The 230,686-nt window shown below is 59.8% G+C and carries 195 protein-coding genes, 7 tRNA genes, 3 pseudogenes and 2 riboswitches (2 of these 207 cut by a window edge); of the genes and pseudogenes, 121 read left to right on the forward strand and 84 right to left on the reverse strand.

The genetic code is table 11. From position 1 onward, the window contains the following. A protein-coding gene (gene torR, locus I6G90_RS20120) for a two-component system response regulator TorR (RefSeq protein ID WP_197928944.1) crosses the window boundary here: on the forward strand, positions 1–530 show its 3' portion. Its footprint begins 184 nt before the window's first position; 530 of the gene's 714 nt are visible here — the last part of the coding sequence; its start codon lies off the left edge, out of view; the stop codon is at positions 528–530. 36 nt (positions 531–566) lie between these two features. Here torR and I6G90_RS20125 read toward each other — a convergent pair whose 3' ends face one another. Both I6G90_RS20125 and torT read right to left on the reverse strand, forming a co-directional pair. After that, entirely contained in the window at positions 567–971 is a 405-nt protein-coding gene (locus I6G90_RS20125; protein ID WP_139691970.1) for a GFA family protein, read from the reverse strand. Positions 972–1,024: 53 nt separating this feature from the next. Continuing rightward, positions 1,025–2,071, reverse strand: coding sequence for a TMAO reductase system periplasmic protein TorT (gene torT / locus I6G90_RS20130; RefSeq protein ID WP_197928945.1), 1,047 nt, complete (start codon positions 2,069–2,071; stop codon positions 1,025–1,027). A gap of 70 nt (positions 2,072–2,141) precedes the next feature. Between torT and torS the strand changes: the two genes are divergently transcribed. Further along, positions 2,142–4,964 carry a TMAO reductase system sensor histidine kinase/response regulator TorS gene (gene torS / locus I6G90_RS20135; RefSeq protein ID WP_197928947.1) on the forward strand — a complete coding sequence of 941 codons (2,823 nt, stop codon included), beginning with the start codon at positions 2,142–2,144 and terminating at the stop codon, positions 4,962–4,964. 51 nt (positions 4,965–5,015) lie between these two features. Here the strand turns inward: torS and I6G90_RS20140 are convergent, their stop codons facing one another. Together I6G90_RS20140 and I6G90_RS20145 are read right to left on the reverse strand one after the other, a co-directional pair. Further along, complete coding sequence (locus I6G90_RS20140; protein ID WP_075114374.1) at positions 5,016–5,300, reverse strand: hypothetical protein; 285 nt, start codon at positions 5,298–5,300, stop codon at positions 5,016–5,018. Between the two features lie 15 nt (positions 5,301–5,315). Next, on the reverse strand, positions 5,316–5,567 hold the full coding sequence (locus I6G90_RS20145; protein WP_197928950.1) for a hypothetical protein: 252 nt from the start codon (positions 5,565–5,567) through the stop codon (positions 5,316–5,318). 58 nt (positions 5,568–5,625) lie between these two features. Between I6G90_RS20145 and glyA the strand changes: the two genes are divergently transcribed. The 13 genes from glyA (at position 5,626) to I6G90_RS20210 (ending at position 19,408) form a co-directional block, all read left to right on the forward strand. Further along, a complete protein-coding gene (gene glyA / locus I6G90_RS20150) occupies positions 5,626–6,879 on the forward strand; it encodes a serine hydroxymethyltransferase (RefSeq protein ID WP_197928952.1) in 1,254 nt (417 codons plus the stop codon). Between the two features lie 151 nt (positions 6,880–7,030). After that, positions 7,031–7,480, forward strand: coding sequence for a transcriptional regulator NrdR (nrdR, locus tag I6G90_RS20155; RefSeq protein ID WP_005338880.1), 450 nt, complete (start codon positions 7,031–7,033; stop codon positions 7,478–7,480). Positions 7,481–7,781: 301 nt separating this feature from the next. Beyond that, positions 7,782–8,891, forward strand: a complete 1,110-nt coding sequence (gene ribD, locus I6G90_RS20160; protein ID WP_197928954.1) for a bifunctional diaminohydroxyphosphoribosylaminopyrimidine deaminase/5-amino-6-(5-phosphoribosylamino)uracil reductase RibD — start codon at positions 7,782–7,784, stop codon at positions 8,889–8,891. A gap of 55 nt (positions 8,892–8,946) precedes the next feature. Continuing rightward, on the forward strand, positions 8,947–9,600 hold the full coding sequence (locus I6G90_RS20165) for a riboflavin synthase (RefSeq protein WP_197928956.1): 654 nt from the start codon (positions 8,947–8,949) through the stop codon (positions 9,598–9,600). A 149-nt stretch (positions 9,601–9,749) separates the two neighbouring features. After that, on the forward strand, positions 9,750–10,859 hold the full coding sequence (gene ribBA / locus I6G90_RS20170) for a bifunctional 3,4-dihydroxy-2-butanone-4-phosphate synthase/GTP cyclohydrolase II (protein ID WP_058052396.1): 1,110 nt from the start codon (positions 9,750–9,752) through the stop codon (positions 10,857–10,859). A 285-nt stretch (positions 10,860–11,144) separates the two neighbouring features. Next, the gene (ribH, locus tag I6G90_RS20175) at positions 11,145–11,615 is read left to right on the forward strand and encodes a 6,7-dimethyl-8-ribityllumazine synthase (protein ID WP_005338866.1); all 471 of its coding nucleotides are present in this window, start codon (positions 11,145–11,147) and stop codon (positions 11,613–11,615) included. 14 nt (positions 11,616–11,629) lie between these two features. Next, a complete protein-coding gene (gene nusB, locus I6G90_RS20180; protein ID WP_042656704.1) occupies positions 11,630–12,043 on the forward strand; it encodes a transcription antitermination factor NusB in 414 nt (137 codons plus the stop codon). A 57-nt stretch (positions 12,044–12,100) separates the two neighbouring features. Beyond that, a complete protein-coding gene (gene thiL, locus I6G90_RS20185; RefSeq protein ID WP_111809186.1) occupies positions 12,101–13,060 on the forward strand; it encodes a thiamine-phosphate kinase in 960 nt (319 codons plus the stop codon). Then, the gene (locus tag I6G90_RS20190) at positions 13,057–13,551 is read left to right on the forward strand and encodes a phosphatidylglycerophosphatase A family protein (RefSeq protein WP_197928958.1); all 495 of its coding nucleotides are present in this window, start codon (positions 13,057–13,059) and stop codon (positions 13,549–13,551) included. Before thiL ends, I6G90_RS20190 begins: the two co-directional genes overlap by 4 nt. A 487-nt stretch (positions 13,552–14,038) precedes the next feature. After that, a complete protein-coding gene (locus tag I6G90_RS20195) occupies positions 14,039–15,763 on the forward strand; it encodes a dipeptide ABC transporter ATP-binding protein (protein WP_182969657.1) in 1,725 nt (574 codons plus the stop codon). Between the two features lie 69 nt (positions 15,764–15,832). Beyond that, positions 15,833–17,389, forward strand: coding sequence for an ABC transporter substrate-binding protein (locus I6G90_RS20200; RefSeq protein WP_197928960.1), 1,557 nt, complete (start codon positions 15,833–15,835; stop codon positions 17,387–17,389). A gap of 99 nt (positions 17,390–17,488) precedes the next feature. Beyond that, on the forward strand, positions 17,489–18,463 hold the full coding sequence (locus I6G90_RS20205; protein WP_005343520.1) for an ABC transporter permease: 975 nt from the start codon (positions 17,489–17,491) through the stop codon (positions 18,461–18,463). A gap of 3 nt (positions 18,464–18,466) precedes the next feature. Continuing rightward, on the forward strand, positions 18,467–19,408 hold the full coding sequence (locus tag I6G90_RS20210) for an ABC transporter permease (protein WP_042656709.1): 942 nt from the start codon (positions 18,467–18,469) through the stop codon (positions 19,406–19,408). A gap of 249 nt (positions 19,409–19,657) precedes the next feature. Here I6G90_RS20210 and I6G90_RS20215 read toward each other — a convergent pair whose 3' ends face one another. Both I6G90_RS20215 and I6G90_RS20220 read right to left on the reverse strand, forming a co-directional pair. Continuing rightward, positions 19,658–19,873 carry a SlyX family protein gene (locus I6G90_RS20215; protein ID WP_005335285.1) on the reverse strand — a complete coding sequence of 72 codons (216 nt, stop codon included), beginning with the start codon at positions 19,871–19,873 and terminating at the stop codon, positions 19,658–19,660. Between the two features lie 14 nt (positions 19,874–19,887). Beyond that, complete coding sequence (locus tag I6G90_RS20220; RefSeq protein ID WP_197928962.1) at positions 19,888–20,856, reverse strand: WD40 repeat domain-containing protein; 969 nt, start codon at positions 20,854–20,856, stop codon at positions 19,888–19,890. Between the two features lie 118 nt (positions 20,857–20,974). On the opposite strand from I6G90_RS20220, the gene fkpA reads away from it, so the two are divergent. Then, positions 20,975–21,778 carry an FKBP-type peptidyl-prolyl cis-trans isomerase gene (gene fkpA / locus I6G90_RS20225; RefSeq protein ID WP_005335283.1) on the forward strand — a complete coding sequence of 268 codons (804 nt, stop codon included), beginning with the start codon at positions 20,975–20,977 and terminating at the stop codon, positions 21,776–21,778. A 151-nt stretch (positions 21,779–21,929) separates the two neighbouring features. Beyond that, positions 21,930–23,336 (forward strand): sigma-54-dependent transcriptional regulator, encoded by a 1,407-nt coding sequence (locus I6G90_RS20230; RefSeq protein WP_005348258.1) that lies wholly within the window; start codon positions 21,930–21,932, stop codon positions 23,334–23,336. Positions 23,337–23,390: 54 nt separating this feature from the next. On the opposite strand, the gene I6G90_RS20235 is transcribed toward I6G90_RS20230, so the two are convergent. From I6G90_RS20235 to I6G90_RS20250, 4 genes are all read right to left on the reverse strand, one after another. Further along, positions 23,391–24,260 carry a tetratricopeptide repeat protein gene (locus tag I6G90_RS20235; RefSeq protein WP_197928964.1) on the reverse strand — a complete coding sequence of 290 codons (870 nt, stop codon included), beginning with the start codon at positions 24,258–24,260 and terminating at the stop codon, positions 23,391–23,393. 113 nt (positions 24,261–24,373) lie between these two features. Continuing rightward, on the reverse strand, positions 24,374–24,709 hold the full coding sequence (locus tag I6G90_RS20240; RefSeq protein WP_042060908.1) for a hypothetical protein: 336 nt from the start codon (positions 24,707–24,709) through the stop codon (positions 24,374–24,376). A gap of 144 nt (positions 24,710–24,853) precedes the next feature. Beyond that, positions 24,854–25,198, reverse strand: a complete 345-nt coding sequence (locus I6G90_RS20245; RefSeq protein ID WP_197931226.1) for a DUF2956 domain-containing protein — start codon at positions 25,196–25,198, stop codon at positions 24,854–24,856. Between the two features lie 391 nt (positions 25,199–25,589). Further along, positions 25,590–26,840 carry a methyl-accepting chemotaxis protein gene (locus tag I6G90_RS20250; RefSeq protein ID WP_075113149.1) on the reverse strand — a complete coding sequence of 417 codons (1,251 nt, stop codon included), beginning with the start codon at positions 26,838–26,840 and terminating at the stop codon, positions 25,590–25,592. A 100-nt stretch (positions 26,841–26,940) separates the two neighbouring features. Here I6G90_RS20250 and I6G90_RS20255 point away from each other — a divergent pair, with 100 nt between their 5' ends. The 11 genes from I6G90_RS20255 to I6G90_RS20305 all read left to right on the forward strand — a co-directional run bounded on the left by I6G90_RS20255 (position 26,941) and on the right by I6G90_RS20305 (position 41,012). Continuing rightward, positions 26,941–27,693, forward strand: a complete 753-nt coding sequence (locus tag I6G90_RS20255) for a potassium channel family protein (protein ID WP_197928966.1) — start codon at positions 26,941–26,943, stop codon at positions 27,691–27,693. A 146-nt stretch (positions 27,694–27,839) separates the two neighbouring features. Beyond that, the gene (locus tag I6G90_RS20260; protein WP_042657265.1) at positions 27,840–28,445 is read left to right on the forward strand and encodes a TIGR04211 family SH3 domain-containing protein; all 606 of its coding nucleotides are present in this window, start codon (positions 27,840–27,842) and stop codon (positions 28,443–28,445) included. Between the two features lie 324 nt (positions 28,446–28,769). Next, positions 28,770–31,934 carry a bifunctional proline dehydrogenase/L-glutamate gamma-semialdehyde dehydrogenase PutA gene (putA, locus tag I6G90_RS20265; protein ID WP_197928968.1) on the forward strand — a complete coding sequence of 1,055 codons (3,165 nt, stop codon included), beginning with the start codon at positions 28,770–28,772 and terminating at the stop codon, positions 31,932–31,934. Positions 31,935–32,155: 221 nt separating this feature from the next. Next, positions 32,156–32,935, forward strand: a complete 780-nt coding sequence (gene nudC, locus I6G90_RS20270) for an NAD(+) diphosphatase (protein WP_197928969.1) — start codon at positions 32,156–32,158, stop codon at positions 32,933–32,935. A 182-nt stretch (positions 32,936–33,117) separates the two neighbouring features. Beyond that, positions 33,118–34,185: a uroporphyrinogen decarboxylase gene (gene hemE / locus I6G90_RS20275; RefSeq protein ID WP_042062073.1), complete on the forward strand. Its 1,068-nt coding sequence runs from the start codon at positions 33,118–33,120 to the stop codon at positions 34,183–34,185. Between the two features lie 111 nt (positions 34,186–34,296). After that, complete coding sequence (locus tag I6G90_RS20280) at positions 34,297–35,226, forward strand: ROK family protein (RefSeq protein WP_197928970.1); 930 nt, start codon at positions 34,297–34,299, stop codon at positions 35,224–35,226. A 60-nt stretch (positions 35,227–35,286) separates the two neighbouring features. After that, positions 35,287–36,297, forward strand: a complete 1,011-nt coding sequence (gene epd, locus I6G90_RS20285; protein WP_042080032.1) for an erythrose-4-phosphate dehydrogenase — start codon at positions 35,287–35,289, stop codon at positions 36,295–36,297. Positions 36,298–36,358: 61 nt separating this feature from the next. Continuing rightward, positions 36,359–37,522: a phosphoglycerate kinase gene (locus I6G90_RS20290; protein WP_058053229.1), complete on the forward strand. Its 1,164-nt coding sequence runs from the start codon at positions 36,359–36,361 to the stop codon at positions 37,520–37,522. A gap of 115 nt (positions 37,523–37,637) precedes the next feature. Further along, positions 37,638–38,717, forward strand: a complete 1,080-nt coding sequence (gene fbaA, locus I6G90_RS20295; protein WP_042062080.1) for a class II fructose-bisphosphate aldolase — start codon at positions 37,638–37,640, stop codon at positions 38,715–38,717. 159 nt (positions 38,718–38,876) lie between these two features. Next, positions 38,877–40,181: an NAD(P)/FAD-dependent oxidoreductase gene (locus tag I6G90_RS20300; protein WP_197928971.1), complete on the forward strand. Its 1,305-nt coding sequence runs from the start codon at positions 38,877–38,879 to the stop codon at positions 40,179–40,181. 240 nt (positions 40,182–40,421) lie between these two features. Further along, the gene (locus I6G90_RS20305; protein ID WP_197928972.1) at positions 40,422–41,012 is read left to right on the forward strand and encodes a hypothetical protein; all 591 of its coding nucleotides are present in this window, start codon (positions 40,422–40,424) and stop codon (positions 41,010–41,012) included. 54 nt (positions 41,013–41,066) lie between these two features. Here the strand turns inward: I6G90_RS20305 and I6G90_RS20310 are convergent, their stop codons facing one another. The 3 genes from I6G90_RS20310 to cutA form a co-directional block, all read right to left on the reverse strand. After that, positions 41,067–41,480 carry a hypothetical protein gene (locus tag I6G90_RS20310; RefSeq protein WP_040068021.1) on the reverse strand — a complete coding sequence of 138 codons (414 nt, stop codon included), beginning with the start codon at positions 41,478–41,480 and terminating at the stop codon, positions 41,067–41,069. Positions 41,481–41,611: 131 nt separating this feature from the next. Continuing rightward, on the reverse strand, positions 41,612–43,402 hold the full coding sequence (locus I6G90_RS20315) for a protein-disulfide reductase DsbD (protein ID WP_197928973.1): 1,791 nt from the start codon (positions 43,400–43,402) through the stop codon (positions 41,612–41,614). Then, positions 43,399–43,716: a divalent-cation tolerance protein CutA gene (gene cutA / locus I6G90_RS20320; RefSeq protein ID WP_197931227.1), complete on the reverse strand. Its 318-nt coding sequence runs from the start codon at positions 43,714–43,716 to the stop codon at positions 43,399–43,401. Before cutA ends, I6G90_RS20315 begins: the two co-directional genes overlap by 4 nt. A gap of 243 nt (positions 43,717–43,959) precedes the next feature. Between cutA and I6G90_RS20325 the strand changes: the two genes are divergently transcribed. Continuing rightward, positions 43,960–44,316, forward strand: a complete 357-nt coding sequence (locus I6G90_RS20325; RefSeq protein ID WP_005362699.1) for a hypothetical protein — start codon at positions 43,960–43,962, stop codon at positions 44,314–44,316. A gap of 162 nt (positions 44,317–44,478) precedes the next feature. On the opposite strand, the gene I6G90_RS20330 is transcribed toward I6G90_RS20325, so the two are convergent. Further along, positions 44,479–44,925: a PACE efflux transporter gene (locus I6G90_RS20330; protein WP_197928974.1), complete on the reverse strand. Its 447-nt coding sequence runs from the start codon at positions 44,923–44,925 to the stop codon at positions 44,479–44,481. A 127-nt stretch (positions 44,926–45,052) separates the two neighbouring features. Here I6G90_RS20330 and I6G90_RS20335 point away from each other — a divergent pair, with 127 nt between their 5' ends. Then, complete coding sequence (locus I6G90_RS20335; protein ID WP_197928975.1) at positions 45,053–45,934, forward strand: LysR family transcriptional regulator; 882 nt, start codon at positions 45,053–45,055, stop codon at positions 45,932–45,934. Positions 45,935–45,940: 6 nt separating this feature from the next. Here I6G90_RS20335 and ygfZ read toward each other — a convergent pair whose 3' ends face one another. Further along, entirely contained in the window at positions 45,941–46,849 is a 909-nt protein-coding gene (gene ygfZ, locus I6G90_RS20340) for a tRNA-modifying protein YgfZ (RefSeq protein WP_197928976.1), read from the reverse strand. 111 nt (positions 46,850–46,960) lie between these two features. Between ygfZ and I6G90_RS20345 the strand changes: the two genes are divergently transcribed. Both I6G90_RS20345 and I6G90_RS20350 read left to right on the forward strand, forming a co-directional pair. After that, positions 46,961–47,230, forward strand: coding sequence for an FAD assembly factor SdhE (locus tag I6G90_RS20345; protein ID WP_033136300.1), 270 nt, complete (start codon positions 46,961–46,963; stop codon positions 47,228–47,230). 19 nt (positions 47,231–47,249) lie between these two features. Next, positions 47,250–47,642: a protein YgfX gene (locus I6G90_RS20350; RefSeq protein ID WP_197931228.1), complete on the forward strand. Its 393-nt coding sequence runs from the start codon at positions 47,250–47,252 to the stop codon at positions 47,640–47,642. 155 nt (positions 47,643–47,797) lie between these two features. Here the strand turns inward: I6G90_RS20350 and nadB are convergent, their stop codons facing one another. Continuing rightward, positions 47,798–49,405, reverse strand: coding sequence for an L-aspartate oxidase (gene nadB, locus I6G90_RS20355; RefSeq protein WP_042062095.1), 1,608 nt, complete (start codon positions 49,403–49,405; stop codon positions 47,798–47,800). A gap of 182 nt (positions 49,406–49,587) precedes the next feature. On the opposite strand from nadB, the gene rpoE reads away from it, so the two are divergent. The 11 genes from rpoE (at position 49,588) to cysQ (ending at position 59,322) form a co-directional block, all read left to right on the forward strand. Then, on the forward strand, positions 49,588–50,169 hold the full coding sequence (rpoE, locus tag I6G90_RS20360) for an RNA polymerase sigma factor RpoE (RefSeq protein ID WP_042062096.1): 582 nt from the start codon (positions 49,588–49,590) through the stop codon (positions 50,167–50,169). Positions 50,170–50,191: 22 nt separating this feature from the next. Continuing rightward, positions 50,192–50,794: an RseA family anti-sigma factor gene (locus I6G90_RS20365; protein WP_182970489.1), complete on the forward strand. Its 603-nt coding sequence runs from the start codon at positions 50,192–50,194 to the stop codon at positions 50,792–50,794. 21 nt (positions 50,795–50,815) lie between these two features. Further along, positions 50,816–51,796: a MucB/RseB C-terminal domain-containing protein gene (locus tag I6G90_RS20370; protein ID WP_197928977.1), complete on the forward strand. Its 981-nt coding sequence runs from the start codon at positions 50,816–50,818 to the stop codon at positions 51,794–51,796. A gap of 100 nt (positions 51,797–51,896) precedes the next feature. Then, positions 51,897–52,358: a SoxR reducing system RseC family protein gene (locus I6G90_RS20375; RefSeq protein WP_042062100.1), complete on the forward strand. Its 462-nt coding sequence runs from the start codon at positions 51,897–51,899 to the stop codon at positions 52,356–52,358. 116 nt (positions 52,359–52,474) lie between these two features. Then, entirely contained in the window at positions 52,475–54,268 is a 1,794-nt protein-coding gene (lepA, locus tag I6G90_RS20380; protein ID WP_042062101.1) for a translation elongation factor 4, read from the forward strand. A 6-nt stretch (positions 54,269–54,274) separates the two neighbouring features. Then, positions 54,275–55,198, forward strand: a complete 924-nt coding sequence (gene lepB / locus I6G90_RS20385; RefSeq protein ID WP_058053242.1) for a signal peptidase I — start codon at positions 54,275–54,277, stop codon at positions 55,196–55,198. Next, positions 55,199–55,870 carry a ribonuclease III gene (rnc, locus tag I6G90_RS20390; RefSeq protein WP_042062103.1) on the forward strand — a complete coding sequence of 224 codons (672 nt, stop codon included), beginning with the start codon at positions 55,199–55,201 and terminating at the stop codon, positions 55,868–55,870. Then, positions 55,867–56,766 (forward strand): GTPase Era, encoded by a 900-nt coding sequence (gene era / locus I6G90_RS20395; protein ID WP_042062104.1) that lies wholly within the window; start codon positions 55,867–55,869, stop codon positions 56,764–56,766. The genes rnc and era overlap by 4 nt, the downstream gene beginning before the upstream one ends. Next, positions 56,767–57,474, forward strand: coding sequence for a DNA repair protein RecO (recO, locus tag I6G90_RS20400; RefSeq protein WP_033136291.1), 708 nt, complete (start codon positions 56,767–56,769; stop codon positions 57,472–57,474). A gap of 140 nt (positions 57,475–57,614) precedes the next feature. Continuing rightward, entirely contained in the window at positions 57,615–58,352 is a 738-nt protein-coding gene (pdxJ, locus tag I6G90_RS20405; protein WP_197928979.1) for a pyridoxine 5'-phosphate synthase, read from the forward strand. Between the two features lie 202 nt (positions 58,353–58,554). Further along, positions 58,555–59,322 carry a 3'(2'),5'-bisphosphate nucleotidase CysQ gene (gene cysQ, locus I6G90_RS20410; RefSeq protein ID WP_408628294.1) on the forward strand — a complete coding sequence of 256 codons (768 nt, stop codon included), beginning with the start codon at positions 58,555–58,557 and terminating at the stop codon, positions 59,320–59,322. Positions 59,323–59,409: 87 nt separating this feature from the next. On the opposite strand, the gene I6G90_RS20415 is transcribed toward cysQ, so the two are convergent. The 3 genes from I6G90_RS20415 to I6G90_RS20425 all read right to left on the reverse strand — a co-directional run bounded on the left by I6G90_RS20415 (position 59,410) and on the right by I6G90_RS20425 (position 61,903). After that, on the reverse strand, positions 59,410–59,706 hold the full coding sequence (locus tag I6G90_RS20415; RefSeq protein WP_197928981.1) for a YciI family protein: 297 nt from the start codon (positions 59,704–59,706) through the stop codon (positions 59,410–59,412). 24 nt (positions 59,707–59,730) lie between these two features. Next, positions 59,731–60,282, reverse strand: a complete 552-nt coding sequence (locus I6G90_RS20420; protein ID WP_042657244.1) for a septation protein A — start codon at positions 60,280–60,282, stop codon at positions 59,731–59,733. Positions 60,283–60,397: 115 nt separating this feature from the next. Further along, positions 60,398–61,903: an aminotransferase class V-fold PLP-dependent enzyme gene (locus tag I6G90_RS20425; protein ID WP_197928983.1), complete on the reverse strand. Its 1,506-nt coding sequence runs from the start codon at positions 61,901–61,903 to the stop codon at positions 60,398–60,400. A 175-nt stretch (positions 61,904–62,078) separates the two neighbouring features. Here I6G90_RS20425 and trhA point away from each other — a divergent pair, with 175 nt between their 5' ends. From trhA to I6G90_RS20440, 3 genes are all read left to right on the forward strand, one after another. Beyond that, a complete protein-coding gene (gene trhA / locus I6G90_RS20430) occupies positions 62,079–62,714 on the forward strand; it encodes a PAQR family membrane homeostasis protein TrhA (RefSeq protein ID WP_058053256.1) in 636 nt (211 codons plus the stop codon). A 127-nt stretch (positions 62,715–62,841) separates the two neighbouring features. Then, entirely contained in the window at positions 62,842–64,503 is a 1,662-nt protein-coding gene (locus I6G90_RS20435; RefSeq protein ID WP_042062119.1) for a putative transporter, read from the forward strand. 231 nt (positions 64,504–64,734) lie between these two features. Further along, positions 64,735–84,033, forward strand: coding sequence for a type I secretion C-terminal target domain-containing protein (locus I6G90_RS20440; RefSeq protein WP_197928985.1), 19,299 nt, complete (start codon positions 64,735–64,737; stop codon positions 84,031–84,033). Between the two features lie 70 nt (positions 84,034–84,103). On the opposite strand, the gene I6G90_RS20445 is transcribed toward I6G90_RS20440, so the two are convergent. Further along, on the reverse strand, positions 84,104–84,598 hold the full coding sequence (locus I6G90_RS20445; RefSeq protein WP_042060865.1) for a hypothetical protein: 495 nt from the start codon (positions 84,596–84,598) through the stop codon (positions 84,104–84,106). A gap of 185 nt (positions 84,599–84,783) precedes the next feature. Between I6G90_RS20445 and I6G90_RS20450 the strand changes: the two genes are divergently transcribed. After that, positions 84,784–86,739, forward strand: a complete 1,956-nt coding sequence (locus tag I6G90_RS20450; protein ID WP_197931230.1) for a sensor domain-containing protein — start codon at positions 84,784–84,786, stop codon at positions 86,737–86,739. A 63-nt stretch (positions 86,740–86,802) separates the two neighbouring features. Here the strand turns inward: I6G90_RS20450 and rraB are convergent, their stop codons facing one another. Further along, positions 86,803–87,138 (reverse strand): ribonuclease E inhibitor RraB, encoded by a 336-nt coding sequence (gene rraB / locus I6G90_RS20455; protein ID WP_033136151.1) that lies wholly within the window; start codon positions 87,136–87,138, stop codon positions 86,803–86,805. 264 nt (positions 87,139–87,402) lie between these two features. Between rraB and I6G90_RS20460 the strand changes: the two genes are divergently transcribed. The 4 genes from I6G90_RS20460 to I6G90_RS20475 all read left to right on the forward strand — a co-directional run bounded on the left by I6G90_RS20460 (position 87,403) and on the right by I6G90_RS20475 (position 90,321). After that, positions 87,403–87,478 (forward strand) — tRNA-Phe (locus I6G90_RS20460). Between the two features lie 4 nt (positions 87,479–87,482). Further along, a tRNA-Asn gene (locus tag I6G90_RS20465) sits at positions 87,483–87,558 on the forward strand. A 426-nt stretch (positions 87,559–87,984) separates the two neighbouring features. After that, positions 87,985–89,259 carry an alpha/beta fold hydrolase gene (locus I6G90_RS20470; RefSeq protein ID WP_197928987.1) on the forward strand — a complete coding sequence of 425 codons (1,275 nt, stop codon included), beginning with the start codon at positions 87,985–87,987 and terminating at the stop codon, positions 89,257–89,259. 336 nt (positions 89,260–89,595) lie between these two features. Next, positions 89,596–90,321: a carbonic anhydrase gene (locus tag I6G90_RS20475; RefSeq protein ID WP_197928989.1), complete on the forward strand. Its 726-nt coding sequence runs from the start codon at positions 89,596–89,598 to the stop codon at positions 90,319–90,321. A gap of 178 nt (positions 90,322–90,499) precedes the next feature. On the opposite strand, the gene I6G90_RS20480 is transcribed toward I6G90_RS20475, so the two are convergent. Genes I6G90_RS20480 through I6G90_RS20560 form a run of 17 tightly spaced genes read right to left on the reverse strand, consistent with a single transcriptional unit; the run spans position 90,500 to position 105,479 of the window. After that, positions 90,500–91,750: a beta-ketoacyl-ACP synthase gene (locus I6G90_RS20480; RefSeq protein ID WP_197928991.1), complete on the reverse strand. Its 1,251-nt coding sequence runs from the start codon at positions 91,748–91,750 to the stop codon at positions 90,500–90,502. Then, complete coding sequence (locus I6G90_RS20485; protein WP_197928993.1) at positions 91,747–92,472, reverse strand: 3-ketoacyl-ACP reductase FabG2; 726 nt, start codon at positions 92,470–92,472, stop codon at positions 91,747–91,749. The genes I6G90_RS20480 and I6G90_RS20485 overlap by 4 nt, the downstream gene beginning before the upstream one ends. Then, positions 92,469–92,927: an ApeP family dehydratase gene (locus I6G90_RS20490; RefSeq protein WP_197928995.1), complete on the reverse strand. Its 459-nt coding sequence runs from the start codon at positions 92,925–92,927 to the stop codon at positions 92,469–92,471. The genes I6G90_RS20485 and I6G90_RS20490 overlap by 4 nt, the downstream gene beginning before the upstream one ends. Beyond that, positions 92,924–94,090 (reverse strand): beta-ketoacyl-[acyl-carrier-protein] synthase family protein, encoded by a 1,167-nt coding sequence (locus I6G90_RS20495; protein WP_197928997.1) that lies wholly within the window; start codon positions 94,088–94,090, stop codon positions 92,924–92,926. The genes I6G90_RS20490 and I6G90_RS20495 overlap by 4 nt, the downstream gene beginning before the upstream one ends. Beyond that, positions 94,087–94,641: a DUF3261 domain-containing protein gene (locus I6G90_RS20500; RefSeq protein WP_232254384.1), complete on the reverse strand. Its 555-nt coding sequence runs from the start codon at positions 94,639–94,641 to the stop codon at positions 94,087–94,089. The genes I6G90_RS20495 and I6G90_RS20500 overlap by 4 nt, the downstream gene beginning before the upstream one ends. Beyond that, a complete protein-coding gene (locus tag I6G90_RS20505; protein WP_408628295.1) occupies positions 94,641–96,956 on the reverse strand; it encodes an MMPL family transporter in 2,316 nt (771 codons plus the stop codon). The genes I6G90_RS20500 and I6G90_RS20505 overlap by 1 nt, the downstream gene beginning before the upstream one ends. Then, positions 96,943–97,539, reverse strand: a complete 597-nt coding sequence (locus I6G90_RS20510; protein ID WP_197929001.1) for an outer membrane lipoprotein carrier protein LolA — start codon at positions 97,537–97,539, stop codon at positions 96,943–96,945. Before I6G90_RS20510 ends, I6G90_RS20505 begins: the two co-directional genes overlap by 14 nt. Next, complete coding sequence (locus tag I6G90_RS20515; protein WP_408628296.1) at positions 97,539–97,961, reverse strand: acyl-CoA thioesterase; 423 nt, start codon at positions 97,959–97,961, stop codon at positions 97,539–97,541. Before I6G90_RS20515 ends, I6G90_RS20510 begins: the two co-directional genes overlap by 1 nt. After that, positions 97,954–99,504: an HAL/PAL/TAL family ammonia-lyase gene (locus I6G90_RS20520; protein ID WP_408628297.1), complete on the reverse strand. Its 1,551-nt coding sequence runs from the start codon at positions 99,502–99,504 to the stop codon at positions 97,954–97,956. The genes I6G90_RS20515 and I6G90_RS20520 overlap by 8 nt, the downstream gene beginning before the upstream one ends. A 7-nt stretch (positions 99,505–99,511) precedes the next feature. Continuing rightward, entirely contained in the window at positions 99,512–101,188 is a 1,677-nt protein-coding gene (locus tag I6G90_RS20525; protein WP_197929005.1) for a glycosyltransferase family 2 protein, read from the reverse strand. Then, positions 101,185–101,550 (reverse strand): ApeI family dehydratase, encoded by a 366-nt coding sequence (locus tag I6G90_RS20530; RefSeq protein WP_197929006.1) that lies wholly within the window; start codon positions 101,548–101,550, stop codon positions 101,185–101,187. Before I6G90_RS20530 ends, I6G90_RS20525 begins: the two co-directional genes overlap by 4 nt. After that, positions 101,550–102,935 carry an AMP-binding protein gene (locus tag I6G90_RS20535; RefSeq protein ID WP_058052979.1) on the reverse strand — a complete coding sequence of 462 codons (1,386 nt, stop codon included), beginning with the start codon at positions 102,933–102,935 and terminating at the stop codon, positions 101,550–101,552. Before I6G90_RS20535 ends, I6G90_RS20530 begins: the two co-directional genes overlap by 1 nt. Continuing rightward, a complete protein-coding gene (locus I6G90_RS20540; RefSeq protein WP_197929007.1) occupies positions 102,932–103,495 on the reverse strand; it encodes a COG4648 family protein in 564 nt (187 codons plus the stop codon). Before I6G90_RS20540 ends, I6G90_RS20535 begins: the two co-directional genes overlap by 4 nt. Then, complete coding sequence (locus I6G90_RS20545; RefSeq protein WP_033114589.1) at positions 103,495–103,740, reverse strand: acyl carrier protein; 246 nt, start codon at positions 103,738–103,740, stop codon at positions 103,495–103,497. Before I6G90_RS20545 ends, I6G90_RS20540 begins: the two co-directional genes overlap by 1 nt. A 5-nt stretch (positions 103,741–103,745) precedes the next feature. After that, complete coding sequence (locus tag I6G90_RS20550; RefSeq protein WP_033114590.1) at positions 103,746–104,006, reverse strand: phosphopantetheine-binding protein; 261 nt, start codon at positions 104,004–104,006, stop codon at positions 103,746–103,748. Beyond that, a complete protein-coding gene (locus tag I6G90_RS20555) occupies positions 103,987–104,781 on the reverse strand; it encodes a lysophospholipid acyltransferase family protein (RefSeq protein WP_197929008.1) in 795 nt (264 codons plus the stop codon). Before I6G90_RS20555 ends, I6G90_RS20550 begins: the two co-directional genes overlap by 20 nt. Next, the gene (locus I6G90_RS20560; protein WP_197929009.1) at positions 104,766–105,479 is read right to left on the reverse strand and encodes a beta-ketoacyl synthase chain length factor; all 714 of its coding nucleotides are present in this window, start codon (positions 105,477–105,479) and stop codon (positions 104,766–104,768) included. The genes I6G90_RS20555 and I6G90_RS20560 overlap by 16 nt, the downstream gene beginning before the upstream one ends. 252 nt (positions 105,480–105,731) lie before the next feature. On the opposite strand from I6G90_RS20560, the gene I6G90_RS20565 reads away from it, so the two are divergent. Genes I6G90_RS20565 through I6G90_RS20575 form a run of 3 tightly spaced genes read left to right on the forward strand, consistent with a single transcriptional unit; the run spans position 105,732 to position 107,433 of the window. Further along, the gene (locus tag I6G90_RS20565; protein ID WP_197929010.1) at positions 105,732–106,127 is read left to right on the forward strand and encodes a hypothetical protein; all 396 of its coding nucleotides are present in this window, start codon (positions 105,732–105,734) and stop codon (positions 106,125–106,127) included. Between the two features lie 12 nt (positions 106,128–106,139). Continuing rightward, the gene (locus tag I6G90_RS20570; RefSeq protein WP_197929011.1) at positions 106,140–107,201 is read left to right on the forward strand and encodes a methyltransferase; all 1,062 of its coding nucleotides are present in this window, start codon (positions 106,140–106,142) and stop codon (positions 107,199–107,201) included. A 19-nt stretch (positions 107,202–107,220) separates the two neighbouring features. Next, complete coding sequence (locus I6G90_RS20575; protein ID WP_050490148.1) at positions 107,221–107,433, forward strand: hypothetical protein; 213 nt, start codon at positions 107,221–107,223, stop codon at positions 107,431–107,433. 41 nt (positions 107,434–107,474) lie between these two features. Here the strand turns inward: I6G90_RS20575 and I6G90_RS20580 are convergent, their stop codons facing one another. Together I6G90_RS20580 and I6G90_RS20585 are read right to left on the reverse strand one after the other, a co-directional pair. Next, positions 107,475–108,383 (reverse strand): pseudouridine-5'-phosphate glycosidase, encoded by a 909-nt coding sequence (locus I6G90_RS20580; RefSeq protein WP_197929012.1) that lies wholly within the window; start codon positions 108,381–108,383, stop codon positions 107,475–107,477. After that, positions 108,377–109,468 (reverse strand): PfkB family carbohydrate kinase, encoded by a 1,092-nt coding sequence (locus tag I6G90_RS20585; protein ID WP_197929013.1) that lies wholly within the window; start codon positions 109,466–109,468, stop codon positions 108,377–108,379. Before I6G90_RS20585 ends, I6G90_RS20580 begins: the two co-directional genes overlap by 7 nt. 203 nt (positions 109,469–109,671) lie before the next feature. Between I6G90_RS20585 and I6G90_RS20590 the strand changes: the two genes are divergently transcribed. After that, complete coding sequence (locus I6G90_RS20590) at positions 109,672–110,124, forward strand: RNA methyltransferase (RefSeq protein WP_197929015.1); 453 nt, start codon at positions 109,672–109,674, stop codon at positions 110,122–110,124. Between the two features lie 14 nt (positions 110,125–110,138). Here I6G90_RS20590 and I6G90_RS20595 read toward each other — a convergent pair whose 3' ends face one another. Beyond that, positions 110,139–110,891 (reverse strand): substrate-binding periplasmic protein, encoded by a 753-nt coding sequence (locus I6G90_RS20595; RefSeq protein ID WP_197931232.1) that lies wholly within the window; start codon positions 110,889–110,891, stop codon positions 110,139–110,141. Positions 110,892–111,081: 190 nt separating this feature from the next. Between I6G90_RS20595 and I6G90_RS20600 the strand changes: the two genes are divergently transcribed. Continuing rightward, entirely contained in the window at positions 111,082–111,513 is a 432-nt protein-coding gene (locus I6G90_RS20600) for a universal stress protein (RefSeq protein ID WP_042060878.1), read from the forward strand. A 77-nt stretch (positions 111,514–111,590) separates the two neighbouring features. Here the strand turns inward: I6G90_RS20600 and I6G90_RS20605 are convergent, their stop codons facing one another. The 4 genes from I6G90_RS20605 to crp form a co-directional block, all read right to left on the reverse strand. Next, a complete protein-coding gene (locus tag I6G90_RS20605) occupies positions 111,591–112,226 on the reverse strand; it encodes a murein L,D-transpeptidase catalytic domain family protein (RefSeq protein WP_197929017.1) in 636 nt (211 codons plus the stop codon). 174 nt (positions 112,227–112,400) lie between these two features. Then, positions 112,401–113,510, reverse strand: a complete 1,110-nt coding sequence (locus tag I6G90_RS20610; RefSeq protein WP_197929019.1) for a porin — start codon at positions 113,508–113,510, stop codon at positions 112,401–112,403. Positions 113,511–113,774: 264 nt separating this feature from the next. Beyond that, positions 113,775–114,575 (reverse strand): putative RNA methyltransferase, encoded by an 801-nt coding sequence (locus tag I6G90_RS20615; protein ID WP_197929021.1) that lies wholly within the window; start codon positions 114,573–114,575, stop codon positions 113,775–113,777. A 124-nt stretch (positions 114,576–114,699) separates the two neighbouring features. Continuing rightward, positions 114,700–115,338: a cAMP-activated global transcriptional regulator CRP gene (crp, locus tag I6G90_RS20620; RefSeq protein WP_033135974.1), complete on the reverse strand. Its 639-nt coding sequence runs from the start codon at positions 115,336–115,338 to the stop codon at positions 114,700–114,702. Between the two features lie 329 nt (positions 115,339–115,667). Here crp and I6G90_RS20625 point away from each other — a divergent pair, with 329 nt between their 5' ends. Both I6G90_RS20625 and I6G90_RS20630 read left to right on the forward strand, forming a co-directional pair. Further along, complete coding sequence (locus I6G90_RS20625; RefSeq protein WP_058053021.1) at positions 115,668–116,072, forward strand: OsmC family protein; 405 nt, start codon at positions 115,668–115,670, stop codon at positions 116,070–116,072. A 97-nt stretch (positions 116,073–116,169) separates the two neighbouring features. Then, entirely contained in the window at positions 116,170–116,466 is a 297-nt protein-coding gene (locus I6G90_RS20630) for an MliC family protein (RefSeq protein WP_042060888.1), read from the forward strand. A gap of 142 nt (positions 116,467–116,608) precedes the next feature. Here I6G90_RS20630 and I6G90_RS20635 read toward each other — a convergent pair whose 3' ends face one another. Genes I6G90_RS20635 through I6G90_RS20645 form a run of 3 tightly spaced genes read right to left on the reverse strand, consistent with a single transcriptional unit; the run spans position 116,609 to position 118,305 of the window. Beyond that, positions 116,609–117,142: a DUF4136 domain-containing protein gene (locus I6G90_RS20635; protein WP_163129173.1), complete on the reverse strand. Its 534-nt coding sequence runs from the start codon at positions 117,140–117,142 to the stop codon at positions 116,609–116,611. 16 nt (positions 117,143–117,158) lie between these two features. Next, positions 117,159–118,028, reverse strand: a complete 870-nt coding sequence (locus I6G90_RS20640) for a phosphoribulokinase (RefSeq protein WP_042658487.1) — start codon at positions 118,026–118,028, stop codon at positions 117,159–117,161. Positions 118,029–118,080: 52 nt separating this feature from the next. Beyond that, positions 118,081–118,305: a YheU family protein gene (locus tag I6G90_RS20645; RefSeq protein WP_058052994.1), complete on the reverse strand. Its 225-nt coding sequence runs from the start codon at positions 118,303–118,305 to the stop codon at positions 118,081–118,083. A gap of 89 nt (positions 118,306–118,394) precedes the next feature. On the opposite strand from I6G90_RS20645, the gene I6G90_RS20650 reads away from it, so the two are divergent. Beyond that, the gene (locus I6G90_RS20650; protein WP_197929023.1) at positions 118,395–119,570 is read left to right on the forward strand and encodes a sensor domain-containing diguanylate cyclase; all 1,176 of its coding nucleotides are present in this window, start codon (positions 118,395–118,397) and stop codon (positions 119,568–119,570) included. Here I6G90_RS20650 and I6G90_RS20655 read toward each other — a convergent pair. From I6G90_RS20655 to I6G90_RS20675, 5 genes and pseudogenes are all read right to left on the reverse strand, one after another. Continuing rightward, a pseudogene (locus tag I6G90_RS20655) lies at positions 119,506–120,378 on the reverse strand (hydrolase); the annotation flags it as partial. The gene I6G90_RS20650 and the pseudogene I6G90_RS20655 sit on opposite strands and share 65 nt — an antisense overlap. A gap of 10 nt (positions 120,379–120,388) precedes the next feature. Beyond that, complete coding sequence (locus tag I6G90_RS20660) at positions 120,389–121,807, reverse strand: IS66-like element ISAs21 family transposase (RefSeq protein WP_004576012.1); 1,419 nt, start codon at positions 121,805–121,807, stop codon at positions 120,389–120,391. 103 nt (positions 121,808–121,910) lie between these two features. Further along, positions 121,911–122,048, reverse strand: a pseudogene (locus tag I6G90_RS20665) (hydrolase); the annotation flags it as partial. Between the two features lie 66 nt (positions 122,049–122,114). Then, entirely contained in the window at positions 122,115–123,014 is a 900-nt protein-coding gene (locus I6G90_RS20670) for a chemotaxis protein (RefSeq protein ID WP_042658491.1), read from the reverse strand. A gap of 153 nt (positions 123,015–123,167) precedes the next feature. Further along, positions 123,168–123,827: a hypothetical protein gene (locus I6G90_RS20675; RefSeq protein WP_197929025.1), complete on the reverse strand. Its 660-nt coding sequence runs from the start codon at positions 123,825–123,827 to the stop codon at positions 123,168–123,170. 39 nt (positions 123,828–123,866) lie between these two features. Here I6G90_RS20675 and I6G90_RS20680 point away from each other — a divergent pair, with 39 nt between their 5' ends. Together I6G90_RS20680 and slyD are read left to right on the forward strand one after the other, a co-directional pair. Continuing rightward, the gene (locus I6G90_RS20680) at positions 123,867–124,070 is read left to right on the forward strand and encodes a YheV family putative zinc ribbon protein (protein WP_005335287.1); all 204 of its coding nucleotides are present in this window, start codon (positions 123,867–123,869) and stop codon (positions 124,068–124,070) included. Between the two features lie 143 nt (positions 124,071–124,213). Beyond that, on the forward strand, positions 124,214–124,897 hold the full coding sequence (gene slyD, locus I6G90_RS20685; protein ID WP_197929027.1) for a peptidylprolyl isomerase: 684 nt from the start codon (positions 124,214–124,216) through the stop codon (positions 124,895–124,897). A 362-nt stretch (positions 124,898–125,259) separates the two neighbouring features. Here slyD and I6G90_RS20690 read toward each other — a convergent pair whose 3' ends face one another. After that, entirely contained in the window at positions 125,260–126,120 is an 861-nt protein-coding gene (locus I6G90_RS20690; RefSeq protein ID WP_197929029.1) for a Tim44 domain-containing protein, read from the reverse strand. 363 nt (positions 126,121–126,483) lie between these two features. Between I6G90_RS20690 and dnaB the strand changes: the two genes are divergently transcribed. The 4 genes from dnaB to I6G90_RS20705 all read left to right on the forward strand — a co-directional run bounded on the left by dnaB (position 126,484) and on the right by I6G90_RS20705 (position 129,742). Then, entirely contained in the window at positions 126,484–127,878 is a 1,395-nt protein-coding gene (dnaB, locus tag I6G90_RS20695; protein ID WP_033136212.1) for a replicative DNA helicase, read from the forward strand. A gap of 52 nt (positions 127,879–127,930) precedes the next feature. Beyond that, a complete protein-coding gene (locus I6G90_RS21445) occupies positions 127,931–128,053 on the forward strand; it encodes a hypothetical protein (RefSeq protein WP_269668390.1) in 123 nt (40 codons plus the stop codon). Between the two features lie 196 nt (positions 128,054–128,249). Then, positions 128,250–129,323: an alanine racemase gene (gene alr / locus I6G90_RS20700; protein ID WP_136501453.1), complete on the forward strand. Its 1,074-nt coding sequence runs from the start codon at positions 128,250–128,252 to the stop codon at positions 129,321–129,323. Continuing rightward, positions 129,323–129,742, forward strand: coding sequence for a secondary thiamine-phosphate synthase enzyme YjbQ (locus I6G90_RS20705; protein ID WP_150389544.1), 420 nt, complete (start codon positions 129,323–129,325; stop codon positions 129,740–129,742). The genes alr and I6G90_RS20705 overlap by 1 nt, the downstream gene beginning before the upstream one ends. Before the next feature lie 103 nt (positions 129,743–129,845). Here I6G90_RS20705 and pepE read toward each other — a convergent pair whose 3' ends face one another. The 8 genes from pepE to I6G90_RS20745 form a co-directional block, all read right to left on the reverse strand. Next, positions 129,846–130,571, reverse strand: coding sequence for a dipeptidase PepE (gene pepE / locus I6G90_RS20710; protein ID WP_042060919.1), 726 nt, complete (start codon positions 130,569–130,571; stop codon positions 129,846–129,848). A 248-nt stretch (positions 130,572–130,819) separates the two neighbouring features. Next, positions 130,820–132,628: a carbon starvation CstA family protein gene (locus I6G90_RS20715; RefSeq protein WP_033114626.1), complete on the reverse strand. Its 1,809-nt coding sequence runs from the start codon at positions 132,626–132,628 to the stop codon at positions 130,820–130,822. 217 nt (positions 132,629–132,845) lie between these two features. Further along, entirely contained in the window at positions 132,846–133,583 is a 738-nt protein-coding gene (gene btsR / locus I6G90_RS20720; protein ID WP_139409559.1) for a two-component system response regulator BtsR, read from the reverse strand. Next, the gene (locus I6G90_RS20725) at positions 133,577–135,271 is read right to left on the reverse strand and encodes a sensor histidine kinase (protein ID WP_197929031.1); all 1,695 of its coding nucleotides are present in this window, start codon (positions 135,269–135,271) and stop codon (positions 133,577–133,579) included. The genes btsR and I6G90_RS20725 overlap by 7 nt, the downstream gene beginning before the upstream one ends. 246 nt (positions 135,272–135,517) lie before the next feature. Continuing rightward, positions 135,518–136,777 carry an endonuclease/exonuclease/phosphatase family protein gene (locus tag I6G90_RS20730; protein WP_197929033.1) on the reverse strand — a complete coding sequence of 420 codons (1,260 nt, stop codon included), beginning with the start codon at positions 136,775–136,777 and terminating at the stop codon, positions 135,518–135,520. A gap of 79 nt (positions 136,778–136,856) precedes the next feature. After that, on the reverse strand, positions 136,857–137,681 hold the full coding sequence (locus I6G90_RS20735; protein ID WP_197929035.1) for a heme ABC transporter ATP-binding protein: 825 nt from the start codon (positions 137,679–137,681) through the stop codon (positions 136,857–136,859). Between the two features lie 11 nt (positions 137,682–137,692). Continuing rightward, complete coding sequence (locus I6G90_RS20740) at positions 137,693–138,724, reverse strand: FecCD family ABC transporter permease (RefSeq protein ID WP_197929037.1); 1,032 nt, start codon at positions 138,722–138,724, stop codon at positions 137,693–137,695. Then, positions 138,721–139,572, reverse strand: coding sequence for a heme/hemin ABC transporter substrate-binding protein (locus tag I6G90_RS20745; protein WP_197929039.1), 852 nt, complete (start codon positions 139,570–139,572; stop codon positions 138,721–138,723). Before I6G90_RS20745 ends, I6G90_RS20740 begins: the two co-directional genes overlap by 4 nt. Positions 139,573–139,742: 170 nt before the next feature. On the opposite strand from I6G90_RS20745, the gene hutX reads away from it, so the two are divergent. Continuing rightward, positions 139,743–140,255 carry a heme utilization cystosolic carrier protein HutX gene (gene hutX / locus I6G90_RS20750; RefSeq protein WP_005362516.1) on the forward strand — a complete coding sequence of 171 codons (513 nt, stop codon included), beginning with the start codon at positions 139,743–139,745 and terminating at the stop codon, positions 140,253–140,255. Continuing rightward, on the forward strand, positions 140,252–140,809 hold the full coding sequence (gene hutZ / locus I6G90_RS20755; protein WP_005335257.1) for a heme utilization protein HutZ: 558 nt from the start codon (positions 140,252–140,254) through the stop codon (positions 140,807–140,809). Before hutX ends, hutZ begins: the two co-directional genes overlap by 4 nt. An 88-nt stretch (positions 140,810–140,897) precedes the next feature. Here the strand turns inward: hutZ and I6G90_RS20760 are convergent, their stop codons facing one another. The 3 genes from I6G90_RS20760 to I6G90_RS20770 are packed head-to-tail and all read right to left on the reverse strand — an operon-like array spanning position 140,898 to position 142,871. Continuing rightward, complete coding sequence (locus I6G90_RS20760; protein ID WP_005335256.1) at positions 140,898–141,281, reverse strand: hypothetical protein; 384 nt, start codon at positions 141,279–141,281, stop codon at positions 140,898–140,900. A gap of 37 nt (positions 141,282–141,318) precedes the next feature. Beyond that, the gene (locus I6G90_RS20765; protein ID WP_042658523.1) at positions 141,319–141,873 is read right to left on the reverse strand and encodes a cysteine hydrolase family protein; all 555 of its coding nucleotides are present in this window, start codon (positions 141,871–141,873) and stop codon (positions 141,319–141,321) included. Positions 141,874–141,899: 26 nt separating this feature from the next. Further along, positions 141,900–142,871, reverse strand: a complete 972-nt coding sequence (locus I6G90_RS20770) for a ChaN family lipoprotein (protein WP_197929041.1) — start codon at positions 142,869–142,871, stop codon at positions 141,900–141,902. Between the two features lie 194 nt (positions 142,872–143,065). Between I6G90_RS20770 and I6G90_RS20775 the strand changes: the two genes are divergently transcribed. Beyond that, positions 143,066–145,171, forward strand: a complete 2,106-nt coding sequence (locus I6G90_RS20775; RefSeq protein WP_197929043.1) for a TonB-dependent hemoglobin/transferrin/lactoferrin family receptor — start codon at positions 143,066–143,068, stop codon at positions 145,169–145,171. A gap of 290 nt (positions 145,172–145,461) precedes the next feature. Continuing rightward, a complete protein-coding gene (locus I6G90_RS20780; protein ID WP_111805191.1) occupies positions 145,462–146,616 on the forward strand; it encodes a 3-phenylpropionate MFS transporter in 1,155 nt (384 codons plus the stop codon). Between the two features lie 77 nt (positions 146,617–146,693). On the opposite strand, the gene I6G90_RS20785 is transcribed toward I6G90_RS20780, so the two are convergent. From I6G90_RS20785 to I6G90_RS20795, 3 genes are read right to left on the reverse strand one after another with little or no spacing between them, the layout of a single operon-like run. After that, the gene (locus I6G90_RS20785; RefSeq protein WP_197929045.1) at positions 146,694–147,911 is read right to left on the reverse strand and encodes a hypothetical protein; all 1,218 of its coding nucleotides are present in this window, start codon (positions 147,909–147,911) and stop codon (positions 146,694–146,696) included. A 7-nt stretch (positions 147,912–147,918) separates the two neighbouring features. After that, on the reverse strand, positions 147,919–148,128 hold the full coding sequence (locus I6G90_RS20790; RefSeq protein ID WP_042656491.1) for a helix-turn-helix domain-containing protein: 210 nt from the start codon (positions 148,126–148,128) through the stop codon (positions 147,919–147,921). Positions 148,129–148,135: 7 nt separating this feature from the next. Continuing rightward, positions 148,136–148,759, reverse strand: coding sequence for a DUF2975 domain-containing protein (locus I6G90_RS20795; RefSeq protein WP_197929047.1), 624 nt, complete (start codon positions 148,757–148,759; stop codon positions 148,136–148,138). A gap of 224 nt (positions 148,760–148,983) precedes the next feature. Between I6G90_RS20795 and I6G90_RS20800 the strand changes: the two genes are divergently transcribed. After that, entirely contained in the window at positions 148,984–152,439 is a 3,456-nt protein-coding gene (locus I6G90_RS20800; RefSeq protein WP_197929049.1) for a hybrid sensor histidine kinase/response regulator, read from the forward strand. A gap of 124 nt (positions 152,440–152,563) precedes the next feature. Here I6G90_RS20800 and I6G90_RS20805 read toward each other — a convergent pair whose 3' ends face one another. Continuing rightward, positions 152,564–153,799, reverse strand: coding sequence for a GGDEF domain-containing protein (locus tag I6G90_RS20805; protein WP_197929051.1), 1,236 nt, complete (start codon positions 153,797–153,799; stop codon positions 152,564–152,566). Positions 153,800–154,113: 314 nt separating this feature from the next. Beyond that, a riboswitch (cyclic di-GMP riboswitch) is annotated at positions 154,114–154,201 on the forward strand. A 98-nt stretch (positions 154,202–154,299) separates the two neighbouring features. Between I6G90_RS20805 and I6G90_RS20810 the strand changes: the two genes are divergently transcribed. The 9 genes from I6G90_RS20810 (at position 154,300) to I6G90_RS20850 (ending at position 164,826) form a co-directional block, all read left to right on the forward strand. Next, on the forward strand, positions 154,300–156,912 hold the full coding sequence (locus I6G90_RS20810; RefSeq protein WP_111805203.1) for a glycosyl hydrolase family 18 protein: 2,613 nt from the start codon (positions 154,300–154,302) through the stop codon (positions 156,910–156,912). Between the two features lie 81 nt (positions 156,913–156,993). Then, a complete protein-coding gene (locus I6G90_RS20815) occupies positions 156,994–158,919 on the forward strand; it encodes a glycoside hydrolase family 19 protein (RefSeq protein WP_042060960.1) in 1,926 nt (641 codons plus the stop codon). Between the two features lie 744 nt (positions 158,920–159,663). After that, a tRNA-Ala gene (locus I6G90_RS20820) sits at positions 159,664–159,739 on the forward strand. Between the two features lie 28 nt (positions 159,740–159,767). Beyond that, a tRNA-Ala gene (locus I6G90_RS20825) sits at positions 159,768–159,843 on the forward strand. Positions 159,844–159,906: 63 nt separating this feature from the next. After that, positions 159,907–159,982 (forward strand) — tRNA-Ala (locus tag I6G90_RS20830). A gap of 48 nt (positions 159,983–160,030) precedes the next feature. Further along, positions 160,031–160,106: transfer RNA gene (locus I6G90_RS20835), tRNA-Ala, on the forward strand. 33 nt (positions 160,107–160,139) lie between these two features. Further along, positions 160,140–160,215 (forward strand) — tRNA-Ala (locus I6G90_RS20840). A 299-nt stretch (positions 160,216–160,514) separates the two neighbouring features. Further along, a riboswitch (cyclic di-GMP riboswitch) is annotated at positions 160,515–160,597 on the forward strand. Between the two features lie 115 nt (positions 160,598–160,712). Next, complete coding sequence (locus I6G90_RS20845) at positions 160,713–163,742, forward strand: glycosyl hydrolase family 18 protein (RefSeq protein WP_408628298.1); 3,030 nt, start codon at positions 160,713–160,715, stop codon at positions 163,740–163,742. A gap of 139 nt (positions 163,743–163,881) precedes the next feature. Continuing rightward, positions 163,882–164,826, forward strand: a complete 945-nt coding sequence (locus I6G90_RS20850; RefSeq protein WP_197929053.1) for a chemotaxis protein CheV — start codon at positions 163,882–163,884, stop codon at positions 164,824–164,826. Positions 164,827–165,009: 183 nt separating this feature from the next. On the opposite strand, the gene I6G90_RS20855 is transcribed toward I6G90_RS20850, so the two are convergent. After that, the gene (locus I6G90_RS20855) at positions 165,010–165,621 is read right to left on the reverse strand and encodes an arylesterase (protein ID WP_197929055.1); all 612 of its coding nucleotides are present in this window, start codon (positions 165,619–165,621) and stop codon (positions 165,010–165,012) included. Between the two features lie 56 nt (positions 165,622–165,677). On the opposite strand from I6G90_RS20855, the gene I6G90_RS20860 reads away from it, so the two are divergent. Together I6G90_RS20860 and I6G90_RS20865 are read left to right on the forward strand one after the other, a co-directional pair. Beyond that, complete coding sequence (locus tag I6G90_RS20860; RefSeq protein ID WP_197929057.1) at positions 165,678–166,373, forward strand: ABC transporter ATP-binding protein; 696 nt, start codon at positions 165,678–165,680, stop codon at positions 166,371–166,373. 36 nt (positions 166,374–166,409) lie between these two features. Beyond that, on the forward strand, positions 166,410–168,857 hold the full coding sequence (locus I6G90_RS20865) for an ABC transporter permease (protein WP_197931234.1): 2,448 nt from the start codon (positions 166,410–166,412) through the stop codon (positions 168,855–168,857). Between the two features lie 116 nt (positions 168,858–168,973). Here the strand turns inward: I6G90_RS20865 and I6G90_RS20870 are convergent, their stop codons facing one another. Beyond that, entirely contained in the window at positions 168,974–169,879 is a 906-nt protein-coding gene (locus I6G90_RS20870) for a TIGR01777 family oxidoreductase (protein ID WP_197929059.1), read from the reverse strand. A gap of 253 nt (positions 169,880–170,132) precedes the next feature. Here I6G90_RS20870 and I6G90_RS20875 point away from each other — a divergent pair, with 253 nt between their 5' ends. Continuing rightward, the gene (locus tag I6G90_RS20875; RefSeq protein WP_197929061.1) at positions 170,133–171,662 is read left to right on the forward strand and encodes an EAL domain-containing protein; all 1,530 of its coding nucleotides are present in this window, start codon (positions 170,133–170,135) and stop codon (positions 171,660–171,662) included. Between the two features lie 73 nt (positions 171,663–171,735). Here the strand turns inward: I6G90_RS20875 and I6G90_RS20880 are convergent, their stop codons facing one another. After that, complete coding sequence (locus I6G90_RS20880; RefSeq protein WP_197929063.1) at positions 171,736–172,917, reverse strand: aminotransferase-like domain-containing protein; 1,182 nt, start codon at positions 172,915–172,917, stop codon at positions 171,736–171,738. Between the two features lie 325 nt (positions 172,918–173,242). On the opposite strand from I6G90_RS20880, the gene trmB reads away from it, so the two are divergent. From trmB to I6G90_RS20910, 6 genes are all read left to right on the forward strand, one after another. After that, positions 173,243–173,956, forward strand: a complete 714-nt coding sequence (gene trmB / locus I6G90_RS20885; RefSeq protein WP_058052727.1) for a tRNA (guanosine(46)-N7)-methyltransferase TrmB — start codon at positions 173,243–173,245, stop codon at positions 173,954–173,956. Positions 173,957–173,999: 43 nt separating this feature from the next. Further along, the gene (locus I6G90_RS20890) at positions 174,000–174,332 is read left to right on the forward strand and encodes a YggL family protein (protein WP_033135330.1); all 333 of its coding nucleotides are present in this window, start codon (positions 174,000–174,002) and stop codon (positions 174,330–174,332) included. A 123-nt stretch (positions 174,333–174,455) separates the two neighbouring features. Beyond that, positions 174,456–175,376, forward strand: coding sequence for a glutaminase B (gene glsB / locus I6G90_RS20895; RefSeq protein ID WP_042658397.1), 921 nt, complete (start codon positions 174,456–174,458; stop codon positions 175,374–175,376). Positions 175,377–175,405: 29 nt separating this feature from the next. Beyond that, positions 175,406–176,701 (forward strand): sulfurtransferase, encoded by a 1,296-nt coding sequence (locus I6G90_RS20900; RefSeq protein ID WP_042658398.1) that lies wholly within the window; start codon positions 175,406–175,408, stop codon positions 176,699–176,701. A gap of 218 nt (positions 176,702–176,919) precedes the next feature. Then, complete coding sequence (locus tag I6G90_RS20905) at positions 176,920–177,129, forward strand: YgdI/YgdR family lipoprotein (RefSeq protein WP_005335219.1); 210 nt, start codon at positions 176,920–176,922, stop codon at positions 177,127–177,129. A 175-nt stretch (positions 177,130–177,304) separates the two neighbouring features. Next, positions 177,305–177,706, forward strand: a complete 402-nt coding sequence (locus I6G90_RS20910) for a DUF2541 family protein (protein ID WP_042012781.1) — start codon at positions 177,305–177,307, stop codon at positions 177,704–177,706. 73 nt (positions 177,707–177,779) lie between these two features. Here the strand turns inward: I6G90_RS20910 and mog are convergent, their stop codons facing one another. After that, positions 177,780–178,310 (reverse strand): molybdopterin adenylyltransferase, encoded by a 531-nt coding sequence (gene mog / locus I6G90_RS20915; RefSeq protein ID WP_005354170.1) that lies wholly within the window; start codon positions 178,308–178,310, stop codon positions 177,780–177,782. Positions 178,311–178,702: 392 nt separating this feature from the next. On the opposite strand from mog, the gene I6G90_RS20920 reads away from it, so the two are divergent. From I6G90_RS20920 to proX, 7 genes are all read left to right on the forward strand, one after another. Next, entirely contained in the window at positions 178,703–179,038 is a 336-nt protein-coding gene (locus I6G90_RS20920; RefSeq protein ID WP_197929065.1) for a DUF3135 domain-containing protein, read from the forward strand. A 236-nt stretch (positions 179,039–179,274) separates the two neighbouring features. Beyond that, the gene (locus I6G90_RS20925; protein ID WP_042022773.1) at positions 179,275–180,072 is read left to right on the forward strand and encodes a threonine/serine exporter family protein; all 798 of its coding nucleotides are present in this window, start codon (positions 179,275–179,277) and stop codon (positions 180,070–180,072) included. Further along, complete coding sequence (locus tag I6G90_RS20930; protein WP_042060992.1) at positions 180,069–180,536, forward strand: threonine/serine exporter family protein; 468 nt, start codon at positions 180,069–180,071, stop codon at positions 180,534–180,536. The genes I6G90_RS20925 and I6G90_RS20930 overlap by 4 nt, the downstream gene beginning before the upstream one ends. Positions 180,537–180,554: 18 nt before the next feature. Continuing rightward, the gene (gene folA, locus I6G90_RS20935; protein ID WP_197929067.1) at positions 180,555–181,046 is read left to right on the forward strand and encodes a type 3 dihydrofolate reductase; all 492 of its coding nucleotides are present in this window, start codon (positions 180,555–180,557) and stop codon (positions 181,044–181,046) included. Positions 181,047–181,598: 552 nt separating this feature from the next. Further along, entirely contained in the window at positions 181,599–182,795 is a 1,197-nt protein-coding gene (gene proV, locus I6G90_RS20940) for a glycine betaine/L-proline ABC transporter ATP-binding protein ProV (protein ID WP_197929069.1), read from the forward strand. Beyond that, complete coding sequence (gene proW / locus I6G90_RS20945; protein WP_197929071.1) at positions 182,792–183,943, forward strand: glycine betaine/L-proline ABC transporter permease ProW; 1,152 nt, start codon at positions 182,792–182,794, stop codon at positions 183,941–183,943. The genes proV and proW overlap by 4 nt, the downstream gene beginning before the upstream one ends. Continuing rightward, a complete protein-coding gene (gene proX, locus I6G90_RS20950) occupies positions 183,940–184,980 on the forward strand; it encodes a glycine betaine/L-proline ABC transporter substrate-binding protein ProX (RefSeq protein WP_197929073.1) in 1,041 nt (346 codons plus the stop codon). Before proW ends, proX begins: the two co-directional genes overlap by 4 nt. 82 nt (positions 184,981–185,062) lie before the next feature. Here the strand turns inward: proX and I6G90_RS20955 are convergent. From I6G90_RS20955 to map, 6 genes and pseudogenes are all read right to left on the reverse strand, one after another. Next, positions 185,063–186,170 (reverse strand): annotated as a pseudogene (locus I6G90_RS20955) (transposase). Positions 186,171–186,287: 117 nt separating this feature from the next. Then, positions 186,288–186,671: a DUF3461 family protein gene (locus I6G90_RS20960; RefSeq protein ID WP_042657949.1), complete on the reverse strand. Its 384-nt coding sequence runs from the start codon at positions 186,669–186,671 to the stop codon at positions 186,288–186,290. Positions 186,672–186,787: 116 nt separating this feature from the next. After that, positions 186,788–188,116, reverse strand: a complete 1,329-nt coding sequence (locus I6G90_RS20965) for an IS4 family transposase (RefSeq protein ID WP_197929074.1) — start codon at positions 188,114–188,116, stop codon at positions 186,788–186,790. 118 nt (positions 188,117–188,234) lie between these two features. Continuing rightward, positions 188,235–189,062 (reverse strand): 2,3,4,5-tetrahydropyridine-2,6-dicarboxylate N-succinyltransferase, encoded by an 828-nt coding sequence (dapD, locus tag I6G90_RS20970; protein WP_005338581.1) that lies wholly within the window; start codon positions 189,060–189,062, stop codon positions 188,235–188,237. A 173-nt stretch (positions 189,063–189,235) separates the two neighbouring features. Then, complete coding sequence (glnD, locus tag I6G90_RS20975; RefSeq protein ID WP_197929075.1) at positions 189,236–191,872, reverse strand: bifunctional uridylyltransferase/uridylyl-removing protein GlnD; 2,637 nt, start codon at positions 191,870–191,872, stop codon at positions 189,236–189,238. 86 nt (positions 191,873–191,958) lie between these two features. Beyond that, a complete protein-coding gene (gene map / locus I6G90_RS20980) occupies positions 191,959–192,747 on the reverse strand; it encodes a type I methionyl aminopeptidase (RefSeq protein WP_182933682.1) in 789 nt (262 codons plus the stop codon). 370 nt (positions 192,748–193,117) lie between these two features. On the opposite strand from map, the gene rpsB reads away from it, so the two are divergent. The 17 genes from rpsB (at position 193,118) to accA (ending at position 212,436) form a co-directional block, all read left to right on the forward strand. Beyond that, a complete protein-coding gene (rpsB, locus tag I6G90_RS20985; protein WP_042058433.1) occupies positions 193,118–193,846 on the forward strand; it encodes a 30S ribosomal protein S2 in 729 nt (242 codons plus the stop codon). 104 nt (positions 193,847–193,950) lie between these two features. After that, entirely contained in the window at positions 193,951–194,832 is an 882-nt protein-coding gene (gene tsf / locus I6G90_RS20990) for a translation elongation factor Ts (protein ID WP_042058435.1), read from the forward strand. Positions 194,833–194,903: 71 nt separating this feature from the next. After that, positions 194,904–195,638, forward strand: a complete 735-nt coding sequence (gene pyrH, locus I6G90_RS20995) for a UMP kinase (RefSeq protein WP_033137947.1) — start codon at positions 194,904–194,906, stop codon at positions 195,636–195,638. A gap of 101 nt (positions 195,639–195,739) precedes the next feature. Next, entirely contained in the window at positions 195,740–196,297 is a 558-nt protein-coding gene (gene frr / locus I6G90_RS21000) for a ribosome recycling factor (RefSeq protein ID WP_033137948.1), read from the forward strand. A gap of 72 nt (positions 196,298–196,369) precedes the next feature. After that, complete coding sequence (uppS, locus tag I6G90_RS21005) at positions 196,370–197,146, forward strand: polyprenyl diphosphate synthase (protein WP_058052228.1); 777 nt, start codon at positions 196,370–196,372, stop codon at positions 197,144–197,146. Between the two features lie 57 nt (positions 197,147–197,203). Beyond that, positions 197,204–198,031, forward strand: a complete 828-nt coding sequence (locus I6G90_RS21010; RefSeq protein WP_269668391.1) for a phosphatidate cytidylyltransferase — start codon at positions 197,204–197,206, stop codon at positions 198,029–198,031. Next, entirely contained in the window at positions 198,031–199,227 is a 1,197-nt protein-coding gene (gene ispC / locus I6G90_RS21015) for a 1-deoxy-D-xylulose-5-phosphate reductoisomerase (protein WP_197929076.1), read from the forward strand. The genes I6G90_RS21010 and ispC overlap by 1 nt, the downstream gene beginning before the upstream one ends. Then, a complete protein-coding gene (gene rseP, locus I6G90_RS21020; RefSeq protein ID WP_042058440.1) occupies positions 199,227–200,579 on the forward strand; it encodes a sigma E protease regulator RseP in 1,353 nt (450 codons plus the stop codon). The genes ispC and rseP overlap by 1 nt, the downstream gene beginning before the upstream one ends. A gap of 34 nt (positions 200,580–200,613) precedes the next feature. Next, a complete protein-coding gene (gene bamA, locus I6G90_RS21025) occupies positions 200,614–203,142 on the forward strand; it encodes an outer membrane protein assembly factor BamA (RefSeq protein WP_197929077.1) in 2,529 nt (842 codons plus the stop codon). A gap of 149 nt (positions 203,143–203,291) precedes the next feature. Further along, positions 203,292–203,804, forward strand: a complete 513-nt coding sequence (locus I6G90_RS21030) for an OmpH family outer membrane protein (protein ID WP_005338563.1) — start codon at positions 203,292–203,294, stop codon at positions 203,802–203,804. 3 nt (positions 203,805–203,807) lie between these two features. After that, the gene (gene lpxD, locus I6G90_RS21035) at positions 203,808–204,827 is read left to right on the forward strand and encodes a UDP-3-O-(3-hydroxymyristoyl)glucosamine N-acyltransferase (RefSeq protein ID WP_197929078.1); all 1,020 of its coding nucleotides are present in this window, start codon (positions 203,808–203,810) and stop codon (positions 204,825–204,827) included. 24 nt (positions 204,828–204,851) lie between these two features. Beyond that, positions 204,852–205,313 carry a 3-hydroxyacyl-ACP dehydratase FabZ gene (gene fabZ / locus I6G90_RS21040; RefSeq protein ID WP_005338559.1) on the forward strand — a complete coding sequence of 154 codons (462 nt, stop codon included), beginning with the start codon at positions 204,852–204,854 and terminating at the stop codon, positions 205,311–205,313. Positions 205,314–205,318: 5 nt separating this feature from the next. Then, positions 205,319–206,110: an acyl-ACP--UDP-N-acetylglucosamine O-acyltransferase gene (gene lpxA / locus I6G90_RS21045; RefSeq protein ID WP_197929079.1), complete on the forward strand. Its 792-nt coding sequence runs from the start codon at positions 205,319–205,321 to the stop codon at positions 206,108–206,110. After that, positions 206,103–207,242 carry a lipid-A-disaccharide synthase gene (lpxB, locus tag I6G90_RS21050; RefSeq protein WP_197929080.1) on the forward strand — a complete coding sequence of 380 codons (1,140 nt, stop codon included), beginning with the start codon at positions 206,103–206,105 and terminating at the stop codon, positions 207,240–207,242. Before lpxA ends, lpxB begins: the two co-directional genes overlap by 8 nt. A gap of 119 nt (positions 207,243–207,361) precedes the next feature. Then, positions 207,362–207,952 carry a ribonuclease HII gene (gene rnhB / locus I6G90_RS21055; RefSeq protein ID WP_197929081.1) on the forward strand — a complete coding sequence of 197 codons (591 nt, stop codon included), beginning with the start codon at positions 207,362–207,364 and terminating at the stop codon, positions 207,950–207,952. A gap of 38 nt (positions 207,953–207,990) precedes the next feature. Further along, the gene (gene dnaE / locus I6G90_RS21060; protein ID WP_197929082.1) at positions 207,991–211,470 is read left to right on the forward strand and encodes a DNA polymerase III subunit alpha; all 3,480 of its coding nucleotides are present in this window, start codon (positions 207,991–207,993) and stop codon (positions 211,468–211,470) included. Between the two features lie 15 nt (positions 211,471–211,485). Continuing rightward, positions 211,486–212,436, forward strand: a complete 951-nt coding sequence (accA, locus tag I6G90_RS21065) for an acetyl-CoA carboxylase carboxyl transferase subunit alpha (RefSeq protein WP_042657956.1) — start codon at positions 211,486–211,488, stop codon at positions 212,434–212,436. A gap of 333 nt (positions 212,437–212,769) precedes the next feature. On the opposite strand, the gene I6G90_RS21070 is transcribed toward accA, so the two are convergent. Both I6G90_RS21070 and tal read right to left on the reverse strand, forming a co-directional pair. Beyond that, positions 212,770–212,952, reverse strand: coding sequence for a DUF3545 family protein (locus tag I6G90_RS21070; protein ID WP_005338547.1), 183 nt, complete (start codon positions 212,950–212,952; stop codon positions 212,770–212,772). Between the two features lie 159 nt (positions 212,953–213,111). Beyond that, entirely contained in the window at positions 213,112–214,062 is a 951-nt protein-coding gene (tal, locus tag I6G90_RS21075; RefSeq protein WP_042058455.1) for a transaldolase, read from the reverse strand. A 701-nt stretch (positions 214,063–214,763) separates the two neighbouring features. Here tal and I6G90_RS21080 point away from each other — a divergent pair. After that, complete coding sequence (locus I6G90_RS21080; protein WP_058052235.1) at positions 214,764–216,194, forward strand: alanine/glycine:cation symporter family protein; 1,431 nt, start codon at positions 214,764–214,766, stop codon at positions 216,192–216,194. Positions 216,195–216,269: 75 nt separating this feature from the next. Here I6G90_RS21080 and I6G90_RS21085 read toward each other — a convergent pair whose 3' ends face one another. From I6G90_RS21085 to I6G90_RS21095, 3 genes are read right to left on the reverse strand one after another with little or no spacing between them, the layout of a single operon-like run. Then, positions 216,270–218,285: a transglutaminase family protein gene (locus I6G90_RS21085; protein WP_197929084.1), complete on the reverse strand. Its 2,016-nt coding sequence runs from the start codon at positions 218,283–218,285 to the stop codon at positions 216,270–216,272. After that, positions 218,272–219,267, reverse strand: a complete 996-nt coding sequence (locus I6G90_RS21090) for a DUF58 domain-containing protein (RefSeq protein WP_042657959.1) — start codon at positions 219,265–219,267, stop codon at positions 218,272–218,274. The genes I6G90_RS21085 and I6G90_RS21090 overlap by 14 nt, the downstream gene beginning before the upstream one ends. Beyond that, a complete protein-coding gene (locus I6G90_RS21095) occupies positions 219,267–220,187 on the reverse strand; it encodes an AAA family ATPase (protein WP_197929087.1) in 921 nt (306 codons plus the stop codon). The genes I6G90_RS21090 and I6G90_RS21095 overlap by 1 nt, the downstream gene beginning before the upstream one ends. 199 nt (positions 220,188–220,386) lie before the next feature. Here I6G90_RS21095 and blaFOX point away from each other — a divergent pair, with 199 nt between their 5' ends. The 8 genes from blaFOX to dtpB form a co-directional block, all read left to right on the forward strand. Next, positions 220,387–221,523 carry an FOX family cephalosporin-hydrolyzing class C beta-lactamase gene (gene blaFOX, locus I6G90_RS21100; RefSeq protein ID WP_197929089.1) on the forward strand — a complete coding sequence of 379 codons (1,137 nt, stop codon included), beginning with the start codon at positions 220,387–220,389 and terminating at the stop codon, positions 221,521–221,523. 324 nt (positions 221,524–221,847) lie between these two features. Continuing rightward, positions 221,848–223,020 (forward strand): MFS transporter, encoded by a 1,173-nt coding sequence (locus tag I6G90_RS21105; protein ID WP_197929091.1) that lies wholly within the window; start codon positions 221,848–221,850, stop codon positions 223,018–223,020. A gap of 18 nt (positions 223,021–223,038) precedes the next feature. Further along, the gene (yidZ, locus tag I6G90_RS21110; RefSeq protein WP_197931235.1) at positions 223,039–224,001 is read left to right on the forward strand and encodes an HTH-type transcriptional regulator YidZ; all 963 of its coding nucleotides are present in this window, start codon (positions 223,039–223,041) and stop codon (positions 223,999–224,001) included. 507 nt (positions 224,002–224,508) lie between these two features. Then, positions 224,509–225,645, forward strand: a complete 1,137-nt coding sequence (locus I6G90_RS21115) for an ISAs1-like element ISAs12 family transposase (protein ID WP_021141311.1) — start codon at positions 224,509–224,511, stop codon at positions 225,643–225,645. A 269-nt stretch (positions 225,646–225,914) separates the two neighbouring features. Continuing rightward, on the forward strand, positions 225,915–226,244 hold the full coding sequence (locus I6G90_RS21120; protein ID WP_197929093.1) for a Bor family protein: 330 nt from the start codon (positions 225,915–225,917) through the stop codon (positions 226,242–226,244). A gap of 14 nt (positions 226,245–226,258) precedes the next feature. Next, positions 226,259–227,305 (forward strand): hypothetical protein, encoded by a 1,047-nt coding sequence (locus I6G90_RS21125; protein ID WP_197929095.1) that lies wholly within the window; start codon positions 226,259–226,261, stop codon positions 227,303–227,305. 350 nt (positions 227,306–227,655) lie between these two features. Further along, the gene (yidZ, locus tag I6G90_RS21130; protein WP_197929096.1) at positions 227,656–228,630 is read left to right on the forward strand and encodes an HTH-type transcriptional regulator YidZ; all 975 of its coding nucleotides are present in this window, start codon (positions 227,656–227,658) and stop codon (positions 228,628–228,630) included. 684 nt (positions 228,631–229,314) lie between these two features. Continuing rightward, on the forward strand, positions 229,315–230,686 hold the 5' portion of the coding sequence (dtpB, locus tag I6G90_RS21135) for a dipeptide/tripeptide permease DtpB (protein WP_042058474.1). It continues 134 nt past the right edge of the window; only the first 1,372 of its 1,506 coding nucleotides appear in the window; its start codon is at positions 229,315–229,317; its stop codon lies off the right edge, out of view.

Consider the following 230,686-nt stretch of genomic DNA (forward strand, 5'->3'; position numbering starts at 1 on the left):
TGCTGCTGACCCGTGAACTGCGGGCGCGCAGCACGGTGGGGATCATTCTGGTCACCGGCCGCAGCGATGCGGTGGACAAGATTGTCGGCCTCGAGATGGGAGCCGACGACTATGTCACCAAGCCGTTCGAGCTGCGGGAGTTGCTGGTGCGGGTCAAGAATCTACTATGGCGGATCTCGTTGGCCACCGCCGCGCCGAGCGAGCCTGCGGTGGCTGACGATGCGGTGCGCTTCGGCCCCTGGCGTTTTGACATCCCCCGTCGCCAGCTCAGCAAGGACGGAGTGCCGGTGCGCCTGACCAAGGCCGAATATGAAGTGTTGGTGGCCTTTGTCGCCCATGCCGGGCGGGTGCTCAGTCGGGAGCGGATCCTGACCCTCATCAGCCATCGCGGCGATGGCCCGAGCGATCGCACCATAGACGTGTTGATCCGGCGGCTGCGCGGCAAGATGGAACCGGATCCGCGGGATCCCCAGCTGTTTGTCACCGTCCATGGTGAAGGCTATCTGTTTGCCGGCGAGATAGCCTCCTGACCCCGTTGCGGTGGCATTGACCTGTTTGACCGGGTATCAGACCGGCGGGCGGGTATCAAATTGCGGGCAGTCGTCACCAATCTGATGCCAGGGCGCCTTGGAGCCGACAAAGATGTGAAATGCGGGCCGCTGGCTTGGCACATCGTCCAGTACCCCGAGGCGCAGGTTGATCTTGCCGCTACTGCTCTTCTGGCTGAACAGGCTGGAGCCGCAGTGACGACAGAAGGCCAGGGTGGTCTCTGCCGATTTCCGGTAGCGGCTGATGGCCTCTTCTCCCTTCATAATGGTGACCTTGTTGCCATCCAGTCCGCCGACCGAGGCGTAATCTCCCCCTGAAAACTTGCGGCATTCGCTGCAGTGGCAGTTGCCCATATAGTCGAATTGATCCGGCAGGGTCAGGGCGACGGCGCCGCACAGGCAGCTGGCATGTAACTCTTTCATCTCTTCTCCTTGAGTGTGCTAATCGGATTTTGGACGGCTATTCGAGCCGCCAGTTATTCGACCCGATAGACGGGACGAAAAGCGCCATCCGAGAGGGAGTCGGCCGGGTTGGCCAGTGGCGCAGACAGGGTCAGAATGGGTGGCCCCATTACCCGCGGGCACTGCTCGGCACTGGCATCCGGGTGTTGCAGCAGGCAGACCGCCTGAGCGACTGCAAGGCGCCCCTGAAGCCGCATCTGATCGCTGTTGGCGGCCAGGATCTTGCCCCGGCGCAAGCCGCGCTGCACCCCGTGGCTGAAGTAGGTGCTCAGCACCTGGGGCCGATCGAGATGGCGCTGCGCCAGCTCGTTGACCGCCACTTCGGCGGCGATGGCGCCCCCCACCAGATAGTCGAGGTCGGGATAGCGGGCCAGAGTCTGCTGCACCAGCGTACGCTGGATTTCCCGGCTGTTGTCGCCGCGCTCGGTTGTGACCAGCTTGATGGCGCTCCCCTTGATGGCGTCGGCAAAGCCCGGCTCCACGAAGTTGTTACCGCCGCTCGCCTGCGGGCCGGGGAAGAGGGCGACCGAGACCGACTTGCTGCCGGCGGGGTGGCGCTGCGCCAGCCAGTGGCCAATCTGCCAGCCCATCTGGTACCAGGAGACTCCCACCTTGGCCTGCACCAGACCAGTGGGCAGATCGTTGACCAGCCCAAAGACCGGCAGCGGCGTGGCCTTGATCGCCTCGCGCAAACCCTGATAGCTCACCGCGCCGAGCAAGATGGCGTCGCTGCCTTCCTGCACGCAGCGCTGCAACTGCTGGCGCTGCTCGGCGAGGGCGCCGTAGCCCCCCGCTTCGTGGATCTGCAACTTGACTCCCAGCCGTTTCGCCTCGTCCATCATGCCCTGATTGACCGAGAGCCAGTAGGCGTCGCGCAGATGGGGGTAGAGGGCGCAGAGGGTCAGCGGTTTGGTTGCGGCGGCGGGTTCCGGCCACTGCTGGCGCACCGGCTGGCCGCTGAATTCGCCGCCGGGCCAGAGATCGACCGCAAAGGCGAGGGCGGCGCGGGGAAGCATTAGCAACCAGATCAGCAACAACGGGGAGAGATAGACGCTTCGCATGGTCAGGGGTTTTGTTAAAGTGTTGGGCCATATTATCCGGTCAAAGCCGACCACAACCAAGGGACTTCCCGTGAGAATCTTTTCCGGCCTGGGTGGCAAGTTGCTGCTGGCCTTCTCCCTGATGGCGTTGCTTACCCTGAGTGCCTCCCTGCTGGGCTGGGTGGGGCTTAGCCATCTGCGCCAGCTGGAGCAAGGAGTGCAGCAGACTCTGGCCGATCAGGAGCTGGCGCGCACGCTCTCTCGCCTCAGCGGCGAGATCCAGAGCGCGTCGAGGCTGCTGGCCACCTCGACCAGCGAGCAGGAGCGGGAGCATCAGGGGCGTTTGCTCACCCTGCAGGGGCAACAGCTGCAGCAGGTGCTGGCGCAACTTGGCCGTGGGCAGGGTTCAACAAGCCTCGATCAGCTCAGTCAGAGCATCATCGGCAATCTGGGTCAGCAGGGCTGGCTGGTGGGGGAGCGCCTGACCCTGATGACGCAGGGGGAGGCGCAGCGGGCCCGTCTGGTGGCGGCGGCCGGACAGATCGCCGAGCTGGCGCGCAGCCAGATGGAGAACGCCGAAACTGTGATGGTGGCGGGATTGGGTTCCCTCTACCAACAGCAAGGGGGGCAGGCGGCCCTGACGCTGGATCGCTTGCTGGAGCAGGATCTCGACTGGCTGGAGCAGATGACCGAGCTGCGTCATCGCACCCTGATGCAGCAGCAGCGTATTGAGGAGATGTGGCGCAGCGAACGGCAGGAACAATTGCAAACGCTATTGCAAGAGGGGCAGCGGGAGCTGGCCATCTTGCAACTGCGAGCCGGGGCGGTGACCGATCCGGCTCGTCGGCAGGCGGTGGAGCAGGCGCTGACCGTGCTGGCGCAGAGTGACAAGCTGATGCAACTGCGCAGCGACTGGCTCGGCAAGGGAGAGGCGCTGCGGGTGCTGGCCAATGCCAATGAGGCCCTGATGAGCAGCCTCAACCAGCAGGTCGGTGAGCTGGTCAGCCGTGCCCGCGATTCGCTGGGGCAGAGCCAGCAGGCGCTAAGCCAGCGTCTCAGGCTGCTGGAGCAGGCGCTGATGGCCATTGGCCTGCTTACGCTGGTACTGCTGATGCTGTTGATGTGGCGCATGGTCTACGGCCGGATCGTCTGGCCGCTGCAACGGGCGGTGGCGGGGATGAGCCGGTTGGCCCGCGGGGTACTGGCTCCCCTTGAGCCTATCGCCGGGGCGGGCCGTGATGAGCTGGCGGAGCTGGGTCGAGCTTTGCAGGTGTTTCGTGACAATGCGGTAGAGTTGGGCCGCTATCAGCGCGAACTGGAGTCGCGGGTCGAGGAGCGCACCGGCCAGCTCAGCCACGCCAACGAGCGGCTCAACGAAGAGGTGGAGAAGCAGCGGCAGGCTCGCGCTGAGGCAGAGCAGGCCAACCGGGCCAAGTCGGTGTTTCTCGCCACCATGAGCCACGAGATCCGCACCCCCATGAACGGCATTCTGGGCGGTCTGACGCTGCTGGAAGATACCCACCTGAGCGAAACCCAGCAGCGCTATCTGGCCGCCATTGAGCACAGTGGTGAATCCCTGCTGGAGATCCTCAACGACATTCTCGACTACTCCAAGATCGAGGCGGGCCATGTGGAGGCACGCCGCGAACCCTTCCCCCTGTTCCAGCTGGTGGATGAGCTGAGCGCGTTGTTTCGGCCAAAGGCGGCGGCCAAGGGGGTCACCTTGGCGCTGGAATATGCGCCTGGGCTGGCGCCTGTGGTCGAGGGGGATCTGGGTAAATTGCGGCAGGTGCTCGGCAATTTGCTCGGCAATGCGGTCAAGTTTACCGCCCGTGGCCAGATTACCCTGACGGTGGCGCCCCTTGTTTGTCACGGCCCTTGCGCCGAGCCCTGCATCCGCTTCGTAGTGCGCGATACTGGCCCCGGCATTCCGGCCGATGAGCAGGAGGCGGTGTTCGAGGCGTTTCGCCAGCGCCAACGAGACGTGGGCCATCAGGGCGGCACCGGGCTGGGACTGGCGATCAGCCGCAAGCTGGTGGCTGCCATGGGGGGCGAGCTGCGCCTTGCCAGTGAACCGGGCAAGGGGTGTGAATTCAGCTTCAGCCTGCCGTTGCAGCGTTCGAGCGCCCAACTGCCCACCGAGGCGCAGCCGTTGCACCTCGGCCAGTCCCGCGACATCCTGCTGGTGGAGGATAACGAGATCAACCGGTTGGTGGCGCACGGCATGCTGACTCGCCTCGGCCATCGCGTCACCCTGGCCGAGGATGGTCGCAGCGCGCTGGCACTGGTGACCGAACGTCCCTTCGAGCTGGCGCTGCTCGATATCAACCTGCCCGACATGGATGGCATCACCCTGCGCGAGGATCTGGCCGCCATCAGCGAGGAGATGCATGAGCGGCCGTTGCCCGCCATCGCCATCTCGGCCCAGATGTATCCGGAGGATATCCGCCACTGCCTTGCCGTCGGGTTTGTCGATTTTGTCGGCAAGCCGGTGCGGCTGGCGGTGCTGGCGAACGCCATCGAGCGGCTGTTTCGGCAAGAGGGGGCCTCCATCGAGCTGCCTGTGCTGTTATCTGCCGCGCCCTCTGCCAACCGGCCCGAGTGGGCCAATCCGGTGCTGGACGCCGATCTGCCCCTGCTCGGCATGGCGCGGATCCGCCAGCTTGTCGCGCTGTTTGAGTCGCAAGGGCGGGTGTTGGTGGATACATTGATTCAAGGGGATGGCAGTCAGCAGCGGCAACTGGCACACAAGCTCAAGGGGAGTGCGCTGGCGCTGGGTTTGACCGGTTTTGCCAGCCACTGCGCGGCCCTTGAGGCGGGAGGCGGGGAGCCAGCGGCAATCGGGGCGCAATTTGACGCGGCGGTGAGCGGGTTACAGCAGTGGCTGGCGGCCAACAGGGATGCGCAGCCCTGATCCCTGCTTGCTATGTACAACGTTCAGAGATGGTGGCCAGCCCCTGCGCCGTTATTCTATTTCGCGAAACAGTACCTGCTTGCACTTGGCGCAGACCCATTCCCGGCGAAAATCGGTCAGGTGCACCATGCCCACCTCCAGCAACTCGTGGTGGCCGCAGTGGTGACAGAAAATGATGTCGCCATCGACAGCTTCCGGGTGGGCCGCCAGATATTCGGCTTTGGTGGGGAGCTGATCCCACGAGGTGGTGGAAACATGTTTGCGCTGGCTGGTGTAGTAGACCCAGTAGAACAGAAAAAAGACAGCCAGGATCACGAATGTCAGCAGATGGTCCATCTTGAACTCCTCCGGTCAGATGTCGCCCTTCGGGCGGGTGGCGGCAATCAGCTCCATCATCATTAAATTTGTTTTGAATGAATATGTTACAGGATGGATCACTACGGCGTTGTGATCCCCTTCGGGTTTTGCCCGCCCAACCGCGGGATGAAAAATGTCTCTTTTGGCGAAGGGGCCAGGGTATTGAACGGGGAGGGAATCTTGCTTTTTACAACATAAATTCAACATTTTTTTAGGTGGTTGGACTGTCTCTTTGATCCAGCTCACGTTACAATGCCCACGCCCACTTCACCTAATGCGCAAACGATTTTCAGGAGAGAAACGGATGTTGAAACGTGACATGACCATCGCCAATTATGATCCGCAATTGTGGCAGGCCATCACAGACGAAACCCGTCGTCAGGAAGAGCATATCGAGCTGATTGCGTCTGAGAACTACACCAGCCCCCGTGTCATGGAAGCCCAGGGCTCCCAGTTGACCAACAAGTACGCCGAGGGTTACCCCTCCAAGCGTTACTACGGTGGTTGCGAGTATGTGGATGTGGTCGAAACCCTGGCCATCGAGCGCGCCAAAGAGCTGTTCGGTGCCACTTACGCCAACGTGCAGCCGCACTCCGGCTCCCAGGCCAACAGCGCCGTCTACATGGCGCTGCTGCAACCGGGTGACACCGTACTGGGCATGAACCTGGCCCACGGCGGTCACCTGACTCACGGCTCTCCGGTCAACTTCTCCGGCAAGCTCTACAACATCATTCCTTACGGCATCGATGAGTCCGGCAAGATTGACTACGACGAGATGGAGCGTCTGGCCATTGAGCACAAGCCGAAGATGATGATCGGTGGCTTCTCCGCTTACTCCGGTATCGTTGACTGGGCTCGCATGCGCGAAATCGCCGACAAGATCGGTGCCTACCTGTTCGTCGACATGGCCCACGTGGCTGGCCTGATTGCCGCTGGCGTCTATCCGAACCCGGTGCCCCACGCTCACGTGGTCACCTCCACCACCCACAAGACCCTGGCCGGTCCGCGCGGTGGTCTGATCCTCTCCGCCGCCGACGACGAGGAGCTCTACAAGAAGCTCAACTCCGCCGTCTTCCCGGGTGGTCAGGGTGGCCCGCTGATGCACGTCATCGCCGGTAAAGCCGTTGCCTTCAAAGAGGCACTGGAGCCCGAGTTCAAGACCTATCAGTCTCAGGTCGTGAAAAACGCCAAGGCGATGGCTGCGACCTTTATCGAGCGCGGCTACAAGATCGTCTCAGGCGGTACCGACAACCATCTGATGCTGGTTGACCTGATCGGCCGCGAGCTGACCGGTAAGGACGCTGACGCCGCGCTGGGCAAAGCCAACATCACCGTCAACAAGAACTCCGTGCCCAACGACCCGCGCTCCCCGTTCGTCACCTCTGGTGTGCGGATCGGTACCCCGGCCATCACCCGCCGCGGTTTCAAGGAAGCCGAGTCTATCCAGCTGACCCACTGGATCTGCGACGTGCTGGACAACCACGACAACGACGCCGTGCTGGCCACCGTACGCGAGAAGGTGCTGGATATCTGCCGCCGCTTCCCGGTTTATGGCTGATAAGCCGGATCGTTCGGTTTGAGACCAATGCCACCTTCGGGTGGCATTGTTTTTTCTGGCTTTTACCGGTTTTGGATGGCCGTGCTACACTGGCCGACCTAAGATCCTGGCCCGCCGGGCCGGTCCCTGTTCCATTAACGCCGGAGGTCCGATGCATTGCCCATTCTGTAGTGCGGTTGATACCAAGGTGATCGATTCCCGCTTGGTGGCAGAAGGCCATCAGGTGCGCCGCCGTCGTGAGTGTCTGCTCTGTCACGAGCGTTTTACTACCTTCGAGATGGCCGAACTGGTGATGCCCCGCGTCATTAAGTCCAACGGTTCCCGTGAGCCGTTCAACGAAGACAAGCTGCGCGCCGGCATTCTGCGGGCGCTGGAGAAGCGGCCGGTGAGCATGGAGGCCATCGAAAAGGCGGTCAACCATATCAAATCGCGCCTGCGTGCCACCGGCGAGCGCGAAGTTGCCTCCGAGCTGGTGGGCAATCTGGTGATGGATGAGCTCAAGAGTCTGGACAAGGTGGCCTATATCCGCTTTGCCTCCGTCTATCGCAGCTTCGAAGATATTCGCGAGTTCGGCGAAGAGATCGCCAAATTGGAGAAATGATGGTATCGGATGGGCAAGCGGATATCTGCTTTGCCCCTCTCTACCTCAGGACACGCAGATATCCGCGAATTTGGCGAAGAGATCGCCAAATTGGAGAAATGATGGTATCGGATGGGCAAGCGGATATCTGCTTTGCCCCTCTCTACCTCAGGACACGCAGATATTCGCGAGTTTGGCGAAGAGATTGCCAAGCTGGAGAAGTAAACCGCCATTCTCACCCATGTTGCCGCGTCCGATTACGCTGCGCTAATCGAACCTACGATACTGCGTAAAGTCGAGATGTGTTGTCAAAGGAGCCCGAATGTTTAGTCAAGATGATTACCAATGGATGAGTCGGGCCCTCGAACTGGCCCGCCGCGGCCGTTACACCACGGCTCCCAACCCCTGTGTTGGCGCCGTGCTGGTCAAAGATGGCGTGGTGGTTGGCGAAGGGTGGCATCAGAAGGCGGGCGAGCCCCATGCCGAGGTCTACGCCCTGCGCGCCGCCGGTGACAACGCCCGTGGCGCCACCGCCTATGTGACCCTCGAACCCTGCTCCCACCACGGTCGTACTCCCCCCTGTGCCGAGGCGCTGATCAAGGCCGGGGTGGCCCGGGTGGTGGCGGCCATGGTCGATCCCAACCCCGAGGTGGGCGGGCGCGGCCTGCGGATGCTCTCCGAGGCGGGCATCAAGACCGATTTCGGTCTGCTGGCGAGTGAAGCCGAAGCGCTCAACCCGGGCTTTTTCAAGCGGATGCGTACCGCCTTCCCGCGGGTGACCGTCAAGCTGGGGGCCAGCCTCGATGGCCGCACCGCCATGGCGAGCGGCGAGAGTCAGTGGATCACCTCCCCCGATGCGCGCCGCGACGTGCAGCGGCTGCGGGCCCGCCACGATGTGGTGCTCTCCAGCGCCGAGACGGTGCTGGCTGACGGCGCTTCCCTGACCGTGCGCTGGGACGAGCTGCCCCCTTCGGTCAAGGCCGCCTATCCCAAGGAGACCCTGCGCCAGCCGCTGCGGGTCATCGTCGATTCGCAAAATCGGCTCACCCCCGACTTGCCGCTGTTCCAGAGCGAGAGCCCGGTGCTGCTGGCCCGCCACAAAGCAGCTGGCGAGTGGCCTGCGTGGGTGCAGCAGCTGGAGTTGCCACTGCTGGATGGCAAGCTGGATCTGGTCAGCCTGTTCATGCTGCTGGCTAAGCAGAACGTCAACTCGGTGCTGATAGAGGCGGGGCCACGGCTGTGCGGCGCTCTACTGGATAAGGGTTTGGTGGATGAGCTGGTGCTCTATCAGGCGCCCAAACTGATGGGGGATGAGGGGCGCGGCCTGTTCCATCTGCCCGGTCTGACCCGCTTGTTCCAGGCGCCCAAGCTCAATATCAAGGATGTGCGCATGGTCGGCCAGGATATTCGCATTACCGCCAAAATAGCCTGATTTATCAATGTTCAAGGGGGCATAATCTGCCCCCCTCATCAGCAAGGTGATCTGCATGTTTACCGGAATTATCGAAGCGGTGGGAACCCTGGCCGAACAGCGCCGTCAGGGCGATGACATGGCCCTCACCGTCCATGCGCCGAGCCTGGATTTTAGCGACGTCAAACTGGGCGACTCCATCGCCACCAACGGCGTCTGCCTTACTGTTGTGGCGCTGGGCGACAAGAGTTATACCGCCGATGTATCGCTGGAAACCCTGTCGCGCACCGGCTTTACCGCCGCCAGAGTGGGCGATCGGGTCAACCTCGAGAAGGCGCTGATGCCCACCTCCCGCCTCGGCGGCCATCTGGTCTCCGGCCACGTGGACGGGGTCGGGGAAGTGAAAAGCGTCTCCAGCAGCGGCCGCGCCATCGAGTACTGGATCAAGGCACCGGGCGAGCTCTCCCGCTACATCGCCGAGAAGGGCTCCATTGCGGTGGATGGCATCAGCCTCACCGTCAACTCAGTGCAGGGCGACCTTTTCCGCCTGACGATCGTGCCCCACACCGCCCAGGAGACCACTATCGCCAGCTGGAAGCCGGGTCACAAGGTCAACCTCGAGGTGGATCAGATCGCCCGCTATCTGGAGCGGCTGATGATGGGCAAGCCCCAGGAGAGCAGCGCCTCCACCCTGACCATGGAGACGCTGGCCAAGGCCGGTTTTCTCTGACGGTGTACGCTAAATCCGGCCACCAAAACGATTTTCTGTGATCCCGCTCTGATTGAAATGGGGCCGCTCGCCCCAATCTAGAGCAACATACACTCGCATTTGCGTTGAGCCAGCAGGCTCAACCCCCAAGCACACTGATGGAGTAGCCCATGGCGCTGAGCACAACCCAGGAAATCATTGCCGATATCAAGGCGGGCAAGATGGTGATCCTGATGGATGACGAAGACAGGGAGAACGAAGGCGACCTTATCATGGCCGCCTCCTGCGTCCGTCCTGAGGATATCAACTTCATGGCCCGCTACGGCCGTGGCCTCATCTGCCTGACGCTGACCCGGGATCGCTGCAAGCAATTGGCGCTGCCGCTGATGGTGGATCGCAACAATGCCCAGTTCTCCACCGCCTTTACCGTGACCATCGAAGCGGCCGAAGGGGTGACTACCGGTATCTCCGCCGCCGATCGCGCGGTGACCGTGCAAGCGGCAGTGGCGCCCAATGCCAAGGCGGCCGATCTGGTGCAACCGGGTCACATCTTCCCGCTGATGGCGCAGGATGGCGGCGTGCTGACCCGTGCCGGTCACACCGAAGCTGGCTGCGATCTGGCCCGTCTGGCCGGTTACGAGGCGGCCTCCGTCATCGTCGAGATCCTCAATGAAGATGGCACCATGGCGCGCCGTCCGGATTTGGAGATCTTCGCCGAGCAGCACGGCATCAAGCTCGGCACCATCGCTGACCTTATCGAGTACCGCAACCAGCACGAGACCACGGTCGAGAAAGTGGCCGAGTGCAAGCTGCCCACCGAGTTTGGCGAGTTTGACCTCATCACCTTCCGCGACACCATCGACAATCAGGTTCACTTCGCCCTGAAAAAGGGTGAGGTACAGGCCGATCAGCCGACGCTGGTGCGGGTCCATCTGCACGATGTGTTGAGCGATCTGCTGCTGACCGACCGTCACGCCGCCCGCAGCTGGCCGCTGCCCAAATCTATGGCGCGTATCGCCAGCGAGGGCGGGGTGCTGGTGATTTTGGGGGCGGAGTCCCATGGCGAGGAGCTGCTGGCCCGGGTCAAGGGCTTTGAGGCGGCCGACAAGGGGCTGGCACCGGAAGGGGCCAAGTGGCAGGGCACTTCACGCCGGGTTGGCGTCGGCTCCCAGATCCTCAAGGCGCTGGGTGTGAGCAAGATGCGTCTGCTGAGCTCGCCGAAGAAGTACCACGCCCTTGGTGGTTTCGGGCTGGAAGTAGTGGAATACGTCGGCGAGTAAAGGACTCAAGGTTCTACCAGAGAAGTACCATCCCCTTCCGGGTGGTTTCGGTCTGGAAGTGGTTGAGTACGTCGGCGAGTAAAGTTCCACCAGAGAAGTACCATCCCCTTCCGGGCGGTTTCGGTCTGGAAGTAGTGGAAAACATCGGCGAGTCAGCTCGCCGGACTGGTTAAATCGCGATCATGGCTGTCTATTGCGGCCATGGTTTTTGTCGTGGGTCTGTTGTGCTAGAATGTGCGCACTTTTGACTCCGGCCCTTTTGATTGCACAGATACAGGATTTCCAATGAAGGTTATCGAAGGAAATATCGCCGCTCCTGAGGCGCGCGTTGCTATTGTTGTTGCCCGTTTCAACAGCTTCATCAACGACAGTCTGGTGAACGGCGCGGTGGACGTACTGAAGCGTCAAGGTCAAGTGCAGGACAGCAACCTGACACTGGTAAAAGTGCCGGGCGCGGTTGAAATGCCATTGGTCATCAAGAAGCTGGCCAAGAGTGGTCAATATGACGCCATCGTGGCGGTCGGTACTGTCATCCGTGGCGGCACCTACCACTTCGACCTGGTGGCAAACGAGAACAGCAAGGGCATGGCTCAGGTAATGATGGAATATGAAATTCCCGTTGCCTTCGGGGTGCTGACCACTGAAAACATTGAACAAGCCATCGAGCGTGCAGGTACCAAGGCGGGTAACAAGGGTGCAGAGGCTGCACTGGCAGCGCTCGAAATGATCAACGTCCTGAAAGAACTGGACGTGTAACGAGGAGAAGTACATTGAAACCGTCTGAGCGCCGTAAAGCCCGCCATTGCGCCACCCAGGCCATCTACCAGTGGCAGATGACCAAGGCTAACGTGGGTGACATCGAAGAGCAGTTCAAGATCGATCAGGACACCAAGGGTGTAGACCTGAGCTATTTCCGCGATCTGCTGTTCGGGGTAGCCCTCCACTGCAACGAGCTGGACAAGGTGTTTGCACCTTACCTCTCCCGTCCGCTGGAAGAAGTGGACATGGTGGACAAGGCGATCCTGCGTCTGGCGACCTATGAGCTGACCCGTCGTGATGATGTACCGCCGCGCGTGGTCATCAACGAAGCGATCGAGCTGGCCAAAGCCTTCGCCGCCGATGACAGCCACAAGTTTGTCAACGGTGTACTGGACAAGGTGATCAAGTCGCTGAACAAGCGTTGATCCTGCTGTCCGTCAGCATCTAAGAGAGGAGCCAGCTTATTGCTGGCTTTTTACTGTATGGGTGAATTTGAGCTGATTGATAAGTACTTCAAGGTCCCCCACGCCCGCAAGGACGTGGTGATGGGCCCTGGAGATGACTGTGCCCTGCTGACCCTGCCCCCCGATACCCAACTGGCGGTGAGCACCGACACTCTGGTGAGCGGCGTACACTTCTTTCCCGACATGGATCCGGTGGATCTCGGCTACAAGGCGCTGGCGGTCAATCTCTCCGATCTCGCCGCCATGGGGGCCGAACCGCGCTGGGTGTCGCTGGCGCTGACCCTGCCTGCCATCAACGAAGGCTGGGTCGCCGGTTTTGCCGAAGGATTTCTGGAGCTGGCCGAGTATTACAACGTCGCGCTGGTGGGCGGGGATATGACCCGCGGGCCGCTTTCCATCACCATCTCGGTGAAGGGCTCGGTGCCGGCTGGGCGCGCCCTGATGCGCAGCGGTGCCAAAGCCGGTGACGGCATCTATGTCACCGGCACTCTGGGCGATGCCGCGCTGGCGCTTTCCCACCTGCTGGGCAAACGCACCCTCAACGAGAACCAGCTGGCCGCGGTGCTGCCACGGCTCGACCACCCCCATCCCCGCATTCTGGCCGGACAGGCGCTGCGCGGGCTGGCGGGCAGTGCGCTGGATCTCTCCGACGGGTTGGCATCGGATCTCGGCCATATCCTCAAGGCGTCCGGCGTGCGGGCCCAGATCGATCTCGATCTGCTGCCGCTCTCGCCAGTGCTGCAGGATGCGGTGAGCGAGCAGGAGGCGTGGCAACTGGCGCTGGCCGGTGGCGATGACTACGAGCTCTGCTTTACCGTGCCGGAAGAGCATCGCGGCGCGCTCGATACGGCGCTGGCCCACAGCGGGGTCAAGTTCAGCCGCATCGGTCGCATCGTGGCGGGCGAGCCGGGTATCGACTACCTGCGTGGCGAACAAGCGGTGGCGTTGCAACTGAAAGGGTGGGATCACTTCGCATGAGCCTGTGCACGATAAAACCCGAGCTGAAACGACTGGATCTGAAAAATCCGCTTCATTTTTTGGCGGTGGGGTTTGGTTCCGGTCTCAGCCCCAAGGCGCCGGGCACCATGGGTACGTTGGCGGCCATTCCGCTCTACCTGCTGGTGAGCGGGCTGCCGACCCACTGGTTCATCGCCTTGCTGGCGGTGGGCTTTGTGGTGGGGATCCGTATCTGCCAGAGCGCTACCGATGCCATCGGCATGGCAGATCACGGCGCCATCGTCTGGGACGAGGTGATCGGTTTTGGCGTCACCATGATCGCCGCGCCAGCCGGTTGGGAGTGGGTGCTGGCGGGCTTCGCGCTGTTCCGGCTGTTTGATGTGCTCAAGCCCTGGCCCATCTCCTGGTTTGATCGCCGCATTCACGGCGGATTCGGCATCATGCTGGACGATCTGATCGCCGGCCTGTTCGCCCTGTTTTGTATGCAATTACTGGCGTTCTGGCTCGCCTGAATGCCACCTTCCGGGGGATGACCGTTCTGGCATCCCCCGATTTATATCTGCTTAATTTTCATTCATCGGCATATGCTGCCGTTTATCATCCATTTCACATAAATATTCACTACTCATTCGGGGCTCGTGATCGTTTTTGAAATAGTGATAAATGCTGCTTGTTGCGTTGTTGTTGAAATTAAAGTAATGATACCAATAGATGTACGGACGCACCGGCCATTTGTGTGATGAAAATCATCATTTAACGCTGCTTAATTGGTGGTTATCTGCACAAAACATTGCGGAATTGTATAACTCAATCATTTACACCCGTGGTCAAACCGTCTAAGTTACTCGCGGGTTATTCCAAAAAAATGCAAAAAACCCGCCCGGATCGCTGGTTTCGCTGCCTCATGGATTGAGCAAATATTGCCCAAGGTAACAACCGGCATCTGCGGCTGATTTACGGACGAATTATTTGGGACGGATGTCCCCCGCAGAGGTAAACATGTCCTTGCTCGAAGTAAAGAACTTGCGGATCGAGTACCCCTCCCGCTACGGGGTGCTGGCCGCGGTGAAGGATCTCTCTTTCTCTATCGAAAAGGGTGAGATTGTCGGGGTGGTCGGTGAATCCGGCGCCGGCAAGTCCACCATCGGCAACGCCGTCATCGATCTGCTGAGCCCGCCGGGGCACATTGCCCGTGGCGATATCTATCTCAATGGCGAGCTCATCTCCGGCAAGAGCCAGAACGAGATGCGGGCCATTCGTGGCTCCCGTATCGGGTTCATCTTCCAGGATCCCATGACCTCCCTCAACCCGCTGTTCACCGTTGAGCATCAGCTGGTCGAGACCATTCTGGCCAATACCAAGCTCTCCCGCGAGGCGGCCTTTGCCAAGGCGCTGGAGCTGATGGGGGCGGTGGGTATTCCGCAGCCCGAGCTGCGCATCAAGCAGTATCCGCACCAGTTCTCCGGCGGCATGCGTCAGCGGGTGGTCATCGCCATCGCCTTGTCGTGCGATCCTGAGCTGATCATTGCCGACGAGCCGACCACGGCCCTCGACGTCTCCATTCAGGATCAGATCCTCCAGCTTATCCGCGCCCTCTGCAAAGAGCGTCAGGTGGGCTGCATGCTGGTGACTCACGACATGGGGGTGGTCTCCAACGTTACCGACAAGGTGGCGGTGATGTATCGCGGCGATCTGGTGGAGTTCGGCCTGACTGAACAGGTGCTGGGCAGCCCCAATCACCCCTATACCCGCAGCCTCATCTCGGCGGTTCCCCGCTCCGATGTGAAGCTGGTGCGTTTCCCGCTGGTCTCCTATATCGAGGATGCCAGTGCGCCGGATACCAATATCGACCTCAAGACCCACTGGCTCGGCCAGAGTCAGGACGAGCGTGCCTATGAAGGGGCGCTGCTGCGGGTGGAGAACGTCGATCTGAGGTTCGTCACCAAGGACTCTATCTTCCCGAGCCGCCGCCAGTATGTGCGCGCCTGCAACAACATCAGCTTCGAGATCTTCGAAGGGGAGACCTTCGGTCTGGTGGGGGAGTCGGGCTCCGGCAAATCGACCATTGCCCGCGCCATCACCGGCCTCTATCCGCCTGATACCGGCAAGATCTTCTTCGAGGGGATCGATCTCACCGCCCTCAAGAGCGAGCGCGAGCGCCGTCCACTGCGCCGCCAGATGCAGATGGTGTTCCAGAACCCCTATTCGTCAATGAACCCGCGGATGAAGGTGCGCGACATCATTGCCGAGCCGATCCGCTTCCACCAACTGGCGAGCAGCGAGAGCCAGATCGAGGGGATCGTCAACGATCTGCTGGATCACGTCGGTCTTGGCCGCGGTGCCGGGGTCAAGTATCCCCATGAGTTCTCCGGCGGTCAGCGCCAGCGCATCTCCATTGCCCGCGCCCTGGCCACGCGCCCGCGCTTCCTCATCTGTGACGAGCCGACCTCGGCGCTGGATGTGTCGGTGCAGGCCCAGATCCTCAACCTGCTCAAGGATCTGCAGCAGGAGCTCAAGCTCACCATGCTGTTTATCAGCCACGATCTGCCGGTGATCCGCCAGATGTGCGACCGCATCGGGGTGATGCAGCACGGCCATCTGGTGGAAGTGGCCGAGACCGAGAAACTCTTTACCAATGCCGAGCATGAGTACAGCCGCAAGCTGATCTCCCTCATGCCGGAGTTCAAGGGAATGTCCCGCGAGGGGCTGGAAATCGCAAGCTAGGATTGGGCCGGTTAGCCGGTCTGCTTGTCAAAAAAGTGTCATAAGAAAGCCAAAAGCATGGAGAACAAGATGAAGAAAGGATTGTCCAAGATTGCCCTGGCGCTGTTTGCCGCCGGTTTCGCCTTCAGTGTCTCAGCCGCTGATATCAAGGTAGGCGTTGCTTCTGACGCCACGTCGCTGGATCCGCAGGAGCAGCTCTCCGGTCAGACCCTGGAGATGTCGCACCTGGTATTCGATCCCCTGATGCGTTACACCCAGGATCTGAAATTCGAGCCCCGTCTGGCTGAGAAGTTCGAGCGTGTCGATGACAAGACCGTCCGCTTCCACCTGCGCAAAGGGGTCAAGTTCCACTCCGGCAACGACTTCACCGCTGACGACGTGGTGTGGACCGTCAACCGCCTGAAAGCCTCCGTCGACTTCAAGGCGATCTTCGATCCCATCACTGAAGTGAAGAAGGTGGATGACTACACCGTCGATCTGATCACCGCCAAGCCGTTCCCGCTGGTGCTGCAGACCGTCACCTACATCTTCCCGATGGACTCCAAGTTCTATACCGGCAAGACCGAAGCAGGCAAAGACAAGGCCGAGATCGTCAAAAACGGCGACTCCTATGCCTCTACTCATGTCTCCGGTACTGGCCCGTTCACCGTCAAGTTCCGCGAGCAGGGTGTGAAGCTGGACTATGCCCGCAACGCCAACTACTGGGATAAAGCCTCCAAGGGTAACGTCGAGAACCTGACCGTGGTGCCGATCAAGGAAGATGCGACCCGTGTTGCAGCCCTGCTGGGTGGCGACGTGGACATGATCTATCCGGTTGCACCTAACGATCTGGAGCGCGTGAAGAATGGCAAGGACTCCCAGCTGGTGACCCTGTCCGGTACCCGCGCCATCATCATCGAGCTGAACCAGAACACCAACCCTGCGCTGAAAGACAAGCGCGTGCGTCAGGCGATCAACTACGCCATCAACCAGGTGGGCATCGTCGAGAAGATCAACAAGGGCTTCGGTACCCCTGCTGGCCAGCTGAGCCCGAAAGGCTATGCCGGTCACAACGAGGCGCTGGTGCCCCAGTATGATCTGGCGAAGGCCAAGGAGCTGATGAAAGAGGCCGGTTACGAGAAAGGCTTCAAGATGACCTTCATCTCCCCGGCTGCCCGCTACGTCAACGACGTCAAGATTGCCCAGGCGGTCTCCGCGATGCTGGCCAAGATCAACATCAAGGTAGATCTGAAGACCATGCCGGTGGCCCAGTACTGGCCCGAGTTTGACAAGTGCGCCGCGGACATGCAGCTGATTGGCTGGCACTCCGACACTGAAGATACCGCGAACTTCTTCGAGTTCCTGACCTTCACCAAGGATGCCAAAACCGGTATGGGCCAGTACAACTGCGCCGGTTATGCCAACGCCGAAGCTGACAAGATGGTGATGGATGCCAATGCCGAGACCGATCCGGCCAAGCGTGCCGAGATGCTGAAGAAGGTCGAAGCCATGCTGATCGAAGATGCTGCCTATGTGCCGTTGCACTGGGAAGATCTGGCCTATGGCGCCAAGAAAAACGTCGACATCAAGCCGGTGGTCAACGTGATGAACTTCCCTTACCTGGGTGACCTGGTGGTCAGCAAGTAAGAGAACGTCGCAAGGAAGGACGGGGCGGGGTGGTCAGCTGGCCACTCCGCCCACTAACAGAAGCCTGTGCCACGACACAGGCCACGTAGAAGGACAAGCATGTTTACATTCCTGCTGAAACGGTTCTATCAGGCCGTGATAGTGATGTTCGTCATCAGCCTGGTCGCCTTCTCCATCCAGGACAACCTGGGTGACCCGTTGCGCGAGCTGGTGGGACAATCCGTCTCCGAAGCCCAGCGTCACGAGTTGCGCGAGAAGATGGGCCTTAACGATCCCTTCCTCATCAAATACAGCCGCTTTTTGAAAAATGCGGTGCATGGGGATTTGGGCACTTCCTATTTCTTCAAGCGACCCGCTCTCGAGGTGATCCTCGACAAGCTGGTGGCTACCCTTGAGCTGGTGTTTGCTGCCGCGCTCATCATCGTGGTGGTCTCCATTCCACTCGGTGTCTATTCGGCGATCCGCCCGCGCAGCATTCCCACCAAGATCATCATGGCGGGGAGCAGTATCGGCATCTCGATCCCGGTATTTTTGACTGCCATCATGCTGATGTACCTCTTCTCGATCCAGTTGGGCTGGCTGCCGGCCTATGGCCGTGGCGAGACCCGTAACCTGCTGGGCTGGGAGTCGGGCTTCTTCACCTGGGATGGTATCAAGCACCTGATCCTGCCCGCGGTGTCCCTCTCCTCCATCATGCTGCCGCTGTTTATCCGGCTGGTGCGCTCCGAGATGCTGGAGCAGCTCTCCTCCGAGTACGTCAAATTCGCCCGCGCCAAGGGGCTGGACAACAACAAGGTCTACTATCAGCACGCCCTGAAGAACACCATGCTGCCGGTCATTACCGTCGGTGGGGTGCAGATCGGCACCATGGTGGCCTACACCATTCTGACCGAGAGCGTGTTCCAGTGGCCGGGCACCGGCTTCCTGTTCCTTGAGGCGATCCACCGGGTCGATACCCCGCTGATCACCGCCTACGTCATCTTCGTGGGACTGATCTTCGTGGTGACCAATACCCTGGTCGACCTGCTCTACGGGTTGATTAACCCGACCGTTAACCTGACCGCCAAGGGGTAACAGATGACTAATGCTGTAACTGCAAGCCCAAGCCGTTGGGCACGATTCAAGAACTCTGACATCGTCTACTACTTCCTGCGGGACAAGGTAGCCATGTTCAGCTTTGCGGTGTTCGTGGTGTTTGTGCTGGCGGCGCTGCTGGCGCCCTGGCTGGCACCGCACAACGTCTATGACCAGACCAGCTTCGACCTGATGGATGCCGAGCTGCCCCCCTCTTGGCTGGAAGGGGGCGAAGAGCGCTTCTGGCTTGGCACCGACAACCAGGGGCGCGATATCTGGAGCACCATCCTCTATGGCGCCCGCATTTCGCTCTCAATCGGCCTGTTTGCGGTGGCGCTGCAGCTGGTACTCGGCATCGTCATCGGTCTGATCGCCGGTTACTTCGGTGGTCGCATCGACAACCTGCTGATGCGCTTTGCCGACGTGCAGCTGTCGTTCTCCACCATGATGGTGGCGATCATCATCTCCGCCATCTTTCAGGCAACCTTTGGATCCGAGTTCTACTCGAAGTTCGCCATCATGATGCTGGTGGTGATCATCGGTATCGCCGAGTGGCCGCAGTACGCCCGTACCGTGCGCGCCTCTGTGCTGGCGGAGAAGAAGAAGGAGTATGTGGAAGCGGCCAAGGTGATGGGGTTCCGCGCCCCGCGCATCATGTTCCGCCACATTCTGCCCAACTGCCTGTCGCCGATCCTGGTTATCTCCACCGTGCAGGTGGCCAACGCCATCATGAGCGAGGCGGCACTTTCCTTCCTCGGTCTGGGGATGCCGGTTGATCAGCCGTCACTGGGTTCGCTGATCAGCGTCGGCTTCAACTACATCTTCTCCGGCTCCTGGTGGATCACCGCCTTCCCGGGCATCTGTCTGGTGGTGCTGGTGCTGGTCATCAACCTGCTCGGTGACTGGCTGCGGGATGTGTTTAACCCCAAGATCTACAAAGGTTAACGCAGGCTGATTCTGAGGCGCCGAGTCGCAGCTGTCAGGACATTTTGATGAAAAAAATCCGAAACCGGTTCAGCCTGTTTCGGATTTTTATTGGTATTGAACAGACACCTTGCTGATTGCGCGCCTACCGGTTTGAGTGGGTGATGTCTTTGCCTGTGTCACTCCCTTCACACTGGTCGCCAGACTAGGCGACTGGAAAGGCACATTCCGGTGGGGGTCGGTCCGTGGCTCAATATCGCAGGCCGCTCATCAATAGTGCGGCGGCGGGGTCTCTTCGGCCATGCTGGCAATCTGGCTGGGTTGTACGCTTTGCAGTTTGTCGATCAGCAGCTGGATCTGGTATTTGAGTCGATCGAGTTCACGGCCCTGGGTGGTCACCTCGTCGTTGAGCTGCTCTATGGTGTATTCCGCATAGGCGAGACGGGTTTCCAGGGTTTCGATGCGATCGTTAAGTTGCTGACTCATGGGCCTTCGGGTCCTTACTTGATTGTCCAGATTTCGGCCAGACCACTGGAGCTGGCACTGACAAGGTGGCTATTGTCGCGCAAAGCGACGCCGTAGACCACTGCGCTGGGCGGTTTCACCTTGGGTTGCGGCGAGACGCGCCAGCTCTGCAGCAGGGCACCATCGCTCACTTGCCACAGGGAGAGCTGACGGGAAGGGGCGCCGGTGATGAGCCACTTGCCATCGTTGGCAAAGCGGGCGCTGGTGTAGACCTCGAAGCGGTGATCATATTGCAGCTGACTCACCTCCTTGCCGGTTTTCAGATCCCAGATGCTGGCCCGGCTGCTGTCGGCGGTGAAGGCGTAGCGGCCGCTCGGCTCCAGTCTGGCCATGATCACCCGGCCACCATGGTTGAAGCGCCAAATTACCTGCCCGCTACGGGTATCCCACAGATAGGCGCTATAGTCGTTGCCGCCGGTCAGGGCGTAGCGGCCGTTAGCGGAGAGATCCACCGTATTGACCTGTTCGGTGTGCCCCAGAAACTGCAGGCGGCGGCCGCTTCGGGTGTCGAGCCACTCAGCTTTGCCATCTTCCCGCCCGATCAGCACATAACGACCGTCGGCAGAGAGCGCGATGTCCCTCAGCCTGGATTCAGGAAGTGAGTAGTAGCCTTGTGATAGCCCGTCGCTCAGCCGCCAGGTTGCAAAGGTGCTGGGGGTGGCGGTGACGGCATGGCTGTTTCCTTCGGAAAAACGGGTAATGAATACCAGATCATCCGCCGAGTCGGATTGCTTCCAGCGCCAGCGTTGACGGTTCTGTTCCAGATCCCAGACGATGATGCCCTGGCTGATGCTGGAGACGATGGCCTGCTTGCCATCACTGGAGAGATCTGCGGTCAGCAGACCCGTGCTGGCGAGGGTCATTTGCTGGTTGGGTTGGGAGCTCTGCTCGCAACCGGTGAGCATTAAACAGAGGCTCACCAGATAAATGGCACTTTTTATCATTTTTGCGGTCTCACGCTTTTGTTACCTGCGATCACGGCGTTAGTATAAGGCGCTTATCACGATAAACCTCTCATTTCACGATGGAACCGAGAGCGGTATTTGGAGTTTGGAGAAACTGATGAACAAATTTCTGAAGGTGTCCCTGTTGGCGGCGGCGGTTGCCGTCGGTCTGACTGCTTGCCAAAAAGACGAGAAGCCTGCTGCGGCCAATACCGCCGAAGTGAAGGCAGAAGCCAGCAAGCCGGCAGAGGCGACCAAGGCCGAAGCCAAGAGCTTTGAAGAGCAATCTGGCTACGCAATTGGCCTCTCCATGGGTCGTTACATCGCCAATACCCTGGAGCGTCAGCAGGAACTGGGCATCAAACTGGACAACGCCGTGATCCTGAAAGGGGTGACTGACGGTCTGGGCAAAGAAGCCAAGATGACTGATGAAGAGATCCAGAAGGTACTGCAGGATTACGACGCCAAGATCAACGAGCTGACCAAGGCCAAGGCCGAGAAAGACGCCGTTGAGAATCTGAAGAAGGGCGAAGAGTTCCTGGCTGCCAACGCCAAGAAAGAGGGTGTGAAGAGCACTGAATCCGGCCTGCAGTACGTGGTCGAGAAGATGGGCACTGGCGCCAAGCCGAAATCTACCGATATCGTCAAGGTTCACTACACCGGTACCCTGACCGACGGCACCAAGTTCGACAGCTCCGTCGATCGCGGCGAGCCGGCTACCTTCCCGCTCAACCAGGTTATCCCGGGTTGGACTGAAGGTGTTCAGCTGATGCCGGTTGGCTCCAAGTTCAAGTTCTTCCTGCCGTCCAAGCTGGCCTATGGCGAGCACGGTGCAGGCTCCATCCCGGCGAACGCCGTGCTGGTGTTTGACGTTGAGCTGCTGGCTATCGAGAAGCCGACTGCAGACGATGCCAAGAAGTAATCTTTTCTTGTAGTGAAAAACGGCTCCTTAAGGAGCCGTTTTTACTTGTGTATTCCCTGCAATCGCGGGATAACAGAGCTGTCTTGGCGTTGGGTTTGCGCGCGAAAATAAGGCAAAATAGATCGCAGAATCAAATACAAGGATGAGTCCAGTGGCTGAAAATAAATCGCGTGTCCTGCTGGTGGAAGATACCCGAAGTCTGGCGGTGGTCTATGAACAGTACCTGCGCCAGGAGGGGTACGAGGTGGTGCTGGCCGATTGTGGTCAGCAGGCGTTGGCGCAGTTGCTGGCAAGTCCTCCCCCCGTGGTGCTGCTGGATCTGGAGCTGCCGGATATGTCCGGTATGGATATTCTGCAGATGATCACCGAACAGCAGTTGCCCTGCTCGGTGGTGGTGATCACCGCCCATGGCTCGGTGGATGTGGCGGTGGAGGCGATGCGCCTCGGTGCCTTCGATTTTCTGACCAAACCGTTTGACAGCAAGCGGCTCTGCGCCACCGTTCGCAATGCCTTGAAACACCAGCAGTTGAGCTCGCTGGTTGCCCACTATCGGGAAAACTTCGAGCGCAGCTCCTTCTTCGGTTTTATCGGTGCCTCCATGTCGATGCAGGCGGTTTATCGCATCATCGAGAGCGCAGCGCCCAGCAAGGCGACCGTCTTTATCACTGGCGAGAGCGGCACCGGCAAAGAGGTGTGTGCCGAGGCGATTCACCAGTGTAGCCCCCGCAGTGAACAGCCCTTTATTGCCCTCAACTGCGCCGCCATTCCCCACGATTTGATGGAGAGCGAGATCTTCGGTCATGTGAAGGGCTCTTTTACCGGCGCCCAGGGGGATCGCAAGGGGGCGGCCAGTCTGGCTGATGGCGGTACCCTGTTTCTCGACGAGATCTGCGAGATGGACCTGGATCTGCAGAGCAAGTTGCTGCGCTTTATCCAGACCGGCACAGTGCAGCGGGTCGGCAGCGGCAAGCTCGAGACGGTGGATGTGCGCTTTATCTGCGCCACCAACCGGGATCCGCTGGTCGAGGTGAAAGCGGGCCGTTTTCGCGAGGATCTCTACTATCGGCTCCACGTCATTCCCCTCACCCTGCCGCCGCTGCGGGAGCGGGGCGAGGATATCCTGCTGCTGGCGCGCACCCTGCTGCAGAGCTATGCCAAGGAGGAGAACAAACGCTTCAAGGATTTCGATGTCGAGGCGGCGCGAGTGCTGCTCGACTACCCCTGGCCCGGCAACGTACGCGAGCTGCAAAACGTGGTGCGCAATATCGTGGTGCTCAACGATAAGGAGCTGGTGAGCCCGGATATTTTGCCACCACCGCTCAATGGGGTTCGCCCCCAACTGCCGGCTGCGATTGCGGCAGCGGTGGCATCGGCTCCGGCCGCCACTGGCGTGGCCAACGGGCCAATTCGTCCGCTCTGGCTGGTGGAAAAAGAGGTGATTGAACAGGCCATCGCCAGCTGTGACGGCAATATTCCCAAGGCGGCGGCGCTGCTCGAGATCAGCCCCTCCACCATTTACCGTAAAAAGCAGGGGTGGGAAGAGTCCAATCGGGCCTGAACCATCTTGCCAGCAGAAAGGGCGGCTAGCGTGCCGCCCTTGCTATTTTGGGGATCAGAGTTTGGCGAGACGCTTGAGGCGGGCCAATCGCTCCCCCTCGTTGGCGCTGAACCAGCGGTCTTGCGACAGCAGAAACCAGGCGCGGGAGAAGTATTCCGCGGCCAGCGGATCGTCCAGCACCAAGGCATTCTCCCCCAGCTCCTCGAACAGATAACCATCCTCAGGTTCGCCTGCCTCGGCCATATCGGCCTTGAGCTGGTGCAGCTCTGCCAGCGCCTGCTGGTGCTGACCCTGGGCCCGGGTCAGGCGAGCCAGACTCCAGCGAGCGATAAACGCCTTGGCCGGCTGGTTATGTTGCAGATGCCAGGCCAGACACTTCTGCTGCTGAATTTTCGCCTCCTCAAAGCGGCCCAGTTCGAACAGGGTCCAGCCCTGATTGTTGTAAAGGGGGGCCAGCCAGCCACGCACCTTCTCGTCACTGCTGCGTTCCGCTAGCTCCATCGCCAGTTGATGCCAGCGGCTCTGCTCTTCCAGCGGCGCAGCGATGGCGATCATGTGGGCGGCGTCGATGGCGAGATAGGTCTCTTTCTCCTTGAGCCCCCACTGCCAGGCTTGTTCAAACAGGGTTTTGGCACTGGCCTTGTCGCCCGCCGAGTTAAAGGTGCGGCCTCGCTCCAGCAGGGCTCGGATCCGCGCTCTGGGGGTTGCATCGGTGAGGCGCGGCGCTATCTCGTCGAGCAGCTGGTGGGCTTCGGCAAACTGGCGTTGCAGCGAATGGGTGCGGGCTATCTGGGTCAGCAACTCCAGCTCGAGTTGCAGGTCGGCGGCAGCGCGTGCTTCGGGAAGGAGTGCGTGAAAACGCAGGGCGGTGGCGGCGGGATCTTGATAATCCCACAGCGCCATGAAATCGGGCGGATTGTCCATTTGGCTTCCTTGCTGGTTATCCTGTCACCAAGATGCCTGCAGGCCATTGTTTGTACAAGGGGCCCCCGTCACAGAGCGCCCCTTGAGTCAGGCTAACGGCAGTGGTCAGCCGATCAGTAGACCATGGCCAGGCTCATCAGCATCAGACCGAGCGCTGCAAAGGCACCCTCCTTGATGGCGAGCCGTGGCACCAGCGCCTTGGGCAGGGCCGGAAACAGGCTCAAGGCAAAGCCAAGCCCCGGCATCAGCCAGTGGAACGCCGGATTGCGCAGGGCGGGATCGGCGGCACCGTTGATGATGATCAGCAAAATAAACAGGGTGAAGGAGGGGAGGATAAACCAGCGCACCCCACCGGCGGCGACCGCCCGCAGCGGCGAGATGCGATAGAGCAGCATGGTCACAAGAAACAGCACAAAAGGGGCCAGCAGATAGAGCGGAGCGGGGTTCATAACATCTTTCCTGAAAACTGATCGTCAAAAAACGGGTGTCTTAAGCAAGAGGCGCGGGATTTAATCACTCTTCGCAGGTAATCACCAGCAGCCCGGGGCCGGGCTGTGAAGAGGATCCCGGATAAAGGTTTGCTTCTGTGCGCCTTAGCGCAACCAGAACCAGGCGGCGGCGAAACCCAGCCAGCTCAGCACCAGCAAAATCCAGGGCAGGGGATGCTGATGGCTCACTTCAACCAGCTCGAGCTGATCGTCTTGCTCTTCGGTTTGCGGCTCCCCCTGTGGTTGCTTGGCTTTGGCCTGCAATTTTTTCTGGCGGCTCGCTTCGCGGGCCCGGGCCTTCATCAGTTTCTTGTATTCGTCGATGCCTTTCTGGATCCCTTGCGCGATCAGCTGGGTCTGCTCCTTGGTCTGCCCCGGCTTTTGGTTGGCGCGGGCAATTTTCATCGCCTCCTGCTGGGTCTCGGGGGAAATCTTGTCGTACTTGGCCATCAAATCATCTCCTCTGGCATTGCTGGCAGGGGAGTATGCCATAAAGGCAGATCGGCGTGGCGTTTCCTTGGAACCGGGTGGTACAAGTGAGTGAAAGCTCAACAAAAGTTGTGATAAATCAGCAGGAAGCCGGATGTTGGGTGAATCGCCCCATCACTACAGCTGTGATTTAATACCAAATGAAACCGGTCGGTAGTGTTGGGCTGCTTATAAATATAAAACTGTGGCCTGTTACGTGAAGTAGATAAAGAAACAGCCCTGCAAGCGTAGCCTGCGGGGCTGTGGGTCAGGCTGACCATCACAGAAATACCCAAGCGATACCTAGGAATTTCTGTATAAGAGACAACCTCAAGGAGCCTTCCAGTCTAACCAGATTGGGACGCGAAAACAGTCAGGCGAGCTTGAAGGAGTGGATCTGGCTGTCGAGATCCTTGCTGTGCTGTTCGACCAGCTCGGAGGCCTCTTGCAGTTCGCGTAGCACCACGACGGAGCCTTCGGCGATCTGCTTGACCTGTTCCAGATTGCCGCGCATCTCTTCGGCGACCGAGCTCTGCTGCTCGGAGGCGGCGGCGATGTGGCGGTTCATGTCGGCCACCCCTTGTACACGCTGAACTATGGTGGCGAGCTGGGTACCTGCCTGGGTCACCTGTTCCACGCCTTTGTCGGCCTGACGAACGCTCTGGGCCATCAGTTCGGCGGCCTGAGCGGCATTGCCCTGCAGTTGCTCGATCATCTTCTGGATCTCGACGGTGGCTGCCTGGGCCCGGTTGGCCAGCTCGCGCACTTCGGAGGCGACCACGGCAAAGCCGCGACCCGCTTCACCGGCGCGAGCCGCTTCGATGGCGGCGTTCAGTGCCAGCAGGTTGGTTTGCTCCGAGATACCGCGAATGGTGTCTACCACAGATCCAATGCGCTCGACGCCTTGCTCCACCTGATTGACCACGGTGGCAGATTGCTGGATGTTACCGGAGAGGGTGTCGATGGTGCTGACGGTGTCGGCGACGCAGCGGCTTCCCTCTTCCGCCAGCCGGCTGGTTTCTGCGGTGGCGTGGGAGGCCTGATCCGCATGGGTGGCCACTTCGCGAATAGCACCGACCATCTGGCTCATGGCGCTGGCCAGTTGTTCGATCTGGGCAAACTCTTCGCTGATCGCTTCGTTGGCCTCTTCCATGCAGAGGGTCACCTGGGAGGCGATGTCGTTGAGCTCCTTGCAGGCGGCGCGCTGGTTGCCGAACACCTCTTTGAGGTTATCCTGGGAGTGGGAGACCGCCTTGGCGATATCACCGAATTCGTCGCGGGACTTGAGCAGCACCTTGTGGCTGAGATCCCGTTTGGCGAAACGATCCAGCAGGCCAACCAGATAGTGAACCTGTTTGACCATCAGGCGGGAGCCGGTGAGCAGCAGGATCACGAACAGCAGTCCCATGATGGCGGTCTCCATCAGACCGGTCCAGAGCAGGCGATTGGAGATGGCATCCGCCTTGGCTGGATCGAGTCCTTCGCTGAGCAGGGTCGCTTCCAGATTGTTGGCGTCAAACCAGAGTTTGGTCAGTAGCAGGAGGGTACTGAACACCATCAGCAGCACCACTTTGGGTACCAGGCGGATGTTGCTCATCCGTTTCTCCAGCAGGTTCAACTGCATTGTTGCTCTCCTTTTAATTGCGGCTTTTCCTTTGTCCTCAGGACTATCGGCATTATCTTCTCTTTTATTAATTTGTACTGTGCTTAAAGTTGGAAAATGTATGCGAAATCACTCTTCTGGCCTGAGATCCATGGATCTGCTTATGGCTTTGCTCTCAATCGTCTCGGTGACCCTGGTGGGATTCCGTTGGTTGGGTGATGGTCTCTTTTCGACCGAGACACTCGCCCTGTTTTATGACCTGGACAGTCTGATCTGCTACATCTTCCTCTCCCACTTCTTCTATGGCTGGTTCTGTGCCAGTGACAAGCGCGCTTTCTTCAAGGCGAACTGGTTCTATTTGCCGGGCAGTCTACCCATGGTGGAACAGCTGCGCTGGGCCCGGCTGATCCAGCTCTATCGGGTGATCCAGTTGCTGCGCAGCAATCCCAGCTTGCTGGCGATCGTAAACAAGGAACGAAATGAGACCCGGCTGGCAGGCATCCTGCTGCTCTTCTTTCTGCAGATCGGGGTGGGGACAGCCCTCATCTACTGGATAGAGGGAGATAAGCCCGGCAGTCAGATCCACAATGCCTATGATGCTTTCTGGTGGACTCTGGTGACCCTGTCCACCATCGGCTATGGGGACATAGTGCCGCAAACCGAGGAGGGGCGTTTCGTCGCCAGCTTGCTGATCCTGTTCGGGGTTGGTCTGTTCAGTGCCCTGAGCGGTTTTATGGCCAGTCTGTTTTTGCAACCTCATAAAGGGGATGGCGAAACCGACAAGTGGCGCCATCACTACAACAATCAGCAGGAGGAGTTGCTGAGGGAGGTTCGCGCCCTGCGCAACGAGGTGCGGGAGCTGAAGAACAAGTGAGGCCGCGGGCGGGCAAGTTGCGAGGTGACTCGCAACTCTGCGCTCTTTATCCGGGGGGAGGTGCTTTTTCTTTGCTTGTCCTTTAACCTGCAGGCGGCTTAACATTCAACCTCTTGTCCAAACCTGAAAAAGAGAACCGATCGACCATGCGCGCCCTTCTCGGGATTTTGATCTGCTTGTGTGCCAACCAGGCACTGGCCGATACCCGTTATGTCTCCGACAACATCTTTACCTTTATCCACAATGGCCCGGGCACCCAGTACCGGATCCTTGGTAGCGTCAAGGCTGGTGAACCGCTGGAGGTAAAGGCGGTAAACAGCGAGGCCGGTTTCACCCAGGTGGTGGACGGTCGTGGCCGCGAGGGGTGGATCAAGAACAGCGAGCTGCAGGGCGAGATCAGCCTGCGCGAGCGCCTGCCCCAGGTGGAAAAGGAGCGGGACGAGCTTAAAGCCCGGCTGCAGAACCTCAACGGTGACAACGAGCAACGCTTCACCGAGAAGGACGGCCAGATCGCGGCCCAGAGCAAGGAGATCGCCGCCCTCAAGGCCCAGCTGGCCAGCCAGGGGGAGGAGATGAGCAATCTCAAAGAGCAGAATGATGCCCTGACCCAGAGCTATGACAACCAGGAACATGACATGCAGATGGACTGGTTTATTCGTGGTGGCGCCATGGTGGGGGCGGGGATCCTGCTCGGCATCCTGCTGCCGATGCTGCCCCGTCGTCGCAGCCGCGGCGATCGCTGGATGAACTGACAATAGTTGTCTGAACGAATCGAAGGGTCGCCGTGGCGGCCCTTCTTTTTTATCCCGGTTTGCGACCGCACCGGTTGCCGCTGGCGGTGGGGCGGGAAGCGGAATGCATGGCGGCAGGATTGTATACAAAATGATGCCAGATGACCCTCCTCATACTCAGCAAGGCAGCTCGCAGAGGGGGCGTGGCGCAGAATTAGCGATCTTTGTTAAAGAGTAGCAACAAATTCATTTCATATAGGGTGCAACATTGTATACATTATCGGCGTTTCGGCGGCGCGTCCGCCTTTGTCGATATCAGCCCTCGGGCGTACAGGAAGACCCCCTATGTTCAAAGCTACTCAAGTGCTTGCTGCTGACTATATCCCCTCCGATCTGGCCGCTCTGCGCGAAGCCATCACCCAGAACTACGTGGTGGATGAAAATGCCTATCTGGCCGAACTGTCGGCCATACTGCCGGGGGATGGCGCCGCGCTGGAGCAGGTGACCCAGCGTGCCCGTACCCTGGTGACCAAGGTGCGCAAGGAGAGCGGCTCCGGTGACGGTATCGATGCCTTCTTGCAGGAGTACAGCCTCGATACCCAGGAGGGGATCATCCTGATGTGTCTGGCCGAGGCGCTGCTGCGCATTCCCGATGCCGAGACCGCCGACGCCCTGATCAAGGACAAGCTCTCCGGCGCCAACTGGTCCTCTCATTTCCGCAAGAGTGACTCTACTCTGGTCAACGCCTCCACCTGGGGGCTGATGCTGACCGGCAAGATCATCAAGTTGGACAAGAAGCTCGATGGCAACCCGGCCAACCTGCTGGGGCGGATGGTCAACAAGCTCGGTGAGCCGGTGGTGCGCTCCGCCATGTACGCCGCCATGAAGATCATGGGCAAGCAGTTCGTGCTGGGGCGCGACATGAAAGAGGCCCTCAAGGCGAGCCGCAAATCCCGCGAGCAGGGCTACACCCACACCTACGACATGCTGGGCGAATCGGCGCTGACCTTGCAGGATGCCGACAAGTATCTGACCGATTACCGCAATGCCATCGAGGCGGTCGGCAACGAGCGCATCAGCGACGGCGGCCCGGCCCCCTCCATCTCCATCAAGCTGTCGGCGCTGCATCCACGCTATGACGTAGCCAACCGTGAGCGGGTGCTCGGCGAGATGTGCGAGCGGCTGGTGGGGCTGGTGCGTCTGGCTCGCGACAAGGATGTGGCCATCAGCATCGATGCCGAGGAGATGGACCGACTCGAGCTGTCGCTGGACTTGTTCGAGCAGCTCTACCGCTCCGACGCCAACCGTGGCTGGGGCAAGCTCGGCATGGTGGTGCAGGCCTACTCCAAGCGCGCCCTGCCGGTATTGTGCTGGCTCACCGCGCTGGCCCGCGAGCAGGGTGATCTCATTCCGGTGCGACTGGTGAAAGGGGCCTACTGGGACAGCGAACTGAAATATGCCCAGCAGGCGGGCCTGCCCGGCTATCCGCTGTTTACCCGCAAGGCGGGCACCGATATCTCCTATCTCGCCTGCGCCCGCTACCTGCTGAGCGAGCCGACCCGCGGCTTTATCGCCCCCCAGTTTGCCACCCACAACGCCAATACCGTGGTCAGCATTCTGGAGATGGCCGGCGATCGTCAGTTCGAGTTCCAGCGCCTGCACGGCATGGGGGAGGAGCTGCACAACGCCGTGCTCAACGACAATCCCGGCCTGCACTGCCGCATCTATGCACCGGTCGGTGCCCACAAGGACTTGCTGCCCTATCTGGTGCGCCGCCTGCTGGAAAACGGGGCCAACACCTCCTTCGTCCACAAGTTGGTGGATCCCAACACCCCGGTGGATTCACTGGCCGAGCACCCGCTGCGTACCCTCAAGCGCTACTCCGGTTTTGCCAATGACCGCATTCCGCAGCCGGTGAACCTGTTCACCGACCGCAAGAACTCCAGCGGCGTCAACATGAACATCCTCTCCATCCAGCGCCCCTTCTTCGCCCGCTTGAAAGAGCTGGAGAACAAGCAGTGGCTGGCAGGGCCCATCGTCGATGGCGAGACCCTCAAGCGCAGCGAGGCACGTACCGTGTTGAGCCCGCAGGATGTGAGCCTCTGCGTCGGCAAGATCCACTGGGCCGACGAGCAGGCGGTGGAGCAGGCCTTGGCATCTGCTCACGCCGCCTTCCCGCGCTGGCGTGAAACCCCGGTGAGCGAGCGGGCCGCCGCGCTGGAGAAGCTGGCGGATCTGCTGGAAGCGAACCGCGAGCCGTTCGTCTCCCTCTGTACCCGCGAGGCGGGCAAGCTGCTGCAAGATGGCATCGACGAGGTGCGCGAAGCGGTCGATTTCTGCCGTTATTACGCGGTGCAGGCCCGCAGCCTGATGGGGCAGGCGACCCTGCTGCCCGGGTACACCGGCGAGCAGAACGAGCTGTTCCTGCAGGGGCGCGGGGTGTTTGTCTGCATCAGCCCGTGGAACTTCCCGCTGGCGATTTTCCTCGGCCAAATCGCAGCTGCGCTGGCCACCGGCAACACCGTGATCGCCAAACCGGCGGAGCAGACCGGCCTTATCGCCCATCTGGCGGTGACTCTGGCCCATCAGGCCGGCATTCCGGGCGATGTGCTGCAACTGCTGCCCGGTGACGGTGCCACCGTCGGCGCCAAGCTGACGGCGGACTCGCGCATCGGCGGCGTCTGTTTCACCGGCTCCACCGAGACCGCCAAGCTCATCAACATGACCCTGGCTAAGCGCGATGGCGCCATCCTGCCGCTCATCGCCGAGACCGGCGGTCAGAACGCCATGATCGTCGACTCCACCGCCCTGCCGGAGCAGGTGGTGCGCGATGTGGTGAGCGCCGCCTTCCAGAGCGCTGGTCAGCGCTGCTCGGCCCTGCGGGTGCTCTATCTGCAGGAAGAGATAGCCCCGCGGGTGCTGGAGATCCTCACCGGCGCCATGCAGGAGCTGAAAGTGGGCAACCCGGCTGAGCACAACACCGACGTTGGTCCGGTGATCGATGCCGAGGCCAAGGCCGGTCTCGATGCTCACCTCGCCTACATGATGCCGCGCGCTCGCCTGATCGCGCAGGCGCCGATGCCCGCCACGACCATGGAAGGGCACTTCGTCCAGCCGACCGCGCTGGAGATCGGCTCCATCCGCGAGCTGGCGAAGGAGCAGTTCGGCCCCATCCTCCATGTGGTGCGCTACGCCACCCGGGATCTGGACAAGGTGATCGGCGACATCAACGGCACCGGCTACGGCCTGACGCTCGGGATCCACAGCCGCAATGAATCCCATGCCGAGGAGCTGGCGAGCCGCATCAACGTCGGCAACGTCTACATCAACCGCAACCAGATTGGCGCCATGGTCGGGGTGCAGCCGTTCGGTGGCCAGGGGCTCTCCGGCACCGGTCCCAAGGCGGGCGGCCCCCACTATCTGAGCCGCTTCGTCACCGAGAAGACCCGCACCATCAACACCACGGCGGTGGGTGGCAACGCCTCCCTGCTGGCGATGGGCGATGCCTGATCCGCGTCGATAGAGGCCGGATACTGGATGCCGGATAACGGCGGGCCGCCTTCGGGCGGCCTCTTTATTTGCGCCATCCGTTTTTTACGAATAGGACAATCGGCCACGGCGGGGTCGTCAGCGACCTGTGCTGGTCGTAAGATGGGGACCATTCGCATGGCTTTTGCCCCTTGGCGGGCCCGCCGTAGCCAGGGTTTTGTTTAAACGAGAGTGTTTATCTGATGTCATTAACCGAACAAGCCCGCTGGTTCGTGCTGGGGGGCGATCATCTGGTACTGCTCGATCAGCAGGGTCAGGTGCCACAGGGCAGTAAAGCGTGTCTGCCTGCTGCGCTGGCCGACGCTAATTTCGAATGTTTCGACGAGTGGCAGGGGCTGCCTTGCTATCTGCTGGATCTGGGTGATGAGGCCGACACGACGATGATGACGCCCTTGCGCCAGCTGATGGTGGCGGGGGATGAAACGGGCTTTCAGCTGGCCGGCCGCGCCTGGCAGCTCGTCACCTTCCGCCGCACCCACCGTTTCTGCGGCGAGTGCGGCGCCCCCATGACCCCGAAGGCGGGGGAGTGGGCGCAGGTGTGCCACCACGGCCATACGGCCTATCCGCGCATCTCCCCCTGCATTATCGTGGCGGTGCGCAAGGGGCCGGAGATCCTCTTGGCGGCCCATCGCCGTCACTATCAGGCCGAGGATCCCATGTATACCGTGCTGGCCGGCTTTGTGGAGGCGGGGGAGAACCTCGAGCAGTGCGTGGCGCGGGAGGTGTTCGAGGAGAGCGGCATCCGGGTACGCAATGTGCGTTATGTGGCGAGCCAGCCCTGGCCGTTTCCCCACAGCCTGATGATGGGCTTTACCGCCGACTACGAGAGCGGCGAGATCAGGGTGCAGGACGACGAACTGGTGGCTGCCGATTTCTTTGCCGCCGACCGGCTGCCGCGCTTGCCGCCCCACGGCACCATCGCCCGACGGCTGATCGAGCGTTCGCTGGCGGGCGAGGGGTAACGAGGCGCTTATCTTTTCGCCAACCTTTTTACACCTCTTTTTAAAAACGGGGCGGTCAGGTTTGCGCCCCTTCACATCTTTGCAACCGCGCGTCCATTTGCCACGTTTTGGGCAGTCCGATCCGATGGGCAAAGTGGTATTATGTCCGCCATTTTATGCGTGATACGAACTCAGGAACTGGGATGAAAGAGCTGAAGAACGATCGATACCTGCGCGCCCTGCTGCGTCAGGACGTGGACATGACCCCGGTATGGATGATGCGCCAGGCTGGCCGTTATCTGCCGGAATACAAGGCGACTCGCGCCCAGGCGGGGGATTTCATGTCCCTGTGCCGCAATGCCGAGCTGGCCTGTGAAGTCACCCTGCAGCCGCTGCGCCGCTACCCGCTCGATGCCGCCATCCTCTTCTCCGACATCCTGACCGTGCCCGATGCCATGGGGCTTGGTCTCTACTTCGAGCAGGGTGAAGGCCCGCGCTTCGAGCGTCCGATCACCTCCATGGCCGACGTGCAGGCGCTGCCCATTCCGGATCCGGAAGATGAGCTGGGCTACGTGATGAACGCGGTGCGCACCATTCGCCGCGAACTGAAGGGCGAAGTGCCGCTCATCGGCTTCTCCGGCAGCCCCTGGACCCTGGCCACCTACATGGTGGAGGGGGGCAGCTCCAAGGCGTTTACCAAGATCAAGCAGATGATGTACGCAGAGCCCATGACCCTGCATCTGCTGCTCGACAAGCTGGCCGACAGCGTGATTGCCTATCTCAACGCCCAGATCAAGGCGGGTGCTCAGGCGGTCATGGTGTTCGACACCTGGGGCGGCGTGCTCACCCCGCGCGATTACCGCGACTTCTCCCTGCAGTACATGCACAAGATTGTCGATGGCCTGATCCGCGAACACGACGGTCGCCGCGTGCCTGTCACCCTGTTCACCAAGAACGGTGGTCAGTGGCTGGAGCAGATCGCCGCCACCGGTTGCGATGCGCTGGGTCTGGACTGGACCACCGACATTGCCGACGCCAAGCGCCGGGTCGGCGACAAGGTGGCGCTGCAGGGCAACATGGATCCCTCCATGCTCTACGCCACGCCAGCTCGCATCCGTGAAGAGGTCGCCTCCATTCTGGCCGGTTTCGGTCAGGGCAACGGCCACGTATTCAACCTGGGTCACGGCATCCATCAGGATGTGAACCCGGAGCACGCCGGCGTGTTCGTCAACGCGGTGCACGAGCTCTCCGCCCAGTACCACGGCCGCTAAGGCCGGGGCGAGAAAAGAAGAGTTTGTTTGATATCCGGGGCCGCAAGGCCCCGTTTTACATTTAAAATGGCGCCGCGACGACGAGAGCATGGCGCCTGCGCAGGAGGCAAGATGAGCAGCAAGTCACTGGATTGGGGTATCGATCTTGGCGGTACCAAGTGTGAATGTGTGGTGCTGGATGGCGACGAGGTGCTGCTGCGCCACCGCATCCCCACCGAACGGGCTGGTGGTTATGAGCACATGATCGGCCAGATCGCTAAGCTGGTAGCGCAGTGCGCCGAGAAGATTGGCCAGCGCCCGACCGTCATCGGCATGGGCACCCCCGGCGCGCGGGATCCACAGACCGGCCTGATGAAGAACTGCAACACCACCGAGCTCAACGGCAAGCCGTTCAAGGAGGATCTGGAGTGCAAGCTGGGCGTACCGGTACTGATTGCCAACGACGCTAACTGTTTTGCGCTGGCAGAAACCCATCTGGGCGCGGTGCGCCAGCACCATCCCGATGCGAAAGTGGTATTCGGCATCATCATGGGCACCGGGGTCGGCTCCGGCATCGTCATCAACGGCCAGATCCTCAACGGTCACCACGGCATCGCCGGTGAGTGGGGCCATAACGTGCTCTCCCCCGATGGTCCCGAGTGCTACTGCGGCAAGCGTGGCTGCGTCGAGACCCTGATCAGTGGCCCGGCGCTGGAGGCCTGGTACGAGGTCAAGGCCAAGCGTCATCTTTCGCTGGCCCAAATCGCGGCTGCCACCGCTTACGATCATGTGGCCAAGCTCACCATCGACCGGTTGAACCTGCTGTTTGGTCAGGCGCTGGCCAATGTGGTCAACATTCTCGACCCGGATGTGATCGTCATCGGTGGCGGGGTGGGCAATGTGCAGAGCCTTTACAGCGCCGGACGGCAGACAATTTTGCCCTTCCTCTTTAATCCCCGCTTCGCAACCCCCATTATTGCTCCTGCCCTTGGCGACAGTGCCGGGGTATTCGGGGCCGCACTGCTGGCCCGCGGTGAATTCAAGGAGGCCCTGCTGTCGTAGCCGGGGCTCCCGGGCGGCCGGTGTGCCGCCCTGTTGCTGGTTCAAGGAAACGGATTCTCGATGATCAAGATTGCCATCAATGGTTACGGGCGGATCGGTCGCAACGTGTTGCGAGCCCTCTATGAAAGCGGGCGCGACAAGACCATCAAGATCGTCGCCATCAACGAGCTGGCGGCCCCCGAGGCCATGGTGCACCTGACCCGTTACGATACCAGTCACGGTCGCTTCCACCATCCGGTGCAACTGGCGGGCAACAGCATGCTGGTGGGGGAAGATCTTATCTCCCTGTTTGCCGAGCGGGATCCGTCAAAGCTGCCGTGGCGGGCACTGGGGGTGGATGTGGTGCTCGATTGCACCGGGGTGTTTGGCTCGCGGGCCGATGCCGAGCTGCATCTGGCGGCGGGGGCGGGCAAGGTGCTCTTCTCTCACCCGGCCGATGCGGATGTGGATGCCACCGTGGTCTACGGGGTCAACCATCAGGTGCTGACGGGGCGTGAGCGGATCGTCTCCAACGCCTCCTGTACCACCAACTGCGTGGTGCCGGTGATTGAAACATTGCATCGAGAATTTGAGATAAATTGTGGTACTATTACGACAATTCATTCGGCCATGCATGATCAGCAAGTCATCGATGCTTACCACAGTGACTTGCGCCGAACCCGCGCTGCCAGCCAGTCCATCATTCCGGTGGATACCAAGCTGGCAAAGGGGCTGGAGCGTATCCTGCCCCACTTCGCCGGCAAGTTCGAGGCGATCGCGGTGCGGGTGCCGACCATCAATGTAACAGCGATGGATCTCAGTATTACTGTTCGTAAAAAAGTGACAGTTACTGACGTAAATCAAGCCCTGCAACGGGCATCCAGAGGTACATTACACGGTATTCTGGATTACACGGAAGAGCCTTTGGTCTCCGTAGACTTCAATCATGATGCACACTCCTGCATCATTGATGGTACCCAGACCCGGGTGAGCGATGCCAACCTCGTCAAGATGTTGATGTGGTGCGATAACGAATGGGGCTTCGCAAACCGGATGCTGGATACCACCCGGGCCATGATGGCCGCAGGCTGAGCCTGCCCCGGGCGAATAGGTTACTGTTTTTAACATTACCTGAAAATATAGAGGACTGAATATGTCTGTTATCAAGATGACTGACCTGGATCTGGCGGGTAAACGCGTTCTGATCCGTGCTGACCTGAACGTACCGGTAAAAGACGGCAAGGTCACCTCCGATGCACGTATCGTTGCGACTCTGCCGACCATCAAGCTGGCTCTGGAAAAAGGCGCCAAGCTGATGATCACCTCCCACCTGGGTCGTCCGACCGAGGGTGAATACAACGAAGAATTCTCCCTGGCTCCGGTTGTCAACTATCTGAAAGACGCTCTGTCCTGCCCGGTTCGCCTGGCCAAGGATTACCTGGATGGCGTAGAAGTCGCTGCCGGTGAGCTGGTTGTGCTGGAAAACTGCCGTTTCAACAAAGGCGAGAAGAAGAACACCGAAGAGCTGGCCAAAAAATACGCCGCCCTGTGTGACGTCTTTGTAATGGACGCGTTCGGTACTGCTCACCGCGCCGAAGGTTCTACCTACGGTGTGGCCCAGTTCGCGCCGGTTGCTTGTGCCGGTCCGCTGCTGGCGGGTGAACTGGAAGCTCTGGGTAAAGCCATGCTCAAACCCGAGCGCCCGATGGTTGCCATCGTTGGCGGCTCCAAGGTCTCTACCAAGCTGACCGTTCTGGAATCCCTCTCCAAGATTGCTGACCAGCTGGTTGTCGGTGGTGGCATCGCCAACACCTTCATCGCTGCTGCCGGTCACAACGTCGGCAAGTCCCTGTGCGAGCACGACCTGATCGACACCGCCAAGAAACTGGCTGCCGAGACCAACATTCCGGTGACTACCGACGTGGTTGTCGGTGCCGAGTTCTCCGAGTCCACTCCGGCTACCATCAAGTCTGTTGCTGACGTGACCGACGGCGACATGATCTTCGACATCGGCCCTGACTCTGCCAAGGCCCTGGCTGACATCATCATGAACGCCAAGACCATCCTGTGGAACGGCCCGGTCGGTGTATTCGAGTTCGACCAGTTCGCTGAAGGCACCAAGATCATCGCTGAAGCCATCGCTGCTTCTCCGGCCTTCTCCATCGCTGGCGGTGGTGACACCCTGGCTGCCATCGACAAGTTCGGCATCGCTGACAAAGTCTCCTACATCTCCACTGGCGGCGGCGCCTTCCTGGAGTTCGTAGAAGGCAAGGTTCTGCCGGCTGTTGCGATTCTGGAACAGCGCGCCAAAGCCTAATTGACCCGAGACGGGGGGCAAAAGCCTCCCGTTTCGTTTATCATGTGCCCGCTGTGCCGGTTCATGATGAACCCCCCATTTTTTATTAACGGCATACGAGACAGGACGATTAAACATGTCTAAGAAAATTTTCGACTTCGTAAAACCCGGCGTGATCACTGGTGATGACGTTCAGAAAGTGTTCGCCATCGCTAAAGAGAACGGCTTTGCTCTGCCGGCCGTAAACTGCGTTGGTACCGACTCCGTTAACGCCGTACTGGAAGCTGCCGCCAAGGTTAAAGCGCCGGTTATCGTTCAGTTCTCCAACGGTGGTGCCGTGTTCACCGCCGGTAAGGGTCTGAAGCTGGAAGGCCAGAAAGCCGCCATCCTGGGTGCCATCTCCGGTGCCAAGCACGTTCACGCCGTTGCCGAAGCTTACGGTGTACCGGTGATCCTGCACACCGACCACGCTGCCAAGAAGCTGCTGCCGTGGATCGACGGTCTGCTGGACGCGGGCGAGAAGCACTTTGCTGAAACCGGCAAGCCGCTGTTCTCCTCCCACATGCTGGATCTGTCCGAAGAGTCTCTGGAAGAGAACATCGACATCTGCTGCGAGTACCTGACCCGCATGGCCAAGATGAACATGACTCTGGAGCTGGAACTGGGTTGCACCGGTGGCGAAGAAGACGGCGTCGACAACAGCCACATGGATCAATCCGCTCTGTACACCCAGCCGGAAGATGTTGCTTACGCTTACGAGCGTCTGTCCAAGATCAGCCCGCGTTTCACCATCGCGGCCTCCTTCGGCAACGTACACGGTGTCTACAAGCCGGGTAACGTCAAGCTGACCCCGTCCATCCTGGACGCTTCCCAGAAGTACGTTTCCGAGAAGTTTGGCATCCCTGCCAAGTCTCTGGACTTCGTATTCCACGGTGGTTCAGGTTCCACTCTGGAAGAGATCCGTGAGTCCATCTCCTACGGCGTAGTGAAGATGAACATCGACACCGACACCCAGTGGGCAACCTGGGAAGGTCTGCTGAACTTCTACAAGAAGAACGAAGCTTACCTGCAAGGCCAGCTGGGCAACCCGGAAGGCGCCGACAAGCCGAACAAGAAGTTCTACGATCCGCGCGTATGGCTGCGTGAAGGTCAGACTTCCATGATCGCTCGTCTGGAGAAAGCATTCTCCGACCTGAACGCCATCGACGTACTGTAATTCGTTACCGTACCTTGATTGCATGAAAAGGCGCCCTTCGGGGCGCCTTTTGCATTTCTGTGATCCGCGCAGGTTGGCGAGTGGGCGAAGAGGTGGGTATTATCGAAACAACTTTGCTTATTTTATTAAACAATTTGCCACCAAAGCAGGATGCTGAGTATGCAGGCAGGAAAGCACTACGGATATCAGGAGCACGTCGCCTCCTACTACGCGGCCACCCGTAACGACTCGCAACAGTGGCCCGAGCTGGAGGGGGAGTACAAAGCTGACGTCTGCATCATCGGCGGCGGCTTTACCGGTCTCAACACCGCCATCAATCTGGCGGATGCCGGTTACAAGGTTGCCTTGCTGGATGCCAACCGTATCGGCTGGGGTGCCTCCGGGCGCAACGGTGGCCAGCTTATTCGCGGTATCGGCCACGATACCAGCCAGTTCGCCCGCTGGATTGGTGAGCAAGGAGTGCGCGAGCTGGATCTGATGGGGCTGGAGGCGGTGCAACTGGTGCGCGAGCGGGTCGAGCGCTTCAATATCGATTGCGATCTCACCTGGGGCTACTGCGATCTCGCGACCCGTCAGCGTCATCTGGCCGGTTTCGAGGAGGATCTCGAACATCTGGCGAGCCTCGGCTATGAGCACGAGCTGAGACTGGTCCCGCGCGAAGATATCCATAGCGTGGTGGGATCGGATCGCTATATCGGCGGCCTCATCGACATGGGCTCCGGCCATTTGCATCCGCTCAATCTGGCGCTGGGCGAGGCGCGAGCCGCCGCCAGCCTCGGGGTTTCCCTGTTTGAACACTCCAGAGTGACTCATATCGACTACGGCAAGCAGGTCGAGGTGACCACCGCCCACGGCCGGGTCACTGCCGATTATCTGGTGATTGGCTGCAACGCTTATCTCAATGATCTTAATCCGGAGCTGGGAGGACGGGTGCTGCCCGCCGGTTCTTACATCCTCGCCACCGAGGTGCTCGATCGCCGCTTGCGCCAGCGACTGCTGCCGCAAAACATGGCAGTGTGCGACCAGAACGTGGCGCTCGACTACTACCGCCTCTCCGCCGATGGCCGCCTGCTGTTTGGCGGCGCCTGCAACTATTCGGGGCGAGACCCGAAGGATATCAAGGCCTTTATGTTGCCCAAGCTGCTGCGGGTCTTCCCCGAGCTGGCCGAGACCTCCATCGAGTTTCAGTGGGGCGGGATGATCGGGATCGGTGCCAACCGGTTACCACAGATTGGCCGCCTCAAAGAGCACCCCAACGTGCTCTACGCCCAGGCTTACTCGGGCCATGGCCTCAACGCCACCCACATGGCGGGCAAACTGGTGGCCGAAGCGATCCGTGGCGAGAGCCGGGGTTTCGATCTCTTTGCCAGCGTGCCCCATATCACCTTCCCCGGCGGCCCGGCACTGCGCTCCCCACTGTTGGCGCTGGGGATGTTGTGGCACCGGATGAAGGATATCTTCTGACACCCATTGTCAGCCTGCACTGTGATGTCTGAACGCAGCCCCCTTGCCAGCCCCTTGTTTATAGCGGGTTGGCACAATTATCCCGCCTGATAGACCAAAAGATGCATTCGCGCCAATCCCTTCCGGTTGGCGCTATCTTTTAGGTGTGAGAGCGGTTATCTGCCAAAGGGACGAGGTGTGGCCCGCTTGTCGGAATACTTGCCGAAAAAGGGCCGAGGACGGAGAGAGAGGAGGGCCGAGATGGAGATGAATGTGGTCGCGTCTGGTGGGCTCAGCCCGCTGGCGCAACGGCAGGGATCTCTCGCTGCGCAGGCACCGGAGAGGGCTACGCCGTCGCCATCGACAGGCAGCGACAGTCGGATGGTGCGCGACCTTGGTGCTGTGTTGGACGAGCTGGGGCTGTCACCGCAAGGTGAGAGCAGCGGCGGGAGCAGCATCTCAATCAGGGATTCGCTGGAGGGGTTCATCAACACCATGATGGGAGCCCTGCAACAGCAGCAGGAGCAACAGCTGGCATTGCAGCAACAACAGCGGCAAGAGCAGGAACAGCGCAAACTCGCCATCGATGACAGCAGCGAGAACCCGCTCAAACGGGATCTGGAGCGCCTGCTGGAGACGCTGGATCAACAGGGCGGGCAGGGAAAAGCGAGCGAGCAAGGAGCCGAGATCGAAGCGGTGAACCCCTTGCAGAGCCAGCTGACCAAGCTATTGGAGAGCAGCGGTGCGGCAGAGCGCGGGGTCACCCTCAAGGAGGTGCTGTCAGGGTTGGCCAGCAAGTTACCGAACGAACCCGCCGAGCGAAAAGGGTATCGGGTCGATACCCAGGTCTGAGCTGGTTGGCAACGGCAGCCCCGTCGTTGCAGAGCGTAAGGGGCGGGAAGCCATTTATTGGGCCGGTTCGGCCAACCGCCAGCCCTGTTCGTCTTTCATCATCCACACCTCTGCCTCTTGCGGCAGCACCTGGCCCGCCTCGAACTCGCCATATTTACGCTCGAGCTCCATCAGACCCATCTCCTGCTGGAAGGGGCCAACCCGGTCGTAGACCAGATCCTCATCGTGCAACACCTGCAACTGATCGAGCCCCTGCTTGAAGTGGAGCTGGTAACTCACCTTGACCAGATAGACCCCCTCCATCCGCTCCTCCTTGCCGAGGATGGTGAAGTCGCTGATTTCGAACAGGTTGGCGTCTGTCTCGGCCAGCAGCCTGGCGGTAACTTGGCTCCGGATATCCTCTTCACCGGGCCCTGCACTGCAGCCATAAAGCCAGAGGGCTAGCAGGGGGATGAACCACTTTTTCATCAAAACTCCGGACGGGCGAGACAATCGAAGGGCAAATTCTGCCATGCTGCCGGTCATATACAAGGGATTGCCAGAAAAATCAGTGCGTAACGCATGAGGCGGCCCCGGCCTGTCGACAGGAGCGCCGTTGGTCAGCGTAGCTGATCAAGTTTGCCCAGAAACTCGGCAGGCCCCATAAAACCGGTGACCCGCTGGCCTGTCAGCTCCTTGCCCTCACGGTCGAAGAAGATGAGGGTCGGCAGCCCGAGCACATTGAGGCTGTTGAGCAGCTCGACATCGGCATCGTCGTTGGCGGTGACATCAGCCTGCAGCAGCACCATCTGGCCGAAACGCTCGCGCACTGCTGGGTCGCTGAAGGTCTTGTGTTCGAACTCCTTGCAGGCGACGCACCAGTCGGCGTAGAGGTCGAGCAGCACCGGCTTGCCGCGGGCGGCGGCCAGCTGCACCTTGAGATCATCCTGCGTCTTGACGCGGATAAACCGCGGCGCCGTTTGACCGGCATCCGCCGTGATGGCAGCAGAGGTGGCCGGTTGCAGCAGATCCTTGCCCACCACCACGGCGCTGATCATCGCCAGCAGCAGCACGAAGCCTCGCACGCTTCTGGCCACCGAGTGGGGCTGGTGCTGGTTGTGGTGATAGAGATAGCCGCACAGCAGCAGCCCCCAGCCGAGCCAGGCGAGAGTAGCAATCTGATCGCTCCAGAGCCGTGACAGCAGCAGGATCGGCACCGCCAGCAGGGCAAAACCAAACAGCTGCTTGATCACATCCATCCAGGCACCCGCCTTGGGCAGCAGCTTGCCGCCCGAGGTGCCGAGCAGCAGCAGCGGCAGCCCCATCCCGAGCGAGAGCGCATAGAGCGCCGCCCCGCCGAGCCAGAGATCGCCGCTCTGGGCCACGTAGATCAGTGCCCCCGAGAGCGGCGCCGTGGTGCAGGGAGAGCAGACCAGTCCGGAGATCATCCCCATGATGGCGACCCCGACCACAGAGCCACCCTGCTGGCGGTTGGAGAGACCGGAGAGTCGGGTTTGCAAACTGCTCGGCAGTTGCAGGGTGTAGAGTCCGAACATGGAGAGGGCCAGCAGCACGAACATCACCGATAGGCCGATCAGCACATAGGGGTGTTGTAGCGCCGCCTGGAATTTCAAGCCCGCCGAGGCCACTACCAACCCCAGCAAGGTGTAGGTGACCGCCATCCCCTGCACATAGACCAGGGAGAGCAGGAAGGCGCGGCCGGTGGAGAGGTGATGACCGGCACCCGCGATGATGCCGGTCAGGATCGGGTACATGGGGAAGACGCAGGGGGTAAAGGCGAGCCCCAGCCCCAACGCGAAGAAGGCGACGATGCTGAGCCAGAACCCCTGATGGCCGAGGGCGGCGGCCAGCTGATCCTGCTGACTCACGGGTGCGACGCTTTGTGCTGTTTCAGCTGTGGACGCTGTGGTTGCCGTGACCAGCGGGGCCACATCGATCAGCTTGTCGGTCGGCGGGTAGCAGAGACCGTCGGTACAGCCCTGATAGCGCACCCTCAGGCTGGCATTTTCTCCCACCTCCTTCAGCGGCACCGCGATGCTCACCTGCTGGTAGTAGACCCGGGTCTTGCCGAAGAAGTCATCCTCGTGCTCGGTGCCTTCCGGCAGGGTCGGCTCGCTGAAGGTGAGGTTGTTCCCCTTGAAGCGCAGGCTGTGGCGATAGAGGTAGTAATCGTCGGCGATATGGAGGGTCAGCAGCAGCTGATCGCCGCGCTGTTCGCTCTCGATCTGAAAGGCCTCATCGACCTGCAAAAATTTGGGTTTGGCGTTGGCTTCAATGCCCAGCGAGCTGAGCAGGTCGGCGCCGCTGGCGTAGGCCGAGGGGCTGCCTGCCGCTGTCATCAGCAGGGCACAGAGCAGCAACAGGGGAGAGAGCAAGCGGGCGAATGTCATGTGGTCTCCCCATTCAGCCAGTCGAGATAGGCGGGCAGTCCGGCACTCACCGGCAGGGCCAGCAGCTCGGGCACCTCATAGGGGTGATGGGCTTGAATGCATGCCTGCAGCTCGGCAAAGCGCGGCTGGCGGGATTTGATGATGAGCTGGATCTCGGTGGCGCGCTCCACCTTGCCTTGCCAGCGATAGACGGAGGTGACGCCCGGTAGCTGATTGATGCAGGCGGCCAACCGCTGGTTCAGCAGCTGTTCGCAGAGAAGGTCGGCACTGGTTTGATCTGGGCAGGTGCAGAGCACCACAATGGCGTCGGTCATAAAGCGGATCTTCACCTCGTTGGGGTAAACCGGGAGGCGCCCTTGCCGTGTCATCCCTGTCTTGCGGATGAAGGTGAAAAAGCGCCCGAAAATCAGCGGCTACTATACCCCAGAGCCGCTTCAAATAGCATCTGTAGCCATTTGTGAGCCAGCGCCAAAAATTAGTGGGGGGCATGAGATAGACGCTGTCATGGGGACAGGGCAGAATGAGCGGGCTTGTTCCCAATTGACGTAAGGAAATGTATGACCCAACAGAATGAGCAGCAGAGAAACCGCATGTTGAGCCTGCTGCGCGAAGGTGAGCGCCGCATGTTGGTTCAATTGGCCGGGCTGCTGCGCACGACCGCCGATGAAATCAATGCCGAGTTGGAGAAAGAGGAGCTGATGGCCACCCTGGAGCAGCCTATCACGGTGGAGTATCTCAACGGCGTGGTGCAGCACCATCTGTTCGAGCGCAAACACAAGGGCGATATGGCGGTTGCCCAGCAGATCCTGAGCGATTATCAGAGCGAACTGGAAGCGCTGCAGGCCGCCCAGGCGCAGCCTGAAGAGGCTGCCGCTGCCGACGAGAGCGGCGAAGAGCTCAAGGCCCAGGCCTGAGTGACGGGCAGGTCTGAATCCTTACTTCTGAATCAGCCGGCCTGCCCCCGCTAATCCCTCTTGCGGCCCCATCATGTCTGCCATGATGGGGCCGTGTGGTTTCTTCTGTTGCCTACACTTGTTGACCTTCACTTCTTGGTTCCGGCCCACCCGATTCGCGCCTTAGCGGGCACCTTGCGGCATGCCGTGCGGCACTTCGCGGGGAATGGGGAAGATCTTGTCATAGCTCAGGTTGTAGACGAAGGCATAAACCAGATAGAAGATCGCAAAGCCGAGATCCAGGAAGAAAGCCTCCAGCAGTGTAATGCCAAGCCACAAAGACATAATTGGCATGGCGGCCAGCAATAACCCCCCCTCGAAACCAATCGCATGGATCACCCGTTGCCACATGCTCTTGTGGGTATGGCCCTGAAACTTCAGCAGCAGCTTGTCGACGCCGACGTTGTAGATGTAGTTCCAGACCGTGGCGAGGATCGAGAAGAAGATCGCCAGCGGTCCCATGTGGCTGAGATGAATGCCGGTCGCCCAGCTGGCCAGTGGGGCGGCGATGAACAGGCCGATCAATTCAAAGCCGATAGCATGGCGCAGTCGATCGTTACGGGTACGCATAAGTCACTCTCTCAATCAGGTTCATTCACGAATTGCCGGTTAATCTATAGAACTTTCGCGATAGATTCATGTTGGTATCCATCGCTAAAATAGATAGATGACAAACGGCTCGTTGGAGGGCCATAGGATGACGCCATCACTGGAACAACTGAGGATCTTGCTGGCCGCTGCCGAAACCGGCTCGTTTTCCGCCGCCGCCCGCAAGCTGGGCAAGGCGCAGTCGGTGGTGAGCAGCGCCATCGCCAATCTGGAGATCGATCTGGCGCTCACCCTGTTTGACCGCAGCGGCCGCTATCCGCAGTTGACGGAGGCGGGGGCTCGCATGGTGCAGGAGGCGGGTATCCTGCTGGCGCAGAGTGAACGGTTGCAATCCATTGCCGGAGAGCTGGCGGCAGGTGTGGAGACGCGCCTCACCCTGGCCATCGATGATGACTCCCACCTTCCCTGGCTCGGCACCCTGTTGGAGGAGTTCGCCACCCGCTATCCGACCGTGGAGCTGGAACTGCTCTTCCCGCTGATGGAGGATGTGACCGAGCTGCTGGTGACCGGCCGTGCCCAGCTCGGCATCAGCTATCAGAAGGTACACCCTCAGCGGGAGATCGTCGCCCGTTCGCTGGGGGAGGTGACCATGCCGCTGGTGGTGTCACCGGATCATCCGCTGGCCCGCAAGCAGCCGCTGCGGGAGGTCGATCTGCAGGGGGCACGCCAGCTGATGGTGACCGGCCGACGGGAAGGGAGCGAGCGCCAGCGTTTTCGCATCTCGGCTCAGGTGTGGTGGGTCGAGGGGGATCTCGGGGTGCTGGAGCTGGTCAAACGGGGCCTTGGCTGGTCCGCCATCCCGGAATTTCTGCTGCATCAGCCGCTGAAGCGGGGCGAAGTGGTGGTGCTGGAGCCGGACTTTATCGCCAGCCACGCGCTGGCGCTGGAGCTGCAGTGGCATCGCGCCCGCCCGCTTGGGCAGGCGGGGCGCTGGCTGAAGGAGGCTCTGCTGGCGCGCGTGCCTCGCTAGCCGACCTTACTCGGTCAGGGTGTAAGGCAGGGGTTGCAGGGTGAGGCGGGAGCCTTCGTCCTGCTTGAGGCGGAATTGGGCGTCAGCCTCGGTATCTTTCGGCAGCACGGCGGTGAGCCACACCTGCCCGGCCTGTTGCCAGGCGTTGAGCACCATACCGCTACGACGCCAGTTGTCACCCAGTTGCAGTTCAAGGGTATCGCCGCTGGCGACCGGCTCGCCGGTAGTGCCTGCCAGCAGGAACATAGCGCGGTTGTTGGCGCCGCGATATTTGGCGCGTGCCACCGTCTCCTGCCCCATGTAGCAACCCTTGTTGAAGCAGATGCCATCCAGCGCCTGCAGGTTGAGCATCTGCGGGATGAACTCCCCCTGATGCACCGCTTCCATGTGCGGCAGGCCCGCCTTGATGTCGAGCCCCCACCAGAGTGACTCGTCACCTTGCGGCAGGGCGTCGGCTTGCTGATTGCTCACCAGCAGCCAGCGATCCTGTTCGATCTTCACCGCCATGCCACCGTCGATAAGACCGCTCTGCAGAAGGCCAAACTGCGCGGCGATCCACGCATCTGTGCCCTTGCCAGCCAGACCTGTGGCGTGGCGTTCGTCGGCGGCGATCTCGACCTTGGAGAAGACGGCAAATTTCTTCAGCTCTGGCAGCTGACGCTCCAGCACCGAGGGGCTGGTCAGCAGCAGCAGGCTGTCGTCGAGGCAGAGCAGGCGGAAATTGCTCCACAACTTGCCCTTGGGATCACAATGGCCACCCGGGGTCTGTTGCCCCGGTTGCAGGGCGTTGACATCACAGGTGACCTGACCTTGCAGATATTTGACGCGATCCTGGCCGCTGATACGGGTGATGGCCAGCTTGGTCAGGGGGAAGCGGGTCGGCTCGGCAGGAAAAACAGGTGGTTGCAGGCTCACGATGGTATTCCAGAGAGAAAGTATGTGAGCTGCATGGTAAAGACGTAACTAATGTTTGTCAGCCGGAAAATCCAGCTGGTACCATCCCCCGGTCTTTGTAAGGAGAGTGCCATGTTGAGCCCAGTTGAAAAATCCCGCCTGAAGTGGGCCTGCCGTCGCGGCATGCTCGAGCTGGATGTGATCTTTATGCCCTTTTTCGAACACGAGTTTGATTCCCTGAGCGACGCCGATCAGCAGACCTTTATCCGCCTGCTGGCGAGCGACGATCCGGATCTGTTCAAATGGTGCATGGGTCATGGTGTCCCTGCCGATCCCGCCTTTGCCGCCATGATCCCGATGATCCTGGAGCGCAATCAGGCGCGCCACGACCGCCAGGGGTAATACCGTGGAGCGGGTGATCATGACGGTTCACCCCTCCCGCTATCAGCAATGTTTGTTGGTGGCCCTCTTTCTGTTGCTGCTCTGGCCGGTGGCAAGCCTGATTGCCGGTTGGCAGTGGGCGCTGTTGCTGCCCGTCTGGCTGGTGGCGCTCTGGCTGAGTTGGCGCTCCCTCGCCGAGCCCCCGTTCGAGCTTGTCTGGGATGGCCAGTGGCTACAGTGGCAAGGTCGCCGCTATCAGCTCGGCAAGAAAAGCCGCATTCTGCCCGGCGTGCTCAGGCTGGTGCTTTGCCCCGAGCCGCAAGAGAGTGGAGCTGTGTCGCCACGGCAACTGTGGCTCTTCTCCGATGCCCTTCCTCCCGAACACTACCGCCTGCTGGCGCGAGCCATCCACTTTCTGCCATCCCGGCGCTGACACCTGTTTCCCGTGATGACCATGCGCTGATTTATCGTGGTGAGCGGCGGCCATATGGCTGGCGGCACTATTTTTGTTGCTGAAAAAATCGGCTGAAAAAAGTGACCCCGCCGGGGCGGGGTCACTGATTGCTGCAACGCTTGGCGGGAAGGGGATTAATCCCGCTCCGGGGTCAGCACGGTCGGTTTGGAGTCCGGTAGCATATCCGGATGATCCAGGTTGTAGTGCAGGCCGCGAGACTCCTTGCGCTGCAGGGCGCAGTTGACGATAAGCTCGGCCACCTGCAGCAGGTTGCGCAGCTCCAGCAGGTTGTTGGAGACGCGGAAGTTGGCGTAGTACTCCTGCACCTCCTGCTTGAGCAGGTCGATGCGGCGCTTGGCGCGGGCCAGGCGTTTGTTGGTACGCACGATGCCCACATAGTCCCACATCATCAACCGCAGCTCGTGCCAGTTGTGTTGGATCACCACCAGTTCGTCGGAATCTTCCACCTTGCTCTCGTCCCACACCGGCAGGTGCGGCGGCTCCACGCTCATCGGCAGCTTGGCCAGAATGTCGGCCCCCGCCTGATGGGCATAGACCACGCATTCCAGCAGGGAGTTGGAGGCCATGCGGTTGGCGCCGTGCAGACCGGTATAGGTCACTTCGCCAATGGCGTAGAGGCCGGGGATATCGGTCTGGCCGTTGTTGTCGATCATCACGCCACCACAGGTGTAGTGAGCAGCAGGGACGATGGGCATCGGCTCTTTGGTGATGTCGATGCCGACCGCGAGGCAGCGCTCATAGATGGTCGGGAAGTGCTTGATGATGAAATCGGCCGGTTTGTGGCTGATGTCCAGATACATGCAATCCGCTCCGAGCCGCTTCATCTCGTGGTCGATGGCGCGGGCGACGATATCGCGCGGTGCCAGCTCGGCCCGCTCGTCAAACTCCGGCATAAAGCGGCTGCCGTCCGGGCGGCGCAGATAGGCCCCCTCGCCACGCAGTGCTTCGGTCAGCAGGAAGTTGGGATCATCGGGGTGGAACAGGCTGGTGGGGTGGAACTGGTTGAACTCCAGGTTCGCCACCCGGCAACCGGCCCGCCATGCCATGGCGATGCCATCGCCAGAGCTCACATCCGGGTTGGAGGTGTACTGGTAGACCTTGGAGGCGCCACCGGTGGCCAGTGCCACGAAACGGGCGCGGATCACCTCGACCTGCTCGGCGTTACGGTTCCAGACGTAGGCACCCAGCACCTTGTTGCCCGGCAGATTGAGCTTGCGGGTGGTGATGAGGTCGACCGCGTTGAAGCGCTCCATCAGCTGGATATTGGGGTGGGCACGTACCTGATCGATCAGGGTGAGCTGCACCGCCTTGCCGGTGGCGTCGGCCGCGTGGAAGATGCGGCGATGGCTGTGGCCCCCTTCGCGGGTCAGGTGATAGTGGGATTCACCGTCGGCGTTCTCCTCCTGATCGAAGGGAACCCCTTGCTGAATGAGCCACTGGATGGACTCGCGGGCGTGGCGAGCGGTGAACTCCACCACTGCCGGGTCACACAACCCGGCGCCGGCGTTGAGCGTGTCGCTCACGTGGGATTCGATGCTGTCGGTTTCGTCGAAAACGGCAGCGATGCCTCCTTGCGCATAGAAAGTGGCCCCTTCACTGATGGGCCCCTTGCTCAGAACCAGGACTTTGGCGTGGTCTGCCAATCGCAACGCGAGGGACAGACCAGCGGCACCGCTGCCAATGATCAGTACATCGCAAAGGTATTCAACACTTGCTTTCATAAGTATCATTAGCCTGGATTAAGAACTGGCACCATGGTAGCCCAAGCGAGGGCGAGGATGCAGCCTGCATCACATTTTTTTCAATTGAAGCGAACTTTCTCTGATTCTCCCTGTCTGAACTTGTGCGCTTAGGAAGGGCCGGAAAAGAAGAACGATAACCTGATGGGGGTTTTACGGCTCTGATGAGCGACCAGAATCTACTGGACGAACAGCTGGTTGAACGGGTCCAGCGCGGCGATAAAGCAGCTTTCAACCTGTTGGTAAAAAAATACCAGCAAAAGGTGGTCAACCTGGTTGCCAGGTATGTCAACAATCCCGGTGATGTGCCCGATGTGGCACAAGAGGCCTTCATAAAAGCCTACCGTGCATTGCCGACATTCCGTGGCGAAAGTGCTTTTTATACCTGGTTGTACCGAATTGCCGTGAACACGGCGAAGAATTATTTGACCTCCCAGGGGCGCAGGCCGCCCAGCAGTGATGTGGAGGCTGACGAAGCGGAGTCTTATGGTGGTGGTGAAGCCTTGCAAGAGGTCTCAACCCCCGAAAACCTGGCGCTGACTGACGAGATCAAACGCACGGTGTTTTCAGCCATAGAGGCATTGCCGGAAGACCTGAGGACAGCTATCACCCTTCGCGAACTGGAAGGGCTGAGCTACGAAGAGATTGCCGAAATCATGGATTGCCCAGTGGGTACGGTCAGATCCCGTATCTTCCGGGCGAGGGAAGCAATCGATAAAAAGCTGCAACCTCTGATCGAGAATTAACTGGGGAAAGACGGGTTAACTTATGGCAAATAAAGAGCAAATCTCTGCCCTGATGGATGGTGACCTGATTGACGCAGAGGTACTGAACGAGCTGGAGATGGACTCCGACTTGCAAGATACCTGGGGTCGTTACCACCTGATCGGCGATGCCATGCGGGGTGACCTGCCGGTCAATCTGCAACTGGATCTCAGTGACAGCATCATGGCTGCGCTGGAGGATGAGCCCACCATACTGGCACCCAAGCCGGTTGAGACGGCTCCTGTGCAGCAACCTGCCATTGCACCGGTCAAGACAGATTCCAATGTGGTTCCGTTGTTCCGCCGGGTCGGTCAGCAACTCGGTCAATATGCCATTGCGGCATCCGTGGCTGCTGCCGTTATCTTCGGCGTGCAGCAGTATCAGGGACAGGATGGCGTACCGGCCAATCCGGTGCTCAATACCATTCCTATCGGTGGCAGTGCGGCACCGGTGAGTGTTCACTATCCGCAACAGGATGGCGCCCGTGCCCGTCAGCAAGGGCTGACCGAACAGCAGATGCAGGAGCAGCGGGAGCGGATCAACGCCTTCCTGCGTGACCACCAGTTGCAGCAGCGCCTGTTGCAAGACAGACAGATCCAACAATAACGAATTGTCAGGGATACAAACGTGCGCCAGTCCAGCCGTATTTTGCTGGCCTCTCTCCTGCTGATCAGTGCCAAGGCCTCGGCCGACGATAAGTCGGCCGAGGCCTTGTTGCAGCAGATGCAGAGTGCCGTGCAGCAACAGAATTTCGAGTTATCCATGGTCAAGGCCCGTCAGGGGCGTCTTGAACCGATCCGGATCAGCCATGCCGTGATCAACGGCAAGGAAGTGGCCCACCTCAGTTACCTCGATGGCAAGGCGATCGAGTATCTCCAGCGCCAGAACGAATACACCTTCTTTGAAAACAGCCACGATCCCTACACCCTGAAGGATGCCCGTTTCCCCGGCATCTGGTCGACCCTGGTGAAGATGCCGCTGGAGCAGGTGCTGGAGAGCTATGATCCGGTGCTGGCCGGTCGCAGCCGGGTCGCCGGTGTGGTGGCGCAAGTGGTGAGGTTGGTGCCTAAAGAGGCCGACAAATATGGTTTCGTGCTCTGGATTGACGAGCAGAGCCACTTGCTGCTGCGGATCGACATGGTCGAGCGGGAAGGCAATCTGGTGGAGCAGGTACTCGGTGTCGAGCTGGATCTGCAGAGCAAACCGGCCCCCTGGCTGGTGAAGCTGGCCAACAGCAAGCAGCCTCCGGCGCTGGCGCTAGAGGATGCCTATCCGGCGCCGCAGCAGGCGCTGAACTGGCAGATCACCTGGCTGCCCGATGGCTTCAAGGTGCTGTCGCAAGACCGGCACCAGCTGGTGACCACCAGTATGCCGGTGGATTACATGATGCTCTCCGATGGGCTGGTGGATCTCTCGGTCTATGTCTCCCGGGTGGATCCCAAGCAGGCGGTGCGCCAGCAGCTGATCCGCCAGGGCGCGACCTCGCTGGTGAGCTATGTCAACGAAGTGGGGGTCGAGATCACAGTGGTCGGGGAAGTGCCGGCCGAGACCGCCAAGCGCATCGCTGAGTCGGTCCAGCCGCTGGCTCGCAACGAGGCCGTGCAGTGAGTCCATGCTCTGGGCTGGCAGTGGTGCCCAGCTTGCCGCAGACTGCAAGTCGTGTTCAGATCCTGCCATTGCATGAGCACGAGGTGTTGCTGTGAACGAGATGAGTGAAGAGCTGGCGACCGTGGTGGCCATTGAGGGTGACCATGCCTGGGTGGAGTGTGAACGTCGCTCCGCCTGCAGTGGCTGCCAGCAGCAATCCAGTTGCGGTACCGGCACAGTGGCCAAGGCATTTCCCCTGAAGGCCCCCCGCTTGCGGGTCAGGCTGACCGCCGAAGTGCGGATTGGCCAACAAGTGAGGCTCGGCATCCCGCAGGCGAGTCTGCTGCGCGGGGCGGCGCTGGTCTATGTGCTGCCGCTGTTCTGCCTGCTGGTGGGCGCCCTGTTGGGGCAGCTCTGGCTGGCGCCGCTGCTCTCGGGCGGGGAGGGGATCACCATTCTCTGCTGTCTGCTGGGGGGCGTGCTGGGCTTTTTACTGGTTCGTTACTTTTCCAACCGCCTGGATCAGGGGCGCTACGGCCCGCAGATGCTTGGCGTCGTCGTTCCTGTCCGCATCCTCCCCTGACCGAACAGGCGCTATTTCACTGGCGCTGGCGACTAAAGAATGGCCGTCAGCCGGGTTATCCAGTAAAATCGCGCCTCCATAACTGACCTTAACCAATTTTGAGTGACTCTTGCTCGATGAAACACATTCGTAACTTTTCGATTATTGCGCACATCGACCACGGTAAATCGACCCTGTCGGACCGTCTGATCCAGACTTGCGGTGGCTTGTCCGACCGCGAGATGCAGGCTCAGGTGCTTGACTCCATGGATCTGGAGCGCGAGCGCGGCATTACTATCAAAGCACAGAGTGTGACCCTGAACTACCAGGCACAAGACGGTAACACCTACCAGCTGAACTTTATCGACACCCCGGGCCATGTGGATTTCTCCTACGAGGTCTCCCGCTCTTTGGCGGCCTGTGAAGGGGCGCTGCTGGTGGTGGATGCCGGCCAGGGGGTTGAGGCACAGACTCTGGCCAACTGCTACACCGCCATGGAAATGGAGCTGGAAGTGGTGCCGGTGCTGAACAAGATTGACCTGCCTGCGGCAGAACCGGAGCGGGTTGCCGAGGAGATCGAAGACATCGTCGGCATCGATGCGATGGACGCGGTACGCTGCTCCGCCAAGACCGGCCTCGGTGTCGATCTGGTGCTGGAAGAGATCGTTGCCCGCATCCCGGCACCGGAAGGTGATCCGGATGCTCCGCTGCAGGCGTTGATCATCGACTCCTGGTTCGACTCCTATCTGGGCGTCGTCTCGCTGGTGCGGGTCAAGAACGGTTCCCTGAAGAAGAACGACAAGATCAAGGTGATGAGCACCGGCCAGGTATGGGGTGTCGATCGTATCGGTATCTTCACGCCCAAGCAGGTGGATACTCAGGGTCTGGGTTGCGGCGAGGTAGGTTGGGTTGTCTGCGGTATCAAGGACATCCACGGCGCGCCGGTGGGCGATACCCTGACCCAGGCCAAGAACGGTGCCGACAAGGCGCTGGCCGGTTTCAAGAAGGTGAAGCCGCAGGTCTATGCCGGTCTGTTCCCCATCTCCAGCGATGACTACGAGTCGTTCCGTGACGCCCTCGACAAGCTGTCGCTCAACGACGCTTCCCTGTTCTTCGAACCGGAGAGCTCCACTGCGCTGGGCTTCGGTTTCCGTTGCGGCTTCCTTGGCATGCTGCACATGGAGATCATTCAGGAGCGTCTGGAGCGGGAATACGATCTGGATCTGATCACTACGGCGCCGACCGTGGTCTATGAAATCGAGCTGAACAACGGCGAGACCATCCACATCGATAGCCCGGCGGCGATGCCTGCGGTCAACAATATCAAAGAGATGCGTGAGCCGATCGCCGAGTGCCATATCCTGCTGCCGCAGGAGTACATGGGCAACGTGATCACCCTCTGTATCGAGAAGCGTGGCGTGCAGACCAACATGGTCTATCACGGCAAGCAGGTGGCACTGACCTATGAAATCCCGATGGCAGAAGTGGTGCTCGACTTCTTCGACCGCCTGAAATCCACCAGTCGCGGTTACGCCTCTTTGGATTACGGCTTCAAGCGCTTCGAAACCTCTGACATGGTCCGTCTGGACATCATGATCAACGGTGAGCGCGTCGATGCACTGGCCATCATCACCCACAAGGAGAACGCCCAGTATCGCGGTCGCCAGGTGGTTGAGAAGATGCGCGAGCTGATCCCGCGTCAGATGTTCGACATCGCCATTCAGGCCTCCATCGGCAACCAGATCATCGCCCGCAGTACCGTCAAGGCGCTGCGTAAAGACGTGACCGCCAAGTGCTACGGTGGTGACGTGAGCCGGAAGAAAAAGCTGCTGAACAAGCAGAAAGAAGGTAAGAAGCGGATGAAGTCTGTCGGCCGTGTAGACGTGCCGCAGGAAGCCTTCCTCGCGATTCTCCACGTCGGAAAGGACTAATAATAGATGGCAAGCACGTTTTCCCTGATCCTGGTGGTGGTCTGCGTGATCACCGGTATTATCTGGTGTCTGGACAAGATGATTTGGTCCAAGCAGCGCGCCGCCAAGATTGCCGTGGCTCGTGCCCATGGCGGTGCCCACCTGGATGAGAAGACCCTGGCCAAGGTTGCTCCCGTGCCGGTCTGGATTGAACAGACCGCCGGGGTCTTCCCGGTCATCACCTTTGTGCTGATCCTGCGTTCGTTCATCTTTGAACCGTTCCAGATCCCGTCAGGTTCCATGATGCCCACCCTGCTGGTGGGCGACTTCATCCTGGTGGAAAAATTTGCCTACGGTCTGCGGGACCCGGTGACCAACACCAAGTTCCTCGAGACCGGCGAGCCCCAGCGTGGCGACGTAGTGGTGTTCAAGTATCCCCTTGAGCCGCGCGTTGACTACATCAAGCGGGTGGTCGGCATGCCGGGTGATCGGGTCATCTATCGCAACAAGGAGCTGATGATCCGGCCCAAGTGCGAGGAGCAGGAAGGGAAAACGTGCCCGGGCTTCAAGAAGCTCGACGTCAAGTTTGAACAAAGAGGCGAATTTACCCAGATGGGGATCCCCCTTGACCGCTATACCGAGCAGTTGGGTGATGTCTCCCACGAGACCCTGCGCAATCCGCTGATGCCCGACATGGTTGGCCGTTACTATCGCCAGCCCGGCACCTACCCCGACGAGTGGGTCGTACCGGAAGGCCAGTATTTCGTGATGGGCGATAACCGCGACAACAGCACCGACAGCCGTTTCTGGGGCTTTGTGCCCGAGCAGAATCTGGTCGGCAAGGCGGTCGCTATCTGGATAAGTTTTGAATTCGAGCGCGAAGAAGGCTCCCTGCTGCCAAGTTGGGTACCGACAGGTGTGCGCTTCAACCGCATTGGCGGAATCAAGTAAATGAATATCAAGATGAACAGACTGCAGTCCCGTCTCGGGCATGTCTTTCAGGATCAGGAACTGCTGACCCGGGCGCTGACTCACCGCAGCGCCGGTTCCCGTCACAATGAGCGACTGGAATTTCTGGGTGACTCCATTTTGAGTCTGGTGATTGCCGATGATCTGTTCCACCGCTTCCCGCAAGCGGCGGAAGGGGATCTCAGCCGGATGCGCGCCACTCTGGTGCGCGAGAAGACCTTGGCCGAACTGGGCCGGGAGTTTGACCTCGGGGATCACCTGATCCTCGGTCCCGGCGAACTCAAGAGCGGCGGTTTTCGCCGCGAATCCATTCTGGCCGACACGGTCGAGGCGGTGATCGGTGCCGTCTATCTGGATACCAATCTTGAGACGGTGCGGACGCTGCTGCTGAGCTGGTACGCCAGCCGCCTGGACGAAATCAAGCCCGGCATCGAGCAGAAAGATCCCAAGACCCGTCTGCAAGAAATTTTGCAGGGAAGCCGCAAATCCCTGCCGACCTACACCGTGACCAACGTCAAGGGTGAGGCTCACAACCAGGAGTTCACCGTCCAGTGTGACGTGGAAGGTCTGGATGGGCCTATCAAAGGGGTCGGCACCAGCCGCCGCAAGGCCGAACAGGCCGCAGCGCAGCAAGCATTGGAAAAACTGTCATGACAGATACCACCTACTGCGGCTTTGTCGCCATCGTGGGCCGCCCGAATGTGGGCAAGTCCACCCTGCTCAACAAGCTGCTTGGCCAGAAGGTCAGCATCACCTCGAAGAAACCCCAGACCACCCGTCACCGGATTTTGGGGATCGACACCGAGGAGAACTACCAGACCATCTATGTGGATACCCCGGGTCTGCACATCGAAGAGAAACGGGCCATCAACCGCCTGATGAACCGTGCCGCCACCAGTTCGCTGGGTGATGTGGCCATGGTGGTGTTCATGGTCGATGGGACCCATTGGACCAAAGATGACGAGATGGTGCTCGGCAAGCTGCGCCATCTCAAGTGCCCTGTGGTGCTGGCGGTCAACAAGATCGACAACGTCAAAGAGAAAGAGGATCTGCTGCCGCACCTCGAGTGGCTGGGTCAGCAGATGAACTTTGCCCATATCCTGCCCATCAGTGCCGAGAAGGGCACCAATGTGGAGAAGATCCGCGAGTGGGCCAAGGATCTGCTGCCGGAGAACAACTTCTTCTTCCCGGAAGATTACGTGACCGACCGTTCGTCCCGCTTTATGGCCTCCGAAATCATCCGTGAGAAGCTGATGCGCTTCACCGGTGAGGAGCTGCCCTACTCGGTGACGGTGGAGATCGAACGCTTCAAGGTGGAAGAGAATGGCCTCTACCACATCCACGGCCTGATCCTGGTCGAGCGCGATGGCCAGAAGAAGATGGTCATCGGCAACAAGGGCGAGAAGATCAAAACCATCGGTACCGAAGCGCGCCTCGACATGGAACGGCTGTTCCAGAACAAGGTGCACCTCGAGCTGTGGGTCAAGGTCAAGTCCGGCTGGGCTGATGACGAGCGCGCCCTGCGCAGTCTCGGGTATGGTGATGACTGATTGCTGAGTCCGGCTTTCGTCATCCACAGTCGGCCCTATCGGGAGACCAGCCAGCTGGTCGAGGTCTTCACCCAGGATAGTGGCCGATTTACCCTGGTGGCTCGCGGCTCTCGCGGGCCACGCTCCCCGCTCAAGGGGCTGCTGCAACCCTTTACCCTGCTCACCATTGCCTGGCGCGGCAAGGGGGATCTCAAGAACCTCACCCAGGTTGAATGCCCGGATCACTCCCTGCGTCTCGGCGGCGATCGCCTCTTCTACGGCCTCTATCTCAACGAGCTGGTCTACTACCTGCTGGAAGCCCACACCCCGTTCCCCGAAGTGTTCGACGCCTATGCCCGTGCCATCATGGCGCTGGCCGATGGCGAGACGCCGGAGCTGCCGCTGCGCCGCTTCGAGTTCCTGCTGCTGCAGGCGCTGGGCTATGCGGTGGATTTCGAATACACGGCGGACGACGAGTCGCCCATCGAGCCGACCCTGCTCTATGGCTTCGAGCGTGAATTGGGCTTTGTCGCTTGCGAGCGGGCGCCGGATCCCCGTACCCTGTTTCTCGGTGCCCACCTGCTCGCCTTTGCCGAGGGACGTTTCGATACCCCTCCCTTGCTGCAGGCGGCCAAACGTTTCAGCCGACTGGCGCTGCAACCCTATCTGGGCAAGCGCCAGTTAAAGAGCCGGGAGCTGTTTTTAAAACGCCGCAATAGCTTGGGTTAACCGTCCTGCGGCGTTACCCGGCACGGTAAGAATGTTACCTACGTCCGATTACGCTGCGCTAATCGAACCTACGAGCTGATATATGGATATCCGCGCGGTAGCCGCGCAGTCAACAGATGAAGCTTTTCAAGGAGTTCTCAATGAGTGAAATCTATCTGGGTGTGAACATCGACCATATCGCCACCCTGCGTAACGCCCGTGGCACCCAGTATCCGGATCCGGTACAGGCCGCTTTTGTTGCCGAGCAGGCTGGTGCCGATGGCATCACCGTGCATCTGCGTGAAGATCGCCGCCACATCACCGACCGTGACGTGGAGATCCTGCGCCAGACCATCCAGACCAGAATGAACCTGGAGATGGCGGTGACTGAAGAGATGATCGGCATCGCCTGCCGCATCAAGCCCCACTTCGTCTGTCTGGTGCCGGAGAAGCGTACCGAAGTGACCACCGAGGGCGGTCTGGACGTGGCCGGTCAGCTGGCCAAGGTGACTGACGCCGTGGCCCGCCTCTCTGCCGTAGGTGCCCAGGTATCCCTCTTTATCGATGCCGATCCCATCCAGATCGATGCGGCCGCCGAGAGTGGTGCCCCCTTTATCGAGATCCACACCGGCCGTTACGCCGATGCCCCCACCGATGCCGAGCGCAACGCCGAGTTCAAGCGCATCGCAGCCGGTGCCTCCTATGCCGCTGGCAAGGGGCTCAAGGTCAATGCCGGCCACGGCCTGCACTACCACAACGTCAAGGCCATCGCCGCCATCCCCGAGCTCTATGAGCTCAATATTGGCCACGCCATCATCGGCCGTGCCGCTTTCGACGGTCTGGCCAAGGCCGTGAGCGACATGCGCCTGCTGATGCAGGAGGCCCGTCAGGGGATCTGATCCGCTGGATAGGTCAGCGGCCTGATACTGGTCGCCAGAAATAACAAGGGACGCCACGGCGTCCTTTGTTGTTTCTGGTCCTGTTTACTCAAGCGAAATGGTCTGGCGACTCCCGCACCGTAATAACCCAGCACAATCGGCTATAAGCAGTTGATGTCAAAAGAGTTACACTGGTTGACCCTGTGAGCTGGACGAGATTGTTATGGAGCACCCCCTGTACCACCCCGATATCACCGATCTGGAACCTGTCGCCCGTGCGGCGGGGGCGGCCATCATGGCGATCTACCGCGAGCCCTTTGCGGTGGAGTACAAGAGAGATGAGAGTCCGCTCACCGCTGCCGACAAGGGGGCGCATGAGGTGATCGTGCAGGCGTTGGCGCGGCTGACTCCCGATATCCCTGTGCTGTCGGAGGAGTCTGGCCCCGAGGTGATGGTGGCGCGCCACGGCTGGTCTCGCTATTGGCTGGTGGATCCTCTCGACGGCACCAAGGAGTTTGTCTCCCGCAACGGTGAGTTCACCGTCAATATCGCGCTGATTGAAGCGGGGGCGCCGCGTTGGGGGCTGGTCTATGCGCCTGTGCTGGACAGGCTCTGGTATGGCGGCGAGGGGCTCGGGGCATGGCGCATCGCCGATGGCATACGCGAGTCCATCCAGACCCGGCCTCATCGTGAAGGCGAGGCGTGGCGGGTGGTGGGCAGTCGCAACCACCTGTCGCAGGAGACCCTCGACTTTCTGGCTCCTTTTGGTGAAATCGAGCTGGTCTCCATGGGCAGCTCCCTCAAGTTCTGCATCATTGCCGAGGGGGGCGCCGAGCTCTATCCACGCCTCGCACCGACCTGCGAGTGGGATACCGGTGCTGCGCAGGCGGTGCTGGAGGGGGCGGGGGGCAGCGTCACCCAACTCGATGGCTCACCCCTTGCCTACAACAAGCCCGACATCCTCAACCCTTGGTTTGTCGCCAGAGCATGACCTTGCTGGTACGCTGAGCATCGCGCAATAAAAAGAGGCCGGAGCGGGTTGTACACCCGTTCCGGCCTCTTTGCATCTGACGCGGTTTTAAAAGACTTTCTTGAACGGCTTGATGGTGACCTTGGCGTAGACACCGGCGGTCACATAAGGGTCGGCATCGGCCCAGGCCTGGGCGTCTGCCAGCGAGGTAAACTCGGCGATGACGGTGCTGCCGGTAAAGCCTGCATCGGCCGGATCCTCGGCATCAATAGCCGGGTTGGGACCAGCGGTCAGCAGGCGACCTTCATCCTGCAGCGCTTGCAGCCGGGCCAGATGGGCAGGGCGAACCTGCTTGCGCAGTGGCAGGCTATCGGGGACATCTTCGGAGTAGATGAGATACCACATGAGAGGATCCTTTTCTGATGAGGGTTATTTTTTCAGCTGTTCTTTTTGTTCAGCCGGAATGTGGCGGTAGAGATAGACGCCACTGAGCAGGGTAAAGACCAGCGTCATCCCCAGCAGGCCGAACACCTTGAAGTTGACCCACATCTCTTGCGGCATGTTGAACGCCACGTAGAGGTTGAGCAGGCCACAGACGGTAAAGAAGCCGACCCAGCCGAGATTGACCTTGTCCCAGACTGCATCGGGTGCCTGCAGCTCCTTGGCCAGCATCTGTTTGATCAGATTCTTGCCAAAGCCGTAGCGGCTGATGAGCAGACCCAGTGCGAACAGCACGTTGATGACAGTCACTTTCCACTTGATGAAGGTGTCATCGTGGAAGAAGACGGTGAGGCCGCCGAAGAAGCCGACCAGCAGGAAGGTAAAGAGCTGCATCTTCTCGACCTTGCGATAGCGGATCCAGCTATAGGCGAGCTGCAGACCAGTGACCACCACCAGTGCGCCGGTCGCCATGTAGATGTCGTAAAACTTGTAGACCGCGAAGAAAACGATAAGTGGAATAAATTCAATAAATTGCTTCATGTCTGGCGCGTAGCCCTCAAGAATGGATCTCAAAATTTTGTCCAGTTTACCTGCCCGATGGGCAACGGCAAATGAATAAGACCGCCTAATTTACGTCCAGTTCCCTGGCGCGGCGCTAGCCAAATAGCTGGCGGGCAAGGGGCTCGCCCAGCCGTTTTTGATCCGCCAGCAGCTCGCGGATGTGGCGCTCTTCGATAAGCGGGTTAAGCAGCACGGCGCGCAGCAGGGTGAGCGGTTGGGCGCCGTAGCGCACTACTGCCCGCTGGGTGCGGGAGACAAAGCTGTGCCCCTCGGCCCGCTGGGCTTTTTGCAGGGCCACGTTGAAGTCGTTGATCTGCGCGTTGGCCGCTTCGTCCTGCACCTTGCCCTGCAGGTGGCGCGGAATGCAGCGGTAGGAGAGCAGGTTCATCACCGGTGCCGACATCAGCTCGAAGGCGGGATCCTGGGTGATGAGATCCGCCATCAGCCGGGCGCGGTCGTAGTTGGCCTCGATGAGATGGGCGTAACCCTGCTGGCCAAATAGCTGGAAGGCGGCATCCAGATAGAGGGCATTGGCCGGGCGGGTGCCCTCCAGCGTAAAGCGCCCCTGATCGAACGAGGTGGCGCGAATGGCGTAGGGAGCCTCCCGCTTGACCGCCATCATCAGGTCGGGCTGGCGGCAGAGCAGCATGCCGGTACCGAGCGGCACCAGCAGCTGTTTGTGGCCATCGAGGGTCACGGTATCAGCCCGCTCGATACCGGCCAGCAAGTTTTGATAGCGGGGGGAGAAGAGGGTCGGGCCGCCCCAGGCAGCATCCACATGAAAATGGATCTGCTCGCGCTCGGCGATGGCCGCCAGCTCAGGCAGGGGGTCGATGGAGCCAAAGTCGGTACTGCCCGCCACGCCGACCAGCGCCAGCACTTTCAATTTCTGTTCTTTGCACTGGATCAGCGCCTGCTCCAGCGCAGCCAGACTGAGCCGGTTCTGCTCGTCGGTCTCGAGGCGCCAGACGCTGCGGGCGCCCAGTCCCAACAGATCCATCCCCTTGTCGAAGGAGTAGTGCATCAGCCGAGAGCCCAGAATGACGGCGCCGCGATAGCCCTGCTCATAGAGGGCGAACAGGTTGTCGCCGCAGGCGCGGTTACGGGCCAGCCACAGCGCCGTGACATTGGCGATGGTGCCGCCGCTGGTCATGACGCCGAGGGCGGCATCCTTGGCATGCATCTGCTCGCCGTAGAAGGCATCGTCCCTGCCATAGATGAGGCGGTGCAGCTTGGCCAGCACCTCCCGCTCCAGAAAGCTGAGCAGGCGGGAGGACTCCATCTTCATCGGATTCTGGTTGAGCATTACCAGCAGGCGCGACAGCTCGGCGGTATAGGCCGGCAGTGGCGCCGTCATGTGGCCCATGTAGCGTGGCGAGGTGAGGTGAGAGGCGCCGGGCACCAGAGTGGCCAGCCGCGCCAGATACTCCTCGATGGAGAGACCGACCGCAGGCATGCGGGATTGCTCGAGCTGATGGGTGAACTGGTCGCGCTGGTAGGGGGCCTGACTGTCATCCGAGTGGTGAAAATGTGCCAGCATGGCGCTCATTGCGTCGCCAAAGGCTGCATCCGGTTGTGTAAACAGCTCAGTCAACTTCATCAGGTTCTCCAGACCAGGTCACCGGGGTAGGTGTTTATGCCGCTTGTCTCGGGCATCGGCGGCAGAGCATACACCAAAGGTTGGCAGGTGGCAGCCACTCCATTTTTTAAGCGAACACTTGTACTCTGAAATGGTGCTGGGTAGAGTGAGCCACAGTTATTGTGGAGTCGATGTTATGAGTGGTGTGATGGATTACTCCCCCCGGGAGGAGCTGGCAAACCGGCTGAGTCACGGTGCGGGATTGTTGCTGGGGATTGTCGGGCTGGTGCTGTTGCTCATCAAGGGATGGGGGCAGGGCACGCAGGCGCTGGTGAGCTACAGCCTCTATGGCGGTAGTCTGGTGCTGCTCTATCTGGCCTCGACCCTCTATCACAGCATGGCGGAAGGGCGAGCCAGACGCTGGTGCAAGGTGTTTGATCACTGCGCCATCTATCTGCTGATTGCCGGCACCTATACCCCCTTTCTGCTGGTGGCGCTCGATACGCCGCTGGCGAAGGGGTTGATGGTGGTGATTTGGTCCCTGGCGCTGGCTGGCGTGGTGTTCAAGCTGGTGTTTATCAACCGCTTCAAGAAGTTGTCGCTTTTTACCTATCTGATGCTGGGCTGGTTGTCGCTGGTGGTCATCTACCAGCTCTACATCCATCTGGCCGGTGAGGGGCTGCTGCTGCTCGGGCTTGGCGGCCTTATCTACAGTCTCGGGGTCATTTTCTATGTGGCCAAGCAGATCCCCTACAACCACGCCATCTGGCATCTTTTTGTGCTGGGTGGCAGCGTTTGTCACTTTATGGCCATTTACGGCTACGTCGCCTAACGTCGTGCAACTAGCCCTTAATTGGTATTTTTAGCGCGTAAAAGGATAAATTCGTGCGGTATCACACAGTTGGCAGCTGCGTTTGCTGACAAGCTAGGATCAGTTCAATTCGCAAAGGATGCACGAAATGAGTGAAATCGCGCTTTCCATCAGCATGTTGTCGCTGGTGGCAGTGCTAGGACTCTGGCTGGGAAACTGGCGAGTCTATGGCGTTGGGTTAGGGATAGGGGGGGTGCTGTTTGGCGGCATCATAGTGGGTCACTTTGCCGGGGTGTCGGATCTCGCTCTGGATGAGCACACTCTTCACTTTATTCAAGAATTTGGCCTGATCCTGTTTGTCTATACCATCGGCATCCAGGTCGGTCCGGGTTTCTTCTCGTCACTGCGCAGTTCGGGTCTCAAGCTCAATGCGTTTGCCGCCTTGCTGGTCATCCTTGGTTGCGTGGTGGCGGCTGCGCTGCATCAACTGTTTGATGTACCGCTACCGGTGATCCTCGGCGTATTTTCCGGTGCAGTCACCAATACACCGTCACTCGGTGCGGGCCAGCAGATCCTGGCCGAGCTGGGCGCTGCGCCCGGTTCGACCGGTCTGATGGGGATGGGCTATGCGGTTGCCTATCCGTTCGGCATCTGCGGTATTTTGCTCACCATGTGGCTGGTTCGGGTGTTCTTTCGCATCAAGATCGACGATGAAGCCGCCCAATTCGAGCTACAAACCGGTAAAACCAAGGAGAGCTTGCAGACAATCAACATCGCGGTGCGCAACCCCAATATGCACGGCCTGATGCTGAGCGAGATCCCGAGTCTCGATGAGTCTGATGTGATCTGTTCCCGTCTCAAGCGTGGCGACGAACTGATGGTGCCGCGCCCGGAATCCCGTATCGAACTGGGTGACTTGCTGCACCTTGTCGGTGAGCGTCACGCGCTGCACAAGGTGTTGCTGGTATTGGGGGAGGAGGTGGAGACCTCGCTCTCGACCCGTGGCACCGATCTGCGCGTCGAGCGGGTGGTGGTAACCAACGAGCAGGTTCTTGGCAAGAAGATCCGCGATCTGGATATCAAACAGCGCTATGACGTGGTGATCTCCCGTCTCAACCGTGCCGGTATCGAACTGGTGCCGACCAGTCAGACCAGCCTGCAGTTTGGCGACATTCTCAACCTGGTGGGGCGCCTCGACGCCATCGAAGCGGTCACCAATGTGGTCGGTAACGTGCAGCAAAAACTGCAACAGGTGCAGATGTTGCCGGTATTTATCGGGATCGGTCTCGGTGTGTTGCTCGGCTCCATCCCCTTCTATCTACCCGGTTTCCCGGCCGCCCTCAAATTGGGTCTGGCTGGCGGGCCGCTGGTGGTGGCGCTGATCCTGTCGCGGATCGGCAGTATCGGCAAGCTCTACTGGTTCATGCCCCCCAGTGCCAACCTGGCGCTGCGCGAAATTGGCATCGTGCTGTTTCTGGCGGTAGTGGGCTTCAAGTCGGGGGCGGGTTTTATCGATACCCTGATCAACGGTGATGGCCCGGCTTGGATGCTCTACGGCATGGCGATCACCCTGATCCCGCTGCTGGTGGTCGGTGTGCTGGCGCGCCTCTACGGCAAGATGAACTATCTGACCCTGTGCGGTTTGCTGGCCGGCTCCATGACTGATCCTCCCGCGCTGGCCTTTGCCAACGCCATGCACCCGACCAGTGGTGCCAGTGCGCTCTCATACGCCACTGTCTACCCGCTGGTGATGTTCCTGCGGATCATCTCGCCACAACTGCTGGCTATCATCCTCTGGGCGGGAGCCTAGGGTTAATCCTGACGGGAGCATGCCTTGTCATGCTCTCGTCATCATTCTGTAATTTATTGATAATTTTGGTTTTTACCATTCTCGCAACCTCGTTTTACACACTTCTGTCTGGCTGAACAGTTCAGCCTCAAATCGGTCTATCCTTTCGAATTTTCGAGCTGGTTATTTTTCCCCTCAGTCTGCAAAGTAGGCTGTGGCTTATTGCATTCAAATCAGGATTCAGGAGAGAACATGATCACCAATGCCGTTACCTTGGAACAGGGCGTAACCGTAACCCAACTCAAAGGACAAATTTATCTGGTTGCCGCAGATGGCAGCCGGAAGCTGTTGGCTGAAGGGGATGTGCTGCCGAAAGGGGCTGTGATCATGTCGCCGGATGGCGCCAGTTTCATGGGCGGCGGACAGTCGTTCAATGTGCAACCGGCCAGCGAGCAGAGTGAGCCTGCCGAAGAGGGGGATGCCCCCCAGTTGGCGCAAAACGGCGCTGCAGGTACTCCTGATGATATCAATGCCCTGCAACAGGCGATCTTGGGTGGCGCTGACCCGACCCAGGCCTTTGAAGCCTCCGCAGCAGGCGGCGCACCTGCTGCTGGCGGTGGCGGTATCGGTGGTGTCGCCGGCTCCAGTGGTAACGGCGGTTTTGTCACCATCGATCGTACCGGTGATGCAACCATTGCCGAAGCCACTTTCGATACCACCTACAACGCCAATGGCGAGCCACCGCTGGGTGTTGCTGGCGAAGATGAAGTATTCGACCTGACTCCGCCCACCATTTCCGTGGTTGCGCCAGATAACACCAATGACACCACACCAACCCTGACCGGAACCACAGATGCTCCCGTTGGCAGCACCGTGACCCTGCTGGTCACCGATGCAAACGGTAATAAACAAACCCTGACCGCTATCGTCACACCCGCTGGCACTTTCACTGTGGATGTGGTTACCCCCTTGGCCGAGGGTTCTTATACCGTTACAGCCACAGTGACCGATCCTGCGGGTAATTCTGGAAGTGCGACGGATTCAGGGAGTGTGGATGTAACCGCTCCAGCGATCACCGTTGATGCGCCTGACAATACCAATGACACCACCCCGACCATCACTGGTACTACCAATGCGGTCCTAGGCAGCACGGTCACGCTGGTGGTGACCGATGCCAATGGCAACCAGCAAACCTTGACCGCCACGGTGCAACCGGGTGGCAGCTACAGCGTGGATGTCACCACCCCGTTGGCGGAAGGCTCTTATTCCGTCACCGCCACAGTGACCGAACCGGCCGGCAACACCGGCACCGCGACCGACGACGGCAGCGTCGACACCGTGGCGCCGGAGATCACGGTGGATGCACCGGACAATACCAATGACACTACCCCGACCATCAGCGGCAAGACGGATGCGGCAGAAGGCAGCACCGTCACCATCTTGGTGACCGATGCCAAGGGGGGCGAACAGACGCTGACGACGACCGTCGACAAGGATGGCAACTATCGCGTAGATGTCACTACCCCGCTGGCGGAAGGTGGCTATAAAGCGGATGCCAGTGTGACTGACAAGGCGGGCAACACCGGCAAGGCGACGGACGACGGCAGCGTTGATGTGACTGCGACTGGCGCGCCGGTGGTGACCATTGTGGATGACCGCAATCCGGATGATGGTGTGCTGACCAAGGATGAGATTGGCAACGACAACATCCAGGTGACCGTGCAGGTCAACGCCGCCGATCTGGCGGATGGCGGCAAGGTGAACCTGACCATCACCAACGGCAGCACGACCAGCGATATCGAACTGACGCTGGTCGATGGCAAGCTGGTCGACGGGAGCGGCAAGCAGTACGGCTACAGCAACGGCATCATCAGCTGGACCGAAACCCGTCCGGCGGACGGTGCCCAGTTGAAGGTAGACGCGACCCAGACCGACAAGGCCAACAACACTTCGGACAAGGGCAGCGACCAGGCGACTGTGGGTGACACCACGGCGGCCGGTGCACCGGTGGTGACCATTGTGGATGACCGCAATCCGGATGATGGTGTGCTGACCAAGGATGAGATTGGCAACGACAACATCCAGGTGACCGTGCAGGTCAACGCCGCCGATCTGGCGGATGGCGGCAAGGTGAACCTGACCATCACCAACGGCAGCACGGCCAGCGATATCGAACTGACGCTGGTCGATGGCAAGCTGGTCGACGGGAGCGGCAAGCAGTACGGCTACAGCAACGGCATCATCAGCTGGACCGAAACCCGTCCGGCGGACGGTGCCCAGTTGAAGGTAGACGCGACCCAGACCGACAAGGCCAACAACACTTCGGACAAGGGCAGCGACCAGGCGACTGTGGGTGACACCACGGCGGCCGGTGCACCGGTGGTGACCATTGTGGATGACCGCAATCCGGATGATGGTGTGCTGACCAAGGATGAGATTGGCAACGACAACATCCAGGTGACCGTGCAGGTCAACGCCGCCGATCTGGCGGATGGCGGCAAGGTGAACCTGACCATCACCAACGGCAGCACGACCAGCGATATCGAACTGACGCTGGTCGATGGCAAGCTGGTCGACGGGAGCGGCAAGCAGTACGGCTACAGCAACGGCATCATCAGCTGGACCGAAACCCGTCCGGCGGACGGTGCCCAGTTGAAGGTAGACGCGACCCAGACCGACAAGGCCAACAACACTTCGGACAAGGGCAGCGACCAGGCGACTGTGGGTGACACCACGGCGGCCGGTGCACCGGTGGTGACCATTGTGGATGACCGCAATCCGGATGATGGTGTGCTGACCAAGGATGAGATTGGCAACGACAACATCCAGGTGACCGTGCAGGTCAACGCCGCCGATCTGGCGGATGGCGGCAAGGTGAACCTGACCATCACCAACGGCAGCACGACCAGCGATATCGAACTGACGCTGGTCGATGGCAAGCTGGTCGACGGGAGCGGCAAGCAGTACGGCTACAGCAACGGCATCATCAGCTGGACCGAAACCCGTCCGGCGGACGGTGCCCAGTTGAAGGTAGACGCGACCCAGACCGACAAGGCCAACAACACTTCGGACAAGGGCAGCGACCAGGCGACTGTGGGTGACACCACGGCGGCCGGTGCACCGGTGGTGACCATTGTGGATGACCGCAATCCGGATGATGGTGTGCTGACCAAGGATGAGATTGGCAACGACAACATCCAGGTGACCGTGCAGGTCAACGCCGCCGATCTGGCGGATGGCGGCAAGGTGAACCTGACCATCACCAACGGCAGCACGGCCAGCGATATCGAACTGACGCTGGTCGATGGCAAGCTGGTCGACGGGAGCGGCAAGCAGTACGGCTACAGCAACGGCATCATCAGCTGGACCGAAACCCGTCCGGCGGACGGTGCCCAGTTGAAGGTAGACGCGACCCAGACCGACAAGGCCAACAACACTTCGGACAAGGGCAGCGACCAGGCGACTGTGGGTGACACCACGGCGGCCGGTGCACCGGTGGTGACCATTGTGGATGACCGCAATCCGGATGATGGTGTGCTGACCAAGGATGAGATTGGCAACGACAACATCCAGGTGACCGTGCAGGTCAACGCCGCCGATCTGGCGGATGGCGGCAAGGTGAACCTGACCATCACCAACGGCAGCACGGCCAGCGATATCGAACTGACGCTGGTCGATGGCAAGCTGGTCGACGGGAGCGGCAAGCAGTACGGCTACAGCAACGGCATCATCAGCTGGACCGAAACCCGTCCGGCGGACGGTGCCCAGTTGAAGGTAGACGCGACCCAGACCGACAAGGCCAACAACACTTCGGACAAGGGCAGCGACCAGGCGACTGTGGGTGACACCACGGCGGCCGGTGCACCGGTGGTGACCATTGTGGATGACCGCAATCCGGATGATGGTGTGCTGACCAAGGATGAGATTGGCAACGACAACATCCAGGTGACCGTGCAGGTCAACGCCGCCGATCTGGCGGATGGCGGCAAGGTGAACCTGACCATCACCAACGGCAGCACGACCAGCGATATCGAACTGACGCTGGTCGATGGCAAGCTGGTCGACGGGAGCGGCAAGCAGTACGGCTACAGCAACGGCATCATCAGCTGGACCGAAACCCGTCCGGCGGACGGTGCCCAGTTGAAGGTAGACGCGACCCAGACCGACAAGGCCAACAACACTTCGGACAAGGGCAGCGACCAGGCGACTGTGGGTGACACCACGGCGGCCGGTGCACCGGTGGTGACCATTGTGGATGACCGCAATCCGGATGATGGTGTGCTGACCAAGGATGAGATTGGCAACGACAACATCCAGGTGACCGTGCAGGTCAACGCCGCCGATCTGGCGGATGGCGGCAAGGTGAACCTGACCATCACCAACGGCAGCACGGCCAGCGATATCGAACTGACGCTGGTCGATGGCAAGCTGGTCGACGGGAGCGGCAAGCAGTACGGCTACAGCAACGGCATCATCAGCTGGACCGAAACCCGTCCGGCGGACGGTGCCCAGTTGAAGGTAGACGCGACCCAGACCGACAAGGCCAACAACACTTCGGACAAGGGCAGCGACCAGGCGACTGTGGGTGACACCACGGCGGCCGGTGCACCGGTGGTGACCATTGTGGATGACCGCAATCCGGATGATGGTGTGCTGACCAAGGATGAGATTGGCAACGACAACATCCAGGTGACCGTGCAGGTCAACGCCGCCGATCTGGCGGATGGCGGCAAGGTGAACCTGACCATCACCAACGGCAGCACGACCAGCGATATCGAACTGACGCTGGTCGATGGCAAGCTGGTCGACGGGAGCGGCAAGCAGTACGGCTACAGCAACGGCATCATCAGCTGGACCGAAACCCGTCCGGCGGACGGTGCCCAGTTGAAGGTAGACGCGACCCAGACCGACAAGGCCAACAACACTTCGGACAAGGGCAGCGACCAGGCGACTGTGGGTGACACCACGGCGGCCGGTGCACCGGTGGTGACCATTGTGGATGACCGCAATCCGGATGATGGTGTGCTGACCAAGGATGAGATTGGCAACGACAACATCCAGGTGACCGTGCAGGTCAACGCCGCCGATCTGGCGGATGGCGGCAAGGTGAACCTGACCATCACCAACGGCAGCACGACCAGCGATATCGAACTGACGCTGGTCGATGGCAAGCTGGTCGACGGGAGCGGCAAGCAGTACGGCTACAGCAACGGCATCATCAGCTGGACCGAAACCCGTCCGGCGGACGGTGCCCAGTTGAAGGTAGACGCGACCCAGACCGACAAGGCCAACAACACTTCGGACAAGGGCAGCGACCAGGCGACTGTGGGTGACACCACGGCGGCCGGTGCACCGGTGGTGACCATTGTGGATGACCGCAATCCGGATGATGGTGTGCTGACCAAGGATGAGATTGGCAACGACAACATCCAGGTGACCGTGCAGGTCAACGCCGCCGATCTGGCGGATGGCGGCAAGGTGAACCTGACCATCACCAACGGCAGCACGGCCAGCGATATCGAACTGACGCTGGTCGATGGCAAGCTGGTCGACGGGAGCGGCAAGCAGTACGGCTACAGCAACGGCATCATCAGCTGGACCGAAACCCGTCCGGCGGACGGTGCCCAGTTGAAGGTAGACGCGACCCAGACCGACAAGGCCAACAACACTTCGGACAAGGGCAGCGACCAGGCGACTGTGGGTGACACCACGGCGGCCGGTGCACCGGTGGTGACCATTGTGGATGACCGCAATCCGGATGATGGTGTGCTGACCAAGGATGAGATTGGCAACGACAACATCCAGGTGACCGTGCAGGTCAACGCCGCCGATCTGGCGGATGGCGGCAAGGTGAACCTGACCATCACCAACGGCAGCACGACCAGCGATATCGAACTGACGCTGGTCGATGGCAAGCTGGTCGACGGGAGCGGCAAGCAGTACGGCTACAGCAACGGCATCATCAGCTGGACCGAAACCCGTCCGGCGGACGGTGCCCAGTTGAAGGTAGACGCGACCCAGACCGACAAGGCCAACAACACTTCGGACAAGGGCAGCGACCAGGCGACTGTGGGTGACACCACGGCGGCCGGTGCACCGGTGGTGACCATTGTGGATGACCGCAATCCAGATGATGGTGTGCTGACCAAGGATGAGATTGGCAACGACAACATCCAGGTGACCGTGCAGGTCAACGCCGCCGATCTGGCGGATGGCGGCAAGGTGAACCTGACCATCACCAACGGCAGCACGGCCAGCGATATCGAACTGACGCTGGTCGATGGCAAGCTGGTCGACGGGAGCGGCAAGCAGTACGGCTACAGCAACGGCATCATCAGCTGGACCGAAACCCGTCCGGCGGACGGTGCCCAGTTGAAGGTAGACGCGACCCAGACCGACAAGGCCAACAACACTTCGGACAAGGGCAGCGACCAGGCGACTGTGGGTGACACCACGGCGGCCGGTGCACCGGTGGTGACCATTGTGGATGACCGCAATCCGGATGATGGTGTGCTGACCAAGGATGAGATTGGCAACGACAACATCCAGGTGACCGTGCAGGTCAACGCCGCCGATCTGGCGGATGGCGGCAAGGTGAACCTGACCATCACCAACGGCAGCACGACCAGCGATATCGAACTGACGCTGGTCGATGGCAAGCTGGTCGACGGGAGCGGCAAGCAGTACGGCTACAGCAACGGCATCATCAGCTGGACCGAAACCCGTCCGGCGGACGGTGCCCAGTTGAAGGTAGACGCGACCCAGACCGACAAGGCCAACAACACTTCGGACAAGGGCAGCGACCAGGCGACTGTGGGTGACACCACGGCGGCCGGTGCACCGGTGGTGACCATTGTGGATGACCGCAATCCGGATGATGGTGTGCTGACCAAGGATGAGATTGGCAACGACAACATCCAGGTGACCGTGCAGGTCAACGCCGCCGATCTGGCGGATGGCGGCAAGGTGAACCTGACCATCACCAACGGCAGCACGGCCAGCGATATCGAACTGACGCTGGTCGATGGCAAGCTGGTCGACGGGAGCGGCAAGCAGTACGGCTACAGCAACGGCATCATCAGCTGGACCGAAACCCGTCCGGCGGACGGTGCCCAGTTGAAGGTAGACGCGACCCAGACCGACAAGGCCAACAACACTTCGGACAAGGGCAGCGACCAGGCGACTGTGGGTGACACCACGGCGGCCGGTGCACCGGTGGTGACCATTGTGGATGACCGCAATCCGGATGATGGTGTGCTGACCAAGGATGAGATTGGCAACGACAACATCCAGGTGACCGTGCAGGTCAACGCCGCCGATCTGGCGGATGGCGGCAAGGTGAACCTGACCATCACCAACGGCAGCACGACCAGCGATATCGAACTGACGCTGGTCGATGGCAAGCTGGTCGACGGGAGCGGCAAGCAGTACGGCTACAGCAACGGCATCATCAGCTGGACCGAAACCCGTCCGGCGGACGGTGCCCAGTTGAAGGTAGACGCGACCCAGACCGACAAGGCCAACAACACTTCGGACAAGGGCAGCGACCAGGCGACTGTGGGTGACACCACGGCGGCCGGTGCACCGGTGGTGACCATTGTGGATGACCGCAATCCGGATGATGGTGTGCTGACCAAGGATGAGATTGGCAACGACAACATCCAGGTGACCGTGCAGGTCAACGCCGCCGATCTGGCGGATGGCGGCAAGGTGAACCTGACCATCACCAACGGCAGCACGACCAGCGATATCGAACTGACGCTGGTCGATGGCAAGCTGGTCGACGGGAGCGGCAAGCAGTACGGCTACAGCAACGGCATCATCAGCTGGACCGAAACCCGTCCGGCGGACGGTGCCCAGTTGAAGGTAGACGCGACCCAGACCGACAAGGCCAACAACACTTCGGACAAGGGCAGCGACCAGGCGACTGTGGGTGACACCACGGCGGCCGGTGCACCGGTGGTGACCATTGTGGATGACCGCAATCCGGATGATGGTGTGCTGACCAAGGATGAGATTGGCAACGACAACATCCAGGTGACCGTGCAGGTCAACGCCGCCGATCTGGCGGATAGCGGCAAGGTGAACCTGACCATCACCAACGGCAGCACGACCAGCGATATCGAACTGACGCTGGTCGATGGCAAGCTGGTCGACGGGAGCGGCAAGCAGTACGGCTACAGCAACGGCATCATCAGCTGGACCGAAACCCGTCCGGCGGACGGTGCCCAGTTGAAGGTAGACGCGACCCAGACCGACAAGGCCAACAACACTTCGGACAAGGGCAGCGACCAGGCGACTGTGGGTGACACCACGGCGGCCGGTGCACCGGTGGTGACCATTGTGGATGACCGCAATCCGGATGATGGTGTGCTGACCAAGGATGAGATTGGCAACGACAACATCCAGGTGACCGTGCAGGTCAACGCCGCCGATCTGGCGGATGGCGGCAAGGTGAACCTGACCATCACCAACGGCAGCACGGCCAGCGATATCGAACTGACGCTGGTCGATGGCAAGCTGGTCGACGGGAGCGGCAAGCAGTACGGCTACAGCAACGGCATCATCAGCTGGACCGAAACCCGTCCGGCGGACGGTGCCCAGTTGAAGGTAGACGCGACCCAGACCGACAAGGCCAACAACACTTCGGACAAGGGCAGCGACCAGGCGACTGTGGGTGACACCACGGCGGCCGGTGCACCGGTGGTGACCATTGTGGATGACCGCAATCCGGATGATGGTGTGCTGACCAAGGATGAGATTGGCAACGACAACATCCAGGTGACCGTGCAGGTCAACGCCGCCGATCTGGCGGATGGCGGCAAGGTGAACCTGACCATCACCAACGGCAGCACGACCAGCGATATCGAACTGACGCTGGTCGATGGCAAGCTGGTCGACGGGAGCGGCAAGCAGTACGGCTACAGCAACGGCATCATCAGCTGGACCGAAACCCGTCCGGCGGACGGTGCCCAGTTGAAGGTAGACGCGACCCAGACCGACAAGGCCAACAACACTTCGGACAAGGGCAGCGACCAGGCGACTGTGGGTGACACCACGGCGGCCGGTGCACCGGTGGTGACCATTGTGGATGACCGCAATCCGGATGATGGTGTGCTGACCAAGGATGAGATTGGCAACGACAACATCCAGGTGACCGTGCAGGTCAACGCCGCCGATCTGGCGGATGGCGGCAAGGTGAACCTGACCATCACCAACGGCAGCACGGCCAGCGATATCGAACTGACGCTGGTCGATGGCAAGCTGGTCGACGGGAGCGGCAAGCAGTACGGCTACAGCAACGGCATCATCAGCTGGACCGAAACCCGTCCGGCGGACGGTGCCCAGTTGAAGGTAGACGCGACCCAGACCGACAAGGCCAACAACACTTCGGACAAGGGCAGCGACCAGGCGACTGTGGGTGACACCACGGCGGCCGGTGCACCGGTGGTGACCATTGTGGATGACCGCAATCCGGATGATGGTGTGCTGACCAAGGATGAGATTGGCAACGACAACATCCAGGTGACCGTGCAGGTCAACGCCGCCGATCTGGCGGATGGCGGCAAGGTGAACCTGACCATCACCAACGGCAGCACGACCAGCGATATCGAACTGACGCTGGTCGATGGCAAGCTGGTCGACGGGAGCGGCAAGCAGTACGGCTACAGCAACGGCATCATCAGCTGGACCGAAACCCGTCCGGCGGACGGTGCCCAGTTGAAGGTAGACGCGACCCAGACCGACAAGGCCAACAACACTTCGGACAAGGGCAGCGACCAGGCGACTGTGGGTGACACCACGGCGGCCGGTGCACCGGTGGTGACCATTGTGGATGACCGCAATCCGGATGATGGTGTGCTGACCAAGGATGAGATTGGCAACGACAACATCCAGGTGACCGTGCAGGTCAACGCCGCCGATCTGGCGGATGGCGGCAAGGTGAACCTGACCATCACCAACGGCAGCACGACCAGCGATATCGAACTGACGCTGGTCGATGGCAAGCTGGTCGACGGGAGCGGCAAGCAGTACGGCTACAGCAACGGCATCATCAGCTGGACCGAAACCCGTCCGGCGGACGGTGCCCAGTTGAAGGTAGACGCGACCCAGACCGACAAGGCCAACAACACTTCGGACAAGGGCAGCGACCAGGCGACTGTGGGTGACACCACGGCGGCCGGTGCACCGGTGGTGACCATTGTGGATGACCGCAATCCGGATGATGGTGTGCTGACCAAGGATGAGATTGGCAACGACAACATCCAGGTGACCGTGCAGGTCAACGCCGCCGATCTGGCGGATAGCGGCAAGGTGAACCTGACCATCACCAACGGCAGCACGACCAGCGATATCGAACTGACGCTGGTCGATGGCAAGCTGGTCGACGGGAGCGGCAAGCAGTACGGCTACAGCAACGGCATCATCAGCTGGACCGAAACCCGTCCGGCGGACGGTGCCCAGTTGAAGGTAGACGCGACCCAGACCGACAAGGCCAACAACACTTCGGACAAGGGCAGCGACCAGGCGACTGTGGGTGACACCACGGCGGCCGGTGCACCGGTGGTGACCATTGTGGATGACCGCAATCCGGATGATGGTGTGCTGACCAAGGATGAGATTGGCAACGACAACATCCAGGTGACCGTGCAGGTCAACGCCGCCGATCTGGCGGATGGCGGCAAGGTGAACCTGACCATCACCAACGGCAGCACGGCCAGCGATATCGAACTGACGCTGGTCGATGGCAAGCTGGTCGACGGGAGCGGCAAGCAGTACGGCTACAGCAACGGCATCATCAGCTGGACCGAAACCCGTCCGGCGGACGGTGCCCAGTTGAAGGTAGACGCGACCCAGACCGACAAGGCCAACAACACTTCGGACAAGGGCAGCGACCAGGCGACTGTGGGTGACACCACGGCGGCCGGTGCACCGGTGGTGACCATTGTGGATGACCGCAATCCGGATGATGGTGTGCTGACCAAGGATGAGATTGGCAACGACAACATCCAGGTGACCGTGCAGGTCAACGCCGCCGATCTGGCGGATGGCGGCAAGGTGAACCTGACCATCACCAACGGCAGCACGACCAGCGATATCGAACTGACGCTGGTCGATGGCAAGCTGGTCGACGGGAGCGGCAAGCAGTACGGCTACAGCAACGGCATCATCAGCTGGACCGAAACCCGTCCGGCGGACGGTGCCCAGTTGAAGGTAGACGCGACCCAGACCGACAAGGCCAACAACACTTCGGACAAGGGCAGCGACCAGGCGACTGTGGGTGACACCACGGCGGCCGGTGCACCGGTGGTGACCATTGTGGATGACCGCAATCCGGATGATGGTGTGCTGACCAAGGATGAGATTGGCAACGACAACATCCAGGTGACCGTGCAGGTCAACGCCGCCGATCTGGCGGATGGCGGCAAGGTGAACCTGACCATCACCAACGGCAGCACGGCCAGCGATATCGAACTGACGCTGGTCGATGGCAAGCTGGTCGACGGGAGCGGCAAGCAGTACGGCTACAGCAACGGCATCATCAGCTGGACCGAAACCCGTCCGGCGGACGGTGCCCAGTTGAAGGTAGACGCGACCCAGACCGACAAGGCCAACAACACTTCGGACAAGGGCAGCGACCAGGCGACTGTGGGTGACACCACGGCGGCCGGTGCACCGGTGGTGACCATTGTGGATGACCGCAATCCGGATGATGGTGTGCTGACCAAGGATGAGATTGGCAACGACAACATCCAGGTGACCGTGCAGGTCAACGCAGCCGATCTGGCGGATGGCGGCAAGGTGAACCTGACCATCACCAACGGCAGCACGGCCAGCGATATCGAACTGACGCTGGTCGATGGCAAGCTGGTCGACGGGAGCGGCAAGCAGTACGGCTACAGCAACGGCATCATCAGCTGGACCGAAACCCGTCCGGCGGACGGTGCCCAGTTGAAGGTAGACGCGACCCAGACCGACAAGGCCAACAACACTTCGGACAAGGGCAGCGACCAGGCGACTGTGGGTGACACCACGGCGGCCGGTGCACCGGTGGTGACCATTGTGGATGACCGCAATCCGGATGATGGTGTGCTGACCAAGGATGAGATTGGCAACGACAACATCCAGGTGACCGTGCAGGTCAACGCCGCCGATCTGGCGGATGGCGGCAAGGTGAACCTGACCATCACCAACGGCAGCACGGCCAGCGATATCGAACTGACGCTGGTCGATGGCAAGCTGGTCGACGGGAGCGGCAAGCAGTACGGCTACAGCAACGGCATCATCAGCTGGACCGAAACCCGTCCGGCGGACGGTGCCCAGTTGAAGGTAGACGCGACCCAGACCGACAAGGCCAACAACACTTCGGACAAGGGCAGCGACCAGGCGACTGTGGGTGACACCACGGCGGCCGGTGCACCGGTGGTGACCATTGTGGATGACCGCAATCCGGATGATGGTGTGCTGACCAAGGATGAGATTGGCAACGACAACATCCAGGTGACCGTGCAGGTCAACGCCGCCGATCTGGCGGATGGCGGCAAGGTGAACCTGACCATCACCAACGGCAGCACGGCCAGCGATATCGAACTGACGCTGGTCGATGGCAAGCTGGTCGACGGGAGCGGCAAGCAGTACGGCTACAGCAACGGCATCATCAGCTGGACCGAAACCCGTCCGGCGGACGGTGCCCAGTTGAAGGTAGACGCGACCCAGACCGACAAGGCCAACAACACTTCGGACAAGGGCAGCGACCAGGCGACTGTGGGTGACACCACGGCGGCCGGTGCACCGGTGGTGACCATTGTGGATGACCGCAATCCGGATGATGGTGTGCTGACCAAGGATGAGATTGGCAACGACAACATCCAGGTGACCGTGCAGGTCAACGCCGCCGATCTGGCGGATGGCGGCAAGGTGAACCTGACCATCACCAACGGCAGCACGGCCAGCGATATCGAACTGACGCTGGTCGATGGCAAGCTGGTCGACGGGAGCGGCAAGCAGTACGGCTACAGCAACGGCATCATCAGCTGGACCGAAACCCGTCCGGCGGACGGTGCCCAGTTGAAGGTAGACGCGACCCAGACCGACAAGGCCAACAACACTTCGGACAAGGGCAGCGACCAGGCGACTGTGGGTGACACCACGGCGGCCGGTGCACCGGTGGTGACCATTGTGGATGACCGCAATCCGGATGATGGTGTGCTGACCAAGGATGAGATTGGCAACGACAACATCCAGGTGACCGTGCAGGTCAACGCCGCCGATCTGGCGGATGGCGGCAAGGTGAACCTGACCATCACCAACGGCAGCACGACCAGCGATATCGAACTGACGCTGGTCGATGGCAAGCTGGTCGACGGGAGCGGCAAGCAGTACGGCTACAGCAACGGCATCATCAGCTGGACCGAAACCCGTCCGGCGGACGGTGCCCAGTTGAAGGTAGACGCGACCCAGACCGACAAGGCCAACAACACTTCGGACAAGGGCAGCGACCAGGCGACTGTGGGTGACACCACGGCGGCCGGTGCACCGGTGGTGACCATTGTGGATGACCGCAATCCGGATGATGGTGTGCTGACCAAGGATGAGATTGGCAACGACAACATCCAGGTGACCGTGCAGGTCAACGCCGCCGATCTGGCGGATGGCGGCAAGGTGAACCTGACCATCACCAACGGCAGCACGACCAGCGATATCGAACTGACGCTGGTCGATGGCAAGCTGGTCGACGGGAGCGGCAAGCAGTACGGCTACAGCAACGGCATCATCAGCTGGACCGAAACCCGTCCGGCGGACGGTGCCCAGTTGAAGGTAGACGCGACCCAGACCGACAAGGCCAACAACACTTCGGACAAGGGCAGCGACCAGGCGACTGTGGGTGACACCACGGCGGCCGGTGCACCGGTGGTGACCATTGTGGATGACCGCAATCCGGATGATGGTGTGCTGACCAAGGATGAGATTGGCAACGACAACATCCAGGTGACCGTGCAGGTCAACGCCGCCGATCTGGCGGATGGCGGCAAGGTGAACCTGACCATCACCAACGGCAGCACGGCCAGCGATATCGAACTGACGCTGGTCGATGGCAAGCTGGTCGACGGGAGCGGCAAGCAGTACGGCTACAGCAACGGCATCATCAGCTGGACCGAAACCCGTCCGGCGGACGGTGCCCAGTTGAAGGTAGACGCGACCCAGACCGACAAGGCCAACAACACTTCGGACAAGGGCAGCGACCAGGCGACTGTGGGTGACACCACGGCGGCCGGTGCACCGGTGGTGACCATTGTGGATGACCGCAATCCGGATGATGGTGTGCTGACCAAGGATGAGATTGGCAACGACAACATCCAGGTGACCGTGCAGGTCAACGCCGCCGATCTGGCGGATGGCGGCAAGGTGAACCTGACCATCACCAACGGCAGCACGACCAGCGATATCGAACTGACGCTGGTCGATGGCAAGCTGGTCGACGGGAGCGGCAAGCAGTACGGCTACAGCAACGGCATCATCAGCTGGACCGAAACCCGTCCGGCGGACGGTGCCCAGTTGAAGGTAGACGCGACCCAGACCGACAAGGCCAACAACACTTCGGACAAGGGCAGCGACCAGGCGACTGTGGGTGACACCACGGCGGCCGGTGCACCGGTGGTGACCATTGTGGATGACCGCAATCCGGATGATGGTGTGCTGACCAAGGATGAGATTGGCAACGACAACATCCAGGTGACCGTGCAGGTCAACGCCGCCGATCTGGCGGATGGCGGCAAGGTGAACCTGACCATCACCAACGGCAGCACGACCAGCGATATCGAACTGACGCTGGTCGATGGCAAGCTGGTCGACGGGAGCGGCAAGCAGTACGGCTACAGCAACGGCATCATCAGCTGGACCGAAACCCGTCCGGCGGACGGTGCCCAGTTGAAGGTAGACGCGACCCAGACCGACAAGGCCAACAACACTTCGGACAAGGGCAGCGACCAGGCGACTGTGGGTGACACCACGGCGGCCGGTGCACCGGTGGTGACCATTGTGGATGACCGCAATCCGGATGATGGTGTGCTGACCAAGGATGAGATTGGCAACGACAACATCCAGGTGACCGTGCAGGTCAACGCCGCCGATCTGGCGGATGGCGGCAAGGTGAACCTGACCATCACCAACGGCAGCACGGCCAGCGATATCGAACTGACGCTGGTCGATGGCAAGCTGGTCGACGGGAGCGGCAAGCAGTACGGCTACAGCAACGGCATCATCAGCTGGACCGAAACCCGTCCGGCGGACGGTGCCCAGTTGAAGGTAGACGCGACCCAGACCGACAAGGCCAACAACACTTCGGACAAGGGCAGCGACCAGGCGACTGTGGGTGACACCACGGCGGCCGGTGCACCGGTGGTGACCATTGTGGATGACCGCAATCCGGATGATGGTGTGCTGACCAAGGATGAGATTGGCAACGACAACATCCAGGTGACCGTGCAGGTCAACGCCGCCGATCTGGCGGATGGCGGCAAGGTGAACCTGACCATCACCAACGGCAGCACGACCAGCGATATCGAACTGACGCTGGTCGATGGCAAGCTGGTCGACGGGAGCGGCAAGCAGTACGGCTACAGCAACGGCATCATCAGCTGGACCGAAACCCGTCCGGCGGACGGTGCCCAGTTGAAGGTAGACGCGACCCAGACCGACAAGGCCAACAACACTTCGGACAAGGGCAGCGACCAGGCGACTGTGGGTGACACCACGGCGGCCGGTGCACCGGTGGTGACCATTGTGGATGACCGCAATCCGGATGATGGTGTGCTGACCAAGGATGAGATTGGCAACGACAACATCCAGGTGACCGTGCAGGTCAACGCCGCCGATCTGGCGGATGGCGGCAAGGTGAACCTGACCATCACCAACGGCAGCACGACCAGCGATATCGAACTGACGCTGGTCGATGGCAAGCTGGTCGACGGGAGCGGCAAGCAGTACGGCTACAGCAACGGCATCATCAGCTGGACCGAAACCCGTCCGGCGGACGGTGCCCAGTTGAAGGTAGACGCGACCCAGACCGACAAGGCCAACAACACTTCGGACAAGGGCAGCGACCAGGCGACTGTGGGTGACACCACGGCGGCCGGTGCACCGGTGGTGACCATTGTGGATGACCGCAATCCGGATGATGGTGTGCTGACCAAGGATGAGATTGGCAACGACAACATCCAGGTGACCGTGCAGGTCAACGCCGCCGATCTGGCGGATGGCGGCAAGGTGAACCTGACCATCACCAACGGCAGCACGACCAGCGATATCGAACTGACGCTGGTCGATGGCAAGCTGGTCGACGGGAGCGGCAAGCAGTACGGCTACAGCAACGGCATCATCAGCTGGACCGAGACTACCCCGGCCAACGGCAAGGCGCTGAGTGTGAGTGCAATCCAGACCGACAAGGCGGGCAATGTCTCCCTGCCGGGCAGCGATACGGCTACGGTGCTTAACGAAGCGCCCAATACGGCGGATAAACAGGCTACAGGCCAAGAGGATGCCGCAAGCATTGTTATTCCGTCGCTCTCTGGCAGCGATATTGACGGCACTGTGGTGAGCTTTACCATCCAGAGTCTGCCGACCCATGGCACCCTGTTCCTGGGGAGTGTGGCCGTGGTGGCGAATCAGAGCATTGCGTTGGCGGATGCTGGCAAGTTGACCTTCAAACCGGAACCCAACTGGAGCGGTGACACTAGCTTCAAATGCGTTGCTATGGACAATGACGGTCTGGCAGACCCGACGCCTGCGACTGTAGCAATCAAGGTTGAGTCTGTTAATGACGCCCCGACGCTGAACATCCCCGACGATGCCGTCGTCTCCGAAGAAGGTCTCCTCGGTGGGCTGAAAGATGAACTGGGTGAAGATGGCCAGAAAGATGCTACTGATGAGGTCGTTGCCAAGGGACTGATTACCGTCGGTGATATTGACAGCAACAACTTGACTGTTTCACTGGGATGGCCAACCGATAATGGTGTTAAACCAGTTTATTCTGGTGGTGTTAAGGTCGAGTGGAGTTGGGATGCTGGCAGCAAAACGTTGATTGGTTACGCCGGTGGCAAGGACAACGTTGTTCTTGAGGTTAAGCTGACAGCGCCAGTTGGTAGTAGCAAAGGTGACTGGGGTTATGAAGTGACCCTGAAGCAGCCGTTGGATCACGCTGATACCACCCAGGAAGACACCATCGATCTCAAGATAAATGTGTCTGTTTCTGACGGGGCTCTGTCTGTGACTAAGCCTTTGACGATTACTGTCGAAGATGACGCCCCGCTCGCCGGGAATGCTGATGCGGTATCCGTTGCCAAAACAGACATTCCCAAGGTGTTAACTGGCCTGTTTGATCTGACCCAACACTCTGCAACGGCAAACCAGAGAGAGCTTGATCTGGACGGGTTTAAGATCACAGCTAAAGGGTTCAAGTCGGCGAAAGATTCAACTCTTATTGCTGCAGATGTTAATGCTTCAACGGCAGGGCTTGGTGTTGCCAGTGGCGATAGCCCTTATCACAACCTCGCCAATGAAGTTGATTTCCGTCTCTTTGGGAATGGCAAGTCTGCGTCTGAAGAGCTGATCGTCAAGCTTGATTCAGGGACCGTGGCCTATGGCGCCAACATCAAGTTCAGCCAGATGTTTGGCAAAGAGCTGGAGAGTGGAGTGGTAGAGTTTTACCGAGACAACGTATTGGTCTCCACACTACCATTCAGATCGGATGCTGCGGGGGGAGAGTACAACCAAAACTTCCAGGTGCAGCAGGGCGGTTTTGACACCATGGTGATCAAGGCCACCAACAACGGCAACACCAATACCTCAGACAATAGCGACTTTACCGTCAAGTCTATCGAGTTTCTTGGCTCCTCTACCCCGCAGGCTATTGCCTATGGTTCGGGGACAGTTGCACCGCAATGGGGGGCGGATGGTAAAGGTTATATGGTGCTGGACACCAAGCTGGAAGATTTTGAACGCGGCCTGCTGACGGCCACAGGCTCCCCTATCACTATCCGCGAGAGTGGGAACAACACCCTGCTGGGGCGTGATGGGAATGGCAAATTGGTCTTCAAGTTGGAGTTCACTCCTGCTACCGGCAAGTGGGAGTTCTTCCAGTATGCCGAGATGCAGCGTCCGGACGATGGTGACATCGACTTTACCTTCAAGGCATACGATCGCGATAACGATGACTCGCAAGGGAGCTTTGCTGTCAACCCGCTGGTACGACCGACCGTGGTCAATGTAGCAAGTGACAGCGAGCTTGAAGGTGCCAGTCTGCAACATGTAGTGACCCTGAGCGGGGCGACCAATGTGGTGACCCAGTACAGCTTTTCCATTGCCGGCACAGGGATTCATGCTGCGACGAGGGATGATTGGGGAACTCTGAGATTTAGTAATGGTGTGACGCTGAGCGCAGATGGCAAGAGTGTGAGTGTACCGGCAGGGGTGACCAGCTTCACGGTTACTGTGCCCACGGTGAACGATCGCTTGGTTGAGGATAATGAGACCCTGCAAGTGATTGTGGGCAACCAGAGTGGCATTGGCACTCTCATCGATAATCCGTTTATTACAGTAAATGGTACTGACCTTAACGACACTATTGTGGTGCGTAATGGTGAGAAAGCCGTTAACCCCGATCGTATTGATGTCCACTTTGGTGGCAATCTGTGGGGTGAGATCACCACCCCAAGTGGCGACACTAAGTATGTACGTACCGACACCAGCTACAACAAGATGAGTGTTGATCAGGTGATCAACAGCGGTGCGGGTAATGATCATGTAGAAACTGGCAACGGCAATGATGTGATCTATGCAGGTAAAACCGGGGCAGATGGATTTGGTACCGACGATTCGTTGCAACTGACGCTAGATCAGCTCAAGGCCCATCACATCATGACTGGCAGTTTGTCTGGTGCCAATGCCATGCTCGATGGCGACGGTCTGCTGCTGAGCGTTGATGTGAGCAGTAGCAAAGCGGATGTGGTCAATGGCGGTAGCGGCAATGACAAGATCTACGGGCAATCAGGCTCGGATATCTTGTTTGGCGGTACCGGTGACGACTACATCGATGGCGGCAGCCACAACGATGCCCTGCGTGGTGGCTTGGGCAATGACATCCTGATAGGTGGCCTTGGCAATGATGTACTGCGTGGTGATGAAGGTGCAGATACCTTTGTCTGGAACAAGGGGGATACGGTATCTGGCCCCCAGACCACGGATTACATCATGGACTTCAACAAGGGGTCAGGCACCACCAACCATTTGGAAGGTGACAAGCTGGATCTGAGTGATTTGCTTGATCACGATGGTTCTCACAACCAGAATGATCTGAAGTCTTTGCTCTCCGTTTTAGAGAAAAATGATGGGGTGCATCTGTTTATCATGGAAGACAGTAGTGCTACCTCGCCAACTCAAGAGATTGTGCTGATGAACCATACCTTCGACAGTCTGACGGGCGGCTCAGGTACCACGGCCAACCAGGTGATCGATTACATGTTGACCAACAACATGCTCGATATCGACAAGTAAGCCCGACTTAGGGCAATAAAAAAGCGGCAGAGCAATCTGCCGCTTTTTTTATCTTTGCAGGGAAGCGAAATCAGTTGCCGAGGGTGGCGAACAGGCTCTGCTCCAGGGAGCCGCGGGAGACGCAGACCGGTTTGATGGACGGGGCCGGTACGCGCTCGCCTGAGGATTCAACGAAGAACAGCTCAGTGTTGCCCTTGACGTTGACGGTCGCCACGCTGCTGTTGCCGCTCTGGGTGATGATCAGGTTGATCTGCAGGTTCGGGTTGCCCAGTGCAACTTTGGAACCCATGGTGCCGCAGTCCAGCCACTCCAGCCCGTCGGCTGACTGGTTGACGTTGGCGGTCATCAAGCCGGAACCACGCTGGCTGTTCTCGATGGTGAGACCGTGATCGGTGAACCACTTCTCGGCGCGAGCCCACACCAGATCCACCGGGATCGCCATCTCCTGAGTGTTGTTGGTTGCCTTGGCAATCGGCGGGTTGTAGCGATACTCCTCACCACCGTTATTGTCACCCGCACAACCAACCAGCAGCAGCGCCAATGCGCTCCCCATTATCTTTTTCATCTTGTCTCTCTCGTCCATATCACCAGGCCATTGGCCAACCGGCGCCTATTATCGCCGGAGCGACAACCTCTGTCAGCAAGCATCCTGAATCGGGTGTCATGGGGGGAATATCGGGGTGCTTTACAAAATGGGTTTGCTATCATAGATTTGCTCGAAATTCCTCCATAAGCGCCCCTGTGACCAACATGCTCACCCCGGATCTGCTGCAGCAGATCATCGACCAATTGCCAATGAGTATCTTCTGTCGGGATAAGCATGGGCGCTATCTGTTCGTCAATCGCGAGTTTGCCAGTGAGGCCCATCTGGGCTCGCCTGCCGAGGTGGTGGGCAAGAGTGATGCGCAAATGCCCTGGGGCGATGTCTTTCGCGGTGAGGATGATCAGCTGCTGGCCGGAGGTGTGCCGTTGCTTCATCAGCAACTGCATTGCAACCGGGGCGGCGATACCTGCTGGATGGAGGTGCACAAGATCCCGCTTTACACGGCGCAAGGTGAAGCGTGCGCGGTGTTCGGGGTGGTCAACGAGATTGCCCAGCGCAAGAGCCTGGAACAGACCGTCAAAAAGCAGCAGTTGTTGCAGCGTTTTCTGCTCGATGCCATTCCTGACCTGATCCGTTTCGATGATCACAACGGGGTATTGCTGGAGTGCAATCAGGCGTTTCTCGACTTTATCGGTCAGGAGTCGGAGGAGGTGCTGGGTCAGCAGTTGCCGTTCCGGTTGGCGGCGCCACAGGGGATGGGGCACGGCGAGTGTTGTCTGCTGGATGCCAGCGGGCAGGGGCGACACATGGAGATCACCCGGGTCGATGTGCCCGATGGTGACGGCCACTCCCTCGGGATCCTGACGCTGGGGCGCGACATCACCGGCCTGCGCACCACCCAGGCGCAGTTGCAGCAGGAGCAGCACTACGACAGTCTGACCGGGCTGCTCAAACTTTCCCGTTTCTTGCAGACCAGCCGTCATCTGGGGGGCCGCAGCGCCACATTGGTGCTGGTCGATCTGCACCATTTTCGCGAGATCAACGATCGCTTCGGGATCCGGATTGCCGACCGCCTGCTCAGCCAGGTGGCCAAGCGGTTGCAGCAGTTGGTACCACCGCGCGCCCTGCTCTGTCGGGTCGCAGCCGATGACTTCAGCTTGCTGCTGCCCGACTTCAACGAGCCGCTGCAGGAGTGGAGCCAGCATCTGCAGCAGCAGTTGATGGAGCACTATCAGGTGGAAGATCACCGCATCCAGATCCCGGTGTTTCTGGGGCTGGCCCAGGGGCGGGCAAGCGATGCCGAGCGGTTGCTCAGTCATGCCGAGGCTGCGCTGGCGCAGGGCAAACGGCAGCAGCAGTATTGCACCCTGTTTGATCCCGAGTTGCATGCCCGGCTCAAGCGGCGTCAGCTGATCGCCGCCCAGTTGCCGCTCGCTATCAAGTCCGCCCAGCTGGTTGCCGTCTATCAGCCCATTATCTGTACTCGGACTCACCGCCTGCACGGTGCTGAGCTGCTCTGTCGCTGGCCTCATCCAGAGCTGGGGATGATCTCCCCCGACGAGTTCATTCCGTTGGCGGAAGAGATGGGGATCATCGGTCAGCTTGGCCAGCTGATGCTGGAGCAGGGGTGTGCCCAGCTGTCGCAGTGGCAAACCGCGCAGCCGGATATGGTGCTCTCCATCAACCTTTCGCCGCTGCAGTTCCGTGATCCGGCGCTCTGTGAGCGGGTCTCAGCCTGCATCGCTCGCCATGGTCTCAAGGCCAGTCAACTGGAGCTGGAGATCACCGAAGGAGTACTGATGGAGAACGCCGACGAGATTGAGACCAACCTCGACAACCTGATCGCCGCCGGTTTTCAGCTGGCCATCGATGACTTCGGTACCGGGTACTGCTCGCTGGCCTATCTGCCGCGTTTGCAGGTAGCGACCCTCAAGCTGGATCGCAGCTTCACCCAGGGGCTCGCCAGCAATACCGCAACCACCGCCATCGTGCGTTCGGTCATCGGGTTGGGCCACGAGCTGGGGATCCGGATCACCGCCGAAGGGGTGGAAACGCCCGAGCAGCAGTTGTGGCTGACCGAGGCGGGGTGTGATCGGCTACAGGGCTATCTGTTCAGTCGCCCCCTGCCGCCAGCGGAGTTCGCTGCCAGCTACCTGGCGTGAGATATCGTCAGAAACAGCAAGGCCACCTCTCGGTGGCCTTGCTGTTTTATGATGGAGGCAGGATCAATCCTGGAAGTAGGTGCCCCAGCCATCGTAATCCACCCCGTATTTTTCCAGGATGGGCAGCATCTTGGCGATATCGGCGACGATCGCTTCGACGTTCAGTTTGCACTCGATGGTGGCATCGAAGCAGAAGATGGTGGCGCCGTCATCCAGCTCCATCTCTTCGGCATCGGTCACTTCAAAACCGGCCTTGAACAGGTCAACCGCTGCTTTTTCCAGACGGTCGAAATCCTGGCAGGCGAAGTGGTGCTCGATGTCGTAATCCACATCGGGATTGCTGCCATCGGCCAGCAGTTCGTTGACGATCTCTGTGGTCTCATCACGCCACTCTTGCATATTCAGACTCATGTTGCCTCCAGGCGGTATCATTGCGGCAAAGCATACTCGCAGAGTGGATTTGGCTCAATGCGGCGGACCACAGAGTCTCGAATTTCGATGATATTGGCTCTGCCTGTAGGGTGTGCGGTAGCCAGCAGGTACGGGAAACGGGACCGGAATGGCGAATAAATGGCCGCTGCGTTCAGTTGTTGAGCGAACGCGCTTTTTATCGTGCCATCATGGTTGACACTCTGCGCTGGAAAGGGTTTAATGCGCGCCGTTGCCCAGATAGCTCAGTCGGTAGAGCAGGGGATTGAAAATCCCCGTGTCGGCGGTTCGATTCCGTCTCTGGGCACCATAATTCCTCCTTAGTTCAGTCGGTAGAACGGCGGACTGTTAATCCGTATGTCACTGGTTCAAGTCCAGTAGGAGGAGCCAAATTCGAAAAGCCCGCTCAATCGAGCGGGCTTTTTCATTTCTAGTTGCTGTTGCATGCTGCCAAAAAGAGCGTCGCGCCACAGGTGGCACTGAACAGCAGCATTCCGGTCTGCAGCATGCTGCCAGGGCATGGCTTTTTCTCTCTTTTTCTGGCCCTGATCCACTTCGGTTTCATCACGTTCCCTTATCCATTTTGTCGGCCTGAATGGCTGCACGCCTGTGCAGGCGAGCCATCTTTGTTGAATGGCGCCATGGCGTCAATCTCCCCCGCAAAACAATTAATTCAGCACTGTTGAACCGTGCGTTATCTGGTGATGTTTCGACCTTTAAGCCATTGTTAACATTTTGGAAAACCGGAGTGACCCCGGGGCTGGGCGGGGCTATGATGGGGTCAATGATGTTCCCATCCTGACGGAGAGATCCCAGATGAACAGCCCCTTGAGCTATGTACTGGACGGCATTCATTGCGAGCCGCACTTTTTTACCGTTCCCCTCGATCATGATGAGCCGGATGGCGACAGCATTACCCTGTTTGCCCGTACCCTCTGCCGCAAAGACAAGCTCGATGAGAAGTTGCCCTGGCTGCTGTTTCTGCAAGGGGGGCCGGGATTCGGGGCACCGCGCCCGACGGCCAACAGTGGTTGGCTCAAGCGGGCGTTGCAGGAGTTCAGAGTGCTGTTGCTGGATCAGCGTGGTACCGGGATGTCGAGCCCCATCCATGGGCATATTCTGGCCAAAATGACCCCGGCCGAGCAGGCGGAGTATCTCGGCCATTTTCGCGCCGACAGCATAGTGCAAGATGCCGAGTTCATCCGGCAGGAGCTCAGCCCCAAGCATCGCTGGAGCCTGCTGGGGCAAAGCTTTGGTGGTTTTTGCTGCCTGACCTATCTCTCGCTTTTCCCCGACAGTCTGCGGGAGGTCTATATCACCGGTGGTATCGCACCGATCGGCCGCAGTGCCGAGCAGGTCTACCGCGCCACCTATCAGCGGGTGGCTGACAAGAACCGTGCTTTCTTCGCCCGTTTCCCCCACGCTCAGGGGATTGCCAACCGGCTGGCCAACCATCTGCACCAGCACGATGTGCGGCTGCCTAACGGCCAGCGCCTGACGGTGGAGCAGTTCCAGCAGCAAGGGCTGGATCTCGGCGCTACGGGTGCTTTCGAGGAGCTTTATTACCTGCTGGAAGAGGCCTTTATCGGCGACAAGCCGAGCCCGGCCTTCCTCTATCAGGTGCAGAGCATGCAGCCATTCAATACCAATCCGCTGTTTGCCATCCTGCACGAGGCTATCTACGCCGAAGGGGAGGCGACTCGCTGGGCGGCGGATCGGGTCAGAGGGGAATTCCCGGCGGTGAACTGGGCGCCCGGCAAGGATTTCGCCTTCACCGGCGAGATGGTTTACCCCTGGATGTTCGAGCAGTTCCGCGAGTTGCTGCCCCTGAAAGAGGCGGCCCATCTGCTGGCCAACAAGGCGGACTGGGGGGCGCTCTATGACCCGGCCCAGCTGGCCCGCAACCAGGTGCCGGTAGCCTGCGCCGTTTATGCCGAGGATATGTATGTGGAGTTTGACTACAGTCGCGAGACCCTGCGTGGCCTTGGCAACAGTCGCGCCTGGATCACTAATGAATATGAGCACAATGGTTTGCGTGCCGATGGTGAAGCGATTCTTGATCGCCTGATCGCGTTGAATCGCGACCGTTAATTGCCGTTACCGGCAACCAGCGCGGGAGCTTGGACTCCCGCGCCGGTTGTTATGAAAGCGTGACACCCAGCACCTTGACCCGCATCAGCCTGACGATGAGTGGCTGACAGGCTGATTAATTCACTCTCTTCCACAGTCTCTGCCGATCCCTCACCATATACTTGCCAAACGACTCTGTATTGAGTGGTGGTCAAACCGATTGACCAGCCCGTGCTCGTTACCATTAGAAAGTCGCTCTGATGCTCTGTATCCCGCATATCAGATATGCCATCCCTGCATGTACCGTGATCGCGGGGAGGGGATGGTCGTGCTTTTCAATCAAGATAAGGATGTATGATGAGAAAGTCTCTGTTGGCCTGCTCCCTGCTGCTGTGCCCTGCCGTGTTTGCTGCCACCCCTCATTGGGAATATAGCGGCGAGGCGGGGCCTGCTCACTGGGCCAAGCTGACCCCGGAGTTTGGTCAGTGTGCTGGCAGCAATCAGTCGCCGGTCGATCTGAACGGGTTGGTTGAGGCCAAGCTGGCACCATTGGCGCTCCACTATCAGGCGGGTGGCAAGACCGTGGTCAACAACGGTCACACCGTGCAGGTCGGTTATGCCCCGGGCAGCACCTTGCAACTCGATGGCACCACGTTTGAGCTCAAGCAATTCCACTTCCACGCCCCGAGTGAAAACCTTATCGAGGGCAAATCCTATCCGCTGGAAGGGCATCTGGTGCACGTCAGTGACAAGGGAGAGATCGCCGTGGTGGCGGTGATGTTCGAAGCTGGCAAGGCCAATCCGGCACTGGCGGCAGCCTGGAGCGCATTACCTGCCAAGGTGGGCGAGATCCAGTCCCTCAAGGCGCAGCTCGCTGCGGAGCAACTGCTGCCCGAGAGCCGCGACTATTATCGTTTCAGCGGCTCTCTCACCACACCTCCCTGCTCGGAAGGGGTGCGCTGGCTGGTGATGAAGCAGCCGGTCGAGGTCAGTCAGGCCCAGATCGACGCCTTCAAGGCGGTGATGCACCACCCCAACAACCGGCCGGTGCAACCCCTCAATGGGCGCGTGGTACTGCAATAACAGAGCGTTGAAATAGCACAGTAGATAGCAAAAACAACAAGAGGGCCGTCAGGCCCTCTTTTACATGGCAAGGTATCGGTGTGCGATCACAGGCTGGCGGCGATCCTTGTATGGATCTTCTATCCAGGCTAAGAGCATGCCAAGGCTGCATCCAGTCTGGGAGGACTTACTTCGCTATTTAACCTTGCTCAAGTGCTTCGCCGTGCCAGCGGCGGAAAATCAGCGAGGTGTTGATGCCGCCGAAGGCGAAGTTGTTGGACATCAGGTACTCGATCTCCAGCTGGCGTCCCTGACCCGTGATGTGGTCGAGGGGCTCGCAGGCAGGGTCCGGATTGGCCAGATTGAGGGTCGGAGCAAACCAGCCGTCGTGCAGCATCTCAAGCGACAGCCAGGCTTCGATGGCGCCACAGGCGCCGAGGGTATGGCCGAAGTAGCTCTTGAGCGAGGAGATGGGAGTCTGCTCACCGAAGATGGCGGCGGTTGCCTGGCTCTCGGCGATATCGCCCCGCTCGGTGGCGGTGCCGTGGGCACTGATGTAGCCAATCTGCTCGGGCCGCAGCCCGGCCTGATCCAGCGCCATCTGCATACAGAGCTGCATGGTCTGGCTCTGGGGCTGGGTGACATGGGCCGCATCGCAGTTGGTGGCAAAGCCGACCAGCTCGGCGATGATGTGGGCGCCGCGGGCGAGGGCATGCTCCAGCTCTTCGAGCACCAGAGTGGCAGCCCCTTCACCGATCACCAGTCCGTCGCGATCCCGATCAAACGGGCGCGGGGTGAGCTCGGGAGTGTCGTTGAGCTGACTGGTGGCAAACAGGGTATCGAACACCACCGCCTCGGAGGGGCAGAGCTCCTCCGCGCCACCTGCCACCATCACGGTCTGGTAGCCGTGGCGGATTGCCTCGTAGGCGTAACCGATCCCCTGGCTGCCCGAGGTGCAGGCGCTGGAGGTGGGGATGACCCTGCCACGCAGGCCGAAGAAGAGGCCGGTATTGACCGCCGTCGTGTGCGGCATCATCTGCACATAGGTGGTGGCGGTGATGTTGGCGGTGGTCTTGTCGTTGAGCATGGCGCCAAAGGCGCTGATGGGCGCCGTGCTGCCGGTGGAGGAGCCATAGGCGATACCTGTGCGGCCATCGCTCAGCACCGGTTCGTTCAGCAACTTCGCCTGCTCCAGCGCAAGTTCGGAGGCCACGGTCGACATCTCGGAGACTCGACCCATGGCGCGGATCTTCTTGCGCGGATAGCGGGCCGGCAGGGCAAAGTCGCTGATCGGCGCGGCCAGCCTGGTGTTGAGCCCGTCATAGATGCCCCACTCGTGCATGGTGACCACTGCGTTGTGTCCTGCCTGCAGGTGCGGTTTGACGCTGACCCAGTCGTTGCCAAAGGCGGTCACACCGGCCATGCCGGTGACTACGACCCGTCGATTCATATCAGGCCTCCGTTGATGGAAATTACTTGCCGGGTGACATAGCCGGCGATGTCGGACATCAGGTAGGAGACCAGACCGGCTACCTCCTCTGCCTGCCCCATGCGTTTGAGGGGGATCATCTTGAGTGCTTCGCTCTCTACCTCCGGGCTGACCATTCCGGTGTCGATAAGACCGGGCGCCACGCAATTGACAGTGATCCGCCGTTTGGCGAGCTCCAGCGCCAGCGCCTTGGTCGCGCCGATAAGGCCAGCCTTGGAGGCGCTGTAGTTGACCTGACCGCGGTTGCCCATGATGCCGGAGACCGAGGAGAGGGTGACGATGCGCCCGCCGCGGCGCAGCCCGATCATCGGCATGATGCAGGGCTTGAGCAGGTTGTAGAAACCGTCGAGGTTGGTGTGGATGACATCATCCCACTCATCGTCGGTGAGCGCCGGGAAGGCACCGTCACGCACGATACCGGCATTGCAGACCACGCCGTAGTAAGCGCCGTGCTGCTCGATGTCGGCTTCAAGGCGTGCGCGGCACAGCTCGCGATCGCCGATATCGAACTGGATGAGGCGCCCGCTGCCGCCCTGGGCGGTGATCTCGTCGAGGGTCGCCTGCGCTCCCTGCTGGTCGCTGTGGTAGTGGACGACTACGGTGAAACCGTCGGCTGCCAGCTTGAGGGCGATGGCGCGGCCAATTCCCTTGCTGGCGCCGCTAACCAGTACGGTCGAATTCATTGTTTCTGCTCCAGTAAATCTGTCAGTTGTGCCTCGGTGGGCTGATAGGTGCTCAGGCGGGCTCTGGCGCACTCGCGATCCCCAAGCCAGATGCTGCATTCAAAGCTGGCCATCCCGCCATCCTGCAGCAGGCAGTGGGCCTCGATGCGCAGCAGGCTGCCGGCGGCAAAGAGGGGCAGCTCGCTCTGGTATTTGCGGGTGCCGAGCAGCATGCCGATCCGCACCGGCTCATGGTGGCTGTGTGCCTGCATACCTGCCCAGGCGGCGATGGTTTGCGCCATCAGTTCGATACCGCACCAGCCGGGCAGATCGCCGTTGTCATCGAGCAGCAGCGCTTGCCGTGCTCCCACCACCGTTTCGCAGCAGACACTCTGCTCGTCGTGCGCTGTGACGCGTTCGAGCAGCAGCATTGGCGCGCGATGGGGAAGCAGTTGTTCTATGGGAGGAAAAGTCATGATGCCTCTTTGCCAAAAATCAGGCTGACGTTGTTGCCACCAAAGGCAAACGAGTTGGACATGATGATATCGACCGGCCCCTGCTCCTGCACAAGGGCGATGGGGGCCAGTGCCGGATCGGCCGTTTCACCCTGCGGTGGCAGCGGCAGGCTACGTTCGATCAGCAGGCAGCAGAGCGCCGCTTCGGTCGCACCGGCAGCCCCGAGGGTGTGGCCGGTCAGCACCTTGGTCGAGCTGACCGGGACCTTGCTCGGGAAGAGGCGCGCCAGCGCGCGGCTCTCCATCTCGTCGTTGAGGCGGGTGGCGGTGCCGTGGGCATTGACGTAGCCGACCTGCTCAGCCTCAAGGCCGGCGCGGGTCAGCGCCATCCGCATCGCCCGCTCGGCCCCTTCCCCTTGCGGGTGCGGCGCCGAGATATGCCAGGCATCCGATGACTCACCATCCCCCAGCAGGGCAAGCGGAGCGGGCTCCAGGCTCACCAGAAACAGGGCCGCCCCTTCGCCGATGTTGATGCCGTCGCGCCCGGCGGCAAACGGCTGGCAGCGCTGTTCGCTCAAGGACTCCAGACTGTCAAAGCCATTGAGGGTGAGGCCGCACAGAGAGTCGGCACCACCGACCAGCGCCACATCGGCCTGACCGCTGGCCAGCAGGCGGCGGGCGGTAATGAAGGCGCGCGCGCTCGAGGAGCAGGCGGTCGAGATGGTCATCGCCGGCCCCTCAAGGCCAAGGTGAGCGGCGAGAAACAGCGAGGGTGAGCCGAGCTCCTGCTGTACGTAGTCAAACTGCGGTGGCAGGGGCTCGCCACGCTCGCTCGCTGCAACGGCGGCCTCGGCCTCGCCGATGCCGGAGGTGCTGGTGCCGAGCACCAGCGCCACCCGCTGCGATCCGACGCGGGCGATAGCGGCGTTCACTTGGTCTTCGATATCGGCCAGCGCCGCCAGCAGCAACCGGTTGTTGCGCGAGTCGTAAGGGGCGATCGTCACCGCTGGCAACGGATGGCGCACCCGACCCACCGGCGAGGTGCGGCCATCGACCAGCGTCCAGCGCTCGCCATCGAGCGGGCTGGCGCCACGGGTGCGCCACGCCTCGAGGGCGGTACTCACCTCATCCTTGCCACGGCCGAGGGCGTTGATGAGGCTGTAGGCGTGAATGTAGAGGGTCATTGCGCCAGATTCTCCAGTTGCAGGCGGTAGCCAAAGCGGTGCTGGGTCAGGCTGACCGGCTCGCGCTGGCCTTGCCAGTGCTGATAGCGGATCTCGGTGACCAGCACGCCTTCTGGGTCGGTGAGGCGGCGAACATCCCCCTCATCGATCAGCTGCCAGCCTGCCGGCAGACGGGATTGCCACTCGGCCAGCGGCCAGTAGCAGAGCATCACGTCGGCCAGCACCTGAGCCGGCGGGGGCAGGGCGTTGCCGGGCAGGGGGAGCAGCCGCTCGCTGTGAATGCCGTTTCGGTCGTATTGCACCTTGAACAGGCGCGCCCCGGTCGGCATCAGCCCGACTAGGGTGATGCCCTGCTGGCCGGCCTCCAGTGCGGTGAGCAGTTGATACTGCTTGCCCTTGACGCTGGCGATCAGCAGCTGCTGGCGGTTTAGCGGTTCAGCGCGCTGGGGCGCCGGCAGCGAGAGGGGAACGCCCGGGGCGATAAACGCCTCTATCCCCTGCTGGCTGCTGCAACCGCTCAGCAGCACCAGCAGCAAGTACCAGTATCTCATCATGACTCCGCAGCTAGCCGTGGGGCCAGCACCATGGGGGATAACAGAAACGCGGTGAAGATCCCGCCGCTCAGCACGATCCCGAAACCGGCGATGGCCGGAGTATTGCTGAGCGCCAGCAGGCCGAAGGCCAGCAGGGTGGTGAGGTGGGCCAGCAGGATGGCGAGCAGGGTCGATTGCTGACGGGCTGGCTCGCTGCCGCAGTGGGCGAAGAAGAGCCCGTAATCGATGCCGATGCCGAAGATAAGGCTGAGCGCCAGCACGCCAAAGAGGGTGAGCGGCTGGCCACTGAAGCCAAGCAGCGCCAGCCCCATGGCGATGGCCAGCCCGTTGACCAGCAGGATGCGCAGGGTCAGGTGCCAGCCGATGCGATGCCAGAGCAGCCCCATCACCAGCACCACCGCGACCAGCAGCAGCTCGGCGAGCTTGAGGCGGTAATCGGCAAAGAGCTGGCTCCACTGGCTGCGCTGATCCTGCCAGATCACCCCGTCATGCTCGTCGGCCAGACGGGCCAGCGCGGCGGCATCGTGAATGCCGGCCAGCGGCACCCAGATGCCGACCCGGCCATCGGGCAGGGCGTACCAGAGCAGACGACTTCCTTCGCTGACCGGGCTGGTTAGCCACGCTTCGGGGGTCAGCAGATCCAGGAGGCGAGCGTTGGCCTCCACCGGTACACCGGCCGTTTTGAGGGCGGAAATGACACCCGGTTGCAGCGCCATGATGGCCTGATGATCCGCCTGTTGACGGGCCCTCGAGGGGATCCACTGGCTGATGGCGACAAACTGGTCGAGCACCTTGTGCTGGCGGGCCAGCTCAAGCTGGTCAGCCAGCGTCTCGAGGCGGGTGAGGGCCTGCTCGCCATCGCTGCCCACCACCAGATAGCCGGTCATACCCCCCTGCTGGCCGGTCAGTTGCTGGATCTGGCGCTCCTGCGCCTGCAGCTCGTGGGGCAGGGGTTGCAGCTTCTGGATATCGTCATCGACCGCGAGGCGGCTGATGCCGATGGCGCTGATCGCCAGCACCAGTAGCGGCAGCCAGCGGCGCAGGCCGCCCGGCCGCTGCCACGCTTCAATCCAGCGCACCTGCCAGTGGCGGATGGGCAAAGCCCCTTGCTGCAGGTCGCCCAGCCAGTAGGGGAAGAGCAGCAGCACGGTCAGGAAGGCGGCCAGCAAGCCGGCCAGCGCGCAGATGGCGAGCTGCTGCAGCCCCGGGAAGGGGGCGAGCCAGAGCAGGGCATAGCCGATCAGGGTGGTGAGCAGTGCCAGACTCAGTCCCGGCAGCAGGTGGGCGCGGGTCTGCGCCGGTGTCTCGTGGCCATGCAGGCGCCGCTCGCTCAGGAAGTGGATGGCATAGTCGATGGAGATGCCGATGAGGCTTGAGCTGATCACCAGGGTGAAGACGTGGATCTCGCCAAACACCAGCAGTACGGCGCCGAGTCCCCACAGCATCCCCATCGTCAGCGGTAGCAGGGAGAGCAGCAAGGCACGCACCGAGCGAAACGCCAGCCAGATGAGCACGATGACCCCGATCAGAGAGCCCAGCCCGATGGTCGAGATATCCTGCTCGGCGAGCGAACTGGCATGCTGGCTGTAGAAGAGGGTGCCGCGGCGCAGCAGTTCGACGTCCGGATAGTGCTGGCGCAACTGCTGCTCGGCGTTTGCCAGCTCGGTGAGCAGCTGGCGGTTGCGCGCCATGTTGAAGGCGGAGAGGTTGAGTTCGGCGCGCACCATATACCAGCGGCGGCCATCCGGCCCGGTGCTGCTGAGCCAGCCCTCTTCGTCCAGTTGCATCGGACTTTTCTGCTCCAGCACTGTGGCGCGGGTCAGCAGCAGGGGATCGGCCTGCCACTCGGCGCGCGAGACGCCGCCGAAGGGGGAGTAGATCTGCCCCAGCACCCACTGACTCCACCCCTCCGGGCCACTGGCCAGCCGTGCCCGCGCACTCGGCGTGATGTGTTGCCACGCCATCTGCCGCATGTAGCTCTGCCAGGCGCCGGCGAGAGCCGGCTGGGCCGCTTTCAGATGTTCCAATGAGTTGATGGCGGCCAGTTGCTTGCTCCACGCGGTCGCGGCGGCTTCGCCATTTTCGCCGGCGGGCAGGCTCACCAGCCACACCAGTTGCCGGTCGAGGTTGGCAAGCAGTCCGGCCCTAAGCTCCGGATGCCACTGTTGGTGCTCCTCTTTGGGTAGCAGATCCATCACGCTGGTATTGAAGCGGGCGCGGGGTAGGGCCAGCGCCAGGGCAAGGCAGACCGCCACGCAGAGCAGCAGCCACAATCGCCCCAGCAGGCGCCACTGTTTCTCAGTGAGCATCAAAACGGGATTGCTCCTCGGCACTCAGAGGCAGGGTTTTAAGCTGCCAGTCAACAAAGCGGATCAGGGTGACATCGCCCTGTTTGTCATGGATGGCGAGCGATGCGAGCTCGTGACGCCCCTTGAGCTCCAGACTGGCGAAGACCTTGTCGAGAGGTGAGCGGATGGGCTCGAGGGTCAGGGTCCACTCCTCCCCCCCGCTGCTGAGTTGGTGGCGAAAGTAGTTATCCAGCGCCGCTTCGCTCGGGTCGAACAGGGCCAGCATCAGGTTGCTGAACTCCAGCAGTTGCGGGCTGTCGAGGGTCTGGGCCGGTTGACCGGGAAGCTGCTGCACCATGCGCGTCGGCGTGAGAGTCAGCGTCAGGGGAAAGGGTTTTTGCTGCTGCCACCAGAGCCCTTGGCCCTTCACCAGCAGCAGCTCGCCACTGGAGCGCAGGGCCTGGGTGAGGCCGCGTATCTGGCGCTCCTGTTCGAAGTGGGCGCTGCGGGCATCCGCTGCCGTGAGCTGTTGTTGCACATCGGCCAGAGTGATTGCCTGCGTTGGCCAGGAGAGCAGAGCCAGGAGCAGAAGAGTGAGACGGGCCATCATTCGCTCACCCCCAGCTTGTCGAGCAGCACCTGCGGTGAAGCGAGGCACATCTCGCCGCTCTGTTTGCTGACTGCCACCTGCACCGTGTAACCCTTGTTGGTGCGCTTGCCGCTCTGCGGGTCATAGAGGAGGTAATCGATCTTGAGGCGGTGCTGGTACTCGACCAGGGTGGCGCGTACCCGCACCGTCTGGCCAAAGCGCAGCGGGGCTATGTACTTCATCCGCACATCGATGACCGGCCACAGATAGTCGGAGGCCTCCATTTGCGGGTAGTTGTAGTCGATGCGATCGAGCAGGGCACAGCGGGCCAGCTCGATGTAGCGCAGGTAGTGTCCGTGCCAGGCGACGGCCATCATGTCCACGTCGTGGAAGGGGACGGTGACATCGACCTCGGCACTCAGTTGCCAGGGCTCAGACATGGGGCACCTCGTCATAAATCGGGTAGTGACGGGCCTGCAGGCGGACCATCATGGCGCGCAGCTCGGTCTCCAGCGGCCGGTCTTCGCAGAGGAAGGGGTGATCGCGGCGCACCGCCTCGACAGTAGCTACGAGCGCCGGACTGAGGGTGGTCAGGTCATTACCCTGCCGGGCGAGGCGCAGCTCTACCCCCTGCACCGCCGCCAGCAGACTGGCGCTGGCCACCTGTTCGGTCAGAGTCAGCACCCGCAGCGCATCGCGGGCGGCTATGGTGCCCATGCTCACCTTGTCCTGATTGTGGCACTCGGTCGAGCGGGAGAAGACGCTGGCGGGCATGGTGTGCTTGAGCGCTTCCGCCGTCCAGGCCGAGGCGCCAATCTGCACCGCCTTGAAGCCGTGGTTGATAAAGCGGCGCTCGGCGCTCGCGCCGGAGAGGTTGCTCGGCAGTCCCTGATTGAACTTGCTGTCGACCAGCTGGGCCAGCTGACGGTCGAGCAGGTCGGCCAGATTGGCCACCGCCACCTTCATGCTGTCCATCGCCATGGCGATATGGCCGCCGTAGAAGTGACCGCCGTGCATCACATGCTCCCCTTCACCGTCGATAAGGGGGTTGTCGTTGGCGCTGTTGAGCTCGTTTTCGATAAGCGTGCGCCACCAGGGCAGGCTGTCGGCCACCACGCCGATGACGTGGGGGGCGCAGCGCAGGGAGTAGCGATCCTGCAGCCGGTTGCTGTGGTGTGGCAGTTCGCCGCTCTGCAGATCGGCGCGCAGCCAGGCAGCGATCTGCTGCTGGCCAGGGTGGGGCTTGGCGGCAAACAGGCGCTCGTCAAAGTGGAAGGCGTTGCCCTCCATCGCCACGCTCACCAGCGCGGTGATGCGGGTGCAGAGCCGCATCAGGTATTCACAGCGGGCATAGGCGAGGCAGGCGAGGGCCGTCATCACCGAGGTGCCGTTCATCAGTGCCAGCCCCTCTTTCGGGCGCAGCTGGAGCGGAGTGATGCCTAGCTCGCGATAGAGCTCTGCCGTGCTGGTCAGCTCCCCGTTGCGGTAGAGTTCTCGCTCGCCGATCAGCGCCGCCGCCACGTAAGAGAGCGGGGTGAGATCGCCGCTGGCACCGACCGAGCCCTCTTCGGGAATGCGCGGCAGCAGGTCTTGCTCCAGCAGCCAGGTGAGCCGCTCAAGCAGGGGGAGGCTTACGCCGGAAACCCCCTGAGCCAGCGAGTTGAGGCGGGTGGCCAGCACGGCACGGGTCGCGGCCAGACTCAGGTTATCGCCCATGCCGCAGCCATGAAAGCGGGTCAGGTGCAGGGGCAGGGTATCGACCAGATCGAGCGGCACCGCACGAGTGACCGAGTCGCCATAGCCCGTGGTGACCCCGTAGATAACCCCTTCCTCGGCAAGCAGCCGGTCAAGATAGTCGGCACCGCGCTGGATGCGGGCCCGGAACTCGGGGGCCGAGTTGAGGTGCGGCGTGGCGCGGCGTTCGGCCAGCGCGACGATGTCTTCGATGGTGAGGGGGCGGGCCCCGAAATGGATCTCGTGCATGCCTTGATCAGTCCTGCTCATCGGTCAGATGCCAAAAGTCGAAAAAGTTGAACCACTCCAGCGGCGCGCGCAGGCAGTGGTGTTCCAGCCGGTTGGCGTAGTGTTGCACCCGGGCTTCAAGCAGTTGCTGGCGTCCGGCGCGCGGCAGTGGCGAGCCGTCGGCGAACGGCTCGAAGTGAACTCGAAAGCGCCCCTGTTCTCGCAGTCCGAACATCAGGTAGGTGGAGCAGCCGAGGATGGCCGACAGTGCAAACGGGCCGAGCGGGAAGGGGGCCTGCTCGCCGAGAAAATCGGCCCAGACTACCCGCGTTTCCTTGGTAACCGAGGTGCGATCGCCGACGATCACCACCCACTCGCCCGCCTCAATGCGCGATTTGAGCATGATGGCGGTATCGGCCCCAAGCTCCTGCACTTGCACCAGATTTAGGCCGGAGTCGGGGTTCACCTCCTGCTGCAGGGCGTTGAAGCGGGCAGCATGGCGGGTAAAGACCAGTGCCGTGATGCGAGCTCCCTGCTCCTTGCTGCCAAGGGCACGGCACAGCTCCAGATTGCCCAGATGGGAGCCGATGATGAGGGCTCCCTTGCCGCGAGCGGCTTCGTAATGGTGTGGGTTCACCAGCTCAATATCATCGAGACCGATGTCGCCGCGCCAGGCTGCCAGTTTGTCGAGCGCAGCTTCGCCAAAGCGAAGGAAGTGGCGCAGACTCCCCACCGGTTCGGGGAGCGGGTGATTGAGCTCGGCGGCGCGGGCGGTGAGGCGGGTTAGATAGTCGCGGGAGGCCTCGCGCTGGCTGCGACCGGTCAACCAGAAGTAGCTGATGACCGGCAGCAGCAGGGCCTTGAAGCCCGGACGGCCGAGCAGCCGGTAACTCCAGAGCATGGTGCGAATGCCGAGCAGGGTGCCGCGCTCCGGGGTGCGCGACCAGTGTTCCCTGCCGCGTTTTAACAGCTGGCCGGGGGCTCGCAACAGGCTGGCAGCACCGTCGCGCAACAGGGTCAGCACCAGACGGGTATGCATCCAGGAGATGCGCAGATTGTCGTACAGCGGGTTGAAATGGGAGAGGCCGTGCTCGGGGTAGTGCACCTTGACCGGGATAAAGCGCACCGCCACGCCGCGCCAGTGCAGGCGCACCATGATCTCGATGTCGAAATCCATCCGCTCGCCGAGAGTGCATTGCTCAAGCAGCGCGCAGCTCGCTTCGACCGGATAGACGCGAAGGCCGCACATGCTGTCTTTGATTTCGAAGGAGAGCGTCTCAATCCAGACCCAGACATGAGTCAGGTAGCGGCCATAGAGGCGCCCCTTGGGCACTGACTCATCGTATTGGGGGGCGCCGGAGATGAGCGCCAGCGGGAAGCGCTCTGATTCGGCCAGTAGCTCCGGCAGGCGTGAGAGATCGTGCTGGCCGTCAGCATCGACCTGCAGGACGTGGCTGAAACCGCGCGTTTTGGCAGCCAGCAGTGCTGTCTTGACGGCACCACCCTTGCCACGGTTGTGCGGATGGCGCAGCAAGGTGACCCAGCTGGCATGTTCGGCTGCCAGCTGATCGAGCAGGGCGGCTGCTACCGGCTCACTGCCATCATCGACCAGCAGGCAGGGGAGCTGGAGCTGCGTGAGTTCACGCAGCACCGACGCGAGAGGGGCTGAGTGGTTGTAGCAGGGGATGATGATGCAGGGCGTCACGATAGCTTGACCCGTCCATTGCTGGCGAGCGGCAGCGTATCGACATCCTCTGCGCTGCCGAGACGATATTCAAAGCGCAGCTGGCCGTCGCCATGAGCGCGCAAGATCAGCCAGCAGCGATCGTCAGGGCGCAGCGGGCGCTGGAATTTGAGCTGATCCATCCCCTGAAACTCGCCGGTGAACAGCTTCTCTGCGCGGGCGAAGTGAATGGCCAGTTGCAGCTGGGTTACCCCGGGCAGCAGTGGCGCCCCGGGAAAATGGCCCGCAAACCAGGGCAGATCGGCACTCAGGTGCAGCAGCAGCTGCACGCCATCAGAGGTGACCTGACGTGCCAGCAGGGCGGGCAGCAGTGAACTATCCATCAGGTGGGTACTCCGGGTTGTTGCATTGGCGTCTGGTCAAACGCCTGACGCAGCGCCACGCCGTCGCGTTTACCCGCGCCGGTCAGGGGTAGCGCCGGAAAAAGTCTGATGCTGCGCGGTAGTGCCACCGGCTCGAGCCACGGGCGCAACTGCCGACGCAACTGTTGCAAGAAGGCGCCGTGGCCAAGGCGGGTGAAGCTTTTCATCCCCTGCTGACTGAGTACCAGTGCGGCGCCAAGCACCTGGCGTTCACCTTGCTCAAGGGGTAAGACTGCGGCATCGAGTACCCCCTCCAGCGCCTTGATGCGCAGCTCGACATCATCCAGAGAGATGCGTTTCTCCTCGAGCTTGATGATGCGATCGCGTCTGCCAAGCAGGTGAAAGCGGCCTGCCGCGCCTTTGTCGCCACCATCACACAGGGCGATGCGATCGCTGCCGACCCAAGGCTCAGGCTCATCCATAAAGGGTGAGCGCAACAGCAGGGTCTGCTCTTCGTCGCAGCTGACGGTGACACCGGCAAAAGGGGTCCAGGGGATATCGGGCGCAGCGCTCTGGCGCCAGCCGATGCCGCCAGTCTCGCTGCTGCCGTAGATCTCCACCGGCAAGGAGCCGAGCAGCGCTGCGCAGTGGTGTGCATCTTCATAGGCGAGCGGGCCGCCGGAGGAGAAGAGCAGCCGGCAGCCGTTGCACGCAAGGGCGGGATCGAGCCGCGACAGGAAGGCGGGCGAGCTGACCAGCGCCCATGGCTCATTCTGGCCGCTCAGTTGCTCCGGGTAGTCGGTCTGGCTGCGGGCAAACGGAATGCCGAGTGCCAGTGGCAGCAGGATGCGAAATAGCAGGCCGTAGATGTGCTGATGGCTGACGCTGGAGAAGAGTCGCGCTCCCTCAAGGTGCGGATGCCACAGGGCGATCTGGGTACGAACCTCGGCCTCGAACAGCGGCCAGGGTTTGCATATCCCCTTGGGTTGGCCAGTTGAACCCGAAGTGTAGAGGGTGATCTCGGGAGCCTGCGTCGCTTCTGTAACTGGCAATGGCTCGCAGGCTGTAACGGCATCAATGCGCAGCACTGCGCAGGAGAGCGGCAGAGGTTCGTCGCAAAGCAGTGCATCAAAGGCACTTTGATCCAGCAGTTCCTGCAAGCCGGCGAGACGCTGGTGGCCGGGCAGCACTACTGCCCGTCCAGCCATGGCGCAGGCGAGCAGTGCCTGGCAAAAGAGGTAGCTGTCGCCGGTGCAAATAGCCCAGCGCTGCGCTGGCATTACGGCGAGCTGGCGGGCTAGCCGCCCGGCGTTCTGGCGCAGTTGCGCCAGCGTCCACTCTCTTTGGCCGTCAAAGGTGACGATGCGGTTACCATCTGCCTGCAGCAGTTCATCAAGCAGGGTCATGCATTATCCCGTTTCATCACATGCTGGCGCACCAGCCATTCACCGCCCATCAGCGCCCCCATCAGCAGGTAGCTGACAAGGCCGTTGTAGAGGCTCCAGAGCGCCAGATCGCCGTGCCAGACAGTCCAGCCAGAAAAGAGACCGTTGCCGATAAAAAAGAGGCACCAGACCCGGGTCACCTTGCGGGTGTAGCGGACTCCCCGCTCCGGCAGATCCGGCGTGGTGAGGCGGGCCAGCCGCTCAACCAGCGTCATAGGTTGAGTAAGGCTCCAGCCAAACACTCCCAGCAGGGTCGCGTTGACGGCAATGGGGTAGTAAAGCAGCCAGTCGTGGTCGCGAAACCAGAGGTTGAGGCCGATCAGCAACAGGCCGACGGCCCCGAGCCAGCGGGTCGCCCAGCGCCAAGCTCCCGGTAGGGCTGCGCCGGCAAACAGGCGAATGGCAAACACCGGCAACAGCAGCAGAGCCAGCAGGCCTCTCTCCCCGTGCGACAGGCCAAGATAGACCAGCAGGGGATAGAGCAGCAGCAAGACGCCCGCCAGCAGGTTGATGCGACGCATTACTCTGCGAGCAGGCGTTCGACGGCGTCGACCACGTCGGCGACGGTGCGTACCGACTTGAACTCTTCCGGCTTGATCTTCTTGCCGGTCAGTTTTTGCAGGTGCACCACCAGATCGATGGCATCGATGCTGTCGAGTTCAAGCTGTTGATAGAGCTTGGCATCCATGGTGACGTCTTCGGGGTCGATTTCGAACAGCTCGACCAGGGCGCGGCGAATTTCGTTGAAGATCTCATCTCTGGTCATGGCGATTATCCCCGCTGCTGGTTGACGAGGGCAGCCAGGGCTGCAACAGAGGCAAAGTGACGACGGGTATTCTCGTCATCAGCCGAGAGCACGATGCCGTAGCGTCCCTTGATCGCCAGTCCCAGCTCCAGTGCATCGATGGAGTCGAGCCCGAGACCGTCATTGAAGAGCGGGGCGTCGGTGTCGATATCGGCAGTCGTCATGCCTTCGAGGTTGAGGCTGTCGATGATCAGTTGTTTGATTTCTTCAGTTAATGTTTGTTGCATCTTGAGTCCATACAGAGGCGGATTGGGCCGGGCTCAATACCCGTTTGAAATAGTGAGTAAGATGCCGCGCGGCCAGCGAAGGGGTCTCTTCGTGCGGCATCAGATCCCGAGCCTGACACTGGGGCAGAAACTCTACCGTAAAGAGTGGCTTGTGCGCGGGAACATGGAACCATTTGTGCTGTTTGGTCAGAAACGGGGCCGAGCAGTGAATGCGAACCGGTTGTAGCCTGGCCTGACAACGGACGGCCAGATGGGCTGCGCCGCGTTGCAGTTGCAGCGGCTCGCCGGGGGTCGTGCGGGTGCCTTCCGGAAAGACCAGCAGTACCGCACCTTGTTGCAGGCGTTCACAACATACCGGTAATAATGTTTCGGCCGCGGCATTGGGAATATAACCGGCGGCCCGCACGATGCCGGCGACAAATGGATTATGCCAGAGCGCCTCTTTGACAATACAGTCGCACTCCGGCATGTAGGCCGCCAGCAATACATAATCGAGCAGACTGGGGTGGTTGGCCAATACCAATACGCCACTCAGTTGTTGGGGCATATTGTGAAAGTGATAATCAAGTACTCTTAATTGCCTGAGCACATTGAGGAAAAAACGAAAACTTATTCTGATGGTGCTTTGGGCAAGGTGGCGACGCGTCTCCCCGCGTACCAATAACCAGAGCAGTGGAAACCAGACCAGCGTCAGCAGCAGGCAGCCAATGCCGAACAGGGTAAATCCCAGCATGGTACCAATCAGGCGCCAGAGCCGGTTTAATTGCGCTGCCATAGCCACTCCCTGCGACCGTCGGTGATGCTAAATTCTGGCATGCCATCCAGCAAGGCGCGCCAGCACGCGAGTACATCGCCCTTGCCGGTTGCGCCAGTGTCCGTCGCCAGCGCACTCCCCTGCCACTCATCGCCCCGGCTCAGCAACAGCGCCACCGCATGGGGCGGCGGTTCATTGCCGAGCCAGGGTTGGCTAAATGCCGGCAGCGTCCCCTCAAAGGCCACCACCAGTACCCGTTCCATACCGTCGGCGAGCATGCCGATGGCTTCCTGCAGGGCCGCGGCAAAGGTACCGCTCCCCGCTGCCAGCGAGCTCATGGGGATGGGCTGCTTGCCCTGAATGGAGGTCAACCCGGCTGCGGTGTTGTGCACTGACTGGGAGAAATCGGTGGGGGAGAGGCTGCGCGCCTGTGCCAGTGCCGTCAGCAGGCCAATGGAGCGATCCAGCTCCCCGTGGCGGCTGGCAAACACGGCACCCTCTACCGTATGGCGCGACATCATATCTAGGGCCACTTCTACCGCAAGGCGGCTACCCAGGCTCATGCGGCGTGCCACCATCATGGGGATGTGGAGCGTTGCCACAGGCGATTGCGTTGGCCAGATCCCCTCTTTCGCCCAGCCTTGCCACTGCTCCCGGGTGGTGAGACCCGGCGCCAGCGCGCAGCTTTCAACGATGGAAAAAGAGGGATTTTTGTACACGAAACAACCTTGACAGGGTGATGCTAACAGGGAGGCTCGACCATGGGCTCCACCAGTGGTTCAGCTCCAGTTAAGGATTTGAATAGGACGTGCATATTACCACCATTTCAAATCAAGAACAGGGGCAAGCAGTGACGCAAGTTACAAGTATGAAGAAAGTATTCACCCTCACCTTTATTTATTGAAAGGACACACATTTTATTGTCTCATTGGGTCGGCTTTGACAGGTTCCAATTACAAAGGGTTACAAAAATGAAGATGCTCAAAATTATTATCAGCGCATTAACACTGCTGTTGGTTGCCGGTTGCTCCACTTCCCAGCCGGTCATGAATATGACCAATAGTCTGGTTCCGGCCAATCTGAGTGAAAAGGATGTTTCTCGCGCCATTATTAATGCCGGCGTTAGTAAAAAGTGGGTAATGCGTGAAGAGCAGCCCGGGATAATTACTGGCCATATTCAGGTTCGCCAACATCAGGCCAATATCAGCATTCCTTATAACACCGTTAATTACTCCATTAATTATGTGAGCAGCGTCAATTTGGATGACAAGGGTAAAGGAAAAATCCACCGCAATTACAACCGCTGGATTATTGGGCTGAACGAAGCAATTCAAATCGAATTGAATCGCGCCAGCAGCAACAAGTAAGGTCGGTGTCTCTTGAATCACTATCAGGCGGATCGTCATAACGCACTGGATGCCATCAGTCAGGCCCAGCGGATCGCTTTTGCTCCCATGCTGTTTCAGGCGGCCTGGAGCTTGCGCGAGTTCGGCATTCTGGCGTTTCTAGCCAAAGAGCGGCAAGGGGCGACCGCTGCGCAGATCGCCGAGGCGACCGGCTTGACCGAGTATGCGGTCAGTGTACTGCTCGACATGGGGCTGGGGGGCGGCATCTGCCACCTCAACGGGGAGTGCTACCTGCTGGACAAGGTGGGTCACTATCTGTTGAGCGACCCCATGACTCGGGTCAACATGGATTTTGTCCAGCACGTCTGTTACAAGTCCCTTGCCCACCTGCAGCAGGCCATCGAAAGTGGCACGCCTGCCGGGCTCAAGGAGTTTGGCGACTGGTCAAATCTCTATGCTCATCTGAAGGATCTGCCGGAACCTGCGCGCAGCAGCTGGTTTCGTTTCGATCACTTCTATTCGGACTGGGCGTTCAAGCAGGCGCAGGATCTGGTGCTCGGCTACGAGCCGCGTCACCTCTACGATCTGGGGGGCAATACCGGCAAGTGGGCCATCTCGTGCGCCCGGCGCAGTCCCGAACTGCAAGTGACCATTCTCGATCTGCCCGAGCAGATTGCCATGGCCAGCGAGCAGATCCGGGTCGCTGGGCTTGCCGAGCGGGTTCAGGGTTATCCTGTCAATCTGCTCTCGGAGCAAGCGTTGCCCGGTGAAGCGGACGTCTGGTGGATGAGTCAGTTTCTCGACTGCTTCAGCCATGACGAGATTGTGGCCATGCTGCGGCGGATCAGAAGCAGCATGAAGGAGGGGGCCAGGTTGTGCATTCTGGAGCTGTTCTGGGATCGGCAGCCGTTCGAGGCTGCGAGCTTCAGCCTCAACGCCACCTCTCTCTACTTTACCTGTCTGGCCAATGGCAACAGCCGTTTCTACCACTCCAAGGAGTTGTACCAGTGTCTGCGCGAGGCCGAGTTCCATGTCGAGGAGGATCACGACATTCCGGGGCCGGGCCATACCCTGCTGGTTGCCAAGCCACTGTGATAACGCCGGGAGAAGTGACATGAGCACAGTACAGATGAAATGCGTTCTGCTGATTGCGAGCGTGCTGCTGACGGGGTGTGCCGAGATGAAGGGGGTTGGTCGAACAATTGGCCATACCTCTCGTGATGTCACCCGGGAGATCGGTCATACGACTCGTGATGTGACCAAGGAGATAGGTCACGGCACGCGCGATACCGTCAAGGGCATCGGCAACGAGATTAAAAACATGTGATAGCGGGAGGGCCAACAGGCCCTCCTTTCATTTGCGCTTGATTACAGTGCGGCAGCGATGCGGGCACCGAGCGCAGCGTTGTTCAGTACCAGCTGGATGTTGGCCGCCAGCGAGTTGCCGCCGGTCAGCTCGCAGACACGTGCCAGCAGGAAGGGGGTTGACGCTTTGCCCTTGATCCCCTGCCCGTCCGCTTCATGGAGCGCCCGGGCAATGGCTGCGTCGATATCGGCTTTCGGCATGGCGTGTGCGGTCGGGATGGGATTGGCCACCACGGCGCCGCCCGCCAGTCCCAGCTCCCACTTGAGGCGCAGCGCCTCGGCGATGGCCGCCGGACTCTCCAGTCGATAATCAACCTTGAAGCCGCTCTCGCGGGTGTAGAAGGCGGGCAACTCTTCGGTTTGATAGCCGATCACCGGCACCCCTTGCGTCTCCAGATACTCCAGAGTCAGCCCGATATCGAGGATCGACTTGGCGCCGGCACAGACTACTGCCACCGGCGTTTGTGCCAGCTCCTGCAGATCGGCCGAGATATCGAAGGTCTCCTGCGCGCCGCGATGTACCCCGCCAATGCCACCGGTGGCAAAGACCCGGATCCCCGCCATGGCAGCGATGATCATGGTGGAGGCGACCGTGGTGGCTCCCATTCCCTTGCGCGCCAGTACGAACGGAATGTCGCGGCGGCTGCACTTGGTCACGCTGTGGCCAGCCCGGCCCAGCGCTTCCAGCGCACCGGCATCCAGACCCACCTTGAGGCGGCCGTCGAGGATGGCGATGGTCGCCGGAATGGCGCCGTTGTCGCGCACCACCTGTTCAACCTGACGGGCCGTCTCCACGTTCTGCGGATAGGGCATGCCGTGGGAGATGATGGTGGATTCGAGGGCAACGACCGGTTTGCCGGCGGTCAGCGCGGCAGCAACTTCCGGTTGGATATCGAGGTAAGCGTTCAGCATGAGTACTCCTCCAGTATGCGGTCAACGGCGGTCTTGCTCAGACCGGAAAAAACGGTATCGGAACAATTGACGGTGAGGGCGGCGCAGCCCAGGGCAAAGCGGGTGGTCTGGGCAATGTCGAGCTCTTGCAGCCAGGCGTGGGCGAGGCCAGCCATAAAGGCATCCCCGCCGCCGGTGACGTTGAGCACCGGACTGCCCAGCACCGGCAGGTGGCCCTGCTGCTCGCCATCGCTGTAGAAGATCCCCTGTTCACCCAGACTGAGGAACAGCCGCTTGACCCCGGCGCGGTGGAACCAGGCGGCCACCATGGGCCAGGTTTCGGGCCCGGCGATGGTCATGCCGCACAGCTGCTCGGCCTCGCTGCGATTGGGTTTGAGGGTGTGGATCTTGCCGAGCCAGGGGCGGATCTTCTCCACCTTGGCCACCGAAACAGTATCGACAAAGATGGCATGATCACCTTGCCGCTCGAACAGCCAGTCGAGGGTATGGATAGCCAGATTGGTGTCGAGCACCCAGAGCCGGGCACCGCCGAGAAAGCCACCGAGTGGGGTCAGGCGGGCAGGAGTGAGCTGCTCGATAATGGCCATGTCATTGATGGCACAGCTCATTTCGCCGCTGCCATCATGCAGGCTGAGATAACAGGAGGTGGTGTGGCCATCGAGCACCAGAGTCTGGCGCACATCGACGCCGGCTCGCTGGCTTACCTCCAGCAGATGATGACCATACTGGTCGTTGCCGACTGCAGTCAGCAGTCGGGTATCGCTGCCGAGCCGCGCCAGATTCTCGGCGATATTGCGGCCAACACCACCGGCCGAGGTGCGCACCTTGCCCGGATTGGAGTCGCCGAGCAGCAGGTTGTCGTGGCTGGTGCCGCAAATATCCATATTGGCACCGCCGATCACCACCACGTAGGGACCCTCTCGCAGTACATAACCTCTGCCTTGCACATACCCCTGCCGGATCAGGCTTGAGATGTGGCTGGCCAGCGCAGAGCGGCTGATGCCGAGGCGATCGGCCAGCTCCTGCTGGGCAATCATGGGGTCCTGACGCAGCAGGGCGAGGATCTCTTGTTCACGCTCAGTCATAGACAAACATCCATTTGCAAACGTTTGTCTATTATTGCTGGGAAACGTTTGCTGGCTATCGGCTTGTACAAAATTTGTCGGTTTGCGCACAAAAAATCGACATCCGTGATGGGGCGACGAGTCGTTGAGCCTGGCGAGGTACTTTTAACGGGTCGATGACCCCGCAGCGGCTTATAATGGTCGCCGCAAGATGAGGAGAGATGATGGAAAAGAGAGCATTCTGTTGTGTAGGGCTGGTCAATCCCAAATCCCCGGAAAATGTCGGTGCCGTGATGCGAGCTGCGGGTTGCTACGGGGTGGACGAGGTCTACTACACCGGCAACCGTTTCGAGCTGGCGCGCCGCTTTGCCACCGATACCAAGCAGATGGTGGAGAAGATCCCGCTGCTCGGGGTGGATGACCTGATGGCGTTTATCCCGAAGGGATGCGTGCCCGTGGTGGTCGATTTGATCGACGGCGCCACGCCGCTCCCCGACTATGTCCACCCGGAGCGCGCTTTTTATATCTTCGGGCCGGAGGATGGCACGCTCGATCCCGCGCTCTACGGGGCGGTGAAAGATGTGGTCTATGTGCCGACTCAGGGCTGCATGAATCTGGCCGCTTCGGTCAATGTGATCCTCTATGATCGCTTGGCGAAGAGGATGAGGGGGGCGTAATTAGCTCAGGGCTATCATTCAGGTGCCGGGCTGGCGGCGGCTTTCTGTTCCAGTTCCCTGATAAACCCTTGGTAGTAGTCATAGAGCTGATAGTGCTTATAGATGTCAGCCAGATTTCCGCTGCGGATCAACTCAACCATCCCCTTATCCCAGAGATCCATCATCCGGTTGCCCTGGGGGGTGTCGGCAAAGATGGGGTAGGTCGGGATCCAGCGCAGGAAGGCTCGATGCAGGTTGGGGGGAATGTCCTCATTCGCACAGAGCACGCCGGCAGTCAGGTAATAGCGATAGCGCTCTTTGCCGAGCAGTTGCAGAGCCATCTCATCGCTATCGATTTCATGCCACTGCATGGTGACTGCAATGTATTTGTCGAATGCCCAGCCCCGCCGCCATACCACAGATTGTCCCTGCAGGCTTTTTTCTCCCTGCCACTTGGGCTGCCATTTTTTGAGCATGAACACGGTCAGGTCATCCGCTGATGCGGGATAGCGCGGTTGTCGGACACCGGTGACTTCATCGCGGTATACCCCCATCGCCATATCGCCTCCTTTTTTGGCAATGACAGCGAGAGCACGTTTATAGGGCACGATATGGGGGGTTACCTGATAACCGTGGGGTTGGTAGATGGCGCGAACCAGATCGAGATAAATGCCTTTGCCATCTTGTTGGCAAAAGCCTGGCCAGTCATCGCAATAAACCTCAATAGAATCTGCCCGGCAATTAACCACCGTGCACAAACAACAGAGTAACAGACAGATGCGTAACATGGTCAGCGCTGGTCTCGTTGGGGCAAAGGGAAAACGGATACCCTGCTTTATACCATGGCATTGATCGTGACAGGACGTAGAAAAAATCTCGCATCTCCATTTTGCGACAGGGTCGAGGGTTATTTTCGGTCGGGTTGTTATGATCATGAAAAGATTCAATAGTGCCCCAATCAGGAGAGGAGACTGCATTATGCCATCGATCAAAACGCTGCTCTGTCCGGTCGATTTTTCCCAAATGTCCCGTGCGGTACTCGACTATGCCGTATTCATGGCGCAGAGCCATCAGGCCCAGCTAAAGCTGATCCACGTGGTCGATCAACTGCACGGTTTTGACAGCTACAAAATCTTGCATATGACGGCAGTCGAGATCACCCACGAGATGGAGCGTCAGGCCAAAGCCCAGCTCAAAGAGCTGGTGGCGACGCTGCCGATCCCTGCCACCTTTGATATTCGCTTTGGCCGCGCTGCTGACGAGATCGTGATTCAAGCCAAGGATGATGAGGTGGAGCTGATCGTGATGGGCAGTCACGGCCGCTCCGGCATCAGCCATCTGCTGGTAGGCAGTGTCGCGGAATCCGTGGTGCGTCATGCACCCTGCCCGGTACTGGTGGTGCGCCAATAACGCGCCCCGTTTAGCGTGAAAAGCGTAACAAACAAGGCCAGCGATTGCTGGCCTTGCGTTTTCTGCTGCCGTGCCCGCTAGCCATGGGCGTAGATGACGCTGCCCCCCTTGATGGTATCTATGATGGCCCTGGCCTGCTCCTTGGGCAGGGCCGGGCAACCCCAGCTGCGGCCCAGCTTGTCATATTTGCGCAGATGGGTCGGGCTGGCATAGGTGGCGCCATGTACCACAATGGCGCGTTTGCGGGCATTGCTGTTCTTGCCGGGGCTGAGTCCGTCCAGTCGCAGGGAGTAGCCATGCTTGCCCAGATAGGTTTCCGCTGTGCGATAGACACCGAGGGAGCTTTGCCGGGAGTTGAGCTGGTTGGAAAAGCGTTCTGCGGCCAGCTCACCCGAGTTGCGGCCATGGCTGACCCAGGTGTGATAGAGCAGCTTGTGGCGTTTCATGTCGATGACAAACAGCCTGCGCTGGGTGGATGGCTTGCTGTAATCGATGATGGTGAGAATGGCTTTGCGCTTGTGGCGCACGGTTTGATAACTGTTGAGGGCTTGACGAAAGGTCTGTTTATCCAGCTTGCCTGCCAGACCCAGTTGACGATAGAGGCTCTGATCCCAGCTGGCATCTGCCGTGCTGCTCCAGATGAGCGATATCAATAGCAGTGGTAACAGCAGCCACCCGCGTTGCCAGCCTGTGTTCCAGTCTGCTTGTCCCATCCTTGCATCTCTCCTTTGGCATTCCCTGCAACAGAGCTGATATCACCCTCAATCCGCTCGATAGTTATATGCAAGGCGCTGAAAAGGCGCAATAAAAAAACCGGCCGCAGAGCGGCCGGAAGTAATTCAAACAGTAGACATTGGTATCACAGGGTATAACTGACTTCCAATTACTTAGAAGTTGTACTGCAGGGCCACACCAACTACGTCGTCAGTGTTCTGACCCAAGGCGCTGGTAGAGTTACCAACAGAGTCCAGCAGGTTCAGCTTGTAATCAACGTAAGCGTTGAAGTTGTCGGTGAAGTTGTACCAGGCACCGATGGATACATATTCGGTCAGGGTGTCATCGAAGCTGACATTGGTGTCATTCTTCACATCGGTGCGCAGGTAGGCCAAAGAAGGCTTGAATTGCGGGGTCACTTTGTACTGAACCACGGCTTCGTAACCATCGCTCTTCTCGGCATAGCCGTTCTTGACGAAGATGTGATCTTCACTGTGAGCATAGGTAGCAGCCATATAGAGGTTGCCAGAAGCATATTTGGCACCAAAGCCCATCAGCTTGGCATCCTGGTCGCCACCGAAGGCGGCGTATTTCGCTTGATCATCGGTCTTGCCTGCTTGGTTGTAGGCAGCAGACAGACCCAGACCCATATCGAAGTCATAGGAGGCAGCTACGGCAAAACCTTCTTTGGAACCTTTATCGTTCCAAGTTGCACCGTTTGGCAAAGTATTGCCGCTGAAAGATGTATCGATGGCGCTACGGCTTGAGTTTTGTGGGGTGTTGTTACCGGTGAACTGAACACCCAGGGTCAGACCATTCTGGGTGAACAGGTACTTGGCGACGCCATTGGTGCGACCGGTGCCGAAGGCTTCGGTATCTTTACCCAGGCCGTCACCACCCCACTCGGGCAGTACGTCGGTGTAGTCGTTCACGATGGCAAACAGACCATCCTGACGACCGTAGCTGAATGCGCCGAAGCGGTCGTGCTTGATGCCTGCGTAAGCGTAACGCAGTTCGTCTTTGTCAGAACCGGAGGTCGGCAGGTTGTACTCGGCAAAACCGAATGCCTTCATCTCGGGAGCAATCTTGGTCTCGCCGCGCATGTTTACACGGAAGTAGCTCTGATCACCTTCTTTGGCGTCGTTGTCAGTGCCGTAGTAAGCACCCTGAGCACGGCCACCGATCTCCAGCTTGGTATCGTTCTGGTTGTAGACGGTAGCAGCATGGGCGCCGCTCGCCAGCAGCAGGCTGGAGATGGCAATAGTCAGTGCAGACTTTTTCATATGCTTTATTCCTCTGATGTAAACACTTGGACCTGTACCGGTCCTTGTTGATTCGTGATCGGATTAGAGCCGATGGGGACAAGGTAGAGCGTTTAACCTTGACTGGAGCTGAATCAGCGGCGGGTTACTTGCTGATGATGTTATTATCATTATTGGGGTGGGCGGGCGATTAGTATTTTTGTTGTTCAGAATCAAGAGATTAGTTTTTAACTGCAGACAGAAAAACGGCAGTGTTTGTATAAAACACTGCCGTTTTGAACACTATCAGAGCGGTTTTTGCCACAGGGTCAGCAGCAGATCCTGTTCCAGCTCATCCGGGCCCTGTTGAGCGAAAGCGTGACGCTGCTCACCGGTGGCGCGCCAGCCGAGGCGGCTGGTCTCCAGAATAAAGCAGCGCATGGCGTGATCCATGCTGAGGCTGAACTGACAGCGTTGTTGAGCCACCTGATTGAGGCCACCGAGGGTCGGCCAGCTGAGGGGGTGTTCCATGCTCACCGGGTTGAGGCTGACCCGCAGTTGCCACTGATGACGGGGGCCCGGCTGCAGATAGAGCAGATAGCCACCGGGGGCCAGCCACTCCGCCAGCAATTCGCTTCTTACCTTGAGATCGTTGACCAGCAGCACCTGAGCCGAGCCCGGCTGCAGCGGTGCACGGGCGGGATCGGCAATGACAAACTGGCCGTCCGGTTGCGCTTTTTTGGCGGCAAAGATGGTGTTCTTGGCGATGTCAACGCCAGCAAACTGCCAGCCGGGCAAACGCTCTGCCAGCGCTCGGCAGTAGTAGCCTTCACCGCACCCGAGATGGATCAGCTCTTGCGGGGCCAGCGGAGAGAGTAGAGCGGCCATGGCCTCGACCAGCGGCAGTTGGTGGCCAGCTTCCAGAAAGTGGTGCTTGGCGCGCATCAGGGCGCGGCTGTCGCTGTCTTTGGGATTCTTCTTGCCGGGGATGAGATCCAGATAACCTTCCGGTGCCGGATCGAAGTGATGCTTGTTGTCGCAATAGCGGCCCTGAGATGCCTCATGGAGGTGGAGCGGATTGCGGCAACGGGGACATTGAAGGTGCATAGAAACTCTCTTGGCGAACGCCGAAACAGGAAGGGCGTTCGGGATTATAGGGGAGAGGATCAAAAAAGGCTGCCGTAGCAGCCTTTTTTATCCCAAGGCCTCTGTCAGGCCCGTGGACGGGTCATCAGCGAGTGCCAAATACCACAATGGTCTTGCCGTGAGCAGAGATGAGCTCCTGCTCTTCCAGCATCTTGAGGATGCGGCCCACGGTTTCACGGGAGCAGCCGACGATCTGGCCGATCTCCTGGCGGGTGATCTTGATCTGCATGCCATCCGGGTGGGTCATGGCATCCGGCTGTTTGGCCAGGTTGAGCAGGGTCTGGGCGATCCGGCCGGTCACATCCAGGAAGGCGAGGTTACCCACTTTCTGGCTGGTGTGCTGCAGGCGCTTGGCCATCTGGCCAGAGAGGCGCAGCAGAATGTCCGGGTTGACCTGGATCAGCTGGCGGAACTTCTTGTAGGAGATCTCTGCGACCTCGCAGGATCCTTTGGCGCGAACCCAGGCGGAGCGCTCGGGATTCTCGTTCTCTTCGAACATCCCCATCTCGCCCAGGAAGTCGCCCTGGTTGAGATAGGAGAGGATCATCTCTTTGCCCTCATCGTCCTTGATCAAGACAGCCACCGTGCCCTTGACGATGTAATAGAGGGTCTCCGCTTTTTCACCCGCATGGATCAGGGTGCTCTTGGCGGGATACTTATGAATGTGGCAGTGCGACAAGAACCATTCCAGGGTGGGATCGCTTTGCGGTTTGCCAATGACCATGAGAATTCCTCTGTAGTGTCTTTTTATGGACTTGTGCGTCCGGGCAAGTTGCCAATCTTGCCATTCCTTGTATTGGTCGCAGTAGGATAAGAGCCTTTGCCTGTGCTGACAAGGCTTTGCGGGCTTTTGAAAGAGCCCTTTGAGTAATGCCTGCTGCGCCGCTGCGGCCATTCTAGGGAAGATAGCGCTCGGAGATGTTGATTTTGATCTATTTCCATCCCGACAGTCGCTTCCCCGCCGAGTCTGCGCATCGAGATATGCCGCTTGTCCGATGGCTGGGGTATGCTAGGCAGATCATACTATGGCGACAACAACTGAGGACGCGTGAGATGAAAGCCAGGGTCAGCTGGGTGGAAGGAATGAAGTTTGTGGGTGAGAGTGAATCCGGTCACAAGGTGATTCTGGATGGTGCCAACCCCGGTGAGGGCGCCAGCCCGATGGAGATGATCCTGCTGGCAGTCGGCGGCTGCAGCTCTATCGATGTGGTTTCTATCCTCGAGAAAGCGCGCCAGTCGGTGACTGCATGTCATGTCGATGTCAGTGGCGAGCGGGTCGATAGCGTGCCGCGGGTTTTCGAGAAGATTAATCTGCACTTCGTGGTGACAGGCAAGGGATTGGCAGAGAAGCAGGTAGCCAGAGCGGTGGATCTGTCGATGGAAAAATATTGTTCTGTTTCCCTGATGTTGGAAAAAGCGGTACAAATTACCCATAGTTATCAAATTGTTGAAGCTTGATAACTGACGATTGTTTCGTTGAACCACTGCCATAAGGCCATCACCTCAGGCCACGGCGCAAGGTCATTACATAAGGCCACCACATAAGGAAAGTGCAATGAAAAAATTGATCGCTCTGCTTCCCCTGCTGGGTCTGGCTGCTTGCAGCAGTCCACAGCCTACCCAGTATCAATACAGCCAGTACCAGTGTGGCGAAGAGATGCTGGCCATTACCTATGATGCCCAGGCTGACATGGTGCAGTTCCCCTATGCCGGGGTTTACCACAAGCTGGGCCGCGTCGAGGCTGAGTCCGGCGCCAAATATTCAGACGGTGTGACCACCTTCTGGAATCAGGACAAGCAAGGGCTGCTCACCCAGAAAGGGGTGACCCTGCTGACCTGCACCCTCAAATAAGTGGCTGCACAGGTCTGAAGGTGTGCGGCTGTGTCCCCCAATCTGGCCAGGGTCAGATTGGGTCAAGAGGTTGAGAGCACAAAAAAACGGCTTGCCGGGAGGCAAGCCGTTTTTCTATCTATCCATTATCGCTAAACAAGCGTTAGTTGGTCGGGACGCTATGAAGCAGTTCGGCCGCGAGCTGTTGGCTGAGCGCCTGGCGCTGGTTGTCGGCAATGCTCACATCGCTGGTCAGCTGGATGATGCTGCTCCAGACCGCTTTCTGGGTTTTGCGATCGAGCAGTACGATGGCCAGCGAACCTTTGCGCTCGTTGGCCGAGGCATAGACCCCCGGCGTCATGCCGAGGCGCGCGAAAATCTCGCCGTCGCTGATATCCTTGCCGCCTGCGACGCCGATGGCGACCCACAGATCCGCCTCGTCGAGTGGTGCGCTTTGCCACCCCTTGCCATTGAGCTCCCGGCTCACCGCCTGCTGCATCGGCTCCAGCCACCCTTCCGCCAGCTCACCGGCGAATTGATACTGCTCGGCCAGGGCGTAGCGCGGGGTCGCGCCATAGGTCCAAGTGCCAAGCGGGCGAACCAGCATGGTGCCGGACTCCAGCGTGGGGGCCGCCGGCCCGCTGCTGCAACCGCCCAGCAGGGCGAGCAGAGCCACAGAGAGATAAGCAAGCCGCATCGTGAACTCCTTTGAGTCAGGTTATTTTGCCGGTTTCGAGCAATTGCTGGATGAGCGGGCGCAGGATCAGCTCCATCGCAAAACCCATCTTGCCGCCCGGCACTACTATGGTGTTCATCCGCGACATGAAGGAGCCATCGATCATCGACAGCAGGTAAGGGAAGTCCACCTGCTTGATACCGCGAAACCGGATCACCAGCATACTCTCGTCCAGACTCGGGATCACCTTGGCACTGAAGGGGTTGGAGGTGTCCACCGTCGGCACCCGCTGGAAGTTGATATGGGTGCGCGAGAACTGCGGGGTGATGAAGTTGATGTAGTCATCCATGGAGCGAACGATGGAGTCGGTCACCGCCTCGCGGGAATGCCCTCGCTCAGAGGTATCGCGAATGAGCTTCTGGATCCACTCCAGGTTGACGATGGGCACCACGCCGATCAGAAAATCCACGTGACGCGCCACATTGTGATCCTCGGTGACCACACCGCCGTGCAGCCCTTCATAAAACAGCAGATCGGTATTGCTGGGCAGATGCTGCCAGGGGGTGAAGGTGCCGGGCATCTGGTTGAAGGGCACCGCCTCGTCAAAGCTGTGCAGGTAGCGGCGATACTGGCCATTGCCATCCTGGCCATAGCCCTGGAAAAAGCTCTCCAGCAGGCCGAAGTCATTCGCCTCCGGGCCAAAATAGCTGATGTGGCGCCCCTGTTCGCGCGCCTTGCGGATCGCTACATCCATTTCCGGTCGGGTGTAGCGGTGAAAACTGTCGCCTTCCACCACCGCCGCGGTATATCCCAGTTGATGGAACATGGAGCGAAAGGCGTTGGTCGAGGTGGAGGTGCCGGCACCGGACGAACCGGTAACGGCAATAATGGGGTGCTTGGCCGACATGGGATTCTCTCTTCCTTGGGAGTTCCGTTATAAGGTCAGAATTTCGGTTTGGTCAAGACGGTTCGACGAAGCGATCTTTCATGACGATATTCACCGATTCGTGCAGCTCGCTATAGACGATGACTGCCTTGCCTTGCTGTAATTGTGTTTTCACTGCGTCTACTTTGACGCCGAGCGGCACATCCTGCTCCCCGTACTCGGTTCCTTCCTGCAACACAAAGTGTTCGATCAGGTTGGTCAGGGTGTCGCCGTCCAGTTCTTGCCAGGGAATGATCATGATTGAAGTTGTCTTAGCTGCAATGTCGCTATTGTCTATCTGTGGCCATCAAGCGCAAGGTATTTGTATGATTCCGGGGACGGCCTGAGATGTTTTCTGTCGGGGCTCGTCCGCACGCTGCCGATTTTGACGACCATCTCTGGAGCATTCGCCGGCAGGCATTGAGTCAGGGGATCCGCTGGTTCTGGGTGGCCAATCTGCTTGGGTGCCTGCTGCTGCTGGTCCGTTTTTACGTTTACCAGCATGCCGAGCTGATCATGGATAACCGGTTGCCCTGGCGTTACGAGTGGCAGCTGTGGGCCATGATGGCTGGCAATATTCTCTACCCGCTGTTGCGCTGGTGGTTACTGTACAAGCCAGGTCGAGAGTGGTTGCGCGCACTGCAGGGCTATGCGCTGTTTTGGGGCTCCTGTTGGGCGCTGGTGGGTTATGCCACCGCCGTCACCGAGATGAAGGGCGGATTCAGTCTCGCCTTCATGTCCCTCAGCTTGCTGCTGATGACCTCCCTGATCGCCCTCTATTGCGAAAAGAGCCTCTGTTACTGCTTTATGGCGCCCCCCTGGCTCTATCTGCTGATCGCCCCTCTGACGGTAGAGGTCCCCTTTATGCTCATGCATTTATTGCTGGTGATCGGCTTGGCGCTGTTGCTGGAGACGGGGCGGCGCATGCTCTATGGGTGGTTTGTGCTGGCGGTGGCCAGAGAGTACGAAAATCTGGCGCTGGCGTGCCGGCTGGATGGTCAGGCCAAGCAGGATCCGCTGACCGGGTTGGCCAATCGCCGCTACTTCAATCAGGTGGGGGAGCTGGCGATCAAACAGGCGATGCTGCAGGATCACTCCTTTGCGGTGATCCTGCTCGATGTGGATTTTTTCAAGAAGCTGAACGATTGCTATGGCCATCAACGGGGCGACGAGGTGCTGGTGAGCGTTGCCGGATGCTTGCGTGAGGTGGTGCGTAATCAGGGTGATCTGGTGGCCCGTTACGGCGGTGAGGAGTTTGTGCTGTTATTGCCCAAGGCTACGTTGGCCATCGCCGAGACGGTGGCCCAGCGTGTGGCGGCGGCATTGGCGCGTCAGGCGTTGCCCCACGCCGAGTCCAGCGTGGCTGCCCATGTCACCGTGAGTCAGGGGATCGCCTTGTGGAAAAGCGGTGAATCTCTCGACCGGGTCATCGCCCGTGCCGATGAGGCGCTCTATCGGGCTAAGGCCGAGGGGCGCAACTGCTACCGTATTGCTCCTGCAGACACTCATCCAGCCAGCGACTGATCCGCTCGTCCAGCCAGAACCTTGGTCGCCAGGGCGTGCCGTGCAAAAAGCCGACATGGCCGCCGCGCTGGCTCAGCTCATAGCGCACCGTGGGCGAGAGCTGCTCCGGCCGGGGGATGACGGCGTGTGACATAAAGGGATCGTCGGCGGCGTGAATGACCAGAGTCGGGATCGGGATCTGGCGCAGCAGCGGCAGACCGGAGCAGCTCTGGTAGTAGTGGCTGGCGCTGTGAAAGCCGTGCAAGGGCGCGGTGACTTGCTCGTCAAAATCACGCAGGGTGGCAATCAGCTCCACTTGTCTGGGTTGCCAGCGTTCACTCGCTTGCTGCTGGTGGCTGATCTTGCTGAGCAGGTTGCGGCGCATGGTGCGCAGCAGATAGTTCTGATAGACCTTCGAGAAACCCTGATTGACCCGCTCGGCGCAGCTCGCCAGTTGCAGCGGAGCAGAGACTACCACCGCAGCTTTCAGTGCCGCAGGACAGGCGCGGGCCAGCAGATTGACCAGCATATTGCCGCCGAGCGAAAAGCCGATGGCGATCAGTGGCTTGCCCGGGAAGCGCAGGCTCAGCTCGGCAATCACCTCCTGCGCATCACCGATGGCGCCGGAGTGATAGGCCTGCAGATGGCGATTGGGCTCGCCGCTGCAACCGCGAAAGTGCATCAGCACCGCCTCCCGGCCCTCTCGTTGCAGATGGGCGAACAATCCCTTGGCATAGTGGGAGTGAATGCTCCCCTCCAGCCCGTGAAACACTACTACCAGTGGCCGCTCGTCAAGGCTCACTTCCCCGCTCCAGGCGAGGTCGACAAAGTGTAACCGTTCACCGGGACGGTGTTGACAGCACCAACTCCTCCGGGAACGGGTAGTCGGTTTTCTCGATGCAGGACCTGACAACTGCCCTCAGCCACTCCTGCGGGCAGCGGCCCAATCGCTTGGCCGTCTCCACCAACGATAGGATACGCTGCCTGAACTGCTCGCCTCGATGCGACCAGACGCCATAGCTTCCCTTGCGCCACAGCACATAGCCACGCAGCGCCCGCTCCGCTTCATTGTTGGTCAGCGCTATCTCGTCGTTTTCCATAAAACGCCATAGCATCTCATCGTCCTTGAGCAGTAACTGGCAGCGCCCACGGTAGCGCTTGGAACACAGTACACTGCCCCGCTCCAGCTGCCTTCGCCAGCTTTGCCGACATCGCTGCAACCTTCGCTGGTACTGCTCCCGGCTTAAGCAGCCTTGTTCATAGCCATGCCGGGTTCTGAACACCGTGTCAGCCAGCAGTACCAGCCGGGCTCCGATAGGCTGGTTGACGGCGTCGCTACTCTCGGCAATCGCCGCCACGTTGCGCAGCACATGCGCCCAGCACAGTTGGCGCTGGGCGCTGTCGATGAAGCGGTATCCCGCATACTGGTCGGTCACCAGCACCCCATCAAGCTCACTGCCCAGCAACCGCTTCGCTGCCTCCTGACCGCGGCCAAACGCCGTCATGAAGCAGACCGCGACCTTGCTCAGGGCCAGCCACATCCAGCGTCGCTCACCGCCCCGCTGGTGCCGGGTTTCATCGGCATGGATGATGGCGGCAGACTGCACTTGCTGTTTGATGGCTTGGTGGGTCGGGGTGAGCATGGCGCTGACCCGGCCTTGCGCTTCACTGATGGCGCCTCGGCTAAAGCTCAAACCGAAGTGCTGCTTGAGCTGCTGCTGTATCTTGCTGATGCTCTGGTGGAACTGACCACTCTGCAAAGCGATATAGCTCAGCAGATTAGCCCCCATCTGGCTGTGGCTCACCGTATCGGGCAGGGCTGCTTCACTGGTGGTGACGCACCCACGGCAGGTGCCCCGATACAGCTGATGCTCTGTCACCACATAGCTGACCTCGGGCAGGTCAAACACCTGATGAACCCGGTAGGGCTTGTCATGGGACACCACCTGCTCACCACAGCAGGCGCACTGCCGGGCAGGATAGTGTGGTATTGCCGTCAGTCGGTCGTCCTCAGGATGACGTTCACGCCGCTGCCCCTTGTGGCCAGGCTGGGCACCACGAGCCTTGCCGGAAGCGGGGCGCTTGCGCGCAGGCGGGGTCCCCGAGCCATCAGTGGAGGGGGGCTTGGAGGAGTTATTGCTGTTTTGGTTGAGGCGGTCTTCAAGCTCGGCGATGCGCGCCATCAGCTTGTAAATCAGCTCGTTGGCTTGCTCGAGGGTCAGCGGCAGGCCGGGTGGTGGCGTAATGGGTTTGCTCATGACGTGATGGTGCCAAGCTGGCGGGATCAGGCAAGGGGCAACAGTGGATCAAGGGATGATCGTCTCACTTTTTCCTGTCAATGCCATCTGGGTGAACAGTTACGACAAAGTCCCCATCCTGCAGTTCAAACCGCTCCGCCACAAAGCGGGCAGGGGTGCGGCGCAGCCATTTGGGCAATATGGTCTGCAGATGAGGATTGCGGGCCCACCAGGGGGCGTGGAAGTGGCTTTCGGTCAGCATGGGGTCAGTCGGTCTGGGTCGAAGATAAGGAGGGCGGGAGGTGTGCTCCTCCCGCCAGTCATTGGCTTATTGTTGCAAATGATCGTGATGCTCGGCACCGCGCAGCATGGCCTGGATCAGCTCGTTGGCCTCGAACTTGGTCAGCGCCTCGTGGGCACCCACCTGATGGGCCCGCTCCACGCTGATCTCGCTGGAGAGCGAGGTGTGCAGGATGATATAGGCCCCTGCCAGCTTGCTGTCGCTCTGCACCTCGAAGGCCAGCTCGTAGCCATCGAGCCCCGGCATCTCGATATCGCTCACCAGAATGTCGATGGGGGTCTTCTGGCTCGCCCGCTCCTGCATCAGGGTCAATGCATCCTTGCCGTTGGAGCGGACTTCATAGGGGATATTGATGTAGTCCAGCGCTGCCATCAGCTGACGGCGGGCGACCGAAGAGTCGTCGACCAGCAGGATCCGCATCGGCTTGATCCGTTCGCGCTGCACATCGGTCAGTACCGGATAGAGGTGGCTCGGGTCATCCGGATAGACCCGTGAGAGGATCAGCTCCACATCCAGCAGCTGGATCAACTGGTCATTGACCCGGGTCACACCGGTGACGAACACATTTTGGCCGAGGGCGGCGGGCGGTGACTCGATATCGCGCCAGTTGCACTCGGTGATCTTGTCGATGCCCCGTACCAGAAAGCCCACCAACGTGCGGCGGCAGTCGGTGATGATGATGAAGCAGTGGGGCATCTCCTCCTTGCTGATCGGGCGATAACCCACCGCCATCGCCATGTCGATCACCGGAATGGTGGAGCCACGCATATTGGCGGCCCCCAGCACGGTCGGGTGCGAGTGGGGCATTGCCGTCAGCTGGGTGTAGGGCACTATCTCCTTTACCTTGAGAGTACCGATGGCAAAGGATTGTTTGGCTGAAAGGTGAAACAGCAACATGCCCTGGGATTGATTGGCTTTGCTCGTCATGGCAGATGTCCTGTTGGTCGAAACGTTGGCAGTCACTTCAGGCCTCTAGCATAAAGGATTACGGGGGGAATGGCCCTCCCTTGTTAGCGACCATCTGGCAAAAAACTGGACTCGTTTCACCGACTTTCTTGGCGTTATCACGCTGACAATCGGCTACTGGCCATCATCCCCGCTAACGCCCCACTGCTGACAGGCAGCTTGCAGCGCGGCCTCATTGGCATAGCCCAGCCTGTTGGCCACCTGAGCGGGTTTGCTGCCGCCCTTGAGCAATCTGAGCGCCTGCAGCAGTTGCCACTGCTGTTGCAGAGCAAGGCCTTCTACAGGCGCGTCGGCCTGTTGTGTCCATAGTTGCAGAGACTCTGGCTGGCCACTGGCCAGGGCTTGCCAGCGAGTTTGCAGATCACGGTATCCCTGCTGGCTGATGGCGCACTGTTGCAACTCATCCAGAATCACCTGCAGTCGTTGACCATAGGCCCCTTGCCACTCCTGTGGTCGCTGCCACCGGGCCTGCGAATCGAGCAGGGCATCGAGCAGCGGCGTGGCCTCTAGCCAGCCGGCCTGCTGCGGCTGATCAAGGCGCAGGGAGACATTCAGCTGATCGTAATCGCAACCGCTGAGGGGGCTGAAGGCGGCGAGGGCATCGGCGCAGAGCCAGAAGCTGCTGCCTGCAGGCAATAACAGCTCATGCTGGCCCAGTCTCAGCAGCGCGGCGCCCCGGGTGATCCGCAACAGCTGCCCGACCGGGGTCCGTTTACGGTTGCCGGCGTGCAGGCCCTGGCAGGAAAAATGGTGGTACTCGATGGCGTGATGCATGTAAAAACCCTGATATGATGCTGCCTGGAGGTAACAAATATGGAAACCAGACGTAAAAAGCGCTTCATTGCCGGTGCTGTCTGCCCGGCGTGCGGCAAGTTGGACAACATGATGCTGTATCTGGAGCATGGAGTCGAGAAGGTGACCTGCGTCGCCTGTGGCGACACCCAGGTACAAACGCCGGCCGAAGTCGACAAGCAGACGCGCGAGGCGGAAGAGGTGATCGGGGTCTTTCGTCCCTGATGAGTCAATGGCTGGTGCGATGCGGGTCTCCTCGCTAACGCTGTTGCCGTTTTTTTCGTCACCCGGTGGCGCCGCACGGCATATGCGCGGCCCGCTTTTTAGGGTATTCTGAGCCCGTTTTTTTCTATCCGCAGGATCCTGACATGAAAGTAGCTCCTCTGAGCGTGGTTACGCTGGAATACACAGTCACCGACGAGCACGGTGAAGTCATCGACAGCACTGTCGGCAAAGAGCCGCTGGTCTATCTGCACGGCACCCGTTACCTGGTCTCAGGCCTGGAAGCCGAGCTGGAAGGTCGCGCGGTAGGTGAAGCCTTCGAAGTGACACTGGCACCGAGCCAGGCCTACGGCGAATATGACGAGACCCTGGTACAAGAAGTACCGGGCGAGCTGTTCGACGGCATGGAAGTCTCCGAAGGGGATACTTTTGTGGCTGAGACCGACGATGGCCACCGTCCGGTGACCGTGGTTGAAGTGTCCGAAGAGTTCGTCAAAGTGGATGGCAACCATCCGCTGGCTGGCGTGACCCTGGGCTTCAAGGTCGAGATCAAGGACGTGCGCGCTGCCACTGCCGAAGAGCTGGCCCACGGCCACGTTCACGGTGCCGGTGGTTGCGGTCACGATCACGGTCATGACCACGATCACGGCGGCTGCTGTGGCGGTCATGGTCACGACCATGATGACGATCACGACCAGGGCGGTTGCTGTGGTGGTGCTGGCCACGGTCACGGTCATGGCCACAACCACGGTGACGACCATGCTGATGGTCAGGGTAAAGGCGGCTGCTGCGGTGGCGGCGGTTGCGGTGGCAAAGGCCATCACCACTGATCACGGCCATGCCGATGATACAAAATCTACCATAGGAGTCATACCGAGCAATTAATGCTCATTAATTGCTCCTCCTTGGATGATGAAATCCGAAGCCGGTTGTTCTGGCTTCGGATTTTTTATGTCTATCAAATACGCTCGCGGCTTTTCCCAAGCTAACAGGGCTGCTTATTTTTGGTTAATGCTCAACATTATGCCCTCTCGGTTCCGCGATGTGTTTTTGGCTCTGTGCGCAAATGTCATCTGCAAACGGGTTAGCCAGCGCCAGTCTCTATTTGGTCTCGTTGTGCCCTATAAAAAAATAGCCAGTCAGACTTAACTGACTGGCTATTGCCTAGTGACTAACTGATTGGCGTGAAGCCTTACAGCTGCTCGATACCGACGATATGCCAGGGGGCATTGTTCTTGGCCAGATCGCGCTCGAGGTGCCACACCTCTTTGATGTCTTCCTCAACCTGTTCTTGACGGTCCATGTAGCGGCCGCTGAAGCGTACGCTCACCTGAGCCCAGTCACTGCCGTAGTCGGCGCGTACCAGCTGGGTATCGACGTACATCACTTCGGTGTGCTGGTCGCCAGTCAGTTCGGCTCGCTCGGCTTTGAGCTGTTCAAACAGCTCCGGGCTGACGTATTCGCGCACTTTCTCCAGATCGTTCTTGTTCCACGCTTCTTGCAGGGTGCGATAGTGATCGCGGGCACCGGCCAGGAAGCTGTTCATGTCAAAGCCTGGCGGCAGGCGGAACGGCACGTCGCTGTCGGCAAAGCCGGTGGCTTGCGGTGCGCTGTTGCTCTGCTCGAACTGCTGCGGGGCAGCGGATTGCGGTGGCTGATAGCCCGCATAGGCGGCCTGTTGTGGCTGTGGCGTCGCGACCTTGCCCCGGCGCAATGCACGGAACAGGAAGACGGCACCCAGCGCCAGCAGGGCGATCAGCAGGAAGTCCATTCCTTGCAGGCCTTCAAAGGCACCGCTGCCCAGCAGGTAGGCAAACAGGCCACCGGCCAGCAGGCCGCCCAGCAGGCCACCCATCATGCCGCTCTTTTTCGGCGCAGTCTGGGCACCCAGTGCCGGGTTCTTGGTGTCGACCGGTTTGGCCGCAGGCTGGGCCGGCGCAGTTTTGTAACTTTTACCAAAGGATTTGCCGCCGCCAAATTTCTTGGCTTCGGCGTGAGGTGCCCCCAGGCCAATGGCCAGGATCACGGCAAACAGGGTCAGCATCTTTTTCATTTTGACTCTTTTCACTCTCGTCTGTGGGTGGGGCATGCTCCGCTTTGGCAAGCTCAGCAAGGCGCATGGCAGGCTGCCTGTCCCTAAATGTGTCGCAGCTTGTATTCATCAATATCACTGTTGGCATGAATTATTCATGAACGAGTTGTCTGGTCATCAGGCGTCAAGAGCAGGAGTACACAGCATGAAAAGCAGACGATTGAGTCGCAAGGAGCGCAAAATGCGTAGCAAAATCAAAAGCACCAAGAGTGAGCCGACCCTGGTCTGGCCCTTTATGATGGTATGAGCCGCCAGATAGGGCTCGCCGTAGTTGGCTTTCTTTTGTAAAATTCCCGTCCCCTTCCCGCTGCGGTTTTTATGTGTATGGCAGAGCAAGTGACGGCGAAAAAAGACGCCAAGACACAACAGCTGAAAGTTCCTCCCCACTCTTTTGAGGCCGAACAGTCCGTACTGGGCGGCCTGATGCTGGATAACGATGCCTGGGATCGGGTTGCCGAGCGGGTGATCGATCAGGATTTCTACAGCCGCCCGCACCGGCTGATCTTCCAGGCCATGACCCGCCTCTCCAACGCGGGCAACCCCATCGACCTCATCACCCTGCAGGAGGAGCTCGAACGCTCCGAGCAGCTGGAGGAGTCCGGTGGCTTCGCCTATCTGGTGGAGATCGCCAAGAACACCCCGAGTGCTGCCAACATCAACGCCTACGCCGAAATCGTGCGGGAACGGGCGGTGGTGCGGGAGATGATCTCGGTCGCCAACGAGATAGTCGAAGCGGGCTATGAGCCCCAGGGCCGTACCTCCGGCGATCTGCTCGATCTGGCCGAGAGCAAGGTATTCAAGATTGCCGAGCAGCGCAGCAGCGCCAACGAGGGGCCCCAGCCCCTCAAGCTGATCCTCGAGCAGACGGTCGACAAGATTGAAGAGCTGTTCAAAACCCCGCACAACGGCGTGACCGGGGTGTCGAGCGGTTATGGCGATCTCGACAAGATGACCGCCGGTTTGCAGCGTTCGGACTTGATCATCGTGGCGGCCCGTCCCTCCATGGGCAAGACCACCTTTGCCATGAACCTCTGCGAGCATGCGGCCCTGACCGCCGACAAGCCGGTGCTTATCTTCTCGCTGGAGATGCCCTCCGAGCAGATCATCATGCGTATGCTCGCCTCGGTCGGTCGCATCGACCAGACCAAGGTGCGTACCGGTCAGCTCGACGACGAGGATTGGGCCCGTCTCTCCTCCACCATGGGATTGCTGCTCGAGAAGGGCAAGATGTATATCGATGACGCCTCCGGCCTCACCCCGACCGACGTGCGTTCTCGCGCCCGCCGCATCGCCCGGGAGCACGGTGGCCTCTCGATGATCATGATCGACTACCTGCAGCTGATGCGGGTGCCGGCGCTCTCCGACAACCGTACCTTGGAGATCGGCGAGATCTCACGCTCCCTCAAGGCGCTGGCGAAAGAGCTGCAGTGCCCGGTGGTGGCGCTCTCCCAGTTGAACCGAAGCCTGGAACAGCGGGCCGACAAGCGCCCGGTCAACTCGGATCTTCGTGAATCGGGCTCCATCGAGCAGGACGCGGATTTGATCATGTTTATCTATCGTGATGAGGTTTATCACGATGACAGTCCGGACAAGGGGATTGCCGAGATCATCATCGGCAAGCAGCGTAACGGCCCTATCGGCCGTGTGCGCCTCACCTTCCAGGGGCAGTTCTCCCGGTTCGACAACTATGCCGGTCCGGCGTTTGATGATGATTATTGATAAGTAATGGATAAGGCCGTCCGGATAGTGATTGCCAGGAGTGCCCTGAAAGATGTCAGATATCTCCGACAAGCAGCGTAACGGTGCCAATGTCGGCCGGGTGCGCCTCACCTTCCAGGGGCAGTTCTCCCGGTTCGACAACTATGCCGGTCCGGCGTTTGATGACGACTATTGATGTAAACCCAGGGTGATGGGGGATTAGCCATCACCACGACTGCCCTGACCGATAGCCCAAGCAGACAGCGGCCAACCGTCAGGGCCTGTTTTCCCGGTTCGACAATTATGCCGGTCCGGCCTTCGACGACGATAAGTGAGTGGCGGTCTTCGGCCCGATGAGGGGGAGACCATTTGTGCCCTCGTAAGGGAAAACCATGAAAGCGGCTACTGCCCAAATCAACACTGCGGCCTTGCGCCACAACCTCGCCGTGGTCAAGCGCCACGCTCCCGCTTGCAAGATCATCGCTGTGGTCAAGGCCAACGCCTATGGCCACGGACTGCTGCCAGTCGCCCGCACCCTGGTGGATGCGGATGCCTACGCAGTGGCTCGCATCGAAGAGGCGCTGATGCTGCGCTCCTGCGCCGTGGTCAAGCCCATCGTGCTGCTGGAGGGTTTCTTCTCCGCCGACGATCTGCCGGTGCTGGCGGCCAACAACCTGCAGACGGCGGTTCACACCTGGGAGCAGCTCGAAGCGCTGGAGCAGGTCGAGCTGCCAGCCCCCGTGGTGGCCTGGCTCAAGCTCGACACCGGCATGCACCGCCTCGGGGTACGTGCCGACGAGATGCCCGCCTTTATCGAGCGACTCGGCAAGTGCAAGAACGTGGTGCAGCCGTTCAACATCATGACCCACTTCAGCCGCTCCGATGAGCTGGAGCAGCCCACCACCCGCGAGCAGATCGACTTGTTCAGCAAGTTGACCGCCCCTCTGGCAGGCGAGCGTGCCATGGCCAACTCGGCGGGCATTTTGGCCTGGCCGGACTCCCACTGCGACTGGGTGCGCCCCGGCGTTATCCTCTACGGCGTATCGCCGTTCCCCAACACGGTGGCGGCCGATTACGACCTGCAGCCGGTGATGACCCTCAAAACACAACTGATTGCGGTGCGGGATCACAAGGCGGGCGAGCCGGTGGGCTACGGCGCCAACTGGGTGTCGGATCGCGATACCCGGCTCGGGGTGATCGCCATCGGCTACGGTGACGGCTATCCGCGCATGGCGCCCAATGGCACTTCTGTGCTGATCAACGGCCGCATCGTGCCGCTGGTGGGGCGTGTCTCCATGGATATGAGCACCGTCGATCTGGGGCCTGGCGCCACTGACAAGCCCGGCGACGAGGCGGTGCTGTGGGGCGAGGGGCTGCCGGTGGAGCGGGTGGCCGACGAGATTGGCACCATCCCCTACGAGCTCATCACCAAGCTCACCTCCCGCGTCTTTATGGAATACGTCTGATGTGGCAGCAGTGCCTGCTGACGTTGAAGCCCCGTTCGCGGGGCTTTCATCTGGTGACGGACGAGCTGGTGGCCAAGCTGCCGATGCTGGCGGATTACCGAGTCGGCATGGCCCACCTGCTGCTGCAACACACCTCCGCCTCGCTCACCCTCAACGAGAATTGCGATCCCAGCGTGCGCAGCGATATGGAAGCCCATCTGCACCGGTTGGCACCTGAGGATGCTCCCTACTATCGCCATACCTATGAGGGGCCGGACGATATGCCCGCCCACATCAAATCCTCCCTGCTCGGGGTGAGTCTGCTGCTGCCGATCCGTGACGGTCAGCTGGCGCTCGGCACCTGGCAGGGGATCTGGCTTGGCGAACATCGCGTCGATGGCGGCGCCCGCAAGGTGCTGGTGACCCTGCAGGGGGAGTAGTCAGGTCGGTATTGAGTCAAAAGACCAATAAAAAGAGGGATGGCGCCGAGCCATCCCTCTTTCGTTTCTACGGTGTTGTGAGTGACCCGTTTGCCGGTGGCGCTCAGCGCACCTTGAACGGGGTCAGCTCGGCCAGCGGGCTCGCGTCCATAAAGGCTTGCGGCTCCTGACCGTGTTTGAAGATCTTGAAGTCCTGATCGCGGGCGCTCCAGTACTCAACGGTGTCGCCGCTGATCTGCAACAGGCTCGCTTCGCGCAGGGCCACCACGTATTCGCTCTGGTTGATGGCGCAGAACTCCGCCAGTCGCTCGTCGCGGGTCTCCCCCATATGGCCGCTGATGCTGGCATCCAGATAGTGGGGGTTGATCTGCAGCGGGAACAGCCCCAGCGCTGGCAGTACGGCGGCGTTGCAGACCGGCATGTCGTTGGTGGTGCGGATGCTCGGGGTCGCCACGTTGCAACCGGCGCTCCAGCCCACATAGGGGACGCCACGTTCGCGCACGGCACGCTGGATCGGCACGATCAGGCCATTTTCGTGCAGCAGCTGATTCAGGCGCCAGGTGTTGCCACCGCTGATAAAGATGGCGTCGGCCTGATTGATGGCATCGACCGGATCATCGAAGTGGTGAATGCTGATGGTCTCGATCCCGAGGCTCTCGGTGAGATCGTTGGCGCGGGCATCCCAGTCGCTGCGGATCACCGCATAGGGGATGAGCAGAATGCGCTTGACCGGTTTGCGGGCCAGCAGGCTCTGCACCCGGTCGCGGGCCCAGCCGAGCAGGCCCGGAAATTCGTTGGCTTTACCATTGCTAAGCAGAAGCAGTTCCATCAATACGTCCTCAAAAGTGAAAGCGGAGGAGGAAGGGCCACCGGATCCGTCGTGCGGCCGGATGGCAAGAGGAGGCATGCTACCACCATTGGCGCGGCGGTTCTGTGATCGGGGGGTCCATTCAACGGCTATGGATGGATAACTCAATGCCAAACGGTGGATTAATGAACCGTGGTCAACGCGTCACCCATCGCCAATAAATGACCCCGCCGCAGCGGGGTCATGTCAGGGCTAAAGCAACTTGCCCATCAGGAGGCGGTCGCTTCCACCACCTTGTAGGAGGGCTGCTGGCGCAGCTTCCACAGTTCGCTCCATTTGCGCAGGGCGGAGAGCAGGATCAGCATCCCCAGCACCAGCATGATGAGGGAGATGATGCCGTTCATCGGGTTGTAACCCTTGGCCGCGGCGTTGAAGTAGACGTTGCTCATCATCCAGTAACCGGCGTAGTTGACGGTGACGAACAGGTAGGCCAGCGGAATGAGGCAGGTCAGCATGTAGCGGCGCTTGCTGGCCAGTCGCAAGATGATGGTGGCACCGATAATCAGGCCCACCGAGGCCATCAGCTGGTTCGATACCCCGAACAGCGCCCACACCGAGCCGATATCGCCGGACATCAGCAGATAACCCCACATCACGCAGGCGAGCACGCTGGCCCCGATGGCGCCCGGCATCCAGTCGATGCGTTTGAGGGGCGGGTAGAACTCGCCAAAGAAGTCCTGAATGAGGTAGCGGGAGACTCGGGTGCCGGAGTCGACAGCAGTCAGGATGAACACAGCTTCGAACATCACCACGAACTGGAAGAAGTAGGAGGCGAGGTTACTGAACCAGGGCACCTTGGTGAAGATGTAGGACATGCCCACCGCCAGGGTGACGGCGCCGCCGGTGCGACCGTTCAGATCCATGCCGATCTCCTGGGAGAGGAAGGGCAAGTCCACCACCTGCATCCCCAGCTTGGCGAAAGCTTCCGGGGTAGCGTTGATGGCGAAGTAGTCCGCCGGGTGCAAGGCAGTGGCGGCGATCAGCGCCATCACGCCCACCACGCACTCGGCCAGCATGGCACCGAAGGCGACCGGCAGGATGTCGTTCCACTTGTCCACCAGTTTCGGGGTGGTGCCTGAGCCGATAAAGGCGTGGAAGCCGGAGATGGCGCCACAGGCGATGGTGATGGAGATGAAGGGCCAGACCGGGCCGCCCAGTACCGGGCCGCCGCCGTGGACAAACTGGGTCATGGCGGGGAATTGGATCTCGGGGTTGATGCAGATAACGCCGATCACCAGCGCGCCGAACACGCCGATCTTCATAAAGCTGGAGATGTAGCCGCGCGGGGTGAGCAGCAGCCAGACCGGCAGCGCGGTGGCGAAGAAGGCGTAGATGGGCAGCGCCAGACTGATGGTCTCGGCACGCAGGGTCAGCCAGGCACCGAAGGCGCTCTCCTGCACATAGGGGCCGAAGAAGACACAGGCCAGCACGGCGGCAAACCCGACCCAGGAGGCGGCTTGCAGGTTGCCGGTCAGCTTGTGCCAAATTCCCACCACCATGGAGATGGGGATGGTCATGAACACCGCAAACACGCCCCAGGCGTTACGCTCCAGTGCGTGTACCACCACCATGGAGAGACCCGCCATGGTGATGGTGATGATGAACAGCATCGCGAGACCCGTGCACCAGCCAGCGATGGGGCCAAGTTCGGCCTTCGCCACCTCGGAGAGGGACTTGCCCTGATGCTTCATGGAGGCGAACAGCACGACTGTGTCGTGCACCGCGCCGCCTATAACGCAGCCGATCAGCAGCCAGAGAAAGCTCGGCAGGTAGCCGTACTGGGCCGCCAGAACCGGGCCGACCAGCGGGCCGGCGGCGGCGATGGCGGCAAAGTGCTGTCCGAAGTTGACCCACTTGTTGGTCGGCACATAGTTCTTGCCATCTTCCAGCTGGTGGGAGGGGGTGACCAGTTTGTCGTCAGCCTGCAGCACCTTGCGCACAAAGAACACGCCGTAGAGGCGATATGCGATGGCGAGGATGCAGAGGGCCGCAATGACAAAAGTGATTGCGTGTTGCATGGGGGAGTTTCCTTTTCCTGTGGCCAGTCTGGCCGGGCTCAGGCTGCACTCTACTCATGCGGTGGGGAAAGGGGAGCGAAGAAAAGGTCAGTGGCCGGGTTCTGCCCGCGAGTGGCAGAAAAGCGGCCCCGAGTGGTTTGGCGGGAGTGCCGACGGCCGTGGTAAGCGGGTGAGTGGTCGCTGGCAGGGCGGGAGCGGGATGAGGCGTCCCGCCCCATCAGGGAATATCGAGCAGCTCCTTGAGCGGTTTGAGGTAGCGGCGGCTCACCGGCACCTTGTGGCCGCCCTGGGTCACCACCTCAGCCAAGCCTCCGTCCAGCAACAGGATTTCGCGGATCTGGCCCGGGTTGAGCAGGTATTGGCGGTGGCAGCGAACGAAGCCAGTCTTCTCTTCCAGAGTGCGCAGGGTCAGCTCGGTGGTGCCCTGCTGCTGGCCGCTGATCACCCGGTTGCCGGTGAGATCGCTGTGGATGAACTCCACCTCGCCAAGGGGCAGCAGCAGAATGCGGTTGTGGCCGGTACAGGGGATGCTGCGCAAGGGTTGGGCGATGCGGGTCGGGTCCGGCAGTGGTTGGCCAGCTAATTCACCTTTGGGAGAGAGCAGCCGGTGGATGCGCTCCAGCGCCCGATTCATCCGCTCTGCCGTGACCGGTTTGAGCAGGTAGTCGAGGGCGTTCTCCTCAAAGGCGCGCAAGGCAAACTCATCGTAGGCGGTGATGAAGACGATGTGGGGGCGCAAGTCCGGGTCCAGCATGCTCACCAGCTCCAGCCCGTTGATGCGCGGCATCTGGATGTCGAGAAACAGCAGATCGGGTTTCAAGCGATGGATGGCGGGCAGCGCCTCCATGGCGTGGGCGCACTCTCCCAGCAGGCGGATATTGCCCGCCTGCTCCAGCAACAGGCGCAGCTCCTCGCGGGCGAGGGGTTCATCGTCAACGATCAGGGCGGTCAGCATGGGCTCTCCTGCAGGGGAAGGGTGATCCTCACCCGGGTTGATTGATGGGGGATGCAGTCGATGGCTACCCCGTATTCGGCGCCGTAACGGGCCTTGATGCGCCGATCCACGATGTGCATGCCAAGGCCGCTCCCCTCCTGTTTCGTCTGATAGAGCCCGGCGTTGTCGCACACCTCCAGCACCACCCGCTGGGCCTCAACCCGGGCGGTCAGGGTCAGCAGGCCGGGTTCGAACATCTGGGAGATGCCGTGCTTGACCGCGTTCTCGACGATGGGCTGCAGGGAGAAGGTGGGCAGCCGGTACTCCAGCAGCGATTCGGGAATCTGGATCTGCACGCTCAGGTGCTCGGCGAAACGGGCCTGCTCGATGTGCAGGTAGGCGTTCACATGCTCCAGCTCGTCGGCCAGGGTCACCTCATCCCCCTGTCGCTTGAGGTTCTTGCGAAAGAAGGTGGAGAGGTTGTGCACCAGGGTACGGGCACTCTCGGGATCGCGCCGGATCACCGCCGACAGGGTGTTGAGGGCGTTGAACAGAAAGTGCGGGTTGATCTGCGCCTGCAACAGCTTGATCTCCGACTGGGCCAGCAGCCGCTTCTGTTCGTTGTATTTGCCCGCCAGGATCTGACCGGAGAGCAGCCGGGCGATCCCCTCTCCCAGGGTGCGATTGATGGAGGAGAAGAACTTGCGCTTGGGCTCGTAGAGCTTGATGGTGCCCACCACGGAGCCCTCTTCCCCCCGCAGCGGAATGACCAGCGAGGAGCCGAGCTTGCAGCCGGGGTGGATGGTGCAGCTGTAGGGGATGAGGTTGCCGTCGGCATAGACCACCTCGTTGTGCTGGATCGCCTTGAAGGTGTGCTGGGAGTTGATGGCGGTGCCCGGCAGGTGGTGATCCTCGCCGATGCCGATGAAGGCGAGCAGCTTCTCCCGATCGGTGATGGCTACGGCGCCCACCCCGGTCTCCTCGTAGAGAATGCGCGCCATCTGCTGGCACGCATCCTGGGTGAAGCCCTTGTCCAGCACCCGCATCGCCCGCTCGGCGATTTTGAGGGCGCGGGCGGAGAAGGCAACCGAGTACTTCTCCAGCATGGCGCGGTGATCGAGGATCATCCGCATGAACATGGCGGCCCCCAGGGTATTGGCCACCAGCATGGGGGCGATGATGTTCTCGATAAGGTGGATGGCGTCATCGAGGGGGCGGGCCACCAGCAATATGATCCCCATCTGCATCAGCTCGGCGACCAGGGCCACCGAGCCCACCACCCAGGGGCTGAACAGCAGATCGAGCCGGTGGCGGGCGACGAAGTGGCGGTGTACCAGCCCGCCGAGCAGCCCTTCGGCGATGGTGGAGAAGGTGCAGGCGAGCGCGGTAAAGCCTCCCAGCGAGTAGCGGTGAATGCCGCCGGTGAGCCCCACCAGCAGTCCCACGGCCGGGCCGCCGACGATGCCCCCCAGCACGGCGCCGATGGCGCGGGTATTGGCGATGGAGTCCTCGACCCTCAGGCCAAAGTAGGTGCCCATCACGCAGAAGCCGGAGAAGATGAGATAGCAGAGGATCTTGTGGGGCCAGCTCAGGGTCACCTGAGTGAGCGGCATGAACAGCGGCGTCTTGGAGAGCAGCCAGGCGATCACCAGATAGACGCAGAGCTGCTGGAACAGCGAGATCACCAGAGTGAATTGTTCAAACGCCACGGCTCGTTGCCCCGGTAATGGTTGGTCATTTAATGGACGCGGAGTATTAGCAAACCCCATACCCCCTTGCAAGGCAGGGTTATCGGAATGGTGGCGCAGCGCATGATTTGCCGAATCGTCTGCCGCCGTGGCAGGCGATAACTGTCTGGTTACTCAGCATGGCACTTGAGCCTGCGACAGACGTGGCGATATTGCGGCAACAAAAAGGGGGCCAATAGGCCCCCTGATTGGCAGTCAGTGGGTGGCTCAATCGAGTTTGAGATCGACCCAGACCATGCGGTGATCCGAACTGACTCCCTTGGCGATGCCGAGTTTCGCATCATAGACCAGGTGATAACCGGCCTCGAAGCTGGCAGGCCAGAAGACGCCGCTCTTGACCGCATTGAGGTTGGCAGAGGGGATGACGTGATCCAGCTGCAGTACGCTGGAGTTGGTGATGCGCTCCGGGTTGGGACGATCAAGGTTGCGCTTGCAGTCGGCCCCCTTGCTGACGCACTCCGGGCCCCCTTCGCTGACCGGGATCAGGGGGCCATTGGTGATGGCCTGATTCATCAGCGGATTGTTAAGCAGATCCTGAATGGCGCTCAGATCGCCATCGCCAGTGAGGGGATCGGCGTTGAGATCCCCGGCGATAACGAACTTGGCGTTTTTGGCCAGCCCACCCTTGGCGCCCTGGTCATCGGTCATGTAGTTGAGACCCTTGACGTAGTCGTTCCAGAAGGCGATCTCGGCACGGTTGTGCTTGACGGTGTGACGCGCCGCGTTGGCAAAAATCGGCGGCGTCGGGTGGGAGATCAGGAAGTGGATCACCTCTTCACCCTTCTCGGTCTTGATCAGCACCGGCACATCGGCGTGGTTCTTGGAGGAGAGCGGGTACTGCTGCCAGGCTGCATCTGAATACCAGGCATCGCCACACTGGCGGCTGGCCGGGATCTTGACCTTGGGATTGTTGCAGTCATCGATGACGGGGTTCTTCTCGCCCGGCATATCCTTCCACTTGAAGTTCTGGAAGGTACGGATCTGCTTGGTGTCGATGGGATATTTGGACATCACCGCAAAGGCGTACTGGCCGTGATAGTTGCCAAAGCCCCAGGCGTCATCGGCGGTGGTCTTGCCATCGAGGTTCAAATCATAGCCGCTTTGCAGACCGGTGTTGGTGGCAAAGTTCTGCATCACCGGATAGCTGATAGCCGTCACTTCGGCGTGCTGGGCGTGGGCCAGATAGTTGTCGTTGAAGGCTTTCAGATCGGCGGTGCTCTCGCCTTTGCCGTCGTTGTCGAACTCGTTGAGCAGGAAGACGTCCGGGCGGGTGCGCTGGATGATCTCCGCCACGTTGCGGATCTGCTGCACGTTCTTGGCTTTGGTTTCAGTAGCGCCGCTCAGGCTCCCCTCGGCGAGGCGGGCCAGCAGGGCATCCTGCTCGGTGCGGGTCAGCGCCAGCTCACCGGTCAGCATACCGGCGGCAGTGCGGTCAAAAGCGACATTAAACGTGGCAAAGCGAATCATGGTGACACCTGCGTCGGTTAACAGGCTGCCATTATAGGGTGCGGTGACCCGATCGAGCATCTCGCATCAGAAAGAATGACTACACCACCATCGGCAGGCCGCTCTCGGGGTGGTGGATCACCTGCGCCGGATAGTCATAGAGACGGGCGATGAGCGTTGGGGTGAGCACCTCGGCAGGCGTCCCATCGGCCATCAGCTTGCCCCGCTCCAGCATCACCAGCCGATCGGCATAACGCGCCGCCAGATTGAGGTCGTGCAGTACCACCAGCACGGCGGTATTGCGGCTGGCCAGGGCGCGCGCCATGGTGAGCAACTGATGCTGGTATTTCAGATCCAGCGCCGAGGTGGGCTCGTCGAGCAGCAGCAGGCGAGGTTGCTCGGCCTGCTCGGTCGGGGAGGGGGCCTGCCAGATCTGCGCCAGCACCCGGGCAAACTGCACCCGCTGCCGCTCGCCGCCAGAGAGCCCCGGATAGAGCCGCTTGGCCAGATGCTCGACCCCTGCATGGGTCATGGCCGCCGCCACAATCTCGTCGCGCCGCGCCGCCGGTTCACTGTGGGGCAAGCGTCCCATGGCCACCACCTCCTCGCAGAGAAAGGGGAAGTTGAGGGAGGAGCTTTGCGGCAATACCCCAAGCCGGTGGGCCAGCTGGCCGCTGTCCCACTGCTGGCGATCCGCGCCAAACAGGGTGATGGAACCCTCATATTCCAGCTCGCCGGTCAGGCACTTGAGCAGCGAGCTCTTGCCTGCCCCATTGGGGCCGAGCAGGGCGGTGAGGGTGCCGCACTCGAGGTCGAGATCGAGCCCATTCAGGATCTGGCGCTGGCCACGGCGCAGGCTGAGCCGGCTGCAGCTCAACAGGGGGGAGGAGAGTGAGGATGAGAGTGCGGATGAGAGTGGTTGCATAACAGTCCGTATCACAGGGCGCGGCGGCCTTTTACCAGCAGCCAGATGAAGAAGGGGGCGCCGAGCAGGGCGGTGATGATGCCCACCGGCAGCTCGGCCGGGGCCAGCAGGGTGCGCGCCAGCATGTCGGCCGCCAGCAGCAGGGCGGCGCCAAGCAGGGCCGAGAGTGGCAGCAACCTGACATGGTTGGGGCCCGCCAGCAGGCGCACCAGATGGGGCACTATCAGCCCGACGAAGCCGATCATCCCCGATACCGCCACCGCCACCCCGACGCCCGCTGCGGTGAGCAGAATCAGGCGGCGCTTGAGGGACTGCACATTGACCCCCAGATGACGGGCCTCCCCCTCACCCAGCAGCAGGGCGTTGAGGGGATTGGCATCGCGCATAAAGAGCCATAGCAGTGCTGCCAGGGTGAGCAGGGCCAGCGCCACATCGGCCGGTTTGCCCGCCGCCAGCGTTCCCATTTGCCACAGGCTCAGGTTGCGCAGCATCTGATCGTCGGCCAGATAGGTGAGCAGGCCGATCACCGCGCCGGAGAGCGCCGTGATGGCGACCCCGGCCAGCAGCATGACGGTGACCGAGGTGCCTCCCTCACGGGTGCCGAGCAGATAGACCAGGGTGGTGGTGAGCGCGCCGCCGAGAAAGGCGAGCAGCGGCAGCAGGCCAACCCCGATGGTGGCTTGCAACTGCTGGCCGAGGGGGGCCAGCAGCACGATGGCGAGCGCAGCACCGAGCGCCGCGCCGCCGGAGACACCTATGATGCCAGGGTCAGCCAGTGGGTTGCGAAACAGTCCCTGCATCACGGCGCCACAGAGCCCGAGGATCCCGCCCACGGCGATGCAGAGCAGGGTACGTGGTAGGCGAATTTCCTGCACGATCAGCAGCTTGTGCGACTCAATCCCGCTCTCCTGCCCGGCAAACAGCGCCCGCAGACTCTCGCTCAGAGTGAGGGTCATGGGGCCGGTTGCCAGCGAACCGAGCAGCAACAGCGCCAGTGCGGCCGTGGTGAAGGCCAGCAGCCAGGAGAGGGGTAACCGCATCATGACCCCTGCTTGATCCACTGGGCGATCTGGTTCGCCTGTTGCAGGGAGTTGAGGCTCAGGCCCCCTTGCAGGGCGTGGCCGTCGATGGCGTGAATGGCGTTGCGCTTGCCAGCCGGGGTAGCGGCCAGTGCGGGCACTTCTGCCAGCACCTTGGCCGGATCGGCATACTGCTGCCAGTCACGACCGCTGACCAGCACCAGATCGGGCTGCATCTCGATGAGGGATTCGGCGGATACCGGCTTGTAGTTGCGCAATTCGGCGACCGGATTGATGCCACCTGCCAGCGATACCAGCGCGCTGGCGGTGGTGTCACCTCCGGCGATGCTGGTGGGTTGCCCCTTGTGCAGCAGCAGGAAGGCGACCTTGAGCGGTTTGTTCTGTTTCGCTTGCGTCGCCAGCTGATCGGTCTGGGCCTGGATCTCTGCCTTCAGGCGATCGCCAGCCGCTTTGTCGCCCAGCAGGCTGGCGAGGGTATCGATACGCTGGTTGAGGTTGGCCAAGGTCGGCGCGGTAGCCAGCACCTCCACCTTGACCCCGGAGCGGCGCAGCTGATCCAGGGTCGGGGCCGGGCCCATCTCGTCGCTGCCCACCAGTCGGGTGGGGGAGAGGCTCAGGATCCCTTCGGCGGCCAGTGCCCGGTGATAGCCCACCTTGGGCAGCCCTTTTGGCAATGGGCTGCTGACATCGGTGGCGATCAGGCTCGATTCGCCACCAAGGGCCAGAATGAGCTCTGTGGTGGCGGGGCCGATACTGACGATACGCTCTTGCTGGCCGTCGGCGGCAACGGCAGAGAAGGGGGGCAGTGAACTGCAGAGCAGGGTGATGGCGAGGGCAAGACGACGGCCCATGCTAACCTCCGAAGGGGTGAATGAAACGGGTGTGCCGCCGAGAATATCAAGGCTTTGAAAAAAATGCACTGATAATGATAGCAATTATCAATTGCATTGGTTTCGGTGCTTTATTAGAGTAGCCGCCATGATAAACAGCGGGACAACATGGTCTCGCAGAGGGAGAAAACATGAGCATTGCACAACGCATTCACGCGCTGCTGGAGCAGGATCCCGGCGCTCATCCGTCCACTCTGGCGGCCCAGCTTGCCATCAGCGAATGGGAGGTGGTTCGCCATCTGCCCGCCGAGCTGGTGACCCTGTTGCCAGCCGATCGGGCGCAAGGTCTGTTGGAAGATCTGGCCGACTGGGGCCCGGTGACCACCATCGTCGAATCAGAAGGATCCATCTTCGAGGTAAAAGCCCCCTTCCCGAAAGGCAAGGACGCACGCGGCTACTACAACCTGATGGGCCGCGATGGTGAGCTGCATGGTCATCTCAAGCTCGACAACGTGGCGGGGATTGCGCTGGTCAGCAAGCTGTTCATGGGCAAGGAGGGGCACTCCTTCCAGTTCTTCGGTCACTCCGGCCGCTGCATTTTCAAGGTCTATCTGGGGCGCGACGAGAAACGCCAGCTGCTGGCCGATCAGGTCACCCGTTTCATGGCGCTGCGCCACAACTCTCAAGAGGAAGTCAAAGCATGAGTGAACGTCAGGAGCGTCTGCAGAACCGCCTGCAACCGGAGATCCGCGAGTTTCGCGACAGCTGCCGCACCCTGCAGCTCGCCACCGTTGATGGCGAAGGCAATCCCAATGCCAGCTATGCCCCGTTCGTGCTGCAGGAAGATGGCTACTATGTGCTGATCTCCGAGATCGCTCGCCACGCCCGCAACCTGCAACAGGTGCCGCGAGTATCCCTGATGCTGATCGAGGATGAGAGCGGTGCCCGCGAGCTGTTTGCCCGCAAGCGCTTGACCTTCGATGCGGTGGCCGAAGTAGTGGCCCGTGACGATGCGCGCTGGAGCAAGGCGGTCGCTGCGCTGGAAGGGCGCTTTGGCGAGATCATCAAGGGTCTCTCCAACCTCAAGGATTTCAAACTGTTCCGCCTCAAGCCGGAGCAGGGGCTGTTCGTCAAGGGCTTCGGACAGGCGTTCGCGGTCTCCGGTGACGAGCTGGTGGATTTCGTCCATCTGGTGGAAGGGCACAAGCGCATCGACAACGGTGCCGAGCTCACCAGCCCGGCCGATGCACCGGTCTGACGATCCCCTGTCGATAAAGACACAACACATAACAAAACGGGCAGCCACTGGGCTGCCCGTTTTTATTGCGTTACCTCATCCGGCTTGATCAATCCTGCCAGGAGGCCTTGTTGGGAAAAGCGCGACGATCGGCGTCGGTGGCCGTTTCGTTGCACTCCCCCCGCACCTTCCAGGAGGTCTGGCTCAGTACGATGTAGCCCTGGCGGCAATACTGCTTGGTCGCCAGGGTCTCGGTCAGCAGGTTCTCCTGCAAGGCTTCCCGCTGTTCCAGCAGCCGCTGGCTCTGGGCTGCCGAGAGGCCGCGCGGCAAGGTGTCGTTGGGCGCGGCTTCAAAGGTGAAGCGCTTGCTCCCCTCCTCGTTGATATGGGTCAGAAACAGGGGTTCCGGCCCGTCATACTTCTGTCCGGGCAAGCTGGAGCAGGCCGACAGCAGGGGAACAATCAACAACAGGGTGGCAGACAACAGGCGCACGACAGACTCCAGTGAGAAACGAGGCGAGGCTCGCAGATTAGCACGGCTGCAGGGCGGGTGTTACTGCCAGCAGTTCGTCGGTGGTGAGCAGGGTGACACTGCGCCCCTCCGGCAGGCTGAGGTGGCGCCACATCCAGTGATGGTGCTCGATGATCTGGGGCGCGTTCAGGTGCGGGCGGTCGGCGGTAGTGTGGCCATCGCTCAGCACCAGCACCTCGAAGCCATGAGAAGCGGCACTGCGCACCGTGGTGTCGACGCAAAAATCGGTGGCACAGCCACAGAGAATGAGCCGATCGACCGGCTGCTCGGCCAGCAGGAAGGCGAGCTCGGTGTCGAGAAAGCTGTCACAGGCCGTCTTGCGTACCCGGCTCTCTCCCTTGGCCGGTTGCAGCGCACTGTGCAACTGCCAACCCGGGGTGCCCGGTTCCAGTTCGGTACCGGGGGGCGAGTCATGCTGGATATAGATGACCCGTCCCTGCTGCTGCCTGACATGGGCCGCCGCCCGGTTGATATTGGCCAGCATTTGTTCCTGGCGGTAACGGGGCTCGTTGAACAAGCCTTGCTGCACATCGATGATCAGTAACACATCCATTTTCTTACCCGCCGTTTCCTTGAAGATTAGGGTTGCAGCCACTGGCTGCAGTCACGACTGCGGGATTGATGCAGCGCGCCCATATCTTGCTTCATCTCGTCACTGTTTTGCCAGCGCTTAGGCAGCGGCATGATGGTTACCTGCACATCGGCTGCGCGATCTGCAACAGAGGTCTCATCTGTACGGGGCACGACCAGCGCCACCTTGAGTGCCGGATTGCGGCTGGCGATGCGACTGGCGAGCCCAAGCCCCCCCTCGACGTGGAAATTACCGGCGATATGCATGATCTGCTGGCCCGGGTGCTTGGCGAGATAATCCACCATGCTCTCGGCCATGGTGTCGTCCCAGCTGGTCTGGGCGGCGAAGCGGCGGGCGTTGCTGTCGGCATCGCCGTGGTGCATGGAGGCCATAAATTTCTGGCGATAGGGATCATCCCCCAGCGTCAGCTGGCGGGCCAGCTGGCTGCGGCGCGACGCGGGCAGTTTGTCGAGCCACTCAGATCCCTCCTGACCGACACAGCTCACCAGCGGTTTGGGGGCGTTGGCGGCGATCACTGGCATCCGGTGAGCCTTGGCAAACTCCACCAGCGGGCGGTAGTCGCTCGGATAGTTGGGCCAGGCGTTGCCTTCGCGGATCAATGCCGCTTCACCAATCTTGTCCGCCAGATAGGCATCCAGCGTCTTCTGATCGGCGCGGCTGAACTGCTCCATGGAGAGGGCCAATGGCCGACCGTGCTGCTGACCGGCGGTGTAGAGGCCGCTCAGCAGGCGCGATTGCAACAGATGCACGGCGGGATGAGTGTGCAGCTCGCCCACCAGAATGATGTCGGCGTCGGCAATGCGCGCGATCGCCTGCTCCAGCGTCAGGTCTGCGGCGCCCTCGCTGCTCAGCCGGTAGTCATAGAGCGTCTGCAACTGTGATGACACGGTCGGCTGGGTGGGGGTGGCACAGGCTGCCAACAGCAGCGGCAGGGCGAGCAGGGGAAGTCGTCTCATCATGGGATCTCACGGCAGATATGCCCGGATGCCGGTGCATCTCGGGGGGCTAACACAGAATAAGGGCAACACGTGGCGACAGTGTAAAACCAATTTGGTTCAAAGCAAAATGAGAATGATTTCGTTTCTTGTTGATCTTTGTCGAGAGCTGGGTAATATGCGGCCTGTTTGATAACAGTTCTCAATAAGGATTCGCTGTGACCCATCATAACGCACTCTCTCTGGTTGCCCTCGCCGTGGCGGCCGGTCTCTCCTCCCAGGTCTTTGCTGCCACCCAGAAGGCGGATGAAGTCGTGGTCGTCAGCGGCTCACGGATGGAGCAAAAACTGGAAGATGTCTCCGGCCCCATCTCGGTGATCACCGCCAAGCAGATTGAAGAGCAGGTCGTCACCAATGTCGCCGACCTGTTCCGCTACGAGCCCGGTGTGACTGTGCTCGGCGGTCAGGGGGATGCGCAGACCTTCGTCATCCGCGGCATGGGTGAAAACCGGGTCAAGGTGGTGCGCGACGGGGTGCGCCAGAACGATGCCTACAGCAAGGGTGGTGTCGGTCAGAGTTACTTTGATACCGACATGATCAAGCAGGTGGAAGTGGCCAAGGGGCCCGCTTCTGCGGCCTACGGCTCCGATGCGCTGGGTGGCGTGATTGCCATCACCACCAAGGATGCCAGCGACTTCCTCAAGGGCAAGGATAGCTATCTGGATGTGACCAGCGGTTACGCCTCCAGCAGCCACCAGAAGATGGCGGGCTTTACCGGCGCCCTGCGCACCGGCGAGGTGGAGAACCTGCTGCGCTACACCTGGCGCGATGGCGGGGTGACCCAGAATTACGACTCCAGCAAGAACGAATTCGATGTCGGTACCCACGCCCTGCTGCTCAAGAGCAAGTGGAACCTCTCCGATGAACAGTTCCTCAAGCTGACCGTTGACTACCTGACCGATGGCGAGGAGCCGGATGCGGTCAAGCTCAACAAGGTCGGTACCGGCACCGCCCGCGTGTTCGATCAGCCCATCACCGACAAGCAGACCGACAACCTCTCGCTGGTGCTGGATCACGGCATCGCGCTGAATCAAGGCTGGGCCGATCGGATGGATAGCAAGGTCTACTTCGGTCGCACCAAGCAGACGCTGGATCAGTACGCCTCGTCCAAGTATCCGGTCAGCCCCGGCAACCCCTATGTGACCAAAAACTCGCTGGATCACAACGTGTTCGATCAGAAGAACATCGGCGCCCAGTTGCAGTTCCACAAGGCGGTCGCCAACCACCGCCTGGCCTGGGGGGCTGAATACGAGCACACCGACAACGAACGTACCCGTTACAAGGGGCCAACGACTCCCGGTGATTTTGTCGGCTACAACGAGCTGAGCTTCCCGGCCACCACCAGCGAACGCAGCGCCCTGTGGGCCTTTGACGAGATCAAGTTTGGCGAGCGCTGGGTGCTGACCCCGGGTGCCCGTTATGACTACTACCGGATGACCCCGGACAACGATCCCGCCTACACAGGCGACAAGCTGCACAAGTTCTCGGAAGGGGAGCTGTCACCCAAGTTGGGTCTGGTGTTCAAGGCGCACGAGGCGGCCAACCTGTTCGCCCAGTACAGCCACGGCTTCAAGGCCCCCATGTATGACAGCGCCTTCTCCACCCTGAACCACCAGGCTTACGGCTATCGCATCGAGCCCAACCCGAACCTCAATCCGGAGAGCAGCGACGGCATCGATCTCGGGGTTCGTGGCAACAGCCACGGCTTTAGCTATGAAGTGGCCAGCTTCTACAACAAGTTCGACGATTTCATCGAGATGGTGGAAGTGGGTCAGCAGGGGCGCACCGCCGTCTACCAGTACCAGAACCTGAGCAAGGCGACCACCAAAGGGGTCGAAGCCAAGGCGGATTACTGGCTCCACGATATCGTCAATGTCTGGGGTAACCTGGCCTACATCGAGGGCAAGGATGGGGATGGCAACTACATCAACAGCCTGAGCCCGCTGAACGGCTCGGTCGGTGTGCGTCTGGAGCAGTCCCAGTGGAACTTCAACACCGCGCTGCGCTTTGCCGACGACATGGACAAGGTGCGCAAGGATGCCAAAGGCAACGATTACGTGAAGAGCGCTGGTTGGGGTGTGGTGGATATGTACGCCCAGTTCAACCCGATGACCGATCTGCAGCTCAACGTCGGGGTCTTCAACCTGTTTGACAAGGAGTACACCAGCTACGAGCGCATCGCCGGTCGTGCCGAAGGCTCCGATAACAGCCTGATGACCGAACTGGGCCGCAACCTGAGTGCACGGGTCAAATACGTATTCTAAAGAGCAAACAACAGACGCAGATGATCAAAGGGGCTTCGGCCCCTTTTTTGCGGCCGCCATGTTGTGACGATGCAGCAGGGCAGATGTCTGCCTAAAAAAAGAAACCCGCCATGGGCGGGTGGAAGGATTGCAACACTAACCAGGAGGAGGTGTTATCAAGTAGACCCCGCTTCTGCGGTAATGGTTCAATTTTATTGAAGTTTTTTCGTTTTCTGCGCAGGGTTTCCATCGGGATCTGTGGGGGCGGATAGGTTATCATTCTGCTCCCGTCATCCGGTTGCAGAGGATCTATGCCCGCGTTCTCCTGGTTAGCGCTCTTTTTCGGCGCCTTCTATTTCGTCTACGGCGCTTACTTGCCGTTCTGGTCGCTCTGGCTGGAGGGGGTGGGCGTCAGCGCCGAAATGATCGGTCTGTTGCTGGGGGCGGGGATGGCGATCCGCTTTGCCGGCAACCTGATGGTGATGGGGCAGATCAAGGGGGCGGGCCATCTGCTACCGGTCACCCGATTGCTCTCCCTGCTCAGTCTGCTGGCGTTTCTCGGCTTCTACCTCAGTCATAACCTCTGGTGGCTGGTGGGCTTGACTCTGCTGGCGAACTTTATCTATCCGACCCTGATGCCGGTGGGAGAGGCGCTGGCGACCCGCATGGTGGTGCAGGCCCACCTCGATTACGGCAAGGTGCGGCTGTGCGGTTCCTTTGCCTTTATCGTCGCCTCGACGCTGGTGGGGGCGTTGGTGGGTAACTTCGGTAGCGAGTGGATTTTGCACACTATGGTGGCGGGGCTGGTGCTGATGCTGCTGCTCAGCTGGCTGCCGCTCTATCCGGCGCCACAGGATAGTCAGGGCGAGCGCGCCAAGGCCTCTTTGCTGGCAACCCTGCGCAGCGCCCCGGTGCGCCGTTTTTTGCTGCTGACCGCGCTGCTGCAGGGGAGCCATGCCGCCTATTACGGTTTCAGCGCCATCTACTGGAAGGCGCAAGGGTATAGCGGCACCATCATCGGCTATCTCTGGGCGCTCGGGGTGGTGGCGGAGATCTGCATGTTCGCCGCCGACAAGCGGTTCTTGCAGCGCTTTGGCGCCCAGAGCCTCTTTATCGCCGGTGCCATCGGTTGTGTGGTGCGCTGGGTATTGCTGGGGGCCTCGACCGAGCTATGGGTGCTGGTGTTGGGTCAACTGCTCCACTCGGTCACCTTTGGCATGAGTCATCTCGGGGCGGTGCGTTTCATGACTCGCCAGCTGCCTGCCGAGCAGTTGATCCCGACCCAGGCGCTCTATGCGGCCCTTGGCCTCGGCATGACAGTGGCGGCCCTGATGGCGATTTGTGGCGTACTGTTCGAGCCTATCGGCGGTGGCATCTTCTTCCTGATGGTGCTGGTGGTGTTGCCGGTGTTCTTCCTGCGGCTGCGCCCCTTTGCGCCCTCTGCACAGGAGAGTGCTCCGGCCTGATACCGCTCTGTCTGAATCATCATCTGGAAAAAGGGAGAGCCACGGCGTTCCCTTTTTCGTTGCTGTGGTTTGCGGCTTTACTGCTGCTCGCCAAGATAGCGGCGGCTGAGACGTCGCCAGGTATCCGAGCCGATGGTGCCTGCAAGCCGCTCATTGGCGGCGGCATCAAAGCGGCCATCCGGCAGCCAGCTCAGTTGGGGTAGCAGTCTGGCCAGGGTGGCGTCATTGTGTTGCAGCTCCCGCTCCAGCGCTTCCCAGAAGGCGCTCCCCTTGACGTAAAAGAGCGGGTAGTAGGAGCGATCGCCAGCTATTACCTCGCGGGCCGCCTGATAGAGGCCGCTCTCGCTATGGGGCAGCTGGTTGCCCCGTTCGGCCAACTCGTTGATCGCCGTGACCTGATGCAGCCGAAAGCGGCGCAGTGCCTTGATGGCGAGGTACTCGGCGAGGCTCTCGTTGACCCAGGTGGGCTGTGGAGCAGCACGGCGAGCGCTGAGGATGTGTACCGCCTCGTGGGCCGAGGTGCGCAGCAGGCGCAAGGGGGCCTGTGGCGTCGGTTTGCCATGCATGGTGGGGTAGTTGGCGACAAACACCTGATCCCCGGCTGCGCCGCCGAGGGAGCGGGTCGCCACATCCCGCCCCAGCCATACCAGTTGCCACGGGTGAGTGGGCGGAGCCACATCGAGCTGGAAGGCCAGATAGTCGATGATCTCATTCAGTTGCTGCTGCAGGGCTGGCAGATCGAGCTGATTGGCGGTCTCGTCATGGCTCAGCACCAGCCGCGGATCCGGCTTGGTGACGGGCACAGTTTGCAGACCAAATGGCAGGATCAGCGGTGGCTGGTTGACATCCGGCAGTGATTGGCAGCTGCCATCCGGCAGACAGACCTCCCCTTGGCGGCTCCCGAGCTGGCGCACAAAGTTACCCCATTCGGTCAATAGCCACCGGTTGGGGGCAAACAGCAGCGACTGTTGGGCCGAGGCATCCGCTCCCAGTGCCGGAGCCGGTGTGAGGGTGATCTGCCAGCCAACCTCTTTGCAGGAGAAGGGCTGGTTGAGGGCAACCGGCTGGTTGTCTGCAAGGCAGACCAGCGCGGGGGAAACCGGCGCGGCACTGCCCGGCAACTGGCGGGCGGGGAGCAGGGTAAAGGGGGGCTCGCCCTGCATGGTGAGGCGTACTTGCAGCACATTGGCGCTGGCGCCCTGCTCGATAAGGTAGCGGGGGCCGTTCGCGCCATCGGCGGCGCAGGCCCACAGTGGCAGCAGCCACAGGGCAAACAGGGTGATATGACGACTCATAAGGGGGTTAGCGCTCCTGCTCGTAGCCCAGCAGATCGCCGGGCTGGCATTTGAGTTCACGGCAGATGGCCTCCAGGGTGGAGAAGCGCACCGCCTTGGCGTGGCCATTTTTGAGGATCGAGAGGTTGGCTTCGGTGATGTCGATGCGCTGCGCCAGTTCGCGAGCGGTCATCTTGCGGTCGGCCAGCAGGGCGTCGAGGCGGATGATGATAGGCATAGGATCCTCACACCGTCAGTTGCTGTTCGTCGGCCAGCAGCTTGGCCTCGCGCATCACCAGTGCCAGCGCCAGTACGATAAGTCCCGCCAGCAGCAGCCGGAAATCGGACGAGCTGATGGAGACGGAACCATGTATTTCGGGGCCGCTCATGGTGAGGACGGTATCCAGTAAGGGGGTCTGGATCAGCTCGACCAGGAAGGAGACGCAGAGCAGCACTCCGATCTGCCGGTAGCGGCGGATCTGCTCGAAGGTGAACAGCAGGCCGTGGCGGTAGCCGCGAAACAGCTGGCGCAGTTGCCATAGCATCAGCATGAAGACCAGATCCGGCAGCAACTGCACCAGGGTGCCGAGCAGCCGGTTGGCGGTGCGCAGCGGATAATCGGCCATGGTAAGCGGGGGCTCTGGCAAGCGGTCGAGGGACGGTGTTTCACTATGGGCCAGCGGTACGCCGTTGAGAATGTGCGAGCCGCTGCTGTGGATGATCTGGTTGAGCTCCTCTTGCAGCAGGTCATTGCCGCCAAACAGGTGGGACCAGGTCTCCATCAGGGTAATGGTGGGGGTGGCGAGCAGGGCAAACAGTAGCAGCCACTCGATCAGAACGCTCAGGCGTTCGAGTTTGGTCGTTCTCATCATGAACCTCATGGTGGGTGCCATCCCGCTGGCGAAATGGCTTGAAGTTTATTGTTTATCAATATGCAGATGGGCGAATGTTTATCGTTTTACGATATTCAGTCAAGGCAAAACTTATTGAAAAACGATAATTTCAATCTGTCCGCAGGGGATGACTTTTGGCTGCCGCCTCTCTAGACTGGCGAGGTTGTATACAAAAACTCAACATGGACAAGGAGTTATCGATGCACCAGGGATGGCTGCTGATCGGATTGTCGCTCACCTATCTGGGGCTGCTGTTTCTGATCGCCTTCGTGGCAGACAAGCACAAACGGCACCGTCTCAAGGGGCAACCGCTGCTCTACAGTCTGTCGCTGGCGGTCTACTGCACCTCCTGGACCTTCTTCGGCACAGTCGGGCAGGCGAGTGAATCCCCCTGGTCGCCGGTACCCATCTACCTTGGCCCCATGCTGGTCTTCCTGTTTGGCTGGCGGCTGCTGGCCCGCCTTATTCTGGTAGCCAAGCGCGAGCACATCACCTCCATTGCCGACTTTATCGCCGCCCGTTACGGCAAATCCCAGCGGCTCGCCATGGTGATCTCTCTTATCGCCATCATGGGGATCCTCCCCTATCTGGTGTTGCAGCTCAAAGCCATCGTCACCGGGCTGGATCTGCTGATGGTCAACAGCGGCGGCATCAGCCCGACCAGCAACACCAGCGAGCTGGCGCTTGGGGTCACTCTGCTGCTGGCGCTGTTCAGTATCCTGTTCGGTACTCGCCATCTCGATGCCACCGAGCACCACAGGGGGATGGTGGTGGCCATCGCCTTCGAGTCGGTGGTCAAATTGCTGGCCTTTATCGCGGTGGGGGGCTTCGCCCTCTGGCTGATCTTGAGCAAACCCGGCGTTGCCCACGAGCAGGTGACCCGCGACTTCTTTGCACAGGTGATGGCGGTGAGCCCCGGCAATCTGCTGGAGCTTGCCATCTATACGGTGCTGGCGATGTGCGCCGTCATCTGCCTGCCGCGCCAGTTTCATGTGACTGTGGTGGAGAACAATCAGGGGCAGGATCTGCACTGGGCGCGCTGGATCTTCCCGCTCTACCTGTTCGTGATGGGGCTCTTTATCTGGCCGTTGGCGCTGGCGGGCAAGCAGTGGGTGGGGGCCGACATGGCCTCCGACACCTATGTGATCAGTCTGCCGATGGCCCTCGGGTTTGATGGCATGGCGATGCTGGCGTTTCTCGGCGGCACCTCGGCGGCCACCGGCATGGTGATCGTCTGCACCATCGCGTTGGCGATCATGGTGAGCAACGATCTGGTGCTGCCGGTGCTGCTGCGCCGCTTCTGGCGGCAGGGGCGCGACGAGCGGCTGGTGCGGCTGCTGTTGCAGGTGCGCCGTGGCGCCATCCTGCTGATCTTGCTGGCGGCCTGGGGGCTCTACCTGTGGCTCGGCGATCTCACCAGCCTCTCCCGTATCGGCTATCTCTCCTTTGGCGCGGTGGCGCAGTTTGCGCCGGCCCTGCTGCTCGGCCTCTACTGGCGCCACGGCAATCGCAAGGGGGTCTATCTTGGGTTGAGTCTCGGGGTGAGCCTCTGGTTCGTGACCCTGCTGGTGGAGAGTGGCTTGCTGGCCGGTTCACCGCTGGCCGAGCTGCTGGCGCCACCGGACTGGCCCGCATTTCGCGAGCTGAGTCTCGGGGCCTGGTGCATCTTCCTGAGCCTGCTCTTCAACCTGCTCGGCTATGTGGCCGGTTCCTTGTTGTCTCGCCCTGCAGTGAGCGAGCGGCTGCAGGCGGCCAACTTTGTCGGCAAGCCGAGCCGCGATACCGCCGCCCTTTATCAGGCGCGGGTTTCGGTCAAGGAGCTGGAGATGCTGGCGGCCCGCTTTGTCGGCTCAAGCCGGGTCAAGCGCGCCTTTGGCCGCTTCGCCGGTGAGCGGGGTGGCACGCTTGCTCCGCAAATGCAGGCCTCGGCCGAATTGATCGCCCACACCGAGCGGCTGCTGGCAGGGGTATTTGGCACCTCGTCGGCGCGGTTGGTGCTCGCCTCTGCCCTGCAGGGGCGCAACATGCAGCTCGAGGAGATCGCCACCATTGTCGATGAGGCCTCCGACGTGTTTCGCTTCAACCGCGGCCTGCTGCAGGGAGCGATCGAGCATATCGGGCAGGGGATCTCGGTGGTGGACAGGGAGCTTCGGCTGGTGGCCTGGAACCGCCGTTACATCGAGTTGTTCCACTATCCGCCGGGGCTTATTCAGGCTGGGCGTTCCATCGAGGAGATCATCCGCTACAACGCCCAGCAAGGGCTCTGTGGCCCCGGTGATATCGAGGACCATGTAGCGCGGAGGGTCGCCTTTATGAAGCGCGGCAGCGCCCATATCTCCGCGCGGGAGCGCCCCGACGGGCGGGTGATCGAGATGCAGGGCAACCCCATGCCCGCTGGCGGCTTCGTCATGACCTTTACCGACATTACGCCGTTTCGCGATGCCGAGCGGGTGCTGCGCGAAGCGAACGAACATCTGGAGGCGCGAGTGGCCGAGCGCACCCACGAGCTCTCCGAACTTAACCGCCAGCTGCTGCTGGTGAACCAGCAGGTGGAGCGGGCCAACCACTCCAAGAGCCGTTTTCTGGCGGCGGTCAGCCACGATCTGACCCAGCCGCTCAATGCCGCCAAGCTGTTTACCTCCTCCTTGCTGGAGATGCTGCCCGCGGCTGGCGAGCAGGCTCGTATCGCCCGCCATATCGACGATGCGTTGGGGGCGACCGAGGATCTCATCACCGATCTGCTCGATATCTCGCGACTCGAAGCGGGCAAGTTCAAGGCCAAGAAGCTCGATTTTGCCCTGCGCGATTTGTTCGACAACCTCAAGGCGGAGTTTGGCGTGCTGGCGCAGGCGGGGGGGATCCACTTCTCGGTGGTGGAGAGCAAGCATGCGGTGCACAGCGATGTGCGGTTGCTGCGCCGGGTGCTGCAGAACTTCCTCACCAATGCGTTTCGCTACAACCCGGGCGGCCGGGTGCTTCTCGGTTGTCGCCGGATGGGGGAGAAGATCCGTATCGAGGTGTGGGATAACGGCCCCGGCATCCCGCAGGACAAGCAGGAGGCGATCTTCGACGAGTTCTCCCGTCTCGATCACTCCCGCACCGCCAAGGAGCAGGGGCTTGGTCTGGGGCTCGCCATCGCCCGCGGCATCTCGCAGGTGCTCGGTCATCAGCTCACCCTGCAGAGCTGGCCGGGCAAGGAGTCGGTCTTTGCGGTGACCCTCAATCTGGCGACCCGGCCGGTCACGGCCCATCAGCTGGCGGCGCCGGTAGTGCGCGACAGCCAGCTGGAGGGGGTGACCGTGCTCTGCATCGATAACGAGCGGGACATTTTGACCGCCATGAGCACCCTGCTCGGCCGTTGGGGCTGCGAGGTGCGCTGCGCCGTTGATCTGGCCGAAGCCGAGACGCTGGTGGCAGAGGGGTTTGTGCCAAGGCTGGTGCTCTCTGACTATCACCTCGACGATGGCAAGACCGGTCTGGCGGCGCTGGCTGCCCTGCAACGGGTGTGTGGTGATGAGCTGGGAGGCATCATCATCAGCGCCGATCGCAAGAGCGAGTTGCAGGCGCAGATCCGCGAAGGCGGGTATGGCTACATCAGCAAGCCGGTCAAACCGCTCAAACTGCGGGCCCTGATGAACAGTCTGCTGCTGCGGTAGTGGCTGCGACGGCAACAACTCCTTCACTGGCAAGGCGACTGGCAAGGTGAAGGGGGCCTGGGAAGATGGGCTAATGGATTAGCGCGACATCGGCAACAACCGGATGGAGGCTGGCCCTTGCGGGCTAGTGATTGATGCTCTCCCCGATAGCTGGCATCTGTGCCGCCTGCTGCTCCTTGCGGCGCCGCTTGTGTTGATACATGGCTGCATCGGCCCTGGCAAACGCGGCTGCAAAGTCGCCGCGATAGGGGGCCATCCCCATGCTGCACGAGATAGTGGGTGAGGCGCTGGCCAGCATGGTCGCCAGCATAGTCATCGCTTGTTGCAGCTCGGTCGGAGCCAGAGTGGTGAGCAGCACAAATTCATCCCCGCCAAAACGGGCGGCAATCACTCCCTGACCGAAGTGCTGGCGTATGCCGTCCGCGATCAGGCGCAGGGCCTGATCACCCGCCAGATGGCCGCAGCTGTCATTGAGTTGCTTGAGGTTGTCCATGTCGATCAGCAGCAGGGTGCCTTCCGGCTGTGCCTGCAGAGCGAGTTCGAATTGCTGGCGATTGGCGAGGCCGGTCAGCTGGTCGGTATTGGCCAGCTGATAGATGCAGCGGGACTGCTGATAGATGGTGATGGCGTGGCGAATATCCCGCGCCAGAATTGCCATCAGGTGGCTGTCGTAGCGGGTAAAGGCATGGCGTTTGCTGCTGTCCATATTGATCATGCCGTAAAGCTGACCATCGATATGGATCGGGGTCGCCAGCGTGGCCCGGATGGGCAGGTCGCTGCAGTTGACCAGCAGCTCCTTGTCCTGTTCAGACAGGGGCATGGTGGCATTGATCTTCGACAGGTCGTTGATCAGCAGCGTTTTGTTGCAGCGCCCCTGAGTCAGCTTGTACTGAAAAGTGTGCTCGAGCGGCAGATTGATCCGCCGCAGCTTCACCAGATCCATGCCGATGGCCGCTTCATATCTCAACATCCCTGTACCCGGCAGCAGCTTGATCAGGCAGCCCATCTCGGCCCCCGGGATCAACATCACGGCCCGTCTGAGCAGATCCTCCAGAAAGGCCTCTTCGGTCTGGTATTGCGCCGAGTTGCGGGCCAGCTCGGCGGTGATTTCGTTGATCCGGAGCGCCTCACTGAGATGCTGCCACTGGCGCTGCAGATGGTAGCGGTAGTGGCGATAGAGCCAGATGGTGCAGATAAGGTAGCTCTGGAGCAGCAAGGTGCAGGCAAGCGGTGCCTTTTGCCAGCCGTTGAGGCTGTCGAGCAGCAGGATTATCCCCGCCAGTGGCAGTGTGTAGACCGTCAGGCGAACAAATTTGTCGTATCTGGATAGCCGGGTGCGTGAGGGGAGATCGCTGGGCATGAAGGCACCTGATGGTCATGCAAAACGGCGATTATATATTCATACATTGCGATGCAGATGGGTCTTTTGATGTGAAATACGCTTACTGATTGATTTTTATCGTATTGATGTGATTTGGATCAATAAATGGCGCGCCGCCTTCGGTTGGGGATGATGACATTCCTTTCATGCATGAGTCTGTTTATTAAGCGTTAATTCTAAAAGAGTGAGTGAAATGTGAGCTTGGCAACAGCTTGGCTGGCAATGGTCGGATTTGCTTAGCTATCCGAATTACCCTAAAGTTAATCCGCGATTATTTATCGCCAAGAATAAAGTTGTGACAAGGGCAAACCGATTGAAAAGTCGGGACGCAAAGCTTCCGGTCTAAGGGACATATCGACCTAGGATAGCGGGGCCACCACAGAGTTATGCAGGCTGCCTTTGCCAAGGGGTGGCCATTTTTGTGTTACCTGTCGTGTTGCGTTGCCCTTTCGTTTTTCCATAACGTAAAGGAAAGCAATATGCTAAGTCCAAAACCCGCATTGCTGGCCATGATGGTCGGTACTCTGCTCGCTTCATCTGCCGCTCATGCTGCCGCACCGGGCAAACCCGCCATCGGTTGGGGCCCCACCAAGTTTGCCATCGTCGAAGTCAATCAGTCTGCGACCGCTTATAACGAGCTGGTCAAGGTCAAGGATGGCGCCGATGTGACCGTCACCTGGAACATCTGGAGCGGCGATATCGGTCAGAGTGCCAAGGTGCTGCTGGATGGCAAGGAAGTCTGGTCCGGTCCCTCGTCGGCGGCGGGCACCGCCACCTTCAAGGTGCACAAGGGGGGCCGCTATCAGATGCAGGTCGCGCTGTGCAACGGCGATGGCTGCACCCTGTCCGATGCCAAGGAGATCGTGGTCGCCGATACCGATGGCAGCCACCTCGCACCGCTCAAGCCTGCCCTGCAGGAGAATAACAAACCCTATGTCAACAAGTCCGGCAAGGTGGTCGGTACCTACTATGTGGAGTGGGGCGTCTACGATCGCAACTTCAGCGTGGACAAGCTGCCCGCCCAGAACCTGACCCATATCCTCTATGGCTTCACTCCGATCTGTGGTGGTGATGGCCTCAACGACAGCCTCAAGGAGATCTCCGGCAGCTTCCAGGCGCTGCAGCGCTCCTGTGCCGGTCGCAAGGATTTCCAGGTCGCCATTCACGACCCCTGGGCGGCACTGCAAAAAGGGCAGGGTTCGCTGGTCGCCTGGGATGAGCCTTACAAGGGCAACTTCGGCAACCTGATGGCCCTCAAACAGGCCTATCCTGACCTGAAGATCCTCCCCTCCGTTGGTGGCTGGACCCTCTCCGATCCCTTCTTCTTTATGCATGACAAGGCCAAGCGCGACGTGTTCGTCGCCTCGGTCAAAGAGTTCCTGCAGACCTGGAAGTTCTTCGACGGTGTAGACATCGATTTCGAGTATCCGGGTGGCGACGGTGCCAACCCCAATCTGGGTGACAAGAGCAAGGATGGTGAAACCTATGTGCTGATCATGAAGGATCTGCGCGCCATGCTCGACGAGCTGGAAGCAGAGACCGGTCGCACCTATCAGCTCACCTCTGCCATCGGTGCCGGTTACGACAAGATTGAGGATGTGGACTACAAGGCTGCCCAGCAGTACATGGATCATCTCTTCGTGATGAGTTACGACTACAACGGTGGCTGGAGCAACACCTCTCTGGGCCATCAGGCCAACCTCTATCAGGCCACCAACGGCTCGGCCAACAAGCGCTACAACACCAATGAAGCGGTTAATCTGCTGCTGGCTCAAGGTGTTGATTCCGAGAAGCTGGTTATTGGTGCCGCCATGTATGGCCGTGGCTGGAAAGGGGTGAGCGGCTATCAGGGCAACGATCCCTTCACCGGTACCGCCACCGGCAAGATCAAGGGTACCTGGGAAGATGGTGTGCTGGACTATCGCCACATCGTCAACGGCCACATGGGCGCGGGTTGGGAGTACAACTACGACGAGACCGCCGAAGCGGCCACCCTGTTCAAGCCCTCCACCGGTGAGCTGATCACCTATGACGATGAACGCTCGGTCAAGGCGAAAGGCCAGTATGTGCTGACTCACAAGCTGGGTGGTCTCTTCTCCTGGGAGATCGATGCCGACAACGGCGACATCCTCAACGCCATGCACGAAGGGCTCGGCCATGGCGAGGGGATCACCCCGCCAGTCAACAAGCCGCCGGTTGCCAACGCGGGTAGCGATGTGACCGTGACCGGTCCGGCCTCCCTGACGCTGGATGGCTCCGCTTCTCACGATCCGGAAAAAGGCACCCTGACGTACAGCTGGAAGCAGCTCTCCGGCCCACCAGCCGTGCTGAGTGATGCCACTCAGGCCAAGGTGCGGGTCGATGTGAATGCCGTGAGCGCCGATACCGCGCTGGTGTTCGAGCTGACCGTGACCGATGACCATCAACTGACCGCCAAGGATCAGGTGGTGGTGACCAACAAGGCGCCGCAACCCAACCTCCCACCAGTGGTCACCCTGCCCGCCAGCGTCAAGGTGGAAGCGGGCAAACAGGTGAGCATCACTGCCAAGGCATCCGACCCCAATGGCGACGAGCTGATCTATCAATGGCAAGTGCCTGCCGGTATCACGGCGACCGGCCAGAACAGCGCCACCCTGGTGGTCACCGGCCCGGCGGTCGATGTCGAAACCGGTTATGACCTCTCCGTGACAGTCTCTGACGGTGCGCTCGACGCCAACGCGGCAACCCGCCTCACCGTTACCCCGATCAACGAAGGCGGCGAGGGTGGCTCCTGCAACACCACCGACCCGGAAGCGGCCAACGTCCCTGCATGGCAGGCCAGCAAGGTCTATAACGGCGGTGACAAGGTGAGCCATAACCAGCTGGTATGGCGTGCCAAGTACTGGACTCAGGGCAATGAGCCGAGCCGTTCCGCCGATCAGTGGGCGCTGTTGAGTCAGGTTGATCTGGGCTGGAACGCGGCCGTTGCCTACAACGGCGGTGATCTGACCAACCACAACGGCCGTCAGTGGAAGGCCAAATGGTGGACCCAGGGTAACGAGCCGGGCAAACACGATGTCTGGCTGGATGTCGGGGCGGCAAGCTGCCGTTAAGTTGAAATCATTATGATAGTGGCGGGGTCTGATGAGACCCCGTCTTTTCCTGCTGAAAACCTTAGTCAGAGAGCAACAATAATGAAAAAAAATCGCATCACCCTTCTGCTTGCCAGCTTGATGCTGAGCGGCCACCTGTGGGCGGCCGAGGCATATGACATCAACAAATCCTATCCGGGCGGTAGCCAGGTCAACTACAACGGTCAGGTGTTCGAGGCCAAGTGGTGGGTCAATCCGGGTCAGACTCCCGGCATGGCGGTGGCCAACGAGTGGGATACCCCGTGGAAACTGATCGGCGAAGGGGAAGTGACCCCGCCGGATAATGGCGATGGTGATGACAAGCCCACGCCGCCGACTCCCACCCCGCCGGATGGCAGCACCACCCCTGTCTACATGAGCCAGGCCGAGCTGGATGCCAAAGAGCAGGCGCTGACCGATTTCCCGGCGATGGAAGCGGTCAAGGCCTCCATTGCTACCCGTGACAATCTGGTGGTGGAAGCGGTGCAACCGGGTCGTGTCGACAACCCGGACAACGTCAAGCTGGTAGAGAGCCTGCTGAGCGAAAGCCAGTTCAACTACCTGTTCCCGCTGCGCGCTCCGGAGTATACCTATCGCGGCCTGTTGCAGGCGGCCGCCAAGTTCCCGGCCCTGTGCAGCAACTACAGCGATGGTCGCGATGCCGAGGCCATCTGTCGCAAGACTCTGGCGACCATGTTCGCCCACTTCGCCCAGGAGACCGGCGGCCACGAGAGCTGGCGTCCGGAGGCCGAGTGGCGTCAGGCGCTGGTCTATGTCCGTGAAATGGGGTGGACCGAAGCGATGCGCGGTGGTTACAACGCCGAGTGCAGTCCCAGCGTATGGCAGGGTCAGCAGTGGCCATGCGGCACCTTCGACAATGGCGAGTTCAAGAGCTATTTCGGTCGCGGTGCCAAGCAGCTCTCTTACAACTACAACTATGGCCCCTTCTCCGAGGCGATGTTCGGCACGGTACGCACCCTGCTCGACCAGCCGGAGCTGGTGGCCGACAGCTGGTTGAACCTCGCCAGCGCGGTGTTCTTCTACACCTATCCGCAGCCGCCAAAGCCCTCCATGCTCCATGTCATCGACGGCACCTGGCAGCCGAACGAGCACGACAAGCAGAACGGTCTGGTACCCGGTTTCGGTGTGACCACCCAGATCATCAACGGCGGGGTGGAGTGTGGTGGCAGTGCCGAACACGCCCAGTCCCAGAACCGCATCAACTACTATCGTGAATTTGCCAACTATCTGGCCGTGGCGGTTCCTGCTGACGAAGTGCTCGGCTGCAAGAACATGAAGTACTTTGACAACCAGGGCTCCGGTGCCCTGCCTATCTACTGGGAGCAGGACTGGAGCTATGTGGCCGAGAACCCCAACGGCGGCAAGAGCTATGCGTGCAAGCTGGTGGGCTACCAGACCCGCTTCAGCGCCTTCAAGGAGGGTGACTACAGCCGCTGCGTCCAGCATTTCTATCCCGAGCTGGTGATTGAAGACAATGGTGGCGGCACCAACCTGCCACCGGTGGCCACTATCACCGGCCCGGCGCAGGCCGAAGGTGGCAGCAAGGTGATCTTGTCCGCCCAGCACTCCAGCGATCCGGAAGGCAAGCCGCTGAGCTATGCCTGGACCATTCCGGCCGGCGCCGCTGCCCCGGCGCTGGATCAGGTGACCCTGGAGCTGACTCTGCCCAAGCCGGCCAGCGATACCAAACTGGATATCAAACTGACGGTGACCGATGAAGGGAGCCTGAGCCGTAGCGCCAGCCATGCCCTGCTGGTCAAAGGGGAAGAGGGGGGCGTGACGCCGCCGGATGGCGACTACCCCGCCTACAAGGCAGGCACCCCCTACAAAGCGGGCGAGCGCGTCAGCAATGGCGACGCCAGCTACGAGTGCAAACCGCATCCCTACACCGGCTGGTGTTCCGGTGCCGCCTGGGCCTATGAGCCCGGCAAGGGAACCGCATGGAGCGATGCCTGGATCAAGCTGTGATCCGGCAATGAGCCGATGCAATAAAAGATGGGGCCTGCGGGCCCCATTGTTGTTTGGTGGAGTTCAGGTGTGGCCGAGGTATTGCTCTGGCCGGGACAGGACAGCACCTGATGGCGCTGCGACAGGATGTGTGTGATGTGGTTTTATTACTATTATTGGTGAAGTACTTTCACGGTTCACTTGCCGTAGCGGAAGTAGTATTCACGGGTGGACGGTGCATAGGCATCTTTCTCTACAATGCCGCTCTTGGTGGTTGCGCCCTTGAGGCGGAACAGGACTGCCAGATTCTCAAACATGGTTTACCTCATCGCTCTGTCATTTATGGTTATGGTGTGTGACCTGGGTCACGGTTTGATCCTATGGCTATTTGTGAGCTGGATCAACTTTTTGTGTTGTAAATTTACCAAAATCATGGAAAGGGTTTTCAAATGCAAAGCTCTTTATGGAAAGGCTTTCCCGGGGGGACGGGGGAGAACCTGCTTGCCAGCCAGCAAAAGAGGCCAGCGAGCGAGAGTCTTATATAGAGAAGGGAGCATGTCAGATGACCTGCGCGTTATCGGGGTTTGAGCCGATTTATGACATAAAACAGAGAGATAGCGTGCTCCTTGCTGGTAAAAGCAGCGAACTGCTGCAATTTTGACTAAACGAATCAATCGCGGTTATTTTAGGGTTGACAGCAAAGCGGGTGATGCCTATCATGCGCCTCCGTTGCCGGAGATAACTTCGTCAGCGCCGAGGTGAGTTGGGGTTATAGCTCAGCTGGGAGAGCGCTTGCATGGCATGCAAGAGGTCCGCGGTTCGATCCCGCGTAGCTCCACCAAATTCTCCTCGAACAATCTGGAATCAAAGGGGTTATAGCTCAGCTGGGAGAGCGCTTGCATGGCATGCAAGAGGTCCGCGGTTCGATCCCGCGTAGCTCCACCAGGTTCCTGATTGAAATGAAGTACCCAAGGCAGTGCGGTGTGTATCACCCAGGCCGACCTTTGTGGGGTTATAGCTCAGCTGGGAGAGCGCTTGCATGGCATGCAAGAGGTCCGCGGTTCGATCCCGCGTAGCTCCACCACTATTTAGGATAAATGGCCGCCAGAACCATTTATTCAGTACCGAATTTGGGGTTATAGCTCAGCTGGGAGAGCGCTTGCATGGCATGCAAGAGGTCCGCGGTTCGATCCCGCGTAGCTCCACCAAATTCAGAGTGACGTCAGTCATTCACACAAATCGGGGTTATAGCTCAGCTGGGAGAGCGCTTGCATGGCATGCAAGAGGTCCGCGGTTCGATCCCGCGTAGCTCCACCAAATTCTTGTTACAAGAAGCAAAAAGGCCACCGCATCGCGGTGGCCTTTTTGTTTTCTCCCACCATCATTATTTCTAATTGTTTTCCCGGCCATCAATCTGGCCTACAGTGTCTCCCCCCCAAAAGCATGTCAGTCTGCAAAGAATTACTGATTAAGCTGCTCTCTTGAGCTTGTTCCCATTCACCAGCCTATTTTGCTGTTCGCCAATCAGCCACTTCATGTCAATGATAATTCTCTTTGAGAATAAAGATTGAGGGGGGAGTGTTGCCTTTCTATACTGGGCTCGTTCCTCACGGAACCCAGGTAAAGGGCAAACCGGCAGTGATGTCGGGGCGCAATGCTTCCGGTCTGGATCATGGATCCAGATAGCGGGGTTTCCCTGGGTGAGGGTGGTTTTTGTGGCAGGTCCATTGCCAGTTGTCTGCGCCCATCACGCAGGTTGCGATTGTTCTTTGCCTTGGTGAACCATGCCAAGACAAAACAAGGAAGATAACAATATGCAACAGCTCTTCAGACCCAGCAGGCTTGCCATGCTGGTCGCCCTTGCGGCTGCGCCCGCCTGGGCTCAGGCCGCTTATCCCGCCTACAAATCCGGCACTGCCTACAAGGCTGGCGATATCGTCAGCAACGTCGGCGCCCTCTACGAGTGCAAGGAATTTCCCTATTCAGGCTGGTGCGGGGCATCCCCCTATCACTATGAGCCGGGGGTCGGCGTGGTCTGGGCCGATGCCTGGAAGCTCTATGGCGGCGAAGTGCCCCCTCCGGCGCTCGGCGTGGCCGTCAGCTCACCGGCTACCGGAGCCAGTTTCAATGAAGGCGCCAGCGTGGCGTTGGCTGTGACCCTGAGCGGCCCGGTGACGGCGCTGGTCAAAGTTGAATACCTTGTTGATGGCAAGCTGGTCGCCACGGCGAACGCTTCGCCCTGGAATGCCAGCTGGAGTGCAGCCGGAGTGGGGGCCCATACCCTCAAAGCACGCGCACAGGATAAAGATGGCAAGCTGCTGAGCGAGGCAGATTCCAGCTTCAGCGTCGCCGCCGTGGCCGCGCCAGAGGCGCCCAAGGCGAGCATCAGCAGTCCGGCCAATGGCGCCAAAGTAACGCTGGGTCGCAGTGTGGCGGTGAGTGGCAATGTCACCGATGCCAACAACGATGTGGCCAAAGTCGAGCTCTATGTCGATGGCAAGAAGGTGGGCGAAGATACCACTGCCCCCTGGCAGGTGAACTGGACGCCGGATGCCAAAGGAAGTGCCGCCCTCAAGCTGGTGGCTACCGACAAGACCAATCTGAGCGGCGAATCGGCGGCGGTGACCGTCACTGTCGAGGAGGCCGCGCTGCCGCCCGATGGCGGTAACCTCTCTTGCGATATTCGCCAGATCTACCGTCCGGATGGCTACGAGTGCATGGGGGATGACCATGCCCGCCGGGTCATCGGCTACTTCACCTCCTGGCGCACCGGCAAGAATGGCCTGCCCGCCTATCTGGTGAGCGATATTCCGTGGAACAAGATCACCCACATCAACTACGCCTTCGCGGCGGTGGATGAGCAGAGCCATCAGGTCAAGGTGGACGACGCTGCCACCAAGATGACCTGGGATGGTGTGCCGGGTGCCGAGATGGATCCTGAATTCGCCTACAAGGGCCACTTCAACCTGCTGTCGAAGTACAAGAAGCAGTATCCGGACGTGAAGACCCTGATCTCGGTCGGGGGCTGGGCCGATACACGTGGCTTCTACACAGCCACCACCAAGGGTGACTGCTCGGTCAATACTGCCGGTATCAGCACCCTGGCTGACTCGGCGGTGAGCTTTATCCGCCAGTACGGCTTTGACGGGGTCGATATCGACTACGAATACCCCACCTCGATGAAGGATGCGGGCAACCCCAACGACTTCCCGCTTTCCAACCAGTGCCGTGCCAAGCTGTTTGCCAACTACGAGGTGCTGATGAAGACCTTGCGGGCGCGGCTCGACAACGCCGGTAACGAAGATGGCCGCAAGTATATGCTGACCATCGCCTCACCGGCTTCGGCCTATCTGCTGCGCGGGATGGAGAACTTCCAGGTCACCCAGTACCTCGATTACGTCAACCTGATGACCTATGACTTCCACGGTGCCTGGAACCACTTTGTCGGCCACAACGCGGCGCTGTTCGACAACAATGCCGACCCCGAGCTCTCCCATTGGGGCGTCTATACCCAGGCCCAGTTTGGCGGCATCGGTTACCTCAACGCCGCCTGGTCTGCCCACTACTTCCGCGGTGCGCTGGCGGCCGGCAAGATCAACGTCGGTGTGCCCTATTACACCCGCGGTTGGCAGGGGGTGAGTGGTGGCAGTCACGGGTTGGGTGGCAAGGCGGCCTTGCCGAGTCAGAGTGATTGTCAGCCTGGCACCGGTGGCAGCACGATTCCGTGCGGCAACGGGGCGGTCGGCATCGACAACATCTGGCACGATCTGGACAAGAACGGCAAAGAGATCGGCGGTGGCGCCGTGCCCATGTGGCATGCCAAGAACCTGGAGCATGCGGCCAGCCTCGGCATCACCACGTTGCCGAGCTACGGCACTGCCTGGGGTCTGGATCCCAACAATCCGGCCCATGTGATGCAGGGCAAGTATGTGCGTTACTACGATGACAAAGCCCACGCGCCCTGGCTCTGGAACGAAGAGAAGAAGGTGTTCCTCTCCACCGAAGATGAAGAGTCCATGGGCCACAAGCTGGACTACATCATCAAGCGTGGTCTGGGGGGCGTGATGTTCTGGGAGATGGCAGGCGACTACGCCTTCGATCCGGCCAAGAACGAGTACGGTATGGGCAGCACTCTGACTACTCTTGCCTACGACAAGTTCGCCAAGGCAACCCCGTACAACACCAAGCAGAATGATCTGGCCGCGCCGAGCGCCCAGCTCGATATCCAGATCAGCCTCTCCGGCTTCAAGGAAGGGGACTCCAACTACCCGATCAACCCGAAACTCAAGCTGGTCAACAAGTCGACCCAGACCATTCCGGGCGGCGCGCGCATCGAGTTTCTGGTGCCCACCTCCACCTCTGACACCATCACGGATCAGAGTGGCATGGGGCTGAAAGTGGTGGAGAGCGGTGGCAACGACAACTCGGAAGGCATAGCCAACGAGAAGGACTTCCACAAGGTCGCCATGAACCTGCCGGGCTGGCAGACCCTGGCACCGGGGGCCGAGATTGAAGTCGCTATGACCTACTATCTGCCTGCGGCGGGTGTGCCGAGCGGGATGCGGATCATCAGCGGCAGCCAGACCATCGGTCTCAAGGCTGAGTTCCCGACCCTGCCGGAGGCCGTGCTGGGCTCGGGTGGCGGTGAGAATCCGGGCACCAGCTGCAGCAGCCAGAACGTCAATCCGGCGGCCTACAAGGCCTATCCGAGCTGGCCGCAGGGGGATCATGCCAATGGCGGCGATCGCATTACCCATAACAAGGTGGTGTGGCAGGCGAACTGGTGGACCAGCAGCGAGCCCAAGGCAACCGATGGCAGCTGGAAATCCGTATGTAGCTATTGATTTTAAAATCAATGGGATAAGTGAGGCTTCGGCCTCACTTTTTTTGTCTGGTTGGTCGCTCTGGTTGAAAATGCGTCTGCCTTTCCTGACAGGCAGCCTCTATAATAGAGTCGATTAATAATCAGATGGATATCAGCGTATGGCGAGTATATTGGATTCCGTTGATCAACGAACTCAACTGGTGGGTGAAAACCGCCTCGAGTTGTTGATGTTTCGTCTCGGCACCCGTCAGATGTTCGCCATCAACGTCTTCAAAGTGCGGGAAGTGGTCAAGCTGCCCCACCTCAGCAAGATGCCGGGTTCCCATCACAATATCAGCGGGGTGGCCAATATCCGCGGTACCTCGATCCCGGTGATCAACCTGCGCAGCGCCATCGGCATGCGTCCCATGCCTATCGACAGTGAATCCAACCTCATCATCACCGAGTACAACCGCACCATTCAGGGCTTTCTGGTGGGGCAGGTGGCCAACATCGTCAACATGACCTGGAAGGATATCCTGCCGCCACCGCGCTCGGCCGGGCGCGCCAACTACCTGACTGCCATCACCCGTATTCCCGAGGACGGCGTCGATCAGATCGTCGAGATCATCGATGTAGAGAAGGTGTTGGCGGAGATCATCACCTATGACATCCGGATCTCCGAAGAGGTGCTGGATCGGGAGATCCTGCCCGAGATGCATGGCCGCAAAGTGCTGATCGTCGATGACTCCAGCACCGCCCGCAATCTGGTGCGCGAGACCCTGGGCCAGCTTGGGCTTGAGGTGATCGAGTGTCAGGATGGCTTGCAGGCGCTGACTCTGCTGAAAGGGTGGTGCGATGCTGGCAAGAAGGTGACCGACGAGATCCTGCTGATGATCACCGATGCCGAGATGCCGGAGATGGATGGCTACCGTCTGACCCACGAGGTGCGCAGTGATCCGCGCATGTCCGATCTCTTTATCACCCTCAATACTTCACTCAGTGGCAATTTCAACGAGGCCATGGTCAAGAAAGTAGGTTGTGACCGCTTTATCTCCAAGTTCCAGCCCGATCTGCTGGTGGGCGTCACGCAGGAGCGGCTGCGCCAGGTGCTGGAAAACTGAGACGCAGCCAACCGGTTTTTCTCAATCAATAACAAAACATCCCGCTTCGGCGGGATGTTTTGTTATGGGATATTGGCGATGGGTTGGTTGAACCAAGGTGCCACGCAGAGGTCATCGACCGCTCAAAACATCCGATTTTGGCGGGATGTTTTGTTGTGGAATATTGGCAATAGACAGGCGGGCTTATTGGTTGAGCAGGGGCTCCATAAAGCGGGCCACTTTATCGCGGATTTGGGGCTGGGCCGCCGGGGTGGGGTGAATGCCATCGTTCATCATAAGTTCAGGGCGCTGCGCAATATCATCCATGAAGAAGGGCAGCAGCGGCAGATCGTTGATCTCTGCCAGTTCAGGGAGGATCTGCTCGAACTGGCGCAGGTAGCGGGCACCGTAGTTGCGGGGCAGCTGGATCTGGGTCAACACCACACGGGTCTGCTGCTCCTTGGCGAGCGCAATCATATTGGCCAGATTCTGGCGAGTAATGGTCGGCGCGAAGCCGCGCAGGCCGTCGTTGCCCCCCAGCTCGATCAGCAGCCAGTCGGGATTGTGCTCTTTCAGCAGGGCGGGCAGACGGGCCAGCGCCCCTTGGGTCGTTTCACCGCTGATGCTGGCATTGAGCAGGGTGTGTTTGCCCCCCTCCTCCTGCCATTTCTGGTTGAGCAGGGCGGGCCAGCTCTGCTCAAGCTGCATCTGATAGCCGGCGCTCAGGCTGTCTCCCAGCACCAGCAGAGTCTGGGCCTGAACCGACGAGAGCAGGCTGCCAAGGCCAACCAACAAGGCAAACAGAATACGCACCATCAATTCAACTCCCGCTATGGATTGCCATCAAGGGATTGGAACAAAGGACACAGAGCATGAGTTCAACCCCCATTATTGTCGTCAAGGGCCTCGGCAAATCGGTTCGCCTCGGCCAGGAAAGCCTCACCATCCTTGAAGGGATCGATCTGCAAGTCAATAGCGGCGAGACGGTGGCACTGGTCGGCGCCTCCGGCTCCGGCAAGTCCACCCTGCTGGGGCTGTTGGCCGGACTCGACTTGCCGAGTCAGGGGGATATCGAGATCCTCGGCAAATCCCTGGGTGAGTTGGATGAAGAGGGGCGGGCCCGATTGCGCGCCGAGCAGATTGGCTTTGTGTTCCAGTCGTTCCTGCTGCTCCCGACCATGACGGCGCTGGAGAATGTGATGCTGCCTGCCGAGCTGCGCGGCGAGCGCGATTGCGAACCAAGGGCCCGCGAACTGCTGGTGGCGGTCGGGCTTGGCGAGCGGTTGCACCATCTGCCGCCACGGCTCTCTGGCGGTGAGCAGCAGCGGGTGGCCATTGCCCGGGCCTTTATGACTCGTCCCAGCCTGCTGTTGGCGGACGAGCCGACCGGCAACCTCGACAGCAAGACCGGCGAGAAGGTGATCGAGCTGCTGTTTGAACTCAATCGCAAGCACGGCACAACGCTGGTGGTGGTGACCCATGATCATCAGCTGGCCGAGCGCTGCCAGCGGCAGCTGGTCATGACGGCAGGTCGGCTGGATCGCGAGGTGGCCCATGATGTGGTGTAACAGGGTGAGCTGCGGATCAGGCGGGAGATGCAAGGGATGATGCAGTGGCGATTGGGCTGGCGATTGCTTCGCCGGGAAGGTTTCAGCGGCGAGCTGCGCTGGTTTGTGCTGGCGCTGGCGCTGAGCGTGGCATGCGTCTTGAGTGTGGCATTGGTGGCGGATCGGCTCGATGCCGGACTCAAGGCATCGGGCCGTGACTTTATCGGGGCGGATCGGGTGCTGCGCACTGCCGCAGCTATGCCGGATGGCTGGTTGGCCCGTGCGAAACAGGATGGCTTGGCGGTGCAGACCACCGTCAGCTTCAACAGCATGCTGTTTCATGGCGATGCGTTGCAGCTCGCCTCCATTCGGGCGGTGCCCGACGGTTTCCCCTTCTACGGCAAGCTGGAGCTGGAACCGGCCCGCGCCCCGGCCCCCGGCGAGATCTGGCTCTCCGCCAGGGTGATGCAGCTGCTGCAGGCCAAAACGGGGGATGAGCTGGAGGTAGGCAATACAGTGCTCAAGGTGGCCGGTCTGCTTGGCGAGGAGCCGGATCAGGGCTTCAGCCCCTTCCTGCTGGCACCGCGGGCGCTGATCCACAGCACCGATATCGAGGCGACCGGCGCCCTGTTACCGGGTAGCCGCCAGCAGTGGCGCTATCTGTTCAAGGGGCCGCGAGAGTCGCTGGCCCGTTACGAACAGTGGCTACTGCCGCAGTTGCAGGCCGGACAGAAGTGGATCAAACCGGATGACAGTGAATCCCGGGTGGGCCGCTCGCTGGCCAATGCCGAACGTTTCTTCCGGCTTGCCTCGCTAAGCGGGGTGTTGTTGGGGGCGCTGGCGATGGGCATCGCGGTGCGCCACTTTGCCGAGCGCCAGACCAATATGGTGGCGCTGCTCAAAACGCTGGGGGCATCCCGTCGCTCGCTCTGGCAACTGATGGGAACCCTGCTGCTGTCGTTGACGCTAATCGGCGCGTTGCTGGGGTTGGTGGCGGGCACTGCCATGCAGTGGATCACCTTGCAACTGCTGGGGGACCTGCTGCCGCCGGATCTGCCGCCTCCCTCCTGGCGCCCCTTTGCTCTGGGTGTAGCGGTGGCGCTCTTTATCACCCTGCTGCTCGCTTTTGTGCCCTTCTTGCGGCTGTTGAAAGTGCCGCCGCTGCGGGTATTGCGCCGGGAGCTGGAGGCGGGCATTCCCCCCTGGCTGGCGCTACCGGTCGGTTTGCTCGGGCTGTTTGCGCTGGTCTGGGGCTTTACCGCCGATGTGCGGCTGGCACTGGGTCTGGTCGGTGGCATGGGCTTGCTGATGGGGCTGCTGGCCCTGCTGGCGGCGCTGATGTTGCGGCTGGGAGCAAAAGTGAACGGGCCTCATGCCTTGCGGCTGGCGCTGGCACACCTGTCGCGCGAGCGCAGCAGCGGCCTGTTCCAGCTGGCGGGTTTTGCGCTGGCATTGATGTTGTTTGGTTTGCTCTGGGCGGCTCGAGTCGATCTGCTGGATGAGTTTTCGGCTCGTCTGCCCGTCGATGCGCCCAACCGGTTTCTGGTCAACGTGGCGGAAAACGAGCGGGAGGGGATCCTGAGCGAACTGGCCGCGGCGGGGGCCGTGACCTCGGACTTCTATCCCATGGTGCGCGGCAGGCTGACCCATATCGCCGGTGAGACGGTGGGCGAGGGGGCCAGCAGTGGCCGTGAAGGGGTCGATCGGGAGCTCAACTTCACCACCACGGCTACCCTGCCAACCGACAACAAGCTGGTGGCCGGGAAATGGCTCGCCGGCCCCGGCGAGGTGTCGGTGGATAGCGAGCTGGCCAAGCGGCTCGACATCAAGCTGGGGGACATGCTCGCCTTTACTATCGAGGGACGCAGCTTCGGCGCCAGGGTCACCAGTTTGCGCAGCATCAAGTGGGACAATATGCGGCCCAACTTCTACATGATTTTCTCCGGGGATCTGCTGGCCCCCTTCTCAAGTACTTGGCTGGGCAGCTACCGGCTGCCCGAGGCGGGGCGCACTGCCGAGGTTGAGCTTATTCGCCGTCATCCCACGGTGAGCCTGATCGATGTGGATGATCTGATTGCGCGGCTCACCCAGGTATCGGAGCAGGTGAGCCGGGCGCTGGCCCTGATGCTGGGACTGGTGACGGTGGCGGCGCTGCTGGTGGTGCTGACCCAGACCCAGGCCAGCATGGCCCAGCGTCGGCGCGAGTTGCTGCTGATGCGCACCCTGGGTGCCAGCAGCGACCTGCTGAAAAAGATGCTGCGCTGGGAGCTGGTGGCCAGTGGCGCGCTGGCGGGGCTCTGTGCAGCCATGGTGGTGGAGCTCTGCTCCTTTGGCCTGCAGTGGTGGTGGTTCGAGGGGCAGTGGCAGTTCCACTGGGCCATCTGGCTCGGCCTGCCGACGCTGGGAGCCTTGCTGGTGACGCTGGCCGGGCAGGGGATGCAACGCCAGCTGTTGGCTGGCACCCTCAGCGATCGGCTGCGGGGGCTGGGTCAGGGGTTGTTGTAATCTCGCCAGAACGAGCCGATGCCACAAGGTGCAATCTAGCATCCACCATAAACAAGCAGCCCGGCCATTGGCCAGGCTGCTTGTTATGCGAGGCGCAGACGATCCGGCACAGCGAGTTAACGGGGCTCGTGCAGCAGATTGGTGAGGGCGTTCGGCAGCTCGGGATAGCTGAAGTGAAAACCGGCCTGTTGCAGCCGAACTGGTATCACCTTTTGTCCGGTCAGCAGCAGATCTGCCGCTTCCCCCATCACCAGTTGCAGCAACGGCGCGGGGACGAAGAAGAGGTGCGGGCGGTGCAGCGTCGCGGCCAGGGTCTGGCTGAACTCCCGGTTGCTGACCGGATGGGGCGCAGTGCCATTAAAGATGCCGCTGCACTCTTCGTGCTCCAGCAGGAACAGCATGGCGCGCACCAAATCCTGCACATGGATCCAGCTCATCATCTGGCTGCCCGACCCCATGGGGCCGCCGAGTCCGAGTCGGTAGGGAGGGAGCATTTTGGGCAGGGCGCCGCCATCCATGCCAAGCACCAGCCCGATCCGCACGATGCAGACCCGGGTCTGGCTGCTCTGGGCCTCCTGCGCCAGGGTCTCCCACTGCTGGCAGAGCTGGTGGGTGAACTCGTCGTTGGGAGAGCGGCACTGCTCGTCGAGGGTTTCGGTGCCCTGTCTGCCATACCAGCCGATGGCGGATGCGTTGATCAGCACCTTGGGCGGCGTGCTGGATAGCTTGATGAGATCTACCAGTTGCTCGGTCAGTAGCCAGCGGCTATCGCAGAGCAGCTGTTTGCGCGACTCGCTCCAGCGTCCGGCGGCGATGGGTTCGCCGGCCAGATTGATCACCGCGTCCACGTCATTGAGGTCATCGAGCCGGTCGAGGTTATCCAATACCTTGATATCGTGGCCCAGCAGGGAGTAAGCGCGGCTCCCCTGCCTGCTCAAGACCACGACCTCGTGATTGACCTTGAGATGGGCAACCAGCTTGCGGCCGATAAAGCCGGTTCCTCCGGTAATAAGAATCTTCATCGCTGCACGCTCCTGCTGCCGTTTGCTCTACTCTAATGGCGCTGCCCCGCTTCAACAAGGGAGATACCGAGAGAACATATTGTCACCTTGATATGTGTTAACCATATCTCCCCTTGGTAACATATTGTTGAACAATACGCTGATTTGATTGATTTTTGTAAGGTGGACATTTGTTGAGCGGTCGCTATTATTGCGACCCTTTGCGCCTGTCCACCGGGGTTGCTACCACTCATCGTGTATCAAAGAGGCCACCATGCCATTTCGCCGTCTGAAACTTCGCCAGCTCTCCATGAGGATTCTTATGGCGCTAATGATGGGGTGCGGGATCCTGTTGCTAGGGGGCATTTCCGTCATCTGGCAAACAGTGACGGAGATCGAGCAGGATGCCGAGTCACGGTTGCAGCGTGCCCAGCTGATGTTTGATCGCATCATGAGCCATGCCCGGCAAGCGGCCACTAATGTGGAGGGGATGGTTGGCCACCCCTGTTCGGAGGCTGCATTGCAACTGCGTGCCCAGGTACTGACGGTGCCCGATGTGCGCTCCGCCAATCTGGCTATCGGGCGCCGAATCTACTGTACGTCTCTGTATGGCGAGTATGATGGCCCTATGGGTCCGGACAACTATGTCGACGGTAAGCTACAACTGTTCAGCGGTAATGACACAACACCAGATAGACCGCTGATTGTGTTGCGTCATGAGGTTGAGAAAGGGAGTGCGCTGATCGCTGTGGATGGCTACTACCTGCTTAATACCCTTGATATCGCCAGCAAGAACTCCTCGATGGCCTTGGTGGTCGGTGACAAAGCGCTGTTTGGCTCAGGTCAGGTCGCGGCTGCGCCCTCTCCTGCTGAGGAGGGGTATATGGCACTCTCGTCAGCCAGCTTCCCATATCAGGTAGCGACACTGGTGACGAAGGATGATTATCTGGCCCATGCATGGCGCTACTCCAGAGACACGTTGCTCCTCTCTCCGCTGCTGGCATTGCTGATTGGATTCGGTACTTTCAGGCTGATGGGGCGTAGCAGCTCGCCAGCGGAGGAGCTCAAGCGGGCGCTGATCGAGGAGGAGTTTATTCCCTACCTGCAGCCGGTGGTCACTGGCGCTGATGAGCAGTGTCGCGGTTGTGAGGTGCTGATGCGCTGGCAGCATCCCAAACAGGGGATGATCTCGCCGGATCGCTTTATTCCGCTGGCGGAAGATAGTGGCCTGATTGTGCCCATGACCAGCCTGTTGATGGCCCAGGTGCGGGATCACTTCGCCCCTCACGCCAGTAAGCTGCCGGCAGGATTTCATTTCGGTTTCAATATCTGCGCCAGCCACTGCAAGGATCTGAGTCTGCTGATCGATTGCCGGGCCTTTATCAATGCTTTCAAGGATAACCCGGTCAAACTGGTGCTGGAGCTGACCGAGCGGGAGCTGATCGTGGCGGACGAGACGACCGACCAGCTGTTTGCCGAGTTGCGTCAGCTGGGGGTCATGATCGCCATCGATGACTTTGGTACCGGCCACTCCAGCCTGACTTACCTGCAGCAGTTTCAGGTCGATGCCTTGAAGATCGATCAGAGCTTCGTCGGGATGATCGGCTCCGATGCCCTCTCCAGCCATATTGTCGAGAATGTGATCGATCTGGCGACCAGACTGGGGCTGCAACTGGTGGCCGAAGGGGTGGAGACTCAGGTGCAGGCGGACTATCTGCAGGCGCGTCACGTCGATTATCTGCAAGGGTATCTCTACGGCCGCCCCATCCCGATGAAGCAGTTCCGCCAGACCCTGTTTGGCTGATGGATTGCGTTGAGGGCACAAAAAAACCAGCGATCTCTCGCTGGTTTTTTGTTGGTGCCGTTTGAGCTGACGATCAGAGCATGCGCTGGAGGGCGCGGGCCAAGCGTTTGACCCCCTCCTCGATGGTCGCTTCATCGACGCAGGAGAAGCTCAGGCGCAGGGTGTTCTTGATCTCGGGGCGCACATAGAAGGGAGCGCCGGGCACGAAAGCCACCTTCTCCTTGATCGCCTCGTCAAACAGCGCCATGGCACTGATGTGGGCTGGCAGGGTCAGCCAGAGGAACATACCCCCTTCCGGTCGGGTGTAGCTGACGCCGGGCGGGCAGTGACGGGCCAGCGCAGCCTCCATGGCGGCACGTTGGCGGCCATAGACCTCCTTGATCTTCTCCAGATGGGCATCCAGCGAGTTATCGCTCAGGAAGCGGTGCAGCACCTGCTGGCTGAAGGCGTTGCTGTGCAGGTCGGTGGCCTGCTTGGCGATGGTCACCTTCTTGCGCAACCAGTCCGGCACCAGCATCCAGCCCAGACGGAAGGCGGGTACCACGGTTTTCGAGAAGGAGCCGAGCAGCACGGTATTGTTTGGCGCCAGCTTGGCAATGGGGGGCAGGTGCTCCCCCTCGAAACGCAGCTCGCCGTAGGGATCATCTTCCACCATCAGAAGCTCGTGGCTGACCAGCCGCTCGGCCAGCGCCTCGCGGTTGGCACGGCTGTAGGAGACGCCGCTCGGGTTCTGGAAGTTGGGCACACCGTAGAGCAGTTTGGCATTGGAGCCGCTGGCCAGCAGCGCATCCAGCGCCGCCAGATCCAGCCCCTCTTCTTCAAGGGTGATCGGCTTGAAGGTGGGCTGGTAGACAGAGAAGGCCTGAATGGCGCCAAGATAGCCCGGCTCCTCAATGATCAGATCCTGACCTTCGTCGATCAGCACCTTGCCCAGCAGATCCAGCGCCTGCTGGGAGCCGCTGGTGATCAGGATGTTGTCCGGATTGACTTGCATGCCGTGGCGGGCCAGATAGCGGTCGGCGATATACTGGCGCAGCGGGGCGAAGCCCTCGGTCGCCGCATATTGCAGGGCGGCAGCCCCTTGCTCGCGCAGTACATCCTGACAGGCCTGATCGATCGCCTTGACCGGAAACAGGTGGGGATTGGGCAGGCCACCGGCGAAGGAGATGATCTCCGGATTGGCGGCAACTTTGAGGATTTCACGGATAAAGGAAGGCTCGACCTTCTCGAAGCGCTGGGCAAAAAACGGCTGCATAGACAATTCTCTCGGCATGTGGGCGGTCGCTCCATTCGACCACCAGGTTATCCGTTTGTATCAGATTTCAGAATTGAGGCAATGATTGTCACAAAAATCGCCAAAAAAGGGCTGGATTGACTCTGATTCGGCGTATATTGAGCGGTTGTTCGGGACGAAGGGGCAGGATGGAATATTTGTTGTGCGAAACACTTGCGCCTTGGGCCTATCTTGGGATAATTCGCTCCCCTGTTTTCGCGGGCGATGACATGATGCGCCGCGAGCGGTCCCGTTCGGGATCGGACACAAGATGTATTACCCGGATTGATGAAATAACGAGACCATTATGCCTGTGACCCAAGATGTATTTAACGAAGACGGCAAGTTCATGCGCAAGATCCGCAGCTTTGTCCGTCGCGAAGGCCGCCTGACCAAAGGGCAGGAGAAGGCCCTGGAAGAGCTCTGGCCGGTCATGGGTATCGATTTTGCGCCAGCGCCGCTCGATATGGTCGCGCTGTTTGGCCGCGAGGCTCCGGTGGTGCTGGAGATCGGCTTTGGCATGGGCGCCTCTCTGGTCGAGATGGCCAAGAATGCCCCCGAGAAGAACTTCATCGGCATCGAAGTACACTCCCCGGGCGTGGGTGCCTGTCTGGGTACCGCTCAGGAAGCGGGTGTCACCAATCTCAAGGTGATCTGCCACGATGCGGTCGAGGTGCTGGAGCACATGATCCCGAATGGCTCACTCTCCTGCCTGCAACTGTTCTTCCCGGACCCCTGGCACAAGAGCCGTCATCACAAGCGTCGCATCGTACAGCCGGCGTTTGCCCAGGACATTCGCCAGAAGCTGGCCATCGGTGGCGTGTTCCACATGGCGACCGACTGGGAAAACTATGCCGAGCACATGCTGGAAGTGATGAGCGCCGCCGAGGGTTACGAGAACACCTCCGCCACCGGCAACTGGGTGCCCCGTCCGGACTGGCGTCCGCTGACCAAATTTGAACAGCGTGGCCACCGTCTCGGTCACGGGGTTTGGGACCTGATTTTCAAGCGTGTCAGCTAAGCTGGCGCGTCAACTCGCGTATCAACTAACTTGAGGAGCTATCATGGCCAATCGTAGCCGCCGTCTGCGTAAGAAACTGCGTGTCGATGAATTCCAGGAGATGGGTTTCGACATCAGTTTTAATTTCCCGGTCGGCACTGCCGAAGAGACCATCGATGCGGTAGTCGATGCGATGATCGATGAAGTGATCGAACCCCGTAAGCTGGCGTTTGCCGGTTCCGGCCACCTGGCCTGGGAAGGGATGATCTGCACCCAGCAACTGGGCAAATGTACCGAAGAAGACCGCGCTGCGATCAAATCCTGGCTGGAAGGCAAGGGGATGGAAGCCGTGGTGGTCACCGAGCTGTTCGACCTCTGGTACGGTGAGCCGGCCTGATACAAGGCTGCCGCGTCTGGCGCCTTGTTGTGGGTAACTGGAAAAATCCCGCCGCTGGCGGGATTTTTGTCAGTGGGGATGGGATCTCCACCGCTGTTTTAGTCATGGAATCGCTTATTGCTTATGGTGTTGTCATCCGAATTACTGGCCAGCATCCTTGAAGAGGTGCGCCCGTTGCTGGGACAAGGCAAGGTGGCCGACTACATTCCGGCACTGGCTCAGGTTCCGGCCGATCGGCTCGGTATCGCAGTCTGTACCGTCGAGGGGGAGCTGTTCACCGCCGGTGACGCTTTTGAACCCTTCTCCATCCAGAGTATCTCCAAGGCCCTGAGCCTGACCCTGGCACTCACCCTCTATCAGGAGGAGGAGATCTGGGCCCGGGTGGGCAAGGAGCCCTCCGGCCAGCCCTTCAACTCGCTGGTGCAGCTCGAGTTCGAGCAGGGCATTCCCCGCAACCCCTTTATCAATGCCGGGGCGCTGGTGGTGAGCGATCTGCTGGAGACCCGCCTCACCGCGCCGCGTCAACGCACCCTCGAGCTGGTGCGTCGCCTCAGTGGCAACCCGGCCATCATGGCGGATCAGGTGGTGGCCCGCTCCGAATATCAGCACTCGGCCCGCAACGCTGCCATCGCCTATCTGATGAAGGCCTACGGCAACTTCGAAAACGAAGTGGACAAGGTGCTGCAAAGCTACTTCAATGCCTGTGCCATCCGCATGAGCTGCGTCGATCTGGCGCGGGCATTTATCTATCTGGCCAACCGTGGTGTGCCACTGGGCGACAGCGTGCCGCTGCTGCCTGCTCGCACGACCAAACAGGTCAACGCCCTGCTCGCCACCTGCGGTCTCTATGATGAGGCGGGCGATTTTGCCTATCGGGTTGGCATGCCGGGCAAATCGGGCGTCGGTGGCGGTATCATCGCCCTGATCCCGGGCGAGCTCTGCGTCTGTGTCTGGTCGCCCGAGCTCAACAAAGCCGGCAACTCGCTGGCGGGCACGGCGGCGCTGGAGCTGCTGGCCGAGCGGCTGGGTCGCTCCATTTTTTAACCTTGTTCACTATGAATCGAGACATCATCATGAAACGACATCTTCGCTTCCTGCAGGCCGCGCTGGCGACCTTACTGCTCTGGTGTGCCCTGCCCGCCGTGGCAGGGGAATTGCCACCGCTCTCGCTGGCCGATGCCAAGGCCAAACAGGCGGTCATCCTGGATACCCGCGCCAGCTACTTCTATCAGGGGTGGCCGATGGAAGGGGAGAAACAGGGCGGTCATGTGGCGGGCGCCGAGAACCTCTCTGCCGAGTGGAAATACAGCGATGAAGAGTGGCCAAAGGCGCTCGAGATCAAGGGGCTGAAAGCCGATCGTCCGGTTGCGCTCTACGGTGCGTCCCGCGAAGTGGCCGAGGTGGCCCGTCTGCTGCGCAAGCAGGGGATCAAGCAGCTGTTCGAGCTGCAAGGGTGGCAAGCCGCACCGCGCGAGTCGCTGGCACGCTGGCAGCAGCTGGTCTATCCGCGCTGGTTGGCAGATCTGCAAGAGGGCAAGCCGGTTGCCGCAGCGCCCAAAGGTGACTGGAAGCTGTTTGAAGTGGATTGGGGTTCACCCAAGGCCTACCTCATCAGCCACATCCCGGGGGCCGGTTATATCGATACCAACAGCCTCGAAGAGGAGCCGCTGTGGAACAAGGTCTCTGACGAAGCGCTCAAGAAGCTGCTGCTGGACAACGGCATCCGTCACGACACCACCGTTATCCTCTATGGTCGCAACACCATGGCGGCTGCCCGTGCCGCGCATCTGATGATGTATGCGGGGGTGGAAGATGTGCGCCTGCTGGATGGTGGTCTGGATGCCTGGTTCGTGCAGCATCTGCGCACCGAAACCGGTCTGCCCAACAAATATGAGCCGGTGAAGGAGTTTGGCGTGGCCATTCCCGCTCACCCCGAGTACTACACCACGCTAAGTCAGGCGAAAGAGCTGCTCAAGCAGCCCGATAGCGCGCTGGTCAGCGTGCGTACCTGGGACGAGTTTGTCGGCAATACCTCCGGTTACAGCTACATCAAGCCGAAGGGCGATATCCCGGGGGCCAAGTGGGGTCACGGCGGGGTGGATGCCAACAGCATGAGCGACTTCCACAATCCGGACGGCACCATGAAGCCGGCCCGCGAGATCCTCGCCATGTGGGACCAGTGGAACATCGAGCCGACCCAGCAGGCCGCGTTCTATTGCGGTACCGGCTGGCGCGCCTCCGAAGCCTTCTTCTACGCCTGGCTGATGGATTGGAAACAGATCAGCGTCTACGACGGCGGCTGGTACGAGTGGAGCATGGATCCCAAGAATCCGACCGTGACCGGTGAGCGTCAGCCCGCCAAGTCATGATTGCGCTCTTGCGCTCTAGAGAAGAGGCCGGACAGATGTCCGGCCTTTTTCATTGCTTGCTCCCCAAAGCCATTCACTCCACCAAACCAGATAGCGATGTTAAGTTGCTGATTATTGACGGCGATCCCGCTTTGCTCATCCCGCCATCCCGTGCCGTGCGATTGAACTAGGCTTCAAGAAACATCCTCGTTGTGAGGGTGAAGGGAGAAGAGGCAGCAATGAAAAAACTGATGATGATCCTGGTGTGCGCCTTGGGGCTGGTGGCATGCAGTTCCCAATACATCATGAGCACCAAGGATGGCAAGATGATCACCACCGAGAGCAAGCCCAAGCTGGATGAGAGCACCGGCATGTACCGCTATTACGATCACGAAGGGCGCGAGGTGATGATCAAGAAGGATGACGTCACCCAAATCATGGAGCGTTGATCTTCTTTTGAGGCTTGGGGCTGCCATTTGGCGGCCCTTTTTGTATTCAGGGGGATAGCGTTTATCGAGGTTGTGATCCTCCAATGAGGCTGGCACTGGCGCCATCCCGGACCGGATACAGCTTCTGTTATGGTTCGGTCCGTATCATAACGCTCCGTTTTTTATTGGAGGTGTTATGTCCCTGAATTCTATCTGGCGTAAAGCGTGTTCCGGTCGTGCTCTGTTTGGCGCTCTCTTGTTGGTGGCGGCGTCGGCTTGTCAGGCCGGTGATGATCAGTTCACCCTTGGCCGCACCATCTTGCTGGGAATTGGTGATCATGGCGCCACCATTCCAATGGTTGCCTGCCGTCAGACCAAATATATCAAGGTGAAGGCGGAGCGTGATTTGACGCTGGATCGGATCGTGGTGACATATGGCAGCAATCGTACCAAGACCATCAAATTTGATCGCGATATGCGCGCTGACAAAGAGACCGAATGGAAATCTCTCGGTTCCAGAGTCTGTGTAAAACGGCTGGAAGTGTACGGCAATTCGGAAGGCAGCAAAGCGGGCGTCAAAGTATTTGGTCGCAAATAAGCGAGCGCTGAAGCACTGTTATTAAAAATAATGGCGAGCCACGGCTCGCCATCATTTGTTATGGACGGGTCAGCTATTTTTTCGGTCGAAATGGCTTGATGACGGTCTCATCGCACTCAAGATAAGGCCCTTCCATCAAATCGATGCAGTAGGGGATGGCGGGGAATACTGCATCCAGACACTCGCGGATTGATTTGGGTTTGCCCGGCAGATTGACGATCAGGGTGTCGTCGCGCAGTCCGGCTGTCTGGCGCGACAGAATGGCGGTCGGCACAAACTTGAGGGATTCTGCCCGCATCAGCTCGCCAAAGCCCGGCATCATGCGATCACACACCGCCTCGGTCGCTTCCGGCGTCACATCCCGCTTGGCCGGGCCGGTGCCGCCTGTGGTGACGATGAGACAACACTGCTCCTCATCCGCCAGCCGGATCAGGGTCGCTTCAATCTGATCCTGCTCATCGGGGATCACCTGATAGACAGGTTCCCACTCCGAGGTCAGATAGGCGTTCAGGGTGTCGATGATGGCCTTGCCGGAGAGGTCTTCATAGATGCCCGCGCTGGCGCGATCGCTGACGGTGACGATACCGATTTTTGCCTTGCTCATGGTCTGCTCTTGAATGTCCGATAAAAGTGGCAATTAAAATAACATAATCAGCGAGATATGTTAAACCGACATAAGATGACGCGGACCGGTGGGGGATAATAAAGTGTCGAATGAAGCGAAATAACCTCTTCCTGAATTTTATTTGCAATAAAAAACATAAAATAACAGCCTAAAATGTATAAGTGTTTTATCGCGCCTGAATTAAAAATAATCGCTTGTTTCCAAACACAATTAAAATAGAGAGATACCCTCGTTGTAAGCATTGTCCGGTTCAGCCGCCAGCGGATGGATTGAACCCTTGTTGGCCGCGTCGTATATACAGGTTTATATGGCTGGGGCGTGATGGTGTGGTACCGCGGTGGGTTGCCAGCAATAGTCGCCAAGGAGGGCATATGGAGTTGCCTGATTTTGACACCCTGAAAGAGTTGGCTGCGAGTGAGCCTTCCCGGCTGGATGCGATTCTGGTACAGCAGATTGACCAGTTGATGGCCCGGGCGAGCCCCGATCAGCAGCGCCGTCTGCGCGGGTTGCAGTTCAAGATTGATGGTCAGCGTCGCTTGGCTAAAAACAATCTCGATAGCTGTATCCGGATTGCCAGCATGATGCGGGAATCCTTTTATTTGATGCGCAGCGAAATGATCCAGTTTCGGGAGGAGGGGGAGCTTCTGCCTGAAAACGATAGCGCTGGCAAAATAATTCGAATGGCTGACTATCGACGTCGTAAATAATCTGCAGTCAGCCCCTCTTCTGATATTTAATTCACGTATCAAGGGGCCGCAATAAGGCGAGGTAATGGCGGGCAGATTGTTATGGTTTTTAATGTTAGTGGTAATGTATTTGTGATGTAACCTCTTTTTTCCTTCATGTAATAACTCATCGGCCAGGTTGTGATAGGGGTGGATGAATAACGGTAAAAGTTAGGCTAATATGGCCGAAATTTTTATTGCTACGACTCGAAGGGATTATGAGAAGTATCACACCAAGACGGGTGTTGTCGCGGGAGCAACAGACAGAGATCACCCGCATTATCGTCAAGGTGGGTCAAATGTTGGCCCAGTTTGGGGCGGAGAGCCGGATCATCGAGCAGACCACGGTGCGGCTGGGGATGGCGCTTGGGTTGGAGAGTGTCGAAATGGCCATCTCTTCCAGTGCCATCGTGCTCACCAGCCTCTATCAGGGGGGCTGTGTCACCACCACCCGCCGGGTGCGCGAGCATGGCATCAACATGCAGGTGGTGTGCGAGATCCAGCGGATCTGCATCATGGCGGAGAAAGAGCTGATCGGGGCCCGTGAAGTGCGGCAGCGGCTCGAAGCCATTGTCCCCTTCCACTATCACCCCTGGCTGGTGGTGCCCATGGTCGGGCTCTCCTGTGGCGCCTTCAGCCTGCTGTTTGGCGGTGACTGGCCCATCTTCCTGGTGACCTGTTGCTCCGCCGCCGTGGCGATGCGGGTGCGTCAGTTGATCGCCCGTCATCACCACAGCCCGCTCATCAACTTTGCCGTGACCGGTTTTATCGCCACCTTGCTGGCATCCAGCGCCACCTTCTTCAACTGGGGGGCCCAACCCTATCTCGCCATGGCGGCCAGCGTGCTGCTGCTGGTGCCGGGCTTCCCGCTGATCAATGCGGTCTCCGACATGGTGAAGGGCTACTTCAACATGGGGCTGGCCCGTTGGGGCTCTGCCACCTTGCTGACCATCAGCGCTGCCATCGGCATCATTCTCGCCATGTCGTTGACCGGGATCTGGGGGTGGAAAGTATGACGGACCTGCTCTGGTTACTGGCCAAGGATGCCTTCTGGTCCTCCATTCCGGCGGTGGGCTTTGCCATGCTGTTCAACGTGCCGCCACGAATGCTGAAATATTGCGCTATGGGCGGCGCGCTGGCCCACAGCCTGCGCACCCTGCTCATTCACTACGGTATGCCCATCGAGTGGGCGACGCTGGCGGCGGCGACCACGGTCGGTTTTGTCTGCGTCTACTGGTCTCGCCGTCTGCTGGCACCGCGTCCGGTGTTCAGCGTTGCCTCCATCATCCCGATGATCCCGGGCAGCTATGCGTTCAAGACCATGATTGCGGTGGTGGAGCTCAACATCAACGGTGTGACCATGGATCTGCTGCAGAGCGCGGTGGAGAACGGCCTCAAGGCGCTGTTTATCGTCGGCGCCCTCAGTTTCGGTTTGGCGATCCCCTCTCTGGTCGTGTACCGTAACCGCCCCATAATCTGACAGACGGTGAGAGGCCCCATGAAGATTTCCATGATTGCCGCCATGGCCCACGACAGGGTGATCGGCAAGGACAACCAGATGCCCTGGCATCTGCCTGCTGACCTGGCCCACTTCAAACGGGTGACCCTCGGCAAACCGGTATTGATGGGGCGCAAGACCTTCGAATCCATCGGTCGACCGCTGCCCGGACGGCGCAATCTGGTGATCAGCCGCAACACCGGTTATCAGGCCGAGGGTATCGAGGTGGTGGGTTCTGTCGAGGCGGCGCTGGCCCTGTTGGCGAGCAGCGCGGTGGAGGAGCTGATGGTGATCGGCGGCGGTCATCTCTATGCCGAGATGTTGCCGAGTGCGGATCGTCTCTACCTGACGCAAATCGATCTGGCGGTTGAAGGGGATACCCGCTTCCCCGCGTTTGATGATGGCCAGTGGCAGCGCATCGACTGCGAGAGCCACCCTGCCGATGAGAAGAACCCGCACCCCTACCGCTTCGAGATTTGGCAGCGCCGCTGAGTTATGGCATGTGCTAACCGATAGCCACTAAAAAGCCCCTTGTGTTGCACAAGGGGCTGGCGATTTGCCAGAAGCACCGTGCCAGCAGGTCGATAGTCCAGAGGTGGCAGCGGCGATCTCACAGCGGCTTTTGAACACACCTTCATCCTCTGCTCTGACCCTCCTCAGCCCCTTTTCTTGTCCCCCAATCTGTCCTCATTGTGACCAATAAATAGTTAGATGTGTAATTATTTGGTCGCTATTGAGTATCTGGATGGCGAGCTATGCTTTTGCCGCCATTAATCTGCCTTGGTTTGCTCTTTTTTGATTGTTTTTGAATGATTTCTCCCAGTGCACCTTCGTTTGATATGGAAAGCATTATGGATAAAACCAGACTTTGTTCGGTTTTTATTGATAAAAATATCTTATTAAAATCAATGGTTTATTTTGATGTTGGTTTTATGGGACTTTATTGGCTCTTTTGTTTTGGCTGTCGATTGCTTAGTGTAAAAAGTAATTGGTTCGCGTTCGGCAGGTTAATCACCAAGATGTCGACCATGAAAAAAGGACAGTATGACAGTCAAACTCGAAGTCAAATCACTCTATAAAATCTTCGGCGATCAGCCGGAAAAAGCATTCAAATTGCTGGCGAAAGGGCATGACCGTGCCAGCATCCTGCAACAGAGCGGACAGACCCTGGGTGTGCAGGGGGTCGATCTGGCCATTCACGAGGGAGAAATCTTCGTGGTGATGGGCCTCTCCGGTTCGGGAAAATCGACGCTGGTGCGGCTCTTCAACCGCCTTATCGAGCCGACCCGCGGCCAGGTGCTGATCGATGGCGAGGATATCGCCACCATCTCAGAGAGCGAGCTGCGTCAGGTGCGGCGCAAGAAGATCAGCATGGTGTTTCAATCCTTCGCCCTGATGCCGCACCTGAGCGTGCTGGAAAACACCGCCTTCGGGCTGGAGCTGGCCGGGGTGCCACTGGCAGAACGCCAGCAGAGTGCCCGTCAGGCGCTCCATCAGGTGGGATTGGGTCAGTGGATTGATGCCTTCCCCGATGCCCTCTCCGGTGGCATGAAGCAGCGGGTCGGTCTGGCCCGGGCGCTCGCCAACGATCCCGACATCCTGCTGATGGACGAGGCTTTTTCGGCGCTGGATCCGCTGATCCGCACCGAGATGCAGGACGAGCTGCTCAAGCTGCAGGCGAGCCAGCAGCGCACCATCGTGTTTATCTCCCACGATCTGGACGAGGCGATGCGTATCGGCGATCGCATCGCCATCATGCAGGATGGTCAGGTGGTGCAGGTTGGCACTCCGGACGAGATCCTGAACCAGCCCGCCAACGACTATGTGCGTGCCTTCTTCCGCGGGGTGGATCTCGCCAATGTCTTCAGCGCTCGCGATATCGTCAGCAGCAAGCAGATGCCGCTTATCAAGAAACACACCACCGACGGGCCGGGCAACGCCCTGCGTCAGCTCAAGGAGCTGGAGCGGGAGTTTGGCTACGTGGTGGATCGCAGCCGCCGCTTCATCGGCGTTGTCTCGGTCGAGTCGCTCAGTGAGGCCGTGCGTGGCAAGGGGAGTCTGGAGCAGGCGTTGCTGGCGGATATCCAGCCTATTCTGGCCGACACCTCCCTCAATGAACTGATCAGCCAGGTGGCTGCCGCACCCTGTCAGGTGCCCGTGGTCGAGGAGGATGGCACCTATCTGGGGCTCATCTCCAAGGCCAATCTGCTCAACACCCTGGACAGGAGTACCCCGGTATGAAGCTGATTAATCCTCACTTTGTGCTGACTTGGCTGCTGGCACTCCTGCTGCTGGCGAGCCCCTCCCTGCGGGCTGACGAGGCGGATGCCGACCCTTGGGGCGCGGCGGTAACCACGACAGCCGTCGCCGATCCCTGGGGCAGTACAGCCACCGAAGCGGCCGACTGGCAAAACCAGATTGCTGCCGTGGATACCGAGTCAGCCGTCGACTGGCTGGACCCCTTCCAGCAGGCGCTGGTGCCGCTGGACAGCTGGGTCGAAGGGGGCATCGGCTGGTTGGTGGAGAACCTGCGCCCTGTGTTTCAGCTGATCCGCGCGCCGGTGGAAGTGACTCTCAACGCCATGACCCATCTGCTGCAGACGGTGCCATCCACCCTGATGATCGGGCTGTTGACCCTGATCGCCTGGCAACTGGTCAACGGCCGGATGGCGGTTGGCACCCTCGCCGCATTGGTCGGGATCGGGCTGATCGGAGCCTGGTCCGATGCCATGGTGACCCTATCGCTGGTGCTGACCTCGCTGTTCTTCTGCATCCTGATTGGCTTGCCGGTCGGCATTCTGCTGGCCCGTAGCGAGCGGTTGTCTACCTGGACCCGACCGCTGCTGGATGCGATGCAGACCACCCCGGCGTTCGTCTACCTCATCCCCATCGTCATGCTGTTCGGTATCGGCAACGTGCCCGGTGTCGTGGTGACCGTGATCTTCGCCCTGCCGCCGATGATCCGCCTCACCATGCTGGGGATAAGACAGGTGCCTGCGGATCTGGTGGAGGCGGCCCACTCGTTTGGTGCCAGCCCCTCCCAACTGTTGTTCAAGGTGCAGTTGCCGCTCGCCATGCCCACCATCATGGCCGGGGTCAACCAGACCCTGATGCTGGCGCTCTCCATGGTGGTGATCGCCTCGATGATCGCGGTCGGCGGGTTGGGTCAGATGGTGCTGCGCGGCATCGGGCGGCTCGATATGGGGCTCGCCTCCATTGGCGGCCTCGGCATCGTGCTGCTGGCCATCGTGCTCGACCGTTTGACCCAGGCGATGGGTCAACCGGATCGCAACCGGGTTGGCCGCTGGTATCAGCGTGGCCCCGTCGCCTTGCTGCTGCGCCTCACTGGCCGCAGCAAATCCATCGATTACCAAGGAGTAAAGGCATGAGCCTGATTACCACAACGCACACCCGTCACGCCTTGCTGCTGAGCACTCTGTTGTTGAGCTCCTCGCTGCTGAGCCCGCTGGCCATGGCCATGGCCAGCACCGAGTTGCCGGGGGAGGGGATCCGCGTTCAACCCTTGCAGAGCTCCCTGCCGGAAGAGGCGTTCCAGAGCCTGCTGGTCAGCAAGCTGATGGCGCGGCTTGGCTACGACGTCCAGCCTGCTCAGGAGGTGGATTACAACGTGGCTTATGCCTCGGTGGCACAGGGGGACGGCACCTTCCTCGCCTTTAACTGGATCCCGCTGCAGGACAACAAGTACGAACAGGCGGGGGGAGACAAGGTGTTCTTCCGTCAGGGCACCTATGTGGCCGGTGCGGCGCAGGGGTATCTCATCGACAAGCAGACAGCGACCCGATATGGCATCACCAATCTCGGGCAGCTCAAGGATCCCGCGCTGGCCGCGCTGTTTGACGGCGATGGAGATGGCAAGGCCGATCTGGTGGGCTGTAACCCTGGCTGGGGCTGTGAAGAGGCGATCAACCATCATCTGGACGAGTTCGGCCTGACCCCCACCGTCACCCACAAGCAGGGCAACTATGCGGCGCTGATCGCCGATACCCGTGCTCGCTTCCAGAGTGGCAAGCCGGTGCTCTATTACACCTGGACCCCCTACTGGCTCAGCAGCGAGCTGGTGCCGGGCAAGGATGTCGTGTGGCTGGAAGTACCCGCCGACGCCCCTGATGCGGCCAAGACCCGGTTGCCGAACGGCAAGAACTACGGCTTCCCGGTCAATACCATGCATATCGTGGCCAACAAGGCTTTCACCGATGCCAACCCGGCGGCGGCCAAGCTGTTTTCCATCGTCAAGCTGCCGCTCAATGACATCAACGTCCAGAACGGGTTGATGAACAGGGGGCAGAACAAACCGGCGGATATCGAGCGCCATGCCGATGCCTGGCTCAAGGGGCACGGGGCGCTGGTCAATGAGTGGCTGACTCAGGCGCGGGCTGCCGCCGAGCAGGCCAGCGCGGCGGGTTAAGCCTCTCGGCCCATTCGTCACCTATGAAGGGTTGCATATCAGCCCAAGCAAAACGCCCGGCAGTTGCCGTAATGCCTGTCAGTCAAGCCTGACTGGCATTGTTTTTATTAGCTTTTTTCACACTATACCTCTGTGGGATTGGCTTCACGCTGCGGGGGTAACTTCGCGCCCTTCGTTCTGGTCATACAAACTGCTCCGCCTGTTTCTCTAGGTCAGCTACCCGCTTCGGGATAGTACCCGGTGACAGGTACGGCATGCAGCTCAGTTCATGGATAAGATAGACCGACGCCATGTGAAAACTCAGCTGGCTCGCCGTGTATCCCTTCAGGCTCGCCGCCATCTTCACCATCTGGCTACGCAGCAGGTTGTACGCCAGCAGCACGCCCCACAGCTCTTGCCGTATCCCCGCCGCCTTCTTGCTACGCAGGGTCAGTCGATGTTGTTGCAGGCTGTGCTTCATCTCCCGATAGCCCAGTTCGATTTCCCAGCGATGGCTGTAGAGCTCGACGATGTCAGCTCCCGGGAAGCGCATCGGGTCAACCATCGAGGTCAGTACCTGCCGCTCCTTACCATTGATAGTGCGGGTCAGCAAGCGGGTCTCCACCGCTTCGGGCAACTGTGGCCACTTCTTGCGTGCCTGTGGACTGGTCGCCAGACGCACCAGCACATCCTGATGCCCCAGCTTGCGCACCATCTCGTTGACGGCGCAACTCTCTATGACAGCCTGAACAAGCCGATGGCTAGTCAGGAGCATGGGTAGCGGCCTCGCCATGCTGGGTGCCGGGCTTGGCAAAGGCGGCGGCATCGTCCGGAGTATCGGGTGTGCGCCACATCACGCCATCGACGGCGAGCAGCTGCAGCCCGGCCCAGCCGGGGTGATTGGCCTGCTGGTGCCAGAGCGAGGCGGTCTCGTGAAACAGCCGCTCGATAATCTTATCCCCGAGCTTTTGGCAGGTTTGCAGGAAGGCGTTGGGGGTGACAAAGGGGTGGTCACCGGGCAAGAGGATATCGAGCTGATTGACCAGCTGGGTCATGGGGACATGGCGGAAGATGGCCATGCCGATGATAGCCTAGACCAGACGCGCCATAGGCATACGGTAAAACGGTGCAGGGGGAATGAAGTCGGAGAGTGACTCAAACTGGGCGGCATTGCTGGCGTAGAGGAAATCGAGAGCCTGGTCGATACGCACAAAAATCCGAAACCAAATCAACAGGTTTCGGATTTTTACACATCAGGAGGATCGGTCAATGGCTCCTTAACTGATCGGCATTAGCCATCAAGGCGCTCTGTTGTCGAGTGGGTAGGGTTAGAGTTTCTCCAGATCCCGCTCGATTTCGCTGATCTTGTTCTGCACTACTTTTTCCAGATGACGCAGGTCGCGCAGGATCTTCTGCTTGATGTCCGGATCGATCTCGACATGGACACCCTGGGTCAGGTTGTCCAGCTCATCTACCACGTACTTGAGGTTGGCGTTGATCTCGGTGACATCCTTGTACTCATGGGTACCGGAGTCGACCAGCATGGTTTTGCGTTGGCGCGGATACTTGAATTTGACACTCTTGGCGAAGAACTCGCCCTTCTGCTTCTTGAAGTAGATCTTGAGGATGTCGTGGTTGGCCTCCTGGCGCAGGGTATAGCTGTCGACGGAGGCGGGATCCTGGATCCCCAGGCTCTTCAGATTCTCGTACATCGGGCTTCCTCGGTTTGAAACGATCCTGTCCCGATTATCTTAACCGATGCCTGATGGCTTGCCTGTGACAAGGGCGCCAAAATCAAAAGGGCGCCATCAGGCGTAATGCCAGTCAGTTAAGCCTGACTGGCATTGTTTTTATTGGCTTTTTTCACACTATACCTCTGTGGCCTTGGCTTCACGCAGCGGGGGTAACTTCGCTCCCTTCGTGCCGGCAGCACAAACTGCCCCGCCTGTTTCTCCAGGTCAGCTACCCGCTTCGGGATAGTCCCCGCTGACAGGTAGGGCATGCAGCTCAGTTCATGGATAAGATAGATCGACGCCATGTGAAAACTCAGCTGGCTCGCCGTGTATCCCTTCAGGCTCGCCGTCATCTTCACCATCTGGCTGCGCAGCAGGTTGTACGCCAGCAGCACGCCCCACAGCTCTTGCCGTATCCCCGTCGCCTTCTTGCTACGCAGGGTCAGTCGATGTTGTTGCAGGCTGTGCTTCATCTCCCGATAGCCCAACTCGATTTCCCAGCGATGGCTGTAGAGTTCAGCGATGTCAGTCCCCGGGAAGCGCATCGGGTCGACCATCGAGGTTAACACTTGGCGCTCCTTGCCGTTGATGTTGCGAGTCAGCAAGCGGGCTTCCACCGTATCCGGCAGTTGTGGCCACTTCTTGCGTGCCTGTGGACTGGTCGTCAGGCGCACCAGCACATCCTGGCGCCCCAGCTTGCGTACCACCTCGTATTGCGTGCCCTTTTTGAGCGGCAGCAGCCAGTGCCGCTCGCTACCCGCAGTTTGCCAGGCATGTAGCAGACCGAGGGAGTAAAACCCCTTGTCGAACAGGGTCAGCGAGTGGTCCGGCGTGCGCGCGACAAGCTGTTCGGCCAGCACCATCTCGTTGACGGCGCAGCTCTCCATGACAGCCTGAACAAGCAGGTGACTGGTCAGCTCCATCTGGCAGAGCATGCATACCTGCGGATAGGCCGTCTCGCCATGCTGGGTACCGGGCTTGGCAAAGGCGGCGGTATTGTCCGGGGTATCAGGCGTGCGCCACATCACGCCATCAACGGCGAGTAGTTGCAGCCCGGCCCAGCCGGGGTGATTGGCCTGCGGGTGCCAAAGCGAGGCGGTCTCGTGAAACAGGCGTTCGATGCTCTTGTCTCCCAGTTTTTGGCGAGCTTGCAGGAAGGCGCTGGGGGCGACAAAGGGGCGGTCCCCGGGCAAGAGGATATCGAGCTGATTGACCAGCTGGGTCATGGGGACGTGGCGGAAGATAGCCATGCCGATGATGGCCCAGACCAGGCGCTCCATGGGCATGCGGCGACGGCGCAGGGTCACGACATCCTCTTCGGCGAGCAGAGTTGTGATGAGCTCGGGGGAAATGAGGTCGGAGAGTGACTCAAACTGAGCGGGATTGCTGGCGTGGAGGAAGTCGAGAGCCTGTACGATACGCATAAAAAATCCGAAACCAATCAACAGGTTTCGGATTTTTACACATCAGAAGGATCGGTCAATGGATCCTTAACTGATCGGCATTAGCCATCAGGCGCCCTTTTCAGCACAGCAATGCTGATTATTCGTCGATGGAGCGCAGCAGGGCGTTGATGCCGACTTTGGCACGGGTCTTGGCATCGACCTTCTTGACGATCACCGCCGCGTAGAGGCTGTATTTGCCGCATTTGGAGGGCAGGGAGCCGGAGACGACCACGGAGCCAGCCGGTACGCGGCCGTAGTGGATCTCGCCGGTTTCGCGGTCATAGATGCGGGTGGACTGGCCGATGAAGACGCCCATGGAGATGACGGAACCTTCCTCGACGATGACGCCTTCAACCACTTCGGAGCGGGCACCGATAAAGCAGTTGTCTTCGATGATGGTCGGGTTGGCTTGCAGCGGCTCCAGCACGCCGCCGATGCCGACTCCGCCGGAGAGGTGGACGTTTTTACCGATCTGGGCGCAAGAACCGACGGTGGCCCAGGTATCGACCATGGTGCCTTCATCAACGAAGGCGCCGATGTTGACATAGGAGGGCATCAGCACGGTATTGGGGGCGATAAAGGAGCCTTTGCGGGCTGTTGCCGGCGGCACCACGCGCACACCCGCTTCCTTGAACTGCTCGGCGGTGTAGTTGGAGAACTTGAGGGGAACCTTGTCGTAGTACTGGGCATCGTCGCCCTTGATGATGCCGTTGTCGTTGATGCGGAAGTAGAGCAGGACCGCTTTCTTCAACCACTGATGGACAACCCACTCACCGGCGATCTTCTCGGCAACCCGCGCCTTGCCGGAGTCCAGCAGGTCGATGGCTTGCAGGATGGCGGACTTGGTGGCGCTATCCACGGAGCCCGGAGTAATGGTGTCGCGGCGCTCGAAGGCCGCTTCAATGATCTGTTGCAACTCGGTCATGACAGGTTTCCTTTAAAAAATTCTGTTTGTTGTATCACACTTTTCCGACTGTTTTTAAGGGGTTGACCGGAATTCTTCCGGCCAGCGGCCATTTCTTCGCCCGGTGTGCGCCAACCAGTTGTTTGGCATGGCAAAAACGCCCGATAACCAGCCTCTTTCGAATCACTCTTCGCTTAATCCAGCACCGAGTGCTGGGGGTTGAGCTGGTGTACCAGTCGCTCTTCCAGTTGTTGTTGCTGCTCGGCGGTCAATGGCTCGCCATCGAGGCTGGTCAGGCTGAAAAAGTCCTCGACCCGCTCGCCAAAGGTGGCAATTTTGGCGGCGTGCAGCGACAGCCCGCACTGCTGGAACACGGCACCGATCCGGGCCAGCAGGCCGGGGGTATCCAGCGCCGTCAGCTCCATCAGGGTGTGTCGGCTCTCCCCTTTATGGGGCAGGAAGACCACCCGGGTCGGCACGCTGAACTGGCGGTGGCGCCGTGATAGCGGCTTGTTGCGCAGCACCAGCTTGCCCGGCTCCTGCAGCGCCTTCTCCAGCGCCTTCTTGATGGTGGCGGTGCGGTTGGGGCTGATGGGTTCGCCACTCGGCTCCAGCACCACGAAGGTATCGAGCACGAAGTTGCTGCGGGAGTTCATGATCTGGGCGTCGTGGATGTTGAGGTTCTTCTGATCCAGCGCCGAGGCGACGGTGGCAAACAGATTCGGGGTATCGCGGCAGTAGATAAACACCTCGCTGCCACCGCGGGTCGGGTGTTTGCCGATGATCACCAGCGGCGCCGGATTGTCACCATGTTCGATGATGTGGCGGCAGTGCCAGGCGATCTGCTCCGGGCTGTGACGCAGGAAGTAATCCGCCTTGAAGTCGGCCCAGAGCAGGTTGATCGCCTCTTCTGACACATCCCGCTGCGCCATGAACTGCTTGGCCTGTCGCTGGTTTTCGCGAATGCGCAGCCGCATGTCGGGAGGATTCTCCAGCCCCTGGCGCAGCGCCTTCTGGGTCGCGAAGTAGAGCTCCCGCAGCAGGGTGCCCTTCCAGTCGTTCCACAGGGTGTCGTTGGTGGCGCAGATATCGGCCACGGTGAGGCAGTAGAGCAGGTCGAGGTGCTGCTCGTCGCGCACCTTCTGGGCAAAATCGGTGACCACGTCGGGGTCGTATATATCACGGCGCTGGGCGGTGACCGACATCAGCAGGTGGTGGCGCACCAGCCAGGCGACCAGTCGGCTCTCGTAGCGATCCAGACCATGCAGTTGGCAGAACTCCAGCGCATCGACGGCGCCAAGTTCCGAGTGATCGCCGCGCCGCCCCTTGGCGATGTCGTGGAACAGGGCCGCGATACTGAGCAGCTCCGGTTTGCGCAGCCGGGTGAATACCTCGTGGCAGAGCGGATGGCTCTGGCGACTGGCCGGATTGGGGAACTGATGAATGTTCTTGAGCAGCCGATGGGTGTGCTCATCCACCGTGTAGGCGTGAAACATGTCGAACTGCATCTGGCCAACGATGAGGTTCCATTGCGGCAGATAGGCGGCGAGGATGCCGTACTTGTGCATCAGAGTGAGCGGCAGGCCGATGCCGTTGGGGTGGCGCAGCAACGCCATAAACAGGCGGCGGCAGTCGGGCAAGTCCTGCAGCCAGCAGTTCAGTTTGCGGCGCGCCTCGCGCAGTTGGCGCAGGGTGGCCGAGTGGATGCCCGCAATCTCGGGATGCTGGGCCATCTGATAGAAGAGGCGCAGGATGGCGGCCGGTTCACGGGTAAACAGCTCCGCATCCACCGCATCGATGAGGCGGCCACGGAGCTGGAACTCGTCGGAGAGGCGGCGCACATCCATGGCGGTGTTGCCGAGGATCGCTTCGTCAAACAGCTGCAACAGCATCTCGTTGAGTTCGGAGACCCGCCGCACCGTCTGGTAGAAGCGCTTCATCATCTGCTCGACCGGGGTGTTGCCTTCCCCCTCGAACCCCAGCATCTGGGCCACGGTGCGCTGGCGATCGAACAGCAGCCGGTTGTCCCCCTTGTTAATCGCCATATGCAGGGCAAAGCGCACCTTCCAGAGGAAATTCTGGCAGTCGAGCAGCTCGCGGTACTCGGCGCGGTTGAGAAAACCGTGGCTGGTCATCTCGAATAAAGTGGTGGCGCCAAAGTGGCGGCGGGCGACCCAGGCGAGGGTCTGAATGTCGCGCAGGCCACCCGGATTGCTCTTGAGATCGGGCTCCAGCTTGTAGGCGGTGCCGAGAAACTGCTGATGGCGCTCCGCCTGCTCCTGCCGTTTGGCGCGAAAGAAGGCTTCACTCGGCCAGAAGTGCTGGGGGCCGGTCGCCTCTTTCAGTTGCCGGAAGCCCTCTTTGCGACCGGTGATATAGCGCGCCTCGATGAGGTTGGTGGCGACTGTGATATCGGCGCGCCCCTGCTCGAGGCACTCGGCCACGTTGCGCACCGCCTGACCGACTTCCAGCTTGAGATCCCACAGCAGGGTGATGAACTCGCCGATCCGCAGCCCCAGCACCTCGTCCAGCTCATCACCGTCATAGAGGATCAGCAGGTCGATATCGGAGTGGGGGTGCAGCTCGCCGCGGCCATAGCCCCCCACCGCAATGAGGGTAAGGTCGCTCTTGTCGAAGCCGAACTTCTGCCACAGCCGGCAGAGCAGCTGATCCATGTACTCGGAGCGGGTGGCGACCAGCTCTATGATGTTGTCACCGGCATCGAAACGGGCGTGCAGCCAGCCGAGAAAGCGGCTCAGGTACTCTTTGCAGTTGTCGCGGGTGAGCTGATCATCGGGTAACAAATGAGGGGAAAGCAGGCTGGCGTCCATGGCATCTCACACGCAAGTGGCAGGCAAATGGCTGAAGCAAAAGTAAAAACCCCGGCGCTTTGGGAGTTCAGGGCCGGGGTTCGATGTTAGCTGTGTTTGATGAAGCGGTCGATAGTGTCATCGGGGCGCAGGGTGAGCACCTCGCAGCCATCCTCGGTCACCAGCAGGGTGTGCTCCCACTGGGCGGAGTCGCCGCCATCCTTGGTGGTCACGGTCCAGCCATCCTTCGGATTGACCTTGCAGTGATACTTCTTGCTGTTGACCATGGGTTCGATGGTGAAGCACATGCCCGCTTTCAGCTCCTGCTTGCCGCTGTTGCGGTAGTGGAGGATCTGCGGCTCTTCATGGAATTCGGCACCGATGCCGTGACCGCAGTAGTCACGCACCACGGAGAAACCGGCTTTCTCGACGATGGGCTGAATGACGGCGCCAATCTCGGTGATGCAGGCACCCGGACGCACCTTCTTGATGGCGGCGTAGAGGCTCTCTTGCGCCACTTTGCAGAGCTGGCGGCGCAGCGGGGTGGTTTCCCCCACGATGAACATGGCCGAGGTATCGCCGTGGTAGCCATCCTTGATGACGGTGATATCCAGGTTGATGATGTCGCCATCGCGCAGCTTCTTGTGATTCGGGATACCGTGGCAGATCACATCGTTCACCGAGGTGCAGATGGATTTGGGGAAGCCGTGGTAGTTCAGCGGAGCCGGAACCGCCTGTTGTACGTTGACCATATAGTCGTGGCAGAGGGTGTTCAGTTCGTCAGTGGTGACGCCAGCTTTGACATGGGGCGCAATCATGACCAGCACATCGGCGGCCAATTGGCCGGCAACGCGCATCTTTTCAATCTCTTCCGGTGTCTTGATTTTAATGGACATGGGATCTCTCTTGCGGCCTGCCGCTGGGCCTGCGAGGGCAGACAGGACAGGTAATGAAAAATAGATGCGTTTGCAATCAGGGCAAAATTTTATCCGCAACCCCCGCGTACTTCCAGTGTGATTGTCATCACAACGTCAAATCAGCGTCGCAGCATCCTCTGGCGGGATCCATATTTACACCCGTTTCGGGTGTCGGCCGGTGGTGTCCTGAGCAAAGTTATGGTATAAAGCGCGCCGGAATGGGGAACTTGCGTCCACCATTTCATCACCCTTAATCAATAACACACACACATCGACACATATACCGGGGTGCCTTAACAGGTCGGTTATATGGGATGTGTGGAGGCCTAACCCCATACAGAGGTATAAAATGGCTAAAGTTTCTATGCGCGACATGCTGCAAGCTGGCGTTCACTTCGGTCACCAGACTCGTTACTGGAACCCGAAAATGAAATCCTACATCTTCGGTGCCCGCAGCAAGGTTCACATCATCAACCTGGAAAAAACCGTTCCGTTGTTTGACGATGCCATGAACTTCATCAGCTCCGTAGCTGCCAAGAAAGGCAAGGTACTGTTCGTAGGTACCAAGCGTGCCGCGTCTGAAGCCGTCAAAGAAGCCGCTGAGCGTTGCGACCAGTTCTATGTAAACCACCGCTGGCTGGGCGGTATGCTGACCAACTGGAAAACCGTTCGTCAGTCTATCAAGCGCCTGAAAGATCTGGAAACCCAGAGCCAGGACGGTACCTTCGAAAAGCTGACCAAGAAAGAGGCGCTGATGCGTACTCGCGAAATGGAAAAGCTGGAGAAGAGCCTGGGTGGTATCAAGAACATGGGCGGCCTGCCTGACGTTCTGTTCGTTGTCGATGCCGACCACGAGCATATCGCTATCAAAGAAGCCAACAACCTGGGTATCCCGGTAGTTTCCATCGTTGATACCAACTCCAACCCGGACGGCGTTGACTATGTCATCCCGGGTAACGACGACGCTATCCGTGCCGTACAGCTGTACCTGAATGCTGCTGCTGACACCGTACTGGAAGCTCGCGCTCAGGACATCGTTGTTCAAGCCGAACAAGATGGCTTCGTTGAAGCTGAGTAATTGATAAGGACTGTAAAGCCCTTATTAACCAAGCTGATGTAATTGGTTAGCAGGGGCCCTTGTGGCCCCTGTTTCTTGTCAATTCAAGACCGAGGATACTGGACATGGCTAACGTTACTGCCGCCCTGGTAAAAGAACTGCGCGAGCGCACTGCCGCTGGCATGATGGATTGCAAAAAAGCACTGGAAGAAGCTGCTGGTGATATCGAGCTGGCAATTGAGAACATGCGCAAATCCGGTCAGGCCAAAGCCGCCAAGAAAGCGGGCCGTATCGCCGCTGAAGGCGTTATCTTTGCTCGCACCGAAGGCAACGTTGCCGTCATGATCGAGCTGAACAGCGAAACCGACTTCGTCGCCAAAGATGCCAGCTTCATGGCAATGGGCCAGAAGATCGCTGACATCGCTGCGACCCAGAAAATTGCTGACGTTGACGCGCTGAAAGCCGCTGACTTCGGTAACGGCGAATCCGTCGAGCTGACCATCACCAACCTGATCGCCAAGATCGGTGAGAACATGAACCTGCGTCGCGTGATGCTGGTTGAAGGTGACAACCTGGGTACCTACGTTCACGGTTCCCGCATTGGTGTTATCACCAAGCTGACCGGTGGTTCTGCCGAGCTGGCCAAAGATCTGGCCATGCACGTTGCAGCCAACAGCCCGCAATTCGTCAAGCCTGAAGACGTGTCTGCTGATGTCGTTGCCAAAGAGCGCGAAATCCAGATCGACATCGCCATCAACTCCGGCAAGCCGAAAGAGATCGCCGAGAAGATGGTTGAAGGCCGCATGAAGAAGTTCACCGGTGAGGTTTCCCTGACTGGTCAACCGTTCGTGAAAGATCCTTCCATGACCGTTGCCGAGCTGCTGAAGAAAGAAGGCGCTGACGTTGTCTCCTTCACCCGTTTCGAAGTGGGCGAAGGCATCGAGAAGCAAGAGACCGATTTCGCTGCTGAAGTTGCAGCCCAAATCGCGGCCGCTCAAAAGGCCTAATCGAACCGGTTTTTCCGTTTCCCCAGACCGCGACTTATGTCGCGGTCTTTATATGACCAGGAATCAGTGACATGAGTACCAATCCCAAACCTGCATACAGACGTGTTCTTCTGAAGTTGAGTGGTGAAGCCCTGCAAGGATCCGAGGGTTTCGGCATTGATCCGGCGGTGCTGGAGCGTATGGCCCAAGAGATCAAAGAACTGGTTGAGTTGGGTGTTCAGGTCGGTCTGGTCATCGGTGGCGGCAACCTGTTCCGTGGTGCCGGTCTTGCCAAAGCGGGCATGAACCGCGTGGTGGGCGACCACATGGGTATGCTGGCAACCGTGATGAACGGTCTGGCCATGCGTGATGCCCTGCATCGTGCTTATGTGAATGCCCGTCTGATGTCTGCCATCTCCCTGCAAGGCGTCTGCGACTCCTACAGCTGGGCCGAGGCAATCAGCCAGCTGCGTGCTGGCAAAGTCGTTATCTTCTCTGCCGGTACCGGCAACCCCTTCTTCACTACCGATTCTGCGGCTTGCCTGCGCGGGATCGAGATCGAAGCTGACGTGGTGCTCAAAGCCACCAAGGTTGATGGTGTATACAACGAAGATCCGGTCAAGAATCCGGATGCCGTGCTGTATCATGAACTGAGTTATGATGAAGTTCTTGAAAAAGAGCTCAAGGTGATGGATCTTGCTGCCTTTACCCTGGCACGTGACCATGATCTGCCGATCCGCGTGTTCAACATGAACAAACCGGGCGCCCTGCGCCGGGTCATCATGGGTGAACCGGAAGGCACTCTGATCCACCACGTTGGTAAATAAGATAAAAGTGAGCCATCTGGCACTCTTATCCTATCCATCACGTCAGTAAATAAGATAGACACGGGCCGTGTAACGGCTCGTTCGCCAAAAGGAAAACCACTGTGATCAACGAGATTAAAAACGACGCCAAGGACCGTATGGGCAAGAGCGTAGAAGCGCTCAAGACCCAAATGTCCAAGATCCGTACCGGCCGCGCTCACCCGAGCCTGCTCGACGGCATCCAGGTTGAGTACTACGGTGCAGCCACTCCGCTGAAACAGTTGGCCAACGTCGTGGCAGAAGATGCTCGCACCCTCTCCATCTCCATTTTTGACCGCTCCATGATCCAGGCGGTAGAGAAGGCGATCCTGACCTCCGATCTGGGCCTGAACCCGTCCAGCAATGGCCAGACCCTGCGCGTGCCGCTGCCGCCGCTGACCGAAGAGCGCCGTCGCGATCTGACCAAGATCGTCCGTGCCGAAGCGGAAAACGCCCGTGTTGCCGTGCGCAACATCCGTCGTGACGCTAACGCCGACCTGAAAGCGCTGCTGAAGGACAAAGAGATCTCCGAGGATGACGACCGTCGTGCCCAGGAAGAGATCCAGAAGCTGACCGACTCCTACGTCAAGCTGGTCGATGAGGCCCTTGCCGTAAAGGAGAAGGAGCTAATGGAAATCTAACCGTCTGAAAGGTATATTACGAGCGCCGTGTAGTGCCCCTGCACGGCGCTTTTGTCTTTGTGGGAGAATTACATGTCGCTTTTGGCTGCGTTGGGTGATTGTGCCAACTCGTCTTTACCCCGTCACGTCGCCATCATCATGGATGGTAACGGTCGCTGGGCCCAGAACCGAGGCAAGATGCGGGTTTATGGCCACAAGGCGGGCGTCAAGTCAGTGCGGGAGGCCGTTACCTTTGCTGCGCGTGCCAAGATCGAGGCATTGACCCTGTTTGCATTCTCCAGCGAGAACTGGCGCCGCCCGGAAGGGGAGGTCAGTGCCTTGATGGAACTGTTCGTCACCGTGCTGGGTCGTGAGGTGCAGAAACTGCACAACAACGGGATCCGGCTCAAGGTGATTGGCGATACTGCTCGCTTTAGTGAGCGTTTGCAGGCCAAAATCGCCAAGGCGGAAGCCTTGACCGCCAATAACAAGGGGTTGACCCTGAACATTGCGGCCAACTATGGCGGCCAGTGGGATATCGCCCAGGCGGCCCGCAAGCTGGCCAAAGCGGTCGCGGCCGGTGAACTGGCCGCTGACGACATTGATGAGTCCATGCTGACCCGCGAGGTTTGTATGGCCGATCTGCCACCCGTGGACCTGTTGATCCGTACCGGTGGCGATCATCGCATCAGCAACTTTGTGTTATGGCAGCTCGCCTATGCCGAGCTCTATTTTACCCCGGTATTGTGGCCCGATTTCAACGAGGCCGAGTTCAGTGAGGCTGTCGCCTCTTTCGTTGCCCGCGAGCGTCGCTTCGGTTGCACCGGTGAACAGATACGGGAATTGATCGCCGAGCAGCAGACCGGCTAAACCCCGCTCCCAAGAGAGAGGTTTCTTTTGCTAAAACAACGAATTATTACTGCTTTGATGTTGATCCCCCTGGTGTTGGGGGCGCTCTTCTTTCTGCCATTGAAATTTTTTGCCCTGTTGGCTGCGCTGGTGTTTTTGTTGGCCAGTCGCGAATGGAGTGGGTTTGTCTGTGCTGCCCCGCAGCAATGGTTGCCCATCGTATTTTGTCTGTTGCTCGGTGCCAGCCTCTTTTGGCTGCCGGTGGAGCAACTCTGGACGCCTCACCTGCACCCCCTGGTGATGGGCGTGCTCTGGACCGCGGTCAGCTGGTGGCTGCTGGGTCTGCTGCTGGTGTTGCGTTATCCCCAGAGCGCCAAGCTGTGGAAAGAGTCTATCTGGCTCAAGTCGCTGTTTGGTCTGGTGACCCTGGTTCCCTTCTTCTGGTCGCTGGTCGCCATCCGTGGCTACAACTTTTACCATGACCCCATGATGGGCGCCTGGATCCTGTTGTTCGTGATGGGACTGGTCTGGGCGGCAGATTCTGGCGCGTATTTTTTCGGCAAGGCGTTCGGTAAACACAAGCTGGCGCCAGCCGTCAGCCCTGGCAAAACCATCGAAGGGATGTGTGGCGGCCTCTTTACTGCCAGCCTGCTGGCCATCGGTGTCACCTGGTCGATGGGATTTGTGCCTGCCAAGATGATCACCGTGCTGTTTTGCTCCCTGCTGGCGGTGCTTGCCTCCGTACTCGGTGATCTGACCGAGAGCATGTTCAAGCGCGAAGCGGGCATCAAGGACTCCGGCACCCTGCTGCCGGGTCATGGTGGCATTCTCGACCGGATCGACAGCCTGACCGCCGCCCTGCCGGTGTTTCTGCTCAGTTATCTGCTACTCAGTCAGGAGTTTTGATGCACAAGTCACTGGTTATTCTGGGGGCCTCCGGCTCCATTGGTCAGAGTACCTTGAAAGTGCTGCGCCATAACCCGGGCAGTTGGCAAGTGTTGGCGTTGACCGCCGCCCGCAACGTGGATGCCATGTTGCGGGACTGCCTCGAATTCTCCCCCCGTTTTGCCGTGATGGTCGATGAGGAGGCCGCCCGTGAGCTGGCCGCCCGACTGAAGGCGCACGGCAGTGCGACCCGGATCATGTCTGGTGCCACCGCCCTGTGCGAGGTGGCCGCCCATCCCGATGCCCATAGCGTGATGGCCGCCATCGTCGGTGCGGCCGGTCTGGCCCCGACCATGGCCGCGGTACGTGCCGGCAAGCGCATTTTGTTGGCCAACAAGGAGGCGCTGGTGATGTCCGGTGCTTTCTTCATGGAAGCCGTGCGCGAGCATGGTGCCGAGCTGCTGCCCATCGACAGCGAACACAATGCCATCTTCCAGTGTCTGCCGACTGCCGTGCAGCGCCAGCCCGGTTTTTGCGATCTGGCGGCGGCGGGGATTAGCAAGATTTTGCTGACCGGTTCCGGCGGCCCGTTCCGTTACACCGAGATCAGCGAGCTGGCCAAGGTGACGCCGGCGCAGGCCATCGCGCATCCCAACTGGTCGATGGGGGCCAAGATTTCGGTCGACTCCGCCACCATGATCAACAAGGGGCTGGAGTACATCGAGGCGCGCTGGCTGTTCAATGCCGCCCCTGAGCAGATCCAGGTGGTGATCCACCCACAGTCGGTGATCCACTCCATGGTGCAGTACAAGGATGGCTCCGTGCTGGCCCAGCTTGGCAATCCGGATATGTGTACCCCCATCGCCCATGCGCTGGCTTATCCCAATCGCATCCCCTCCAGTGTGGAACCTTTGGATTTCTTCAGTGTCGGAGAGTTCAGCTTTATCCGGCCTGATTACGATCGCTACCCCTGTCTGGCGCTGGCCATCAATGCCTGCCAGAAGGGACAAGCGGCGACAACTGCGCTCAATGCGGCCAACGAGGAGGCGGTTGCCGCCTTCCTGGCCGGGCGCATCGGCTTTATGGATATTGCCCGGATCAACGAGGCGGTAATGCTGGCGCTGGAGAGCTGCGCCGTCGGTTCGCTCGATGATCTGTTTGCCCTGGATGGTGCGGCCAGAGCCCGTGCTCACACTTTGATTGAGGAGCTTGGCTGATGGGCGGTGTGTTGTGGAATATCGGTGCCTTTGTTGTTGCGCTGGGTCTGCTGGTCGCGGTGCACGAATTTGGTCACTTCTGGGTGGCCCGTCGCTGTGGCGTCAAGGTTGAACGCTTCTCCATCGGCTTTGGCAAGGCGATCTGGCGCCGGATGGGCAAGGATGGCACCGAATATGTGTTGGCGCTGATCCCCCTCGGTGGTTACGTCAAGATGCTCGATGGCCGGGTCGATGAACTCAAGCCCGGTGACGAGCCGTATGCCTTCAACCACAAGAGTGTCTGGGCGCGAATGGCGATTGTCGCCGCAGGCCCCATGGCCAACTTTGTGTTTGCCCTGTTTGCCCTCTGGCTGATGTTTATCATCGGGGTGCCGAGCGTCAAGCCGGTGATCGGTGAAGTGCGTCCGGCATCCATCGTTGCCGAGGCGGGTGTGCTGCCCGGGATGGAGATTGTCGGGGTCGGCGATGAACAGACCGGTGACTGGGAGAGCGTCACCTACGCCCTTATCAGCCATCTGGGTGATGAGGCTGTCACCCTCAAGGTGCAGGCACCCAATACCAGCTATGCCACCGACAAAACCTTGTCGCTGACCGGCTGGACCTTCGATCCGGATAAAGAGTCGCCCATCGGCAGTCTGGGGATCGTCCCCCTGAGTGGCAAAGTGCTGCCAGTCGTGGCTGCAGTGGTGGCCAAGAGTGCCAGTGAAAAGGCGGGGCTGCAGGTTGGTGACCGCATCAAGCAAGTCGGCGATCAGCCAATCACTGCCTGGGCCCAGTTTGTCGAGCTGGTGCAGCAGGCGCCGGGCGAACCCCTGCAAGTGGTGGTTGAGCGTAACAACAGTGATCTCAACGTGACCCTGACCCCGGATAGCCGTAAGGTGCAGGGCAAGCTGGTTGGATTCGTCGGCCTCTCGCCGCAACTGGTTCCATTACCGGATGAATATCGAATTCTGTTACAGTATGGGCCTTTGCAGGCGCTGTGGCAGGGGGCCGACAAAACCTGGAGCCTGATCACGCTCACCTTTGACATGATTGGCAAGCTGATCGGTGGCATCGTGTCGCTGGACAACCTGAGCGGCCCCATCTCCATTGCCAAGGGCGCCGGCAGCAGTGCCGACTATGGTCTGGTCTATTTCTTGAGTTTTCTGGCGCTGATCAGCGTCAACCTGGGGATTATCAATCTGTTCCCCCTGCCGGTGCTCGATGGTGGCCATCTGGTCTATTTCCTGATCGAAGCGGTCACCGGCAAGCCGGTATCAGAGAAAATACAGGAAGTGGGTTTCAGGATCGGCGCCGCCATTCTGATGTTATTGATGGGCATTGCGCTGTTTAACGATTTCGCTCGCCTCTGAGGCCAGAGCATCAACAAGGACACATAAGAACAAAATGGCTGTTAAAAAAGCATTGGTGTTGAGTTGCCTGCTGGGTGCCAGTTTCCTGGCCCAGGCGGCCCCTGCCTCTTTTGTGGTGCAAGATATCCAGGTCGAAGGTCTGCAACGGGTGACCCTGGGTGCCGCACTGTTGAACCTGCCGATCCGGGTCGGTGATACCGTCGATTCCGTGGCTCTGGCCAGCGCCATCAAAAAGCTCTATGCCTCGGGTAACTTCGAGGATGTGAAGGTTTACCGTGACGGCCAGGTGCTGCAGGTGATGGTCAAGGAGCGTCCGACCATCTCCAGCATCGAGTTTGCCGGCAACAAGGATATCAAGGAGGAGCAACTGACCCAGAGTCTGGAGTCCTCCGGTATCCGTGTGGGTGATCCGCTGGATCGCACCGTGCTCACCTCCCTCGAGAAGGGACTGGAAGATTTCTACTATGGCGTGGGTAAATACTCCGCCAAGGTCAAGGCCATCGTCACCCCGTTGCCGCGTAACCGGGTCGATCTCAAATTCACCTTCGTGGAAGGGGAAGCGGCCAAGATCCAGCAGATCAACATCGTCGGCAACAGTGTCTTCCCGGAAGATAAGCTGATTGCCCAGCTCTCCCTGCGCGACGAAGTGCCCTGGTGGAACTTCACCGCCGATCAGCGCTATCAGAAGCAGAAGCTGGCCGGTGATATCGAGACCCTGCGCTCCTACTACATGGACCGCGGCTATATCCGCTTCCAGCAGGAGTCTACCCAGGTCTCCATGACGCCTGACAAGAAGGGCGTCTACGTCACCCTCAACATCAAGGAAGGGGATCAGTACAAGGTCTCCGGTGTCCAGCTCAAAGGCGATCTGATCGATCGCGGCGGCGAGATGAAGGGATTGATCCCGATCGCTGCCGGCAGCACCTACTCCGCGAGTCAGGTGACCCATACCGAAGAGGTGCTCTCCAAGTTCCTCGGTCGTTACGGCTACGCCTATCCGAAAGTGGTCACCTTCCCGCAGGTCAATGACAAGACCAAGGAAGTGGAGCTGATCGTCAACGTTGAGCCGGGCCCCCGTGTCTATGTGCGCAACATCAACTTCAACGGTAACGCTACCACTGAAGATCAGGTGCTGCGCCGCGAGATGCGTCAGATGGAAGGCACCTGGCTCTCTTCCGACAACATCGAGCAGTCCAAGAGCCGTCTCAACCGCCTTGGCTACTTCGAGAGCGTCGAAGTGGATACCAAGCGAGTGCCGGGCAACGATGACCTGGTTGACCTCGACTTCAAGGTCAAGGAGCAGCCCGCGGGCTCCATCAACGCCGGTATCGGTTACGGTACCGAGTCAGGTCTGAGCCTGCAGGCGGGGGTCTCTCAGGACAACTTCATGGGAACCGGTAAAAAGGTCTCCATCAACGCCAGCACCAACGACTACTCCAAGAACGTTGACCTGAGCTACAACGACCCCTATTTCACCGTGGATGGTGTCAGCCTGGGTGGTCGGGTCTACTACAACCAGTTCCGTGCCGATGATGCCGATATCGTCGATTACGAGAACGAAACCATCGGTTTCCGTCTCTCCAGCGGCTTCCCGGTCAACGAGTTCAACCGTCTCGACTTCAGTACGGGTATTGAAAGCTCCAAGTTGAGCCGACCGACATTTAATGAGGCAAAATTCAAAGAGTGTATCGGTTCTGATGGCGTTGACGAGAACAACAATTGTTATAACCAATGGAATGACAACCGTCAGTCAGTGCAGATGGATCAGTTCTGGGATCTTTATGCCAAGGGTGAGGATAGTGTTGAGTTTGTGACAGTCGACCTCACTGCTGGCTGGACCCGTTCAACTCTGAATAAGGGGATGTTCCCGACCGCCGGTGAGCGTCAACGAGTGAATGCCAAGGTGACTGTGCCGGGCATGGAACTGCAGTACTACAAGCTCTCTGCCGAAGATGCCCACTACTTCCCACTCGATGCGGATCACAGCTGGGTGATGATCGGCAAGGGCCGTGTCTCCTACGGTAACGGCTATGGCGACGACTCCATGTTGCCGTTCTTCGAGAACTACTATGCCGGTGGTTTCGATACGGTACGTGGTTTCAAGAGCAATACCATTGGTCCCAAGGCTATCTATGCGACCTATAACCCTCTAGGTAAAAACGGTTGTACTGGCAATCAACCTTGTCAGACCGGCAGTTACGAGGGTTCGGATACCTCGGTGGGTGGCAATGCTCTGGCAGTCGCGTCACTGGAGCTGGTGTTCCCGACCCCGTTCGTCTCCGAGACCTATCGTCCGCAGATCCGTTCCACCGTCTTTATGGACGCAGGTACGGTCTGGAGCACCGACTTTGCCAACGGGGCATATCCTTGCGCCGCCGGTGCTGATTGCAGCTATATGAGCCAGGACTACTCCAATCCGGGCAATATTCGGGTCTCTGCCGGTGTCTCCCTGCAGTGGCTTTCGCCGATGGGGCCGCTGGTGTTCGCCCTGGCCAAGCCGATCAAGCAATACGAAGGGGATCGCACCGAGTTCTTCTCCTTCAATATCGGTCGTACTTTCTAAGCAGAGTATTGCCCCCACCCATGCGGTGGGGGTCTTCAATGATGGGACGCGCGGTATGCGTGCCTCACCAGGTAACAAGACGGTCCTAACGCCGCTTGCATAATCGGGTAAATCAGGTAGCCCTCGCCATGAGGGAACAAGGAGTAAGTGTGAATAAAGCGTTGAAAGTAGCTGGTTTGAGCTTTGCACTGATGGCTGCCGGCATGGGTTCTGCCTTCGCTGAGACCAAGATCGCCGTGGTGGATATGGGCGAAGTCTTCCAAAAGCTGCCCCAGCGTGAAGCCGTTGCAGCCAAGCTGAAAGGCGAATTCGAGCCGCGCATGCGTGAGCTGCAGAAGCTGGAACAGGAAGGCCAGAAGTTGGTCGAGAAGTTCCGCAAGGATGAAGCCTTCATGAGCGCCGAGCAGAAGAAGCAGAACCAGGAGAAACTGGCCAAGCTGCAGATGGAGTTCAACCAGAAGCGTCAGGCGTTTGAACAGGACAACGGTCGCCGTCAGTCCGAAGAGCGCAACAAGATCCTGACCAAGGTACAGGCAGCCATCGACTCCATCGCCAAGAGCAATGGTTACGACCTGGTGCTGGAGCGCAACGCCGCCCCGTATGCCGCCAGCAAGCTGGACATCTCCGGCCAGGTTATTTCTCAGGTAAGCAAGAGCAACTAATTGATGGCATTCACTCTCGCACAGCTGGCCCAGCAACTGGGGGCCCAGGTCCATGGCGACGGAACCCTGGAAATCCGCAAGGTAGCGACACTGGAAAAGGCCGGGGAGGGGGATATTACCTTCCTGTCCAACAAAAAGTACCGGCACTATCTGGAGCAGAGCAAGGCGACCGCCGTGCTCATTACAGAAGCGGATCTGCCATTTTGTCCCACCAATGCCCTGGTGCTCAAAGACCCCTATGTGGGCTTTGCCCGGGTAGCCCAACTGCTGGACACCACCCCGCAGCCGGCCACGGATATTCATCCGAGCGCCGTTATCGCGGCTGACGTGCAACTGGGCGAGAGAGTGGCCATCGGCGCCAATGCAGTGATCGAATCCGGCGTCGTGCTGGGTGACGATGTACGCATTGGCCCGGGCTGTTTTGTTGGCAAAGATACCCGGCTGGGAGCTCGCTCCCGGCTGTGGGCCAACGTCACCCTCTATCACAATGTGACCATGGGTACCGACTGTCTGGTTCAATCCGGCACAGTGATCGGGGCCGATGGTTTCGGTTATGCCAACGAGCGTGGCGAGTGGATCAAGATCCCCCAGCTCGGCGGCGTGGCCATTGGCAACCGGGTCGAGATCGGTGCCTGTACCACCATTGACCGCGGTGCGCTGGAAGATACCCGCATCGCTGACAACGTCATCATCGACAATCAGTGCCAGATCGCCCACAACGTGGAGATCGGTTACGGCACCGCCGTGGCGGGCTCCACCGTGATGGCTGGTAGTCTCAAGGTCGGCAAATATTGTATCATTGGCGGCGCTTCCGTCTTTAACGGGCATATGGAGATCTGCGACCAGGCCACCGTCACCGGTATGGCCATGGTGATGCGACCCATTACCGAGCCCGGTGTCTACTCTTCCGGCATCCCTCTGCAAACCAATAAAGAGTGGCGCAAGACCGCCGCCCGGGTGATGCGTATCGACGAGATGCACAAGCGGTTAAGCAAGCTTGAGAAGAAGCTGGATCAAGAATAATCACGATTGGTATAGGGTACTGTTTTGACTACTGAAAAGAAGAGCCTGGGTATCCAGGAAATCATGGATCTGCTGCCCCACCGTTATCCGTTCCTGATGGTGGATCGTGTGGACGATTACGAGATCAGCGATGAGCGCAAAACTCTGCGCGCCATCAAGAACGTCTCGTTCAACGAGCCGATCTTCCAGGGGCACTTCCCGGCCAAGCCGGTGTTCCCGGGCGTACTGATCCTGGAAGCGATGGCGCAGGCCACCGGTATCCTGGCCTTTACCATGGTGGGCAAGCCGTCTCCCAACGAACTCTATTATTTTGCCTCAATCGACAACGCTCGCTTCAAGCGCCCGGTCGGCCCCGGTGATCAACTGGTGCTGGACGTGGAGTTCCTGAAAGAGCGTCGCGGTATTGCCAAGTTCACCGGTGTCGCCACCGTCGACGGTGAAGTGGTCTGTACCGCCGAGCTGATGTGCGCCAAACGCGAGGTTTAACACACGTGATCGACCAGACTGCCATCATTCACGATACTGCCATCGTCCATGAGTCTGCCATGATCGGTAAAGGGGTTGAAATCGGCCCCTTTTCTGTCATCGGCGCCGAGGTGGAAATCGGTGACAACACCTGGGTCAGTTCCCATGTGGTGATCAAGGGGCCGACCAAGATTGGCCGTGGCAACAAGATCTTCCAGCACACCTCCATCGGTGAGGATTGCCAGGACAAGAAGTACGCCGGTGAGCGCACCTTCCTCGAGATTGGCGACAACAACGTCATTCGCGAGAACTGCACCTTCCACCGTGGCACTGTTCAGGATCAATCCCTGACCAAGGTGGGTAGCGGTAACCTGTTCATGGTCAACGTCCACGTTGCCCACGACTGCATCATCGGTGACAACTGCATCTTCGCCAACAACGCCACCCTGGCGGGCCACGTGGTGATCGGTGACTTCGTGATCTTTGGTGGTCTCTCCGCCATTCACCAGTTTGGCCGTGTTGGTTCCCACGCCTTCGTCGGTGGCTGCGCCGCCCTGAACAAGGATGTGCCGCCCTACGTGATGGCCGCTGGTAACTATGCCAAGCCGTTCGGGGTCAACTCCGAAGGGCTGCGCCGTCGCGGTTATACGCCTGAGGCTATCTCTGCCGTCAAGCGTGCCTACAAAGAGATCTTCCGTTCCGGCAAGACCATCGAAGAGGTGCTGCCGGTACTGATCGAGATGGCGCAAGCCGAACCGGCCGTCCAGCTCTATGTGGACTTCCTCAAAGATAACGAGCGCGGGATCATCCGTGCCTGATCCGGTTCGCATCGGTATCGTCGCCGGAGAAGTCTCCGGCGACATTCTGGCTGCCGGTCTGGTGCGCGAGCTGCAGACCCGCTACCCGGATGCGCAGTTTGAAGGGATCGCCGGGCCGCGGATGCAGGCCCTCGGCGTCAAGGCCCTTTTCGAGATGGAAGAGCTCTCCGTCATGGGGATCACCGAGGTGCTGGGCCGTCTGCCGCGCATCCTCAAGGTCCGTCGCGAACTGTTGCGTCACTTTATTGCCAATCCGCCCGATATCTTCATCGGCGTGGATGCACCGGATTTCAATATCGGGGTGGAGCTGAAACTGCGCCGCGCCGGTATCAAGACGGTTCACTATGTCAGCCCCTCGGTGTGGGCCTGGCGCCAGAACCGCATTCACAAGATCAAGGCCGCCACCGACATGGTGCTCGCCTTCCTGCCGTTCGAGAAAGCCTTCTACGACCGTTTCGACGCCCCTTGCCGCTTTGTCGGTCACACCATGGCGGACGATATTCCGCTGGTGCCGGATCAGGCCGCAGTGCGTCGCAATCTCGGCATCGATGCCAATCGCCGCTGGCTGGCGGTACTGCCGGGCAGCCGTACCGCAGAAGTGGGCTTTATGTCCCCTCTCTTTCTCGAGGCGTGCAAGAGTCTGACGGTGCGCTATCCGGATCTCGGTTTTATCGTGCCGCTGGTCAACCAGAAACGGCGCGAACAGTTTATGGCCATCAAGGCCGAGCTGGCGCCGGATCTCGAGATGGTGCTGCTGGAAGGGCAGGGCCGTGAGGCGATGATCGCCGCCGACGTGGTGATGCTGGCCTCCGGCACCGCGGCGCTTGAAGCCATGCTGGTGAAAAAGCCGATGGTGGTGGGCTACAAGCTCAAGCCGTTCAGCTACTGGCTGGCCCAGCGACTGGTGAAGACCGAATTTGTCTCTCTGCCCAACCTGCTCGCCGGTCGCATGCTGGTGCCGGAGCTGATCCAGCACGAGTGCACCCCCGAGAATCTGGTGGAAGAGGTGAGCAAGTACTTCGAGCACGACAACAGTGCGCTGGTCAACACCTTCACCGAATTGCACCAGCTGATCCGCTGCAATGCCGACTCGCAGGCCGCCGACGCGGTGGCTGATCTGCTCGGCAGATAACGCTATTTCGGACCGTCGATTGCGCCGCGCTACCCGTTAATCCGTTTTCGAGCGGTGATGCCGCGCCAGTCGAACCCCTGTCAGGCCCCGCGGGGCCTGTTTTGATTCAAGGCTACAAGATGATGATCGATATTCCTGACGACAAGCTGGTTGCCGGTGTGGACGAAGTGGGCCGTGGCCCGCTGGTGGGTGACGTGGTCACCGCTGCGGTCATTCTCGATCCCGCCAACCCCATTGTCGGGCTGGCTGACTCCAAGAAGCTCTCCGAGAAGAAACGGCTGGCGCTGTTTGACGAGATCAAAGAGAAGGCGCTTGCCTGGGCTATCGGTCGCGCCACTCCGGAGGAGATCGACGAGCTCAACATCCTGCACGCCACCATGCTGGCGATGCAGCGCGCCGTGGCAGGATTGAAGATCACCCCCGAGCTGGTCTTTATCGATGGCAATCGCTGCCCGGCATTGCCGATGGAAGCGCGCGCCGTGGTCAAGGGCGACAGCCTGGTGGCCGCCATCAGCGCCGCCTCGATCCTCGCCAAGGTGACCCGTGATGCGGAGATGACCGAGCTGGATAGCCGTCATCCCGAGTACGGTTTCGCCCGTCACAAGGGTTATCCGACCGCTGAGCACCTCGCCATTCTGGCCGAGCGTGGCCCGCTGCCCGAATATCGCAAGAGTTTCAAACCGGTGCGCCGCGCACTGGGGATCGAGTAGACCATGCCATTTTGTTTGAGCAGCGAGAGGAGATGACGATGGCTGACCCCCGTTTTATCCACCTGCGAGTCCACTCCGACTTCTCCATGGTCGATGGCCTGCAGAAGATCAACCCCATCGTCGGGGCCGCAGCGGCCAACAACATGCCGGCGCTGGCGCTGACCGATCAGATGAACATGTGCGGTCTGGTGCGCTTCTATGGTTCGGCCCACGGCAAGGGGATCAAACCCATCGTCGGTGCCGACTTCTGGGTGCAGAGTGACGAGCTCGGCGACGAGCAGTTCCGTCTCACCCTGCTCGCCATGGACAACGATGGCTACCAGAACATCACCCTGCTTATTTCTCGCGGTTACCAGCGCGGCCACGTGCAGGGGCGGCCGGTTATCGACAAGAGCTGGCTCGCCGAGCATGCCAAGGGAGTGATCGTGCTCTCCGGTGGGCGCGAGGGGGATGTGGGCAAGTTCCTGCTCAAGGGCAACCGGCAGATGACCGAACAGTGTCTCGCCTTCTACCAGACCCATTTCCCCGATGCCTATTACCTCGAACTGTTGCGTACCGGTCGACCCGACGAAGAGGTCTATCTGCACATGGCGGTGGCCATTGCCACCGAGTTCGAGCTGCCGGTGGTCGCCACCAACGAGGTGGTGTTCCTCTCAGCCGATGATTTCGACGCCCACGAGATCCGGGTTGCCATCCACGATGGCTATACCCTGATGGACAAGCGCCGCCCCCGTCGCTACAGCCCGCAGCAGTACCTGCGCAGTCAGGAGGAGATGGCTGAGCTGTTTGCCGACATCCCCGAGGCGCTGGAGAACACGGTGGAGATCGCCAAGCGCTGCAACGTGACGGTGCGCCTCGGTGAATACTTCCTGCCCAATTTCCCGACCGGCGACATGACCACCGAAGATTTTCTGGTGGCCAAGTCGAAAGAGGGTCTGGAGGAACGTCTCGAATTTCTGTTCCCGGATCCCGCCGTGCGCGCCGCCAAGCGCGGCGAGTACGACGAGCGTCTCGACATCGAGCTGAAAGTGATCAACCAGATGGGCTTCCCGGGTTACTTCCTCATCGTGATGGAGTTTATCCAGTGGTCCAAGGACAACGGCATTCCCGTTGGCCCGGGCCGGGGTTCGGGTGCGGGCTCCCTGGTGGCCTATGCCCTCAAGATCACCGACCTCGACCCGCTGGAATTCGACCTGCTGTTCGAACGTTTCTTGAACCCCGAGCGGGTATCCATGCCCGACTTCGACGTCGACTTCTGCATGGATCGACGCGACGAGGTGATTGAGCACGTCTCCGAGATGTATGGCCGGGATGCGGTATCCCAGATCATCACCTTCGGCAGCATGGCGGCCAAGGCGGTGGTGCGGGACGTGGGCCGGGTATTGGGCCACGCCTACGGCTTTGTCGATCGCATCTCCAAGCTGATCCCGCCGGATCCGGGTATGACCTTGGCCAAGGCGTTCGAGGCCGAGCCAAAACTGCCCGAGCTCTATGAGCAGGATGAGGAGGTCAAAGACCTCATCGACATGGCCCGCCGCCTCGAAGGGGTGGTGCGCAACGCTGGTAAACACGCCGGTGGCGTGGTGATCGCGCCCACCAAGATCACCGACTTTGCGCCGCTCTACTGCGATGACGAGGGTCATCACCCGGTCACCCAGTTCGACAAGAACGACGTGGAGTACGCGGGTCTGGTGAAGTTCGACTTCCTCGGTCTGCGGACCTTGACCATCATCGACTGGGCGCTTGGCATGATCAACCCGCGTCTTGCCAAAGAGGGCAAGCCGCCGGTGGACATCGCCGCCATCCCCATCGATGACAAGAAGTCGTTCGACCTGCTGCAGCGCTACGAGACTACGGCGGTATTCCAGCTGGAATCCCGCGGCATGAAGGATCTGATCAAGCGGCTCAAGCCTGACTGCTTCGAAGACATGATCGCACTGGTGGCCCTGTTCCGACCGGGCCCGCTGCAGTCGGGCATGGTGGATAACTTCATCGACCGCAAGCACGATAAGGAACCAATATCCTATCCGGACGAGAAGTGGCAACACGAGAGTCTCAAACCGATCCTTGAACCCACCTACGGCATCATCCTCTATCAGGAGCAGGTGATGCAGATCGCCCAGACCCTGGCGGGCTACACCCTGGGTGGCGCGGACATGTTGCGCCGTGCCATGGGTAAGAAAAAGCCCGAGGAGATGGCCAAGCAGCGGGCCGGTTTCGAAGAGGGCGCCGTCAAGAATGGCGTCGACGGCGAGCTGGCGATGAAGATCTTCGATCTGGTGGAGAAGTTTGCGGGCTACGGCTTCAACAAATCCCACTCCGCCGCCTATGCGCTGGTCTCCTACCAGACCCTCTGGCTCAAGACCCACTTCCCGGCCGAGTTCATGGCGGCGGTGATGACCGCCGATATGGACAACACCGACAAGATCGTGACGCTAGTAGACGAGTGCCAGCGCATGGGGTTGACGGTGATCCCGCCGGATGTGAACACCGGTCGCTATCGCTTCTCGGTCAACGAAGATGGCCATATCGTCTACGGCATCGGGGCGGTGAAAGGGGTCGGTGAAGGCCCCATCGACGCGATTCTCAGCGCCCGGGATCAGGACGGCCCCTTCCGCGATCTGTTCGATTTCTGCAACCGGGTCGACATCAAGAAGCTCAACAAGCGGGTGATGGAGAAGCTGATCCTCTCCGGTGCCATGGATCGGCTTGGTCCCCACCGCGCCGCCCTGATGGCGACGCTGGAGGAGGCGATGCGGGCCGCCGAGCAGCACGCCAAGGCGCAGGCGGTGGGGCAGGTCGACATGTTCGGCGTGCTCACCGAAGAGATTGACGACGTCAAGAAGGCGTTTGCCAACGTGCCGCACTGGCCTGACAAGGTGTGGCTGGAAGGGGAGCGCGAGACCCTCGGGCTCTATCTCACCGGTCACCCCATCAACCAGTACAGCAGCGAGTTGCGTCGTTATACCTCGGGCCGCCTGTGCGATCTGCATCCCACCTCCCGCGATACCGTGACCACGGCGGCGGGGTTGGTGATTGCGGCTCGCAGCATGGTGACCAAGCGTGGCAACAAGATGGGGATCTTCACCCTGGACGACCGTTCCGGTCGCCTTGATGTGACTCTGTTCAGTGAAGCGCTGGAAAAATATGAAGAATTGATGCAAAAAGACCGCATTTTGGTGGTTTCTGGACAGGTCAGCTTTGATGACTTCTCCGGTGGCCTTAAAATGTCGGCTCGAGAATTACTGGATATCAACGATGCGAGGGAGCGTTTTGCCAGAGCAATCCGCATCTCCCTCGATGAACAGCGGATTGATGATCGCTTTTTCCCGCGTTTGTGCGAGATTTTGGAGCCCGCCCGTGCCGGAGTCTGTCCGGTTCAGGTAAACTATCGTCGCCCCGGCTCCCGGGTGCGATTGACGCTCGGTACCGAGTGGCGGGTGACGCCCACCGATCAACTGATAGATGACTTGCGAGTCCTGCTTGGACGAGAGCGGGTTGAATTGGTTTTTGATTAGAGGTTCTAAGGCCCTATGAGTCTTTTTCTGGATTTTGAACAGCCGATTGCCGAGTTGCAGGCGCAGATTGATGAACTCAAACATGTGAGTGAAGGCAATCACGCCGTGGATCTGAAAGACGAGATCCGCCGGCTGGAGAAGAAAAACGAAGAGCTGACCAAGAAGATCTTCGGTGATCTGGGTGCCTGGCAGGTATCCCAGATGGCGCGTCATCCCCAGCGCCCCTACACCTTTGACTATATCGAGCATATCTTCACCGATTTCGACGAATTGGCTGGCGATCGCGCCTATGCCGATGACAAGGCTATCGTCGGCGGCATCGCCCGTCTCGACGGCGAGCCGGTGATGGTGATTGGTCACCAGAAGGGTCGCGAGACCAAAGAGAAGATCAAGCGCAACTTCGGCATGCCGCGTCCGGAAGGATACCGCAAGGCCCTGCGTCTGATGGAGATGGCCGAGCGCTTCAAGATGCCGATCATCACCTTTATCGACACCCCGGGCGCCTACCCCGGCGTCGGTGCCGAAGAGCGTGGTCAGTCCGAAGCGATTGCCCGCAATCTGAAAGTGATGGCCGGTCTGACCGTGCCGGTGGTCTGCACCGTGATCGGTGAGGGCGGCTCCGGTGGTGCGCTGGCCATTGGCGTGGGTGATCGCGTCAACATGCTGCAGTACTCCACCTACTCCGTCATCTCGCCGGAAGGGTGTGCCTCCATCCTGTGGAAGAGCGCCGACAAGGCTTCTGTGGCTGCCGAAGCGATGGGCATCACTGCCCAGCGTCTGAAAGAGCTGAAACTCATCGACAATATCGTCGAGGAGCCGCTCGGCGGCGCCCACCGCGACGTGGAAAAGATGGCCAAGCGTCTGAAAGACCGCATTCAGCAGGATCTGAACGCCCTGCGTCCGCTCGAGACCGAGCAGCTGCTGGAGCAGCGCTACCAGCGTCTGCTGGGTTACGGCTACTGCTAAGCGCAGCCTGACCCTGAGCATCCAGGCCCCCGTCATCGACGGGGGCTTTTTATTGCTAATGGCCTGTCTTGCGGTGAGTGCCCCAACACGCCGTGAAACGGCGCAGGTCTGCATTCGCGGGTGAGGGGAGGGGTTGGTATGCCATGCCGTTGGCGAGGGCGGTCAGGGAGCATGAAGAGGAGGGCTGCACGCGTTGTCTGTCGTCGGTCTGTCTCGTGTCTGCAGCATCCCGTGGCATCGCTTGCGCTGGCATGACAAGCCGCGTGATCATCCGATTGCGGCATAAAAAAGCGCCCCGGCTGTGCGGGGCGCTTTTACAGGTGTCTGGCGGTATTACAGTTCAATCTCGTCTGTAAGACCTTCATAGGCGATATCGATGGATTGCAGCTCCTTCTGCAGGCGGTGCTTGTCTTTCAACGCCTCGATCTCACGCCATTTACGTTTCTTTCCCGTTGTCCCGCGGCTACGCGAACCGAGTTCAACCACCTCGTCATAATCGAAGTTGAACATTTCCATGGCTCCCTCCTTGGTTTTTATCGTTTTCACCACCCGTATAACATAACGAATCTGAAATTAAAACGTTTTCGTGACGACTCTATGACAGAGCTAAAAAAGCCCATGAAAAAAAACCGGGCCCCTTGGTAGGGGCCCGGTTTTTTCAGAAAAAAGAACAGATTACAGGCGGCTTGCCAGCATGGTTTCCAGCTTGCCCTGGTCGATGGCGAACATGCGGATGCCTTCGCCCAGCTTCTCGTGAGCCATGGCGTCCTGGTTCAGTTCCCAGCGGAATTCGGCTTCGGTCATCGGAGTCGGTTTGGCTTTGCGCTCACCGGTGTAGTCCAGTTTGCGAACCACGGCGCCTTCGGTCTTGCTCAGCTCTTCCAGCAGGGCCGGGCCAATGGTCAGGCGGTCGCAACCGGCCAGTTCCAGGATCTCGCCGGTGTTGCGGAAGCTGGCGCCCATCACCACGGTCGGGTAGTCGTGCTGCTTGTAGTAGTCATAGATAGCGGTAACGGACACTACGCCCGGATCTTCGCTGGCGGTGTAGTCACGGTTGTGCTTGGCCTTGTACCAGTCGAGGATGCGACCCACGAACGGGGAGATCAGGAAGGCACCGGCTTCGGCACAGGCACGGGCCTGGGCGAAGGAGAACAGCAGGGTCAGGTTGCACTGGATACCCTCTTTCTCCAGTACCTCGGCGGCACGGATCCCTTCCCAGGTGGAGGCCAGCTTGATCAGAATGCGGTCGTTGCTGATACCCGCTTCGTTGTAGAGACGGATCAGCTTGCGTGCCTTGGCGATGCTGGCAGCGGTATCGAAGGAGAGACGGGCATCCACTTCGGTGGAGATACGGCCCGGAACGATCTTCAGCACTTCCAGACCGATGTTGACGGCCAGCTTGTCGCCCGCGTCGATGATTTGCTGTGCCTTGTCCTGGCTCTGGGCTTTGGCCCAGTTGATGGCGTCTTCGATCAGCGGAGCGTACTCGGGGATCTCGGAGGCCTTCAGAACCAGAGAGGGGTTGGTGGTGGCATCGATGGGCTGATAGCGTTTGATGGCTTCGATATCACCGGTGTCGGCAACAACAGTTGTCAGGGCTTTCAGCTGGGTTAATTTATCGGCCATAGCGAATATCATCTCTTAATGAGGGAGTAATCCCTGGGTTGCGGGCTTGAGACGGTGGTTCTGAAATAAAATTACAGGATCTTGGTGCCTCAGGCTCAGAAAAGCGCGATGGGGGCGGCCCATCGTCATTGCCTGCCTAATTAATACTTATGTGGTGCATCCTGCAATAGGGGCGCTTGGTTGTTAAATATTCAGGCTGGCCATTCATTCCGTTTTAATGAGCTAAAGTGGATGATTTATAAGGTTTTTTATCTTGTTTCTGCAGGTTTTTCCGGTTTGCTTCCGGCTCAACTTTTTTAGCCAATATCCATATTTGTGTCGTCGGTCACACAAATTGTCCTGTTGCATACTTGAAATTTAATTACAGAGAAAACGTTTGGCGAAATATCCCCGTTTGAAAGCCATTTCAGGCAAGCGTTTGCGTTTTCGGATAACTCCTCAGGGATATATCAAAGTGGTTCTCTAATGGGGCTTAATGGTGGCCTGCCTGATTAGATTATTGAGTTTGTTGAAAGTTTGCGATTTAAATGGAGCTTTATGGGCTTTTACCGTTCGTTTTTTGTGTCCCGAGTGATCGGGATCACTATTCCGGGCTCTCCCGCTGTGCTAGATTCCGCCCCTTTAGCGAAACGCTAATTAAACGACAGACAGAAAACGGTCAGCGCAGACTGACCATGGATGTGAATAACAACGAGAGAATTATGGACACCTTGATTGCGATGCTAAACGACCTGATGTGGGGAGCCGTGCTCATCTACCTGCTGATCGGGGTCGGTATCTTCTTCACCTTCAGACTGGGTTTTATCCAGATCCGTCACTTTGGCCACATGTTTTCCGTGCTGAAAAACAGCCGCAAATCGGACAACGCGGGCATCTCCTCTTTCCAGGCCCTCTGTACCAGCCTCGCCGCACGTGTCGGCACCGGCAACCTGGCCGGTGTTGCCGTCGCCATTTATCTGGGTGGCCCGGGTGCCATCTTCTGGATGTGGCTGATCGCCTTTATCGGCATGGCGACGGCGTTTGTGGAAAGCACCCTGGCCCAGCTCTACAAGGTCAAGGATGAGGATGGCAACTACCGTGGTGGCCCTGCCTACTACATGGAAAAGGGCCTCGGCATGCGCTGGATGGGGGTGCTGTTTTCGCTGTGCCTGATCCTGGCATTTGGTCTGGTGTTCAATGCGGTGCAGGCCAACTCCATCAGTCTGGCGATGAAGGTGGCGTTTGGCATTCCTGACTGGGTCAGCGGTCTGGCGCTGGTGGCGCTCTCCGGCCTGATTATCTTCGGCGGCATTCGTGGCATCGCCCGTTTTGCCGAGCTGGTGGTGCCCTTTATGGCGCTGGCTTACATCCTGCTGGCGCTGGTGATCGTGGCGATGAACATCACCGAGCTGCCCCATGTCTTCATGCTGATCATCAAGTCCGCCTTCGGGATTGAGCAGGCAGGCTCCGGTGCCATGGGTTATGCCATCTCCCAGGCGATGATCAACGGCATCAAGCGGGGTCTTTTCTCCAACGAAGCGGGCATGGGCTCTGCCCCCAACGCCGCGGCGACTGCTACCCCCTATCCGCCGCATCCGGCCTCTCAGGGTTATGTGCAGATGTTGGGGGTCTTTATGGACACCATCGTCATCTGCAGCTGTACCGCCGCCATTATCCTGATGTCCGGTCAGTTTGAGCCGGGCTCCGGCGTGACCGGTGTCGAGCTGACCCAGCGGGCGCTCTCCTCCCAGATTGGCAGCGGTGGCAACATCTTCATTGCGGCAGCCATCTTCTTCTTCGCCTTCACCTCTATCGTGGCGAACTACTCCTATGCCGAGACCAATCTGGTGTTCCTCGAGCACAACCACAAGGGCGGTCTGATGCTGTTCCGGGTGTTCGTGCTGGGGATGGTGATGTTCGGTGCCGTGGGTGAGTTGCCGATTGTGTGGGCGATGGCGGATGTCTCTATGGGGCTGATGGCCATCGTCAACCTGGTGGCGATCCTGCTGCTCTCCAGCGTCGCCATCAAGCTGGCCAAGGATTACAACGACCAGCTCCGGTTGGGCAAGGTGCCTACCTTCGATGCCAACAAATACCCCGAGATCCGCTCCCAGCTGGAAGAGGGGATCTGGGACAATCCGACCAAAAAATAACAAGCGGTGAGTCAGACCTTGAGTCAAATCTCTTGAGTCAAACCTAAGGGGGGAGCCAGTGGCTCCCCCCTTCTTTTATAGCGTGCTCTTCGGCTGTTGATCCCAGCGCCGAACGAGCTGTCTGATACGTCGTCGCAACTGGCGCCAGTAGCGCCCTTGTTGCCGGTCGCTGAGGGGGGCATAACGCCAGCGGCGATAGAGCCACGCACTCTTTAACAGAGGGTGGGCAAGGTCGGGGCGCAGCCGCGCCAGCCGCTCGCACCATGCTCCCATGCTCTCAGCGGGCTGGGGTGGGTAGCCGCTGCATTTGCCCCGTTTGAGCAAGGGTTGCCAGATGCGCCGCTCTGGCGGCAGACGGGCGGGCAACAGCAGGGGCAGGCTCACCAGCAGGGCAACCAGCATCAGGCTGGCGAGGATCAACCAGGGGGTATGCCCCGCCAGAGCAGGCCAGCGCAGGCCGATTTGCTGCCAGAGCTGGCCCGCATCGTGGCCGATCACCCAGCGGCTCCACTGGTAGTCGATATTGCTGCCCCACCAGCGCAGCTGATTGAGCAGGGCCCAGTTGCGATAACGCTGCAAAGCGAGCGGGTCGGCGGCGGTAAACTCGTCGCTCAGGGCCTCTGTTACGCCGCCCTCAATGCGTTCCGGCGCCACCGCTGCGGTGGGGTCGATTCGCCGCCACTCCCCCCCTTCATCGAGATACTCCACCCAGGCGTGGGCATCGAACTGGTGTACCGCCAGATAGTTGCCTCTGGGATTCCACTCGCCGCCGAGGTAACCGGTGACCAGCCGTGCCGGAATACCGGCCGCGCGCAGCACGAAGGCGCTCGCCATGGCGTAGTGACCGCAAAAGCCACGCCTGGTATCGAACAGGAACTCATCTACCCCGTCACTGCCAAGTTGTGGCGGGGTCAGAGTGTAGTAATAGGATTGATTGCGAAACTGTGCGAGCAGGGCGGCGACCAGCGCCGCGCGATCCGGATAGCGCGCAGCCAGCCCTTGGCCGTGAGCGCGCGCTCTCGGGTTGCCCCCGGTTGGCAGTTGCAGGTTGCGCTGGGCGGCTTGGCTGTCGTCCTCTGGCTGCGCTTCGCCGCGGCCAATGCGATAGCGGATCGCCACTTCGCCGCTCCCCTGCCGATAGAGGGTGTCAATGGGGGTGAGCAGCACCGGACCCGCCAGCAGGCGCGGTTCACTCAGGGCAAAGGCCCAGCGGTGGCGCTGGGGCTCGGCAATCACCTCGTAGCTTCCGGCGGGTAACGAACTATCTGCAAGTTGATTGTTGGCCTGTGAAGAGGACGCCAGAAGGGTGAGCCCGGTTTGCACCTGCACCGTCCGCTGCCACGCCTTGACCTCGGGGCTCAGCAACCAGCGCTGGCCATCGAAAACCTCCTGCCGCATCACCGGAAAGTAGCGCTCGCGCGCAGGGGGCGGGCCATCGGCAAAGGTGACCCGAAACGCCAGTTCCGATGAGTTGACCAGTTCGTTGATATCGCCGGGGGCCAGCTCTTCCGAGAGCCCCGACAGGGCGCGGCTGGTGGTGGGCATCTGCCAGAGGGGCGGGAGCCTTGGCAGCAGCAAAAATAGAGTGATAAGCAGGGGAAGCGCCAGCAGCAGGGCGCCACCCGCGCTGCGCCAAGGCCGTTTCTGCTCGGGGGCGATGGCGGCGACCAGCGCGGTCACCGCCAGCCAGAGTGCCACCGCCATCCCGGCCGTCCAGCCGATACTTTGCCGCTGCACCAGCGCTAGCGCAATCAGAAAGAAGGCGAGCAGCAGCACCAGCTCGATATCCCGTTCGCGCCGCACCTCGATCATCTTCAGGCTATAGCCTAGCCAGAGCAGATTGATAAGGGCGGGCAGGGTGCCCAATGTGCGCCACTGCAGCCCCAGCAACACTAAGGTAGTGATGGCCAGCAGTGCTAACCAGCGCGCCGGAATGGGCGGCCAGCCGCGCCACAGCATCATGGCCCGGACGCAGAGGGTAGCGGCGCTTACCGCCACCACCCAGAGCTGCAACTGGGGCCAGAGCGCTGCGACCAGCAGCAGCTGTTGCAGGGCGATGAGTGGCAGCAGGCGGCGGTTATCGAGCTGCATCCCGTGTGCTCTTCGGTGGTGTCGCATCGAATCGGGCCAGTGCCAGCAGGCAGCGCTGCACAAAGGCGGCGCCGCTATCAGGCCCCAGCGTCTGGTTTGCCAGCGTCAGGGTGAAGGGGATACCCCGCTTGCCGTAATCGGCGCACCACCAGGCGAGCACCGCCAGCCGCTGCTCCAGATCCCCACCTGCGACCCGCTGCAAGGTGAGGTGAGTATCATCCTGCAGCGGTTCATGGAACTGCTTGGTCAGCAGGCCGCGCCCCTGCGCGAGTTGCTTCCAGGCGACCCGGCTCAGGGGCTCGCCGGTTTGGTGTGTCCGCAGGGTATCAAAGTCACCGAGGGGGGCCGGAGCCGGCTGGCCCTGATGACCCTCGCTTTCGGTCGCATGTTCCCCTCTTAGCGCCCCGAACGCCGGTTTGGGGGCGAGCCAGCCTTCCAGCTGCAGATCCAGCAGGGACCAGCAGCGAAACAGGCCGAGGGGGTAGCGGCTCTCGACCCGCAATCGGCCAAGGGGCAATGGCCCACGGCGCGAGCCCGATACCGGCAGGATCAAGGTGCGGGGCACAGCGTCGGCCTGTCTCAGCCAGAGGGTCCCTTCGTTGAGGCTAAAACGGAGCGCCAGCACCGGACGCCGGCTCTGAACCAAGATACGGATAGGAAGCTGGCTACCTGCTTCCCCCAGTACCAGCGGGCCACCCAGCAGCTCCAGCCCCAGCAGGTTGCGATGGGTGAGCCACATGGCGGCCATAAACAGACTGCCGAGACAGTAGGCCACCAGCAGCACCAGATTGTTCTGGTAGTTGGTGCCGAGCAGATAGATGGCGAGCAGCACCAGCAGATAGAGCAGCCCCATGCGGGTGGGCAGGATAAAGAGGCTGTGAGTCCCTAGGGTGATCTGGCGGGCCGGGGGAATGCGTCGATCGAGCCAGCGTCGTTGCCAGTTTTCTCTCCTTTGCCGCCAGCGGGTGAACAAGGTGCTCATCAGGGATGGTCCGGATCGACCTTGGCCAGCAACCGCTGGCTCAGGGGGCAGGCTTCGCCATGCTGCACGCCGAAGCTGCCCCGCAGCCGATGTTCGGCCACATAGGGGAAGACCGCCTGCACATCCTCCACCGTGACGAAGCGCCGCCCGGCTACCAGCGCCCAGGCCCGGCTCACCGCCAACAAGGTCTGGGCCGCCCGGGGGGAGAGGGGCTGTGGCAGATCCCCATCAAAGCGGCTCTGGTGCACCAGCGCCAGCAGGTAGTCGAGGGTGGCATCGGAAACATGGATGGCATCCCCCTCCGCTTGCAGGGCGGCGAGTCCGGCGCCATCCAGCATGGCGGACAAGGGGCCACTCGGCTGGTGGCCGCGCAGCAACTGGCGCTCCGCCTCTCGCGGTGGAAAACCCAAAGAGAGTCGCACGGCGAAGCGGTCGAGCTGGGACTCCGGCAGCGGATAGGTACCCGCCTGATCCGCCGGATTCTGGGTGGCGATGACGAAAAACGGATCGGGGAGGGGATGAGTGTGGCCCTCGATGCTCACCTTGCCCTCGGCCATCGCCTCCAGCAGGGCGCTCTGCACCTTGGGGCTGGCGCGGTTGATCTCGTCCGCCAGCAACACCTGGGTGAAGATGGGGCCGGGGTGAAAGCGAAATGTTTGCTGCTGGGGGTCAAAGATCTGCAGCCCCAGCAGGTCGGCGGGCAGCAGATCGGCGGTGAACTGCATCCGCCGGCATGCAAGCCCCAGCACCTGCGCCAGCACGTGGGCCAGGGTAGTCTTGCCCATGCCGGGCAGATCCTCGATCAGCAGATGACCGCGCGCCAGCAGGGTCACCAGCGCGATTTTCAGTTGCAGCGGCTTGCCCAGAATGACTCGCTCCAGTGCCGCCAGCACCGCCGTGATGTGCTCTTGTGATCTCACCTGCGCCTCCATTTCTCTCTCTGGCTCTTTGGCACCTACAGCTTATACGCCAGCGAGCAGAGGGAGGGCTCATCGAGCCATAAGCGATGTAGCCTCGGCCATGTTCCTGTGACTTCACCGAGACTTCACACCGGCCCATCGTGGGCACATACATCTTGTTTATGCTAATGCCAATTTCATTCACCACGAGAATAACCATATGCAACAACGACGTGCGTTCGCGCTACTGACGCTGGGTAGCCTTTATACTTATGCCAGCGGGGAGGCTCCGCTGACCGCCGCTGTGGATGGCATTATCCAGCCGATGCTCAAGGAGTATCGGATCCCGGGGATGGCGGTCGCCGTACTGAAAGATGGCAAGGCCCACTATTTCAACTATGGGGTTGCCAACCGCGAGAGTGGCCAGCGCGTCAGCGAGCAGACCCTGTTCGAGATCGGCTCGGTCAGCAAGACTCTGACCGCGACCCTTTGCGCCTATGCCGCGGTCAAGGGTGGCTTTGAGCTGGATGACAAGGTGAGCCAGCACGCCCCCTGGCTCAAAGGTTCCGCCTTTGATGGTGTGACCATGGCCGAGCTTGCCACCTACAGTGCGGGTGGTTTGCCACTGCAGTTCCCCGATGAGGTAGATTCGAATGACAAGATGCGCACTTACTATCGGAGCTGGTCACCGGTTTATCCGGCGGGGACCCATCGCCAGTATTCCAACCCCAGCATAGGCCTGTTTGGTCACCTGGCCGCAAATAGTCTGGGCCAGCCATTTGAGCAACTGATGAGCCAGACCCTGTTGCCCAAGCTGGGTTTGCACCACACCTATATCCAGGTGCCGGAGTCGGCCATGGTGAACTATGCCTACGGCTATTCGAAGGAAGAGAAGCCCGTCCGGGTCACTCCGGGCGTGCTGGCGGCCGAGGCTTACGGGATCAAGACCGGCTCGGCGGATCTGCTGAAGTTTACCGAGGCCAACATGGGGTATCAGGGAGATGCCGCGCTAAAAAGCGCGATCGCGCTGACCCACACCGGTTTCTACTCGGTGGGGGAAATGACCCAGGGATTAGGATGGGAGAGTTATGCCTATCCGGTGACCGAGCAGACATTGCTGGCGGGCAATTCACCTGCGGTGAGCCTCAAAGCTAATCCGATCACGAGTTTTGCCGCGCCCAAGGCGATGGGTGAGCAGCGGCTCTATAACAAGACGGGTTCGACTGGCGGCTTTGGCGCCTATGTGGCATTCGTGCCCGCCAGAGGGATCGCTATCGTCATGCTGGCCAATCGCAACTATCCCATCGAGGCCAGGGTGAAGGCGGCTCACGCCATCCTGAGTCAGTTGGCCGAGTGATCGGCCGAGTTCAAGGCGTCCAGATTTGACAGTGATGCCGGGGTAACCCCGGAGTCACTGCGGGTATGCCCGTCTCTGGCAATCGTGCTGTGGTGGGGTTTACTGCCTAAATGGCTCGATGGTAGAAACAAAATTTCCTGATTGGAATGTACCGATCGCCATCTCTTCACTAGGTGCAGGAGAGGGCCCACCATATAGTTCCCCCCATTGCGGCCATGTCCGCAGCCATGTTCATTACGTTCGTTACCACCTTGGCCCTGCCCACTCTTCGCCTGTTGCTGCCATCTGGCGGGGGCTGGCGGGTCAATCTGTTATGGAGCATCCATGCCTGTATTCCTGCTGTGCAGTTTTCTGATGATCATCCTCTATCCGGTCGGGATCGATCTCTATCTGGTGGCAGTGCCCCAGATTGCCGATACCCTGCAGGCGAGCGAGGCGCAGATCCACACCGCCTTCTCCATCTATCTGTTCGGCATGGCGGCGACCGTGCTGCTGGGGGGAATGATTGCCGATCGCTACGGGCGGCGCTGGGTGGTGCTCGGGGGGGCGCTGATTTTTGTCGTCGCCTCGCTGGTGGCGGGTCATGCCGAAGGGATCACCCAGTTCTACCTCGGTCGTTTCTGGCAGGGGGTCGGGGCGGGGGCGCTCTATATCATGACCTTTACCGTGCTGCGGGATGTGCTGAGTCAGGATCGGCTGGCGATGGCGCTCTCGATGATCAACGGGGTGATCTGTGTGATCCCGGTGCTGGCGCCGGTGCTCGGTTATCTCATCCTGTCGCATTTTGACTGGCGCGGGATCTTCGTGGCGATGGCGCTGGTGGCGGCTGTCAGCGGTCTGGTTAACCTGCTGTTGCTCAAGGAGACCCGTCCGGCGCGGCAACCGGGGAGTGGCGCGGCGCTGCCCTTTGCCCTGCTGCGCTCGCCGCGCTTTATGTTGCTCTCCCTGCTGACCAGTGCCAGCGTGACCGCCATTCTGGTCTATGTCAGCGTCTCGCCGTTGATCCTGATGAAGGAGTTTGGCTTCACCACCGAGCAGTACTCCATCGTGATGATGGTGATGGCCGGGGTGAGCATGTCTACTTCTTTCCTGACCCCCCTGCTGTTGCGCCGTTTGGGCAAACAGAAGGTGCTGGCGGTGTCTCATCTCGCCTATCTGCTGGCGGCGTGCTCACTGCTCGGCAGCTGGCAGGCGGGGGGCGATATCCATCTGTTGCTGCCGGGGTTTGCGCTGGTCTGTGTCGGCTTCTCCTGTGGCTTCGGGGTAGCGATGGGGGAGGCGCTCGATGGTTGCCAGCATAACGTGGCCTTTGCCAGCGCCGTGCTCTGCATCATGCAGATCAGCCTCTCCGGCCTCTATATCTGGTTGCTTGGCCGGCTCGGCTTTACTCCGTCCGAGATGCTGATCTATGCCCTGCTGCTGGCACTGCTCAGTTACCTGGCCGTCAAAGGGCTGGTACCATGGCTCGCGGTTCGTGAAGCGCGGTCGCAGGGCTGATGGAAGATGAGAGGGGATATGCGCAATCTGGGTGAACTCGATTTGAACCTGCTGGTGGTCTTCAAGTACCTGATGCAGGAGCGCAGTGTGGCAGGGGCGGCCAAAAAGCTCTGCGTCACCCCGTCGGCGGTGAGCAAGTCTCTGGCCAAGTTGCGGGAGTGGTTTGACGATCCCCTGTTTGTGCGGGTGCGGCAGGGGTTGCAGCCGACCAACCTCTCCCTGACCCTGGATGAGGAGCTGAAGGTCTGGTTCCAGCTCACCGACAGCATCACCTCGCTCAATAGCGATGCGATCCCCGACGGTGCCCGCTTCACGCTGGTGATGGAGTCCCCCTTCTACATCAGCTTCCTGAGCGATCTGCCCATGACCATCTATGAGAAGTACCCGAAATCGGTGGTCAGGATGCTGGGGTGGGATCACCACTCCCTCAACGACATTGTCAATGGCGATGCGGATCTCGGCTTCTGCGCCCGCGAGACCCATGGCCGCTCCCGGGCCAAGGTCAACCGCTTGCCTTATTACATCGATCACGAGGTGCTGTTTACCGATCGCCCGGTGGTCTTTCTGCGCAAGGATCACCCGCTGCTCGAGCAGAAGTGGTCGCTGGATAATTTTCTGGCCTGCCCCCAGATCAGCATGGTGTGGGAAGCGAACGATACCTGGGCTCTCGACAGTCTGCTGGAGGATGAGGGGCTGAAGCGGGAGGTGCCCATCATGGTCGCCAGTTTCGAGCAGGCGCTGCATATTGCCTCCCAGTCGAGCCACGAGCTGATCGCGGTGGCCCCCTCCTACTGTGGTGGTTATGCCAGTCGGCATCACGGCAATCTGATCGCCATGCCGCTGCCGCTGCCGGAGAAGCTCTACGCCCAGCTGGAGATCGCCTTCATCCTGTTGTGGCACAAACGGCACAATCAGGATGCCAAGGTGATGTGGCTGCGTAACGAGATCCGGCGACTCTATAACGACGAATTGCCACGTTAATGTTGCCGTGATGGTACGTATTGAGCAGCCGGAGCCAGCTGTTTCGGCTTGTTATTGATTATTTAACCGGCGGTGATGATGGCGATGGATTATTTAGTTGCCTGTTTTCTCGCCAAACAATATCGCAACATACTTTCTGAAATGGAATGTTCTGACTTCTGCTTTTGCTGTAGACGCCAGCATGGCACCGTTAGATACTGCGATTCATAACAAGAAAGGCTAACTTGCAGGGCGAGATCGTGAACATTTTGTTAAAAATTAAAAATAGTTTTTTGCCTACAAAACAAATACTTATAGGCCTGTGATATGCAGTTAACTTTATAGTCAGGATCGCCTTCACACTTTTTAATCGTCACTGCACGTCATTTCAGCTCAAAAAATGCGCATGAAATCCAAAAAATGATAATTTCCATGATTTCCATAGTTAACAATTTGCTCACATCCTCACCCTGAAATTTGACCTGGTGATCCGGCTGTGATCTCATGCTCCTTTTCAGGAGTGCTCTCATGTCTATTGATGCCGTTTTCGCTCAGTTCTTCGACAATATTCACGACCCTCGCCAGCATGCCAAGATTTATTATCCCTTCTACGATGTCCTGTTTCTCACCGTCTGTGCCGTGATCGGCGGGGCTGAGGGCTGGGAAGATATTGAGGATTTCGGCGAGGTTCATCTTCCCTGGTTTCAATCCAAGGGACTGTTTAAAAACGGCATTCCTGTCCATGACACCATTGCCAGGATCATCTCCGGCATCAAACCAGAGCCGTTTCAGGCCGCCTTTGTGCGGTGGACTCAAGCCATTAACCAGCACACCGATGGCGCCCTGGTCGCTATCGATGGCAAAACCCTGCGCAGTTCCTATGACCGTGAGGATCGAACGTCGACCATTCACATGGTCAGTGCCTATGCCGCCGCCAATAAGCTGGTGCTCGGACAGATAAAAACCGACGCCAAGTCCAATGAAATTACCGCTATTCCCGAGTTGCTGGCGCTGCTCGACATCAAAGGCTGCCTGGTATCCATCGATGCGATGGGGTGCCAGACCGAGATCGCCGAGACCATCCTTCAGCAAGGTGGCGATTACTTATTGGCCGTCAAAGGCAACCAACCCAAGTTGTTCGAGGCGGTTCGACAGGCCCTCGCCCCGCTGGCGGCCACCCCGTTATGCGCAGAGACGATGACGCTTGAGAAGGCTCATGGCCGCATCGATGGTCGTGAGTACCATGTCATGGCGGCGGGCGAGTTGGCCGCCCAGTTTCCTCATTGGAAACAGTTGCACAGCATTGGCGTGGCCATCTCCTATCGCGTTGAAAATATGCAAAAAATTACCATAGAGCAGCGTTATTTCATCAGTTCCAAAGCGTTGGTGCAGGATGAGTTTGCGCGAGCGGTGCGTGGGCACTGGGCCATCGAAAATAGCCTGCACTGGGTGCTGGACGTCACGATGGGCGAGGATGATTGCCCGATTTATCGCGGTGATGCCGCAGAGATTTTGGCGTGCATCCGGCACATGGGGCTGAACATGCTCAGGGCCGAGACTTCACGCAAGGCGAGCGTAAGACGGAAGCAAAAAATCGCAGGAATGAGCAGTGAATATCTGGAAACGGTACTCAATGCGGGTCTCAAAAAACTGGGTGAAATTTAACAAAATGTTCACGCTCTCACCCTGGGCTAACTTGCATTCAATCCCTATTGAGGGATGCAAGAGGTCGTACATTAAAATTGGCTTGAACAAACATCATTGCTCTGCGTTAACACGGGAAGTGTGGCAGATGATGCTGATCAAAAAAATCCTCATCACATATATCATTTCTAATTTTTACGGTCGTGACACTGCCATCCCAATATTGGCGGCGCCATATCTGGCAGTCAAAATTTGATGATGTTATTGGCAGCACCAGCAAGGTAGTTTAAATGGTTAATTACAAAACGATCATTATCGTCTGCTTGACGGTTGTTAACTGTGGTTGTGCCAAACAGGTTGTCGATGTCAATGCCGCACAGGCATTTACACTCGGTAACGAAAATAGTGTCAGTTCGACAGATGTCACTAGCCACTTCTTTTTTTCAGATATTGATGTTGGGCTGAATGGGACAATAGACGCCGCTGCTATTTGTCATGGTGCTGAAAATATTGTTCGGATTGAAACAAAGCAATCTTGGCTTGACTCTTTGGCTAGCGGCATTACCTACGGTATTTATACCCCACGGGAAGCCAGAATTTATTGTTCCAAAAAATCATAGCGAGAAATTTTCTGATGATGGATAGTCATAAATGGGTATTTTTGGGGGCTTGTATGGCCACTCTGTCTGGCTGTGGTGGCTCAGATGATAACAAATCAACCACGGCGACCAGCGTTGCTCCTGTTTCCCATGTTGCAACAACACTGAAAGCAGGCATTGCCCTACCGCAGCCAGGGGTTTACCGAACGACGCTGCTTACGCGCGATGATCCGCGCCAGACATTGGTTAATTTCGCCGGTTTGGCAATCGTTTACCCACAGCGTGATGCGCAACTGCGTTGGGATATCTGGGCCGATGATGGCGCCGTGGCTACTTGGTGGCTTGGTCAGGCCGGAATGCAGTCCGATAGCACAGAGCCATCGACGCTGACGTTGACACGCATTAGCAGAAATAAAGTGGCAGACAGTGCTGTTTTGACGCGGGATGATTCAGGTACGCAGCTCGTGCCATCGAATTACCAGAGACAAAGCAGGGTCCCCAGTCAGGTCATTATCAAAACCATGCCCGTCATCAATGCAAAGGGTGAGCGGGTCAGATATTCTGCATTTGACCTTTCGAGTACCGGAACCACGGTATATCACAATTGGAATGGCCAGGTTGGTATTACAGCAGTCAACACAACGGATATTAATCCAGACAATCCAGACAATCCAGACAATCCAGACAATCCAGATAAATCAGATAAATCAGTGATATGGCCGAGTGGAAATGGCTATATAACCGATATGTTAGGCAACACCACGGTGACTAACAAAGGTAGCCAGTTGAGCGTCGTTATGGAACTGCCATCAGCAGGTTGCACATTATTCGGTGAGGGAACGGAAGATAGCAATCACAAATTGATCAAACTTATTTTTACCGGATTCGAGAAATGCAAATTTGTTGAATTTAATGATGCCAACTGGAGCCAGAGTGATTATAAAAACACGGCGGGTTTGGCACAGGTGAAAGACACGGCTACCGCATATATTGCCGAGTTTAACGATGCGAATAATAAGAACACAGTAGTTATTGGATTCCCCGAGCTGGATGGGGTCATATTTACTCTGAATAAGGGATAAACATCCCGTCAGTCATATTCCATGGGGGGCAATAGCGCCTCATGGGATTTTTTATCCGTTCTCTTGCCGATTGATAACGGTGTTTCTGTCGGGCATCAGGCTATCGGCACATCAGCGAGTCGTCAGATCCGTTGCCAGGGGCACTTTCTGTGAACAATCTTGTTGGTCAGAATGGCTGACGGATCATCGGAAGTGATTACCCATATCGTTTATCCTGCCAAGAAAGATGTGACGCTTTCACTATCGGAGAGGTCGTATCTGTTGTTGAATGGGGTGAGAGTGGCCATTTACCGTGCCACTGACTGCATGGCGAATGGGCCGCCCGGAGCAATCATGTCGCAAGAGGTTGTATGCGAGCACTGAGTGAACTCGATTTGAACCTGCTGGTGGTGTTCAAATATTTGATGGCCGAGCGCAGTGCCACAGGTGCGGCTACGCTGCTCGGTGTCACGCCTTCCACTGTGAGCAAGTCGCTTGCCAAATTACGGCTCTGGTTTGGCGATCCGCTGTTTGTGCGGGGACGCAAAGAGTTGCAGCCCACCAATCTGGCCTTTGCCCTGGAAGAAGAGCTGAAAGTCTGGTTTCCCCTTACCGAACGGATCGCGTCCCTCAATAGCGAGGCGATCCCCGATGGCGCCCGTTTCAGTCTGGTGATGCAATCCCCGTTCTACAACAGCTTGCTCAGTGATTTGCCGATGGCCATCCATGAGAAGTACCCCAACTCTGTGGTCAAAATGCTGGGATGGAACCGCAACTCCCTCAATGACGTTGTCAACGGTGATGCGGATCTGGGGGTCTGTGTCCGCGAGAGTTATAGCCGTTCTCAGCTCAAGCTGAGTAATCTGCCCTATTACATCGATCATGAAGTGCTGTTTTGCGATCGGCCTGTGGTCTTCCTGCGCAAGGATCACCCCCTGCTTCAGCAGGAGTGGTCAATGGAGAATTTTCTCAATTGCCCTCATAGCAGCGTGGTGCTGGAGGTCAAGGAGACCTGGGGGCTGGATTTGCTGCTGGAGGATGAGGGACTGATCCGTAAAGTCCCGGTCATGGTCTCCAGCTTTGAGCAGTCATTGCACATCGCATCCCAGCCCGACAACAATCTGATCGCGGTCGCCCCCTCTTATTGCGCCGGACACGCAGCGAAATATCACCCCAATCTGATCACCAGAGCACTGCCCCTGTCTGAAGCGCTCTATCAGCAACTGGAGCTCACTTTTATCCTGCTGTGGCATAAACGTCACAATCAGGACGCCAAGGTGTTGTGGCTGCTCAATGAGATACGACGGCTCTATCACCGGGAGTCGATGCCCGTGGGCAGCCAATAATGGGAGCTGGAGCAAGATGCTCCGGCTTTTTTGTTGCGTAGTGGCGTGATTGGTCGGACGTTAACCTCATTGATCCAGAAAACGTTCCATTCAGCGCCGCATATACACAAATGGACACTGACTGCACGTCTCGTGTGAAGCTCTCTGCACGAAAAAAATTCATGTAGTTTCATTAGAAAACTTCACTTATTAACACTTTTAAAGTGTGATCAACCATTAAGTTCCTGTATTTCCAGTGATATAGCATGGCAACCTTCGATATGACGGGGTTAAACAGAACCCGCATGAGGTGATCCTCCGCAGAGAGCGGGTGAGCCAGCCTCACCGGTCGCCAGTGGTTGCGGTTGTGCCATGCCCCGGCTATCCCGCTCCCCGTCGTGTGCGCCGGACCAGAGGAGAGTAAGCATCAAGGTTGATGAACCGGCTTGAATGAAGGGATGCAGCAAAGGTGAAGCCCGGAGCCCGTAACGGCACAGTGCGACGCCATTCACCCATCATCCCGATAAACGTGTAATTGAAACCGGCTAGATGAAAATCACCTTTCATCGAACGGGGCGCGTGCACCCGAAAATATCCAGATTGGCAGGCTGATTGCGCTTCCCGTTATGGCAATGACGGAAGGGAAAATAGTGCGGCAGCCACCACCAAATTAATAAAAATAAACCTCAATAAAGGCAGGTTAATATGCGTCCAGCTACAGCACCCACGGGGTTGTTACAACAACCCAAACCCTTCTTCATGATCTTTTTCGTCGAACTCTGGGAGCGCTTCGGTTATTACGGCGTGCAGGGGATCCTGGCGGTCTTCTTCGTGCAACAACTGGGATTTTCCCAAGAGCAATCCTTTATTACCTTTGGTGCCTTCTCGGCGCTGGTATATGGCCTGATCTCGGTCGGTGGCTATGTAGGCGACCATGTGCTCGGCACCAAGCGCACCATGGTGCTCGGGGCTATCGTGTTGGTGATCGGGTACTTCATGACCGGTCTCTCTATCTATAATCCCGACCTGATTTTCTACGCGCTGGGCACCATCGCAGTCGGTAACTGCCTGTTCAAGGCCAATCCGGCCAGCCTGCTGTCAAAATGCTACCAGCCAAAAGATCCGCGGCTGGATGGGGCTTTTACCCTGTTCTATATGTCGATCAATATCGGCTCCCTTATTTCCCTCTCGCTTGCGCCAGTGATTGCCGATCACTACGGCTATACCGTGACGTATAACCTGTGCGGGGTCGGGCTGATTATTGCGCTGCTCACCTTCTTTGCCTGCCGCAATATGGTCAAGGATATCGGCTCCGAGCCGGATCACCTGCCGCTCAATTACAGCAAGTTGCTGCTGGTGATAGCAGGCTCGGTGGCCATGGTGTTTTTCTGTGCCTGGCTGATGCACCACGTGGTGATCGCCAACATGGTGCTGATGACAGTGACCGTTGCCGTGGTAATCGTCTTCTTTCGCGAGGCGTTCAAGCTTGACACCGTCGGCCGTAACAAGATGTATGTGGCCTTCGTGCTGATGCTGGAGGCAGTGCTCTTCTACGTGCTGTACGCCCAGATGCCGACGTCTCTCAACTTCTTTGCCATCAACAACATGCATCACGAGATGCTGGGCATGAGCGTCAACCCGATCAGCTTCCAGGCGCTCAACCCCTTCTGGGTGGTGGTGGGCAGCCCGGTGCTGGCGCTGATTTATACCCGGATGGGCAGCAAGGGGCGGGATCTCACCATGCCGCTCAAGTTCACCCTCGGGATGTTCTTCTGCTCGCTGGGTTTTCTGACCGCGGCCGCGTCCGGCTGGTGGTTTGCCGATGAACAGGGGCTCACTTCCCCCTGGTTTATGGTGCTTATCTATCTGTTCCAGAGTATCGGTGAGCTGATGATCAGCGCGCTGGGGCTGGCCATGGTGGCTGCGCTGGTGCCGCAACGGTTGATGGGCTTTATTCTCGGGATGTGGTTCCTGACCCAGGCGATGGCATCCCTGCTGGGGGGCTATGTAGCGACCTTTACCGCCATGCCGGAAGGGATGACGGATCCGCTGCAGACCCTGCCGATCTATACCGGTG

Origin of the sequence: Aeromonas allosaccharophila, from assembly GCF_016026615.1 — a bacterium.
Classification (GTDB): domain Bacteria; phylum Pseudomonadota; class Gammaproteobacteria; order Enterobacterales; family Aeromonadaceae; genus Aeromonas; species Aeromonas allosaccharophila.

Bases quoted from the DNA above. Each gene is read 5' to 3' on its own strand.
- I6G90_RS20510 (WP_197929001.1), bottom strand. From the start codon at position 97,539: ATGGCCCGTCTCACTCTTCTGCTCCTGGCTCTGCTCTCCTGGCCAACG.
- I6G90_RS20745 (WP_197929039.1), bottom strand. From the start codon at position 139,572: ATGGGCCGTCGTCTTGCCCTCGCCATCACCCTGCTCTGCAGTTCACTG.
- I6G90_RS20965 (WP_197929074.1), bottom strand. From the start codon at position 188,116: ATGCGTATCGTACAGGCTCTCGACTTCCTCCACGCCAGCAATCCCGCT.
- I6G90_RS20335 (WP_197928975.1), top strand. From the start codon at position 45,053: ATGACGCCATCACTGGAACAACTGAGGATCTTGCTGGCCGCTGCCGAA.
- crp (WP_033135974.1), bottom strand. From the start codon at position 115,338: ATGGTCATTGGCAAACCGCAAAGCGATCCCACCCTGGAATGGTTCTTG.
- dnaB (WP_033136212.1), top strand. From the start codon at position 126,484: ATGGCAGAGCAAGTGACGGCGAAAAAAGACGCCAAGACACAACAGCTG.
- I6G90_RS21010 (WP_269668391.1), top strand. From the start codon at position 197,204: ATGTTGATCCCCCTGGTGTTGGGGGCGCTCTTCTTTCTGCCATTGAAA.
- I6G90_RS20490 (WP_197928995.1), bottom strand. From the start codon at position 92,927: ATGACTTTTCCTCCCATAGAACAACTGCTTCCCCATCGCGCGCCAATG.
- I6G90_RS20905 (WP_005335219.1), top strand. From the start codon at position 176,920: ATGAAAAAACTGATGATGATCCTGGTGTGCGCCTTGGGGCTGGTGGCA.
- proW (WP_197929071.1), top strand. From the start codon at position 182,792: ATGAAGCTGATTAATCCTCACTTTGTGCTGACTTGGCTGCTGGCACTC.
- I6G90_RS20470 (WP_197928987.1), top strand. From the start codon at position 87,985: ATGAACAGCCCCTTGAGCTATGTACTGGACGGCATTCATTGCGAGCCG.
- I6G90_RS21080 (WP_058052235.1), top strand. From the start codon at position 214,764: ATGGACACCTTGATTGCGATGCTAAACGACCTGATGTGGGGAGCCGTG.
- rseP (WP_042058440.1), top strand. From the start codon at position 199,227: ATGGGCGGTGTGTTGTGGAATATCGGTGCCTTTGTTGTTGCGCTGGGT.
- I6G90_RS20250 (WP_075113149.1), bottom strand. From the start codon at position 26,840: ATGCAGTTGAACCTGCTGGAGAAACGGATGAGCAACATCCGCCTGGTA.
- epd (WP_042080032.1), top strand. From the start codon at position 35,287: ATGATCAAGATTGCCATCAATGGTTACGGGCGGATCGGTCGCAACGTG.
- I6G90_RS20875 (WP_197929061.1), top strand. From the start codon at position 170,133: ATGCCATTTCGCCGTCTGAAACTTCGCCAGCTCTCCATGAGGATTCTT.
- I6G90_RS20485 (WP_197928993.1), bottom strand. From the start codon at position 92,472: ATGAATTCGACCGTACTGGTTAGCGGCGCCAGCAAGGGAATTGGCCGC.
- I6G90_RS20535 (WP_058052979.1), bottom strand. From the start codon at position 102,935: ATGACCCTGCTTGATGAACTGCTGCAGGCAGATGGTAACCGCATCGTC.
- I6G90_RS20420 (WP_042657244.1), bottom strand. From the start codon at position 60,282: ATGAAGCAATTTATTGAATTTATTCCACTTATCGTTTTCTTCGCGGTC.
- I6G90_RS20500 (WP_232254384.1), bottom strand. From the start codon at position 94,641: ATGAGATACTGGTACTTGCTGCTGGTGCTGCTGAGCGGTTGCAGCAGC.
- I6G90_RS20200 (WP_197928960.1), top strand. From the start codon at position 15,833: ATGAAGAAAGGATTGTCCAAGATTGCCCTGGCGCTGTTTGCCGCCGGT.
- lepB (WP_058053242.1), top strand. From the start codon at position 54,275: ATGGCAAGCACGTTTTCCCTGATCCTGGTGGTGGTCTGCGTGATCACC.
- folA (WP_197929067.1), top strand. From the start codon at position 180,555: ATGAAGATTTCCATGATTGCCGCCATGGCCCACGACAGGGTGATCGGC.
- I6G90_RS20425 (WP_197928983.1), bottom strand. From the start codon at position 61,903: ATGAAGTTGACTGAGCTGTTTACACAACCGGATGCAGCCTTTGGCGAC.
- rraB (WP_033136151.1), bottom strand. From the start codon at position 87,138: ATGCAAGAGTGGCGTGATGAGACCACAGAGATCGTCAACGAACTGCTG.
- map (WP_182933682.1), bottom strand. From the start codon at position 192,747: ATGTCCATTAAAATCAAGACACCGGAAGAGATTGAAAAGATGCGCGTT.
- rnc (WP_042062103.1), top strand. From the start codon at position 55,199: ATGAATATCAAGATGAACAGACTGCAGTCCCGTCTCGGGCATGTCTTT.
- yidZ (WP_197931235.1), top strand. From the start codon at position 223,039: ATGCGCAATCTGGGTGAACTCGATTTGAACCTGCTGGTGGTCTTCAAG.
- thiL (WP_111809186.1), top strand. From the start codon at position 12,101: ATGGGTGAATTTGAGCTGATTGATAAGTACTTCAAGGTCCCCCACGCC.
- I6G90_RS20960 (WP_042657949.1), bottom strand. From the start codon at position 186,671: ATGTACGAGAATCTGAAGAGCCTGGGGATCCAGGATCCCGCCTCCGTC.
- I6G90_RS20845 (WP_408628298.1), top strand. From the start codon at position 160,713: ATGCAACAGCTCTTCAGACCCAGCAGGCTTGCCATGCTGGTCGCCCTT.
- I6G90_RS20740 (WP_197929037.1), bottom strand. From the start codon at position 138,724: ATGATGCGGTTACCCCTCTCCTGGCTGCTGGCCTTCACCACGGCCGCA.
- I6G90_RS20660 (WP_004576012.1), bottom strand. From the start codon at position 121,807: ATGAGCAAACCCATTACGCCACCACCCGGCCTGCCGCTGACCCTCGAG.
- I6G90_RS20190 (WP_197928958.1), top strand. From the start codon at position 13,057: ATGAGCCTGTGCACGATAAAACCCGAGCTGAAACGACTGGATCTGAAA.
- I6G90_RS20810 (WP_111805203.1), top strand. From the start codon at position 154,300: ATGCTAAGTCCAAAACCCGCATTGCTGGCCATGATGGTCGGTACTCTG.
- I6G90_RS20540 (WP_197929007.1), bottom strand. From the start codon at position 103,495: ATGCGTCGCATCAACCTGCTGGCGGGCGTCTTGCTGCTGCTCTATCCC.
- blaFOX (WP_197929089.1), top strand. From the start codon at position 220,387: ATGCAACAACGACGTGCGTTCGCGCTACTGACGCTGGGTAGCCTTTAT.
- I6G90_RS20715 (WP_033114626.1), bottom strand. From the start codon at position 132,628: ATGCAACACGCAATCACTTTTGTCATTGCGGCCCTCTGCATCCTCGCC.
- hutX (WP_005362516.1), top strand. From the start codon at position 139,743: ATGAGCATTGCACAACGCATTCACGCGCTGCTGGAGCAGGATCCCGGC.
- pepE (WP_042060919.1), bottom strand. From the start codon at position 130,571: ATGGAACTGCTTCTGCTTAGCAATGGTAAAGCCAACGAATTTCCGGGC.
- I6G90_RS20235 (WP_197928964.1), bottom strand. From the start codon at position 24,260: ATGGACAATCCGCCCGATTTCATGGCGCTGTGGGATTATCAAGATCCC.
- uppS (WP_058052228.1), top strand. From the start codon at position 196,370: ATGTCGCTTTTGGCTGCGTTGGGTGATTGTGCCAACTCGTCTTTACCC.
- I6G90_RS20350 (WP_197931228.1), top strand. From the start codon at position 47,250: ATGACGGTTCACCCCTCCCGCTATCAGCAATGTTTGTTGGTGGCCCTC.
- I6G90_RS20780 (WP_111805191.1), top strand. From the start codon at position 145,462: ATGCCCGCGTTCTCCTGGTTAGCGCTCTTTTTCGGCGCCTTCTATTTC.
- I6G90_RS20300 (WP_197928971.1), top strand. From the start codon at position 38,877: ATGCAGGCAGGAAAGCACTACGGATATCAGGAGCACGTCGCCTCCTAC.
- I6G90_RS20815 (WP_042060960.1), top strand. From the start codon at position 156,994: ATGAAAAAAAATCGCATCACCCTTCTGCTTGCCAGCTTGATGCTGAGC.
- I6G90_RS20580 (WP_197929012.1), bottom strand. From the start codon at position 108,383: ATGCTGAACGCTTACCTCGATATCCAACCGGAAGTTGCTGCCGCGCTG.
- I6G90_RS21090 (WP_042657959.1), bottom strand. From the start codon at position 219,267: ATGAGCACCTTGTTCACCCGCTGGCGGCAAAGGAGAGAAAACTGGCAA.
- I6G90_RS20880 (WP_197929063.1), bottom strand. From the start codon at position 172,917: ATGCAGCCGTTTTTTGCCCAGCGCTTCGAGAAGGTCGAGCCTTCCTTT.
- nadB (WP_042062095.1), bottom strand. From the start codon at position 49,405: ATGAAAGCAAGTGTTGAATACCTTTGCGATGTACTGATCATTGGCAGC.
- I6G90_RS20440 (WP_197928985.1), top strand. From the start codon at position 64,735: ATGATCACCAATGCCGTTACCTTGGAACAGGGCGTAACCGTAACCCAA.
- I6G90_RS20600 (WP_042060878.1), top strand. From the start codon at position 111,082: ATGCCATCGATCAAAACGCTGCTCTGTCCGGTCGATTTTTCCCAAATG.
- I6G90_RS21125 (WP_197929095.1), top strand. From the start codon at position 226,259: ATGATGGATAGTCATAAATGGGTATTTTTGGGGGCTTGTATGGCCACT.
- I6G90_RS20450 (WP_197931230.1), top strand. From the start codon at position 84,784: ATGCTCACCCCGGATCTGCTGCAGCAGATCATCGACCAATTGCCAATG.
- I6G90_RS20310 (WP_040068021.1), bottom strand. From the start codon at position 41,480: ATGAAAAAGTGGTTCATCCCCCTGCTAGCCCTCTGGCTTTATGGCTGC.
- I6G90_RS20645 (WP_058052994.1), bottom strand. From the start codon at position 118,305: ATGATCATTCCCTGGCAAGAACTGGACGGCGACACCCTGACCAACCTG.
- I6G90_RS20635 (WP_163129173.1), bottom strand. From the start codon at position 117,142: ATGCGGCTTGCTTATCTCTCTGTGGCTCTGCTCGCCCTGCTGGGCGGT.
- I6G90_RS20530 (WP_197929006.1), bottom strand. From the start codon at position 101,550: ATGGATAGTTCACTGCTGCCCGCCCTGCTGGCACGTCAGGTCACCTCT.
- glsB (WP_042658397.1), top strand. From the start codon at position 174,456: ATGGTGTTGTCATCCGAATTACTGGCCAGCATCCTTGAAGAGGTGCGC.
- I6G90_RS20615 (WP_197929021.1), bottom strand. From the start codon at position 114,575: ATGCACCTTCAATGTCCCCGTTGCCGCAATCCGCTCCACCTCCATGAG.
- proV (WP_197929069.1), top strand. From the start codon at position 181,599: ATGACAGTCAAACTCGAAGTCAAATCACTCTATAAAATCTTCGGCGAT.
- I6G90_RS20705 (WP_150389544.1), top strand. From the start codon at position 129,323: ATGTGGCAGCAGTGCCTGCTGACGTTGAAGCCCCGTTCGCGGGGCTTT.
- I6G90_RS20205 (WP_005343520.1), top strand. From the start codon at position 17,489: ATGTTTACATTCCTGCTGAAACGGTTCTATCAGGCCGTGATAGTGATG.
- pdxJ (WP_197928979.1), top strand. From the start codon at position 57,615: ATGAGTGAAATCTATCTGGGTGTGAACATCGACCATATCGCCACCCTG.
- I6G90_RS20910 (WP_042012781.1), top strand. From the start codon at position 177,305: ATGTCCCTGAATTCTATCTGGCGTAAAGCGTGTTCCGGTCGTGCTCTG.
- I6G90_RS20595 (WP_197931232.1), bottom strand. From the start codon at position 110,891: ATGTTACGCATCTGTCTGTTACTCTGTTGTTTGTGCACGGTGGTTAAT.
- nudC (WP_197928969.1), top strand. From the start codon at position 32,156: ATGTCATTAACCGAACAAGCCCGCTGGTTCGTGCTGGGGGGCGATCAT.
- tal (WP_042058455.1), bottom strand. From the start codon at position 214,062: ATGGCCGATAAATTAACCCAGCTGAAAGCCCTGACAACTGTTGTTGCC.
- I6G90_RS20210 (WP_042656709.1), top strand. From the start codon at position 18,467: ATGACTAATGCTGTAACTGCAAGCCCAAGCCGTTGGGCACGATTCAAG.
- trhA (WP_058053256.1), top strand. From the start codon at position 62,079: ATGAGTGGTGTGATGGATTACTCCCCCCGGGAGGAGCTGGCAAACCGG.
- dnaE (WP_197929082.1), top strand. From the start codon at position 207,991: ATGGCTGACCCCCGTTTTATCCACCTGCGAGTCCACTCCGACTTCTCC.
- I6G90_RS20330 (WP_197928974.1), bottom strand. From the start codon at position 44,925: ATGCGTACCCGTAACGATCGACTGCGCCATGCTATCGGCTTTGAATTG.
- I6G90_RS20805 (WP_197929051.1), bottom strand. From the start codon at position 153,799: ATGCCCAGCGATCTCCCCTCACGCACCCGGCTATCCAGATACGACAAA.
- dapD (WP_005338581.1), bottom strand. From the start codon at position 189,062: ATGACCGAGTTGCAACAGATCATTGAAGCGGCCTTCGAGCGCCGCGAC.
- I6G90_RS20605 (WP_197929017.1), bottom strand. From the start codon at position 112,226: ATGGGACAAGCAGACTGGAACACAGGCTGGCAACGCGGGTGGCTGCTG.
- I6G90_RS20375 (WP_042062100.1), top strand. From the start codon at position 51,897: ATGAGTGAAGAGCTGGCGACCGTGGTGGCCATTGAGGGTGACCATGCC.
- btsR (WP_139409559.1), bottom strand. From the start codon at position 133,583: ATGCTGACCGCCCTGATCGTTGACGATGAACCCCTCGCCCGCGAGGAG.
- I6G90_RS20795 (WP_197929047.1), bottom strand. From the start codon at position 148,759: ATGAGAACGACCAAACTCGAACGCCTGAGCGTTCTGATCGAGTGGCTG.
- torT (WP_197928945.1), bottom strand. From the start codon at position 2,071: ATGCGAAGCGTCTATCTCTCCCCGTTGTTGCTGATCTGGTTGCTAATG.
- I6G90_RS20545 (WP_033114589.1), bottom strand. From the start codon at position 103,740: ATGACCAGAGATGAGATCTTCAACGAAATTCGCCGCGCCCTGGTCGAG.
- nrdR (WP_005338880.1), top strand. From the start codon at position 7,031: ATGCATTGCCCATTCTGTAGTGCGGTTGATACCAAGGTGATCGATTCC.
- I6G90_RS21115 (WP_021141311.1), top strand. From the start codon at position 224,509: ATGTCTATTGATGCCGTTTTCGCTCAGTTCTTCGACAATATTCACGAC.
- I6G90_RS20220 (WP_197928962.1), bottom strand. From the start codon at position 20,856: ATGATAAAAAGTGCCATTTATCTGGTGAGCCTCTGTTTAATGCTCACC.
- I6G90_RS20680 (WP_005335287.1), top strand. From the start codon at position 123,867: ATGGAAACCAGACGTAAAAAGCGCTTCATTGCCGGTGCTGTCTGCCCG.
- I6G90_RS20610 (WP_197929019.1), bottom strand. From the start codon at position 113,510: ATGAAAAAGTCTGCACTGACTATTGCCATCTCCAGCCTGCTGCTGGCG.
- I6G90_RS20495 (WP_197928997.1), bottom strand. From the start codon at position 94,090: ATGACCCTCTACATTCACGCCTACAGCCTCATCAACGCCCTCGGCCGT.
- alr (WP_136501453.1), top strand. From the start codon at position 128,250: ATGAAAGCGGCTACTGCCCAAATCAACACTGCGGCCTTGCGCCACAAC.
- cysQ (WP_408628294.1), top strand. From the start codon at position 58,555: ATGGAGCACCCCCTGTACCACCCCGATATCACCGATCTGGAACCTGTC.
- tsf (WP_042058435.1), top strand. From the start codon at position 193,951: ATGGCTAACGTTACTGCCGCCCTGGTAAAAGAACTGCGCGAGCGCACT.
- I6G90_RS20325 (WP_005362699.1), top strand. From the start codon at position 43,960: ATGACCCAACAGAATGAGCAGCAGAGAAACCGCATGTTGAGCCTGCTG.
- I6G90_RS21085 (WP_197929084.1), bottom strand. From the start codon at position 218,285: ATGCAGCTCGATAACCGCCGCCTGCTGCCACTCATCGCCCTGCAACAG.
- fkpA (WP_005335283.1), top strand. From the start codon at position 20,975: ATGAACAAATTTCTGAAGGTGTCCCTGTTGGCGGCGGCGGTTGCCGTC.
- hutZ (WP_005335257.1), top strand. From the start codon at position 140,252: ATGAGTGAACGTCAGGAGCGTCTGCAGAACCGCCTGCAACCGGAGATC.
- I6G90_RS20195 (WP_182969657.1), top strand. From the start codon at position 14,039: ATGTCCTTGCTCGAAGTAAAGAACTTGCGGATCGAGTACCCCTCCCGC.
- I6G90_RS20245 (WP_197931226.1), bottom strand. From the start codon at position 25,198: ATGGCCAAGTACGACAAGATTTCCCCCGAGACCCAGCAGGAGGCGATG.
- I6G90_RS20585 (WP_197929013.1), bottom strand. From the start codon at position 109,468: ATGACTGAGCGTGAACAAGAGATCCTCGCCCTGCTGCGTCAGGACCCC.
- accA (WP_042657956.1), top strand. From the start codon at position 211,486: ATGAGTCTTTTTCTGGATTTTGAACAGCCGATTGCCGAGTTGCAGGCG.
- pyrH (WP_033137947.1), top strand. From the start codon at position 194,904: ATGAGTACCAATCCCAAACCTGCATACAGACGTGTTCTTCTGAAGTTG.
- I6G90_RS20515 (WP_408628296.1), bottom strand. From the start codon at position 97,961: ATGTCTGAGCCCTGGCAACTGAGTGCCGAGGTCGATGTCACCGTCCCC.
- I6G90_RS20770 (WP_197929041.1), bottom strand. From the start codon at position 142,871: ATGATGAGACGACTTCCCCTGCTCGCCCTGCCGCTGCTGTTGGCAGCC.
- I6G90_RS21070 (WP_005338547.1), bottom strand. From the start codon at position 212,952: ATGGAAATGTTCAACTTCGATTATGACGAGGTGGTTGAACTCGGTTCG.
- ribBA (WP_058052396.1), top strand. From the start codon at position 9,750: ATGGCGCTGAGCACAACCCAGGAAATCATTGCCGATATCAAGGCGGGC.
- I6G90_RS20790 (WP_042656491.1), bottom strand. From the start codon at position 148,128: ATGCCTATCATCATCCGCCTCGACGCCCTGCTGGCCGACCGCAAGATG.
- I6G90_RS20365 (WP_182970489.1), top strand. From the start codon at position 50,192: ATGGCAAATAAAGAGCAAATCTCTGCCCTGATGGATGGTGACCTGATT.
- ribD (WP_197928954.1), top strand. From the start codon at position 7,782: ATGTTTAGTCAAGATGATTACCAATGGATGAGTCGGGCCCTCGAACTG.
- rpsB (WP_042058433.1), top strand. From the start codon at position 193,118: ATGGCTAAAGTTTCTATGCGCGACATGCTGCAAGCTGGCGTTCACTTC.
- I6G90_RS20590 (WP_197929015.1), top strand. From the start codon at position 109,672: ATGGAAAAGAGAGCATTCTGTTGTGTAGGGCTGGTCAATCCCAAATCC.
- lpxD (WP_197929078.1), top strand. From the start codon at position 203,808: ATGGCATTCACTCTCGCACAGCTGGCCCAGCAACTGGGGGCCCAGGTC.
- putA (WP_197928968.1), top strand. From the start codon at position 28,770: ATGTTCAAAGCTACTCAAGTGCTTGCTGCTGACTATATCCCCTCCGAT.
- I6G90_RS20255 (WP_197928966.1), top strand. From the start codon at position 26,941: ATGCGAAATCACTCTTCTGGCCTGAGATCCATGGATCTGCTTATGGCT.
- I6G90_RS20345 (WP_033136300.1), top strand. From the start codon at position 46,961: ATGTTGAGCCCAGTTGAAAAATCCCGCCTGAAGTGGGCCTGCCGTCGC.
- lepA (WP_042062101.1), top strand. From the start codon at position 52,475: ATGAAACACATTCGTAACTTTTCGATTATTGCGCACATCGACCACGGT.
- I6G90_RS20575 (WP_050490148.1), top strand. From the start codon at position 107,221: ATGAGCACAGTACAGATGAAATGCGTTCTGCTGATTGCGAGCGTGCTG.
- I6G90_RS20215 (WP_005335285.1), bottom strand. From the start codon at position 19,873: ATGAGTCAGCAACTTAACGATCGCATCGAAACCCTGGAAACCCGTCTC.
- I6G90_RS20730 (WP_197929033.1), bottom strand. From the start codon at position 136,777: ATGATTCGCTTTGCCACGTTTAATGTCGCTTTTGACCGCACTGCCGCC.
- I6G90_RS20520 (WP_408628297.1), bottom strand. From the start codon at position 99,504: ATGCACGAGATCCATTTCGGGGCCCGCCCCCTCACCATCGAAGACATC.
- I6G90_RS20690 (WP_197929029.1), bottom strand. From the start codon at position 126,120: ATGAAAAAGATGCTGACCCTGTTTGCCGTGATCCTGGCCATTGGCCTG.
- rpoE (WP_042062096.1), top strand. From the start codon at position 49,588: ATGAGCGACCAGAATCTACTGGACGAACAGCTGGTTGAACGGGTCCAG.
- I6G90_RS20855 (WP_197929055.1), bottom strand. From the start codon at position 165,621: ATGGTGCGTATTCTGTTTGCCTTGTTGGTTGGCCTTGGCAGCCTGCTC.
- I6G90_RS20870 (WP_197929059.1), bottom strand. From the start codon at position 169,879: ATGAAGATTCTTATTACCGGAGGAACCGGCTTTATCGGCCGCAAGCTG.
- I6G90_RS20675 (WP_197929025.1), bottom strand. From the start codon at position 123,827: ATGCATCACGCCATCGAGTACCACCATTTTTCCTGCCAGGGCCTGCAC.
- I6G90_RS20280 (WP_197928970.1), top strand. From the start codon at position 34,297: ATGAGCAGCAAGTCACTGGATTGGGGTATCGATCTTGGCGGTACCAAG.
- I6G90_RS20480 (WP_197928991.1), bottom strand. From the start codon at position 91,750: ATGAATCGACGGGTCGTAGTCACCGGCATGGCCGGTGTGACCGCCTTT.
- I6G90_RS20140 (WP_075114374.1), bottom strand. From the start codon at position 5,300: ATGGACCATCTGCTGACATTCGTGATCCTGGCTGTCTTTTTTCTGTTC.
- ribH (WP_005338866.1), top strand. From the start codon at position 11,145: ATGAAGGTTATCGAAGGAAATATCGCCGCTCCTGAGGCGCGCGTTGCT.
- I6G90_RS20415 (WP_197928981.1), bottom strand. From the start codon at position 59,706: ATGTGGTATCTCATCTACTCCGAAGATGTCCCCGATAGCCTGCCACTG.
- glyA (WP_197928952.1), top strand. From the start codon at position 5,626: ATGTTGAAACGTGACATGACCATCGCCAATTATGATCCGCAATTGTGG.
- I6G90_RS21105 (WP_197929091.1), top strand. From the start codon at position 221,848: ATGCCTGTATTCCTGCTGTGCAGTTTTCTGATGATCATCCTCTATCCG.
- I6G90_RS20920 (WP_197929065.1), top strand. From the start codon at position 178,703: ATGGAGTTGCCTGATTTTGACACCCTGAAAGAGTTGGCTGCGAGTGAG.
- I6G90_RS20850 (WP_197929053.1), top strand. From the start codon at position 163,882: ATGGCGAGTATATTGGATTCCGTTGATCAACGAACTCAACTGGTGGGT.
- I6G90_RS20165 (WP_197928956.1), top strand. From the start codon at position 8,947: ATGTTTACCGGAATTATCGAAGCGGTGGGAACCCTGGCCGAACAGCGC.
- I6G90_RS20865 (WP_197931234.1), top strand. From the start codon at position 166,410: ATGATGCAGTGGCGATTGGGCTGGCGATTGCTTCGCCGGGAAGGTTTC.
- slyD (WP_197929027.1), top strand. From the start codon at position 124,214: ATGAAAGTAGCTCCTCTGAGCGTGGTTACGCTGGAATACACAGTCACC.
- I6G90_RS20800 (WP_197929049.1), top strand. From the start codon at position 148,984: ATGCACCAGGGATGGCTGCTGATCGGATTGTCGCTCACCTATCTGGGG.
- I6G90_RS20640 (WP_042658487.1), bottom strand. From the start codon at position 118,028: ATGTCGGCCAAGCACCCCATTATTGCCGTTACCGGTTCGTCCGGTGCC.
- I6G90_RS21120 (WP_197929093.1), top strand. From the start codon at position 225,915: ATGGTTAATTACAAAACGATCATTATCGTCTGCTTGACGGTTGTTAAC.
- I6G90_RS20650 (WP_197929023.1), top strand. From the start codon at position 118,395: ATGTTTTCTGTCGGGGCTCGTCCGCACGCTGCCGATTTTGACGACCAT.
- I6G90_RS20860 (WP_197929057.1), top strand. From the start codon at position 165,678: ATGAGTTCAACCCCCATTATTGTCGTCAAGGGCCTCGGCAAATCGGTT.
- bamA (WP_197929077.1), top strand. From the start codon at position 200,614: ATGGCTGTTAAAAAAGCATTGGTGTTGAGTTGCCTGCTGGGTGCCAGT.
- I6G90_RS20765 (WP_042658523.1), bottom strand. From the start codon at position 141,873: ATGGATGTGTTACTGATCATCGATGTGCAGCAAGGCTTGTTCAACGAG.
- trmB (WP_058052727.1), top strand. From the start codon at position 173,243: ATGCCTGTGACCCAAGATGTATTTAACGAAGACGGCAAGTTCATGCGC.
- I6G90_RS20305 (WP_197928972.1), top strand. From the start codon at position 40,422: ATGGAGATGAATGTGGTCGCGTCTGGTGGGCTCAGCCCGCTGGCGCAA.
- I6G90_RS20240 (WP_042060908.1), bottom strand. From the start codon at position 24,709: ATGAACCCCGCTCCGCTCTATCTGCTGGCCCCTTTTGTGCTGTTTCTT.
- era (WP_042062104.1), top strand. From the start codon at position 55,867: ATGACAGATACCACCTACTGCGGCTTTGTCGCCATCGTGGGCCGCCCG.
- I6G90_RS20670 (WP_042658491.1), bottom strand. From the start codon at position 123,014: ATGACGAGCAAAGCCAATCAATCCCAGGGCATGTTGCTGTTTCACCTT.
- I6G90_RS20315 (WP_197928973.1), bottom strand. From the start codon at position 43,402: ATGACATTCGCCCGCTTGCTCTCTCCCCTGTTGCTGCTCTGTGCCCTG.
- I6G90_RS20890 (WP_033135330.1), top strand. From the start codon at position 174,000: ATGGCCAATCGTAGCCGCCGTCTGCGTAAGAAACTGCGTGTCGATGAA.
- rnhB (WP_197929081.1), top strand. From the start codon at position 207,362: ATGATGATCGATATTCCTGACGACAAGCTGGTTGCCGGTGTGGACGAA.
- mog (WP_005354170.1), bottom strand. From the start codon at position 178,310: ATGAGCAAGGCAAAAATCGGTATCGTCACCGTCAGCGATCGCGCCAGC.
- hemE (WP_042062073.1), top strand. From the start codon at position 33,118: ATGAAAGAGCTGAAGAACGATCGATACCTGCGCGCCCTGCTGCGTCAG.
- I6G90_RS20565 (WP_197929010.1), top strand. From the start codon at position 105,732: ATGAAGATGCTCAAAATTATTATCAGCGCATTAACACTGCTGTTGGTT.
- proX (WP_197929073.1), top strand. From the start codon at position 183,940: ATGAGCCTGATTACCACAACGCACACCCGTCACGCCTTGCTGCTGAGC.
- I6G90_RS20735 (WP_197929035.1), bottom strand. From the start codon at position 137,681: ATGCAACCACTCTCATCCGCACTCTCATCCTCACTCTCCTCCCCCCTG.
- cutA (WP_197931227.1), bottom strand. From the start codon at position 43,716: ATGACCGACGCCATTGTGGTGCTCTGCACCTGCCCAGATCAAACCAGT.
- I6G90_RS20125 (WP_139691970.1), bottom strand. From the start codon at position 971: ATGAAAGAGTTACATGCCAGCTGCCTGTGCGGCGCCGTCGCCCTGACC.
- I6G90_RS20785 (WP_197929045.1), bottom strand. From the start codon at position 147,911: ATGAGTCGTCATATCACCCTGTTTGCCCTGTGGCTGCTGCCACTGTGG.
- I6G90_RS20555 (WP_197929008.1), bottom strand. From the start codon at position 104,781: ATGGCAGCGCAATTAAACCGGCTCTGGCGCCTGATTGGTACCATGCTG.
- I6G90_RS20435 (WP_042062119.1), top strand. From the start codon at position 62,842: ATGAGTGAAATCGCGCTTTCCATCAGCATGTTGTCGCTGGTGGCAGTG.
- fbaA (WP_042062080.1), top strand. From the start codon at position 37,638: ATGTCTAAGAAAATTTTCGACTTCGTAAAACCCGGCGTGATCACTGGT.
- I6G90_RS20925 (WP_042022773.1), top strand. From the start codon at position 179,275: ATGAGAAGTATCACACCAAGACGGGTGTTGTCGCGGGAGCAACAGACA.
- I6G90_RS20550 (WP_033114590.1), bottom strand. From the start codon at position 104,006: ATGCAACAAACATTAACTGAAGAAATCAAACAACTGATCATCGACAGC.
- I6G90_RS20475 (WP_197928989.1), top strand. From the start codon at position 89,596: ATGAGAAAGTCTCTGTTGGCCTGCTCCCTGCTGCTGTGCCCTGCCGTG.
- I6G90_RS20260 (WP_042657265.1), top strand. From the start codon at position 27,840: ATGCGCGCCCTTCTCGGGATTTTGATCTGCTTGTGTGCCAACCAGGCA.
- I6G90_RS21445 (WP_269668390.1), top strand. From the start codon at position 127,931: ATGTCAGATATCTCCGACAAGCAGCGTAACGGTGCCAATGTCGGCCGG.
- I6G90_RS20630 (WP_042060888.1), top strand. From the start codon at position 116,170: ATGAAAAAATTGATCGCTCTGCTTCCCCTGCTGGGTCTGGCTGCTTGC.
- I6G90_RS20290 (WP_058053229.1), top strand. From the start codon at position 36,359: ATGTCTGTTATCAAGATGACTGACCTGGATCTGGCGGGTAAACGCGTT.
- yidZ (WP_197929096.1), top strand. From the start codon at position 227,656: ATGCGAGCACTGAGTGAACTCGATTTGAACCTGCTGGTGGTGTTCAAA.
- I6G90_RS20900 (WP_042658398.1), top strand. From the start codon at position 175,406: ATGAAACGACATCTTCGCTTCCTGCAGGCCGCGCTGGCGACCTTACTG.
- I6G90_RS20445 (WP_042060865.1), bottom strand. From the start codon at position 84,598: ATGAAAAAGATAATGGGGAGCGCATTGGCGCTGCTGCTGGTTGGTTGT.
- I6G90_RS20930 (WP_042060992.1), top strand. From the start codon at position 180,069: ATGACGGACCTGCTCTGGTTACTGGCCAAGGATGCCTTCTGGTCCTCC.
- I6G90_RS20625 (WP_058053021.1), top strand. From the start codon at position 115,668: ATGAAAGCCAGGGTCAGCTGGGTGGAAGGAATGAAGTTTGTGGGTGAG.
- glnD (WP_197929075.1), bottom strand. From the start codon at position 191,872: ATGGACGCCAGCCTGCTTTCCCCTCATTTGTTACCCGATGATCAGCTC.
- ispC (WP_197929076.1), top strand. From the start codon at position 198,031: ATGCACAAGTCACTGGTTATTCTGGGGGCCTCCGGCTCCATTGGTCAG.